Origin of the sequence: Hyalangium versicolor, from assembly GCF_020103695.1 — a bacterium.
Lineage (GTDB): Bacteria > Myxococcota > Myxococcia > Myxococcales > Myxococcaceae > Hyalangium > Hyalangium versicolor.
Map to the genome: position 1 here is coordinate 229939 of NZ_JAHXBF010000011.1, position 196506 is coordinate 426444.

Below are 196506 nucleotides of genomic sequence, written 5' to 3' on the forward strand. Positions count from 1 at the left end.
CGCATCACAACGACCACGGGAGGCAGGGACATCGAAGCGCAGCTGCGCTCTTCCCGGGGAGCCCGCATACTCTCCGTAGCCTTTCCTCCCACGGCGCGGATCACCTCTCTGCGCGTGAACGGAGAGACCATTCCAACTCCGTCCGAGCGCGTCAGCGCCCGGTCGAGCGGCTGGCGCCTCGTCTCCTGCGTGGCAGACGCACCCCAGGGGTGCCTGCTCCATCTGGTCCAGGAGGGAAGCGAGCCCATCGAGGCATTCCTCACGGATGAGTCCCCCGGTCTGCCCCCTGGAAAGTTCTCGCGCGGCGTCGGAGAGGCCGACTTCGTCCCGTCCCAGAACGGCGACGTGACGATCACCTCTCGCACCGTGAAGCTGTAGTCTCCTACAGGTTCCGGGCCGCAAGAAAGGACGTGGCCGTGTTCCAGATTCAATCCGAGAAAGAGTTCCTGAACGCCTTCCGCTCCCGGGATCGGAAGACCGTCGAGCTCCCCAAGGGCACCCGGTTCCCCCTCTTCGTTCGCGACTACCTGTCATGGGTGGACCCCTACGGCGTGCGCGTCTTCCTGGTGTTCAAGGCCCCCAGCAACGCGCGGCCCATCGGCATCGCCTTCCGCCGCGACCAGCAGGGAGACAAGACGCTGCACGGCCGGATGTGTGAATGGTGCCATGCCAACGGCACAGCGGATGTGATTGGACTGCTCACCACGGATCTGGACTCGAAGCGCCGGGTGGGCGTGAACCTGTGCCTCGATCTCCGCTGCAACGAGCGGTTGGAGACGATGGCGAACATGTCCGGCCGCAGTGCCGTGGATGATTCCAAGGAGCTGCTCGAGAAGATGGCCCGCTTCGCCAGCGAAGGCCTGGGGATCGACGCCAGCCGCTAGAGGGCTCCGGTTTGAATCAGGGCATGTCAGACCCCTGATGCACTTTCCGCCGCGTACTTGCTAAAAACAAGGAGCGGCGATGTACTCCCTTGCAGCGCGGCAGAGCGGCGGCACGGCCACGAACATCCTCGAGCGGGTCCGCCAGTGCGCGGCCTCCGTCACCCGGTATCCCCTCGACATCCTCACGGCGGAAGCGCAGCTGGAGGATGAGCTCGGCATCGACTCGGTGAAGCTCGCCGAGATCGCTGCCGTGGTCGGGCGCGAATTCAACCTCCCTCCCGAGCAGCTGCCCAAGAGCGGGAAGGCGCGGACGCTCGGCGCGATCGCGGACGTGGTGGCCCAGCAGCTTCCGAGCGAGGCGGCTCCGCTGCCACCGGCCGCACCGCCCCCGCAGGCTGCGCCGAACCTCGAACAGCGCGTGCGCGCCGTGTTCGCGCGCGTCACTCGCTACCCGGAGGAACTCCTCACCCTGGAGGCGGACCTGGAGGATGAGCTCGGGATCGACTCGGTGAAGCAGGCCGAGGTGCTGGCCGTGCTCACGAAGGAGCTCGGACTGGCTCAGGGCCCGGCTCCCTCCCGGAGGCTGCGGACCCTGGCCGCCATCTGTGAAGCGGCCCGCGAGCAGTTGGCCCCGGTATCTGCTCCCGCGGCGTCCTCGCGAGCGGTGAGCGCCCCTGCTTCTTCCGCCCCCATGGCTCCTGCGCCCGCGCCGGCCGCTCCGAGCCCTGCCCTGCCCTTCGCAGGGAAGATCGCGCTCGTCACCGGCTCAGGGAAGGGAATTGGCAAGGTGATCGCCGCCCGCCTGGCCCAGGCTGGGGCGACCGTGGTGGTGAACTCGTTCCACTCCCGAGAGGACGGCGAGAAGACCACGCAGGAGATCCTCGCTGCCGGCGGCAAGGCGCTCCACCTGTGGGGCTCCGTGGCCCAGGAGGATCACCTGGAGCGGATGTTCTCCACCCTCGACTCTCAGTTCGGGGGGCTCGACTTCCTGGTGTGCAATGCCTCCAACGGCCTCATCGGCCCCTTCAACCAGATCACCCCGCGCGACTGGGACAAGGCGTTCCGCACCTGCATCACCGGCACCTACGAGTGCGCCATGCGCGCTCGGCCGCTGATGGCTCGGCGCGGCGGAGGCAGCATCGTCACCCTGTCCACCTCCATGTCCCAGCGGTACATGCATGACCTGGGCTGCCAGGGCGTGGCGAAGGCCGCCGTCGAGTCGCTCACGCGCTACCTGGCCGCGGAGCTGGCCTCGGATCGGATCCGCACCAACTGCGTGTCCGCCGGCCCCGTGCATGGAGAGCTGCTCGGGATGTTCCCCGATGCCGCCAGCCGCATCGCGCGCTGGGAGGCGACCACTCCCGGCGGGAAGCTGTGCACCGCGGAGGATGTCGCCGACGTCACCGAGCTCCTGCTGGGGCCGAGGACGCAACGCGTGAACGGCGCCATCTGGGTGGTGGATGCCGGCCTGTCCGGAACCGTGGATGGACTGCTGCCGTCCTGAGCCTCTCCTCTGGAGCCCCTGCCATGCACTTCTTCGCAGTCCCGTACGACGTCCACTTCGACGACACGATGGCCTACGGGAGCCATCACTTCCTGACCAACTTCAAGTTCCAGTGCGCCGGCCGCGAGCACCTGCTCTTCAGCCCGCACTTCTTCGAGGTGCCGGAGTTCCGGCGCGACTTCGACCAGGTGCTCCTGCTCACCTACGAGGGTTACTCGCGCAACCTCGCTCCCGCCAACCTGGGCGATCGGCTCGTGGTGCTCACGTCCATCGAGGAGCGGGGAGAGCTCTCGCTGCGCTTCTGCTTCCGGACGCTGAAGAGCGATGGCACCCCGGTGGCCTGCGGGTACCAGACCGTCCTGTGCGCCGACAAGACGCACGGAACCTTGTGCGCGTTCCCCGAGTCCTTCCGGCGCTGCCTGGATGCGTTGACGAGCCTGCATGAGCCCGAGGCGCCCCAGAGCTTCAAGGACCATGCGCTGCGGGGCGGCGCCTCCGTCAACGCGCTGTTCCCCGAGCCGATCCGGCAACTCGCAAAGACGCTCCTGGCGGCTCCGGCCTCGATCGGTACCGCGCGGATGGTGGAGCATGCTTCGGCGCCCGTTGTGGCTCCCGTGCCTCCTCCGCCGAAACCAGCTCTTGAGCCACAACTGCCTCCCGGCTCCACGGCGCTCTTGTTTGCCGGACAGGGCACGTTCGACCCCGAACTCTTCGTCCAGTTGAAGGCGCTGCACCCGGAGCTGCGGGATGAGTTCGCGGGTGTGGCGAGCGCGTGCCAGGCACTCGGCCTCGATGCGGCTCCGTTGCTCGCGGCCCAGGATGCCGCTGCCGTCCAGCGAGCGCTCGAGCGCACTCCGCAGATCGACCAGATCGGCATCTTCCTGTCCGGTGTCCTCGGCGCCCGGTGGTTGGAGCGTCATGGGGCGCGCCCGGATGCATTCGTGGGACACAGCTTCGGAGAGATCGCCGCCATGACGGCGGCTGGGGCATTCGATCTGCGCACGGGTGCCGAGATCGTCTGCCAACGGGTCCGGGCGCTCCAGAGGGTCTCCGACGACTTCGGGACCCTGGCGGCCATTGCCCTCGGTGAAGCGGAGACGACTCGGGCCATCGCGGACTCCGAAACCCGGAACTTGGTGATCGCCGGGCGCAACCACTCCCGCCAGACCGTGGTGGCCGGTCCCCGAGCGGAACTCGAACGCCTGCGCACGCTCCTGGAGAACCGAGGACGGGGGTTCACCTTCATCTCCAGCCGCTACCCCTTCCACCATCCTGGCATGGCACCCGCCGCGGACGCCTTCCGGGCCGCGATCGCCAGAGTGGCCATGCGCCCTCCTCGGGGCCTCATCTACTCGCCCATCGAGCGACGCACGTATGCCAGTGGCCAGCAGGAGCTGACGCAGGCGCTGGCTTCCCACCTGGTGCGTCCCTTCGACTTCCTGGGAGCGGTGGAGACGCTGGCGCGCGCGGGCTGCACTCGCTTCGTGGACTGCGGGACGAGCGGGCGGCTGGCGCGCATCGTCCAGCGAATCCTCCCTGAGAACAGCCCCATCGAGGTGAGCGCCATCGGCGGCATGCTCCCGGCAAGCCCTGCTGCCAGCGAGCCTCCCCGTCCGGAGGTTGTGCCGACCACCAGGCCTGACGCTGCCCCTGGCGCGGACACGGCAGTGGCCGTGGTGTCCCTGGGGTGCATCCTCCCGGGGGGTGCTCGGGATCCTGAGACGTACTGGCAGCACATCCGACAGGGTGTCAGCGGCATCGTTGATCAGGGCCTGCTCCACCCCGAGTTGGTGACGGACTTCGCAGGCCCGGTGGGCACACCGGATCGCACCTATACCCTGCTCACAGGGCTCGTGCGGGACTCGGACCTGGTGCCACCACCGGGGTTCGACCCGGCCCGCTTCCAGCGCTACGTCCGGGAGCAAAAGCTGCTGTCCATTGCGCTCGCACAGGCCCTGCAAGGCCTGGAACGTGTTCCCGCACGATTGTCCGGCCGCATTCAGTGCCTGCTCGGCTCGACCGCGGACGGGTCCTCCGAGTACGACGCCGCGCTGTGCCTGGAGGCTGGAGAAGCCCTGCTGCACGCGCAGGGAGAGAGCAACCCGGGCATCTCCGCCTTTGCTCGTGCGGCACGGACTGCCCTCGGGGTGGAGTCCCACTCCGACGAGCTGGCGCCGCACCCCATCCTCCAGTCCGTGGTCACGGACCTGGTTGGACGCGAGATCCCCACGGTGCTCATCGACGCGGCCTGCGCATCCTCGCTCTACGCCATCGCGCTGGGCATGAAGGCGCTCGAGCTCGGTGAGGCCGACCTCGTCCTGGCGGGCGGAGTCTTCTCTCCGGGCCCGAGCAACAGCTGCCTCTTCTCGCAGTTCAAGGGACTCTCCGCCACTGGGAGCCGGCCCTTCGACGAGCGCGCGGACGGCGTCATCTTCGGTGAGGGCTCGGGCGTGGTGGGCCTGATGCGACTGGCGGACGCCGTCGCCTCCGGGCTCCGAGTCCACGCCATCATCCGAGGCGCGGGACTCTCCAGTGATGGGCGGAGCAGCTCGGCGAATGTCCCTCGCTCGGAGGGTCAGGTGGCCGCGATGGAGGCCTGCTACACGGCGGCCCACGTCGAGCCCTCCACCATCCAGTACATCGAAGCACACGGGACGGCGACGCCTGCTGGGGATGCCACCGAACTCAAGTCGATCGCTCGGGTCTTCGGCGGCAAGCGGCGCGGCATCCAGCTCTCCAGCGTCAAGGCCTTGATCGGACATGTTGGCTGGGCGGCGGGGGCTGCCTCGGTCATCAAGCTGTGCAAGGCCCTGGAGCACCGGCTCTTTCCGCGGCAGTCCAACTTCGAGCGACCCGGCTCCGCGTTGAGCGCGCTCGGGCCGGACTTCGAGGTGAGCACGCGCGAACAGCCGTGGCCGGAGAATGGGGAGAATCCCCGCCGCGCCGCCACCAACGGCTTCGGCTTCGGCGGCACCAATGCTCACCTGGTGCTGGAGGAGTACCGGGGCGACGTGCTCGCACCGCGTCCCCGGATCCCTCCGACCGAGGCGAACGAGCTGGTGGTGGTGGCCGCGGAGGGTCTGTTCCCGAATGCGCGGGGCGTTCCCGTAGCGGGAGTGCCTACCGAAGTGGGGCCACGCTTCGACACTGGCTCCATCCGCCTGCCCTCCTCGGTGCGCCTGTTGCCGGACATCTCCGAGGACATGGATCCGACCCAGAGCCTGGGACTCACCGTCGCCAGCTCTCTCGTGCAGAAGCTCGGTGTCTTCGACACGGTGCGCTCGGGCACCGCGATCGTTCTCGGGCTCGAGGGGAAGACCCGCCGCGGCGTGGAGGCCACCCAGCGTGTGCTGGCCACTTCCACCCTGCGCCGGATCCGCGAGTTCACCCAGCGCGCTCCGGAGTTCGCCTCGGTTCTGCCCCTGGCGAACCGCCTCCACGAGGCCATCCAGGGTTCGGTGCGTCCCTCGGGGCCCTACACCCTCCAGGGGATGATGCCCAACGTCACCCCCGGTCGCATCGCGGGTGCACTCGACACCAAGGGCCCGAACTTCGTGATCGACGCTGGGGCCGCTTCGCTGGCCGAGGCACTTCGAGCCTCGCGCGGACTGATGGAAAGCGGGTTCGAGCTGGTGCTCGTGGGCAGCACGCATGTCCTCCGGCCAGGGGAGGAAGGTCAGGGATCGTCCCAGCCTGCCGAGGGTGTGGCGATGCTGGCAGTCACCACGGCTGTGAAGGCCGAGCGACTGGGACTGAAGCCCCTGTGCCATCTCCGACTGTCGGCTGACGTTCAGCAGCACTCCGGAGCGCGCATCGAGCTTCCGCCCCACTCGGCTGGGGAGAGCCTGGAGGTCCTCCGCTCGGTGATGGCCGCCACGGCGGGGCGTGCCACCACGCTCCTCTTCCACCCGAACGCCGCAACGGGTGCTCGCCTCGAGATCCAGCTCCTACCCACAGAAGCCGCGGGCGTTCCTCGCGCTCTGCTCCAGGAGACACAGGGCTCGCAACCGGCCCAGCAGGCGGCTCCTGCCCCTGCGGCTCCTGCCCCGGAGTCATCGGGAGGCTTCGATCATACGGCGCAAATCCGGTACCACGCGCCTGTACTCGTCGAACGCCAGGCCCGCGCCACCCGGCCTCCATCCTGGCGCGGCAAGCGAGTGCTGTTCATCGCTCAGGATGAGACCCTGGCAGGAGAGCTTGCATCCCATGCGGACGCGCTGTGTGGCTCTGAGCACCTCATCCTCTGCGCGGGAACTTCCTTCGCCAGTGGAAGAATCCGCCGCATCGACCTCACGCGTGAGGAGACAGCACAGGCGGGCATTGAGGCGCTCGGCTTTGAACCGCAGGTCATCCTCTCGGTCTGCCGGCTCGAGTCCGGAGCGGGTGAGTCCTCCGTGGTCAGCGATACGGCCCTGCGCCACGAGGCACTGGAGCTGCTCTTCCTCGCCGCACGCCGCGCCTACGAACGCTTGAGCGCTGGCGAAGTCGAGTTGGGGAGCCTGTGCATCGGCGGAGTGGGCCCACGCAGGACCCTGCACCCCGTGACGGGGCTGTTCGCCGGCATGCTCAAGTCTCTCGGACGTGAAGTCCCGGCCCGAAACGTTCGAGCCATCTCCACTACCCTGCTCTCGCTCCCGGCAGCGCTCCAGCTCGTCGCCACGGAGTTCGGCTCGGAGGAGGAGGGCGGTTCCTCGATCGAGGTCTGCTTCGATGGGCCGCAGCGCTGCGTCCGCCGCCTCCGTCCTACGGAAGTCACGGCAGATCCCGCTCCGTCGCTCGATGCACGCTCGGTGGTCCTGCTCACAGGAGGCGGACGCGGAGTGACAGCGGTCCTTGCGGGTGCACTCCTGAAGCGGTACGGGTGCAAGGTCGTCCTCATCGGCCGAAGCGATCCAGACGAGGCACCCGAACGCATCCGTCAAGCTCGCGAGGAGGAGCTCCCACAGGTGGAGCGGGAGTTCTACGCCTCGGAGCTGGCCAATAACCGCGCGACGAAGATGCCCGAGCTGCGCAAGCGGTTCGAGCGCTACCTGGCCGCGCGTGAACTGAGGACCACGCTCGAGGGGATCGCGAGGCTCCCCGGACAGATGGTCTACCGGGTCGCGGATGTGACGCGGCCCGAGGAGGTCGAGCGGGTAGTGCAGGAGATCGCCCGTGAGCACGGCCGCCTGGACCTGGTGGTGCACGGCGCCGGGACCCAAACATCCAAGAAGCTGAACCGCAGGCGGCTCGACGAACTGCGGACCAACCTGGACACCAAGCTCCTCGGCCTGCGGAACCTCCACGAGGCCTGCACGCGTGGCTTCACACGCCCCGTACCGTTCCATGTCCTGACCTCCGCGTTCAGCTTCATCGGCAACGACGGTCAGGCGGACTACGGAGCGGCCAACGAGGCACTGGATCGGCTCTGCGCCTGGGTCAGCGACACCCGCCAGGAGGTCCGCTGGTGCAGCGTGGGGTGGTTGGCGTGGGACGGCATCGGGATGACGCGAGGCTCGGAGTACCGCGTACTCGGAGCCAGCCGCCAGCTCCGAGGGATCCGCGCCGAGGAGGGTGAGGCGCTCTTCCTCCAGCTCATCGACGGCCGACCACGCGAGCCCATCAACGTGCAGCTCACTGAGAGCGAGCGCGCCTACTACAGCCTGGAGCTGCTGCCTGCGGAGGCTCCGGCTCCGAAGAAGGCGGGGCCCGTGCGGCGGGAGCTCGTCGTCGACGCGACGAGCCTCCCCTGCCTGGAGGATCACCTGGTCCGCGGCACACCCACGCTGCCTGGGGCCTGGGCACTGGACCTGATGCTGCAGGCCGCTCTGGGAGATGGGCGGCCGGAGTTGCGCACCGTCACCATCGAGGACGTGCGGTTCTCGCGCTTCATCCGCGTCAAGCCCGGGGGGCGGCAGCTGCTGCGAGCCGAGTGCACCCCGCTCGTTGACGAGCCGGGCCGCTATTGCGTGCAGGTCCAGCTGACCGGAGATGTGACGCATGCCTCCGGGGTGGTGCTGGAGCGGGATCTCATCTACGCCGAGGCCCGCTTCACGTTGACGGCGGAGCCTCCTCGGGGCCTGCCACAGCTCGAGAAGGCCATGCCCTCCGGGAGCGGCGTGAGCGTCCGAGATCCCCACTGCGTCACCGGGTCTCCTGTCGAGCTGCGGAAGATGTTCGACTGCCTGGAGGAGATCCGGCTCGAGCCGACGGCCCGCTTCGCACGACTGGGCCTGCCGACATCGCCGCAACAAGCAGGGAGCAGCGTTCCAGCGCTCGTCCTGGATGCCGCCCTGCGACTGAGCACGATGCACGCGGCAGGAGTCTCGGACGCCGTGTTCGTACCCATCCAACTCCGGCGGACGACGTTCGACCGGGAGCTGGTGGAGAGCCATGGCGGTGCGCGGCGCCACCTCTCCCTGAAGGCCCTCCCCCCGAAGGTGCAGGGGGACGTCGTTCAGTGCGGCAGCGTCGCGGCCATCGACGAGGCGGGACGCGTGCGGATGTTGTTCGAGGGCGGGCTCGCCCGTCCCATGGCCTGAGACACCTCTTCATCGGACGAACCCATGAGCTCTTCTTCTCTCCGGACAAACCCCATCTCCGTCCATGACTTCCGTCAGCTCCGCACCGAGCTGCGACGGGCCATGCCTCCTGAAGCCTTCCAGCCGCAGCCGCTGCGCGGGGTGCTCGCGCTCGCGCTCGTGCCTGTGGAGATCGCTCTGATGTGGACGGTGTGCCAGGAGTGGATGCCCTGGTGGGGCTGCCTCCTGCTCTCATTCGTGCTCGGACAGCTCCTCACCACGGTGGGCCTGGCGGCGCATGAGGCACTGCACCACTCGGTGTTCCGCAGCCGGGTGCTGGAGGACATCCTGGGCTGGGCCGGTTTCAGCCCGTGGCTGGTGACACCGGGGACGTGGCGCGCATGGCACGTCCAGGCGCACCACAGCGCCGCGAACATCCATGTCCGGGACCCAGACGTGCTCCCGCGCCAGGAGGAATGGCTCACCCAGCGGTTCGCGAAGCTGTTCCATGCCATCTCCCCGGGCTCGGGCTCGTGGATCAGCTTCATCAGCTTCAGCTTCTTCTTCACGGCTCAGGGGCAGGCCTTCTTGTGGCATCACAGCAACCTGCCCCAGCACCAGCAGGTGCGCATGAGCCGGACGCGGGAGCGGATCCTCACCGTGCTGCTGGCATTGGGTTGGGGCACGCTGGGCTGGGCCATGGGACCACGGGGAGCGATTTACGCGATCCTCCTGCCCCATCTCTTCAGCAACGCCACGCTGATGATCTACATCGCCACCAACCACTGGCTCCTGCCTGCATCCCAGGATACGGACAACCCGTTCGTGAACACGGCGAGCGTGGAGACGCACCCGGTGATGGACTTGATTCACCTGCACTTCAGCCACCACCAGGAGCACCACATCTTCCCGGCGATGAGCCCGAGGTTCGCGCCACTGCTGCGCAAGCACCTGCGCGCGATCAACCCCGAGGCGTCCATCGTTGCTCCACACCTGAAGGCCTTGCGCACGCTCTTCTCGCGCCCAGCCCTCTACAGGGATGGACAACACTTCACGGGGCCGGATGGCACGAGCGCGGTGAGCACTGCGGAGCTGCGACACAGGCTCGAGTAAACATCGCCTCAAGACTTGGGGCCCTGCACGTCCTCGCGCCTGAGCCTCAAGCTGAACTCCACCAGCGTCCGCTCGATGCTCCGAAGCCCTTCCACCACGGAGCGAGCCACGGCCCTGGGATTGCCAAACGTGAACGCTCTTTGGGTATTGCCCTCCACGAGGATGGACTCGAGCAACGCCACCTCGCGCGCCTGCTGCTCCACCACCACGCTCTCCACGAGAGGGCGCATACCGGCTATCGCCTCAGGAGAGAGACGCAACTCCTGGAGGCTTCGCTCCATCTGCTCCTGCCGGATCCTCACGAAGGTCCGCAGCTTCTCCTCGGGAGTGGAGGAACCTCTGACAGCCGCCTCGAGCTCAGCGAACAACTCCTTCCGGACCTGCCTCACCACCGCGCTGAAGAGCTCTGCCTTGCTCTCGAAATAGAAGGAGATGAACCCCTGCCCGAGCCCCGCGCGCCGGGCAATGTCTTCCAGGGAAGACTCCAGGAAACCGTACCGGGCAAAGGACTTCCTGGCGGCGGCGAGAATCGCGGCACGGTGCTTCTCGTTCAAGGAGAGGATCATCATGGCTACATGGAGAAGCCCACGGCGACGCTGGGGAGGAGCTTTCCCGTCTCCGGGCTGCGAGTCACTTCAACCCCCACCGCGGGAATGGCCACGCTTCGGAGATACACCCGGAACCCGACGCCGGGCGCGGCGTACCGTGTCAGCGACTCCTCCAACTGCACCCGGCCCACATCCACGAAGGCATGAGCAGTGACGGTCGCCAGGCGGGGGCTCCAGAGGGGCACCTGATACTCGAGCGTCAACGTGCTCACGGTATCGCCCCAGAGCGTATCCTGGGCGAAGCCGCGGCTCCCCGGGCGGCCTCCGAGCAGCTGCGCATCCAGAACGGGATCTCCATGCCCCTGGATGTGGCTGCCTGCCAGCGTCAGCGCGTGGTTGCCGAACAGCGGCAGCGTGTAGCTGGCAAAGACGGAGAGCTGGCGCAGCTCACGCGAGGAGCCCAGGAAACCCAGCCCCTGGCGATAGCTCACCAGGGCTGCGAGGCCCTCATTGAAATAGAAGTGGAAGTCCTGGCCCAGGTACTCCGCCGTGAGGCTCACCCCATACGCCTCCCCGGGCTCCGGCGTGGCAGCTCCGCCCGCCAACGGAAGGGGCTTGTTGGTGAGGGCGAACGGTCCCGCGCCCACGTTCAGCGCCGACGTCAGCTGATAGCCGAGCGAGCCCGAGATGTCGAAACGCCGGTCGGTATATGCATCCACGACAATGTCGTCGAGGCGCCGCTCCCGATCCTTCTTCGCAAACTGGAACCAGAGACGGCCCGTCCAGAGGCTGCCGGCGATCCCCGGATCCCGGTACATCGAGATCACCGAGCCACCGCGGTTCCCCGCCAGCCCTCCGAAGACCAAGGTCTTGTTGAGGCCGAACAGGTTGCTCTCGACGGCAAAGACTCCCGCCTGCCACTGCCCCTCGCTGGAGCTGAAGATGGGAAAGGGCAACAGGGTCCAGCGCTCCTCCACCTGGACCTGGAGCGCGACGCCCGTGCCTTCAGGGCGAGTGTGGACCTCCACGCTCTTGAAGAGCCTCAGGTTGAGCACCCGCCGCTTCAGCTCTGCTCCGGAGCTGGCGGTGAACACATCCCCAGGGGCGGTCTGCAGCGCATGGAGGATGACGGAGTCTCGCGTCCGGGTGTTGCCGCTGACCTCGATGCGTTCGATGCGCCCCGTGGGCTCCTCGGGCGGAGCAGCCTGCGCCTCGACTTCCAATCCGCCGGGGGCCGGGACGGGGAGCGGCTCGGGCTGCGGCTCCTGGGCCGAAGCCAGACCAGGGAATCCCACCCCGTGAAGCACGGCGACCAGACACACCCGGCGGAAGAGTCGAATCATGGAGAAGGGTTCCCCGAGAGCTCGAAGAGGCCCATCGCACGCGCCAGGGCCAATCGAGAGAGTTGCACATTGAGGGACTCGGCCACAAAGCCCAGCTCCGCACTCGCGAGCGTCGCGTTGACATCCGTCACCTGCAGGTACGTCGTCGCCCCCGCATCGAAGCTCGCCTTGGCCAGCCGAGCGCTCTCCCGGGCAATCTTCGCCCGCTCCTCGGCCGTGGAGAGGTTGGCCTCCGCGCTCTCCAGCGCGTACCGGGCCTTGCGAACCTCATCCCGAATCTTCAGCTCCGTGCCCCGCAGGTTGGCATTCGCCTCGGCGATCTTCGACGAGGCCTCGCTCAGCTTCGCCTCACGCAACCCTCCATCGAGCAGCGTCCACGACAGGGACAACCCCAGAGTCCACGTGGAGGATGCGCCCGTCAGGCCCGCGGCGTTGCTCGCCGAGTAGTTCGCCGTGGCATAGAGGTTGGGCAGGTACTCGAAGAGCACCTGCCGGTGGCCGGTTCGAGCGATGTCCACGTTGAGGCGCGCGGCCGAGACATCCGGACGCTGCTCGAGGGCCTTCTCTTCCGCCCGGTCCAGGTTGGCGGACTCGGGAGGCGCGGTGAACTTCGCGCCCTGAGGAGTCACCACCTCGAAATCCACGGAGCGCCCGAGCAGCACGGCCAGCGCGCTCTTCGCGGTGGCATAGTCGCTGCGGCTGCGGACCAGTTCCTGCTCGGCCTGCTTGCGGTCCAGGGTCGCGCGCAGGACGGCCAGCTTCTCCGCGTCCCCGACTTCGAAGCGAGCCTGGGCATCGCGCTCGAAGCCCCGGCGAACCTCCAGGAGCTGCTCCCTCACCGCCAGGGACTCCCGCAGGCTCGCGGCGCCGAGATAGGCCTGGGCCACGCCAAAGAGGATCTCCCGGCGGGTGTTCTCCGTGGTCAGTTCCGCCGTGCGCTCACCCAGGTATGCACCCTGGATTGCGGGCCAGAGCGTGGGGACGAGCAGCGCCTGCCGCGCAGAGAGCTGCCCGGAGAGCTGGTTCTGCTTCTGGAGGACAACAGGCTCTGGGAAGCCGGGGAACTCGAACGACACCTCCTTGGGGTTGTGGATGTACGAACCGCCCGCGGTGATGTTGGGCAGATAGCCGGACCAAGCCTTGTTCCCGAGCAGCCGGGACTGCTCCAACCGAGCCCGGGCGGCCTCGAGGCTGGGGTTCTGCTTCTCCGCGAGCAAGATGGCCTCCTCGAAGGTGAGCAGCGGCAGCGAAGCCCCCGCGGGAGCGGGAGCCGCCACCTCGGAGGTGGGAGCACGCACCGGGGCATCGGAGGAACTGGGAGCCTGCGTCAGCAGGAAACTGGAGAGAAGGGTCCGGAGGAACATGGTGAAAACCGTTGTGAAAGTGCTGGCAAGCGAGAGGACACACGAAGGGCGTTGCGGTCCCGGGTGGGAGACCGGAAGGTCGACACGGAAAGCAGTGAAAGGGGCGAGGCCAGGGGTCCGAGCGCCCTGAGAAGGACCCCACGAGCCTCTGTCAGTGCGGCAGGTTGTTCACGGCTCTCAGCAGCCGCTCCACGATCTGGAAGGCCATCGTCTCTTCCTGCTCGTCCATGGACTGGATGATCCAGCCCAACCCTCCTTCCATGATCTCGTAGATCTCAGCGTAGAGCTTGCGCCCCTCGTCGGTGAGCGTGACGATGACGGTGCGCCGGTCTTCGGGGGAGCGCTCTCGCTGGATGAGCCCTCGCTTCTCAAGCCGATCCACTACACCCGTGATGCTCTTGTCGTGGATCTGCGCCCGCCGGGAGAGCTCCCCGGTCTGCAAGGGGCCGTCATATCCCAGCCAGACAATGACGTTGTGCTGGGTGGAGCTGATGTCCCACTGCTTGTCGAGCTCGACCATGGGATCCTTGCGCTCGGAAAGGGTCCGCTTGAAGTCCATCACCTTCTGGATGAGCAGGGCGGCGCGCTCGCGCGATTCACGGGTGGGTTGGGCATCTTCCGCGGGCTCTTTCTTCGCTTTCTTCTTCATGGGGCCCCTTCTTCCACGGGGTGATGAGGGGCACCATAGCGGGCCTTGCGGCGCTTGAAGCGCTCAGAAAGCCCATCCAGCAACGAATAGACGACGGGAACCACCCCCAGGGTGAGCACGGTGGAGGTAACCAGGCCGCCGATGATGACGAGCGCCATGGGCACGCGGGACTCCGCGCCGTCTCCCCGGGCCAGGGCCACCGGCACCATGCCGGCGATCATCGCCACGGTGGTCATCAGGATGGGCCGCAACCGGACGGGAGCCGCCGCCAGGAGCGCCTCGCGAGTGCTCTTGCCCTCCTCGCGCATCTGCTGGGTGAAGTCCACCACGAGGATGCCGTTCTTCACCACCAGGCCCATCAACATGATGATGCCGATGAAGCCGAACATCGACATGGCCTGTCCCGAGATCAGCAGGGCCCCCACCGCTCCGATGAAGGAGAAGGGCAAGGAGACCATGATGGTGAAGGGGTGGATGTAGCTCTCGAACTGCGCGGCGAGGATCATGTAGAGCAGCACGATGCCCAGCAGGAGCGCCTGGACGAAGGCACCCACCGTCTTGTTCAGCTCCTTCGCGTTGCCCGCAACCTCGGAGGTGATGCTCGGGGGCAGCTCCTTCTGGGCCTGGGCATTGAGGAAGTTGATGGCCTCACCCAGGCTGTAGGTGCCCGCCAGGTTGGCCAGCATGGTGATCTGCCGCTTCTGGCTCTGCCGGTTGATCTGCACCGGCCCCTCGGAGCGGATGACGCGGGCAATGGTGCGCAATTCCACGAGGGTGCCGTCCGCGGCGCGCACGGGGAGCTGCCCCAAGGCATCTTCCGAGGCGAGCATCGCGTCAGGCAGACGCAGCGTCACCTCGTACGTCTCGCCCTTCTCGCGGTAGTCGGCGAACTTGTCCTTGCCCAGGAAGGCGCGCAGCGTCGAGCCGAGCTGGGCGGAGACGATGCCCAACTGCGCGGCGCGCTCACGGTCCACCTCCACGTCGTACTGCGGCTTGCCCGAGCGGTAGGTGGTGTCCACGTCCACCAGCCCCGGGTTCTTCAGCATGACCTGGCGCATGGTCTCCGAGGCGGCAATGAGCTCCTTCCAGTCGTCCCCGCGCAGGTTGAACTGCACGGCCTGGGTGGCGCCGCCACCACCGACGGAAGAGACATCCAGGAAGGCGACGTTGACATCCGAGCGCTGCGGGAGGCTCTGGCGCAGGTAGTCCTTGAACTCCTCCTGGGTGAACTTCCGCTGCTTGACGGGGACGAGGTTGACGAGGATCTCCCCCTTGTTCACCTGCTCCTGGACGCCTCCACCGATGGTGATGAACGTCGACGCGACGCCCGGCACCTGCCGCACCTGATCGTCCAGTTCCTCGACGATCTTCTGGGTGTCCTCCAGCCGGGAGCCGATGGGCAGCTCCACGGCGACGCGAATGTTGCCGTTGTCCGACGCGGGGATGAAGGTGAACTTCAGCAGGCCCGCCATGAACACGGTGAGCACCAGGACGCCCATGGCGATGCCCAGCGAGAGCCAGCGCCAGTCCAGGATCTTCCCCAGGATCTTGCGATACCCGTTCTCGATGCCGATCAGGCCCCGCTCGATGGCGGCGCTCACCCGGTTGCCCGGGCCGGCATGCTCCCGCAGGATGCGGCTGGAGAGCATGGGGGTGAGGATCATCGACACGGCGTAGGAGATGATCACCGACACGGCCACGGTGACGCCGAATTGGAAGAAGAACTGGCCAATCATTCCCTGCATGAAGGCCACGGGGATGAACACCGCGACGATGGCCAGCGTCACCGCGAGCACCGCCACGGCAATCTGTCCGGTGCCCTCGAGCGCCGCCTGGGCGGGCGTCTTCCCCTCTTCCATGTGACGCACGATGTTCTCGATGACCACGATGGCGTCATCGATGAGCAGGCCGATGGACAGCGTCAGCGCCAGCATCGTGATCATGTTGAAGGTGAAGCCGAGCACCGCCATGACGGCGAAGGTGCCAATCACGGAGATGGGCAGCGCGATGGCCGCCACGAGGGTGGAGCGCAGGTTGCGCAGGAACACGAGCACGATGACGACGGCGAGCACGCCGCCCAGGATCATGTCGAACTGCACGCTGGCGATGGACGCCCGGATGAAGCGCGAGTTGTCCGACACCGTCGAGACCCGGACGCCCCGGGCCTCCAGGGAGGTGTTGAGCTCGGCCAGCGAGTCCGTGACGTTGCGGGCCACCTGCACGGTGTTGGAGCCGGACTGCTTGCGGATGATGAGGGCCACGGCGCTCGCGCCCGCCTCGCTGGCGGAGCCTCGCGCCTCCTCGGGGCCGTCCACCACGCTGGCGACATCACGCACGCGGATGGGCGCTCCCTGGGGGCTGGCGATGATGAGGTTGCGCAGCTGCTCCACGCTCTTCACCTCGGAGGTCATCCTCACCACGCGCTCGCGCCCGCTGTCGATGGCGCGGCCTCCCGGAACATCCAGGTTCTGCGCGGCGACCGCCTGGCTCACGTCGCTGATGCCCAGCCCGTAGCCGCGCAGCCGCTGCGGATCCACCACGAGCTGGACCTGCCGCTCGCGCCCACCGACGACGGTGATGCTGCCCACGCCGTCCTGCCGCTGGAGCGCGGGCTTCACCACGTCCTCCGCCACGCGCGTGAGCTCTTCGATGGGCAGCGAGCCGGCGAGCGACAGCGTGAGGATGGGCGCCGCGCCGATGTCGAACTTCTCCACGACGGGCGTCTCGATTTCGTCGGGCAGTTGCTGGAGCGTGGCCTGCACTCGGTCTCGCACGTCCTGGGCGGCGATCTCCGGGTTGGTGCCGAGCGTGAACTGGACGGTGACCTGGCTGACGCTCTCCATGCTGACGGAGTTGAGCGTGTCCACGCCATTCAGCGTGTTGACAGCCTCCTCGAGAGGATCCGAGATGTTCTTCTCGATGGTCTCGGGATCAGCGCCAGGCAACAGCGTGGTCACCGTGACGACGGGGAACTCCACGTCCGGGAACTGATCCACGCCGATGCGGGGGTAGGAGAAGACTCCGAAAACAACCACCGCCGCCATCAGCATGGTGGTGAAGACGGGGCGAGCGATGAAGGTTTTGAGGGGACTCATGGGGGCCTCGGAGGTGCTCGCTCGGGACTACTGGGTCACCCGGACGGCGGAACCGTCCTTCATGGGAAGGCTCGCGTCCGCCACGACCCGCTCCTGGGCCGTCAATCCCTCGAGCACGTGCACGTAGCCGGGCATCACGCTCCGCACCTTCACCTCGCGGCGCTCCACCCTGCCGTCCAGGATGACCCACACCACGCCGTCCTGGCCCTGGCTGCTCACCGCCTCGGCGGGGAGGAACACTCCCTTGGGAGTGCTCGCCTCAGGCGCCGCGGTGGAGAAGTCGAGCTCCACGAGGGCTCCTGGTCTGAAGGCCACCTTCTCCTGGCCACGGAGGACATCGGCGAGAACCTCCACCGTTCGCGTCTGGGGATCGATCACGCCTCCCACCGTGCGCACCCGGGCCTCGAAGCGGGCACCGGTCGGGCTCAGCGTGCCTTTGGCCACACTCCCGGCCTGAACGGAGTCGATGATGGTCTCCGGCACCTGCGCGCGCACCTCGATGCCTTCCAGATCCACGAGGGTGAAGATGGCCGTGGAGGTGTTGACCATGTCTCCCACGTGCTTGGTCCGCGCGGTGATGACGCCGTCGAACGGAGCCACGATGGAGGCATCGCTCAGCATCTGCGAGGCGTTCTTGAGCGCGGCGCCGGACTGGGCCGCCGAGGCCCGGGCCTGACGGAAGGCAATCTCCGCCTTCTCCAGCGTGGACTTCGGGACGCTGCCCGACTCAGCGAGTTTCCGGGCACGCTCCACCTCGAGGGTGGCGCCATCCAGCACGGCCTCGGCCGCGGCCTTGGAGGCACTCGCCTGCTCCACCGAGATGGAGAGGCTCGCCGTGTCGAGTTGGGCCAACACCTGCCCCTTCTTCACCCTGTCGCCCACGTCCACGAGCACCCGGGTCAGCGGCCCCGAGCTCCGTGAGGCCAGCGTCGCTTGCTGCCGGGAGCGAAGGTGACCGGTGGCGCTCATCACATTCGCATCCAGCTTCGTGGCGGGTGCGATGGCCTTCACGCCCATGGCCCTGGGAGCCGCGCTGGCGCTCGGGGAGGGAAGGGACGCGGCGGCTCCTCCCTTCGAACAACCGGACGCCGCCACCGCCACCGCCACCAACGCTCCCTTCAACCCGATTCGCATCTTCACGGCTTCACGCTCCTGCCTCGGCTGTTCCCGCGGGTGCCCTGGTCAGCACCCGCATCCACGGTGCGAAGCAATATACCCTCGGACAGATATCCTGCAACACAGGATATCTGCTGAACGGTTATTCTCGAAAAGGGGTGTTGGTGTAGGGAAAGCGCGGCCCGCCAAGGGCCACCACCCTCTGAAGTCTGGAGCACGGTGCTCGAGCAGGTCTCCTCAGGCGAGTTCATGGACGAGCCGCTCCCCACGCTCCCGGAACGCCTGCCTTCGCCGGGGGATGACGCTCCTCCCCTGTTCACCGGCTTCCTCACCCCCTTCCTCCAGGTGGGCGCCGCTCGCCTCCGTTGGCACGGCGGGATGGTGGAGTCCGGCGACGACGAAGAAGCCCCTGGCAGGGCTCTCGCACGGAGTTGCAGGCGTGGCCTGGGCGCTGCTGGAGCTGGCCTCGGCCTGCTGCTCGGGCTTTCCGGAATGGGCCTGGGCCTGCTGCGGCTGGCCTCCCCCACTCGCGTGCCCTCCGTCCTCTCCCTGAGCCCTCCAGGGGCATGATGACTGCGGTCACCAGCTGATGACCGCAGTCACCCTCTGGGGCAGGCCTGACCGGTCGACGAATCATGCGAGTGCCCGAAATCCAGGGATTTGCGCGACACCCTGCGTCGAACAGGGGCTGGCACGGGCGATGCTCTAGAGACGGACATCTCAGGACCCAGGAGCTCTCCCATGAAAACGCGCCCCTTCCGCTCGAACTCGCTGCCTTCGCTGTCGACGCCACGGCCCACCGCGCCCACCCCTCCCCGGAGCGCCCCCCCTTCGCCGCGCACCCCGACCGCCCCGCAGCTCCCGGACATCACGAGGCAGATCCCGACGCAGTCGGTCCGGAATCCGCAGCCGGGCAAGCTCCAGGGCAACTACTCGAACCTGGAGAGCCACTTCGGCCGGAAGACCCAGGAGCAGGCGGCGCTCAACCAGTGGAATACCAATGCCGCCGGGCGCAACCAGGGCGTCGTCCACCTGATCGACTATGCGTACGCGCGTCCCACCAAGTTCGACACGACCCCCCCCAACGTGAAGCTCACCCCTCAGCAGCAGCAGGCGCTGAAGCAGGGCGACAAGCTCGGGTGGAATGAGGCGCAGTGGAAGCAGAACCTTGGCGAAACGAACTTCAACAGCCTGAAGTCCAAGGGCTACTTCTCGGAGTTCGCCGGGGGCGACAACAAGGTGCCCGTGGGCGCCAATCCCCAGCGGTGGCAGCAGCTGACCACCAACCATCAGCAGCTCTCGTCGCAGATCAGCACGGGCGAGGCGGCGCTGAAGACCCAGCGCCAGGCGTATACCCAGCAGCTGACTGCTCAAGGGGTGCCGAAGAAGGAGATGGGCGCCAAGATCAAGGAGTGGGAGGCCCAGAACCCCCAGAAGCAGCAGCTCGACGCCCTGAAGGCACAGCGGACTGGCATCGAGAGCGATATGAACGCGCAGCGGCGCTACACGCTGGCCTCCGACACGAGCAAGCAGGGACGGCTGGAGCAGATCGAGAAGGCCAATGGCCTGCCCCCGGGTTCGCTGCGCAACGGCAACGAGATCGTCGGAGGGACCAACGCGGTCCAGCAGCACCTGCAGAACAATGCGCCGTTTCCGGCCAACGCGCTCTCTCCCAACAAGCCGCTGGAGATGTACGTCAAGCAGCCGGACGGGAAGTGGTCGCTGCAGCAGGTCCAGCCGCAGGATCTGGCGACCACCTACAGTGGAAAGCAGGAAGCGGGCGGCCTGTCGATCGCGCAGTGGGGCTTGAGCCCCGAGGAACTGAAGCTGTCGACCGTGATGGGCGCCGGCGGCAAGAAGTAGGACGGAAGTCCGCTGTCCCGGCGGACCTGGGTGGTTCCGCCGGGACGGACCGGCGGAGTTTCCACAGCCCCCCTTCGCCGCGCCGCAAGCGCTCAGTCATTCCGTGCATGAGAGCGGCGGAACTCAGCAGGAATGGGCTCGCGCGTCGATTCCACGCCCGCGCTCCAACGGGGCGCCCTCGCAATGAGCAGCCGCAGCTCCGCCATCATCTCACGCCCCCCATAGACAGAGCCCTGCTCGCCCAGGAATGCGAGCAGTTCGTCCCTCATGACGGCCGCGGAGGGGTACCGCTCCTCCGGACGGGGACGCAGCACGCGATCCACTATCGCCTTCAAGGGCTCGGGTACGGAGGCCATCACCCGCGCCAGAAGGTCTGGATGAATGCTCTCGGCCCGGGCTGCCAACTCCGCCGGTGAGGCCCAGCTTGGCTCCTCGGGCTTCAGCTTGTGCGCCAGCTTCGCCAGACGGCCCGTCAAGGTAATGGGTGTGTGCTCCCAGGACGCATCCAGCACATATTGGTTGGTCAGCAATTCCACCAGTACCAACCCCAGGGAGAACTGGTCCGCGCGAGCATCGGGTCTCTCGTGCCGCAAGACTTCAGGCGCCGCATACGCCAGATCTCCTTTCACCCGCCCTCCTTGCGTCACGGGACGACCCGGTTGAACCGTGAATGCCGCCCCGAAATCCATGAGCTTCACCTCTCCCTGCTGGCCCAGGTGGATGTTGCGAGGACTGACATCCCGGTGAACGAGTTGGAGCGGGTGTCCCTCCTCATCCGTGAGGTTGTGCGCGGCATGCAGCGCATCCGCGATCTGGGACACCACATAGGCAGAGAACCGCGGGGACATGGGTCTGCGCCTCCGCGCGGCACGGTTCAATACCCGCTGCAGCGACAATCCCTCCACGTACTCCATCACCAGCACGGGCTGCCGAGCCCGGGGAGATACGGCCACCAGCCGCGCGATGTTGGGATGGTCGAGCCTGCCCAACAGCCACGCCTCCTCCAGCAGCCGTTTCCGAGCGCCCGGCTGCGCCGAGTCATTCAAGCGCTTCAGGAGAACCCACTCTCCCACGGCTCTCGGGCTCTCGGCTCGCGCCAGGATTCGCTCCCCCACTCCCAACGTGTCCAGCTTGCGCACGGCGCAGTAGCGATGGGCGCCAATGGTGAAACGCTGACCTTGCAGGGCAGCGGGGGCAGAGCGGGTCGGGCTGGGCATGCGGGCACTCCTCGGGTGAGCACGGCGGTCAGGGCAGTGGAGAATGGTGGCTGCGACGGGAGGCTACGCCACAGGTCATATCGGACGTTCCGACCTGGAGAGTAACACTCCAACCGAACCGATCGCGAGTCCTCATCCACTTCGGACAGGACGCAGGTTGCGGCACCACCTGCCCTACACGCAACGACAGTGCCCAGGCGATGGCGTTGGCGACTCCCAGTGCTGGGACTCCACCGCACGTTGCTCTTATGCTGGCGCTCGCCCTCCGCACGGACACCCTGACTCGAGTTCCCTCGGCACGCGTCCCTGTTGCCTGCTGCGCACGCCTTGCCCCGGAGCGTCTCGTGACCTGGTTCCACAACCTGAAGATCGCCTCCAAGCTCTTCATGTCGTTCCTCACCCTGCTGGGCCTGAACGCGACACTCGGTCTCTTCTCCCTGGAGCAGCTGTCCACCGTGCACGAGACTTCGCAGGAGCTGGCCCACAACTGGCTGCCCAGTGTCGCGGTGCTGGCAGACCTCAAGGACCGCACCGCGAGCTTCCGCCGCAGACAGCTCGACCACATCCTCGTCAACACCCAGGAGCAGATGACCGAGTTGGAGCAGCACCAGGACGAGACCGTCCAGCGCATCCGCGCCTTGATGGCCCAATACGAGCACCTCTCCGTCTCCAAGCAGGAACACGCGGCATACGAAGAGTTCAAGCGACTGTGGGAGGACTATCTGCTCCAGCACCCCAAACTGCTCCAGCTGTCCCGGCAGAACCAGGACGAGGCGGCCATCGCGCTGACGCTGGGGCCGCTCCTGAGTGCCTTCGAGACCCTCAACACCAAACTCGGGGAGCTGGTCACCATCAACCGCAAGAACTCGGACGCGGCCGCCACCCATGCGGACGAGACATACGAGTCCTACCGGCAGTGGATCATCGCCGCCCTGGGCTTCAGCGCGCTGCTCAGCCTCGTGCTGAGCCTGGTGATTGCTCGGCTCATCTCGCGGCCTCTCAAGGATGCGGTCAGCGTGGCTCACCAGCTCGCCGAGGGAGACTTCACCGTGCCCATCACGGCCGAGACGCAGGACGAGACGGGCCAGCTGCTCTCTGCCCTGCAGGTGATGAAACGCACGCTCAGCCAGGTCATCGGCGAGGTGCGCGAAGGCTCCTCTTCGCTCGCGCGAGCCGCTTCCCAGGTCTTCGCCTCCGCGCAGGGGCTCTCCCAGGGCACCAATGAGCAGGCCGCCCAGGTGGAGGAGACCTCCGCCAACCTGGAGCAGATGACAGACACCATCCACCAGAACCAGGCTCACAGCCAGCAGTTGGAGCAGCGGGCCCTGCAAGGCTCGAGGGATGCGGAGGAGAGTGGCGAGGCGGTGAAGGCGACGGTGGAAGCGATGGGCGCCATCTCGGAGCAGATCTCCATCGTGGAGGAGATCGCCTATCAAACGAACCTGCTGGCGCTGAATGCGGCCATCGAGGCGGCCCGCGCGGGCGAGCATGGCCGGGGCTTCGCGGTGGTGGCCTCCGAGGTCCGCAAGCTCGCAGAGCGCTGCCGCGTGGCGGCGCAGGAGATCTCCTCGCTGACCACCCAAAGCCTGAAGGTGGCCAGGCGCTCGGGAACATTGCTGTCGGAACTGGTCCCCACGATCCGGCAGACCACGGATCTGGTGCAGCATGTGGCGGCGGCTTCCGTCGAGCAGAGCACCCGCGTCACCCAGATCAGCACGGCCGTGGAGCACGTGGACGATGTGACGCAGCGCAACGCCTCAGCGGCCGAGGAGCTGGCCGCCACCTCCCAGGAGCTGGCGGCCCAGGCCGAGACGCTCAGCCAGGTGGTGTCCTTCTTCCGCGTCGAGGGCGCTCGCGAGCCCCCTCGAACCTCAGCGAGCGCTCGGCGGGCTTGAGATGTTGGCGAAGCGGGTCAGGTGGAAATCGGCGTCCCCAAAGGTCCGATCGATGGTGGTCAGCCGCTTGAAGTAGTGGCCGGCGCTGTATTCGATGGTGGTGCCGATGCCTCCGTGCAGTTGGATCGCCTGCTGCCCGATGAGGCGCCCGGACCAACCGATCTGCACCTTGGCGGCCGAGATGGCCTGGGTGCGCGCGGAAGCGTCCGTGCTGTCGGCGCGGTCCGCGGCCAGGATCGCCATGGAGCGGGCCTGCTCGTGGGCAATGAACATGTCCACCATGCGGTGCTGCAGCACCTGGAAGCTGCCGATGGGCACGCCGAACTGGGTGCGCGTCTTCAGGTAGTCGAGCGTCACCTCGTTCAGCGCCTCCATGTTGCCCACCGCCTCCGCGCACAGGGCGGCGATGCCGCGATCGATCGCCTGCTGGATGAACGGGAACGCGCCTCCCTCGGGTCCCAGCAGCGCCGCGCGGGGCACCCGCACGTTCTCGAGCGTCACCTCGGCCGCCCGGGTGCCGTCCACGTTGGGATAGCCCCGAATCTTCACGCCCGGAGTGTCGCGCTCGACGAGGAACAGGGACAGCCCGTCCTGCGCGTCCTGCGCGCCCGCCGTGCGCGCCGAGACGATCAGCAGGTGGGCGGAGTCTCCTCCGAGCACCACCGCCTTGGTCCCTTGGAGGGTGTAGCCCTGGGCATCGCCCTGGGCCGTGGTGGTGACGTGGGTGAGCGAGTAGCGGGACCTGGGCTCACCGTGCGCGAAGGCCAGGAACGCCGTACCGTCGATGACACGAGGCAGCCATTGGGATTTCTGCGCCTCGCTGCCCGCGGCCCGGAGCAGCCCCGCTCCCAGCACGACGGTGGGGAGGAAGGGCTCCACCACCATGCCGCGCCCGAAGGCCTCCAGCACGATGGCCAGATCCTGGAAGGTACCGCCAATGCCTCCGAACTCCTCGGGGATCTCCACCCCGAGCAGGCCCAGCTCCGCGAACGTGGCCCACATGTCCCGGGAGATGCCCTCCGGGGAGGCGAGGATCTTCGCCCGGCTCTCGAAGCCGTAGCGCTCGCGGATGAGCCGTGTCGCGGTGTCTCGCAGCATCCGCTGCGTGTCGGTCAGACTGAAGTCCATGGTGTGTCTCCCTCCTCTCGCGCCGGCTCAGAGCTTGAGCACCGACTTGGCCAGGATGTTGCGTTGGATCTCGTTGGAGCCGCCGTAGATGGTGGTCTTGCGGAAGTTGAAGTAGTCCGAGGCCAGCGGCGCGGCGTACTCGGGGCCAATGGGTTCACCGCTCCAGCCCGGCTCCCGGGCGGCCGGGTTGAAAGGCAGCGCGTAGGGGCCCACCGCCTCCATCATCAACTCCGTCAGGGACTGCTGGATCTCCGAGCCCCGGATCTTGAGCATGTTGGCCTCCGCGCCCGGCGCATGGCCGGACCGCTCGGCGGCGATCATGCGCAGGTTGGTCAGCTCCAGCGCCATGAGCTCGATCTCCACCGCGGCGATCTTCTTGCGGAAGGCCTCGTTCTGGATCAGCGGCACGCCGTCCACCGTCTCCGTGGCGGCGATCTCCTTCAGGCGCTTCAGCTCCGCCTTGGAGCGGCCGATTCGAGCGATGTTGGTGCGCTCGTGGCTGAGCAGGAACTTGGCATAGGTCCAGCCCGCGCCCGGCTCACCGACGATGTTCTCCTTGGGGATGCGGACGTTGTCGAAGAAGACCTCGTTCACCTCGTGCTCACCGTCGAGCATGATGATGGGCCGCAAGGTGATCCCCGGCGTGGCCATGTCAGCGATGAGCATGGAGATGCCCTGCTGCTTCTTGGCCGCCGGGTCGGTGCGTGCCAGCAGGAAGATGATGTTGGCGTACTGGCCCAGGGTGGTCCACGTCTTCTGCCCGTTGAGCACCCAGTGGTCGCCGTCGAGTACCGCCGTCATCCGCAGCGAGGCCAGGTCCGAGCCCGAGCCCGGCTCGGAGAAGCCCTGGCACCACCAGTCATCCATCCGCAGGATGCGCGGCAGGTAGTAGTCCTTCTGCCGCTGGCTGCCGAAGGCCATCAGCACCGGGCCGATCATGCTCAAGCCGAACGGCAGTGCCGGAGGAGCCCCCTCCTCGGCCAGCACTTCCTCGAAGAGGTAGTTCTGCACGGAGTTCCAGCCCGTGCCTCCGTACTCCTTCGGCCAGAGAGGGGCGCCCCAGCCGCGCTCGTAGAGCTGGCGCTGCCAGGTGACCTGCTCCTCCTTGTCGAGGTGCTTGTGGTGGAGGACGCGGTCTCGCGTCTCGGGTGACAGGTTGGCTCGCACCCACTGCCGAACCTCGTCGGCGAAGGCGAGCTCCTCGGGGGTGTAGTTCAGGTCCATGGTGCGCTCCAGGGCAGGGACTGCATCCTCTCCGGCTTCGCTGTCCCTGTCCCTCTATACCTTCTTGGAAGCGGAGCGTGCTCCCGGAGCGGAGGTGCCGGAGGGGTTTCGAGTTCGATGTTCGTTCCAGAACCCCTGGCATGCCCCGCGAGGTCGAGTGGAGCATCCGTGGATGCCCCACTCGGCAGCGCAGGCTACTCGCGGAGGTTGAAGGCCCCCTCGCGCATCATCGTCTCGATGGCGGGGGTCACCTCGGCGGCCGCCAGCTCCTCGACGCGCACCGCCGGGAAGCGGACCTCGAGGCCCTTGTTCAGCCGGTGGTACAGGGTGTTGGTGCCGAGCGAGTAGAGCTGCAGTCCGCGCAGCGCATAACTGCCGCCGAGCCTGGACAGCCCCACGTGGCCCGCCTCGAAGCGGAGCGTCATCACCTGCGAGCCCGCGCCGAGCTGATCCGTCACCTGGGCCTCGGCCACGGGACGCTCCACACCCCTGCCGTCCGTGGCCACGAGCGTGCCCGTCACCTCATAGCGATCCAGCCCCTGGCTCTCCACCATGACGTCCACCTCGAGCGCCGTCACCCGGCCGCTGCTGTCGCGCACCAGCCGCTCGCGCCCCAGCGCGGCAATCCGCGCCGTCGGCACCACGAAGCCGAAGGCCGTCTCCTCCAGGCGATCGAAGGGGACGCCACCCACCGTGCCCGTGGCGCGGATCTCCACCATCCACGTGCCCGGCTCGTCCCGCTCCGTCATCACGCGCGAGACCATGGCGCGGTACTCCTTGCCCACCTTCACCACGGGCACCGAGCGATCCCGCTCATAACGCGGGGTGAGCAGCGTGGCCTCCACGCGCACGCCCTCGAGCGCCGCGTCGGACTGGAGGCCCACCGTCACGTACCCGTCGGCCTCAGGAGAGAGCTGCATCGCCGAAGGGGTGATGGCCAGCTCGGTGGCGGAGGAAGGCTCGCGGATCTCGATCGCCAGCCCCACCCTGGCCGCCTTGGGTCCGACCTGGAGCTTGTAGAGCCCGCGGCCCATGTCCTTGCTCATGCGCAGCATGGAGATGGGTTTGGTGATGCCTTCAGCCTTGAGCCGGTCCGGGTCCGCGCCCAGCTGCTCGCTGCCGGCCCGCGCCGCGCGCACGTCCGCGCGCACGCCCTTCGGGTCGAACATCGCCACGTCCCGCAGCGCCTCCTCCCCCACCTTGGGATCATTGCCCTTGGGGATGAGCATCACCCAGGCATCGTCGGGCGAGGTGATGGGCAGCCGCAGCTCGGTGGCCTCCGAGCCCGGAGCCACATGTAGCACGGTGGACTTCGAGCGCCGTGTCTCGGGCACAATCGGCGCCGCCAGCGGCTGCTGAGGCGAGACGGGGTTGGACACGGACACGAGGCCCGGGCCGACGCCCTCGCGGGCGTCTCGAGCGAACAGCCGGCCGGGAGCCACATCCCCCGGAGAGAGCGTGGCGCCCGAGGTGGTGCGCAGCCTGGAGTTCGCGGCGGACACGGGCGTGAACCCCCCGAGGAGGACGACTGCCAGCCCCAGGCCGGCGAACTGAATGAAGGATCGATGAGCGTTCATAGTCTTTCTCCAGCTCGGGCTCAGTGAAGGGCCTGGACGACGGCGTAGTTATGAAGACCCCAATAGGTGTCGTAGGCGAGATCGCCACACCAGTTGGAGCCACCCGGAGGCGCCTGCACGCAATCATTGGCGCCGGAGGAGCCGGTGGTGGCATCGAAGCCATACTTGGCCACCAGGCACGCGTCACAGATGCCATCGCCCTGCCACGAATCCGGACACACCTCCGTCCAGGCCGGGTAGTAGGCGGCATTGAGGTAGGGGTTCCAGCTCGCGGTGCTCGGGACCTTGTAGCTGCTCGAGTACCCATAGGAGATGAGGCAATCGGGCTCGGCGTAGCCATTGGTGAGCATGCTGCTCGAGCACCCGTACTTCCACACGGTGTGCCCGTTCATGAAGTCCGTGGCGTAGCCCGAGTAGTAGTTGTTGCAGGCCAATCCCGCGGCCGCCACGTTCGTCTCAGGCGCGTACGTCTGGCTCGATGGCGGAGGGATGGGCGCGTTGGCCACCTTTTGCGCCACCAGGTTGCCGCTGTTGTGGCAGCTGCGGCGCGACTGGTGGTGGTTGAGGCGGCCGTCGTCGATGATGATGTTGCCGAAGTAGCCCGAGCTCTCGGTGCCGATGAAGCCATCCGTGCTGGCGTTGAAGCTGCCCCAGCCCAGCAGCGCCGCCGCCTTCAGGCCGATGCTGTACAGGTATCCGCCGCAGTACGCGTCGCTCGAGAAGAGGTTGGCGTAGACGCGATTGCCTCGCACCACCGAGATGGGCTTGCCGCCCACCGTCGTCGCGCCCTGGCCTCCCGCGAAGGTGCCGTTCGAGTTGTACACACTCATGTTGTCCGTGCGCTGCTGCACCACGGCAGGGTTGTTGTAGCTGCCACCTCCGAAGAACTCGACGATGCTGTTGGCGATGTTGAGGAACGAGCCGCTCGTCGTCACCTTGTTGGCCAGCGGGGTGCCGGTGAGATCCGGCGCCATGAAGATGACCTGCGAGATGCGGCTCACCACCGTGTTGACGGTGTTGCCGTTGGCGCTCACCGCTCCGGTGTGCCCCAGCATGTAGCGCACCGGGCTCGAGCCGTTCGAGTGGGTGATGACGGTGAAGCTGGTGATGTTGTTGGCGTTCATCCACGGCACGATCTGGTCGACGATCGGCCCCCAGCTACATTGGCTGAAGCCCGCGCAGGTGGCGCCGGGATATCCGATGATCAGATACGGCTGGCCATTGCGCATCGTGTCGATGGACGACTGCGTCCAATAGCCCGTGGTGGCGGAGCTGACGCTCTGATCGCCCGTGCCGTGGACGAAGACCACGCCCGTGGCGGCTTGAGCGGCACCTCCCGCCCCGAGCAGCAAGGCGCAGGCTGCGGCTCGCAGCCAACCTGTCCTGGAAAACAAGTGCATGGAAACCTCCCGGAGGCCGACAACTCGGCCTCACGCAGTGGGGACTTGCACAGTAGGAGATATCCGATGGGCTGGCAAAACGGACTTAGCTGGAAGCTCAGCATCGCTCTGTTGGCCATACAAAACTGAGGAATCGAGCATTCACTCCTGGCTGGGACACCCGTGCATCGCTCTGTAGCTTGGGCCGCGAGAGGAGCGTTCGACATTGGCCCCACCCGACGATGACTCTGGTTCCAAGCCGCTGCTTCCCAAGCTCAGCCGCCGCGCCTTCTTCACCGGCGCGGGTGCCTCGGCGCTGACCGCCACCTTGACGCAATCCGTCGCGGAGGCGGCGACAGCGGCCACAGGCCCCTCGGTGGTAGGACCCGAGCCCATAGGGTTTTCCCTATCCATCAACGGCCGCAACGTGTCCGTCCAGGTCGATCCCGCCACGACGCTGGCCGAGGTGCTGCGCAATCACCTGGGCATGACGGGGACAAAGATTGGCTGTGATCGCGGCGCCTGTTCGGCCTGCACGGTGTGGCTGGACGGCGAGGTCGCCGCCAGTTGCATGACGCTGGCCTTCGATGCCCGAGGCCGGAAGATCACCACCATCGAGGGGCTCGCCCGGGGTGACGAGCTGCACCCGGTCCAGCGGGCCTTCGTGGAGAATGACGCGATGCAGTGTGGGTTCTGCACGCCCGGCATGGTGATGAGCTGTGCCGCGCTGGTGGAGCGCAACCCCAAGTGCACGCTCGACGACGTGAAGCAGGCGGTGAGCGGCCACCTGTGCCGGTGCGGCACCTATCCCAACGTCTTCAAGGCGACCCTGGCCGCGGCCAAGGGTGGCGGAAAGCCCAAGGGGCAGAGCTGATGCAAAGCGTCAAGGACACCACCGAGACCCGGTCCTCCACCACCCCCGCCGACGGGCAGAAGCAGACCGGAGGTCCGCAGAAGCCTCCTCCGCCGAACCCCGGGCCTTCGCGAGAGCAGACCCTGTCGTATGGGATTGTCGGCGAGGGCTTGAAGGAGGTGACCCGTCGCGTGCCCGCGGACGAGCCGCCACCGCTGGCCGAGAACTCGAAGCTGAAGTCCATCGGCAAGCCCATCCCTCGCATGGACGCCATCGAGAAGGTCACCGGCAAGGCCCGCTACACCTTCGATGTCCAGCTGCCTGGAATGCTGTGGGGGAAGTGGGTCACCTCTCCTCTTCCCCACGCGCGCATCAAGTCCGTGGACACCTCGGCGGCCGAGCGCTACCCCGGCGTTCGAGCTGTTCACGTCCTGGAGCGACTGCTCTCGACCGCGAAGCTGCGCGATCCGAAGACGGAGCAGAGCCAGCGCTACCCCACGGTCCGCTATGCGGGCCAGCCCATCGCGGCGGTGGCGGCGGAGACTCCACGGGCGGCCGAGGCCGCGGCGAAGCTGATCAAGGTGGAGTACGAGCCCCTGCCCCACGTCACCGAGATCGAGGCGGCGATGAAGGAGGACGCGCCGCGCGTCTTCCCCGGCCCGACCGAACAGCCGGCGACAGCGGGAGGCGGAGGCGCACCGCCGGGCCTTCCCCAGAAGGGCAACGTGCGAGGCCCCGACACGAAGCCCCGAGGCATGGGTCCGCGTGGAGATGTGGCCAAGGGCTTGAGCGACGCGGACGTGGTGGTCGAGGCCGAGTTCCGGACCCAGGTACAGACGCACGTGCCCATGGAGCCGCACGGGCTCGTGGCCGACTGGCGGGACGATGGGCTGACGATCCACGCCTCCACGCAGTACGTGGGGAGTGTCCGGGACGAGGCGGCCGAGCACTTCGAACTGCCCAAGAGCAAGGTCCGGGTGCTCTGTGACTTCACCGGTGGCGGCTTCGGCGCGAAGTACGGGATTGGCAACTTCGGGCTGCTGGCCATCCACCTCTCGAAGAAGGCCCGCCTGCCGGTGCGGATGATGCTGGACCGCCGGGATGAGCATGTCTCGGGAGGCAACCGTCCGAACAGCATCCAGCGGCTCAAGGTGGGCGCGAAGCGCGACGGCTCGCTGACGGCGATCCAGCTCCAGGCCTACGGCAGCGGAGGCGTGGCGGGCGGCGCGGGAGTCGGCTTCGCCCACTCCACGCTCTACACCTGCCCGAACGTCAAGGTCGAACAGTACGACGTCTTCACCAACTCCGGCCCCTGCGCGGCCTTCCGGGCCCCCGGCCAGGTCCAGGGCATCTTCGGCCTGGAGCAGGCCATCGACGAGGTGGCGGAAAAGATCGGAATGGATCCGATCGTGCTCCGAGGGAAGATCGACATCTCGGGGACGGATGACAGTCTGGCCCGTGCGCACGAGCGCCGCATCGGCGCCGACCGGTTCGGCTGGAGCAAGCGCCGGCCCGCGGGCTCGGACAAGGGCCCCATCAAGCGAGGCATGGGGTTCGCCCAGTCCCAGTGGCTCTACCTGGTCCACCGCAACACCGCCTGCGAGGTGCGGGTGACGGGAGATGGCTCGGTCGAGGCCTTCAGCAGCACGCAGGACATCGGCACGGGGACGCGCACCATCCTGGCGCAGGTGGTGGCAGAGGAGTTCGGCCTGCGCCCCGAGGACATTGGCGCCCACGTGGGTGACTCCCGTTACCCCATGGGCCCCGCGTCGGGAGGCAGCCGCGTCACCAGCTCGCTGACTCCCGCCGCCCGGAATGCCGCCTGGCGCTGCGCCCGGGACCTGGCCTCGCGGCTGGCCCCCATCCTCGAGGCGAATGCGGACGACATCGTCTTCGCCGATGGCAAGGTGATGGTGAAGGGCAAGGGCTCGTCATCGATGACCTTCCGCGAGGCGGTGAAGAAGGCCGGCTTCGCGGAGATCTCCCACCGGGCCGAGCGCCGGGACGACTACGAGGGCTACGCGTTCTCCACGCCGGAGATGAGCATCAGCCGCCACGGCATTGGCGGGGTGCAGTTCGCCGAAGTCGAGGTCGACACGGAGACGGGCATCGTCAAGGTGGAGCGGGTGGTCGCGGTGCATGACTGCGGGCGCCCCATCAACCCCAAGCTCACCGAGAGCCAGATCTACGGAGGTGTCATCCAGGGCGTGAGCTACGCGCTCTACGAGGAGCGGCACCTCGATCCGGGCAGCGGGCACCAGCTCAATGCCAACGTGGACCAGTACAAGATCGTCGGCTCGCGCGAGGTGCCCACCATCGAGGTGCTGCTGCTCGAGCAGCTCGGCGCGCAGTCCTCGACGGATGCGCGTGGAGTGGCCGAGCCCGCCAACGTGGCGACCGCGGCGGCGGTGGCCAATGCCTTCTACAACGCGACGGGCAAGCGCATCCGGACGCTCCCGATGACTCCCGCGAACGTGCTCGCGGCGCTGCGGACCTGAGACGGAGGAGACAACTCATGCAGAGCTTCGAATGGGTGGATGCCCAGTCCGTGGAACAGGCCGTCTCGCTGCTGGCGGAAGGAAACGAGCGCAAGTCCGTGGTGGCCAAGGCCGGCGGCATGGATCTGCTGGACCTGATGAAGGGAGGGGTCGTCACCCCTCAGCGCGTGGTCAACCTGAAGACCATCCCGGGAATGGACGGGGTGCGCTTCGATGCCAAGCAGGGCCTCGAACTGGGCGCCCTGGTGACGCTGGCCCGCATCTCCCGGGAGTCGGAGGTGCGCCGCCGGTTCGTGGCGCTCGCGGATGCGGCAGAGCATGCCGCGACACCCCAGGTCCGCAATGCCGCCACCATCGGCGGGAACCTGCTCCAGCGGCCCCGCTGCTGGTACTTCCGCAATGAGTTCTTCCATCAGACCGGGGGCGACGCGGTCGAGCGGGTGCGCTCGGGAGAGAACCAGTACCACGCCATCTTCGACAACCAGCGCACGGTGATGGTGCACGCCTCCACTCCAGCGACGGCGCTGGTGGCGTATGGCGCCACGGTCGAACTGACCGGTCCTGGGGGCAAGTCGCGCGTGGTGCCCGTGTCCGAGCTGCTGCTGCCACCGGACATGAAGCGCCAGGGTGACACGATCATCGCGCCGAACGAGCTGCTGACGCGCGTGCGCATCCCCGTGCCCGCAGCCGGGACGAAGGCCGCGTACCACAAGCAGGGCGAGCGCGAGAGCTACGACTGGCCCATCTGCGATGTCGCGGTGGTGCTGCAGATGGACGGCCGCGTCTGCCGACAGGCGTCGATCGTCATGGGCTGGGTGGCGCCGACGCCTCGGCGGGCGACGGAGGCGGAGAAGCTGCTGGTGGGCAAGACGCTCGACGAGACGATCGTCCGGCAGGCGGCGCAGGCGGCAGTGGGCGGAGCGACGCCGCTGTCGAGGAACGCCTACAAGGTCCCCATCCTCGAGACGACGGTCCGCAGAACCCTCTTCACCGCGGCGGCAGCCTGAGGGAGCGCATGGACTCGAATCCCGAGCAGAAACCGCCTCGCGTCTGCCGCCGCGTACGCTCGAAGGGAGAGCCGGGCATCCGGTACGACGCGACGGTGGCCTGGGACGTGGGCTTCGTCTCGACCGCGACGTTCTGGTGCATCGCGACCGGAGAGTGTGTCGGGCCCGACGATGACCTGGTGCACCCTCACTCCTGTGGCGAGGGGCGTGTCTGTTTCCGTGCTCCCATGGAGGATCCAGAGGAAGGCCCGCTGCTCCTGGAGTAAGACGTGAGGTGCGTGCACCTCATGAAGCGCTGGAGCCTCACGATCATCTGTCTCCTGTGGGTGGCCCTCCTGCCGGGCCTTGCCCCAGGAGAAGAACCCACCCGCTCGGCTCCGGCTCCCGTGGCTCCTCCGGGAGGTGCCCTGGCCCGAGTCCAGGCCGCGGGAGTGCTACGGGTGGCCATCGACGCCACCTACCCTCCCATGGAGTTCCTGGAGAACGGCCAGCCCGTGGGCTTCGACATCGATCTCGCGCGAGAGATCGCCCGCCGGCTCGGAGTGACGGCGCAATTCGTCGTCATGGATTGGGACGGCATCCTCGCCGGGCTCACCTCGGGGCGGTACGACATCATCCTCTCGTCGATGAACATCACCCCCGCGCGCCAGCAGCAGGTGGACTTCGTCGAGTACGCGCGCATGTCCCAGGTCTTCGTCACCACCCGGGGCCGGAGCATCCGCACCGAGGAGGAGCTCGCGGGATATCGCGTGGCCGTGCAGACGAACACCACCTCGCAGCGGTGGGTGGAGCAACTCCAGAAGCGCGGTGTCGCCGTCACGGAGATCCGTCCCTTTCCCGGCGCCACCGAGTGCTTCGCCGCGGTGAAGTCCGGGCAGGCGGACGTCATCGTCATCGATGAGCCCGTGGGCCGCTTCTTCTCGCGAAGGGATGACAGCTTCGTCATCACCGGCCAGGCGCTCGAGCCCGAACCCATTGGCATCGCCATCAACAAGCAGGACGCGGACCTGACGGCCGCCATCGCCCGAGCCTTCGAGGACATCCGCGCCACCGGTACGCTGAAGCAGCTCTCCGGGCACTGGTTCGGCGGAGAGCTGGGACAGGCGATGAAGCCGCAGGGCTTCTGGAGCTTCTCTCGCGAGGTGGTGCTGCCCCGCGTGCTCCAGGGTTTGGGAGTAACGCTGCAGCTCACGCTGGGCTCCGGGGCGTGCGGCATCGCCCTGGGGCTGCTCGTGGCGCTGGCGCGCATCTCACGGCGCTCGGTGATTCGCGGCGTGGCTTCGGGCTACATCACCCTGTTCCGAGGAACGCCCCTCCTGCTGCAACTGCTCTTCATCTTCTTCGCTCTGCCGCTGATGATCGGCGTGCGCCTGGGCCCCATGGCCGCGGGGCTCGTCGCGCTGTCGCTCAATGCTGCGGCCTACATCGCGGAGATCTTCCGGGCCGCCATCGAGTCCATCGACAAGGGCCAGATGGAGGCAGCCCGAGCGCTGGGCATGAGTCACGAGCTGGCCATGCGCCGGGTCATCCTGCCGCAGACGTTCCGGCGGCTCATCCCTCCGCTCGTCAACGAGCTGGCGGCGCTCTCGAAGGACACCTCGCTGGTGATGGTGATCGCCCTGCCGGAGATGCTCTACGAGACGAAGCAGCTCGCGGGCACGTACCTCCGCCCGGAGGTATACGCCTGGGCCGCCGTCGGCTACCTGATCATCGTGGTGGCGCTGACGGCTCTGGCCCAGAGGCTGGAGAAGCGACTGGAGGCGCGAGGCTCATGAGCGGCCCCATCATCCGTGTCGAGGGTCTGCGCAAGTCCTTCGGCGAGCGCGAAATCCTCCGAGGCATCGATCTCGAGGTGGCGACCGGTGAAGTCGTGGTCATCATCGGGCCGAGCGGCTGCGGCAAGTCCACGCTGCTGCGCTGCCTCAACTACCTGGAGTCCCCCACGCAGGGGCGCATCTGGCTGCGCGGCGAGCTGCTCGGGAGGAAGGAGAAGGAAGGACACCTGGTGCCGCGCCCCGAGGCCGAGGTGGATCGGCAGCGGACGCACATCGGCATGGTCTTCCAGCGCTTCAACCTCTTCCCGCACATGACGGCGCTGAGCAACGTCATCGAAGCGCCCATGAAAGTGAAGAGACTGCCACGTGCCCAGGCCGAGGCCATTGGCCTGAAGCTGCTGGAGCGCGTGGGGCTGCTGGACAGGAAGGACGAGTACCCGATCCGGCTCTCGGGCGGTCAGCAGCAGCGCGTGGCCATCGCGCGAGCACTGGCGATGGAGCCAGAGGTGATGCTCTTCGACGAGGCCACCTCGGCCCTGGATCCCGAGCTGGCCGACGAGGTGCTCCAGGTGATGCTGGGGCTTGCGCGCGAAGGCATGACGATGCTGGTCGTGACGCACGAGATGGGCTTCGCGCGAGAGGTGGCTCACCGCGTCGTCGTGCTGGACGCGGGCACGGTCCTGGAGCAGGGCCCACCGTCCGTCATCTTCAGCCAGCCCTCGCAGCCCCGAACGCGCGAGTTCCTCCGCAAGGTGCTCCACGTCCGCACCGAGAGCGGGAGCTGAAGCCCGAGCCCGCCGCTACGCCGAGCGGCGCCACACCGCGAGCGTCTGCACGGCCACGGTGTACAGCACGAACAGTGCGCCCACAGGTGCCAGGATGATGCCCAGCGAGGGATCTCCCTCCGGATGGGCAATGCCGCCGAGCAGGAAGCCCAGCGGCATCGCGGCGCTGCCAATCCGGAGCATCCGCGACGCCGCCGTCCGGCGCCCCTCGCTGAGCCCCGCCGTGTCCGCCCAGTGCACATAGATGAGGTTCAGCAACCCCAGCGCCGCGCCATGGAAGTGGGCCAGCGACCAGAGCCGCTGCTTCCACGGATCCGACACCAGCGACACCCAACGGAAGCCCTCGAGCGTCTCCAGCACCGACCCGAACGCCAGCGACACGAAGAGCAGCGTCCAGCCAAACCGGGCATGCACCCGGGCGAAACCCCCGGCCGCGGGAACCTCCGTCTTCTTCTGCGTCGTCACACTCACTCGCCTATCTGGATGGGAGGTTGCGCCGCGCGCTTCTGCAGCAACTGCTCGACCACGGCGGGGATCGGCTCCATCGCGGCGTCCAGCGGAACCGATGCGTCCGGGCGCGGAATATCACCCTTGTCCAGCCCCGCCCACCACTGCCGCCAGCGCTGCACCACCCGGGCGCGCTCCTCCGCGGTGGCCTGGGGCTCGAAGCGAGGCAGAGCCCCCGAGCTGCTCGCCAGGGCCGGCCGGGTCTCGCCCGCGCGAGTCACCAGCGACTGGAGCGAGAGCCACGAGAGGCGCCGGATGGACGCGTAGTCATCCTCCATGGACCGGAGCAGGAACGGAACCGCCCACAGCCGCGCCACCGGCTGCGCCGTATAGCTCCTCGCGTCGCCCAGCGCGGACGCGGCGACGGCCCGCTGCACCACGTCGCCGGACAGCAGCGTCCGCACCATCTCCGCCACCCCGAAGGCTGGATCCGACGGCACATCCGCCGGAGCCGGCTGTCCCTGCTGCCGGCTCAGCGTCTCCGCCGCCCAATGCGCGCTCCGATCGGTGTGGCACAGCGTGCACGCCTCCGGCATCTCGTAGCGCCAGGCCCGCGCGGGCTCCGGCTTCTGGATGTGGTGCGTCGGGTGGATGCGCATGATGCCGTACGCCATCTTCGGCATGTGGCAGGCGTAACAGTCCGTGCCCGACGAACCCGCGCGGTGCCGGCTGTGATCGGCGGCCTTCGCCACGATGTCCGCGTGGCACTCCTGGCACGCCGCAGGTCCGCGCTTCTCCTCGGTGATCATCCCCCGCGGATCCCCTCCGTGCATGGTGTGGCAGTGCTGGCACGTCAGCCCACCCTTCTGGAAGTCCTTGGACATCAGTAGCCCCTGGTACTCGTACGCGGTGAGGCGCGGGGTGCCGTCCTTCCAGAAGCGCAACGACACATCCACTCCCTGCAGGTGGCTGTCCCGGTGCAACGGCTGGGTGTACGCGGCGAGATCCTCCCCCGCCGTGTACGGATCTCCCTCCGACAGGAACTGGCGGATGCGCTCGATCGGCGAGGGCATGCGCTGGCCGTGGCAGTGGCCGCAGACCTGGATGCGCCGCAGCGGCTCCAGGCGCAGGGGGTTGACGATCGTCGGATCCGGCGCGCCGGAGTAGTGCAGGTAGTAGCGCCGCAGCGGAAACCGGTTGCGCGAGGAATGCTCCGTGCCCGGCCCATGGCACGCCTCGCAGGAGATGCCCAACTCCGCCACGTGGCTGTCGAACTTCCCCCGCTGCCAGTCGTAGCCCGGCTGTGCCTTCACGTTGTGGCAGAAGATGCAGTTGCCGTCCCACAGCGAGCGGTGGCGATTGAAGTCCGTCCCGTCCGGATCCAGGAAGCCCCCCGCGAGGTGGAACCAACGCCGCCCCTCGATGTCCCAGGCCACCGGCAACCGGATGTAGCGGTCTCCATCACGCACCAGGTACTGCTGCACGCGCCGCGAGCCCACCGTGCGCACCACCTGCTGGCGGCTCATGCGGCCCTGCCCATCCAACGTCTCGATGAAGTAGCGCTCCCCCTCGCGAAGGAAGCGCGAGGTGACGCCCTGATAGGTGAAGCTCACCCCGCTGAAGTCCCCCTGCACCGCCACCGGTGAAGCCTCCTGCGTCATCGTCCGATGGAAGGTGCGCCGCCAGCTCTCGAAGTGGTTCGGGTGGCACGGCTGGCATGAGGAGGCCCCCGAGTACGCCACCGGGGCCAGCGGCACGGGCGTGCGCACCTCGGCGGCTGTCGCCCGGAGTGCGGCTCCGCCCACGAACGCCACGACAGCGAGTCCGAGTCCCCATGCGAGGTATGGGCCGCGCAGCCGCGCTCCAACCGACATGGCCCGAATGCATAGGCGCTTCAGCCGGTCGAGTCGATCTCTGTCTCCGCGCCCCGGCCGCCCGGCTGCTCAGCGGCGCCGATTCCTGAATACCCTTTCGGGAAGGGTGCGACAATTTGCCGCACCCTTCGGCCTTCGGACGAAAATCCGCCTGCTTCGAAAGCGGCTCGAAGTCAAGAATCTGGTTTTCCTGTTTTTCTGGTGAGCCCAAAGTTTTGTTGGCGATTTGAAATTTTCTGGGCTGTCGTGTTAGCTGCTCGGCTCCCCCCGAGGTGAGTGCTCGCCAGTCGCGAGCCCTCTACTTCAACGGATCCGCATCGAGCGCGTGTGGGTCCGCCTACCGCAGCGCTCGCATGTTGGGGCAAAAAACAATGACAGAATCAGTACGCCGGCTGCCCAGATTCGGGCTGGGCACCAAGGGCGCGCGAGCGCTCGGGCTGGTCGGAATGTTGTCGCTGCTGGGCTGCGAAGGTTCCGGCAATTCGGAGCAGCAGACCGTAACGGTTCGTGCGCAGCAGACGCACAAGGTGCAGCTGAGCGCGGAGCAGGCGAAGCAGCTCGAGGAGAAGGGCATCACCCCGCAGCTCGTCGCTGACTACGGCTCGTTCAAGCTGGTCGAGGTCGACGACAAGACGCTGGCGGCCCTCCCCCAGGGCGCCGAGACGCGCGACAACCTCAACGACATCCTGCTCAACGCGGGGACGCTCGACACCGCGTCCGCGCACGGCCAGTCGCTGCGCGGGATGAGCCTGCCGGCCACCGGCAAGGCCCTGAAGCTGGTGCAGTTCGCCGGCCCCATCAAGGAACAGTGGGTCAAGGATCTCGAGGCCACCGGCGTCAAGATCATCGCCTACGTCCCCAACAACGCGTACATCGTCCAGGGCGATGCGACGGCGCTCAACAAGCTGCAGCGCCACGCCACCGCCGTGCCGACGCTCCAGTGGAGCGGCGACTACCTCAACGACTACAAGCTGGATCCGTCCATCCAGACGAACCGGACGCCGGCCTTCTCGATCCAGCTCGTCAAGGATGACGAGGCCAACAACGCCACGCTGGAGCTCATCCGCGGCCGGCAGTCGCGCGGTGGGACGATCCGCGAGGGCTTCGGCTACGTGAACGTGGTGGCGTACCTGACGGTGCAGGATCTCTACGAGATCGCCGCCCGTCCGGACGTGCTCTCCATCCAGCCGCGTTCCGAGCCGCGCAAGTATGACGAGCGGCAGAACATGATCATCTCCGGCCACCTGAACGGGAACGTCCCGACGGGTCCGGGCTGGCTGGCGTGGCTGGCGGAGAAGGGCTTCACCCAGGCGCAGTTCACCGCGTCCGGCTTCGGCGTGGACGTGTCCGACAGCGGCATGGACAACGGCACCACGTCGCCCAACCACTTCGGCTTCTACACGGGCGGCAACATCAGCAACCCCAGCCGCATCGTGTACAACCGCATCGAGGGCTCGGCCGGTGGCTCGACGGTGGCCTGCGATGGCCACGGCAACCTGAACGCGCACATCATCGGCGGCTACACCAACCTGACGGGCGCGCCCTTCCAGGACGCGGAGGGCTACTCCTACGGCCTGGGCGTGGCGCCCTTCGTGAAGCTGGGCGGCTCGGTCATCTTCGGGCCGGACTGGACCGACGCGGTGTACGAGGACCTGCAGTCCCGTGCGTACCGCGACGGCATGCGCATCAGCAGCAACAGCTGGGGCTACACCAGCGGCAACACCTACAACGTCGACTGCCAGCAGTACGACCGCCTGGTGCGTGACGCGCAGAACTCCGGCTTCGCCGAGCCCAACGTGCCCGGCAACCAGGAGATGGTGATCGTGTTCGCGGCCGGTAACGACGGTCCGACGGCCAACACCGTGGCGCCTCCGGGCACCGCGAAGAACATCATCACCGTGGGCGCTTCCGAGAACGTGCAGGCCTTTGGCGGCGCGGATGCGTGCGGCACCACGGACGCGGAGGCCAACAGCGGCAACGACATGGCCACCTTCTCCAGCCGCGGCCCGTCCTCGGACGGCCGCAAGAAGCCGGAGATCGTCGCCCCCGGCACGCACGTGTCCGGTGGCGTGGGCCAGGATGCCAGCCAGAAGGCCAACCCCCCGGCCAACCCGCTGGGCAAGGCCATCTCGTGCTTCGACGCCTCGGGCGTGTGCGCCGGCGCGGGCAGCGACTTCTTCCCCTCGAACCAGCAGTGGTACACGGCCTCCTCCGGTACCAGCCACTCGACGCCGGCTGTCGCCGGTGCCGCGGCCCTGGTGCGCCAGTACTTCATCAACCAGGGCATCACGCCGCCGAGCGCGGCGATGACCAAGGCGTACCTGATGAGCACGGCCCACTACATGACGGGCACGGGCGCCAACGACAACCTCTGGTCCAACAGCCAGGGTATGGGTCTCCTGGACCTGGGCGTGGCGTTCGACGGCACCCCGCGCACGCTGGATGACCAGAACCCGTCCAACCTCTTCACCGCCACCGGCCAGACGCGCACCTTCGAGGGCGTGATCGCCGACTCCACCAAGCCCTTCCGCGTCACCCTGGCGTGGACGGACGCGCCGGGTTCCACCACCGGCGGCGCGTGGAACAACAACCTGGACCTGACCGTCACGGTCGGCAGCAACACCTACAAGGGCAACGTCTTCACGGCCGGCAACTCCGTCACGGGTGGCACGGCGGACGACAAGAACAACGCGGAGAGCGTGTTCCTGCCGGCCGGCACCACGGGCAACTTCACCGTCACGGTGACCGCGACGAACATCACCTCGGACGGCGTGCCGGGCAATGCCTCCGCGCTGGACCAGGACTTCGCCCTGGTGGCCTACAACACCTGCAACGAGCTGGGTGAGACGCCCACCGGCGTGAGCGCCACGGACCTGGGTGACAACCACGTCCAGATCCAGTGGTCCGACAACGGCTCCGCCAAGTACGCCATCTACCGCTCCACCACCGCGGGCGGTCCGTACACCCGCCTGAAGACGGTGGAGGGTGTGACCGAGTACGTGGACCAGGACGTGTCCCGCGGCATCACCTACTACTACGTGGTGCGCGGCGTGGACTGCGCCGAGTCGGCCAACTCCGTCGAGGTGTCGGCCACGGCCACCGGCGTGTGCAAGCTGACGCCCACCTTCGCGGGTCTCACCTCCGCGGCCAATGGCACGGCGTCCACCTGCTCCAACACGCTCACCTGGGCCGACGGCACCGCGGTCTGCGGCGGTACGCTGACCTACTCGGTGTACCGTGACACCACGGCGGGCTTCACCCCGTCGCTGGCCAACAAGATCGCCACGGGCATCTCCGGCACCACGTTCAATGACGACCTGAACCTGACCAACGGCACGAAGTACTACTACGTGGTGCGCGCCACGGAAACGAGCGACGCCACCAACGAGGAGTCCAACAAGGTCGAGAAGTCCGCGGCCCCCACGGGCGCGATGACCGCGGGCGTCAACTACTTCGACGACCTGGACAGCAACCGTCCGGCGAACGCGGCCTCGTACTGGATCCCGACGACCCAGAGCGGCACCTCGGGCACGATCAACCTCACCACGAACTGCCACTACCAGTCGGCCACGAAGTCCTACCGGTTCGGCGCGGCCAACGCCACGTGCGGCGGCGTCTACCCGATCAGCACGCAGGCCACCCTGTCGCTGGGCGGTGACGGCACCACGGCGGGCATCAACGGCTTCACGTTCCCGGCCAGCACGCTCAACCCGACGCTGACGTTCAACCTCTGGTACAACCTGGAGAACCGCTACGACGGTGCCTACCTGGTGTACAGCACCACGGCCGCCAACGGTCCGTGGACGCAGGTGCCCGACGCCGTCAGCACGACGGCGCCGTATATCTCCGCGGGTGGCTACGACAACACGCTGAGCAGCAACACGTCGATCCGCATCTGGACGAACACGAACCTGGGCACCAACGGCTCGCTGAAGGCCGTGACGGTGAACCTGTCGGCGCTGGCGGGCAAGAAGGCCTGGTTCGGCTTCAAGTTCTACAGCGACAGCATCTACACCTACGAAGGCCTCTACCTGGATGACGTGCGCATCACTGCGAACGCGTACGACACGTGCACCACGAACACGCCTCCTCCGGGCCCCGCGGCCTCGTACCGCATCACCAACCTGCCGGCCACGGTGGGCGCGGGCGACGCGGCGACCTTCGACATCACCGCGTACGACGCCCTGGGTCAGGTGGCCGCCAGCTACACCGGTAGCGCCACGTTCACCAGCTCGGATCCGCAGGCGCAGCTGCCGTCCGCGACGCCCTTCACCGGCGGCGTGGCGACCGGCGTGCCCGTCTCGTTCCGCACGCTGGGCAAGCAGACGATCACCGCCAGCGACTCGACGAACCCCGGCATCACCGGCAGCGGCAGCACCAACATCACCGCGGGTGCTCCGGTCGAGCTGAGCATCGTCACCCAGCCGTCCGATGAGAAGGCGGGTCACGCCATCTCGCCGGCCGTCACGGTGGGCATGAAGGATCAGTTCGGCAACCCTGTCTCCACGGGCACCAACGCCATCACCGTGGCGCTGGGCAACAACGCGGGCGGCGGCACGCTGGCTGGCACCACCACGGTGTCCGCCGTCAACGGCGTCGCCTCGTTCGCCAACCTGTCCCTGGACAAGGTGGGCACCGGCTACACGCTGGTGTTCAGCGCCGACGGCCTCACGGGCGCCACGAGCCAGGCGTTCGACATCACCCCGGATGACCCGGCGAAGATGGGCTTCCTGGTCCAGCCGTCCACCACCAAGGCGGGCGATGCGATCACTCCGGCGGTGCAGGTCATCATCCTGGATCAGTTCGACAACACCACGGACGCGGCGGTCGACGTCACCCTCGGCACGGACTCCAACCCGGGCAACAGCCGGCTGGAGGGCACCACCACGGTGACGGCCGTCAACGGCGTGGCCACCTTCAGCGACCTGAGCCTGAACAAGGTGGGCACCGGCTACACGCTGGTGGCCAACGCGGATGGGCTCGATACGGCGACGAGCGATGCGTTCAACATCACCCCGGCCGATCCGTACCGCGTCATCATCACCACGCAGCCGAGCAGCGCGACGGCCAACACCGCGATCGCTCCTGCCGTGAAGGCCACCGTGCTGGATCGGTTCGAGAACGTCGCGACGCAGGCCACCGACCCGGTCACGGCCTCGCTCGGCAACAACCGGACGGGCGCCAAGCTGCAGGGCAACACCAGCGTCAACCCGGTGAGCGGCGTAGCCACCTTCAGCGACCTGAAGATCAACAAGGCGGGCCAGAGCTACACCCTCGTGGTGGCGGCGAAGGGCCTGTTCACCGAGACCAGCGTCGCCTTCGACATCACCGGCGGCGCGAGCAGCGACGTGAACAAGCTGGCCTTCAAGCCTGCGGCGGACAAGGTTGCCGCGGGCGAGGCGCTGACGATCGAGGTGGAGCTGCAGGATGCGGACGGCAACGTGATCACGGACGCCACCGCGCCCGTGACGCTGAGCCTGGGCGAGGCTCCCGAGGGTGGCCAGCTGTTCGGCACCACCACGGTGGCCGCCGTCAGCGGCGTGGCGAAGTTCACCAACCTCTCGGCGCACAAGGCCGGTGGTGGCTACACGCTGGTGGCCAACGCTTCGGGCTTCACGGGTACGACGAGCGCGGCGTTCGCCGTGACGCCGGGTGCGGCGGCCAGCTTCACCGTGGCGCTGCCCGCGAGCGTGACGGCCGGTGAGGAGATCTCCGTCTCCGCCACCGCCCACGACGCCTACGGCAACACCGCGGCCTCCTACGCGGGCCCGGCCGACGTGACGAGCTCGGATGCCTCGGCATCCTTCTCGCCCACGGCCACCTTCGTGGAGGGCGTGCTGAGCAACTTCAAGGTGACGTTCAAGACCCACGGTCTGAAGACGCTCTCCTTCAAGGACAAGACGACGGCCACGCTGACCAGCACGTCGCAGACCAACGTGACTGCGTTCGCGCAGCCCACCGTGTCCATCACGGATCCGGCGGGCGGCAAGGCGGTGACTGGCAAGGTCAGCATCACGGCCGAGGGCGCGGTTGCCGCCGGCACCACGCTGGCCAAGCTGACCATCCTCGTGGACGGCGCCGAGATCGCCAGCGGCGCGGAGAACAAGGTGACGGGCAGCTGGGACAGCGACAGCGCCCAGGGTGGCACGCACGTCATCACCGCCGTCATCACCGACGGCGCTGGCAACTCGGTGACCTCGGCTCCGGTCATCGTGTCCACGGAGATCGACAGTGGCTGCGGCTGCGGTGCGACGTCCGGCACCGACGCCAGCATCTACCTGGGCCTGCTCGTCCTGGCGCGCTACGCGCTCGGCCGTCGCCGCAAGGCGGCCTGAGAGCAGCGCGGCTCCGGGGTGCCTGAAGCGGGCGCCCCGGGGTTGAGCGGGCGGAGAAGCACGTTCCGCCCGTTCGCCTCCGAATCCAGCAGTTGACATGAATGCGCCGGCGCGGACCTCTCGCGCCGGCGCATTTGTTTTAAGGAGAGAGGGGGGCTCTGGTGAGAGGGCTCCCATCCCCGCCCGGGCTTGGGGCAAGGAGGCATGTCATGACGTTGCTGGCAGGCAAGCTGGCCATGTGGAGCACGGCACTGGTGCTGTCGGCGGGCCCGAAGACGGAGCGCGCCGAGCAATTGAAGAAGCAGGCGGAGCAGGTGGCGAGCGAGGCTCGGACGCTGGCGAACCCGAGCGGGTGCGCGCAGGTGGAGGAGTGCCAGCAGGTGGGGTTTGGCGTGAAGGCCTGTGGAGGCCCTCGCGAGTACATCGCCTACTGCTCGAAGACGACGAATGTGAAGGCCCTGGAGGGCAAGCTCGCGGAGCTCGACAAGGCCGAGCGGGCCTGGCTGGAGGAGGCGCGCATCCCCTCCAACTGCGGGCTGACCCGGAAGCCGCGGGTCCGGCTGGTGGACGGGATGTGCATCTCCCGCTGAGTGCCAGCGGACCCGCGTGAGGGAGGGCTACTTCGCCGCTCCCTCGACGACCATGGCGCTGCCTCCGCCGCGGCGCTTGGGCTCGGCGACGACGGTGACGGTGCCGTCCGGGTTGAAGCGGATGGCAGTGACGGCACCAATGGCGTTCATGCCCGCGACGGGGCCCGCGTTCCCGAAGACGTGGCCCTTCTCCTTGAGCGCCGCGGCCTCGGGGGAGGCGAGGAACTCAGGCTCCGCCTGGCTGGCGCCATCCGCCGAGTTGCGCTGCGAGACGCGCGGCGCCGCCACCGCCTCCAGCAGCGGCATGCCGAAGTCCAGGTGGTTCACCAGCGTCTGCAGCACGGTGGTGATGATGGTGCTACCACCAGGGCTGCCCAGCGCGAGCACTGGCGCGCCATCCTTGAACACGAGCGTCGGGCTGATGCTGCTGCGGGGGCGCTTGCCGGGCTCGGGGATGTTGGCGTGCGGGGCCGTGGGGCTCTTGGGCACGTCGAAGTCCGTCAGCTCGTTGTTGAGCAGGAAGCCGTAGCCCGGGACGACGATGCCATCTCCGCCCTCGAACTCGATGGTGCACGTGTACGAGACGACGTTGCCCGCCTTGTCCGAGGTGACGATGTGCGTGGTCTCCCGATCCGGCGTGTCCAGCTCCGCCGCGGCCAGCGCCGCCGAGCCCATCACGGCAGGGACCGTGGCAGCCATCCTCGGCGCGGGGCTCGGATCCACCTGGAAGGCGAAGGGGTTGCCCGCAGGTACCTCGCGCGGAGCGGCCCTCGCGGGATCGATGGCCTTGCGCCGCTCGATGGCGTAGGCCTTGGAGAGCAGCCCGTCCACGGGCACGTCCACGTACTCCGGATCGCCCACGTAGGCCGTGCGGTCCGCGAAGGCCAGGCGCGAGGACTCCAGGTAGCGGTGGAGGAAGTCAACGCGGCTCATGGACGCCGGCTCGTAGCCCTCGAGCAGGTTGAGGGCCAGGCTCACCGCCAGCCCGCCGCTGGTGGGAGCCCCCACTCCGTACACCGTGTAACCACGATAGGTGGTCTTCACAGGCTCGCGGACGCGTGCCTCATAGTCCTCGAGATCCGCAAGCTGCATCACCCCCAGCCGCACCTTGCGCGAGGCATCCGGTGCCATGGGCGGGTTCGTCAGGGTGTCGACGATGGCTCGGGCGATCTCGCCCTGATAGAAGGCGCGGCTGCCACCCTCGGCCACCAGGCGGTACGTCTTCGCCATGTCCGGGTTGGTGAAGATGCCGCCCACGGGGGTCGGCTTCCCGCCTGGGAGATAGACGCGGGCGGTGCTGGAGAACAGCTTGAAGCGATCGACGTTGCGAGTGGTCTGATCGACGAAGAACTGATCCACCTCGAAGCCCCGTTCCGCCACGCGGATGCCAGGCTGGAGCACCTCGGACAGGCCGCGCGTGCCGTAGCGCTGCAGGGCCACTTCCCAGCCTCGCACCATGCCGGGCACTCCCGCGGAGAGCCCGCTCGTGAGCACCTCCATCATGGGGATGGGAGCGCCTCCCTCGTAGAAGAACTCGCGGCTCATGGCGCGGGGAGCCGTCTCGCGGTGATCGATCGCGACCACGCGCTTCTCATCGGCGAGGTAGATGAGCATGAAGCCCCCGCCCCCGATGCCGCACGAATACGGGTCCGTCACGCCCAGCACTCCCGCCGCGGCGACGGCCGCGTCCACCGCGTTGCCACCGCCCTTGAGGATCTCGATGGCGGCCGCCGTGGCACGCACGTCCACGGTGGACGCCGCGCCACCTTGCCCGGTGGCCTGGGGCGTGAGGGGTGGCGTGGGTACGGGCGAGGAGGAGGCCGGGGAGGAAGCCGCCTTGTCATGGGCACAGGCGAAGGCGAGCAGCGATCCGGTACAAACCGCGATGAAGAGTCTGCGCATGAGGCTCCCGGGGAGATGACCGGGTGCGTACCCTAACCGCTCCCATCCCAGGAAGGGGGCAGATGCGGCATGCTGGAGTACCGGACATGTCCAGACCCTCTCCTCCGCGTTCCCTGCCGCTCCCCGTGGTCCTCGACACCAACGTGGTCCTGGACGTGCTGGTGTTCGATGATCCCATCACACGGCCCCTTGCGGCAGCACTGGCCGAGGGCGCCCTGGTGGCCTGGGCCGATGAGCAGACCCTGCTGGAATTGGAGCGGGTGCTGCCCCTGCCCTCGTTCAAACTGGACGTGCCTGCCCGGCGCGAGGTGCTTGAGCGCTACCGGCGCATGGTGCGGCTGGCATCCACCGAATCCTCCACACCGCTCCCGGAGCTGCCCCGATGCCGGGACCGCGACGATCAGATGTTCCTGGTCCTCACCGCCCGTGCCGGTGCCGCCTGGCTCGTGAGCAAGGACAAGCGGGTCCTCTCTCTCGCGGACCGCCACGGCCTGCCTTTCGAGATCCTCACTCCGAAGCAGGCCGCGCAGGGTCTGGAACTCGCGAGGCGCCTGGTATGACCCGCATACCAGGTGGCTCTGGTCTCTCCCGACAGGGGTGCCCTCGGAGCTTGGTGTCGCCCCGGATCCACGGTATTCACGGGTGACGCGCTGCGAGAGGGGCTGATTTGGGCCGGGCCGGATCCCAACTGCTGCGACACATGCTCGCCCTGGCGCTCCTGCTATGCGCCGGGAGCACCCACGCGGCGGTCGAGGGTCCTGGCCGGCACCAGTTCATCCGCTCGGCACCAGCTCGAGCTTCCATCCACATCGACGGCAAGCTGGATGAGACGGACTGGGCGTCGGCCCCGGTATTCGACTCCTTCGTGCAGCGCTTCCCGCAGGCAGGAGCGGTGCCCAGTGAGAGGACCGAGCTGCGCGTCCTCTACGACTCCAACTACGTCTATTTCGGCATCGTCGCACATGACTCGCGACCGGCGCTGATCGACAGGCGTCTGGGGCGGCGAGACAGCGCGCTCACCACGGACACGGTGACGTTGATCCTCGATCCCACGCACGATCACCGCACCGGCTACTACTTCTGGCTGAGTGCGGGCGGCATTCAGGGAGATGGACTCTACACGGAGGACAACACCTCCACCGCGGACTGGGACGGGGTATGGGATGGAGCCGTGGGCCCGGTGGCGGACGGCTGGGTGGCCGAGTTCGCCATTCCCCTCATGCTGCTGCGCTTCCCCGCGGCGGACGTGCAGACATGGGGCTTCTCGGTGCGCCGGAAGATCGCCCGGCTCAGCGAGGAGGTGGACTCGGTGGACAACCCGCGCACCACCAACGCGACCATTTCGCGGCTGGGGCACCTCACGGGCATGGAGGTGAAGCCCCAGAAGGCCCTGGAGCTGGTGCCATACATCGCCACGCGTGGCATCCGCCGCCCGCAGTTCTCGGACGAGTCGCGGCCTCACCCCCGGCTGATCGATCCCCTGGTGGATGTGGGGTTGGATCTGAAGGCGGCGCTGAGCAGCGATCTGGCGCTCAACGCCACGCTCAACCCGGACTTCGGACAGGTGGAGGCCGACCAGCTCATCCTCAACCTGTCCACCTACGAGATCCTCTTCCCAGAGAAGCGGCCCTTCTTCACGCAGGGGCTGGAGCTCTTCCAACCGGTGGGGCTCGAGCTGGGCAAGGTGCCGCAGACACTCTTCTACTCGCGGCGCATCGGCCTGGACACGCCCATCCTCGGCGCGGCGAAGCTGACGGGCACGGCGGCCAAGGGCGTGGAAGTAGGGGTGCTGGACGCGCTCGTCACCGGCCCCTGGCAGGAACAGAACGAGGAGGACCCGGACCGGCGGTGGCGGCTGCACCCCACCCGTCCGCTGCACCTGGGGCCCAACAGCTCGCTGCCGGGCACGCCCCAGCCGGCCACCAACTTCCTGGCCGCCGTGGCGCGCGGCTCGCTGGCGGACAACTCGCGTATGGGCGTGAGCCTGGTGGCCGCCACACCACTGGTGGGAGGCTGCACCGCCGAGGAGGCCGCGCTGGACGAGGAGGAGCAGCCCGCGGAGTGCCTGGCCCGAGGCGGCCTGGGAGCCGCGGCGGACTTCGATCTGATGACCTCCAGCGGCGAGTACGGCGTGCTGGGACAGGTGGACGCCAGCCGCAGCGTGGGCGGGCCGCCCGAGCGGACGCTGGTGGACGGCACGGTGCTGCACCGCTGGGACACCGGCTACGGCGGCTACCTGCGCGCGGGGAAGTTCGGAGGAGAGGGGCTTCGCGGGAGCCTGGAGTACGACTTCTCCACGCCCACGCTGGAGTTGAACGCCATCGGCTTCCAGCGCACACAGAACGAGAACACGCCGCGCATGGTGCTGAGGTACGAGCGCCAGAACGACCTGGGGCCATTGAAGAGCCTGTCGGGCATGCTGTCGGGCAGCTCGAGTTGGACCACGGACGGGCGCGGCGTCCATCGCGGGAACAAGCTGCTGGCCAACGTGGGCGTGATGCTGCCCAGCTTCGACTACCTGATGTTCGAGGGCGCCGTGAACTTCGGCGGCTACGAGATCCGCGAGCTGGACAGCACGGGCATCCCGCTCGAGGCGGAGCGCAACGGCTACGTGCTCCTCTATACGGAGACGAATGGGAGCCGGCCTGTGTCCCTCAGCGGCCTGGTCGCGGCGGACTTCCACGAGCGGGGCCCTGCGTCGAGCACCGCCATCTGGGCTTTCGATCTGACGCTCGCGCTGCGGCCCCATCCGACGCTGGAGACGCGTCTGCAGGTGAGCAGGGACACCAGCCGCTACGGGCCGCGCTTCGCGGACAGCCTGGGCGACAACCGCTTCCTGCTGGGGAACCTGGACTCCCACTACCTCTCGATCACGCTGCGCCAGCAGTGGGTGATCCAACCGCGCCTCACGCTCCAGGTCTACGGCCAGCTGTTCACCGCGTACGGTGTCTACGGCCAGCTCTATGAGGGGGTCTCGGACGCGAAGCGCAGCCCCATCCGTTTCTCCGCACTGACCCCCACCGAGGGCCAGGCAGACAACTTCTACGACTCGGCGCTCAACCTCAACGTAGTGCTGCGCTGGGAGTACCGCCTGGGCTCCACGCTCTTCCTCGTCTACACGCGCTCCCAGCAGGAGCTGCCCACCCCTGACGGAGAGGTGCCCCCGGCCACCGTGCTACCGAAGCGGCTCTTCTCGGGGCCCAGTACGGACGCCGTGCTGCTCAAGTGGACCTGGTACTGGTCCGCCTGAGCAGCCTTCATCGCCCGGTGGGCACCAAGCCTCTCAGTGCGCGGGAGCCTCTTGCTGAGCGCGCGTGGCCTCGGACGGCAGGGGCGCGATCGCGGGCAGCTCGTGGTGCACACCGCCAGTAATGAGCCGCACCTCGCGGCGCTTCGTGAGGAAGTAGTAGAGCCACTCGAGCATCACCGACACGCGGTTGCGGAAGCCGATGAGGAAGAAGACGTGGATGCCGGCCCACCCCAGATAGGCCGACCATCCGGTCAGCTTGAGCTTCTGGCGCAGCGTCACCCCCACGGCCGCGCCGCGTCCGATGACCGCGAACGACCCCTTGTCTTTGTAGCGGAAGGGCAGCAGCGGCTGGCCCTTCACCTGGCGGCGGATGTTGCGCGCCACGTGCTTGCCCATCTGCATGGCCGCCGGAGCCACCCCAGGCACCGGGTGCCCATCCTGCTGGAGCGAGGCCACGTCGCCGATGACGTAGATGTCCTCTCGGCCCGGCGCCGTGAGCGTTGGCTCCACCTTCAGCCGACCCGCCTTGTCGAGCGGCATCCCCAGCGAGCGCATGAGCGGCGAGGCCGCCACGCCTGCGCCCCAGAGCATGGTGTGAGCCTGGATCCGCTTGTCCCCCACTTGCACGCCCTGGGCATCCACGCCGGTGACCATCGCGCCCGTCCACACCTCCACGCCGCGCTTCTGGAGATCGCGCCGGGCCCTCTCCGACAGCTGCTCCGGGAAGGCTGTGAGCACGCGCGGCAGCCCTTCGATGAGCAGGATGCGGGCGCTGGTGGGATCGATGCGGCGGAACTCCTTGCGCAGGGTGATGTGGGTCAGGTCCGCGAGGGCTCCCGCCAGCTCCACCCCGGTGGCGCCACCGCCAATGACGACGAAGGTGAGCCACTCCTGCTGGCGCACCGGATCCGGCTCGCGCTCGGCGGCCTCGAAGGCCAGCAGCACGCGACGGCGGATCTCCAGCGCGTCATCAACCGTCTTCAGGCCCGGAGCGTGCTCGGCCCACTCGGGATGCCCGAAGTAGGAGTGCGTGGCCCCGGTGGCCAGCACGAGCACGTCATACGGCAGTTCGCCCGCGTCACACACGAGCACCTTGCGCTGCGTGTCCACGGAGTGGGCCTCGGTCAGGAGCACGCGGGTGTTGGGGCTGCGCAGCACACGGCGGATGGGAGCCGTGATGTCTCCGGGGCTCAGCACGGACGTAGCCACCTGGTAGAGCAACGGCTGGAAGAGGTGGTGGTTGTAGCGATCCACCACCGTGACCTGAACCGGAGCGCGCCTCAGGGCACGTGCGGCCAGCAGCCCGCCGAAGCCTGCCCCGACGATCACCACGCGCGGTCCCTGCTCAATCATGCGTTTCATGAGCGAAAGGTAGGTCGTCCGCTGCGGGAAGCGGCCCAGAGCGGGCGTGCCCGTAGGGGCTCGCCTGGACGACTGGTGGCAAGTCTTGCGAGGGAGCGGGAAGCCGAGCGTCAGCTCCCTACCCGCCTGTCGCCGGCCGCATCGCCAATGCCGCCGAACCCACCTCACGCCACCAGGGCGTCGTCTGCTCGACATGGGCGGGCTCCAGTGCGGAGCCCAGGCGTGGAGTGAACAGCCGCACCCGCTGCTCCTCCGCCAGCCGCAGCAGCGTCTCCGCGGGCTCATCCCAGGCATGGAGGGCCAGGTTGAAGGTGCCCCAGTGCACGGGCATCAGCGTGCCACCGCCGAGCATCGCGTGCGCCTTGAGCGCGTTCTCGGGTCCCAGGTGGATGCCACCCCAGCTCGGATGGAACGCGCCCACCTCGAGCATCACCAGATCGAACGGTCCGTGCCGGCGACCGATCTCCTCGAACTCCGTCGTCAGCCCGGTGTCGCCACTGAAGAAGACGCGGCGCTTGTCCGTGGTCAGCACCCACGAGGCCCAGAGCGTGGTGTTGCGATCTCCGAAGCCCCGGCCGGAGAAGTGCTGCGAGGGCGCCGCGGTGAAGCCCAACGGCCCCACGGTGGTCTGTTCCCACCAGTCGAGCTCGGTGATGAGCTGCGGCTCCACGCCAAACGCCTCCAGGCGAGCCCCCACGCCCAACGCGGTGACGAACGGCACACGCATCTTCGCCAGCGCCTGGATGGTGGGGCGGCACAGGTGATCATAGTGGTCGTGCGACACGAGCACGGCATCGAGTTTCGGCAGGGCGCTGAGAGACACCGGCGTGGGGTGGAACCGCTTCGGCCCGGCGAAGCTCATGGGCGAAGCCCGCTCGCCAAAGACGGGATCGGTCAGCACGCGCGCCCCATCCAGCTCCAGGAGCATCGTGCTGTGCCCGAGCCACGTCACCCGGAAGCCACTGCCCGGAGGACGGGCCCACGTGTCCAGGGGACTCTCCAGCGGCAGCACTCCGGGCGGTGTGCGCTGGGCACCACCAAAGAAGTACTCCCCGAGCAGCGGCAGCGGGTTGCCCTGGAGCCCAGGGCCCACGGGTGCCGTGTTGCGGAAGCGGCCGTCCGCGTACTGCCGGGAGGCGAGCGCCCGTTCGAGTCGCAGTCCTGCAAGGTGTCCATCGCGGCGGGAGGAAGACATGGCAGGTTACTAACGCAGGTGCCGGCCGCCTGCGCAACGAACGGAATGCCCCACATATCCTCACAAAGAGGTGCTCTCTCCCAGTGCAAGGAAGCGGCAGCGTTCGGAGAGGCCTGCCTCGGAGAGCTTCGCGCGGAGCGTCTCCTCGGGCTCGAGGAAGTGGGCCCAGCCGCTGCGGTGCACGGGGATGACGAGCCGGGGTTCGAGGAGGCGGCACACCTCGACCACCTGCTGGGCGTTGAAGGTGAAGGGCGCGCGGCCGAGGAGCGGAACCCGAGGGAAACGAACGCCGCCGCAGTGGATGATGGCCACGTCCACCGGCCGGCCGCTCGCGCGCTGGTCGGACAGGAACTGGCGCAGCGCTGGGAAGAGGACGGTGTCTCCGGAGATCCACACGCGAGGAGCCGAGGCCGACTCGGGCTCCAGGAGCAGTCCCATGACTTCATGGACCTGAGGGGTTCCGGCCGGACCGTGGCGAGCCGGTGTAGCGGTGAGCCGGAGTGCCTCGGAGCCGCTCGTCAGGCGCGTGGACTCTCCCGAGGCGAGGCCTACGGTCTTCGCACCAATCCCAAGCCCCTCGCCCGGCTTGCTGGGTCTGCCCGAGGGCGCCGCCGCCGAGAGCCGCGCCGCGCCCGCCTTCGTGGTGATGACCCGGGAGACGGTGCTCTCCGCCAGGAGCGCGCGTCCCTCATGGTCCAGATTGTCCGCGTGGTGGTCATGGCTCAGGAGGACGGCATCGAGCGCCCCGACATCGCCCCTGCCCACCGGAGACCGGTACTCCTTCTCCGAGGCGAACCAGGAGCGCGGCGCGTACCAGGGGCCGAAGTTGTAGTGGGTGCCCGCGGGATCGAACACCGGATCAGTCAACAGCCGCAACCCAGCGATCTCGAGGAGGAGCGTAGCAGTGCCCAGATAGGTGATCTTCATCGTCAACTCCCAGCAGGTATGACCAGCATACCAGTTGGCTCGAACCGCGCCCGGAGAGGAGCCTCCTTCGAGTTCACGGGAGGCTCAAGTGGCACCCAGGTGGCGGCGAAGCCCGCGCTGCCCCGCGGGAGTGACATGGACGACGCGCGAGTCCCGCTCGCGCACGATCCACCCGAGTTCGAGGATGCGCGCCGCCAGAGCCGCTCCGAGCGCACCCGCGAGGTGATCTCGCCGCTCGCTCCAATCCAGGCAGCGGTGCGCGAGGTGACGCCGGAGTTCCCGCAGCGGGGCGAGCTCGATGCCGAAGTCCTGGAACCAGGCCTCACCTTCAGCGGTGACCGCGAATCGGTCTCGCCGGAGCGTGAGCCGCCCGCTCTGGACGAGCGCGTCCGTGATGCCCATCCCGAGGCGTCCGGCGAGGTGATCGTAGCAGTAGCGTGCCTCGCGGAGTGGGACCGGCACATGAGAAGCACTGGAAGGCTTCGCCGCCACGGCCATCAAGGACTCGACCATCCTCGCCACCGCGGGAGAGGCGAGCCGGAACAGCTTGTTCCTTCCCTGGCGAGAAGATGCGAGGAGCCGACCTTTCTCCAAACGCCGGAGGTGCTCCGTAGCGGTGGAGGGGCTGATACCGGTTCCGAACGCCAGCTCCTTGGCCACGAGCAGGCGCCCTTCCATGAGGAGCGCCAGCATCCGGATGCGGGTGGCATCGCCCACGGCTTCGGCGACAGCGCTGAGCTCGGGTGGATCAATCATCGTTCGCTCCAGGACGAACCGTTCCTTAACACGGCCTGAGCCTGAACGGCGACACTGCCCAGGAGAGCGCACGCCATGTCCCAGCCCACCGACCCACTTGCCGCCGTGACCCACCCGGACCCCTATCCCTACTACGCGGAGCTCGCCTCCCATCGAGCCCTGCAACGAGTTCCTGGGCTCGACATGTGGATCGCGGCGGACGCCCGGACGGTTCGCGAAGTTCTCTCCAGCAGACTCTGCCGTGTGAGGCCCGCCTCGGAGCCCGTCCCTGCCCACCTGCGCCACGCCGCATCGGGAGGCCTCTTCGGCAGCCTCGTGCGAATGAACGACAGCCCTCACCACAGCGACGTGAAGCGAGCGCTGGGCACCACACTGCTGCGTGAAATCCCTTCCTTTCGCGAGGAGAGCCGCAGGTGGGCACGGACGCTGTTCGCCGAACCTGAACTCTCTCAGCTACCCGATCGCGCGCTGGCGATGCCCATCTTCGTCGTCGCCAGCCTTCTCGGAGTTCCTTCCATCGAGTTGGAGAACACGAGAGAGTGGGTAGACGCCTACGTACGCTCGGTCACCGCCCCAGCGCTGACGCAGGCGGGCAGCGCCGGGGCCGCACGGCTCATGGAGCAGCTCGACGCCGCACGGGGAGCCGCCCACCGTACCAGGCTACTCGAAGCATTCACGGAGGAAGCCCGCCGTCTCGACTGTCCCGCCGAGTTGCTCACACCGAACGCGGTCGGTCTGCTCACCCAGACCTACGAGGCCACGGCGGGACTGATCGGCTGTACGCTGCTGGCGCTGGCCCGCTCACCAGGGCTGTGCGCACAAGCAGTATCCGGGGACACTCAGCTCGAAGACATCGTCCGAGAGGCCGCGAGGCACGACGCGCCCGTGCAGAACACGCGAAGGTTCGTCGCGGAGACCGGAATGATCGCGGATCAGGTCGTCGAGCGAGGGGAGACAATCCTTGTCCTGCTCGCGGCCGCCAACCGGGACCCTCAGGTGAACCCATCACCGGAAGAATTCATCGCCACGCGCCCCGATCGGTGCCTGTTCACCTTCGGAGTGGGCGCACACGCATGTCCGGGGGAAGCACTTGCCGTCACGCTGGCCTCCGCCGCGGTCGAACGAGTGCTGGAAACCGGCGTCGACCTGATGCCTCTAACGAAGGGAATCACGTACCGCCCTTCGATGAACGCTCGTGTCCTGGGAGGAGTGCCATGATTGCCGTGATCTTCGAAGTGTCGCCGCGAGAAGGACGCCGTCAGGAGTACCTGGACATCGCCGCGTCACTGCGTCCCCTGCTCGCCCGCATCGATGGCTTCATCTCCATCGAGCGCTTCGAGAGCCTGAGCGAGCCGGGGAAGGTGCTCTCCCTCTCCTACTGGAGGGACGAGGCCGCGGTCGCCGAGTGGCGGCGGATGGAAGCCCACCGGAAGGCGCAAGCTGCGGGACGCGCGGAGGTGTTCCAGGACTACCGCCTCCGCGTCGCGCAGGTGGTCCGGAGCTACGGAATGAACGAGCGGGACGAGGCGCCTGCCGACAGCAGAGCCCTCCACCGCTGACTCAGCGTTCGGGTCCTGGTAGGTGTACGACGAGCGCATGTCCGCCGGGTTGAAGCGCGTGTCGAGGTTGATACAGGAGCCGCACAAACAAGGCTGAACCCCAGGGGAGCTAGTCCTCCTACCCTTCACTCCGCGTCGGAGCGAGCACACGCCGCGGCGCGTTCGAGCAACAGGGTCCGTTCGCGTGCGTTGCGCGTGAGCGAGGCAGCGCGCTCGAACTCCACGCGGGCCTCATCGAAGCGTCCAAGCTTGAAGAGGAAGTCACCACGCACGCCCGGCAACAAGTGGTAGTGCTCGAGAGCGCCCTCGGAGGTCAACTGCTCCACGAGCGCAAGGCCCGCCGAGGGGCCGTATGCCATCGAGAGCGCGACGGCGCGATTCAGCTCCACGACGGGGGAGGGAGTGACCTGGGCGAGCTCTTCATAGAGCTCCGAGATACGCACCCAATCCGTCTCGGCCGCGGTCCGCGCTCGCGCGTGGCAGGCGGCAATGGCGGCCTGCAATGCATACGGGCCCCGCGCACCGCCCAGCTTCTCAGCGCGCTCGAGCGCCACGAGCCCACGGCGGATGAGGACATGGTCCCACCGCGCCCGGTTCTGATCTGGCAACAGGATGGGCTCACCCGACGGACCGATCCGCGCCCTGGAGCGCGAGGCCTGGAGCTCCATGAGCGCGACGAGCCCGTGAACCTCGGGATCCTGGGGAACGAGCTCCGCCAGGATGCGGCCCAGACGGAGCGCATCCGCGCAGAGCTCCGGCCGCATCCAGTCCTCCCCGGCGGTCGCTGAGTAGCCCTCATTGAAGATGAGGTAGATGACCTGGAGCACCGAAGCCAGGCGCGCGACACGCTCCTCTCCACGAGGAACCTCGAAGGGAACGTGTGCCTCGGCCAGCGTCCGCTTGGCTCGGACGATGCGCTGGGCGACGGTCGGCTCCGGAACGAGGAACGCGCGCGCGATCTCCTCGGTGCTCAACCCTCCGAGCAACCGAAGCGTGAGCGCCACGCGCGCCTCGGTCGACAAGATGGGGTGACATGCCGTGAACACCAGGCGCAGCAGATCATCGCCCACGTCATCATCGATCGCGGCATCGAGATCCGGAGGAGCCAGCCCCTTGCGCGCCTCGAACTCGTGACCGAGCTCCTCGTGCTTGCGCTCGACGCGCTTGTTCCGGCGAAACTCGTCGATGGCGCGACGCTTCGCGGCGGCCATGAGCCACGCGCCGGGGTTGTTGGGCACGCCCGATGCCGGCCACTGCTCGAGTGCGGCGACCAGGGCGTCCTGCGCCAGTTCCTCGGCGAGGCCCACGTCGCGCACCATCCGCGCCAGCCCGGCAATGAGCCGGGCGGATTCGATCCGCCAAACCGCGAGGATGCTGCGATGTGCGTCTGAAGCCGTCACGGCGCCCGACTTACGCACCTTCCGTGAGAGGTGCAAGACACGAACGCGGCGGATGATCGCGAGCCAACGGCTGTCACGAACTCACCGCACGCGTACAACTCGGGCGACGATGACGGCCCGGAGCTGCTCTCGCGTGGGCAGCTCCGGTTCTTTTTGGGAGCGAGCAGGAATCGAGGCCTACTGGGGCGTGAGCAAAGCCTCACAGCTGGCCAGCGCCCCATTCACGTTGGGCTCGTTCGACACGTCTTCGCAGCGCACGATCAGCAAGCCATCCTCCAACGCGGTCGTGCAGTCGTGCGACGCGCTCACGTTGCGTAAGCCCTGCCCGTCGGGGTTCACGGCCAACGTCCGGGACTCCCACGTCCTCCAGCCTCCCTCCTTCAAGTCATAGGGAGGCACCTCCAGGGACGCGTACATGCCCAGGCCCAGTTCCTGCGCGCCCTCCAGCTCGATGTTGCAGCTGTCCTTGCGCGTCCAGGCACGCAGGGTTCCTTCCGGCCCGCAGGTGCCTGAGACGGAGAAGGTCACGTCTTGCGCCGGGAAGGGACACTTGTTTGCCGAGTCGGCCACAAGCAAAGGGCCCGTACCGGCGAGGCAGAGAACGGCAGCCAGATTCTTCACAAGGGGCTTCATCAATGAACTCCTGTCATGGGACTACGGGGGGAGGAAACCCGTGTGGCTCGCGGGAAAGGCTGTAGAGGACGGCCGCGGCCACCAGGGGCAACGTGATCAGATCGGTCGGATCGGCCACGGCACGGAAGTGCGTCAGGCCCAGCAAGACACCTGGCCCTCTCAGTGCCTCGCAGAAGAGGTTCGCCGCTGGCTGCGAGACCTTCAGCGCCGTGTAGAGGAGCGCGGTGACTCCAGCCCCCGCGGCACTGCGCGCAGGCCGGGACCAACGCGTCACCAGAGCGAGCAGCGCCGAAAGGTACAGCGGCAGGAAGAAGCAGATGGCGACATCCGACAGCTTCCCCGTGAGCGCATTGTGGAAGGCTGGTTTGAGCCAGTGATCATTCACAGCCATGAGAGCCACCGCCGCCACCGGAAGCGGCGAGAGGAACTCAGGCATTGGGGGCAGGAATCTCACAGCGGCCCCTCCCCGCGAGCGAGGGTCCGCAGGAGGATGCCGTCGGTGAGCAACTCCACCGGAGCGCGGTCATCGGTGAGGGGCTCGCCGGTGCGTACCGAACGCAGCTCTCCGGTCACTCGCCGGGCCAGGCGCTGCAGATGTTGCGGGAGCGTGCCGGCGCGCTCGGACAGGCGCGCGGAGAGTCCGGGTTCTCCCGAGAACAGCAGCGTGTTGCTGCGGTTGTGTGCATCCGCGGCGCGCACCTCGGGGAAGACGGCCGCCATCGTCGCCGCCACCGCGTCCACCACCGCGCGCTCCTGGCGGTAGCGGCCTATGTTGAAGCACGCCACCCCGCCAGGGGCGAGATGCGCCTGCACCTCCTCCATGAACTCGCGCGTGGTGAGGTGGAAGGGCACATAGGGGAAGCGAAAGGCATCCACGACAATCGTGTCGTAGTGGCGCGTGTCACGAGCGAGGAAGGCGCGGGCATCCCCCACGTGAACTTCGACCTCATCAGGCAGCGCGAAGTGAGCGCGCGCCAGACGGACCACCTCGGGATCCAGCTCCACGCCCACCACCTGCGCGCCCGGATACGTCTCCAGCAACCCGCGCGCACTGGTGCCCGCGCCCAAGCCCAGCAACAGGACCCGAGGCGCTCGAGGCGCCTGCCGGGCCATGGAGGGTACCAGCAGGTAGTGGGCGAACACCTCCTGGCGAACGGGCTGCCCCGGGATCCAGAGGCTCTGCACCGCGAAGCCTTCGTCGAAGACAAGCTCACGCCCTCCATCCGGGTGCTGCAGCGCCTGCACATACGCATAGGGGGACTCGGCCGTCTCGAGCGCCAACGGGTGCCGAGGCAAGGCCAGCGGCCCCAGCCCCAGCGCCACCAGGGGCACGGGCAAGGCGGCCAGCCTCCAGCGCCAGGGAAAACCCCAACTCGCCGTGGCGCCCAGCAGCAGCCCGAAGAGCGCCATGGCGCGAGCGGTGCCCAGCAGCGGCAGGAGGGCGAAGGCGGCGAGCAACGTCCCCACGATGCTGCCGAGAGTCGAGACCGCTGAGAGGCTCCCCGCGCGACTCCCCGCGGACGTCAGCCCGCCGAGTCCCAGGCGCAGCAGATACGGCCCCACTCCGCCCAGCACCAACAACGGAGGCAGCGTGGCGAGAATGAACAACACCACTCGCCCCAAGGCCGGAAGCGGCTCGCCTTCGAGCACGGCGGAGGTCGCGCCGGGCAGCAGCAAGCGCGCGAGAAATGGCAGCAGCGCCAGATGGGCCGCGACGGCACATAACGCGACGAGCAACGGCTCGGGCCGGCCCAGGCGATCCGCGACGCGCCCTCCGAAGTGCGCGCCGAGCGCCATGCCCCCGAGCACGACAGAGATGAGCGTGGCCCACACGGGCGTGCTGCTACCGAAGTACGGCGTCACCAACCGGGAGGCCGCCATCTCGGCAGCCATCACCGTGGCACCCGTCAGGAACGACAACGAGGCGAGCGAGGGTTTCATAGGGTGAGTGCTCGCCCAGGCAAGTTCTGTTCCACTGCCTGCACGACTCTGAAGACGAGTCCAGACTGAGTCCCTGTGCTCCCCTTCTCGCTCCTCCCTCCATGACATGAGCGTCGCGGTTGGAGGGTTCGAGCGCTCCGCTATGTGTTGGGACTGCGCACCGTCTTCACGGTACGGAGCACCAGGTCACGCATGAAGCGGATGGCTTCGTCATCCTCGACCGTGCTTCGCCAGAGGAGCTCCATGGGCGCGGTGCTGGGCGCGAACGGCAGCACAGTGGTCTGCAGGTGGGGGCGCTGCGCCATGAGTTCTCGTGCGACCACGAGAGGCACGGTGGCGAGCAATGCACTGCCCTCCACAATCGCCCCCACACTATGGAACGTGGGAACCGACACCCGCACACTCCGCTGGATGCCGAGGATGTCCTCCACGACGCCGCGCAGGTCTCCGTTGTACGAGACGATGACGTGGTCGTGCTCAAGGTAGCGCTCCAACGTCAGGCGCTTGCCGACCCGAGCGTGGCGCGGATCGAAGAGGCACACGAAACCACCCGAGAACAGCGTCAGGCGCCGGACGTCTGCCGGCAACTCATCGGCCACCGTCACCGCGAGATCCACCGCCGATGAGCTCAGGGCCTCGGCGATGGTGCGGAATTGGACGGGGATCGAGACGATCCGCATGCGAGGCGCCTCCACGGCGAGCAGCCGAAGGAACGATGGGAGCAGCCACGTCTCATTCACATCCGAGAGCCCGATCCTGATCGTCCTCTCGCTCGTCTTCGCGTCGAACGTCGCGGGAGAGATGGCGGCCTCGACGAGCGCCTGCAGGTGCGTCCGAGCCGAGGCGAACAGCCTCCTCCCACGAGTTGTCAGCGCGAGCCCACGCCCCGCGCGAACGAAGAGCGGTGCTCCCACCGTGGACGTCAGGCGACGGAGCGCCGCGCTCACCGCGGGCTGGGTGAGGTAGAGGCGGTTGGCGGCCTCCGTGACACTGCCCGCCTCCGCGACGACGACGAAGACGCGGAGCAGGTTGAGGTCGAGATCCTTCTCATAGACGCTGTGCATGGTTCGGATACATCCTATTCATTGGATTTCAGCGAGTCGATCCGTACTCTTTGCGCAGAAGGAGAGGCAAGCGATGAGCACGAACGACTCGAAGAAGACGCAGCGCAGGGTGAAGCTCGGCTCCACGGGGCCCGAGGTATTTCCGCTGGGGCTCGGCTGCATGGGAATGTCGGGCATGTACGGCGCGACCGATGACGCTGAGAGCATCCGCGTCATCCAGACCGCGATCGATCGCGGCATCACCCTGATCGACACGGGAGACTTCTATGGCATGGGCCACAACGAAATGCTGGTGGGACGTGCCATCGCGGGCCGTAGGAATCAGGTCCAGATCTCCGTGAAGTTCGGTGGGCTCCGCGGGCCGGACGGGAGCTGGTCGGGAGTGGATACGCGCCCCATCGCGGTGAAGAACTTCGTCGGCTACAGCCTGAAGCGGCTGGGCGTGGAGGCTATCGACATCTACCGCCCGGCCCGGCTGGATCCGGCCGTCCCCATCGAGGACACCATCGGTGCGATCGCGGATCTGGTGAAAGCAGGCTACGTGCGGCACATCGGCTTGTCCGAGGTGGGCGTCGAGACGATCCGCCGCGCGCACCGCGTCCATCCGATTGTCGATCTGCAGATCGAGTACTCGCTCGCCAGCCGTAGCCCCGAGGAAGCCATCTTCCCGGCGCTGGCCGAACTCGGCATCAGCGCGACGCTCTACGGTGTCCTGTCACGAGGCCTCCTCACCGGTAGCAAGCCGAAGGCCCAGGGAGACTACCGCTCCTACCTGCCCCGCTTCGTCGGCTCGAACGCCGAGCGGAATCAGGAGATCGTGACGCAGCTCCAGCGCTTCGCCCAGGAGCGCCGCATGACGCCGGCACAGCTGGCGATCGCGTGGGTGCTCGCACGCCAGCCCACGCTCGTTCCGGTGGTGGGTTCGAGGACCCTGGCGCAGCTCGACGATGCGCTCGGAGCCCTGGAGAAGCCGCTGTCAAAGGACGACCTCTCGGCGCTCGAGGCGCTCGTGAAGCTCTCCGGCACGCGCTACGGCGAGGAGCAGATGAAGCACCTCGACAGCGAGCGCCGGTAACGCGGCCTCTACCGGGACTGCACGCGCTGAGCAATCCGGAGGATGTCCGCGAGCACTCCGGAGGCTGTTACCGCACCGCCGGCCCCCGCGCCTCGCACCAGGAGCGGGAACTCGCGATGCCGCTCGCTGGTGAAGGCCACGAAGGCCTCAGCGCCCTGGAGCTGAGCGGCCGGGTGGGAGCTGTCCACCGCCACGGGCCCCACGCGAACCGCGGGTTGTCCTCGCTCCTGTGCCGCGGGCTCGATCCGAGCCAGGTACCGCAGCACCCTGCCCTCCTGGCGGTACGCCTGGACTCGCGCCTCCATCTGCGTGTCCAGCGATTCGAGACTGCTCAGGAACACCTCGGGAGAGTCCTCCGCGAGCAGCTCGGCGGGGACGAAGGGCTCCAGCACCACGTCCTCCAGATCCAACGTCAATCCCAGCTCCCTCGCGAGGATGAGCGCCTTGCGGCCCACGTCCAGGCCGCTTAGATCCTCGCGGGGATGAGGCTCGGTGTAGCCCCGGGCACGGGCCTCGCGAACCGCGGTGGACAGCGGCACGCCTCGCATCAGCGCTTCGCTCAGGAAGCCGAGCGTGCCCGAGAGCGCGCCCTCCACCCGGTGCACGGTGTCGCCGGTGCGCACCATGGAGCTCAGCGTATCGATGACAGGGAGGCTCGCCCCCACCGTCGTCTCGTAGTGATACGCGCGGCGGTAGCGGCGGGCTTCGACGAACAACCGCTCACGCGCGGGCCAGGGCAGCGCCAGCGGTTTCTTGTTGGCCCCCACCACGTGGATACCTCGGGCAAAGGCCTCCTCGTAGTGCGCCTCCATGCCATCGGCGGCGGTGCAGTCCACCAACACGGGCACGGGCAGCTCGCGCATCCGGTTCAGCAAGAACCGCAGGCCCAGCGGACCTGTAGCCGGTGGAGACTGCGCAGCAAGCCGCTCCAGCAGTCCCTCCTGGATGAGCCCTTGCTCCTCGAAGAGGGCATGGCGGCTGTCCACCAACCCCACCACCCGCAGGGAGACGCCATGCTTGCGCTCCAACCATTCCTGCTGGGCGTACACCTGCGAGAGGAGCTGTCTCCCCACCGTGCCTTTGCCGAGGACCAGCAGACTCACCTGCTGCTCGACGATCTCTGAAGCCACGGGGTGGAGCATGCGCGAGGAAACGGAACTCATGACCTCAGTCCTGGAGGGAGTGAGCGGGACAACAAGGCCGCCATCTGGTCCCACTCGATGAGGAAGGCATCGTGACCGTGGGGGCTCGTCAGGTGGGCCACCTCAGCGGAGCGTCCCTGGCCTCGCAGCTCGTCCACCAACCGCGCCATGTGGTGCGGCAGGAACAGCACGTCCGTGTCGATGCCCACCGCCAGCACGTCCGCCTGGATTCGAGACAATCCCCAGGAGGGCCCATGCCGCCACGATTCTTGAGGCTCTGGGAGCGGAGGAGGCCGCGACAAATCATGATGGTCCATGGCATCCAGCAGCGCCAGGTAGCTGCGCCCATCGAAGCGCCGGACCAGCTTCTCACCCTGGTGCTTCAGATACGTCTGGACGCGGTAGGGCTGCTCGGGCCCCCATCCATCCAGCAACTGGCGACCTTGTTGGACCTCCAACGCCGGCTCCGCGCGGTAGGTGAGCATGGCGAGCTGGCGCGCCACATCCAGGCCGCGCCGCACGTCACGAGGAAAGCCTGGGTCCATGCGCAGCACCTCGCGCGCCACGTGGTTGAAACCCACGACCCAGCTGCTGGCCTGCGCCGCACCAGCGATGGGGGCCAGCCGCTCCACGCGCCCCGGAGCGAGCGCCGCCACGCACAGCGCCACCATGGCGCCCAGGGAGCCTCCGGTGCAAAGCGCCAGCTCACGCACTCCCAGGGCATCGAGCGCCAACAGGAGGCTGCGCGCCTGATCCCAGGTGGTCAGGGTGGCTGGCGTGCCTCCTGGCCTGGAGGGAAAGTCCGCGTCCACGGGCCCCGAGGAGCCGTAACACGAGCCGAGCAGATTGAAGCACAGCAGCCGCATCCGCTGCGGATCCAGCACCCGGCCCGGGCCGATGAGGGGCTCCCACCAGCCCTCCGGCCCACCGGCTCGGGCATCACCGGTCAGTGCGTGGACGATCAAGACGGTGGGCACCGTGGGAGAGAGTGGACGCCGCGCCCGCACCGCCGCGGCATCCGTCTCCTGTCCCCAGCACCATCCGCGGACGTGATGGTGCTCCAGCCGGCTCCCGGCCTCCAAGGTAAGCCCCGGCAGGGCCAGATCGAAGAGGAATGGCGCTCCCACGTTGCCCATGACGACTCAGCTCCTTAGCGCGCGATCGAGGTCCTCGCGGATGTCGTCGAGGTGCTCCAGGCCCACCGACAGCCGCACCAGATCCGGCGTCACGCCGGTGGAGCGCTGCTCCTCCTCACTGAGCTGCTGGTGGGTGGTGCTGGCCGGGTGGATGATGAGTGAGCGGGTGTCACCGATATTGGCCAGCAGGCTCCACAGCTTCACGCTGTTGATGAGCTTGCGGCCCGCGTCCAGGCCGCCCTTGACGCCGAACGTCACCAGCCCGCCGGAGCCGCCGCGGAAGTACTTGCGCGCCAGGCTGTAAGACGGGTCCTCTTCCAGGCCTGGGTAGCGCACCCAGCTCACGTTCGGGTGCGTGCGCAGCCAGCGCGCCACCTCGAGCGCGTTCTGCCCGTGACGCTGCACGCGCAGGTGGAGCGTCTCCAGGCCGTAGATGAAGGCATGGGCATTGTGCGGGCTCAGGCTGGGGCCGAGATCCCTGAGCCCCTCCACGCGCGCCTTGAGGATGAAGGCCAGGTTGCCGAACGCCTCGTGCAGCCGAAGACCGTGGTAGCCGGGGTTCGGATCGGTGAACTCGGGGAACTTGCCGTTGTTCCACGGGAAGTTGCCACCATCCACGATGACGCCGCCGATGGCCGTGCCATGCCCACCGATGTACTTGGTGGCGCTGTGGACGACGATGTTGGCGCCGTGGGCCAGCGGGTTGAAGAGAACAGGAGTGACGGCGGTGTTGTCCACGATGAGCGGCAGGCCAGCCTCCTTCGCCACCTTGGCGATGGCCTCGAAGTCCGGCACGTCCAGCCGCGGGTTGCCGAGCGCCTCCAGATAGATGGCGCGGGTACGAGGCGTGATGGCCTCGCGGAAGGACTCAGGTCGGCCGCCATCCACGAAGCGCGTCTTGATGCCCAGGCGTGGCAACGTCACCTTGAAGAGGTTGTAGGTGCCTCCGTACAGGCTGGAGGAACTGATGATCTCATCTCCCGACTTGAGGATCGTCAGCAGCGCGAGCGTCTCGGCGGCCTGCCCGGACGCCACGGCCAGAGCTCCCACTCCGCCTTCGAGCGCGGCGATGCGCTTCTCGAAGACGTCATTGGTGGGGTTCATGATGCGCGTGTAGATGTTGCCGAACTCCTTGAGCCCGAAGAGGTTGGCCGCGTGCTCCGCGTCCCGGAAGCGGTAGCTCGTGGTCTGGTAGATGGGCACGGCGCGCGAGCCCGTGGTCGGATCGGGCGTGTAGCCAGCGTGGAGGGCGAGCGTCTGCGGGTGGTAATTGGGTGTCTCGGATTGACTCATGGCATGCACCTGGGGTGATGCGGCGCCTCATGGAGGCCGCGGGTGTGGGGTGTCTGGGTTTGTTTGTGTTTCAGGACAGCCGATCCCCGTCAGCGGCGGCACACGTCCCCGGGAAAACAGGAGAGGACGCACGCCGTGCGCAGCGAGAAGCAGCGGAGAGCGGCTGGGGGGCTGTCAGGGGAGGTAACAACGACACATGGCGGCACCATCTCCGCCGGAACTGGGAGAGGGCCTCCCGTCCCGGACTCTTTAGTTGCCCGTGGACTTTGTGTCCCCGAGCCGCATCGTTTGGACACCTTGGAGGTCCGTCTCCAGGTTGTCGGGCTCCTGACGAGAGCCACTCTTGATGCTGGGGAGAATGATTAGCAGCGCACCGGGGCTGCGTCAAGACAGACATGAGCCAACACCTCGTTTCAGGTGTTGGCCCAGCAACTTCCAGGTCACGGGTTGAGCTTGCTCTTGAGGGCCGCCACCAGCGAGCCCAGGGCGTCATCCCCTCCCAGCTCCCAGATCATCGCGCCGCCCAGGTTGTTGCTGTTGATGTAGTCGCCCTTGACGCCCAGGGACGTGGGGTCGTCGTAGCTCACCCACACCTTCGTGGCGGGGTTGTAGACGTAGGGGACCTTGGCCTCCGGGTGGCGGTACTTCACTCCGGCCGGTTCGAGGACAGTGCGGATGTAGTAGTAGTCGAAGAGCCCGGTGTTGCCCCCGTCATCCCAGTTGCCGTGCGCGGCGCCTGACGTGGTCTGGTAGAGCCCGTCTCCCGCGGGGCCCGGCTGCGTGCCCTGCCAGCCACGACCGTAGAAGGGCACTCCCACGACGAGCTTGCTGGCCGGCACCCCCGAGGCGAGGTGGCCCTGCACCGCCTCGTGCGTGCTGTCCTTCAGCGTCTTCGCCGGGTTGCCGCTCTGGTTGTAGAGCGCGGCATGGAAGTTCGTCGTCGCGTCCCACCCTCCGTGCATGTCGTACGTCATGATGTTGACGTGGTTCAGGTACGAGTGGATCTGGGCGAGCTGGATCTTCGAGTACGCGGAGGCGGACGAGCCGGTGGCGATGCTCAGCTGCAGCCCGGGGCGCACCAGGTCGAGCTGGCGGCGGAACTCGGCGAGCACCGCCGTGAAGTTCGCTGTGTCCTCGGGGCGACCGGGCGTCAATCCGCCGATGACCGGGAACTCCCAGTCCACGTCGATGCCGTCGAACACTCCCGCGAGCGCACCGGGCTGCATCCCGGGCAGGTTGCCGCGGATGTACAGATCGACGCACGACGCGACGAAGGCCTGCCGTTTCTCCGCCGTGCTGACGGCGTCCGAGAAGCCACCGGACCAGTCCCATCCGCCCAGGGAGATCATCACCTGGAGCTTCGGGTACTTCGCCTTGAGCTTCTTGAGTTGGTTGAAGTTGCCCTTGAGCGGCTGGTCCCAGGTGTCCGCCTGCCCGTCCACGCTCTTGGAGGCGTCGAAGCCCATCTGGTAGTCGGCCCATGGGTCTCCCTGCGGCGACGCGAGGATGGTGCACTTGCCGTTCACCACGTTGCCGAATGCGTAGTTGAGGTGGGTCAGCTTCGCGGCCGCGCCGCTGGCGTCGAGGCTCTTCGGGTAGAAGGCCCGGCCGTAGACTCCCCAGCGCACGAAGTAGCCCACGAGCTTCTTGGACTTCGCGGTGGTGGCCGTAACCGGAGCGCTGGCGGCCGAGCGGTTGCCAGCGGCATCTCGCGCCTTCACGGTGAAGGTGTAGCTCGTCTCGGGCGCCAACCCAGCCACGCTCACGCTCGTCCCGGTCGAAGTGGCCACAGCCGCCGTGCCGGTGGACAGGAAGATCTCGTACCCGGTGACGCCCACGGTGTCCGTGGCCGCCGTCCAGGCCAGGTCGATGCTCCCAGGTCCCTTGCCCGTGACCGTCACTCCGGACACCACGGATGGAGGCTGCGTGTCCGGCGGCGGCGTCGCGCCACAGGTCAGGCCATTGAGCGTGCAGTTCAGGGGTTCACTGGCGGTGCCGCTCACACTTCCGCAGAAGCCAAACAAGGCCACCGCTCCGGGCGCCAGGCCACCGTTCCACCCGATATCCTTCACCGTCTGCAGAGAGCCCTGCGCTGTCCACTGCCCCTGCCAGACCGAGCTGATCGTCATGTTGGAGACCAGCGAGAACTTCACCGTCCATCCATTGATGGTCGTACCCGTGATGTTGGGCACACGCATCTCCGCGCAGTACCCGCCAGTCCAGGTGGAGGTCACCCTGAAAAAGTTCGAGTTCGCCTCCGTGCTGGCCGTCAATGAGGCGCTGGTGGCCGAGCGGTTGCCAGCGGCGTCCCGCGCCTTCACGGTGAAGGTGTAGTTCGTGCCCACCACCAGCCCTCCAATACTCACGTCCGTTCCCGTCGGCGTGGCCACTGGGGTGCTGCTCCCAGCAAGGAAGACCTCGTAACCCGTGACGCCCACATTGTCCGTGGCGGCGGCCCACGACAGGTCGAGGCTCGTCGTCGTCCTGCTCACCAGAGTCAATCCCGTCACGGTCGACGGCGACTGCATGTCCGTAGGGGAAGTGCTGCCACAAACCTGTCCGTTGAAGGTGCAGTTCAGGGGTTCACTGACGGTGCCACTCTGGGCGCCACAGAAGCCGAACAAGGCGGATTCCCCTACAGCCAAGGCACCATTCCACCCGGCATCCTTCACCGTCTGCTCCGAGCCCTGCGCCGTCCACTGCCCCTGCCAGACCGAACTGATCGTCATGCCGGAGGCCAGCGAGAACTTCACCGTCCATCCATTGAGGGCCGAACCCGAAGTGTTGGGAACCTGCAACTCCGCGCAGTACCCGCCAGTCCAGACCGAGGTCGTCCGGAAGGTGAATCCCGAGTTGGCGAGGGTCTGGCCGCGAGCGACGGTGGATGGGAAGTTCGCGCCGCTCGCCGCCTGGCCAACACTGGCGGAGAACATCACCAGCAGGAAGCCGAGCCGGAGCGAAGCAGGGACAAATGCCGGGTGTTGCAAAGACAGGGAATCCATATGGCACCTCTCGACTTCCTCCGGCGCTCGAGAGAGTTGATGCAGCGCGCGGAAATTTGTCGGTCGATGCTTTGAGAGTAATGAATGCCCGCTCGGAGCACCTCCCGTCCCCAGACCAGGGTTCCCCTCGCCTCCACGTTGCGAAAGGCCACAACACTGTCTTTGAGACGGCTCGGCTCAGTGCTGATCAGGAGAGCCCTCCCAAAGGGCAGTCACCTTCCCCTGATCGGCCTGACGCCCGATCTCCTCAGTCTGGGGAGATCGGGTCGCCATAGCGACCCCGATCTACCAACATCTGCTGCTGGAGCAGACGTCTGCCCGCGGCTTCACAGCTTGCCCCAGCATGCTCCCGGAGCGGGGCACCTCCCGCTCACTGGCCGCGTCCGGGATACGGACGGGCCTGCTTGATGTAGAGCGTGGCGGGCTGGCTGGGTGCCTCGTCGTTGTCGTACTTGAACTCGACATCCATGGCGTACCACCCGTTGTTGCCAGCCGCGGGACCGTATGCCGCGGAGAACCGCTTGTGGATGGCGTCCAGGGCGACCCCCAGTTGATGGACCTGGGCCGCGGAGAGCACGGTCGTGCCGTCCTGGACCAGGTTCGAGTGCGTCATGTACGTCACCGGCTGGTTCGGCTCATTGAAGAAGTAGAGGATCTGGTCACTCGTCACTCCCGGAGGCGGAGCAACGACTTCCGCGTCACCGCCGAACTGGACGTTCACGTAGAAGGCCGGATCCAACCCCGTGCTGTCGAAGGGGTTGCTGGTGGTGGCCACGCCGTTGGCCTCTTCGTCCGGGAAGTTCTGATGGACCAGGAGGGCCATGCCCACGGACTTGTGGTCCACACCGTAGTAGCTGCGCTCCTCGAACGAGCGGAACTGCCAGGCGCTCGCGTACGTCTTCCGGATCGCACCCAGGACGTCCTCCCAGTCCGCGGGATCGCCCGTGTGCGAGTCGTAGCACCCGGCGCAGGGGAACCCTTCGAGATCCTCGCTGTTCGTGCTCGTGCGGAACCGCACCTTGGCGCCTGGAGCAAACTCCCTGGCAATCCAATCCTTGAGAATCGCCTGGAACTCCGTGTTCATGGGCGCGCTCTTCATCGCATCTCGGAAAGCATTGAGCTTGTCGTCGCGAACCTGGGGATCCGTCTTGAAGGCCGGGTCCGCGAGCATCGCGTCAAGCTGATCGTAGAACCCGTTCTCCCGCATGAACTGGTCGTAGTAGTAGACGGGAATCGCGAACGCCTTCCGGATGGGGATCGCGTCCGTCTTGAAGAGGATGGAGTAATGAGCGGCCTTGCCTCCGTAGGCGAGCACCGCTTTCTTGATGTCCTCGCGGAGTGAGCCATTCGGTGTCTCGGGCGTCACGTCCTCGATATGGACGATGTCCTTCACCGAGAGATTGAGCGCGGGGAGCGTCACGGGAGGCGGCTTGTGGGCTGCCCAGAACGCCTCGGCCTCTTCCTGGGTTGCCTCGCGAATGGTCCACCCGGAGGAGCCCACGGTGAGCTGCACCAGCTTGCCTTCGAGCGCCCGCAGCTGGGTATTCGTCATCGCTCCGCGCAGGCCCATGTTCGGCGTGTGCCGGTTCTGCGAGAGCACGTTCACGTGGGACAGCGGCGTCTGGAATTCCTGGGTGATGAGCCCCTGCACGACGGAGATGTCATTGGGAGCCTCGTCGAGGACGACGATGTCCTCATACGAGAGATACTGATCCTCCAGCTCCGCCACCGTCGAGAAACGGAGCCGCCCGACCCCAGACCCGAGCGACAGTGGCTGATAATCGATGGCCGCATAGAGCTCGTCGGTGGTCTTGATCGGAATGCCGGAGAGCCGTGCGGCCTCTACCTCCACTGCGGCGGAGGTGGGGTGGAAGACCAGCTCCGAGCCGAAGAAGGCCGACTTCTTCACCGTCTCGTAGAGCGTGGTGATCATCGCCGCGGACGCGGTGTCATACGGAGAGATCTCGAGCGCCCAGATCCCTGGCCCCTCGTAATAAGTCACTGCGCCCAGCACGAAGCGCCGCTCGGGGCTGTAGTACTCGGTGGCATTGAACGTCGCGAGCTGCGGAACAATGGGCTTGCCATTCCCGGACAGGTGCGTCGACGCGAACTGATAGTGGATTTGGTACAGGACGCTGTTCTGGAAGTAGAGCGCGTTGCTGTCGGCCTGATCCAGGATGACCTTCACGGACCGAGCGCCCGGCAGGTTCGAATCGATGGGCTCGGAGGCCAGGGCCTGGAAGTCCTCCGTGCAGCCAACCTGGTTCAGGAACTCCGTGGACTGAGTGCCGCTCGGGATCTGGCACTCCCACTGAACGGGAGGCTCGCCCGGATCGGTCGTCTTGTCGCTGCATGCGGACGACAGCAGGCCGCACACCAGCGCGACGCCCCACAACGGCTTCAATGAGTGACTTGCGAACATCGGGTTTCCCTCAAGGAACCAGCGAGAAGCAATAGATGGCGCCGTAGCCGCCACCCGAGCCCACGGTGTTGGAGTTCGGATCAGGCCCGCCCGTCTCCAGGAGGTTCACGCCCGGGGCGCACCCGGACTCGTCGAGCGAGGACATCCAGTTGTCCATGCTTCCTCCCCCAGGCCCGCCGCCAAAACCTCCATCCGGTCCAGGCCCGCCGCCAAAACCTCCATCCGGGCGTGGACCGCCCATGCCTCCATCTGGACGCGGACCGCCCATGCCTCCATCCGGACGCGGACCGCCCATGCCTCCATCTGGGAACCCACCGAACCCTCCATCGAAGTCACCGCCGCCGCCACCACCACCAGCCCCCGTGCGCGGCCACGAGTGCCCCACTCGAGGCCGACCCTCACTCTCGTCACCGGTCGCGGCTGTCCAGTCCTTGCAGGTCGCCGTCGCGCTGTAGAGCTGTCCAAGCTCGTTGGTTCCCGTCAGCGTGTCGTGGTTGTCCACCGCTGGCTGGAGGGGATCGGGACGATGATTGGGGACACCGTCCTCGTTCGGGAAATCGTTCACGATGAGCGTATGAGCGCCCGTGGGCCGCGTGGTGAGCAGGTCCGCCTTGGAGTTGGCCAGAAGCCTCCCGAGCCGGTCGTACCAGGGCCCATTGCCAATCCGATCGATGGCGTTGACCTGCTTGCCATCCTCGCCCGCCACAGCGCTCAGGAAGGCCCGCCAGGGTTTCTGGCCCGCTCCCGGCAGGCTGCGCTCGGCGATGGTGGCGCAGATTTTGTCCGCTCCACGAAGACCGGCACCGGGCCCTGTCTCACCGAAGCGAAAATCCCCGCCAAAGCCACTGGCATTGCCAGACAGCTCCTGCATCGCCTTGAGGCTGGTGACGAAGAAACTGAACGTCGGGAGCGTCCCCGCATCGAGGTCCGAGCCAGCATCAGCGGAAGGCTCTTCCCCGGATGGGGGGGCATCATCGTTGCAGCCAAGGGCCCCGAGCAGCAGCGCGCCGCCCAGTGAAAGCCATGGCCTTCGGAACAGGTGTCTTTTCATCGCCTCACGTCTCTCTCGAGTGAAAGCAGGTTCGATGCGGCGCTCAGCCGCAGGTCAGGTCGGCACGGCACGTCTGCCCACCCGGGCACTGGGAGTTCTCACTGCACGACACGAGCCCGGGGATCTCGACCGCGTGCTCCACCTCGGAGGAGACGACGAGATCGACGCGCCCGGGAGCAATCGTCGTGGAACCCACCGCCTTGCGCGCCACGATGACGGTCGGGTACCCCGCGGCCCCGAGGTTGAGCAGTTGGGTCACCAGGGTGGCCGGCAGTTGCAGCGAACCGGTGTCCGCCGCATCGCACTCGATCATCCCGCGCGTGCCACCATGGTGACTGATATCCAGCTTGACGTGGATCTTCGACAGGTCCGCCTGCCCCGGAGCCTTCCAGTTCAACGTCACGGGCTGGTTCTGCTCGATCCGGATGGTGGAGTTGAGAAGTTCGAGCGGAGCAATGCCTCGGGTTTGCACCGAGAACGCGGGATAGTACGAACCTGCGGCGTCGGCCCGGATGGTGTCTCCCTCACTGAAGGCCGGGAAGGGTAGGTCGACACTCGTGGGGGGCTGGTAGTTGTTGGCGACGGGGTCCATCGAGAACTCGGTGGCACCCGAGGCTGCCCGAAGCCCCTGCACATGAACGGAGCCGACGCTGCGCGAAGTGGGATAGGGCTGGCAGGTATCGTTCTCGACGCATACGGCGCTCCCTCCGCACGGCGTGTTGCAGAAGGGAACCCGGGGGGTCAACAGCTGGCAGTCACCGGACTGGGCCGCCTTCTCCCAGACAATCTGGGAGGGAATGGCGCCGTCGTAGACCTTGCCCACCACGGACGTGTACCCCGGCGTCGCCGGCGAACCTCCCGACGCGGGAGTCGACGCCACCAGCAGCACCTGGAAGGAGCCCGCCAGAACTTTGGGATCTCCCGTTGGGGGATCCTCGACTCCTGCATCCGGGACAGGGGTTTCTTCCTCGGAGGAAGAGCACCCCGCGAAGAGCAGTCCCAGGGCAAGCAACAGTGACCGGCGAATGGCGTGGGGGGGGATCATCGCCAGGAACCGTGTCACGAACGTCTTACGAATCTATGACGGTTCTGTTTCGAAATGATTAAGCGGCGCCGGATTCCCACACAAGGCAGGTGTCTGAAGCCCTCCTGTCGTCGGCGTTACGGACCGTTTTCGAAGGGATTACGAAAGATTTCGTCGCGCCTGCGGCGGATCAGACCGTGTTACCCGTAAAGGCATGCGCCTCCTGTCAAAGCAATTCCAGGCAATGGCCATGGCTGGGTTTCTCGCCATGGGTTGTGGTGGAAGCACCTCTACCCCGGACGACGGCAACACCGATAGCGATCCCGAGTCCGGCCCGCTGATGCCGTGGAAGGCGGGAAACCGCTGGAGCTTCCGCGTCACGGAAGATGGCCAGACCTCGACGAAGGAGACCACCGTGGGAGAGCTGGAGCCAGTGGGAGGTACGGGACCCTACAAGGACCTCCTCGTGAACAAGGTGGTCACGATGAAGGGGGCCGGCGACAAGACGCTGAGCTGGCAAGCCGTGTCGGAAAAGCGGCTGGTGCGATACCGCGAGCAGTCCTTCCGTGCGAGCACGGGGGAGTTGGAGCTCGATGAGACGTGGGATCCTCCAAAGCTCCACGTCGACGAGTCGGCCGCGCACACCACGGAGGGCGCGAGCTGGCTGGAGGATTACAAGGAGACGAAGCAGCCAGATGCGGGCGCGGCTACGACGGAGACGAACCACGACCGATGGACGGTGGTGGCCGATGACGAGTCCGTCACGGTCCCGGCGGGGACGTTCCGTGCAACCGTGCTGCGCAAGACCGGTGGCAGCACGACGAAGACGTACTGGTTCGTCCGAGGCATCGGCAAGGTGAAGGAGAGCGGAGGCCAGCTCGAGGAGCTGACCAGCTACGAGGTGGCACCGTAGCGGCGCGGCTCAGTGCAGCGAGGCTCCGGCCGCAGCCGTCTGCGTTGGCAGCCCGAGCGCCGCCCGGCATGTCTTCGTGTAGAGGTCACGAAAGATATTGTTGGGGTCGGTGAGCTGCTTCACGGCCTGATAGGAGTCCTTGTTCCAGATGCTCCAGAAGGTTTGCTCGTCGTAGTAGTTGTAGGAGATGAGCGTCTTGGTGCCGTTGACCTGGAGCAGTTCGTCCTCGAATTCCTTGTAGAGGTTGCGGTCGGACTGCTGCTTGAGCCCGTAGATGGCGAGATCGAGGAACAACGGATCGTTCACGCCGGCCCACCATCGGGGCGTGAGCCATTCGTAGTCCCACATGCGGCGGTAGGGCACGCACCACACTGGGTAGAAGTGCATCTCACGGTGGTACCAGTCCATGAACTCGGCGGTGCGCGAGAAGGGAACGAACAGGTCCACGATGACCGACGGGTTCTTCTTGGGCAGAAAGCGATGGAATCGGTCCGCGGCCCTCAACACGCTGTCCGAGTGCACCAGCTTGCCGAACAGCGCCCGGCCCACGGGGCTCCTCGGGAAGACGTGGGTCACGCCCCGATCGTAGCGAAAGAGGTAGTCGTAGGTCCTGAGGTAATCCTCGGAGAGCCGAGGGATGCTCTCGCAGTACGCCTTGAGCCAGTCATAGCGGCTCACGTACGGGGCTCGCTCCACGAAGCGGCCCACACAGAGCACATGCTTCGTGGGTGAGAAGATCTGGCCGTCGAGGTAGTCGGCACCCTCCGAGGAGAAATGCCGCCAGATGGCCTGCTGGAAGGCTTCGAGCGTCTCGTAGGTCTCATTCCTCACGTGCACGTAGGGTGAGGCGGGCACGAGCCTGAACCGGAGCTTCGAGAGGACCCCGAGCGTCCCGAACGAGCCGTGGATCATCTGGAAGATGAGCGGATGCTGGTCCGGGGAGCAGTGCAGCACGTCTCCCCTGGCGGTGATGAGTTCGTACTCGAGACAGGTGTCGTGGAAGCCACCGTACCGGAAGGACATGGATTCGATGGAGCAACCCGCGACAGAGCCTCCGAGCGTGATGGTCTTGTGCTCGGGGACGATGATGGGGACGAGCCCGTAACGCAGCGTCGCGCGAACCACCTCGTCGAAGGTGACGGCAGGCTCGACGGTGCAGGTCCTGGCCACGGGATCGATCTCGAGGATCTGGTCGAGATCGCTCAGATCGATCTTCTCGTCGTTGCGACGCTGATCAGAGCGCTTGGGGACCTGATGCGGTGGAGTCTTCTTCTTGAAGGACACGGGCCGAGTTCTCGTGCGGTGCCGCAGTTGCCGGGCGATCCGCTCGATCTTGGCCGCATGACGGGCGTCCTGCCATGAGGGTTCTTCCGACCACAGCACGCCGGGCTCCGACTCCAGTTGCATTTCATTCCTCCAGCCACTGAATGTGGTGGAGAAGTCGGTGGCCGGTGAGCCAGGGCTCACAGGCCTTGCCCTCGCTCGCTCGACTGCCTTGCTTCCTGCGGCGCACCACCCTGCTCTGGACTGTGTCGCCTGGGATCAAAGCCCCAGGTCTGACAAGCCGGGATGGTCGTCCGGCCGTCTACCCTGAGGCCAACGGAACTTGCGCTGGGCCTCGGCAATCGGCAGGTCGTTGATGTTCGCATAGCGCCGCTTCATCAGTCCGTTCGCGTCGAACTCCCAGTTCTCGTTGCCGTACGAGCGGAACCAGTTGCCGGAGTCATCGTGCCATTCGTACGCGAAGCGGACAGCGATGCGGTCACCGCTGAAGGCCCACAGTTCCTTGATCAACCGGTACTCGAGTTCCTTCGCCCACTTGCGAGTGAGGAACGCGACGATCTCCTGGCGGCCGGTGATGAACTCGGAGCGGTTCCGCCAGGCACTGTCGGGGGTGTACGCGAGGGCCACGCGCTGAGGATCGCGAGTGTTCCATCCATCCTCAGCAGCCCGGACCTTCTGAGCTGCGGCTTCATTCGTGAAAGGCGGGAGCGGTGGGCGGAGTTCGGGGTTGGACATGGGGCGCCACCTTACCCAGGTGGCGCCACCGTGCACAGGCGCTGCTCTCCAGGCAGAAGATGCCCTCCTTCGCCTTCCTGTGCTGGCCATCCTCTACTCGTTGAAGACACCCCTCGCGCCGTGGGGAGGCTGGAGCAGGCCTTCCTGCCGCGCGAACATCGCGAGTTGGTATTTGGTCAGGCGCGAGGCTCTCGGGAGCCCGGCGGTGAGCACCTCCAGCCATCTGGGTGCCCTACCCGCCGTCTTCACCTCCAACACCCGCTCAGGAATACCGCCGATCACCGGCCCCGGCCGGGCGAGCTCTCCAGGCGTGCCCAGAGCCGAGGGCAGCGCGAAGAGGATCTGCTCGTCCAACGCGAGGCGCACCCCACTCTGCTCCGCCGTGAAGGTCCTCCGCCGGAACCACGTCACCACGCGAGGAGCAATGCGACGCCTGCACAGTTCCTCGACCACCGAGGGCTCCAGCATCTCTCGCAGCCGCGCCTCCACCTGCATCCGTCCCTCCGGTGAACCCGAGAACAGGCCCGTGAGCTGCTGCTGGGGAATGCTCAGCCGGCGGTGCGTCCGGATCTGCGCGGTCGACTCTTTTCGCTCCAGGAAGCAGGCTCCGGTGAACGTGGGCGTCGCACTGAAATCCAGCGCTCGGGCGTACTCACGCACCCGGAGCCGACGGCTTCCTGGCCCCTGGGAGCGAAGGAAGAGGAAGTCCGGCGTGTCCAGGTACGTGGTGCGCAGGTAGAGCACGGGCCGCGCCAGTTCCTCCACCACGGGCACCGTGTGGTGGGTGATGGCGTGGAAGAAGAGCGGCGTCTCGTCCTCGCTGAGCAGGAAGCGCTGCTCGCGGTCGTAGCCCGCATCGGGCGGGATCGAGTCGTGGCTCATGGCTGCCCATCCCAAAGAGAAGCCCGGACCCAGCCATCCGGACACTCCCAGCATGGCACTCGAATATGAACTCTTTATTAAGCGGTGCGTCGTCCCGAGGGCACGTCAGAACTCGACACGGGTGTCCAGCCCACCAACGATGCCAGGGAGGGCATCGCTCACGTCCACGGTGTAGCGGTAGACCTTGCGCGCATTCTCGTTGCGGCTCGCCGGATCCTGGAAGCGGAGCTTGACGTCCCAGCACTCGCAGCCTGGGGGCGCGCGCGTGCTGCCCTCCACGACGATCGAGTCCATCACCAGCCGCTCCTGGAAGGCGCCCTCGAACACCTCCCCGGCCTGGAAGGCGTGGGTGACCGCGAAGTTCAGGGCCCTGTCTCTCGCCGACACACCCAGGTTCCACGCCTTCTGGGCCAGTTGCTCCACGAAACGCTGCAGGTACGCCTGCCGCTCCTCGTACCGCTCGCGCTCGTCCGAAGCCTCCTCCGGCGGAAGCTCCCCCAGGCACCGTTGGGTGAAACGGGCGATGTTCCAGCAGCCCGTACCCCTCATGACGGGGATCAGTTGGGGCACAGCGTTGCCGGTCATCAGGCAGGTAGAGCCCGCGAAGCAACCGGCCACGCAAATGCGCTCGACGCCTTCCTTCTCCTGCTCCACCAGCAGGTGGATCAGTTGCTGGACGGAGGCGGTGGCCGATGACTCCTCGGGAGCCAGTGCGTAGATAGGTGTGCCGTCCAGGGTCAGGGTCCACGTGAGGCCCTGAGCGTCCTCGGGGTGCTCCCGCAGGTATTCGGCCAGATCCAGCGGTGCGAAGGCTTGCGTCTCCGGTCCCCCCAGGCGCTGCAGGAAGAAGTCCCGCCGCGCCTCGGAGTCAAAGTCGTAGCCCAGTCTGCCGAGAGCGAAGATGGCCGACGAAGCATCTGCCCGGGTCGTCCGGACTTCGGCCTGAGGGTGGATGCTCGAGCTCGGAGTCAACATGCTTCAGTCCTCATGGATCGGCACGGATCAAAGCCCCAGGGGCTGCGCCGCGCACCGCCGAGCAAAGCCCGCACCATCCTTGTCTAAGAGGAATATAGCGCAATTCAGGCCTGCCCTGCCTCTCCTGGAAACGCCGGACGTTCTCCGGTGCTCACGCGGCAGGCCGCGCGCGTTGCCGAGCGAACACATGTGCGCACAGGGCTCCTTCAGTCCTACCCGGCTCCGGAAGCTCTCGAAGTCCCGGTAGCGGAAGTCCGGACACGACTCCAAGCTCGCGTCCAGCACTCCATCGAAGGCTTCCGAGCCCTGCCGGGCTTCCCCCGTCCGCTCGAGCAGGCGGAGGTGACCAAGCGGGCAGGCTGCTCGCCTGGCTACTATACGACGAGGCAGCCAGAGGCGGCATGAGCGCGGTCCGCAGCGCCTCCTTCAATGGCGGCACGCCCCCGGAGCCCGCATGTATCGAGTCCCCTACAAGATCCTGATCGCCTGGATATGGATGGTGGGTTTCCAGGCTCTGGCCCACCCTCCACTCCGCTACCGCCGGGAGGTGGTGGTGGCTGGCTCCCCCTTCCAAGGCGTCCATGGGTTGGCCCTCTATGGCGAGCGGCACCTGCTGGCCAGCAATCTGCTCGGCCAATCGGTCCACCTCGTGGACTTACGCACGGGCGCGGTCTCCACCCTGGTAGGGCCTCCACTGGGCGGCGCGGATGATGTGACGTTGGGGCCCGATGGCTCCATCTACTGGACCGGCTACTTCTCCGGCCGGCTGATGCGGCGCACTCCCGATGGAAGGACGCGCATCATCGCCACCGATCTCCCAGGCCTCAACTCGCTGGCGTTCCGGCGGGACGGCAGGCTCTATGTCACCCAGCTCGGCCCGGCGGACGTGCTGTGGGAAGTGGATCCGCGCGGGTACCTGCCGCCTCGGCAGATCCTCTCCGGGCTCGGGTTCCTCAACGGCTTCGAGTTCGGCAGGGACGACCGGTTGTACGGCCCGCTCCTGCTCAAGGGGCAGATTGCCCGTATCAACGTGGATACGGGCTCCATCGAAGTCGTGGCCGAGGGATTCACGACGCCGGTCGCCGTCAACTTCGACTCGCGCCATGAGCACCTCTATGTGCTCGACTCGGCGCGTGGCGAGCTGATCCGCGTCCGCTTGCCCTCAGGAAGCAAGGAGCTTGTCGCGAGATTGCCCACCGGGCTCGACAACCTGGCGGTCGGCCCCGATGACCAGGTGTACGTGTCCAACATGGTGGACAACGACATCCGCGTGGTCAATCCCGCCACGGGTTCCTCCCAGCGCATCGTCGAGTCACGCTTGAGCGTGCCCTCGGGCATCGCTGTCGCGCCTGATGATCCGGACGAGCGCGTGTACGTGGCGGACGTGTACGCCCTTCGCCAGGTGGGGGGGCTCAATGGGAAGATCCACCAGACGACCCGTGCCCTCTCCACCCCGATGACCTTCCCGATGCACGTGAGCCTGAGCGCGGAGCACGTCGTGCTGAGCAGTGCTTACCGAGGGAACCTGCAGGTCCTGGATCGGACGTCCGGAGCAATCCTGCGGACGATTCCCAACACGAATGGTGTCCAGGGCGTTCTCGAACTCGGGGATGGCACGCTGCTCGTGGCCGAGGCCACCACGGGCCGGCTCGTGCTCGTGGGTGCCTCGGATTCCGCGGGGACTACGGTGCTGACCGCGGGACTGGAGGGACCGGTGGGACTCGCGGCTGACACGGAGGCGCGCGAGCCGGGGGTGTACGTCACCGAGGTGCGCTCGGGGCGGGTGACGCGGGTGCGCCTGTCGGATGGCGCACGGCGCACGGTGGCCAGGGGGTTGCTGGCACCCGAAGGAATTGCGCTGCATCCCGACGGTGGGCTCATCGTCGCCGAGGTGGGCCGCAAGCGGCTGGTGCGGATTGATCCGGCCACGGGGCAATCCACCGTGCTCGCGAGCGGCTTGCGCATCGGTCTACCCGAGAGCGCGAGCCTGCCACCGGGCTACCTCCCCACGGGGGTGGCCATCGGTGCGTCGGGGAGCATCTATCTGTCGTCCGATATCGAGAGCGCACTCTATCGGTTCGTGCCGGTTCCCTGAGGTTCGCGCGCTCAGCCCTTCTCTTTCCGGGTCGCGAAGAGCCAGTAGCCAACGAGCGTGAACAGGATGAAGTACCCGATGGCCATCACGTGAATGTCGACGGCGGGAGAGGCGACCTTGTTGCCGTGGCCCTCCCGCAGGTACTCGATCATCGTGTAGGAGTACGGGATCAGGAAGTTCCACCGCCAGGCCAACGCGGCCAACGTGCCTACCCAGAGCAGGAATCCGCAGCCGACCGGGATGAGGAAGTTCCTGAACCGCAAACTGACCGCGTACTGCAGTGCCACGATGGGCAGGCAGTCCACGAAGAACCTCAGGTCCTCCCCGAGGAAACGCGCGTGAGGAAGGGAACCCGCTGGATACGGCACGCCCGGCACGAGCAGATACGGGATCACTCCTGACAGATAGATCCCAACATTGAACAGCAGGAAGAATCCGCCGAGCATCAGGAGGATGATGGCCAGCTTGGAGAAGTAGATCGTCGCGGTGCTCAGCGGCAACACATGCACCAACTTCCAGGCGTTGTTCTTGTACTCGATCTGCGTGATCAACGTCGTCGCCAGGATCCCCCCCATTGGCAGGAAGAAGATCGCCGCTGACTCCCACGAGTTCCTCCAGAGCAATGGCCAAAACCCGTCCGTGGCGTAGAGCCCCGGCAGCCCTTCGCGATGGAACAACCTGACCACGATGATGACCGCCGGCGTGAAGAACGCCCCCACGATCACCATCCACGAGGCAAGGCTCTTGCGCTGCTTGAGCCACTCACTCTGAAGACTGTGGAAGAAGACCGTGTTCATGCGCGAGCCTCGATCAAATCCATGAAGATGGCCTCCAGATCGGTCCTGGCCACGTGGAGCTCGTACACGTCGAGACCGTGGCTCAGGAGGCAGCGGTTCACCGCGGCGATCTCTCCATCCGAGGCGTGCGGCATGAGGACCCTCCCCTCTTCGGCGCTGGCAGACAGTCCCTGATCCGTGAGGATCCGGAGGGCCTTGGCGTCATCGCTTGTGCGCAGAGTGACGGCCAGCCCCCGAGGCCGCTGCCGCCGGAGTTCGCTCATCGAGCCCTGGAACCTCATCGTCCCGCGGCTGATGATCCCGACATCCGTCACCAGCCGCTCGATCTCCGCGAGGAGATGGCTCGAGATCACGATCGTGATGCCGTGCTCCCGGTTCAGTTGCTTGAGGAGTTCCCGCATCTCGATGATCCCATTCGGATCCAGACCATTGGTGGGCTCATCCAGGATCAGCAGATCGGGGCTGTGCAGCAGTGCGATAGCGATGCCCAGCCTCTGCTTCATGCCCAGCGAGAACTGCCGGGTGCTCTTGCCGCCCGTGTCAGCCAGACCGACGAGCGTCAAGACCTCCTGGATGCGCCGCCGCGGGCACTGGTGGATCCTCCGCAACACCTCGAGGTTCTCGACGGCCGTGAGGTGGTCATAGAGCGAGGGGCTCTCGATGAGCGAGCCGATCCCGCGCAGGATCTCGAGACGATCCTGATCGAGGCTTCGTCCGAAGACCGAGATGGAGCCCTGCTGCTTCCTCAGCAGGCCCAGCATCAGACGCAGCGTCGTGGTCTTGCCGGCGCCGTTCGGGCCCAGGAACCCGTAGATGCTCCCCCGAGGCACCTCGAGATCGATGCCTCCCAGGACGGTCTCCCCGCCGTAGCGATGGACCAGTTCTCGGACTTGGACGCAGTGCATGAAATGAAGCTCCGGGCCGAAGAAATTTAATTCTTAGTTAAATTAAGGGGCGGATTCTTTAAGTCAAGCCTAAAGTCCACTCCGCCATGAGTGCGAAAACGACGAGCGCCCGGATCCAGGCGCGCAGCACCCTCCTCCGCCGCCTGATGACGTTGCTGGTGGCCTTGCTGTCGGCGTTGCTGGTCTTCGAGCGGTTCTCTGCCGTAACGATCGCACTCGTCCGCGAGGGGGGAGGAGAAGCGGCGCGCCGGCTGGCCCTGCAGTGCGTGGCGGCCTGTCCCGAGGTGTTCTATCTGCTGGCACTATGGTGGGTCCGGCAGGCCTTGGCCGCGTTCGCGCGAGGCGAGCTCTACACCCCGACCATCACCCAGGCCCTGCATCGCGTCGGAGTCATGCTGGCGGCCGGTGCGTTGATCGGCGTGTTCATCATCCCGAGTGTGATGCGCGCGCTCGGGTCCGGGCCGGGCTATGTGATCGCCTACGACGTAGGAGGGCTCGCTCTGGGCGCGGTCGGCCTTGCGCTGACGCTCCTCGCGAACGTCTTGACGCATGCCTTGGCCCTGCAGAATGAACTCGACGAGATCTTCTGATGCCCATCCGAATCACGCTGGACGACGTGCTCTCCAGAAAAGGCATGAAGGCGAAGCAGCTCGCCGAGCTGATCGGGGTGAGCCAGACGCACCTGTCCTTGTTCCGCTCGGGCAAGGTCCGCGGGGTCCGGTTCTCGACCCTGTCCAAGCTCTGCGCTGCACTCGAATGCGAGCCGGGCGATCTGATCCAATACGACCCTGATCCCGCGGACCTGATGATGCCAGATGAGGAGTGAGCCGATGATGAGACTGTATCGACTGCATCGCCCCAGCCTGGACGGGCTCGTGCAAGGCACGGAGCCCACCCCTGAGCCTGGGACACATGAGGTTCTGGTCCGCCTGCATGCGGCTTCCCTCAACTACAAGGATCTGTTGTTCGTCAAACCGGCGAGCGAAGGCGGCATCGAACTCCCCAGGCCGATGGTGCCCTTGTCCGACGCGGCGGGCGAAGTCATGGCGGTCGGCTCGGCTGTGACGCGTTTCGCCGTCGGCGACCCTGTCTCCGCGGTCGTTGTCACGGGGTGGTTCGAGGGGCCGATTCCGCGTGATGCCATGCCACGAGCGCTGGGAGTCGGGCACGATGGCGTGCTGAGCGAGTTTCGGTGTTTCCCCGAGATGGACCTCGTCAAGCTGCCGAAGGGCTACTCCTATCGCGACGGATCGACCCTACCGATCGCGGCACTGACGGCGTGGAACGCAGTAGAGCATGTGGAACCCGGCCAGACTGTCGTGGTTCTCGGCACGGGCGGCGTCGCGCTGTTCGCGTTGCAGTTCGCGAAGGCCGCGGGGGCGCACGTCATCATCACCTCGTCGAGCGACGAGAAGATCCAGCGTGCGAAAGCGCTGGGGGCCGACGAAGCCGTGAATTACCGGACGACGCCAGCCTGGCACGAGAAGATCCTGGAAATGACCGATGGTCGCGGGGCCGATCATATCGTCGAGACGGTCAGCGGTTCTTCCCTGGAGCTCTCGGTGGCCGCCACCGCCCTGGGTGGCCACATTCACCTGGTCGGCCTCCAGGACAGGGGCAGAATCGATCCCTATGGCATCCAGTATCGAGCGATCACCGTTCGCGGGATACGAATGGGCTCGAAGCGCCTGTTCGAAAGCATGATTGGCTTCATCGAGCGGCACGATATCCGCCCTGCCATCGACAAGGTGTTTCCGTTCGAGGATGTGCGCCCCGCGTACGAATACCTCAAACATGGACTGCACTTCGGCAAAGTCGTGATCGACCTCGGCTGAAGGGAGGTCTCCGTAGAAGCGAGACACTCCCCCTCCCTGTCTCCAGAGAGGGGGAGTCCGTGGGATCAGTCCTCGAAGAGAACGATAGGCTGTCCCACCAGGTTGTTGGCGATCTCGTCCTCGGTGTAGGCCACGTCCCGCCACTGCTTGCCGGAGTAGAGCGAAAGCTGATCGCGGAAGGTGGGCGAGGCGGTGTTGCCCGTCTGCCCATAGGTGAGCACCGCCCGGGCGCGCACGCCCTCGTCCACGAACTCCAGCGCCATCAGGAAGCTGGTGCCGGTGTTGACGACGTAGCCATCGGAGGTCAGCACCGTACGGCTGTTGATGACGGTGCCTCGGGGCGTGGGGGGCTCGGTGGTGGAGGTGTTGAGCGAAGGGCTGTAGTTGACAAGGTTCGCGACGCCGTCCTGATCCAAGCCACCGTTCAGAGGAATGTGCTGACCCGCACGCGGAGCGAACTGGACCTGGCCCAGCGGGGTATTCACGGAGATGCCTGCCTGCTGAAGCATCAGCACTGCGGCGGCGAGCTGGTCCAGCACGGGATCCGCCCCTGTCGCGGGGGCGGGCTTCAACGTGTTCGGAGTCGTGACAGGCGAGGTGTACGAGAAGGGCGTGGAGAACAGGGTCCCAGAAGCGGTCAGCGCGCTCGAACCAAAGCCCGCGATGAACTCGCGCCACAGCGCGGGACCTGCCTCGGAGGCATCGAACCGGCCATTCCAGGCGGCCAGCACCGCGCACGCCTGCGTGAGATCCACCGCGTGACCCTGAGCGGTGCCCGAGGGGTGGGCCAGGCAGCGCTGGACCACGGCGGGGAGTAGCAGCTCCGCAGTGGAGCTGCGATCGCTCAGGATGGTGTTCTGCAGCTCTTCCAGGGTGAAGAGGCCATCCGCGCCCGAAGCACCACTCGCGCTGACCTCGGACAGCATCATCCCGCTGATACGGGTCCGCACGGAGCGGGCGGTGCGCTCGGGGCCCTGGAGCGGCGAGTAGCCCTCGAGCACAACACTCGGGTGCGCCAGCCAGTGGCTGTCATTGCAGTTGAAGACGACATCCCGGCGCGCGAGCTGAGGGGCGTTGGCGGCAGGAATCAGGCCGGGGGAGCGAGTACCGGGAACCGCGACCCACTCATCCCGTGGGGTACTGCCGTCGAACAGGACGATTCCCGAGCGCAGCAGCACGGACTGGAGCGAGGTGGACTGCGCCAGCGCCGCCTGCCAGGCCTGGAGCGTGGCGATGCTGACATTGGGCGTGGCGGACCCGTCCACGAACCAGGCGTCGCCCTCGCGGCTGGTGGCCAGGGTGTTGACCCAGGGAATGCCCTGCTCCGTTGAGAACACCTGCTGGAACGCCGCCAGGTTCGCGGCCCCATTCATGCCCAGGAACTGGGAATTGAGCTTCTCGTTGTAGAGGTTCGCATCCCGATACGTGAGGGCCAGCGTGCCCGTCCAGCCCAGGCCCGAGAGGGAGATGATGGGGCCGTAGTGGCTCTTGTAGTAGGTGCGGGTGAGGCTGCTCAGGGTGCCATCCGGTTGGAGCACCTGGAGGGTGATGTCCTGGGAGCTCATCTGCCGCTCCTGCCCGTCATAGAGGTAGGTGGTGGGCTTGCCCGGCACCAGCTTCAGCGCATACGCGGTGAACCGGGCGCCCGTGGAAGACACGGTGTGTGTCCAGGCCACGTCCTGGTTGAAGCCGATGAGCACCCCCGGGACACCGACCAGGCTGGCGCCGTAGGCATCGAGCCTCCCGGGCACGGTGAGCTGGCTCTCCCACAGCCGCATCTCTCCTTCCCAGGGAAAGTGCGGGTTGGCCACGAGCATGCCAAGGCCCTCCGCCGAGCGGTCGGCTCCGAGCGCCCACCCGTTGCTTCCCAGGAGCGCGGAGGGAATCTCCATCACGGGGGACTCTCGCGGCTCCCATTTGCGAGCCGTCACCGCTGGAGGCTGGGCGGCGGCGATCGCATCCAGGATCCGGCTGCTGCTGGTCATCAGGGCGATCGAACGGTTGTAGGCCAGCAGGTCCACCACGTTGATGGGGGCCAGCCAGGGCTGACCGGCGCAGGGCAGCCCCGAGGCCTCGGGCTCACTCAAGAAGCGGTTGAAGCCCGTGACGAAGCCCGTCACCAGCTCCAGCACATCCGCGGACTGGCGATAGACCGAGTCCGCAGCCAGGCCCGTGAGATCCAGCACGCGGTACGCAAAGTCCGAGGTGACGTTGGCATTGCTGAGACCGGGACCAAAGTAGCGGGCGCGTTCGCCGCGCACCTTGACGATCTGATCGACCAGGGTGCAGGCGTGATCCTTCGCGAGCGCGTAGCCCTGCCCGTAACCCGCGCCCCGCAGATTCGAGGCGCGGATGTGGGGAATGCCATAGGCCGTGTAGCGGATCTCGGCCTCGTAAAGATGGGAGGGAGGCGGAGGAGAGGTGGCCTCCTCGCCGCAGCCCATGAGCGAAGGGAGCGCCCATAGCCACAGGAGGAACAGAGAGCGGAGACGATTCATGACAGCCTCGGGTCTTGCTGAGAGGGGGGGTGGGCAGAACTCGGGCGTGTTTCCTCGGCGGCTTCTGAAAATCCACCTGCCACCTGCCAGGCCTGCTCCGGGTAACGGGTGTAGCCCACGGCAGCCGTCAGCGTCATTTGGGGAGATCCACCTGCTCCTGAGTGCGAGTCACGGCGGCAAGTTCTTACCGGCGGGCAGGTCCTCCCAGGCAACATCTTGCCGTTGGCAGCGGCCTTTTCGCGCAGTGCGAGAGCAGGATGAGGTGGGCGAGCCGCTGGCCCAGGGGGTGCTCTGGAACCATGATCTCGAGGGCTCGCCCCTCACGACAAAGGAACATGATTCATGAGACTCCACCCTGCGTGGAAAGGTGCCTGGCTTGCCGCAGCGTTGTCGCTCATCGGGTGTGGTGAGGATCCCCCTTCCCCCTCCGTCCATCAGGGACTCATCTCCAGCAACCAGCTCTGGCGCGCGTCGGACAACCCTCACGTGGTGCGGGGCCTGGTGAACGTGCGAGGCGACTCGAATCCCGTGCTGACCCTGGAGGAGGGTGTCGTGGTCCGCTTCGAGCGGGACGCCGCGTTGCTCATCGGCGATGAAACAGAAGAGGTCGGAGCGCTGCGCGCGGTGGGCTCCTCGTCGGCTCCCATCCTCTTCACGGCCGACTCCGACAATCCCCAGCCTGGGTACTGGGGGGGCATCCATATGCTGGGAAAGTCCGCCGCGGGCACCGTCCTCTCCCACGCCACCATTGAATACGCGGGCGGCCTCCTCACCCTCTCCAGTGAACCGGAAGAAACCCTCAAGCGCACGGCGGCAGGCCTGCGTGTGATCGGAGACGTCGATGCGCGAGCTCCCGTGCGCTCCGTCACTGTCCAGGACGTCATCGTCCAGAAGAGCCAGAATCAAGGGGTCGTCCTGGTGGGCGCGGGGTTCACGGAGGACTCCCACCGCCTGACCGTGCGCGACACCATGGGCGTCGCTGTGAAGGCAAGCACCAACGAAGTAGGCACCCTCCCAGGAGACAGCGCTCTCGGAAACAACTCCACCAACGCTGTGCAGGTTTTCCTGGGCTCTGTCACCACCACCCAGACGTGGCCAAACCTCGGTGTCCCCTATCAGTTCGTCGATGAGACCGGTCTGGGCGTGCCCATCGGGCTCGTGGTGGGCTCAGCTTCCTCGCCCACGCTCACCCTGAGCGCCGGGATCGAGTTCCAGATGCCCGCCGAGAGCTTCATCCTCATCGGCACGAAGGACGAGAACGAGAATCCCCTGCCCGGCAAGCTCAAGGCCCAGGGCACGGCGCAGGCTCCCATCCGCTTCGTCCCCGCCTCCGCCTCGCCCACCAAGGGCTTCTGGTCGGGCCTGTTCTTCCAAGGCCCCGCCGGCTCGTCGCTGGATTACGTCACCGTCACCCATGCCGGCCTGCCCCTCTTCGGTGCATTGGGCAGGGGTAACATCAATGTGCTCACCGACATGGGCTTCTTCGTGACCCACAGCACGCTCAGCGACTCGTCCGGGTGCGGCATCGCCGTGGTCAGCTACTCGGCGAGCATCGCGGACTTCACCGCGTCAGCAGTCGAGAACGTCTTCACCAACAATGACGGCGAGGCGCAGTGCGAGATGTGAGCGCCCATGCGGCGAGGTGCGGCGCTACGAATGCAGGCGGATGAGCTGGGTACGGCTCATGGCGCGCATGTCATCGGCGATGCCCGAGATTTCATCCATCGCCCGACTGGCATCGGTGTCCGAGCCACGGGCGGACGCGTCCGCGGGTGTGGCGCGCAGCCGCTCGCTGCGCTGGGCGATGAACTTGAGGATGTAGGCCCGCTCGGCCCAGGCATCCGCACGCGCCTCGTTGAGCCCATGAGCACCGCCTTGCCCGGCCCGGGACAGCAGGGCCTTCGCCTGCTCGAACTGCGCCTGCGGCATGTGCATCAGCGTCCGTGCCGCCAGTTCCGCCTGAGCCTGCACCAGGATGCCCTCGTGCCCCGTCGTCGTCGTGGCGCGTGGATCCGCCACACCCCTGACCAGACCGTGACGGATCTCTGGCGGCAGCCGCTGAGCGGCCCGCGGGCTCTCCTTGGACAGGCTCAGCACTCGATCATACGCGCCGATGGCCCGCTTCGCGTTGGGACTCGCCAGCACATGCTGAAGCAACAGGATCTCGCGCTGGAGGTCGGCGCCGCTCAGTCCCTTGAGGTGCACGGCGATGCGAGCGCGCTCCGCATCCGCCACGCCAGTCCGGACAAGGGCGGCGTCGATCTGGGCCTGGGCTTGCGACACAAGATTCGTAGGGCGTGGGCCTTTTGCTGCCTCGAAACCATCGGCCATTACCGCGTACTCCTTGGGGTAACCACTTCGCGGCTCCCAGCTTAACCCACTTTCACTGGATCAGCCGCCTCGAGAGGCTGGGGCCCTCGGCAAGAAGTTGCCAGGAAGGACCTTCCCCACCGGCAGGAAGTTGCCGGATCTTCAGGGGGAGCGGCTCGCTTCTCCCTCTGAAGGTCCAACAGCCAGGGATCGGCATCCGCGTTGCAACGAGTTCGGGAGTCCGTTTCGGTAGGGCTCCATCTCGGCTACTTGCTCCTCGGGGGAGAAAGTGTCGGAACGTCCTACCGAAACGGACCCGACTAAACTGGGCCCATTGCAGGCTTGTATCCAAGGACCCCAGACATGCCATCTCCTCCTCGCTCCCTTGCCGACTGGAAGCCTCTCTGGCGGGTGTGGACGATCGCAGTCCTGCTGCTGCCGGGCCTCGGCCACGCAGCCGCGAATTGCGCCGAGCTTCACGCGCAGAACCCCTCGGCCCCGGATGGCACCTACTCCTTCACGCTCAGCGGCCAGCAAGTGGAGCTGTACTGCCATGACATGGCCGGCACGCCTCGGGAGTACCTCACGCTGCCGCATACCGGGCCCACCACCAACTACTCCCTCTATGGCCCAGGGAACACCTCTCCGGAAGGGCTGACGACGTGGTACACCCAGGTGCGCTTCGAGCCTGAGACACTTACGCTCGTGATGGACGACCCCACCTTCTCCAAGAGCCAGGGCTCGGTTCGTTTCGGAGACACCGTCATCTCCAGCCACGCACTGGCGAGCGCGACCTCCTGCTCGGGCAAGGCGAATGGCCAGAGCAACGTGGACCTGACGGGCACCCCTTTCGACATCCTCCCCGAGCAGTTCCAGACCGATGGACATCTGTCGGATGGCGTGGCCGTCTTCACCGGCACCCAGATCGTCAACATGGTGGGCGGAGGCGCCTGTGGTGGCATCACCGCCGTCGACAACCGCCTGCGACTCAACTTGCGGTCCGCTCCGGAGGTTCCTCCGGAGCTGGTCCACAGCTATAGCTTCACCCTCAGCGCGTCCGACTCGGTGAGCGGTGCAAACGGCTCCCTCGAGGGAGACGCCTGGGCTGATGAAGAGGTGTTCCTGAACGGAACGGATGCCTACGTGAGCCTTCCCATCAGCGACACCCTCGTCCACCTCGACGATGCGACCTTCGAAGTCTGGGTGACGTGGAATGAGTGGGAAGAGAAGACCGCTGCGCACATCTTCCACTTCTTCAACGACGCCACGAACTCCTCGCTGGCGCTGATCGCGACCGAGGACACCCGGCCCCTCTTCGCCATCACCTCTCCCGATGGGGACAGGGTGCAGGTGCTGCCGAGCAAGCACTCGCTCCCGTTGGGAGTGCCCACCCAACTCGTGGTGACCCTGGACCCTACGGCGAAGCTCATCCGCCTGTACGTCAATGGCCTGGAGGTGGCGCGATCCGTCTTGAAGTACACCCCGTCCCAGTTGGGCCCTCTCACGAACAACTGGTTGGGCCGCGCGCAGCAGGCGGCAACCCCTTTCTTCAGGGGCTCCATCTCGGAGTTTCGCGTCTACCGGACGGTCCTTTCGCCGAGCCTCATCGCAGCCCGCTTCAGTGATCCCGTGGCGCCCGGGGCCCCTTCCTTCCGGGAGCCATCCCCCTCTCAGAGATTCTCCACGGCAACGCCTCGCTTCTCCGGCATGGCCGAGCCCGGCAGCACCGTCACCCTTCTTGTCGACGGCGTGAAGATCGGCTCCGTTGAAGCCAATGACCACGGCGATTGGAGCTACCAGCTCACCGCTCCACTCTCCTGGGGAGAGCACCGCGCCTCGGCTACAGCCACCGACAACGTCGGCAACATCAGCGCCCCTTTCCTCGGGGTCTCCTTCTCTACTGCACAGCTGGGCGTCTATGGCCTGAGCTGCGCGGCCTCTTCCTCCTCCTGGCAGAGCCCTTGGCTCTGGGCCCTGCTGCTCATCGGGCTCCTCCGCCCGCGCTCCTGTTCATTCCAGAAAGGTCCTTTACATTGAGGCGGTAATCTCGGGTAGGCAGGTACCCGACCGGCCATCAGCAGAGGGAGCGTCGTGATATGACGTGAGGGAGGGGCTCCCTTCACGAATGAGCGCGCGCGCACCTCGCTCCTGCAGCAACTGTGGCCACTCCCTGCCCCCGGGAATGCTGGCGTGTCCTCACGATGGGACGGTGGTGCCGGAGGCGTTGGAGGGCCAGCACCTCGGCGAGTACGTGGTGCGCCGTCATATCGGCAGCGGCGGCATGGGTCTGGTCTACGAGGGCGAGCACCTCACGATCGGCCGCAAGGTCGCCATCAAGCTCATCCGCGATGAGCACGCCCAGGGGCCCCAGACCCGCGGGCTGCTGGCCGAGGCCCGTGCCGCCAGTGCCATCCGCCACCACGGGATCATCGACATCTTCGGCTTCGGGCAACAGCCGGGCGTCGGCCAGTACCTCGTCATGGAGTATCTCGAGGGCAGCCCCCTCAACGAGTTCCTCCAGGCCCGAGCGCCCCTGCCCCTCCATGAGGCGTTCGCGCTGCTGTGCGAGTTGCTCGATGCACTCTCCGCCGCGCACGCGATGGGCGTCATCCACCGGGACCTCAAGCCGAGCAACATCTTCGTGGCCCGGCAGTCCGATGGGAGCGTGTCCATCAAGGTGCTCGACTTCGGGCTCGCCAAGCGCAGCACCACCCCCGAGGGTACCTCTCCGCAGACGCACTCGAACGTCGTCGTCGGCACGCCCCAGTACATGGCCCCCGAGCAGGCGCTCTGCGCGGAGGTGGGGCCTCAGACGGATCTCTATGCGGTGGGCGTCCTCGCCTTCGAGCTGCTCACCGGGCAGCGGCCCTTCACCGGCCGCTCCCCCATGGAGATCGTCGCCCACCACCTGAAGACGCCTCCGCCCGCGCCCTCGTTGTTCGTAGAGCTGCCCCCCGAAGTCGACGCGCTCATCCTCCGGCTGCTCGCCAAGGAGCCTCAGCAGCGTCCAGGCTCGGCCAGTGAGGTGGCGCTCCAGCTCCGGGCCCTGCTTCCATCGCGAGATGGCGCCAGTCTGCCGCCGGGGGCGCGCAGCTCCCGTGCACTCACCGTCCTCGAACCCCCGCTGACGCCGACACCTCCAACGGCTCCCACGGCGACGCTTTCGCCTCCTCCGGCTGAGCCAGTCCCCATCGCTGAGCCACGCCCCCCCTCTCCCCAGCGCGGCTCGCTGTGGGGATGGAGCGCGATGGCTGGCGGAACCCTGGCGCTGGTGCTCGGGGTGGGCACGGTCGGTGCGATAGTGACGCGCGAGAACCAGAAATCGGCATCCCTCGCTCCCACGCCGTCCCCCACGGTTCAGCCAGTGACCAGTGTCTCCCTGGCCGAGCCCATGGTCCATACACCGAGCTCCGAGCTCACACCGGTCCAGGCTCCCGCCCCCTTGCCCACGGCAGCGATCAAGCGAGCGGCTGTGTCCACCGCTCCCAAGAAGAAGGCGCCTGCGTCTCCTCCACCTCCTGCCGTTCCTGCCCCCTCCGTTCCGCCCCACGAGACCCTCGCGAAGCCCAGTCCCACCGAACCGGCTCCGCGTGCGCTCACCGCTCTTGTGATCCCACCACCGGAGCCCGCTCCCCAGCCGGCAGCCACCGGTACCCTCCACCTCGTGATGAAGGGGACCTGGGCGGATGTCTGGGTGGATGGGCAGAGACTCGGACGTGTTCCCCCTACCCACAGCTACACCCTCGCCTCGGGCACGCATGAGCTGGAGCTGCGCAACCCGGCCTTCGCGAGCTATCGGCGAACACTCGTCATCCCCTCTGGCGGGCGGCTTCAGCACATCGTGGAGCTGGGCACCGAGGCAATGCCCTCCTCCCCATGAAACTCCACCCTGGGCTGGGCCTGCTGATGGCACTCCTGCTCGTGTCCGGGACCGCCTGGGCGCAGACGACGGGGATCGAGCACTACGAGTATGGAGACTTCGAGGCAGCGGCCCGGATCTTCGAGCAGGAGCTGGCCGATCCCCAGTTACCTCTGGCCAGCCAGGCGCAGACGCGCATCTACCTGGCTGCATCGCTCTACGCCCTAGGTCGGGAGGAGGCGGCGCGGAAGCCGCTGGAGGCGCTGGCGCGCGAGACTCCCGAAGCGCGAGTAGATCCCGTGCGCTTCCCACCGGAACTGGTCGCTCTCGCTGAGCTCATCCGCCAGCAGGTCGAATCCGAGCGGCAGCTCGCCGCGCGAGATGAAGAACTCCAGAAGTCACGGGAGGCAGAATTTCGAAAGGCGCAAGCGGCAGAGCGGCGGCGTGCGGCTTTTGCCATGTCCCACGCGCTGAGGCCCGAGGTGCTCGGCCTCTTCGAAGCCGTGGATCATCAGTGGACCTTCGGAGCGGGCTTCACCTTCCAGCGCCAGTCCCTGGAAGGCACCGTGCGCGTGATGCTGGGCGCTCCCCCGGTCTTCCACCTCCAAGCCGGAGTGCGGCCAGGAAACGGACTCATCAGGCCCTTCCTGGGAGCACGCGCCAGCCTCCTTCCCGGGATCAAGACCTATGGCGCGGGAATCGTGGCGGGTGGGCGCATCGCGCTGCCCGCCACCCTCGTAGGCGTATTCGATCTCGGGACCGATTACTTCTTCACCCGCCTGAATAACCGCTACCGCTTCGCCGTCACAGCCCAAGCGGGGCTTGGCATCCCGATCCCTCTCCCATGACAGAAGCCCTGCCGTGAACGGAAGTGACTTCATGCCTAGGAACCCATCAGCACAGGGCGACATTCAAGAGACCGCCAGCATGGAAGGGCTCTTGATTCGTGCGTACCAACCGTCAGTCCGGCTGCGCGTCGCATTGATCTCGAATCAGGCGGGCCGCAAGGTGACACGCCTGCTCTCCCCGGACATGCCGCTCATCGTGGGTCGCGCTCCGGAAGCAGGGCTCCGCATCGATGACCAGACCCTGTCGCGCGAGCACGCCCGGTTCCTCCTCTCCGGCTCGCGCGTGCTGGTGGAGGATCTCGGCTCGAAGAACGGCAGCTTCTTCGCCGGCAGCCGCGTCAGCCGTGTCGAGCTCACGATCGGCGATGAGATCGTCCTGGGCGGTGTGCCCCTTCAGGTGCAAGCCCTCGGGGCCCGGGGCGACTCCCTCGGCATCGTCCGGGAAGAGCTGATCCAGCAGCGCCTGGAGGAGGAACTCACGCGTGCCCGGCAGTTTCGCCGCCCCTTCGCGTTGCTGCTGGTACGGGTGTTCTCCAAAGCAGGAACCGCCACGCCCGAGCAGGAAGATCATGCCTGGATCGAAGCCGTGCGCGGCCACCTCCGCCCCGTCGATCTCATGGCGTTCTACGGCACCAGCGCGGTCCAGGTGTTGCTGCCTGAGACGGGAGTCGAGGAAGCCCACCGCATTGCCCAGGCCATCGTGGCCTCGCGCGCGAGCGGAGGCAGCTCGCTGGTCGTGGGCATTGCCCTCTACCCTCCCTCCGGCAGCACCGGGGATGCACTGATCGAGGCCGCTCGCGAGGCGGCCCACCGCGCCTCGCCCGAGAATCCCGTGCAGAGCGGACCGGCCGCGAGCCCGGCACGGGGGGAGGGCTCGGAGGCAGCACTCATCGCCGGCCAGGTGATGCGCCCGGTGCTCGAGACAGTGGCGAGCGTTGCCACCTCTCGCATCCCGGTCATCCTTCACGGCGAGACCGGCACTGGCAAGGAGGTGCTCGCCCAGTTGATCCACGAGAGCGGTCCTCGCAAGGACCGGCGTATCGTCCGCGTCAACTGCGGAGCACTCCCCAAGGACCTGGTCGAGAGCACCCTCTTCGGTCACGAGCGAGGGGCCTTCACCGGCGCCCTGCAACAGCAGAAGGGCGTGTTCGAGGAGGCCGATGGCGGCACGGTCTTCCTGGATGAGATCGGCGAACTCCCCCCCGCGGCGCAAGTCTCGCTGCTGCGCGTTCTCGAGGTGGGTGCCTTCAGCCGCGTGGGTTCCAACCGCGAGCTCGAGGTCGACGTGCGCATCGTGGCGGCGACGCACCGCGATCTCGAGACCATGGTCGAGGAAGGCACGTTCCGTTCCGATCTCTATTACCGGCTCAGTGGCGTGGTCATCGAGATTCCTCCCCTGCGGGAGCGCCGGGACGAGGTCGAGCCGCTGGCAAGAAGGTTCCTGCAGGCGGCCAACAAGGCCAACGGTCGCCGGGTGGAGGGGATTTCTCCGGAGACGCTCGTCTTCCTCCATGCCTACTCATGGCCTGGCAACGTCCGGGAACTGCGCAATGTGATCGAACGCGCGGTGGTCGTCACCCAGGGAACGCTCATTGAACCGAAGGATCTTCCCGTGCGGGTGCGCTCAGGGGAGCCCCGTCCCGATGCAAGCCCGAGCCCTGCTTCCTCTCTCGCGGCCCAGGAGCCTGCGCAGGCCCGAGCCAAGGTGCAGCAGTTCGAAGCCCAGGTGCTCCAGGAAGCGCTTGCCTCGACCGGGTGGAACAGAGCCGAGGCCGCGAAGAAGCTGGGCATGGCGGTACGAACCTTGTCGTACCGGCTGAAGGTTCTGGGCTTGAAGAAGCCCGAGTAGTCACCTGAGCCACTGCGGGTCTCCCCTGGTGCTTCGAGGGTATCATCAGGCCGCACGAACAAGGCACTGGAGCCCTGGATGCGACGGTGGAGCTCCTCGAGCCCTTGAGCGACGCCCAGCTGGTCCGCGTCGGCTCGTTCGAAGGCTACGGCCCGGTAACGGTGCGCGGGCTGATTCACTACCTCTGCAGCCACGACCAGCAGCACCTGGCGGGGCTGCTATGGCTCATGGGTAAGGCAGAGGCGGCACGTCCCCGCTCCGCGTAACCCGAGCGCGAGCACCGTCACGCGCCGGGGCACATGCTGGCAATGACAGCCACCGCCTCTCTTCAAACCAGACATTCCCCAGAGCAGGGCCAAGCCAGACTCTGTGGCCAGCCATTGGAAGGCTGTGGGGTGCTCCCCTCACTGTGGGGGGTGATCACTCCACAGTGATACTTCGATATTTCTCTGCAACAGAGGGTATCCCCAAATAGTCGGAACCCATGGAACTCGTGAATCATGCGCGCCGGCGTGGAGGTCACTCGACCGCCGCGCTTCCTTGGCAGTCGCAACTCGCATCACCAGGAGTTCCTCCATGCACCGGCACCTGCTCATCATCTTGACCTTCTTCATCTCCAGCCTCGTGGGATGCTCCTCTTCATCCGACACCGAACCTCCAGACGGAAACCTGAACCCAGACGCGGGTGAACAGAATCCGAACACGGATGGAGGAACTGGCGATGGCGGGACGGACGGCGGAGTGCAGCCGTGCGAGGACTTCGGTCACTTCGGCCCTCCGACGAACACCTTCACGCTGCCGGCCCCGAACAGCAACGGAGAGCTCTACATCCCGAACGTGCAGACGAAATTCCCCTCCGTGGACTGGAGCACGCTGGACCGGCTCTACATCCCCGCAGGCACCTATACACTCATCAACCTCGGCAACCTGCCGGCTCGCACCGCGAACAGGCCGCTCGTCATCACCAACAAGGGTGGCCAGGTCGTGATCCGGCCTCCGGCGGGCAGCACGCAGGGCTACCTCTGGGCGATGGGAGGCGGCACGAACTGGATCCTCACAGGCCGGTACGATCCCATCTCCGGCACCGGCGACGAAGCCTTCCCGGGCCACCGGTGCGGCGCCTATGCGACCTCCCGAAACCACTACGGCTTCCTGAGCGATGACATGTTCCTGAGCGACGGACACATGGGCCTGGGAGTCGGCGACGCGAACCAGTTCGAGGTGGAGTTCGTGGAGATCACCCGCGCGGGCTTCGCGGGGCTGCGCATCAACCGGGCCGCCAGCGGCGGGACGGTGCCGTCGCTCGACGGAGTCCGGCTGCATGATCTCTACATCCACGACACCGCCAGCGAGGCCCTCTACTTCGGCTCGACCCAGGGCGCGCCCACGCCGCTCGGCTCGAACGTGAAGGTGTACAACAACCGATTCGTGCGCACCGGCACCGAGTCGCTGCAGGCGCAGAACCTGGGAGACGGCGCGGAGATCCATCACAACGTCTTCGCGTTCGGCGCGATCGACTGGCGTGCCGCCTTCCAGGGCTACCAGGACAACAACTCCCAGGCACAGGTCCGCGGCGGCCTCATCCGCTTCCATCACAATGTGTTCCTCGGAGGAGCCGGCTCGCTGCTGAACTTCTTCGCCGGGCCCGAGACCGGGGATGCGGCTCTGAACGTGCAGTTCACGGACAACTACTTCGCGGACACCCTGAGCCTGGGGCTCTACTTCGGCGGCACATCCGGGTCGGGCGCCAGCTTCCTGTGGGAGCGCAATGCGTTCCGGGGGCTCGACTTCGGCTACACGAGCGTCTACCCGACCGCGACGGATCCGGGCGTCGTCTTCAGGATCGGCGACACCATCACCTCACCCGTCACGCTGAAGGACAACCGGTGGGAGGGCAACCGCAAGATCGTCCAGGGCATCACCGGCGGGAGCGGTACTGCGGGAGTCGTGACTGCGACGAACAACGTGAACGGGTCCGTGCCAGTCCTGGAGTTCGTCAACACGGGGCTGCCCGCGGGCACGCCCACCCGGAAGCTCGAGATGTGGACGGACCGCGCTACGCTGGCTCCCAACACTCCGGAGGTGACGTACCCGGCGGGCTCGCTGGTGATGCACGATGGCCAGCTCTATCGGGCCCTCTCCTCCAACACCAACAAGATCCCTCCGCAGAATCCGGCCGTCTGGGAACTCCTCCCCCTGCCGACGGATGACCTCCGCACGGCGCGAGGGAGCGAGTGGGCGCAGCGAGGGGTGGGCCTGCTGGACCCGGCGCCGTAGCCATTCCTGGCATCCAGGACGGGACCGGGAGGGAGGAAGCTCAGCCCTCCCGGGTCGCCTCCACCAGGGCGCCAAACGGAAAGCCCGACGTGCCTGTCGGACCGGGTGGAAATGGCCAGCGCCCCCACTCCGAGCCAATTCGCGCGGGATCGATGGGGGCGGCCCTCCATCCGTCCCCCTCGACGAGCGACGCCGGATGATCGGTGCCGAAGATCCAGGGTGCGCCCAGCTCGCTCATGTATCGGAGCACCAAGCCGAGCATCGGTGCGGTGAGGAGCGTCCGCCCGACCACGTCGTAGAGGAGCCGGGAGCCGGGAGCCGACAGGGCATTGATGCGCGCGAAGAGGCCCTCGACCATCCCGGCCTCCAGGTACTGGAGAAGACCTTCGACGAGCCAGCAAGTGGGCGCGTGCGCGTCATGCCCGCTCGCCGCGAGCGCCCGAGGCCAGTCGTCGGCCAGGTTCGAAGCGATGGAGATGCGCTCGCAGCGGGCCGCCACACCGTGGAGCGCGCGCTCCTTGTGGGCGATGACCTCGCGCTGGTCGATCTCGAAGACGCGCGTCTTCTCCGCCCAGGGAAGGCGATAGGCACGCGCATCCATCCCCGCAGCGAGGATGACGAACTGGCGCACGCCCGCAGCCGAAGCGCGCAGGAGTGCCTCGTCGAAGAAGCGCGTCCGCACCTCGATGATGGGAATGGAAGGCCCCACGGCGGCGCGATAGGCGGCGAGTGCGGCACGCCCCGCATCACCGGAGAGGATCGCTGCAAAGGGATCTTCGAAGAGGCGATCGGGACGGAGGGATTCCTCGGAGCGCATCGAGGCAACGAGGAGGCCAGTGGTGGCAACTGGATTCATCATGAGCCCGAGCGTGCGCTGGCCGGGCACTCTCGATCTTGGATCTTTTTACCCGGCGAGGCGGATGTGGTTCGGGCGAGCGAGACCCTGGACGAGATACTCGCGTGGGCTCAAGCCGGCGAAGTGGCGGAAGTCCCGGTTGAAGTGGGCCTGGTCGCAGTACCCGCAGTCGAGCGCCAGCTCCGCACCTCGGATGGGCCCACCCGGCTCGAGGCGTCGAAGCGCTTCCCGGAAGCGCCTCACACGCCAGAACGTCTTCGGCCCGAGCCCGACTTCGGCTCGGAACAAGGCGATGAGGCGCTTGGGCGAGAGGCCTGTGAGGCCATTCACCTCGGCGACGCTTCGAAGAGAGGGATCCCCGAACGCGCGCAGGGCCATGGCTACGCCCGGGTGAGTTGGACGCGCATACCTCCTCCGGGCCAGGAGGAAGACTTCGAGCATGTGGAATTGCTCGTGGGGGCTCGAAGCCTCGATGAGTTGCTCTCGCAGCAACGCCGCAGCTCTCCCCCAGAGGGCATCGAGCCCCACCTGTTTGCCCTCGAATTCATGGGCCGGCACACCAAGGAAGGGAACTGCTCCGCCGGGCCTGAAACACACACCGATGGCCAGTCCGCGAGCCGGCACGTCCATCGCGAAAGGTGTGGGGTGGGCACCCGACACGATGGCTCCAGGAAGAGAAGCCAGCCGGGTGCGCTCATCGGGTCCATAGATGAAAAATCGATCCTCGCGGAGGCTGATCACGAGGCTGAGCGCACCGGATGGTAGCACCCGCTCCTTCGAGACGGACGCGCGGCCCTCCTCCGAGAGCCAGAAGCAGGAGACGGATTCCTCCAGCGGAGGTCCCGGCCGGTAGAGCAGTGCATTCATGGCGGTCCTGTCCGGTCACGACTTGCAACCAACAGAATACCTTGCCGTCTTCCTGTTTTCACAGGAAATCATTGATCTCGCGGGAAGTTCACCACTATGGCGTCACCCAGCAAGGAGGAAGCATGTCCAAAGTGATCCACACCGTGGGCGCCGCGATGGCGGTGCTCTTCATATCCGTGCCATCGGTGGCCGCAGCGGCCATCTGTAACAAGTACTGTGATGGCCGAGACCCGGCGCTGTCGCCGAAGGACCGCCAGTCCGTCAGCTCCACCATCTACTCGCGAAGCATCGTCCTGCACTTCGACGATGACGATGCGATGGCCTGGGCTGCCATCGAGAACGGCAACCCGGGAGATGAAGTCTGGCTCGACCGGTCCTTCGATGGAGGACGCACCTGGGCCGGTGGCAGCAAGCTCGGCGATACGACCATTCCCACCGGATACAGAGGGTGGCGCACCCTCATGTACAACGTGGATGACTGGGCCACCAACGGCGTGGGAGCGCTGCGCGCCTGCGGCAAGGCCGGCGATCGGCCCGAAGTCACCTGTACGCAGTGGGCCCGCACCACGTGGAATGCATGGGATCGGCGCACCGCCGCGGCGACGGCACTCATGCAGTTCTACGACAACAACACCGGCCTGTTCAGCACCACGGGTTGGTGGAACTCGGCCAACGCTCTGACCGCGATCATCGACAACATCCGGGTGTCTGGCATGCCGAGCTATCGCTACGCGATCGCCAACACCTACGATCGCAACCGCACCGCCCAGGGAGGAAACTTCACCAACGACTACATCGACGACACGGGCTGGTGGGGACTGGCTTGGATCGCCGCGTATGATCTCACCAAGGAGACGCGCTACCTCGACACTGCCCGGGCCGACGCCGATTACATGGCTCGCTATTGGGACAGCGTGTGCGGCGGCGGCGTTTGGTGGAGCACGGCCAGGACGTACAAGAACGCGATTGCCAACAGCCTCTACCTGCAACTCAACGCCGCACTGCACAACCGCATCTCCGGTGACACCGTCTACCTGCAGCGGGCCAAGGCGACGTGGACCTGGTTCCAGGGCACCGGAATGATCAACGCGTCGAACCTGGTGAACGACGGCATCAACCTGAGCACGTGCAAGAACAACGGGGACGTCGCCTGGACCTACAACCAGGGCGTCATCCTCGCCGGGCTCGTCGAGCTGTACCGCGCCACCGGCGACAGCACGCTGCTGACCCGCGCGAGGCAGCTCGCGGATGCCTCGACCACGCACGCGTCCCTCAACTCGAACGGCATCCTCAAGGAGCCGTGCGAGGATGGTGACTGCGGCGGGGACGGCCCCTCCTTCAAGGGCGCGTACGCCCGTGGGCTGGGAGCGCTGAACTCACTGCTGTCCGACCACCCCTACACCACCTATCTGCGTCGCCAGGCAGACTCCGCCTATGCGAAGGATCGCAACGCCCTGGACGCCTATGGCCTGCGTTGGGCCGGAGGCCTGGACCGCACGGACGCGGCCCGTCAGCACAGCGCCGTGGATCTGATGAACGCCACGCCCTGAGCCCATGGCGCGCCTTCACTGGAGCGAAGGAGCCGAGGACGCTGCCACCGACAGCGGCGGCCCCTCCTTCTGCTCCGGGCCACTGTGGATCCGGATTCGAGAGCCAGTCACGTCCTCGGTTCCGTAGACCATGGACCAGCCCGAAGGCACCTCGGGAGATGACCAGCGGTACAACTCCCGGGCATCTCTCGGCGCGAGGTTGATGCAGCCGTGGCTCACCGGCTCGCCGAAACGGTCGTGCCAGTACGCGGTATGGAGGGCGAAGTTGCCCTGGAAGAACATCGTCCAGGGCACCGTGGCCACGAGGTAGCGATTGCGCCCGTCATCCCCCGTCATGTCCGCCTCGGCGGACTTGAGCCAGATGCGGAAGAGTCCCTCGGGAGTCTCGTGCTGGCGCGCCCCCGAGGAGATGAGCGTCGCATACACGGGCCTTTCGCCCTCGTAGGCCACCAGTACCTGCTCCTGCAGATCGACGTCCAGCCAGCGCTCGTCCGGGGCAAGATCCGAGAGAACAGGCAACCCACCGATCCGGTGGAGATCTGCGATGGCCACCCAGTGAGCATCCGCGATGCGCGCCCACTGCCCATCAGTGGAGAGCTCCTGGAGGGCCACCAACGTGCGGGGTGGCAGCACGGTCTCCCGCTCCGCCGTGGCTTCTGGCCCCATGCGCACCACCACCGGCTCGCGTGGGGTGGCGCGGGACTGCACCCATGCGAGCGGCATGGGGAGCGCTTCCAGTATCGCGCGATCCAGCCCCACGAACTCCGACGGCGTGTAGACGCGCAGGTAGCGCGCTTCGATGAACTTGCCTCCCGTGGTGCGCCAGAACCGGCGCCGACCCACGCGGGTCTCACTGGCCAGTTGCACCGTCACCGAGCCCTTCACGCGACGGCCGCGCAACCCCTGGCGGACCTGCGCCAGACTCAGGTAGACGCGCGCCCGGCGGCTCACGTGCGCATAAACGCCCGGCGTGAGCTGTTCGGGCCCGAGCAGCGGCAGATCGCGGGTGCGCGGCTCACGAAAGTTAGACTCCAGGTAGCGCTCGCAGATCCACCCGCGCGGTTCGATCTCCACCCACGCATCACAGTCCGTCCCCTTCACCACCTGTTTCCAACGCACGCGCATGTCCTGCGCGAGCGTCCCGATGGGGGCTGCGTCCTTTCGAGGCTCGGCGCGCACGACGATGGAGCGCCTGGCCTTCAGCGAGCGGGTATTCGACTTGAACAGGTGCTCGCCAGGAGTCTCCTCCGAGCCACCGGACTCCGTGTCCGCGTCCTCCTCGATGTCCGCACGGAGGTCGAGCCCCAGTTCGAGCGCCGGTTCGGATTCCTGCGCTTCATCCTCTGGCTCCAGCGGCTCGGAATCCGACGCCTCCTCGAGTTCTTCCGTGGAGAGTCCAGGCTCCACTTCCAACTCGGGACTGCTCGACAGCACGAGCGGGGGCGTTGGGGACTCCTCCACTGGTGTCACCGGAGGCAGAGGCGAGGACTGCGCGACACCTGCATCCACGACGAGCACCAAGGGCATGGCTCGCTGTTCCGGAGGAGATGAACACGCGAGACCCATGAGCGGAAGACCGAGCGAGAGCCAACGTCTCATACCTTGTCAGGGTAGGAGGACGAACAAGCAGGCTCAACGGCGGGAAAGGTGGGCTCGATCCTCATGAACAAAAGCTGTGCGGCCTCGACGGTCATTGCCGCTCCGGATGAAACTTCGACGTTCCATCCGTGGCCCTCACTCAGCGCAAGGTGTCGCGCATCGAAACCTCCTTCACCACGTCGACGAATGCACGCAGCCCTGCCGGGACATGACGGTGGCTGGGGTAGAAGACGCACAGCCCCGGCCATGCTGGTAGCCAGTCCTCCAGCACGCACACCAGCTTTCCGGATGCGAGATACGCGCGAACATCCGACTCGAACAGGTACGCGAGCCCCACCCCATTCAGCGCGGCCTCGATGACCAGGGAGAGTGCGTCGAGCGTGAGCGGCCCATCAACCTCGATCTCGACCTCGTCACCGTGCCGTTCGAACTCCCAGGCATAGAGCCCGCCATTCTTCTTCCGCAAGCGGATGCATCGGTGCTCGTGGAGGTCGGCGGGCGCCTTCGGAGGCGGATTCGCCCTGAAGTACCGGGGTGAACCGACCACAGCGGCGCGCTGTTTCGGTCCCCAGGGCACCGCCACCATGTCCTGCGGCACCGCTTCGATCAGCCGGATGCCAGCGTCGAAGCCCTCCTTCACGATGTCGACGAACCTGGACTCGACAGCGAGCTCGACCTTCATGTCGGGATAGCGCCGCATGAACTCGAGCACCACCGGAGTGAACAACTGCCGCGCGGACCCTTCTGACGCGGTGATGCGCAGCGTGCCCGTCGGCGTGTCGCGGAACTCGTTGACCGACTCCATCGCCGCCGAGAGCTCATCGAGCGCTGGCCGGACGCGCGAGAGGAAGCGTTCACCCGCTTGCGTGAGCGAGACGCTGCGGGTGGTGCGCTGGAAGAGCCTCACGCCCAGTTGCTTCTCGAGCGCCGCGACCAGATGACTCAAGGCGGAAGGCGAGAGACCGAGCTCGCCCGCCGCGGCCCGGAAGCTGCGGTGCGAAGCGACAGCCGAAATGGCCTGGAGTTCGAAGAAGCCCGCTCGCTTCATTGTGCTGTCTCCTGCATCAGTCCGTCTCATTTCGTGGTGATAGTCGCACCAATGGGGTGGCGTTATCAGAGTGCCTCGACAGGAGGAAGCACCATGAAGAAGACGGTACTCATCACCGGCGCGTCGTCCGGATTCGGCAAGGCCACCGCGGAGCTGTTCGCCGCTCGCGGCTGGAACGTCATCGCCACCATGCGAACACCGCAGGACCTTCCCAGCGCGTTCGTCACCCGGCTCGACGTCCAAAAGCCCGAGACGATTCGCACCGCCATCGCGGCGGGCCTGGCGAAGTTCGGGCGGATCGACGCGGTGGTGAACAACGCGGGCTACGGCCTCTTCGGCGTGTTCGAACTCACCCCAGACGAAAAGGTGCGCGAGCAGTTCGAGGTGAACGTCTTCGGCGTCATGAACGTCGTGCGCGAGGTGCTGCCGCACTTCCGCGAGACGCGGGCAGGCTGCATCGTCAACGTGAGCTCTGGCGCTGGCGTGTTCGGCCTTCCGATGATCTCGCTCTACAACGCGAGCAAGTTCGCGCTGGAGGGCTTCTCCGAGTCGCTCTCGTACGAACTCGGAGCGCTGGGCATCCGCGTGAAGATCGTCGAGCCGGGAGGTGTCACCAGCACGGGGTTCGGCGAGCGCTCGGCGAAGGAGGCCGCGGCGCTGTCGAGCAAGGTCCGCGACTATGACGCGTTCATCTCGGAGTCGAGCCAGCTCTTCGCCTCGATGCGTGCGTCCCGAGGCGCGGACACGAGCGCGACGGCGGAGCGCGTCGCCGAGGTCATCTTCGAAGCCACGAACGATGAGTCGGATCGCCTGCGCTACGTAGCGACGAACGACATCCTCCCGCTCGTCAAGGCACGCCGGCAGACGTCCGAGAACGAGTACATGGCCCTCATGAGAGCGAACTTCGGGGCGAGGCGAAGCGGGTGACACATGACACCCGCCCTCGCCCCCTGGAGCCGGCTCAGAGCGATTCCAGGAACGCGAGCACCGCGGTCCGGTCATCCCTGCTCAGCGCCTCGAACCGGGTGCGGCTGTTGGTCGCCTCGCCGCCATGCCAGCCGATGGCCTCCATCAGCGTGCGCGCACGCCCGTCATGCAGGTAGCGCACGTTCTGCGCCCCGCCCTGCACGTACTTGAGCGAGCCGATGCCCCACAGCGGCGGGGTGCGCCAGAGGTTCGGTCCGGCCTGCCCCTGAGTCAGGTTGTCGGCCAGCCCGGTTCCCATGTCGTGAAGCAGCAGGTCCGTGTACGGGTGGATGGTCTGGTTGCGCAGTTCGGCGAACGGATGCGTCGTCCCCGTCTTCATCTGGGCGATGTGGCACGCGGTGCACTGGGCCTGTGCGAACAAGGTGCTGCCCCGGCTGATCAGCGTGGGGTTCACGTCGTGCTCGGGCGAGACGCGCATCCCATCCGGGTAGCCGCTGCGCAGGCTGCGCTGGGCCGGAACACCGAGCAGCGCGAGGTACGAGGCGAGCCGGTCGATCTCCGTCTCAGAGAGGGAGGTCGCGGCCGTCGTGGAGTTGCAGTTGGCCACGCCCCTCTGGCAATCGCGCGACTTGTAGACGGGCGAAGTGACTCCCAGGTCCTTCAAGAGCGCTTCACCCGCCTGGTGCCGCAGGGACGCCTTGCTCGCCTTCCAACCAAAACGGCCGAGGTGACGCTTGCCGTTCTCCGGGTTGATGACCCAGTTCGGCACGCCCTTCACGCCATCACCGTTCGCATCATTCGGGTCCGAGAAGGCCAGGATCGTCGTCTCGTCCAACGCCTCGAGCAGGCCTCCTCCGTTCACCTGGGGCGCCTGACGCACCGAGTACTGCGCGGGCACGGGCCCCTTGAAGGAGAACACGGGCTTCTGCAACTGGATCGTCTCGCCATCCGGCAGGGTGCGCACCGTCGTCTGATACGACTGCACTGAGACCGAGTAGTCAGGTGCGGTCGTGCTCTGGGCCCGCTGCTGCACGTTCAAGCCATAGGTGGAGTCGGGCGTCACTCCCGTGGAGGAGCTCGCCGCGGCGGTCTCGATGGCAAAGGTGTCCAGCGTGGCGCCCAGCGCCGGAACCGCGCTGCGTCCATTGAGCGCGTGGCACGCAATGCAGCGGATGTTGTTGTAACGCGGCCCCAGCTGGTTCGCGTGCTGCGTGAACACGGGGTTGATATCCGGGCTCTCGGAGTGCTTCCCATCGATGAACGAGGTGTGGAACAGCCGTCGTCCCTCGACGAAGCGCTTCATGTCCGTGATACCGATGTTGTTGACCGTCTGCTGGAACACCCGGTGCGGCTCCTCGGAATAGTTGTAGGAGACGCTGGCCTCTCCTCCCAGGAGCGTGCTGTCTGGCAGCGGAGAGGAATCGAGCGTGGGTGCAATGCCATACCAGGGGCGCATGCCCACGCCCACCTGATACAGCTGCTCGAAGGAATAGTAGCGAATTCCTCCACCGTCGATCACTGCCTTGCCATCACCATTGGACAACAGGAACTGCGCAGGGGTCACCTCGAGCACGTCCCCCAGCCTGAAAGGCGTACCGGGCTGAGGAGCACGCCAATTGTCAGTGATGAGCACCAGGCAGTCTTCAGGGGCCGAGGTCGCGTAACAGATGTTCTTGCCACCCTCCTTGGGATTGTTGAACCCGACGTTCATCTTCCAACCGTAATCCCGGACATCGGCATCCACGCGCCGGAACGCGCTGAAGCCCGATTCGACGAACGTTCCGTCATTCACGCGCATGGAGAACGAGACGCGCGACCGGCCGGCGGGGACTTCGTCACGAATCAGCAGACCGTAAGTCCGGTTCTGGAAGTACCACGTCGGAAAGGTGAAGTAGTTGCCCGGGCCGACGTCCGGTTGATCCCACGGCTCGCCACGCTCGCGGGCATGGCGATTGGTCGGGCGGAAGCCCGCGAGAGTCACCAGGGTTCCGTCCGCCTCGCGGTACTGAATCTGCTCTACCACCTGCGTGCCAGCCGGATAGAGCGGGACATAGTCTGTCGCCGCCAGCCCGGGCGAAGGCTCCGCCAACGATTCAGCTTCCGGCGTGGACCCGCTCCCCAACAAGGGAGTGGTCTCGGGACTCTCCGCCGACTTCGAGTCATCACCACTGCAAGCGGTGAAGGACAGGACTGCCGCCAACAACGCAGGCAGCGCTGGGCCCGAGCGTGGCCGCATGAATACGCTTTCTCTCCCGGCAGATGAGGCTTGGCTCTTCATTGCCTTCTCTCCTCGAATGGAACGCGTGGGTGGAAGCCATATCTATTACCGGAAAACCAGATAAACTTGCAAGCGCTTTCAACCAGTAAATCCTTCCAACCGTGCAATTCCAGGGACATGGTGGTGGTGGTGACTGCTGTCATCCCGTCCATGACACCAGTCATCACCTTGCCCTCTCCTGGCACCGAATGGCTCGATGGGAGGTCCGGTCTCGCCCAGTCTTTTCGAGGGGATACGGTACTCGTCCCAAAGGAACGGACTTGGCCCACATTGTGCTCTCCAGTGGGTTGCGCTGCAAAACGATCAGACCTCCTCTCCTTCGCCCCAGGAGCCGCCATGTCCATCCATTCCGTTGGCAACCACCACTCCGCGTTCTCCGCCCAGACGATCTCCAAGGGCACTCAAGCGCCGGTTTCGTCCAATCCGTCGGCCGCCACGGAGAGAGGCGGGTGCGGTGGCGCTCACAAGCACCAGCGCATGTTCGCCCGGGATGCTTTTGAGGCCGCGGGCGCGAGTGGCCAGGGTGGCGTGGGTGGCACGTCCGAGCTGCAGGCCCAGCTCACGCAGCTGCTGGATGTGATCAAGCAGCTCACGGATCTGCTCTCCTCCGGCAAGCTGGCGGAAGGCGGCGTGCCGGAGCTGGGCGGTGCCAGCGGTGGCGCTTCCCAGCAGGGTGCTCCCGAGGCGGCGGCCGGCGGCGTGGGCTCGCCGGGAGAGGCCGCCCCGCCCGTTCAGCCCCAGGGCTCCGACAAGCCGGTCGACTCGGTGGGCTCCAGCTCCGCGTCCAGTTCCAACTCCAGCTCCGCGTCCAGTTCCGGCTCCAGCTCCGAGGCTGGCGTTGTCAGCAACAGGGGCGAGGCAGGCCCGCCGCCGGACGCCATCAACGCCAAGGACTTCGGCGTGGTCGGCGACGGGAAGACCGATGACCAGGCCGCCCTGCAGAAGGCGCTCGATGCCGCCAAGGCCTCCGGCAAGCCCCTGTATCTGGGGCCGGGCAACTACAACCACAGCGGCGTCCTGACGCTGGATGGCGTCTCCATGGTGGGCAGCGGTGACAAGACAGTCCTCACCGCCACCAACCCCGACCAGGGGGCCGTGAAGCTCACCGGTAACGGCGCTGCGCTCTCCAACATCAAGACGACCTTCGCGTCGGCGCCCTCCCGCAGCTCCATGCCCGACGCGGCCGCCGTCCTGATCCAGGGCGCCACCAACGCGTCCGTCACGAACATGAACATCCAGGGCGCGGCGTCCAACGGCGTCCGGATCGACAACTCCTCCGGCTCCAAGGTGACCAACAACCTGGTCGTGGGGACCAATGCCGACGGGATCGCCCTGATGAACGGCGCCAGCGACAACCTGGTCAAGAACAACGTCGTGTCCCAGGCCGGTGACGACAGCTTCTCCGACGACTCGTACAGCAGCGATGCCAAGCAGGACAGTGGCAACACCTTCGAGAGCAACGTCTCGCTCGACAACGCCTACGGGCGCGGCATCGTCCTGGCGGGTTCCAAGGATGCCAAGGTCCTCAACAACATCGTGTCCGGCTCGAAGTGGGTCGGCATCTGGGGCGACAGCGATCCGAACAGCGGCACGATGACCAGCTCCGGCCACAACATCTCGGGCAACACGGTCATCAACAGCCCCAACGGCCCGGCCGTCCAGTACAACATGGCCGGCGGCGGCGTCAGCGGGACGAAGACGAGCGGCGGCCTGCCGGATCTGGCCTCGATCCTCGGGTGGGATCCGGGTGCCATCCCGAACCGCACGAGCATCAACTCCGTCTACCAGCCCGGCACCGGCTCCGGCGCCAACAACAGCGGCGGCGTCCGGTCCTGAGACATCGCTGCTCCCGGCCAGCGCCTCTTCACAAGCGGTCAGCTCCCGCCGTCGATGAAGGGGCGAGCCTGGACGATCCAGACCTTCTCCCCCTCCAGCACCCACTCGATGTCGAGCGGGCCGCTGTTCCGGAAGACCTTCACCAGCTTCGCCGCCGCCAGTGACAGATCCCTCGCGCGGGCCTCCGGGAGCACGGGGGCCTCGCTGGCGGTGGGCACCTCCTTGATACCGCCCTGCGCGTCGAACACGAGCATCGTCGCGTCAGCCGAGCGCGACAGCACACGGGCCCCCGGGTACTTGATGTCATAGAGGACCTGCTCGGGGACGGTGGTGCCGGACACCACGCTCAGCCCCAGCCCGCGCTTGGCGTTGATGGTGTAGGTGTGGTCGTCGCGTGAGTCATAGAGGTTCTTCGTCACCAGCACGCCCGCCGCAGTGGCGTTGACGCCCGTCTGCACCAGCACTCCGGAGAACACCGAGCGCGGCTCGATGCCGAAGCGCGTCCGCTCCTCCACGGCGTGGAAGTTCCAGAGCGAGGCCCAGACCTGCTTGATGGCCGCTCCCAACGCCTCCCGCCCCACCACGTTCGGTACCGTGTCGTACAGGCCCGCGCCATTGAAGCCCTTCAGGTCCTCGGCGTTCGTGGACGAGCGCACGAAAACTCCCTGGCCGCCCAGCGGCCCCTTCACCTGGGCCTCCACCTGATCGAGCAGCGCCTCGTCGATGGGAGCCGCGGTGATGCGGGCGCGGAAGGCCTCCAGGCGCTCCCGGCGGACCTTCGCGTCCTGCTGGAAGCGCGGATCGGCCAGCATCGTCTCCAGCTCCGCGTCGAGTCCGTGGCGCTTCAGGTGCTCTACATAGAAGACAAACGGGATGCCGAACCCATTGGGCACGAAGACGCCCTTGAGGCGGGCCTGGACGATCTCCCCGAGGTTCGAGGCCTTGGTCCCGAAGAGCCGTGCATCCTGGGCGCGCATCTTTTCGAGCGGGCGCAGCTCGTGCACGGTGAGATCGGCCTCGGGCACCAGGATCTTCCGCGCGGACTCGCGGGCCTGCTTCCAGGCGTTGAGCTCCTGCTCAGTGGCGGAGCGCAACACGTGGCTCTGGTTGCGCACCTCGAGCCGGACGAGCTGGCCATTCCATTCCGCGTAGCGCGTGGCGGCGTCCTTGAGCGTGGCGTTGGGGATGCCCCAGGCGCGCGCGCGCAGGTTCACGTGGGACAGCGGCGTGGAGAACCGTGTCGACAGCACACCCGCCACCGGCGGCAGATCCGGATAGGAGTCCTGCAGGATGACGATGTCGTCGGGCTCGAAGATGAGCGACTCGTAGGGGGTGCCCGGCGGGACGATGCGCAGCCGGCCCAGCGCGTTGCCCACGTTGAAGGGGCGGTAGTCGGCCTCCTTGTAGAGCGTGTCACTGGTGACGGTGGGGATGTCCTTCAGTTCCGCGAGCAAGGCCTCCTGCTTCGTCGACTCCGGGCGGAAGGCCACGTCCTGGATGAAGAAAGACTTCAGCAGACGCTCGCGGGCGCGGCGCACGTCGGCGGCGCGAATCCGGTCACTCTCCCAGAAGCTGAAGGTCCACCGCTTCGCGCTCCGGTGGTGGGTGATGTAGCCGAGGATGTAGTTCGGCTTCTCCTCGCTGTAGTTGCGGAAGTACTCCGTCCGCTCCTCCGGAGACATCTTGTGCCGCAGGATGACCTTGGAGACGAAGTCGTAGTGCAGTTGGTAGAGGTTGACGTCGAAGAAGTAGATGCGATCCGACTTCAGATCGATGAGGAACTTGCCCACGTCATCGGTCCCGATGGGGTGCGCGTAGGCGGCGAACGTGGCCGCGTCGCGGATCTCCGAGATGAACGGAGGGCGTGAGCGCGAGGCGCCACTCGCCGGCCCCTGCACCAGCAGGAGGACGAGCAACCCGAGGGACACGTGAAGGGTTCGAAGCATGGAGCTATTCCACCTCGGGTGGTCTGCCGGGGGAAGTCTGTTGCGGGCCGTGCTCCACTGTATGCGCTACAGACAGCCAGGCGATTCAGGAGCGGTGCACGTCGCGGAAGGCCAGCATCTCGGGCAGCCGCTGTTCCTTCTCGTCATCGAAGCCGCAGCGGCCATTCCACTCGGGCGGGTTCTCGTACGTACCGAAGAGCATGTCCCACCAGGGGATGTCACCATAGTTGTTCCGGTGTCTGCCGTACTCGTGGTGGATGCGGTGCATCTCGGGCCGCTGGAAGAACCAGCCCACCCACCGCGGAGTGCGCACGTTGGTGTGATAGAAGAACTCGCCCAGCGCGGTGCAGGCGGTGTAGACGGCGCCCGCCGCCGGGCTCAGCCCCAACAGCGTGTAGACGAGCAGACTGCCGATGATGGAGTTCACCGTCATCTCCAGCGGGTGCTTGTAGAAGCTGGTGATGACCTCCAGGCGCTGCGGGCTGTGGTGGATCTGATGAAAGAGCCGCCAGAGCCAGTCGTTCTCGTGCCGCACCCGGTGCCACCAATAGAAGACTAAGGTGGCGATGAAGTACGCGATGACGCCTCCCACCAACGGAGGCACATGCCGCGACAGGTGGAACACGGAAGCCGCGGACAGCCAACGCTCCCAGCTGTAGCCCGCGAGCACCACCACCGCCACCTGCACCAGGTTGATGAGCACCACGCGCAGGGGCCACGTGCGCACGGACGGCAGACGCCAGCCCATGAAGAGACGCTCGATGACGAAACAGCATGCGGCGACAGCAATCAGCGCGGGGAGCATGAGGGACCTCCGGAGAGAGGAGTCCCTGCCCCGGCTGCAGTCGCTGTGCCATGAAAGACTGCGGCCGTGCGGCCACGGAGCGTTCTCACGAGCCCTTGGAAATCCGCGCGTTTGGAGTGACGGGAGGGGCAAGGGCCCCACCCTCCCCCTTCCTCATCGGGCAGCCACGTACCGCTGTGTGCACGCCGTTACACAGGCTCTCGTCACGGCTCACGAAGCCTGAGCCACATCGATGTGGAGCTCGACGCGCCGGTTGGCCGAGCGACCGGCCACGGTGTCATTGGGCGCCACCGGCTCTGTCTCGCCCTTGCCCAGCACCATCATCTGCTGGGGCTGGACACCTCGGGAACTCAGCACGCGCTGGACGGCCTCGGCCCGCCGCAAAGAGAGCTCCTCGTTATAGGGTCCCGGGCCCTGGCTATCCGTGTGGCCCTCGACGCGGAGCCGGTCATCCGGGTACTTCGCGAGGATGTCCCCAATGCGCGAGAGCTGGTCGATGGCGCTCTCGGTGAGCACGGCGCTGTCGGTCTTGAAGAGCAGCTCGCTGCGCAGGTTCAGCAACAAGCCGTGGTCCGTCTTCCGCGTCTCGGCGACCTGCTCCAGTTCGTGCGCCCGCTTGTCGAGGTAGTTGCCCACCGCCGCGCCCGCCGCCGCCCCCACGCCAGCGCCCACGGCCGCACCCTCGAAGTCCCCGCCCACCATGGCTCCGGTCGCTCCACCCACGACGGCTCCCGCCGCCGCCCCCGTGGCCGTCCGCTTGCCAGGAGTCGCACAGCCCACCACGGCCAGCACCAGCACGGGAGCCAACACCCTCGTCTTCTTCCATGCGTTCACGTGAAGCCTCCTTGTGGTCCCTCTGTTTCGAGAGGAAACATGGGGGAGGCATTCACAAACCTCTCGCTCGGGCCCGGCAGGCTGCCTGCTCCCCGGAGAGCCTCTCGACGGCCCACGAAGAAAACCCCGGCTCGCCAGTGGGCGGCCGGGGCCTTGCCAGCTCCCTTGCTGCAATGGGAGGCAGCGGGAACCGATCAGTTCTGGATGCGGACGGGGATGCTCGTCTCCGTCATGTGGCCCGCGGTGTCATAGATGCGAGCGATGAGGGTGTAATCCCCGTTGATGAAGTTGAGCGTGTTGAAGTTGATCGAGTAAGGCGCCTTGCCATCCCAGGTGATGTACTGGCTCCCAAGATAGAAGTTCACCTGATCCATGCCCACATCGTCCTGAGCGCTGACGGTGAGAGCGACCGTGCCGCTCAGCACGGCGCCCGAGGCCGGCGACGTGAACACTCCCGTGGGCGGCAGATCATTGCTGACGCTCACCGACACCTGGCTCTGGCTGCTGTGGCCGGCCGCATCGTAGGCCTTGGCGGTGATCACATGGCTGCCATTGGGGACGCCGAGCGTGTTCCAGCTGAGCTGATAGGGAGCGCTCGCGACGGAGCCCAGCAGGACACCATCCGAGAGGAACTCCACATGGGTCACGCCCACCAGATCGCTCGCGGAGGCAGCGAGGTTGACCGAGCCGGAGAGCACCGCTCCCGCCGAGGGCGCGGTGAAGGCCACCGTCGGAGCATGGTTGTCGACGACGACCGTGATGGGAGCGGAGATCGTCGTGTGCGAGGCAGTGTCCACGGCTCGAGCGGTGAGGCTGTAGGTGCCGTCAGCGATGAGCGTGGTGTTCCAGTTGAGCCCATAGGGCGGCAGTGGATCGTAGCCGAGGTAATTAGACCCCGCGTAGAAGAGAACGCGATCCACCTGGGCATCATCCGAGGCCTCGGCCGCGAGCTGCGCCGTGCCGCTCAGCACGGAGCCCGGAGCGGTGAGGGTGACCTCGGGCGGAGAGTCTCCCAGACGGAACACGAGATCATCACGGTCCGTGTAGGTGCTGAAGTCGCCGGTGACGCAGGCCCCTGCGCTGGACTTGTAGCGCATCACGGCCCGGATGGCCTGCAGGTCCGCGCCCGCGGTGAGCACAAAGCTCGTCGAGAGCACCTGGGCGTTGGCCTGGGTGGGCTCGAGCGTGGTCAGCAGCGTCCACTGTGGATTGCTGGCATCTGTGGCGTAGAAGAGATCCAGGTGGTCGCTTGCAAAGACGGTATAGGCCCAGATGGTGGCATCCACGGTGACTGTCTTCCCAGGAAGGAACGGACCGCCATCCTGGGTGTAGATGCGCAGCGCATCCAAGGACTCGTCACTGTGGTACGTGCCGAGAGTGCCATCGGCGCAGGAAGAGAACAGCGTGTTGGGGGCATGGGTCTCGGACGCCGAGCCTCGCCCGTCAATCAAAGAGCCGGTATCGCAGAGAATGCCCGTGCTCCGGCAGGCGGGTGCCTGGAACTCCGTGTCGTAGGCGGCGAGGCCTCGAAGCTGGGTGAGGGCCTGAGAGGACTGCTCCGCAGTGAGCGGGGACTCAGGCTCCGCATCCATTCCGCAGCCAGCAAGCAGCAGACCAGCCAGCGCGCGAGCGACATACTTGGGGATGGAATGACTCACAAATGTCTCCTGATGGCGTGAGAGAAGTTCCTGAACCGCGCTTTCCAGCGCTGTCAGTGAGAACTGTTCTACGCCATGGGGCTGACATTTTCGGATGAGGCTTGAACGAGTTCACTCCCGCGGTCGTCCGGGCTCGAAGCGCGCGAGGAAGACCTTGTACTGCAGTGAGACGAAGATCGGACGCGGCTCCACGAGTCCGGTCCGCGCGAACATCGCGAACAGGGCGGCATCGGATTCGATAGGCCGCACCACATCGAAGAGCTTGCGCCGATGCTCCAGCGCGTCCGGCGGCACTCCGTACGCCCGCATTCGCCGCAGCTCCACGTTCGTGAGCACGGGGTCCTTGCCGACGCGGCAGCCCAGCACCAGGGGTGCCCCAGGCTTGAGCCGCCGGGTCACCTCCTTCAGCAGCTCGAAGCGGGCCTCCTCGCCCTCCACATGGTGGAGGACGCCCATCATCTGAGCGCCGTCGAACGGGGGGCCGGCAGGCAGGGTGTGTAGCTCGCCCACGTGCAGGTGCGTGCGCGATAGCAGTCCCTCTGCCTCCAGGCGCTTGCGGGCGACGTCGAGCATGGCCTCGGAGGGATCCACGCCGGTGAAGCGCCAGCCCGGCACGTCGAAGCGGGTGTAAGGCACCAACTCCGCGCCCGTGCCCACCCCCACGAAGAGCAGCGACGCGGTGTCCTGGCCATCGAGCTGGGCGGTCAACGCGCTGACGCCGAGCTCGTACAGCGCCTGGCTGCCGGCCAGGTTGACGGAGGCCTGGGCGTCGTAGTGAGCGGCGCGGTCGGCGCCGAAGCCCGGCACGATGTGGTGGACGGAGTGAGAGGAGTGTTCGTGAGCCATGGTCTATCCTCGGGGGGCTCGCGGGAGGCGAGCCATCGACTGAAGGATGCGTCGGGCCCCCGATGAATGGGAGAGCGGGGATTCAGGCCGGATCGGCGGAAATTTCGGTCCACAAGTCGATGAAACGGACGGGGATGCTCACGCGAAGCGATGGTGCACAAACTGGAGGGTGACTCTCGAGGAGGATGCCCCATGACGCACGACGAGTTCCTGTCACATGTCGCCGAGCGCGCCGGGCTGCCTGGCTTGAGGGAGGCAGAGCGCACCCTCCACGCGGTGCTCGGAACCATCTCGGAGCGGTTGAGCTGGCGGGCCGCCCAGTCCCTGGCGGACGATCTGCCTGCTTCCCTGGCCTCGAGCCTGCGCAGTGGAGGCGCCCACCAGGACTTCGATCTGAAGGAGCTTTACGCGCGTGTCGCGCGCCGGGACGAGGTACGGCTCGGATTCGCGGTGGAGCGCACAGCCGTCGTCTGCCAGGTCATCGCGGAGGCGCTCTCTCCCGCGGCGCTGCGCCAACTCCGCGAAGCACTGCCCGAGCCCATGGGTGAACTCTTCACCCCTCGCGAGCCGGAAGCCCACTTCGAGCCCGTCCATCGCGCTCCGAGAGGCCGCACCTTGGCGGAGGGGCGGCCGGGCAGCCAACATCCTTTGTCCGAGGCCCGGCCCGAGCGAGCGCACAGCCACTCGGTGGCGCAGGAGGACAACCCTCATGGAGACACGAAGCTCTCCAGCGCCACCGGGCTCACCCAGGAACGGGAGCAGGAGACACTCGCCACGGCGCACCCTCGGAGCGTCCTCGAGGGCGCTGGAGAGTGAGCCTCGGCACGAGAGACCGCAACTCGACTACACCCGCAGCGCCGAGACCAGGTCTCCGATGGCGAGCCGCTGGACCTGCCCCGCATCCGTATAACGGAAGCGGAGCGCATAGCCCTCGCTTCCCTGGGGCAATGACGGCTCGTCCGAGAGCCCCGCGAAGAAGGTAGGCGCGCCGCCGAGTTCCACCCGTGACGCAACCCGAGCATCCTCCAGATGGCGAAGTCTCCGAAGGAAGCGGCTGGCCTCCTCCTCCGGTGCGCGAGTGAGGACCGACACGCGCCCGTCCAGCCGGCGCACGTGCACCTTGCGAGTGCGCGCCGCCGCGTGCAGGCAGGCAAGATCCCAGACTGTCGGCCTCGCGCCCGTGCCGAAGTAGGCCATCGTGTCCTGGCCCAGGTGGGCAAGATGGCCGCGAGCACCTTCCACGCTGTGGAAGTCACCTTCAGCCGGCAGCTTCACGTCCACCCAGCGCATCTTGCGTGTCTCGAGATCGATGACGAGCGGCACGGAGATCTTCGCGTTCCCCTGCAGGTCGAAGCGCTGCTCCACCGTGCTCGCGTCGAAGTGACGCTCCGACTTTCCATCGCGCACCATGAAGCCCGCGAAGGCTTCCTCCATGCGATCGAAGGGCACGCTGTTGAAGGAGAAGACCACCGGCATCGCGTAGCGCACCCCCTTCGCGAGCAGCGCGGAGGCGTGCACGTCCAGGAACTCGGCGCCACCGTGCGGCAGCGGGCCGGAGGTGACGTCTCCGGAGTGCACGGCGGCGCCACCCGCGAGCCGCAGGTTCGTGTAGTCGCACACGTCCACGAACTGCCACTTCGCGTCGTAGAGCGCCACCGACAGATCGAGGTCCACCCGCGTCGCCTTCGGCTCCGTCCAGTGCACGAAGAAGCGCAGGTGCTCGTGTCGAGGCAGGTCCAGTGCACTGCCGCGCGGCACCGCCACCAGCGCGCGCGACGCGGTCTTCTCCGCGACGGGAACGAGCAGGCCGGAGAGTGCCTCGTCGAGCAGTGCCTGCGGGAAGGCCGGGAGCCGCTCCGCGCGCCGGAGCAATTCGCGCTCCAGGGGCCCGACGAGCTGACCGATGGTATCTCCCGGCAGGAGCGTCCGCCGATCCTCCGTGCCCCAGGCGTGAGTGGCTTCTCCCTTGGGGAAGAACACCCGGCGCGAGAAGGGAGCGTTCCGGCGGCGCAGGTGCGCGGCGACGGTGAGGAGGAGCGCGGGCGCGGCGCGGGGTGCCACCGCCTCCAGGGTGGTGGCGAGCTGCCTCTCCTGGGAGGCGCCATCCCCTCCCGTGAGCGCCGTGCGCGCCACATGATCCAGCCTGCGCATCAGTTCCCCCGGACGCTGTCTCAGCAACCGCAGCGCACCGTCCACCTCACGCCGAGCCAGCAGTTCCTCCACCTGAGCGCTCCACGAGCGGAAGCGCACCGTGAGGCCTCCGTCCACGGGGCGGAGGAGGAAGGCATCGGGATGCGCTCGGGCCTGGGTCAGCAGCGCCTGGCCAAAGTCCTTTCCAGGCGAGAGCACCGTCCCGCGCAGGGCCGCGAAGGCGAGCGCGACGTTCGGGTGATCCCGCCAGCGCTCGAAGACATGAAGTTGCCCCGCCATGGCCTTCCAGAGGCCCGGATGGCGGTGCACGTCCTCTGTGAGGTTCAGCGGAGGGAGCGCCTCCAGCGCCGCCAGCACGGAGCGCCGCAGCGGGCGGGGGTGGCTCTTGAGGGGCACCCGGGTCATCAGATCGGGGTTTCCACCGGCCCACGCGACGAGGACGCGGAGGAAGTCCGTCGCGGTCTTCAGGTGCGCGGCGGCGCCCCCCAGCACATCGGCCATGGCCTTCGATTCCAAGCGCAGCAGGCCGCCAACGACGTGGGCCAGGGTCTCCTTCACAGCGATGCGCGGCGGAAGCCATTCGAGCACCTTCAGCCGGAAGTGGGAGACGAGCGCTTCGACGACCTCGAGTTCGTCCGGGCGGAGGACGGTGGTGCGCGCGAGCAGCCGCTGGAGCACCTCCTGAGAGGCGGCCTCCAGATCCGTGCCGAGCGACAGCCGCGTCATGCGGCCCTCTCGGAGCACATAGAGCCGTGGGGTGGACGGATGGGTCACCGGCTGGAAGTAGGGCTGCCCAGGGGAGACGCGCCGGTTGCAGATGGGACACGCGCCGTACTTGCGTGGCTCGAAGCAGTTCGTACAGACGAGGTGGGCACACGGGTCGATCGCATGGACTGTCGAGACGGCGCCGCACTGGATGCAGGGCTGCTCGGGCTCCTGGAAGAGCCACACGAGCACGCGCTGGACGTAGAACGAGTCCGTGTTCTGCGGCACACCCTCGGGAAAGTCGCTGAAGAGAGGGACGAAGGGCCGGTGCCGGCCCAGGTCCTCAGCGAGCGTATCGAAGACGAAGCGGCCCACTTCCCCGAGTGTGTGCTCTGGCAGCGAGGCGAGCGCCTCCTGGAGCGGGCCCGCGAGCGTGTAGCCCAGGCCGAGCAGGTCTGCTTCGAGCGCACGTACTCCCTCGCGTCCCTTCAGCGAGGGAGCGTGAGCGCGAGGGACCGTGGGAACGAAGACGCGAGACGTCCGGCGCAGCAGCAAGGCAGCGGGAGTGCTCGTAGCACCGGGCAAGTCGAGCGCGGGCGGAACCAGAGGCGCCTCCGAAGAGAGAAAAAAGCGGGGCGGAGAGCGGATGCACTACCAATAGGAGGTGAGAAGGAAGCACACCCAGAGCCGCCCCAGCACTGAAGTGTAGCAGAGACCATGGCCGTGTCGCGCTCCTCCGTGAGGGGCGGAGACGACCCAGTTTCATTCCCACTCGTAGTCCAGGTCGAGGACCTTGCCTGCGGAGTCCAGGCTGAACGTCCATTTCACCGAGATGTCCTTGCCATACACCACTCGGAGCACACGCTTACGCGGCTCGCCATCCTTGCGATCCTCGAGAAGAACTACCCGGTGAACAGGCGGATAGAGGGCACTCCCCGGCGTTCCGAAGCCACGCAGCACAGGGACGAGTCCCTCCTGGGCGCTGGGCGCGAAGGCGGCCGCATCGAGCGTGCCGTTCATCACGCCCTCCGCCACCCCGCGCAGCGTGGCGGTCAAGGCGGGCTCGGTGTCCGCGATACCGGGTTCGTCCAGTTCCGGAGAAGGCGGCAGGAGAAGGCTGGCGATGTTGGGCGCGAGCACTGGCAGGAGGCCCTGCTTGTTCGTGAGGAGGAGCACCGTGAGCTTCTTCTCCGGGATGCGCAGCACGTCTCCGAGCGAACCACCCCCACTGTGCCCGAAGGTCTGCAGCCCGCGCAGCTTGCTCACGGCAAACGCCACTCCAAAGCCGCCCACACGCCCATCATTCAGTTTGAGAGGAGTGGCGCCGGCCTGCTGCATCGCGGGGGTGAGCAAGGTGCCCTGGTCCATGGCCACGGCCCACCGGGCGAGGTCCTTCACGCAGGAGAAGATGCCGCCCGCCGCGTAGGTGTGGGCGGGATAGAGAAACCAGGCGCGCTGTGGCACGCCGTCCACGAAACGATAAAGGCTGGCGCGGCGAGGGATGACATCGGCGAAACGCTCCCCTCCCTCCTGCCTCGCGTGCTCGTAGCGGGTGCACGAAAACCCGAGGGGCTGGAAGATGCGGCTGCGCAGCAACTCCTCGAAGCGCTCCCCGGTCAACTTCTCCAGGACGTGGGCGAGCACAACGAAGTCCGTGAGGGAGTATTCGCTGCGCTCGCCCGGGCTGTAGGCCAGAGCGGTCTTCTTGGCGGCCTCGTACCGCTCGCCGACGGTGGCGGTACTGCTCTCTTCATCGGAGAGATCCTTCAACCCCGACGCATGCGCGGTGAGGTGCCGGATGGTCATTGCCTTCCACGCCTCGGGGGCGTCGGACAGATATTTCGAGAGGGGCGCGTCGAGGTCGAGCTTGCCCTCCTGCACGAGGAGCATCACCAGCGTGCCGGTGAAGACCTTGGTGGCAGAGGCCATCTGGAATGAGGTCTCGACTCCCACCTCCACCCCGGACTCCAGATCCGCGAGCCCGTACGCGGAGAGCTGCTCGACCTTGCCATCACGAACGATGGCCAGGGCCACTCCGGGGACCTGGTTCTTCTCCATGACGGCATGGAGGTAGTCATCCGCAGCGGAGGACGGCGGCCGGTGCGTTGCACAGCCCACCGCGAAAAAGAGTGCCGTCACGGAAGTCGCGAGATGAGCGATTGACCGTCTCATGATTTGTCTTGTCGATTCTGGAAACCCGAGTTTATGTCGGAAAACCTCTATAGATTGGATGTCCTGCTGCATCCTTACTCCTCGGCAAGGCTGGATTCATGTTCCATTTCAAACGTTCAAGATCATTCCTTCACGCAGCATGTGCGAGTCTTTTCCTCACCAGCGCATGCACCCCCTCGGGCGATTTGTCTGACGGGCAAGACATGCCCCCCTCGGGCGCAATTGTCATACGCAGCGCGTCATTGGGCTCGGTGCTCTCCTCGGGCAAGCCCGCATCCGCCAGCAGCAACAACAGCCCATACACGGCCAACAACCTGACCGATGGGAACCAGGACTCCTATTGGGAGTCGACCAACGGTGTCTTCCCCCAATGGGCCCAGATCGACCTGGGCTCGACCGCGACCGTCGAGGATGTCGTCCTGCGGCTGCCAGCCGGCTGGGGTTCTCGTGACCAGACGCTGTCCGTCCAGTCCTCCACCGACGGCTCGTCGTTCAGCACCCTCAAGGCGAGCGCGACCTACACGTTCAATCCCTCCTCGGGCAACACCGTGACGATCGACGTCCCGGACACGTCCGCGCGTTACGTGCGCGTCAACCTCACCGCCAACACCGGGTGGAGCGCGGGCCAGTTGTCCGAGTTCGAAGTCCGCGGCACCGCCGGCACCACCCCGCCTCCCACGGATCCGCCTCCCACCGGCACCAATCTCGCCCTCGGCAAGGCCATCGTGGGCTCATCGACGGAGTACCAATTCGTCGCCGCCAACGCCAACGATGACAAGACCGACACCTATTGGGAGGGCGCGGGAGGCCAGTACCCGAGCACCCTGACGGTCTCGCTCGGCACGAACGTCGACCTCACCGGCGTCGTCATCAAGCTTCCTCCGGCCAGCGTCTGGGGCACCCGCACCCAGACCTTCGAGGTCCAGGGCCGCAACCAGAGCAGCAGCTCGTTCACCACCCTCAAGGCCTCCGCGGGGTACACGTTCAACCCGGCGACCGGCAACACGGTCTCCGTATCGTTTACTGGCACTGCCGCTGATGTCCGGCTCGTCTTCACGGGCAACACCGGCTCCGGGAATGGCCAGGTCTCCGAGTTCCAGGTCTTCGGCACGCCCTCCGCCAACCCCGACCTCACCGTCACCAGCGTCACCGCGTCGCCGAGCGCACCCATCGAGTCCGACACGATCACGCTGACGGCCACGGTGAAGAACGCGGGTACCCGGCAGTCCGCGGCGACGACGGCCGCCCTCACGGTCGAAGGCATCAAGCTCGCCACGGCCTCCGTCCCCAGCCTCGCGGCCGGTGCGTCCACGACCGTGTCCGCATCGATCGGAAAGAAGGCCGCCGGGTCCTACACGATCGGCGCCACCGCCGACCCTGACAACACCGTCGTCGAGCAGAACGAGAGCAACAACGCGTACAGCAACCCGACCAAGCTCACCGTGTCCGAGGCTCCCGGGCCGGATCTCCAGGTGCTGAGCATCAGCCCGAACCCCGCGAACCCGGCCGTCGGGGCGGCGGTCAGCTTCAGCGTGGCGGTGAAGAACCGCGGCACCACGGCGGTCAGCGTCAACACGGTGACCCGTGTCGTGGTGGGCAGCAGCACGCTCGACGCTTCCACCCCGTCCATCGCCGCTGGCGCCACCGCCACCGTGACCACCAGTGGGACCTGGACCGCCACCAGCGGAGGAGCCACCATCACAGCCACCGCGGATGCGACTGGCGTCGTCGCCGAGACCCACGAGGACAACAACGCGTTCTCGCAGTCGATCGTGGTCGGCCGCGGAGCGGCGGTCCCCTGGACCTCCTACGAGGCCGAGGCCGGCCGCTACAACGGCACCCTGCTGGAGACGGACTCGCTGCGCACCTTCGGGCACACCAACTTCGCCACCGAGTCCTCGGGCCGCAAGTCCGTGCGCCTGAACAGCTCCGGGCAGTACGTCGAGTTCACCTCCACCAACCAGGCCAACTCGATCGTCGTGCGCAACAGCATCCCCGACGCCTCGGGCGGCGGCGGCCAGGAGGCCACGATCAGCCTCTACATCAATGGCAGCTTCGTCCAGAAGCTCACGCTCTCGTCGCGGCACAGCTGGCTGTACGGGAACTCGGACGGTCCGGAGTCACTGACCAACACGCCCCAGACCGATGCCCGGCGGCTGTTCGACGAGTCGCACGCGCTGCTCGCGCAGTCCTACCCGGCCGGCACCACCTTCCGCCTGCAGCGTGACGGGACGGACACGGCTTCCTTCTACATCATCGACGTGATCGATCTCGAGCAGGTGGCGCCGGCCTTGAGCAAGCCTACCGAGTGCACCTCCATCACGAACTACGGCGCGGTGCCGAACGATGGCATCGAAGACACGGACGCCATCCAGCGGGCAGTGACGGACAACCAGAACGGCGTCATCACCTGCGTGTGGATCCCCGCGGGACAGTGGCGGCAGGAGAAGAAGATCCTCACCGACGATCCGCTCAACCGCGGCATGTACAACCAGGTGGGCATCCGCAACGTGACGATCCGTGGCGCGGGAATGTGGCACTCGCAGCTCTACGCCACGATCGAGCCGCAGAACCAGCCGACCAGCATCAACCACCCCCACGAGGGCAACTTCGGCTTCGACATCGACGACAACGTCCAGATCTCCGACATCGCCATCTTCGGCTCGGGCCGGATCCGCGGCGGCGACGGCAACGCCGAGGGCGGCGTCGGCCTGAACGGCCGGTTCGGCAAGAACACGAAGATCACCAACGTCTGGATCGAGCACGCCAACGTGGCCGTCTGGGTGGGCCGTGACTACGACAACATCCCAGATCTGTGGGGCCCGGCCGATGGCCTGCAGTTCAGTGGCATGCGCATCCGCAACACCTACGCGGACGGCATCAACTTCAGCAACGGCACGCGCAACTCGCGGGTGTTCAACTCGTCGTTCCGCACCACCGGTGACGACTCCCTGGCGGTCTGGGCCAACCCCTACGTCAAGAATTCCTCGGTGGACATCGCCCACGACAACCACTTCGTGAACAACACCGTCCAATTGCCCTGGCGCGCGAACGGCATCGCCATCTATGGCGGCTACGGCAACTCGATCGAGAACAACCTGATCTACGACACGATGAACTACCCGGGCATCATGCTGGCCACCGATCACAGCCCCCTGCCCTTCTCGGGGACGACACTCATAGCCAACAACGGGCTCTACCGGACCGGCGGCGCGTTCTGGAATGAGGACCAGGAGTTCGGGGCGATCACCCTGTTCCCGTCGACGTCGGACATCACCGGCGTCACCATCCGGGACACCGACATCTATGACTCGACCTACGACGGCATCCAGTTCAAGAACGGTGGCGGCAACATGCCTAGCGTCGCGATCAGCAACGTGAAGATCAGCAACTCGATCAACGGGGCCGGCATCCTGGCCATGGGTGGCGCCCGAGGCAGCGCCACGTTGACGAATGTCACCATCACGGGCTCGGCGGACGGCAACATCGTCAACCAGTCCAATTCGCAGTTCGTCATCACCGGCCAGTAACCTCGGGCCCATCGCCCAAGCGGCCAAGGACCTTCGCTCCGAGCCTGCGCTCCGGCGAAGGTCCTGGCCGCCCCTCACTGCCAGCTCACAGGTGGCGGAGGAACTCCAGCACACTGGGCTGATTGCGGCGCTCGGACTCCACGCACACGCGGATGGCCTCGAGCGAGCGGGTGAGCTCTCTCGGGCCGCCCTCGATCTGCGCCACGCGGGGCTTCAGCAGTGCCTCGGCCTCAGCGCGCTGCGACTCCTCGCAGAAGACCCTCGTGATCCCAATGAGCCGGCCCACCTCGTCCGAGCGAAGCCTGCTCGCGAACTTGTCGAAGTTCTGCTGGTAGAACTCCCAGGCCAGCGCGCGGGTCTCCGGTCTGTACAAGGCGCCCTGGAGGATGCGCTGGGTGTCACGCACGTCGAACTCGTCTCCGGCCACCAGCGTCAGGGCTCGCTTCGCCAACGCGGGATCCTGGAAGCCCCCGAGCAGGCCGAGCAGCTCCGCACGCTCGTTCCGGTCCTGCTCCTTGCGCGCCTGGGCGAGGATCTGCTCGAAGAGGTTCGTGTCTCCCTTGCGCACGGCGATCTGCAAGGCCGGCCGAGCCAGTTCCAGATCCACGGCCTTGCGGTCCGCCAGCCACGCCTTCGCAAGCCGCCCCGCCTCCTGGCTGAGTGCGGGGTCCTGCCCCATACCGGCCGCGAGCGAGAGGAGCTGCCAACGCAGTTCCTTCACCTCATCGCTCTCGCCGGGTGACGACTTCCAGCCCAGCGCGCGAGCCCGGGGACCGTAGAGGGTGCGCACCCACTTCCGGAAGCGCTGCTGATCCGCCTCGGGAAGCAAGGAGATGTGAACGGAGAACAAGAGCTGGAGACCTCCATCGAGGACGAGAGAGCTGGGATCCGAGGCAGTGGAGGGAACCATCTTCAGCGCCTCGCCCAGGAGCACGTCCCCCCGATCCACTCCGGCCTTCACGTCTCCCAGAAGCGTCAGCCGCTCCGAGATCGTGAGTGTGCCAGCGGGAGTCGCCCACAGGGGGCTGAGCTGCTCGCGCGTATAGCCCGAGCGGTAGTAGCCCGTTCCCTCCGCGTTGAGCAGCACCCACGTGGGGCAGCCGGACAGGGACAAGGGCAGCTCGCCCGTCTCCGCGGACAGCACCGTGCACGCGCGCGTGGTGTCCTTGCCCCGGCCCGCGCGCGCGCACACGGGGACGTTCCACTTCTGTGCCTTCGAGCCCGGGGAGCCCGCCGGCAGGAAGCGCTCCTGCGACAGCTTCAGCACAGGCTGCGCCCCCGCCTTGCACTCGAGAGCGGCGGAGATGCGCGGAGCGCCCGGCTGCTCGATGAAGCTCTGGAAGACGTGAGCCGTATCGGGGCCCAGCGTCTTTCCGATGGTGGCCACGAAGTCCTCCGTGGTGGCCACGCCCCAGGCGTGCTCCCGGACATGGGCGCGCAGCATGTCGCGCACGGGCTCCAGGCCGCGCCAGCCCTGCAACATGTTGAGCAGCGAGGCGCCCTTGGCATACGTGGTGCCGTTGTCGAACGAGCCGATGATGTCGTCGTTCGTGGTGATGGGCTTGCGCAGGGGCGGCGTGGCGGTAAGCGAGTCCACCTGAAGTGCAAACGCGAGGGAGTTCGCCTGCCCGTCCAGCGCGAAGTTCCACGACGGCTCGAATTGATCGGTGATCTTCGTGTCCAGCCACGAGGTGAGGGACTCGTTCAGCCAGATGTCATCCCACCACCGGCAGGTGACGACGTCCCCGAACCAGTAGTGGCCCAACTCATGGATGGCGATGTTCGCGTAGGCCCTGCGGCGCATGACCGTCTCCTCGCCCGGGCGGATCAAGGTGAGGGGCTGGCCGAGCGCGACGATGCCCGGGTGCTCCATGGTCCCCCAGTAGCGAGGCACCACCGCCACATCGAGCTTCTCGTAGGGATAGGGCTGATCGAAGAAATCCTCGAGCAGGGTGATGATGCGCGGGGTGACCTTGACGGCGTAGGCCGTCTCGGCGCCACGGCCCTTGGGAACGATGAAGCGCAGTGGCACATGGTTGCGGCCAATGGGGCTGCCCTCCACGAGATCGAACGGACCCACCACGAAGGCCACCAGGTAGCTGGGCATGGGGCGGCTCTCGGCGAAGGTGACGCGCTTGAGGCCGCCGGCCAGCGGCTCCTCCGAGGCGATGGGCGAGTTGGCCAGGGCCACGTGCTCCTGCTTCACCGTGAAGCGCAGCACCCAAGGCACCTTGAAGCCCGGCTCGTCGAAGCACGGGAAGGCGCGCCGCGCATCGATGGGCTCGAAGAAGGTGTAGAGGTAGGGCTGGCCCCCCTCCTCCACCGAATAGAGGCCCTGGCTGCGCTCGCGATCCGTGTGGCCCTGAAACGAGAGGATGAGCTGGGCATGTCCGGGGCTGAGCGGCTCGGCGAGCAGAACGCCCAGCCGCCCCTCGCTGGCGGTGACGGGCCTGGCCTCCACCGCGCGACCGCCGCTGAGGACACGTGCCTGGGTGATCTCGAGATCCTGCGCGTGCAGCCACACCTGACGCGTGGGCTCGCGCACATCGAGATCGACGGTGACGGTGCCGGAGTACGTAGGCTCGGACGGGAGCAGGGTCAGGTCCAGCAGGTAGTGCACCGGACGCACCGCCTCGCCCAGACGCAGAGCGGGAGGCTGCGGCTCGGGCCAGCTCGGAGTGGCGGCCGGGGGAGCTGCCGAAGCCGGGGGCTCGGGAGCGTGAGCGCAGTGGAGAGCGACGAGGGCCAGGAGCGGAAGGAGGAACGGGCGCATGGCGCGCGAACCTAGCACCCCACGCTTCCGTACTGCTTGTCGCGAGCCGTGTGCCACGCGAAGCTCTCCGGGTGACCGACTCCGTTCGAATCCTCATCCATGAGCCCACCCGGACCCTGGTCCGCTGCACGGGTGGGCATGTGCAGCTCATCCGCGAAGGGCGCGAGGTCGCCAACGCATACGGTTCCTCGACGACCTCCGACGAGCTGGGACTCGCCGAGGATGGGACCCTCTTTCTGGGAGACCAGGGGTTCTTCGATCTTCAGGCTCCGACACTGCGGCGCCGCAATTGGGACGGGATCGCTTCCCACGGCTGCAAGACCCTTCATCCGACGGGCCAGGTTGCGCTCGTCATGACGCGGGCCCCTGTCAACGACCCAAGTACCTATGGGCCCGTACGCGAGTTTCATGCGCGCGTCCGGCCCAACACCTTTCAGTTGGTCCTTGTCTCTCCCACGGGGCAGCTCGAGACCTTGGCGGAAGGCAGTGTTGTGGCGGAGAGCGGTGGGCGCCGGTTCAAATACCTTGCGCGGCCGGTCTTCGCCCCCGATGGCAAGCACTGGGCCATTCTCGTGAACGAGTCTCTCGCTGCCGCGCCGTACCATGATCGGCGAGTCCTTCTCGGAAGGGCCGACCGCATACTGGCACACCATCGGCTCTCCTTCTCCCCCGAGGTCGCGCGTGCCTCGTTTGATCTGAAGCGCGGAATGTTCTTGCTCACCGAGCGCGTGAGGCTCCTCGCGATGTCACTGGAGGACGGGCGCGTGATGGCTGAGCGCGAGTTGCCAGGACCGACCGACACACGCGCGGGCCAGGGCCTGATCCGGAGCGCGCTGCTGCCGGTGCCTGAGGGCCTGGTGGCCGTGTTCGCGGAAGAGAAGAAGGCGTCCTACGCCCTCTACGAGTTCGACCCGGCCACGCTCGCGAGTCGTGGACGGTGGGCCGACGTGGCGCCGATTCACGATGCCGACGGAGAATTCGGGCTTGCCTCGCTCGCAGCGAACTCCGGCGGTACCGCGGCCGGCATCGTCTGGGCCCCCGCGGTGCATCCCATGGCCCTCATCCATGCCGACTCGACATGGCGCGAAGGTCCCCTCGCCCTGAGGAATGTGCCGGAGCCCCCGAAGAGTCGTGGGTTCGAGCCCAAGACGGGAGCTGACCTGGTGCAGGCGAGCCCTGAGGATCGCGTCGCGCTGGCGGGAGAACTCCTAGACCGGCGCGAGCGCTCTCTCCTCTTCGTTCCGCTCGTTCGAGCCTACCCGGAGAGCTTTCATCCCCACCTGGCACGCATGCTCGCGTGGCCAGGTGAGTGGAAGGCTCTGCTGAAGCAGTTGGATTGGCGGCGGTGGAGCGAGATCGCCCGGGGGGCGAGTGATCCTCTCGTGGATGCCATGGCGGAGACCACGCGCCGCCTCGAAGGCCGGGCCCTGGAGCTCGAGCTCCTTCTCGCCGCCGACACGCCGCGCGCGCTCATGCGGCTGGCGGATCTCGCGCGAGAGATCCCACTTGTCCACGAGAGCGCCACCAAGAGTGGTTGCCTCGAGATCCCAGCCCAAGGCCCCGCGGTGCGCCGCTTCGATCCCAACGAGCGCGTCCTTCACGCCGTCCCCACGAGTGAGGCTCCACGCGCAGACGCGCTGCAACTCGAGACAGGCTTGGAGCCGCAGACCTGGCTCGAGGAGCCGCGAGGCATCTACTGCCTTCTGCCTCCCGCCCATCTCGCGCGTGTCCCTCTCGAACTCGTACACTGCGATTCGTCAGACAGACTCCAGGCTTTCCATTTCGCCATCAGCGCATGCCAGAAACCGGGGTGTGACGAGTGGGCCGCCTACTACGAGGCGCGAGCCGGGATACAACCCGGGCATCTGCGGCTGATCTCGGATCCCTTGGAGCAGCAGGAAATGATCATGGATGAGCGCATTTACTGTCGGGGCGAGAGGGAGAAGCAGCCTGCGCCCAAGCGAGTGGAGCTCTCTCCCTTCGATCCCGCCGATTCGAGAACCCCGCTCGGGCGCATCGGGGGACGGCCCAAGTGGACACAAAGTCCCGAGGTTCCCTCCTGTCCGGAGTGTGAACGCGCAATGTTCTTCGTCGGGCAGCTCGACACGGCAGGGCTCGATATCTTGTACTTTGATCTCTTCGCGTTCGTTTGTGAGCGCTGCGCAATCACCGTGCAGGTTCGCCAGAACACCTGAAGAGAGATGCCTGAGAGGCACCTACTTGCTCCCAGGCCGCCTCCCAGGGGCAGGACGCTCCCCGCGCAGGCGGGGCTTCTCGCGGGTGAAGACCTCCGCCACGAAGTCGAGGACCGCACGCACGCGCGGGACTCGCTGGAGGTCCTGATGCACCACCAGCCAGGCCTCTCGGGGTGGCACGACATCCGGCTCGCAGAGCCGCACGAGGCCCTGCTCGACATCCACGAGATAACAAGGAAGCAAGGCCACCCCAGCTCCGGCCCGGGCAGCGGCCAACTGCGCATAGCGGCTATTGCTCCTGAGGACGAAGCTGGCCCCCTGCCCAACCTCTTCCAGCCATTGCTTCTCGGGCGTGCCAGTCACGGAGTCGTCGTCCCCCACCAGCACATGCTCGCGCAGCGAGTCAGGTCGAGGACGCCCATGCCGACGCACGTACTCGCGTGAGGCATAGAGCGCGAAGGCCAGCGTTCCCAGACGGCGCACGGCCAAGGTGGGCTCCAGAGGACGGAAGAGCCGCACCGCGACATCCGCCTCCCGCCGCGAGAGATTGACGGCGCGGGCACTGGCGACCAGTTCCAGCCGCAGTTCCGGGTGACGCGTGCGAAGCTCAGACAGGTGAGGGGCCAGGAGTTGGCTCGCCACGGTGTCGGGAGCCGTGATCCGGACGAGGCCCGCTACCCGTGGCTCGGCCCCAGCGAGCTGCCGCTCCAGCGAAACCGTGGTCTCTTCGATCCGCCGCGCCGCCAGCACCGCCTGTTCTCCCGCCGGTGTCAGCCGCATGCCCTGGGAAGAGCGCTCCACGAGGGCAACCCCGACATCCCGCTGCAGTGCCGTCAGCCGACGCCCCACGGTCGCCTGGTTCACCCGGAGGTAGCGAGCTGCCGCGGAGAGTGAGCCGTGCTCCCGAAGCGCCAGGAGGTAGCGCAAATCATTCCAGTCCATGCCTCTGCATTTTTGCATGAGCAGCCTCGCGCATTCACGCACTGCACCCCGCGAAGGACCGTGGCACTGAGGAACTCCATGAATGGAACGCCTCCCTCCCCTTCTTTCGAGTCCGTCCAGGCCGCCAGGACCCGCATCGCTCCCTTCATCCGGCACACTCCCCTGGAGCCTTCCTCGGCGTTGTCCACGAGAATTGGCGCCAGCGCCTTCCTCAAGCTGGAGTGCCTGCAGGTGACGGGCAGCTTCAAGCCACGCATCTCCTTCAACAAACTCCTGTCGACGAGCGCGGAGCAGCGGGCCCGGGGCGTCGTGGCCTCTTCGGCGGGAGGTCATGGCATCGGCCTGGCCCATGCCTCGCAGACGTTGGGAGTCCCCGCGCAGCTGTTCCTCCCTCGCTCGGTGGATGCTCGCAAGCTGGAGGTCATCCAGCGCTACGGGGTGCGGACGCACTTCCACGAATCCGTGGAGGCCGCGCGCAAGGCTGCACGTGCCCACGCGCTCGAGCACGCCCAGCTCTTCGTCTCCGCCTATAATGATGCGGACGTCATCGCGGGAGGCGGAACGGTCGGAGTGGAGATCGTGGAAGATCTCCCCGGAGTGGACCTGGTGGTGGTGGGCGTCGGAGGCGGCGGGCTGCTGTCGGGCATGGGCCTGGCGCTCGAACGGATGGCACCCTCCGCGCGCCTCTGGGGCGTTCAGCCAGAAGACAGCCCGGTCCTGACGAAGTGGCTGGAGAAGGGCCAACCCGTGCCCGTGGAGACACGTCCCAACATCGCGGACGGGCTGGGGGCGCAGGTGGAAACGGACTCCCTCACCTTCCCGCTCCTCCAGCGGTTCGTGGACCGGATGCTGCTCGTGTCCGAGGCGGACATCCGCGATGCCATGGCCTGGCTGCTGGAGGAGCATCAGCTCGTCGTCGAGCCCTCCGGCGCTGCCCCAGTCGCGGCGCTGCTGCGCAACCCACCCGCAGGCTTCCGCAACGTGGTGGCCGTCATCACCGGGCGAAACATCAGCCGAGAACGGTACCTGAACCTGCTCAGCGCCCCCTCGCCCCCGAAGAACATGGGCGGGTCATGACGCACCTCTCCACCCACAATGTAGCTGAAGTATGAAAATGAATCCTTTTGTAGGTGGATAAGCAACTTTGGGCGCTTACCTCCGACAATTCAGGCATAAATCCTACGACGCCTGATTTCACGAGGTTATCCCCGTGGCCCCCATCCAGAAGCTCTCCTCCCCCTCAATCCAGCCGCAGCCCTCTCGTCCGGCGGCGGCCTCCCCTCAGCCTGCTGCCCCCCCGACATCCCGCGCCGAGTCCCGCGCGGGCCGCCCGGTGGATGGCTTCGATGCAGCCCCCTCGAACCTCGTGGACCGCCCCGGTCGCGGCAATCTGGTGGCGCGTCCCTCGGGCCTGCGCCCCGGCTCTCCGCAGCTCCACACCCCGGAGCCGTCGGCACTGCGTCCGCTCACCACGCGCCAGCCGCTGGCCGCCTCGGAGCCGCTGAGCGCCCAGGCCGCAGGCAAGGTGGGCGGCGTCGACCCGAAGCCGACCCCCGCGGGCGAGCCCATCGTCGCGGTGTTCGATGGAGGCGTGGACTACACGCACTCGGACCTGGACGACGCCATGTGGACCAACCCCGGCGAAATCGCCGGTGACGGCATCGACAACGACGGCAACGGCTACACCGACGATGTCCACGGCTTCAACGTGGGCTTCAACTCGGGTGATCCGATGAAGGGCGAGGGCACGGACCACGGCACGCACGTGGCGGGCATCATCGCCTCCGAGGACAACGGCCAGGGCAGCACGGGCGTGGCCGCGGGCAAGGCGAAGGTCCTCTCGGTGGGAGGCCTGTACGACGGACAGGACCTGCTGACGAACTTCGAGCGCGCGGTGGACTACGTGGTGGACCAGAAGGCCCGAGGCGCCAACATCCGCGCGGTGAACGCCAGCTTCGGTGACGAGTACCGGGATGCGGCCTCGCAGAAGCGTTGGAAGGCGGCGGTGCAGAAGCTGGCCGACGCGGACATCCTGCTGGTGGCGGCCACGGCGAACGGCAACGGCAGCAACATGAACAACGTGCAGGACTTCCCGGCCAACGTGAACCTGCCGAACGTCATCACCGTGGCGGCCATGGACCGGAACAACGACAAGCTGGCGCGCTTCTCGTCACATGGCGACAAGGTGGTGGAGCTGGCCGCGGTGGGCGAGGACGTGCTGAGCACGGTGCCGGGCGGCCGCTGGGAAGAGATGAGCGGCACCTCGATGGCCACCCCGCGCGTGGCGGCCACCGCGGCGCTGATGTTCGCGGAGAACCCGAACCTGACGGCGGCGCAGGTGCGCGACCTGTTGATGAAGACGGTGCAGGTGGATCCGGACCTGAAGGGCAAGGTGAGCACGGGCGGCAAGCTGGACATCGCCGCCGCCGTGGCCGCCGCCAAGGCCAGCGCCACCGCCGCGTTCGCCAGCCGCTAGGCCAGACATCTTCCCGGGATGTGCTGATCCGCTCGCATCCCGGGCCTGCCACTGAAGGAAGCACAGCCACGGGCATCAGTGCAGCGTGGCGCCACGCGCTCGCTCACGCGGTTCACCGCACGGGGCGTGGCAGAAGACCTTTCGCAACGCAGAAGTCGAGGTACCTGTAAACGACGTCGCGATCGATGCTCGGGCAGCGCAGGCCCTTCCCAGCAAGCGCTCGCTCGAGGTTTCCCGAACGGACCTCGTCCATGCGCATGGGCGCGGCGCTGGGGCCCGCCTGCACGTCGAAGAACGCGAGGGTCGCTTCACTGTCCGGGTTCGCCGTCGCCTTGAGCCGTGCACGAAACTCATCCAGCGGACACAGGTCTATCCGATACCCGTACTCCGCCACCCAGCTGAAGATCTGACGCAAGTGGACCGGCGGCGCAGGGGCGAGGTGATAGACTTGTCCCGCACGAGGTTCGCGGGAAAGCGCGACGATCGCTCGCGCCACGAAATCGACCGGTGTCCACGGTTCGACCACGTCGATCGCAGGCAGCACACCGTTTGGGACTCCCGCAAGCAGCAAGCGAAAGACGATGTCCTGCACATTGACGAACCCGGTCTCCGGAGCACCCACCACCCGGCCAAGCCGATAGACCGACGCCGGCAAGCCGCGCCCGATGGCTTGCTCCACGAGCCGCTCGGCAACCCACTTGCTGAGCATGTACCCGTCTCGCCCAGGAGGAGGCATCGGGACGAATTCCTCTTCGACGGCGCCATTCCCGGCACGCGCGGCGACGGCCAGAGTGGACACATGGTGCAGCGGCTTCGTGCGCTCGGCACACGCAAAGCGAAGGATCTCGTGCGTGCCAACGGCGTTCGACGCGCGCAAGCTGGAATAGCCGCGGACGAGGCTGACCGCGGCCGCCGCGTGGAACACCGCGTCGCAAGTCTCCGCGAGACCTCGGAAGAGGGACTCGTCCAGACCGAAGCGCCCGAGCACAAGGTCGGCCGCGACAGCCTCGAGACGTCCGCTGCTCGCCGACGGCAAGCCCTGGGCCAAGAGCGCCTCGCGCACGCGCGACTCCGCCTCTCGAGCGCTCGAGGCGCGGACCAGGCAGATCACGCGTGCCTGGGTCTCCGTGAGCAATGCGTGCAGGAGCTGCGCTCCGACGAACCCCGTTGCTCCCGTGAGCAGGACGGCTCGCGGGACCGCGTCGGCCTTGGCGGAGGCGGCCGCAGGCCAGATCTCGGCCGAGAGCACCGCGTCGTCGCCAGCCTGGGCGTAAGGCTTCGTCTGGGGCGTAGAGGTCGGATCAGCGAGCGCCTGGGCAAGCTCCGCGACAGTCGGATGGCGGAACACCAGATTGACTGGGACTTCCCGGCCGAGCTCGGCACCGAGCCGGCTGGCCACCTGAATCGTTTGAAGCGACTGGCCTCCACGGTCGAAGAAGTCGTCATGGAGCGAGATCTCGTCGTCACCGAGCACCTCGCGCCAGATGCGCAGGATACGCCGTTCGAGGGGATTTCCGGATTCGACCGGGTCCGCCGCACGCGCGTCGACGGAACGCCTGCGCAGCTCGGCACGATCGATCTTGCCGGAGCTCGTCCTCGGGAGCTGCGTCGTGAAAAGGAACGCGGAGGGCACGGCGGCCCCGAGCAAGGCGCTCTGGGCGTGGGCGCGGAGCTCCGCCGCGCTTGGGGCTGGTTCGGCTGTGACCACGTGCGCGACAAGCCGCTTCGAGCCGTGCGCCAGCTCGTGCGCGACCACCGCAACCTCGCGCACGCTCCCATGACGCAGGAGCACTGTTTCGACCTCGCTCGGATCGACGCGCTGACCGCTGATCTTCAGCTGGTCATCCACGCGACCGAAAAAGAGGAGTTGTCCGTCGGCGCGGCGGCGCACGATGTCGCCGGTACGGTACGCGCGCGGCTGCCCCGGCAGTTGCGACAGGACGAAAAAGCGCTTGGTGTCGAGCTCCGGCTGGCGAAGGTAGCTGGTGGCGACCGTGGGGCCAAAGACGCAGAGCTCACCGGGACCTGCATCGGTCAGTCCTCCCGAGCCGTCCACGATCGCCACCCCGACGCCTGGCAGGGGCACGCCGATCGGTACGGGCTCGCCCGCCATGACGTCGAGTTCGCTCAAGTCGGCGGAAGTCGCGACCACCGTGGTTTCGGTAGGACCGTAGGTGTTGAACAGCCGGATACCTGGCCTCGTGACGGTCCGCCAGAGCGTGACCCGCTCGGGCAGCGCCGCCTCACCGCCGATGATCACCGTGCGCAGGCTGGGAGGTAACTCCACGCCGCCTACGGAGAGCGCGTATACGAGCTCGTGCCAGAACGCGGTCGGCAGATCGAGGAGCGTGAGCTCACGCTGGCGGCAAGCCTCGAGGAAGCGAGGGAGCGATTGCATCATCTCCTCGCTACGAACGATCAGCGTCCCTCCCGAGCACAGCGTCAGGAAGATCTCCTCGACGCTCGCGTCGAACTGCAGTGGCGCGAACTGAAGCACTCGCTCGCTGCTGGACCACCCATAGCGCTGCGTGGCAGCCGCTACGAAGTGCGCGAGCGCGGTGCGTCCGACCACGACACCGTTCGGCCGTCCAGTCGACCCGGACGTGTAGATGACGTAAGCATCCCCCGCGGCGGAGATCTGCTGTGAAGCAAGCGGGATACTCCGTCGCGCGGCTTCCACGAACACGATCGTCCCAGGCAGCTCTGGCACCCATTCCCGATAGGCCTCGCTCGTCACCAGCAACGCCGGTCTGGCGTCAGCAAGGATACTCGCCGTGCGCGCGGAGGGACCTTCCGGATCGAGTGGTACGTACGATGCGCCCACCATGAGCACGCCGAGCATCGTGCTGATGGCATCGGCGCCTCGCGGCAGCATCATCGCGACGAGGCTGTCCTCTCGTGCCCCCGCCTCTCGAAGCTGCCCTGCGATGCGACGCGCGTCGAGGGCGAGCTCGGCGTAGGTCGTCAAGCGCGTGCCCTCCTCGAGGGCAATCTTCCTCGGCACCTCCTCGGCACGCCGCAAGAAGGCCGCCACCACGTCCTGCGCCGCCGATTTCAGGGGTTCACTCTCGACGGGGCCAGCCACCGTGGAGCTCTTCGCGGAGCGCGGCCGTGGAGTGAGCGGTTCGCCGGGATTTGCCACCACGCGTTCCAGGAACTCGAGGAAGCGCTGCGCGTGCACGGCAAGCTCGCTCGCTTCGTAGCAAGCCGGGTTGGCATCGAGCGCGAGTGTGACTTCGGAGCCACCGCTTCGCACTCGAACATTGAGGGCGAGATCCTCCGCCGGCCCCGCGGCGACGTTGTGGGCCACGGCCTGGAGCCCCGCGAAATGCAGCCCGAGTTCGAAGGGCATGACGTTCAGCACCGGGCCGAACAGGCGGCGTGTCCCACCCACGAGGTTCAAGTCGCGACGCAAACCTTCGTAGCGGTAGCGTGCATGCGGTCGCAACGTCCGCAGTTCCGTCGCCGCCGCGGTCACGTGCTCGAGGAAACTCCCGCGCCCCGACACAGGGAGGACGAACGGCACGATATTCATGATCATGCTCGGGACGCGCAACGCGACGGAGCCCATGCGGCCGTTCATCGGCAGGCCGATTGATACCTCGTCGGCGCTCGTCTCCGCGTGCAGGTAGCCGGCGAAGGCGGCCAACAACGCATCGCCCCAATGCCCGCGCACGCCTTGAGCGATGCGGCTGAGCGCTTCCCGTAGCGCCAACGGCAGCGTGGTCATGTGCCGGATCGGTGTCTGACTCGGAAATGCGCTGCGCGCGCTCAAGCTCGGCGGCGGCGCTGCATTCGCCAGGCGCCTCAGCCAAAACGCCTGATCCTCTTGGAGCTGGGATGACGCGCGGTAGCGGAGATCATCCGCGACGACGTCCGCGAAGGATCCAAAGTCCCGCGGTGGCCGCTGCAATCCCCGCACCGCCGCCGTGTAAAGTTGCGCAATGCGTCGCGCGAGCAGCGAAAACCCGAAACCGTCGAGAGCGATATGGTGCAGCGCAATGTAGAGGAAGACCCGTTCGTCGGACGCGACCAGCAATGCGGCCCGAAACAGCCCGTTCTGCCGCTGCGGCGCGAGCGGACGGCGCAGGTCTGCATGCATCCAGTCCCGCGCCGCGCGCCACGGATCATTCGATCGACGGAGGTCGAGAACCGGCAGCGACCAGTTCGGCTCCGGCTCCCAGCTCTGTGACGGGCCGTCCTCGCCGGCGACGACGCGCAGATGTAAAGCCTCTGCTTCGTCGATCCCCCCTCGGACGGCAGCCGCCAAGAACTCGACCTGCACGGGGCCAACGAGCTCGATGCACTCGGCAACATTGTAGAGCACGCCGCTCTGATCGAGCTGCTGGCCGGCCCAGATGCCGTGCTGGGCCGCCGTCAGGGCTAGATGCTCACCGTGTCGCACGCTTCAACCCCGTTCTATTTTGAAGACAGACTCCCGGCAATGCTCAGGGGCGTGCCCACGCCAGGCCGTCATCGGAAGGAACGAGCCCGCCCGGCAAGAGCGGAGACTCCTTCATCCCAGAGCCGAGAACGCCCCGCCGCTGGATCTGATTCATCTCCTGCATCACGTCACCGACCACGGGAACGCGGAACATGTGATTCATGCGCTCGCCCGACCGTGTCGTCATGTCACCCGTGGCCGCGACGGCATTGGCCAGGGAACGAGACGACGATTCGAACTTGGTCGCGACCGCGTTCGCGTCCACGAGCGCCGCTTCCTTCGACGACACACCGCCCACCAGGGTGACGAACGCCTCCATGGCCGAGCTGTCGAACGAAGTGACTTTCTTCGCCTTCCAGAAGTAGCCGTCTTCGTTGCTCTGCATGTCGTAGAACGCGCAAAGGAACTCGTAGAACACCTTGTATTCGCGCCGGTACCTGCCCTCGAACTCGCCAAAGGCCTCTTCTTCGGTCATGGCCCCCGAGAGCACGCTGTTGATGGAGCGCGCCGCCAACAGGCCGGCGTAAGTGGCAAGGTGCACACCGGTCGAGAAGACAGGGTCGATGAAGCACGCCGCGTCGCCGACGAGGGCCATCCCCGACCGCCAGAACTTCGTGTTGGCGTAGGAATAGTCCTTTCGAACGCGCAACTTTCCGTAGATGCCGTTGTCGGTGATGCGCCGGGCGTCTTTCAGATAGTCCTTCACCAGTGCGCAACGGTCGATGAAGCTGAAGAAAGCGCGCTCACGAGCAGCCTCGTCTCCCTGGATCTCGTGCGCTCGGTTCCTGCTGATGACCGCGCCGACGCTGGTGAGCGTGGGGCTCAGGGGGATGTACCAGAACCACCCCTCGTCGAACGCGGCGCACAAGATGTTGCCGGCGTCCGCGCCGGGCAGCCGCTTGCCGCCCTCGAAGTAGCCGAACAGCGCCACGTTCTGGAAATGCTCGGAGTAGATGCGCTTGCCTCCAACGTGGTCGCTGATGCGCGTGGTGTTGCCAGAGGCGTCGATCACGTAGCGGGCGCGGATCTCATGCTTGGCACCCTTGGCGTCGGTGTAGCGAACGCCGCGCACGCGTTCCGGATCGGCGATCACCTCGTCAACCGAGACGCCCTCCTGTACGTGAACGCCCTTCTCGGCTGCGTTGCGCAGCAGGATCTCGTCGAATTTCGAGCGCTCGACCTGGTACGCGTAGGACGTCGGTCCCGACAGCTCCGGCGAGATCGCGAACAGGAAGTTCCAAGGCACCGGGTTCGTTCCCCAGCGGAAGCTTCCGCCGCGCTTCACCATGAAAGCCGCTCGCTCCATCGCCTCGGTGACGCCCAGCAGGCGGCAGACGCCGTGAACGGTGGCGGGTAGCAGCGACTCACCAATCTGGTAGCGCGGGAAGGTTTCCTTCTCCAGCAGGGCGACGCGGTAGCCACGGCGGGCAATGAGCGTCGCAACCGAGGATCCTCCCGGCCCTCCTCCGACAACGACAACATCGTATTCTTGAGATTTCATTCGGACTTTCCCTTCAGATCGCCATTCGTTTCCCCGAAGAGCTTGCTCCAACGCTCGACGGTGGGTTCTTCCGCTAGCGTGATGAAGTCGATGTCGGCGCGGTGCTCGCGCCATCGCTCGACCAACGTCATCAGACGGATCGAGTCCATGCCCTGCTCCACGAGGTGCTTGTCATCGACAAGCTGCTCAGGTGGAACATCCAAGAGTTTGGCGATGTCGGCGCGAATCTGTGACCGCGTTAGAGTGCCCTTCTGCATTTGACCCTCAGTCGTCGTGGGGTTCCTGGTGATCGTCCGTACCGCGCTTCCAGTAGCCGCGTGCGCTGAATGCGTCGCTCGGAAGCCGAAGCTCGTTGAGCAGGTAGAGCCTCAGGTGTTTCACTGCGCCCGCCTCACCCGCGACGAACGCGTATTCGAATTGCGGCAACGCGGCTGACCGGACGGCGTCCGCCAACAGCGTCGTCGTGCCCACCTCGGCCCTGCCGCGATGGAGCCACCGCACCTTCAAGTTGGCACGAGTCGGCAGCGGGACTTCGTCGCGCGAGTCGTTCACTTCGATGAAGGCGTGCACGTCCGTGCCGGCGGGCAGTTCGCGAAGCCAGCGTGCGATGGCCGGGAGTACGGTTTCGTCTCCAGCCATCAACAAGGAGGAAGGAACTCGCGTGAATGCGTGGGAGCCGCGCGGGCCCGCGACACCGAGAATGGCCCCCGGCCTGGCTTGCTTCCGAAGCCAGGCCGTGGCGTGCCCACCCTCGTGCAGCACGATCTCGATATCGAGCTCGCGCGCCTTCGCGTCGAAACGGGTCGGCGTGTAGTCACGTGCAAGCGGGCGCGAGCGGCCGGGTGGCCAGCTCACATGGCCAGCCACGACCTCCGGGAAGGACGGCTCGTCGGCACCGGGGGGCGGGAACAAGACCTTCACGTGGTCGTCGGGTGCAAGCGACGTAAAGCCGTCGAGCTCCGCGCCGCCCACAGTGACTCGCGTGAGCCGGTGGGTCACTGGCGTGATCGAGACCACCTGCAGCCTGCGAAACCGAAGCTCGTGCGAGGTAAGCCGCCGCAGCGGCTCTTTGTCGGTAGCTGGGTAGGGGGCTGTCACGGGGGCTCTCTGAAACCAACGCTGAAGGGCAGACGCTGCGTGCAGACGGCTTATACAGATAGTCCACTCGAAGATGCAAGTGACTTGCAGAATCAGTATCAAAACCGCATTCACCCAGAGTGAAGTAGCAGCCCGTTTGCCCGGCAGGACCGCACGCTCCAACGAGGACTCCTTCGGTAACCGGAGGCGCCGTGCGGCCGCGGAGACCGGCTTCAGTCCCGCAGCCGCGAGGCCAGTCGCGTGAAGCGCTTCTGGGTGTCTCCGTTGCGCACCGCGATCTCCAGCGCCTTCCTGCTCCCCACCAGCACCACCAGCTTCCTGCCTCGCGTCACACCGGTGTAGAGCAGGTTGCGCTGCAGCAGCGTGAAGTGCTGCGTATGCAGGGGCAGCACCACGCACGGGTACTCGCTGCCTTGCGACTTGTGCACGCTCGTGGCGTAGGCGAGCACCAGCTCGTCCAGGTCGGCCCAGGAGTAGGCCACATGCCGTCCTTCGTAGCGCACCACCAGCTCCTGCTCCTCTCGGTCGATGGCCTCCACCCGCCCGATGTCTCCGTTGAAGACGCCAAGCTCGTAGTTGTTGCGCACCTGCATCACCTTGTCGCCTGCCCGGAACGTCCGGTTGCCCCGGGTGAACTCCTCCCCTGAAGGGTTCAGGTGCTCCTGGAGCGCGGCGTTGAGGCTCGCGGTGCCAATGAGGCCCCGGTTCATCGGCACGAGCACCTGCACCTCGTCCACCGGGTGCAGCCCGAAGCGACGCGGGATGCGCTCCTTCACCAACGTCTTGAGGGCCGCGAGGATGGACTCCGGCTTCTCCTTCTCGATGAAGTAGAAGTCGGCCAGCGCGTCCGCGGGGGGCACCTGGGGCAGCTCCCCCTGGTTGATGCGGTGGGCATTGGTGATGATGAGGCTGGACCGGGCCTGGCGGAAGATGTGCTTCAGCCGCACCACCGGCACGTGCCCGGAGGTGATGATGTCCTGCAGGACGCTGCCCGGCCCCACGCTCGGCAGCTGGTCCACATCCCCCACGAGCAACAGCTGACAGTGGGGCGGCAGCGCCTTGAGCACGTTGAGCATGAGCACGGTGTCCACCATGGACACCTCGTCGAGCACCAGCACATCGGCCCGGAGCGGGTTGTTCCGATCGCGCTGGAAGCTGTGGGTGCGGGGGTTGTACTCGAGCAGCCGGTGGATGGTCTCCGCCTCTCGCCCCGTCGTCTCCCCCAGCCGCTTGGCCGCGCGCCCGGTGGGCGCCGACAGCAGGATCCGGTGCCCCTTCTTCTCCAGGATGGAGAGGATGACGTTGACCAGCGTCGTCTTCCCGGTGCCCGGGCCGCCGGTGATGACCAGCACCTTGGACACCACCGACTGTCGCACCGCCTCCTTCTGCTCAGGCGCCAGCGAGAGGCCCTGGTGGCCCTCGGCCCAGGTGATGGCCCGCTCCACGTCCACCTCCAGGGGCCGCGCGGGCCAGGCGCACAGCGCCTTGAGGAGATTCGCGACACCGATCTCCGAGACGTGGAGGGCTTTCAGATACACCGCCTCGCAGGCATCCTCGGGGCGCGGGTGGGCCAGGGCACTGGCTCCCTCAACGGTAATGTACTCGGCGGCGTCCAACCGGGTGATGGCCGTCTCCACGAGCGGAGGCAGTACCTCCAGCAGTTCCACCGTGCGGGCGATGAGCTTGTCTCGCGGCGCGTAGAGGTGACCGTCCTCGGAGAACTCGCGCAGCACGTGCAACACGCCTGCCTCGGCGCGCTTGGGTGAGTCGGAGGGCACGCCGAGAGAGCGGGCGATGCGGTCGGCGGTGAGAAAGCCGATGCCGTACACGTCGATGGCCAGCCGGTAGGGGTTGTCGCGCACGACGTCAATCGCCCGGGCCCCGTACTGCTTGTAGACCTTCACCGCGAAGCTGGCCGGCACCTCGTGGGATTGCAGGAAGACCATCACCTGGCGGATGTCCCGCTGCTCGGCCCAGGTTTCTCGCAGGAGCTTGCGGCGCTTCTCCCCGAAGCCTTTCACCTCCGCCAGCCGCTCGGGCTTCGAGTCGATGATGTCCAGCGTCTCCAGGCCGAAGTGCTCCACCAGGCGCCGGGCCATCGCCGGGCCCACGCCCTTCACCAACCCACTGCCGAGGTACTTCTCGATGCCCACCAACGTCGCCGGCTTCACCGTCGAGAAGGAGATGACCCGGAACTGCTCACCGTACTTGCGGTCGTGCACCCACTGGCCGGCGAGGCGAAGGAACTCCCCTGGCTGGACGCCCAGGAGATTGCCCACCGCGGTGATGGGCTCCTTCCGGCCGGGGATCACCACCCGCACCACGCTCCAGGCGGCCTCCTCGTTGGCATAGGTGACGCGCTCGACGCTGCCCTCGAGGGTGATGGGAGGGCGCTCGATCGCGTGGGCGTCGCGGCTTCCGGGGTTCTCCTCCCGCGTGGAGGGCAGGAGGCCTCCCCCGTCGGCGGCTTGGCCCGAGGAAGGGCGGGAGGCAGACATGGCATCGGAATTTATCAGGGAGTGGCCACCCTGAGGCAGGAGAAGACCCGGAGCCGTTCAAGGGCAGCACGCCGAGGAGGCGGCCGACCAAGGGGCCAGTCCTCGTGGGGAAACTGACGTCCTTCAGGTGATCGGGAGTTCCAGCATGGCCACGGCGCCCTTGCCTGGGCCGTCGCTCTCCAATGTCAGGCGTCCTCCCAGCATCTGAGCCGCCAGCGCGCTCGAATGCAGCCCGAAACCATGTCCATCCTTGCGTGTGGTGAAGCCGTGTACGAACAGCTTCTCCCTCACCTCGGGAGCGATTCCCATCCCGTCATCCAGCACGTGGATGCGCACATGCTTCCCATCCGACGTCAACCGCAAGTCCAGGTGGCGCTCTCCCTCGGGCACCGCGTCCAGCGCGTACTTTGCGTTGCTGATCAGGTTGATGAGAATCTGCAACACCTTGTGCTTGTCCAGCTTCAGCCGGGGCACCGGTGACAGCTCACGACGGATGGCCACGCCATGGCGCTCGAGCGCCGCCGTCTGGATGCGCAGCGCATCCTCGATGAGGGACACGAGATCGCACTCCTCCGTCATCAGCGAGCTCTTGGCGTAGATCTGCTGCACCTGCACGATGGCTCGGATGTGCTCGATGTGCCGCCCCATCGCGTCCATGTCCTCCAACAGGCGCGTCTGTTGCCCCATCAGCTCATCCGCCAGCCTCGCCAGGTACTCCGGCAGGTGGCCACCTCGCGCGTTCGGGGCCAGGAAGCTCGGCAGATCGTCTCGATGCTCCAACAACAAGGTCGTGGCCTGTCTCAGCCGACCCACGCGTGAGGCCCCCACGGCCCGCTGCATCATTTCCAAGTTGATGACAGCGCTGGTGAGCACATTGCCCACGTTGTGCAGCACGTTGGAGGCCACCTCCGCCATGCCCACCTCACGCGCTGTATCGACCAGCCGGGCCTGGGCCTGCCGCAGCTCGCGCGTGCGCTCCTCCACGCGCCGCTCCAGCTCATCATTGGCCCTGCGCAGTTCCGCCTTCGCCCGCTGCACGTCCGCGTAGAGCCGCGCGTTCTCGATGGAGATGGCCGCCTGAGAGGCAATGTGGCCCAGCAGTGCCAGCCGCGCGGGGCTGAAGGCATTGGTGGCCAGATTGTTCTCCAGGTACAGCACTCCGGCGAAATGCTCCTGACGTATCAGCGGCAGGCACAACACCGAGCGGGCCCCACTGCGCGCCAGATATTCATCCGACAGGAAGGGATGGGGCTTGGAGGCATCGCCGATGACCACGGGCTCGCGAGTCCGCCGAACGTACGAGAGCAGCGCCCAAGGCAGTTCCCTGGCCGTGCCTTCATCCGGCGTAACGGTGGACTCGCCAGGAGAGGCGAGCGAGGAGGCCACCACCGAGAGAGAATCTCCGCTCGGCAGCAACAGCGCGCCATCTTGAGCGCCTGCGTTCTCGATGGCTGCCTGCAGCAGCGTGGTCACCAACCGCTCCAGGAGGATCTCGCCCGAGATGGCCTGCTGGGTCTTCACCACCGTGAGCGCGTCGATGCGCTTCGAGTCCGTGCTGCTGGTGTTCTCAGAAGAGACGATCTCCGCGGACGCGAGGCTGGGCCACTGGGCCTCCAGGTGCTGGACCTTGCCCATGGCGCCCCACTGCTTGTACGCCGCCCAGGCCTCGCGCGCGAAGCTGTGGGCGACGATGGACGCCTGTCGCGTGCGCCAGAAGTTCGCCGCCAACTCGCTGGCCAATCCCAGGTACTGGGTGGCACCGCTCTCCCTGGAGGTGCGGATGGCTTCCTCGTAAGCGCGCGTCGCCTCATCGGCTCGCCCCGCGAGACGGGCCAGCTCTCCGGACACCATGAGTTCGGGGGCGCGGAAGCTCTCGGGGCAGCTCTCCGCCCACTCCGCGAGCTGCTCCCGGTGCTTCTGGATGGCCTCCAGGAGCCGCTGCTGCTCTTCCGGCGCTGCCTCCTCGAAGAGCGCAGCCCGAGCGAGGGCTCCGTAGAGGTGGAACTCGCGCAGAATGATGGCGCCGTTCATGGACCACACGAACTCAGCGGCCTTCTCCGCCGCTTCGAGGGCCGCCGGGTAGGAGCCACACACGAAGCGCGACTGGAGCTTGACGATCCAATACCAGGCTTGCGTGGGGCCCATGCCACTGGCCGCCATGGTGGCCTCGAGGGCCTGTTCGTCGACGCCGTCCCCGCTCCAGGTGTCGAACCGGGGGGTGCGCCCTCGGAGTTGCTGCATGTAACGCTGGTAGATGAGGAGCAGATCCAGCGGCCCCTGGAGCCCAGCCTTACGCAAGAAGCCGCTGCGCGTGACAGAGTCCTCGTACACGTCGTCCACGTTGTGCCCCATGGCGAGGCGGTTCCAGAGGGTCGTGGTGCTGCAATAGGTGGCGCTGTAGAAGTCCCCCGTCTGCAGCCCATGGTGGAAGGCGCTGAGGAGGAGCTCCTGAACGGCTGGCAGAGGCCGCGTGAAGTAGGAGATGCACTGCAGGCTCAGGAACGCCACCGACCGCTGGGCACGCAGGTTGTGCCGCTCGACAAACCCGAGAGCAAGCTGGCTCAAGGCATGTCCTTCCCGGTAGCGCTTGAAGAAGGATCCCGTCAGCACCCCGAACCAGCCGAAGCCCAGCACGGCGGACTCCGTGAAGCCGTGGCGCAGGGTGAGCGAGACCATCCGGGACAGGAGGACCACCAACAGGTGGTTGTTGGTGACGTAGGCCGTCCCAAAAAAACCCGCGAGGGCACTCATCCTCGCCTTCATGTCCGGGTCGGTCATGGGCGGCAGATCGATGAGGCTCTCGATGGAGCGCTCCCCCATCAGGGCCCACGCCTCATCATGAGCAGCCACCACCTCCTCCAAGGTGGGGCGCGGTGAAATGGGCATGCCCAGCAGCTCCATGCACTCCACCATGCATCGGACGGCCCCCGGGGGTTCACCCGAGGCGAACCAGCTATCCGCCATCAGGCAGAAGATGGCCGCGATGTCCGCGCGAGTCTGCGTCCGGGAGCGAAGTCCCTGCGCCAGCTCGCGCGCCCTGACGGTGTTGCCCGTCATGAGCTCGCATCGAGCCTGGGAGAGGCGCACCTTGAAGGCCAGCGTGGGGTCCGTCTCCCAGGGATCTCCTGGAATGAGCTCGAAGGCTCCCGCGAGGTAGGTCACAGCGGGGCGGTGCGCCACCGCTGCCTCGGCCTTCCAACCCGCTGCGGCGTTCAGCCGTGCCAGGTGGAGGCGCTCCGAGGGCTCCTCAATCAGCTCCACCCCTGCGTTGAGCTGGCCCACCACTTCGAAGATCGACTCGTGCACCTGCTCCTGGGACAGGCTCTGCAGCATCAGCCGGCCGACGCGCAGGTGGGTGGCCTTGCGCTCCGCTTCGGAGGTGAGGACATGGGCCGCCTGCTGGATGCGGTCGTGGAGGAAGCGATACTGCTCCGGGCCCCCGCGCACCAGCAGTCCTTCCCGGAGTGCAGGCTCGATCCCCTGCTCCACCTCCCCCACGTCCGCGAGCCCAGAGAGGGTGCCCAGCATTGAAAGTGAGAATCCACTCCCCACGCAGGCGGCCAGCCGCAGAAGGTGCTGGGTTCCAGGGGGGAGCTGGCGCAGCTTGCTCGCCATGAAGTCGACGACATTGTCCGAGTAGCCCCGGGCCCGGACTCCCTCGGCATCCCACCTCCATCCTTCTCCAGGCACGCGGGCCAGCAGGCCGTCCTGGCTGAGCGTCACCATGAACTGAAGGAGGAAGAAGGGGTTGCCGCCCGTCTTCTCGTACACCAACTCCGAGAGAGGAGTGACGATCCCCGCGCCCACGCCCGGCAGCGTATCCGTCACGAGCTGGGTCACCTGTTCCAGGCTCAGGGGATCCAGCCGGAGGTCGGTGATCTTCGCGCCCGCCTTGCGCACCTCGTTCATCACCGGAACCAGCGGGTGCGTCGGGCTCACCTCGTTGTCGCGGTAAGCGCCAATCCACAGCACGGGAGGCGTCTCTGGCTGGGACAGCAGCTGTTCGATGAGCCGGAGACTGGCCAGGTCCGCCCACTGCAGATCATCCAGGAACACCCCGAGCGGATGCTCGGCGCTGGCGAAGACACCCAGGCACTGGCGGACCACGCGATGGAGGCGGTGCTGCGCCTCACCCGGGGGAAGCGCCTGGAGCGGCGGCTGCCTGCCCACCAGCACTTCTACTTGAGGAACCAGATCGACGAGCACCTGCCCCTGGCCTTCCCACACCTGGATCAGTTGCTCACGCCAGCGCGCAATCTCTTCATCGGTCCTCGCCAGCACCTGCTGCACCAGCCCCCGGACGGCTTGCGCCACGGCGATGTAGGGGACGTCTCGCTGGAACTGGTCGAATTTGCCGCTCAGGAAGAAGCCGCGCCGCTGCACCACGGGCTTATGCAGTTCGTGCACCACCGAGGACTTGCCGATGCCCGAGTAGCCACTGACCAGGAAGAGCTCCGGCTTGCCGGTGCGGACCACGCGCTCGAACCCCTGGAGCAGGCTCGAGACCTGGGCGCTGCGCCCGTAGAGCCGCTGAGGCACCTGGAAGTGGTTGGGGATGTCGAGAGCGCCCGGAGTGAACGCTTCCAGCGTGTTCTTGCTGAGTCCCTCACGGCATCTTTCGAGGTCCGCCTTCACCCCTTCGGCGCTCTGGTAGCGCTCCTCGGCGACCTTCGCCAGCAGCTTCATCACGATGGCCGACAGGGCCGGAGGAATCTGGGCGTTCACCTCGTGCGGAGGCTTCGGGTTCTGGGCCATGTGCGCGTGGAACCACTCCAGCGCGTCACGCCCCTGGAAGGGCCGCTGTCCTGTCAACAGCTCGTAGAACGTGACGCCCAGCGAGTAGAAGTCGGTGCGGTAGTCCACCGCTCGGTTCATTCGGCCCGTCTGCTCGGGCGACATGTAAGCCAGCGTCCCATCGATGAGGTGGGAGGGCGCGGCGTCCAGGTGCTCGACCCTCTGGAGGGTGGCCGCCCCGAAGTCGATCAACCGCGCTTCCCCGGAGGGCTCGAGGATGATGTTGGAGGGCTTGATGTCCTTGTGGATGACGTTGCGGCTGTGGACCTCCGCCAGCGTCGAGGCCAGGGAGAGGGCCAGGCGCAGGAAGCGGGAGACCTCGAACGGCTGCCCCACGTGCTCGGAAAGCGCCTCGCCCTGCACCCGCTCCAGCAGCAGCACGGGCCGCTCGTGGATCCGCTCACAGGCATACGGTCGAGCCACACCCCGCACATCCTGAAGCCGCTGGAGGATTCCGAACTCCCGGCGGTAGCGCTCTCGCTCACGCGGGCCCGGAGAGGGCGCCATCGGCGTCTTGATGATGACGCGCAGCGCATCGGCCTCGCGCACGGCATGGAAGAGCGCGTTCGAGCTGGTGGCTCGGATCGTTCCTAGAACCCTGTATCCCGGGATGTCCAACATGCAAGTGTCCCCCCGCGGGCAGCGGTCCGTGCATGAGCAATCCATGTGACAACACGCACATGCCGGATGCTACAAGCCTACCAGCGAATCCTCCTTGGAGGATGGGAGCCCCCTCCCTTGACTCCTGGGCCGCTCTCATACCGCAGTGCTCTACCGCTCCCACAGCGGGCCGCCGAGTGCAGGCTGGCGGCCGAGCCACTGTGGCGCTGACACCTCCCGAGGGCGGGTTCAGGCCTTTGCATCGAACCAGCTTCGAGCGACTCAAGGCCCCCCCGGACGAGGGCCTGGCTCAGCGCGAGGAGGCCCCCTCGGTCGCGGAGATTTCGATCGGTGGCACCGGGTCGTCGATCACGATGATGTCCGTCCTACAGCTGATGCTGAAGAGGGAACCTGTGGGGAGCCCATCGTGCACGGCGTTCATCGTGGCGGTGATCAGCAGGTCGACGGTCGCCGGAAGGCACTTGACGGACCATGACAGCGTGGCGCCCGGGGCGACGGTCGCGGGAAGCGTGGGGCCGATGAGCTTCCAGCTATCCGGAGAGCGGCTGCTGACTTTGAGGCTGGTGATGTGGAGCGGTCCGACGCCCACGTTGCGGATCGTCGCGCGGCCCGTCCCGTGGGAATAGAGCGCCATGGTGCCGAGAGGCTCCACGACCTCGATCTGGCCAGCGGCCGCATTACAGCGGAGGCCGATCGAGACCGGCGCACCCGCATCGTGCTGGAGTGTCAGCGTACCGGTGCGGTTTCCAACCGTGGGCGGCGCGCACGCCACCGCGACACTCTGGCTCGCGCCCGGCGCGACCGTGAACGGGATCGGCGTCGTGAGCTGGAAATCGGCACCGGTCAGCGAGCTGCTCGAGACGAGCAAGGACGCAGTACCGGTGTTGGAGACCGTGAACGTTCGGCTGCTCGTCGTGCCAACCAGGATCGTGCCGTAATCGAGCTGAGTCGGGGAGACAGAGATGATGGGCGCGACGCCTCGGCAAGACAGCGCCACGGATGCCGAGCCGCCGTTGCTGGTGAACGAGAGTGTGCCGGTATAGCTCCCGACCGCGGGGGGCTGGCAGCGCACCGTGAGGTTCGCCGACGCGCTAGCAGCGATGGGCCCAGGCAGGCCGCCGACAATGGAGTACGCGGCGTTGTTCAACGTGGGTCCCGAGATGATGAGCGGCGCCGTGCCGGTGTTGGTCACGGTCAGCGAACGCGCCGAGACCGTCCCCACGCGCACATCGCCGAAATCCAGCGACGTCGGCGCCACCGAGAGCACCGGCGCGAAGCCGCGGCAGGCCAGCCCCGAGAAACCCGAGCCCCCATTGCTGAAGGTGAAGAGCGTGGCGGAGTAGCTCACGGCCGCCGTGGGCAGACAGCGCACCGTGAGGTTCGCCGACGCACCGGGAGCGATGGGCCCGGGCAGCGCGCCGACAATGGAGAACGCGGTGTTGTTGCTCAACGAGGTCTCCGAGATCGTGAGGGGCGCCGTGCCCAGGTTGGTGATGGTCAGCGGACGATCCGAGAATTCCCCCACGCGCACATCACCAAAGTCGAGAAATTCCTGCGCCCTGATCTCCGCCGCGTAGCCACGGCACGACAGCGGGACCGACACGTTCCCCCCGTCGCTGACGAATGACACGGCGCCGCTGTACGTCGAGATCCAGGGCGGCTGGCACATCACCTCGAAGTTCACGGATCCACCGGGAGCGATGGTGCCAGGCACGCTCAGCGGAGAGCCGGGGTAGAAGGGCCCCCCGCCCAACCCGAAGTTCGAGACCGTGAGCGTCGCGGTACCGGTATTGGTGAGGGTGACGCTCCTGCGCACAGCGGTGTTGACGGGCACATCGCCGAACGCCAGCGACGCCGGCGCCACCGAGAGCACCGGCGCGAAGCCGCGGCAAGACAGCGCCACGGAAGCCGAGCCGCCATTGCTGGCGATCGCAAGCGAGCCGGAGTAGCTCTGGGCTGCCGGGGGCACACACGTCACCGTGAGGTTTGCCGATGCATTGGGCGCGATGGGCCCCACCGGTGTGCTGGCCAGCGAGAACGCAGCGCCCGTCACCGAGGCACCCGAGAGCGTAAGCGGCGCCGTGCCAATGTTGGTGACGGCCACCGAGCAACTCGAGGCCACTCCCGGGCGCACATCCCCGCACGAGAGCGAGGGCGGCACCGAGAGCACCGGAACGCCGTTCGACGTGCACCGCAGCGGCACGGAGATCGCCCCCCCGGCCGTGGTGCTTGGAATGACGAGCCGGGCCTTACGCGTGCCGGACCCCGACGGCGAGCACCTCACCGGAACCGAGAAGGTACCGCTGTTGGTCAGCACCGAGAACGGGCGGCTGCAGCTCTGCCCGGACGTGCACGCGCCGCTGGCGTAGGCGAACGAGAACCACGGGTCACCTTCGATCGTCATCTGTGTCGTCGAGCTCATGGTGCTCCAACCAACGTTGCTGAGCGCGATCGTCGCGGTGCCGGACGAGCCGAAAGGCACTGTGCCGAAATCGTGGTACGGCGGCGTCGCGCGCGCGAGCGGAGGAAAGCGATTCTGGACCGCATCGACCGCGGCGAACGCATCGAGCCGGCCAGCGCCGCAGTCATCGGACTCGGGGCAGAAGAATCCCCAGCCCCAGAAGCCGCTCGAGGGCGTCGCGGTCAGGCGCAACACCTGCTCGAGCTGCTCCGGCGTCATTCCAGGGTGCGCCGCGAGCATGAGGCCGGCGACCCCCGAGACATGCGGTGACGCATACGACGTGCCCGATGAGTAGCGGTAGCAGAAGTCGGAGATGCTCTGTCCCGCCTCGAGCAGGAGCTGTGGGCCAGGCTTCATGACCGCCCACGTCGACACGATGCCGCCGGTGCCTTGATAGGAGTTGATATCCGAGCTGCTGAGCCGGGTGCACGACGGCGCCCCGACATCTTCGCCGAACAACGGAGACGAATCGCCGTCGGGCGAGCCGCCCGGAGCCACGAGATCGATCGAGAGGCCGCGATTGCTGTACTCAGCGAGTGTGTCCAACTGATCGGTCGCGGCCACCGAGAACACGTCGTTGCAGTCCGCCGGGAACGCCGGGCCCGTGTTCTGCGAGTAGTTGCCGGCCGCCGCGACGACGAAGATGCCCCGCTGGCGCGCGCGGGCAAGCGCGTTGCGGAAACTCTCGATGGTGGCGCCGCTATCGGTACAGTGCAAGGCATCGTTATTGAAGCTGAAGTTCACGATGTCAGCGGTGCGCGGTCCGGTGAACTGCCCGGTCGCGGCGTCGTAGCCCGCAACCCAATTCAGGCCGGCGGTCGCGAGCGACACGACGACGCCGTTGGAAACGCCGTTGCTGCGGACCGGCAATACCTGACAGCCCCAGCAGATGCCGGCGCCACCCTTGCCGTTGTTCGGGGTCGCCCCGATCAGACCGGCGACCATGGTGCCGTGGTGGTAGGTGTTCGGGTTGACCGGGTTGAAGTCATTGTCCGAGGGATCGAAGGCAGGCGCCCACACGATGTCGGGGTGAGCAGTGGAGCCGCTGTCGATCACGGCGATGCGCACGTTCGGCGACCCGGTGATGCGGTCCCACGCATCGGGCAGGCGGATATAGTCGTAGGACCAGCGCTGCGCGTAGAACCCCGGATCGGTCGGCTCATTCGAGAACGGGATGATCACGTTCGGCGACGCGGAGAGCACGCGCGGGTCGTGACCGAGTTCACGGATCGCCCCGAGCGTCACCTCGGCTGCGGTCGCACCCGCGCTTGCGCTCGGCGTGGCTTCGATGCGGACCAGCCAGGTGTCGTCGTCGACCGCGAGGATCGGCACGACCTGCGTCCCTCCGAGGTCAAGCGCTCGTCCGGGTGTTGCCTTCTCCTTGAGCCGCACGACCGCCTCGTTCGGCACGAACTTCGGGGTGGAGCCCCCTTCCGGAGCGACCACCCCCGCCCGAGGCACCGCCGCCGGTGCATCAGGCATGCTCTGCGGATCGCCGTAGGCGACAGCGAAGGAAACAAGCGAGATCAAGAACAACGACCCTGCGCCACGATGCGAACGGTGCACGATACCCCCAGGCTGAATCTTGACGCTCTCGGCAATCTCTCCCAACGTGGCCCCAGAGCTGCCAAATCATACGCCAGGGGGCCTCCGAAGCGCATGGGGGACCTGAATGGAAAGCTCCAATGCCAACGCTGGGCGCTATTCCAGCGGGAAGCCGCTGCCACCCACGGCCACAGGGACGAGATCCACGTCGCTCGCCAGCACGTAGGCGATGCGGTGGTTGAAGTTGACCTGGTAGTAGAGCAGCTGCCCCGCGACATCCCGCTTGTTGGAGCCCTCGAACGTGGGCGTGTACGTGGGCGAGTAGTAGTAATCGCCCGCGAGCGGCCCGCTCGCCACGTAGCGCTGGCCCGCTGGGATGCTGTACGGAGTGAGCGGGATGAACGACTGCGGAGTGATGCCCACCGGGTACGCCGCCGCCTCCGGGTACGCCCGGCCATAGAGCGGGATCGACGTCTTGCCTGCCTTGGGCGTCACGAGCACGCCAGACCCTGGCCGCGTGTTGACCTGGCCCGGGTTGTAGAACCACGCCTTCTGGCCGCTGAACCAGATCGCGTCCCAGTCTCCCTGATGGTCCGCCAGGGCGTACTGCTGGCCGGTAGACGCCTTGTTGGCCCAGTTACTCGCCCGCGAGGGGGTATCCGTAATGAACGGATTCGTGATCAGCGAAGCACTGAGGCTGGGCGCCGTGTACAGATACAGGAAGTTGGACGCCTGGGCCGATACGGCGCGGCAGTCGTTCGCGGCGTAGCAGTACGTCATCGCCGGCATGTTCGTCTGGAAGTCCGGTGAGATCTTCACGATGTCCGGATTCGTGGGCTCGACCGGATCCACCCCCCTCACCAGCTCCATGTAGTGGTTCCAGTCCCAGAACGGACCCGGATCCCAGTGCATCGTGGCCTGGTTGGTGGTCGACGTGCCCGGGACGTTGTCGTGGCCGATGATGTGCTCGCGATCGAGCGGCACGTTGAACCGCAGCGCCAGGTAGCGCGTCAGCCGCGCCGAGGCGCGATACAGGTTCTCGCTGTACCAGGCGGCTCCTTCGATCGCGACGCCCTCGTGCTCGATGCCCACCGAGTGCGCGTTGACGTACCAGTTGCCGGCATGCCACGAGACGTGCTCGGTCGAGATCATCTGCGCGACATGGCCGTCCGAGGAGCGCACCACATAGTGGGCGCTGGCCTTGTACGTCGGACGCTGGAAGACCGTGAGCGTGGAGGCATAGCTCCCCTCGGTGTCGTGGATGACGATGTAGCGGACGTCCACCCCACCGGCGGGGCGCTGGGCCAGATCATAGTTGCCGTAGTCCGATGCGCTGGCGGAGTTCTGCGCGTACGCGGCCGGGATGAACTCGCAGGAGACCCAGGACGGACACTCCGTGGACGTGTTCGCGGTGATGCGCAGCGGCAACGGGGCGGCCGTGAGGGGGTTGGGGGTGATGCTCGAGGGCCTCAGCGTCACCGCCTGCCCATCGGACGTGGTGCGCGAGGCGCCCTCCCGGACGGTGGCGTAGACCGTGTCCGCGAAATCGAGCGCCGTGGACTTCTCGGAGGAACCACTGAACAGGACGACGGCCCCGTACCAGTCCGCCACGCTTCCGGGCATCCGGCCCAAGGTGTAGCGCGCGTACTGCGCCAGGAGCACCGCGCCGCCGCGGATGTTCTGCGCGGGATCGCGCTCAAGCACCTCGGGCTCGACGCCCAGCAACCGCGCCGCGGTGTCCAGGGTGTGGAGGCTCGGGTCGTCCTCCTCGGGCGTGCCGTACTGGCTGTAGGGATCGGCGTCGTCACCCTTGAGTGAGATCCGCTGTGCGTCGTCCACGTGCGTCAGGTGCATCGGCCCGTACCCTCCCGACGTGCTGGGCGCTCCAGAGTGGTGCTCCCAGCGCGAGACGTTGTACGAGACGGAGAGCAGCAGGCTCTCAGGCACACCGAACTCGCGGGCGGCGGCGGCGAAGGCCGACTGGAGCGACGTGGGACCTCCTGCGGGAGCGGGGGCAACGTCCTCGGCCCCGAGCGCTGGAAGCGAGAGCAACGCGAGCGCAACCCCCGTCCAAGCACCCGCGAGGGACCACCGGAGAGCACCACCAGATTCGGCTCTGTTCGTGTTCACACCAGACTCCTTTGAGACGACACGCGAAGAGATTCGCGTGATCGGCCTGGAGTCTACTTTCTCTGAAGAACCGGAATAGCCGCCAAATCAATTCAGGCTGAATTTCACTCGCCATTGGCGACCGGACGAAAGAGAGTAGAGTAGCGGGCAGTCTGGGGCTGCACTCTACGAGAGGCTCATCGCGTGCGGTGGTTCTTGCCCTTCATGCTTCTGTCAGCTTGGGGATGCGCCCCTCCCAAACCGATTCCAGGCGTCGTACGTCCGGGTCCCGGGGAGCCGATGCTGGAGAATCTGCCAGGTCCGATGCCGGGCTTCGGACCTTTTGATTCCTACTCGGCTGCGCTGATGGCGGCCTGTCCGTTGATCCTCTCCAAGCCCAACGCCACGGCCGGGCGTTTGGGGAGCCAGGACGTTTCACTGCGGTGGCGAATCTCCCAAGAGTACTGCGCTTGGCTGTACTACACGCCTGACCACAAGTACGAAATGAGCATGCTGACGGACCAGTCTGAGTCCGATCCATTGAACCGGTGGAAGAGTTGCAAACTTCCTCCCCTAGTAGATGACCCACGCTATCCGCCGAGCAGCCTCAAATACATCTTTGCCCTCCACAATCATCCGTTCGAGGACAACCTCTCGAAGAAGGACATCTCCTTCATCGCCTCCATGGGAAGGCTTCACGGATTCACAGTCGAGGCGAAAAACAAGACAGTTCACCTGGCAGTCATCGCTTTCTTCTCCCGCTCGAACGATCTCGAGGCTCCCACCTGCGATGGCTTCTTTGAGTACATCCCCGCCACGGGCGAGGTCACGAAGTGGACCCCTGCCAATGGCAAGTGGGGTTGGGAGCAAATGGGCTCCGTCGAGTGGCTCAATGAAACAGATTACGTGTTCCACCCCCGGTAGATCCGTTCGCCATGCGCGAGCCCCTCTGGTGCATCCGAGCGTCGTAGCGAGGAAGGTGCCTCTGGCCCTGCTGCTCCTCCTGGCGGGTTGCCTGCGATCTCCTTCTCGCCCTGCTCTGCAGGAGGACTCGACGATCCGCTTCCCCTCATTCCAGGAGAGCTCCGTCGTAAAGATGGATGCCGGGAAGGAACCTTATGAAATGGACGGCGTGCTGCTGAAAGCCATCATGATCGCCGCGCAGGACTTCCTGCCTTCGAGTTCCCCGGAACAACCTTGCTGGCTACAACCCGAGTCCTACCGCTATCGGCTCATCCGACAGGGTGAAATCATCTTCGTCTGGATTGACGAAGATCTCGCGAAGTGCGGTCGCAGCGCCCCTTCATTGGATTCAGGCGCAGCCTACGCCATCCGCACCGATGGCCGGATCCTCAGGCGGCTCCTGGGCAGTCAGACCGGAGAGCTTCTGGGACCGGCTACCTCGCCTCAAGACGGAGGTATCAGGGGAACTTCAACGGAAGTGGGCTCCGCCACCGCTGGCGTGAACTGGAATGGGCTCGCGCCCCTCTTGCCTGTGACAGATGGCGGTGCTCCCGGAGCCCCCCGTGATGGTGGTGAGTAGGCGGCACATTGAGCCCGGGCTAGCACACCGTCACGTACGCCAAGACCCGCCGCCGGCCGCGACGAGGCAGCCGCACTGCATGCCTGGGCCCGCGCCGTGTAAGCACTTGGTCCAATATCCATGACCTGACACTCTGAATAGGTTCCTCGCCCGCAACGAATGGAGCTTCGAGCGATCCACGCTCGAAGAAGAGGAGCCTATGGCGACGAGCACTGGTTTGAACTTCGAGACTGCATACGAGATCGGCTGCGAGGGATACACATACCTCTATCCCATCGTGTTGATGGACGTGACGCGCCGGCAGATGACGAACGTCAAGGAGATCGACCTCCCTACCTGGCGAAGCCCGGCCAACGTGTTCATGAACAACCCGCGCTTCCCGGGGCCGGCAGACCGCACCGTGGTGCGACCCAACTTCGACACGCTCTATTCGAGTGCGTGGCTCGATCTCGTGCACGAGCCCATGGTCATCAAGGTCCCTCCGTCCGATGGGCGCTACTACCTCTTGCCCATGCTCGACATGTGGACGGACGTCTTCGCCTGCCCTGGCCCCCGCACGACGGGGACCGCGGCCCAGCAGTTCGTCATCGTCGGCCCGGGGTGGAAAGGGACGATCAACCCGGCCCTGAACCTGCAACGGATCGACGCGCCGACGCCGTATGTCTGGATCATCGGACGAACGCAGTGCAACGGTGAATCGGACTACGAAAGCGTGCGCGCGTTCCAGGATGGCCTCCGGATCATCCCTTACTCCGCCTACGAGGCCGGGCTGCAGCCGCCGCCGCCCGTCGGGACAGACACCGACGACATCAGCCGCGAGGAGCCGTTGGTGATCGTAGAGAAGATGACGCCCGAGGCGTTCTTCGCCTATGGCGCGGACCTGATGCGCCAGAATCCAGCGCACTTCAATGACTACCCCATCCTCGCGCGTCTGGCGCGGGCAGGCTTCGTGGCGGGCCAGCCGTTCGACCTGAACGCAGCCCCGGCGGCGGTGCAAGACGCCTTCAGGAAAGCGGCCCCCGACGCCCTCGACCGGATGAAGGAGAAGCAGACCTCGCTCACACCGCTGACGAATGGCTGGGTATACCCGAACGAGTTCATGGGGACCTACGGGACGAGCTACCTCCGCCGCGCGATCGTTGCCCTGATCGGACTGGGCGCCAATCTCCCGGAGGACGCCATCTACCCGACCGCCTACGTGGATTCCACGGGCACCGTGCTGGACAGCGCCAAGCGCTACACGCTGCGCTTCGAGGCCAACAGCCTGCCACCGGTGAACGCCTTCTGGTCCGTGACGATGTACGACGAGCAGGGATTCCAGGTCCCTAACGCCATCGACCGCTTCTCGCTGGGCACGCGAAACAACCTGGTCGAGTCCGATGGCTCCGTGACGTTGTACGTCGAGCGCTCCATGGACGAGACCGATCCGAGGCGGCCGAACTGGCTGCCGGCACCCCAGCAGGGCCCGTTCAACCTCACCATGCGGCTGTACTCGCCGAGGCAAGAGGCGCTCAATGGAGATTGGCACCCGCCCGCGGTCTCGCGAGCGAAGTGACCAGAGGCTGAGCTGAGTGTCTCCAGCGGAGCCCAGTGAGGCGTCACTGGGTTCCGCCACGCCGTCGCAGAACCTGGCGTTCCGCGCTTCCATCGCCTATGTCGGGCGTCCCACGAGGAGAGTTCATGTCAGAGTTGTTGTCGAGGTGGCTCGCAGCGCCGGCCACCGCATTGCGCACCGGACTGGTGCTCGGACTGGTTGCCAGCACCCTCGCCGCTTGTGGCGACAGCGCACCACCGACGGCCCGAAACGTCACCCTCGAGACGGCGGAAGACACGCCTCTCGAGGTGCACCTGTCGGCCAGTGGCACCGGGACACTTGCTTTCAGCATCGTCGACGCACCGGACCACGGCACGCTCAGTGAGCTCAGCGCCGATGGCTCCGTCACCTACACCCCCGGCGCCGACTACCATGGCGAAGATGCCTTCACCTTCAGCGCCACCGACAGCAAGGGCCAAAGTGCCCAGGCCACGGTGACCCTCACCATCACGCCAGTCAACGACATCCCCACCATTTCCCCAGTGGCCAACCAGCACATCACTGCTGGCAGCTCGACCGGCGACCTGGCCTTCACCCTGGGAGACGCGGAGACCGCCGCCAACAGCCTCACGGTCACCGCCACTTCCTCCAATACCGACCTGGTGCCCAACGCCCCCAGCAATCTCGTCCTCGGCGGCTCCGGCGCCAACCGCACCCTCAACGTCGTCCCCGCCGCCAGCGCCAGCGGCTCCACCACCATTACCCTCTCGGTGAGTGACGGCTCCGCCACCACCTCCACCACCTTCGCGGTCGACGTCACCAGCAGACCGCCGGTGGCCCAAAACGCCACCCTCGAGACAGCGGAAGACACGCCCCTCGATGTGCACCTGTCGGCCAGTGGCAACGGGACACTCGCTTTCAGCATCGTCGACGCGCCGGACCACGGCACGCTCAGTGAACTCAGCGCCGATGGCTCCGTCACCTACACCCCCAGCGCCGACTACCATGGCGAAGATGCCTTCACCTTCAGCGCCACCGACAGCAAGGGCCAAAGCGCCCAGGCCACGGTGACCCTCACCATCACGCCAGTCAACGACATCCCCACCATTTCCCCAGTGGCCAACCAGCACATCACTGCTGGCAGCTCGACCGGTGACCTGGCCTTCACCCTGGGTGACGTGGAGACCGCCGCCAACAGCCTCACGGTCACCGCCACTTCCTCCAATACAGGCCTGGTTCCCAACGACCCCAGCAATCTCGTCCTCGGCGGCTCCGGCGCCAACCGCACCCTCAACGTCGTCCCCACCGCCAGCGCCAGCGGCTCCACCACCATTACCCTCTCGGTAAGTGACGGCTCCGCCACCACCTCCACCACCTTCGCGGTCGACGTCACCAGTCCTGCCCGCCTCTACTGGACGACTGCCAGCGGCTCGCTGTGGAGGGTTGACGTGAACGGCACGAATGCCATTGAGCTCAAGACCGGCATCGGCGGGTCAAGTTCCATCGCCACCGACCCGGTAACCCGTACCATCTTCTACAGCAACGGCAGCGCCCTCTTTCGAGCGGACAGTGATGGCGCGAACCCGGTCAATATCGTGGCGAACGGAGGCTTCCCCGCCGGGCTGGCGGTCGATTCGACGAGCCGCAAGCTGTACTGGTCCGATTTCAACGGGAAACAGGTCATGCGCGCCGAGCTGGACGGCAGCAATCCCACGCAGGTCGTCGGCAATCTCGATAGCCCGTCTGCCATCGCGGTCGATGGCTCGAGCAGCAAGGTGTATGTCATTACCTACAACAACACCAAGCTCGTACGATTCAATCTCGATGGGACCAACCTGGAGACCCTTGCTTCAAACCTGGGCGGCCTGGGCGTGGGCCTGGCGGTCGACTCGAGCGGCGGGAAATTGTACTACGCGACCCGCAGCAACAGCATCTATGTCGCCAACCTGGACGGCTCCAACATCACCCCCCTGGTGACCAACCAGAACACAGTGTACGGGATTGCCATCGATGTCACGGCCGGGCGGCTGTATTGGACGGATTGGCTAGGTCAAGCGCTCCGGAGCGCCCATCTGGCCGACGGCAGCGATATCCAAACCGTGAACTCGGGCAGCAGCAGGAACCTGGGTCTGGCCTGGATGCCTGCGGAGTAGCCAGGAAGCATATCGAGTTACTGCACTCGGGCAGGACGCTGAAGCGCCTGCCCGAGGCGTTCGGCTGCACGGAGCAGAGCATTCCTCTTGTCAGGCCCTCCGAGGGCGGCCTACCCGCCTCGTGGAGGGCCTCTTGACGGCCGACATATGCATGGGTATGTATATGCACGGTGATGAGACTCGATACCTTTCAGACCCTTGCGGATCCCACCCGCCGCCGAATCGTGGAGACGCTGCGGCACGGCGAACGACAGGTGAATGACATCGTCGAGCAGGCGGGAATCCACCAATCGGGGGTTTCCCGGCACCTCCGCATCCTCCACGAGTCCGGCTTCGTCGCGGTGCGGCCGGAGGGACAACGGCGGCTCTACTCGCTCAGGCCCGAGCCGTTCCGGGAGCTGGAGGAGTGGCTCGCCCTGTACCAGGACTTGTGGGAGGCGAGACTGGACCGGTTTGGAGCGGCGCTGGAACAACGACAGAAGAAGCAGAGGGGAAAACACTCATGAGCGACAGGAAGAACGTGGTGATCGAGCGCACGTACAAGGCGCGGGTCGAGGAAGTGTGGGAGCTGTGGACCACGAAGGACGGCTTCGAGTCGTGGTGGGGGCCTCAAGGCTTCCGCGTTGACGTCAAAGCCCTGGAGGCGAAACTGGGCGGCCTCCTGCACTACGACATGATCGCCGATGCGCCCGACGTCGTGGCGCAGATGAAGAAGATGGGCGCGCCCCTCTCCCATGAGACCCGGGGCACGTTCTCCGAGTTCAAGCCCCATCAGCGGCTGGCCCTGACGCACATCATCGACTTCCTTCCCGGGGTGAAGCCCTACGACAGCACGATGGTGCTGGAGCTCTTCCCCTCGGGAAACACCGTCCGGATGGTGGTCACGCTGACGCCCATGCACGATGAGAAGTTCACCCAGATGCAGGTCGAGGGCTTCACCAGCCAGCTCACCAAGTTGGACAAGCGGTTCCAGGTCTGACGCATCCGTGGACGGCCCCGTCAATTGGGTCAAACCCATGGATGTGCTCGGAGGTGCTCGCCTGCCCGTGTCCTCACCGTCTCGCGCGTGAGCTGCTAGAAAAGCGCGGGTGAGCATCAACGAGCGAACAGAGCCTGTCGAGGACCATGGGCCCACGGGCTTCAAGCTTCGATCCCGCAAGATCCGCATCGAGGTCGTCAAGGGACCGGACATGGGCCGGAGCGTGGAGCTGCCCGCCCTGTCCGTCAGCATCGGGAGCGGCGGCAAGGGCTGTGACTTCGTGCTGACGGATCCCACCGTCAGCCGGATCCACCTGCACCTCAGGATCGAGCGGGATGCCCTCCGGGTGATCGATGCGGACAGCCGCAATGGCACCCGGATCGACGGCACCGCCATCCGCGACGCCTACGCCCGGCCGGACTCCCTCATCGTCATCGGGAACACCACCCTCCGGCTGAGGATGCTCTCCGACGTGGTGGAGCTGCCCCTCTCCCCGCGCGACCGCTTCGGGCGGATGCTGGGCCAGAGCATCGCCATGCGCCGCGTGTTCACCTTGCTGGAGCGCTGCGCGGCCACCCTCTCCACCGTGCTCATCGAGGGAGAGACGGGCACCGGCAAGGAGCTCGTCGCGCGAGGGCTCCACGATGCCAGTCCCCGCGCGGACGGGCCCTTCCAGGTCTTCGACTGCTCCGCCGTGGCCCCCTCGCTGATCGAGAGCGCCCTCTTCGGCCACATGAAGGGATCCTTCACGGGAGCCACGGCGGACCACCCCGGCGTCTTCGAGACCGCCAACGGCGGCACGCTCTTCCTCGACGAGCTGGGCGAACTGCCCCTGGAGCTCCAGCCCAAGCTCCTGCGGGTGCTCCAGGACAAGGAGGTTCGCCGCCTGGGCTCCAACGTCTCCCGCGAAGTCGATGTGCGCATCGTGGCGGCCACCAACCGCTCCCTCCTGAGGGAGATCGACCGCAACCGCTTCCGCGAGGATCTGTACTACCGGCTGGCCGTCATCACCGTCCGCCTGCCCCCCTTGCGAGAGCGAGCGGAGGACATCCCCGTGCTGGTGCGCCACTTCGAAGAGGACCTGAACGCCCGCCTCTCGGTCCCCTCCCCGCCACTGCCAGACAGTGTGGTGAAGGAGCTGTGCTCACAGGCCTGGCCAGGCAACGTCCGCGAGCTGCGCAACGCCGTGGAGCGCATGCTCACGATTGGCCACCCCACTCCCGTCGAGGAGCAGTCCATCCCCTCCCCCGCCCCCGGAGCCCTGGGCGTCAGCCTCGCCGAGCCGCTCCTGACCGGCAGGGAGCGCGTCGTCGAGGCCTATGAGCGGGAGTACATCACGCTGGCGCTCGAGGAGACCGGCGGCAACATCTCGCGCGCGGCGACGCTGGCAAAGGTCGGCCGCAAGTTCTTCCAACAAGCCATGAAGCGCTACGGCTTGCGCGGCGACTCCGAGGACTGAGGCCGACACATGCCCGCATTGCCCGCGCCATGAAGGCGCTCCACCTCGTCAGCGGAGAGCGAGCGCTTCCACAGCGCCACATCGTCGATGAGGCCCTTGAAGCGGCCCGAGCCCTCGAAGGAGCGGCTGCCCAGGCTCAGCGAGCCGGTGTTATCGAGCGAACCGGAACGGGCGCCAGGTGAGAAGCGGCCGACGGCGACACCATCCAGGTAGAAGGTGCCTCCCTGGGGCCGCTGGCGCTCCACGGTGACGGTGACGAGATGCCAGGATCCGTCCGCCACGAAACGGCCAGACAGGTAGTTCGTACAGGAACCGGACGGACCGCAGTTCCCCGAGCCCTTTCCATCCGCGAGCTGGAACATCAGCTGGCCTCGGTCGATGAAGAGGGAGTAGCCAGTCGCCGGTCCGATGCTGGGGGGAACCTGACTGCGCTTGTCGAGCAGCACGTCCACGTCCCGGCTGTCGCTGGTCCTCATCCACAGGCTCAGGGAGAAATCCCCCGTGCCCACGTCCAGGCCCTCCTGAGCGGGAGCCAGGAAGAAACCTGCCTCCAGGTCCAGCACACCGCGCTCCCGGCCCGCAACGAGCCTCGCCCCTGACATGAGCTTCCCCGCCTCCGTCTCCCCCACCCCCACGGTCACGTCGGGCTCATCGAGCGGATACCAGGCGCTCAGTCCGGGGGGAGGTTGAATACAAGGGAGTTCCCGAGGAGGAGGGCGCTCACGCGCGGAGATGGCGAGCTGAGCCAGAAAGAGATCGCTGTTGCCCGCTGTAGAGAGTAGCCCCAAGCCCAGATCGAGACTGCCATCGAAGACGCCCGCGAGAATCGGATCACCCGAGAGATCCGTGTCCACGCTCGCGACATTCAGGGCGGAAGTCCCTCGAAAGCGCCGGGCCCACAAGAACTCCCCTCGTCTTCCCAGCTCGAGCAGGAAGAGATCCGAGCCCTTCCCCCCGCTTCCAGCGAAGGGCCCATCACCGAGATCGACGGTCCCTCGCACGCTCCCCGCGATCAGGAGCCCTCCTGGCGCCGTGACGGCGATCTGCCCTGAGTCCATGGACAGCGAGTCCCCCAACCGCTGGCTCCAGAGCAGCTCCCCATTGCGAGCAAAGCGTGCCAGATGAATCGCTGGTGGAGGGCTCGCCGCACCCGGCTCCGTCCCCGCGCGCACGGGCAGTGCCATGTCTCCCAGGAAGACGAGCTCGCCTTCCGAGGTGTATCGAATGGTCCAGATGGGACTCGTGTACTCGCCCTGCTCCACCGAAACCTGGAAAGGCGGCGCCCCCTCCGAGCCGGCGATATGAAGCCGCGTACTCCACGAGGGGTGGCCCTGCGCATCGAAGACAGCCAGATAGCTGTCCCACAGGGGGCCGCCGTTCACGAGGGACTTCCCTCCAAAATCGAGCGTCCCCAGGAAGTAGCCCCAGATGGCGATGTTGCCCTCGGCGTCCACGGCGAGGGCCTCGGCCCCCTGCAGGTTCGCGTCGCCGAAGTGCCGACTCCAGAGGCACTGCCCCTCCGCGGAGAGCCTCGCCAGGAAGACATCGATGACGCCCGCGCTGGTGTGCTTCCCACAGCCAAAGTCCACGGAACCGGTGAATGAGCCCAGCAGGGTGATGGTGCCATCGGCAGCCACCTCCACAGCGGCTGCATCCATCAGATCGCCCTCTCCCCAGTCACGGCTCCACAGCGGCGTGCCATCGGTGTCGAACTGGACGAGGAAGAGCCTCGCTCCTCCGGTGCTGACATGGTGCTGAGCACCAAAGTCGAGCGTCCCCTGGAAGTCTCCGAAGACGAGCAGCCCTCCCGTGGGAACCACGGCCAGGCTCCTGGCGCGCTGGGCTTCCGTGTCCCCAAAGCGTTGGCTCCAGCGCACGGTTCCATCGGGCTCGAGGCGGGCCACGAGCAGATCCTCGTCCCCCGCGCTCGTCAGGGGGCCAGCTCCCAGGTCCACGCTGCCGCTGAACCCACCCGTCAGGAAGACGTTCCCTTGGTTGTCGCGCGCCATGCGCACGGACTCCTGCGGTGCCGCGTCTCCAAACCGGCGGCTCCAAGCAGAGGGCTTCGGGCGCTCGGGAGAAGACTGCCGGACGGTGTCATTCCCCCCCAGCACCAGCAGCAGGGCCGCCAGGAGCCCGATGACCCGCCGAGGCTCACGCTGATGCACGCGAGGCACTGGGGACACCGACAGGAGTTCGACCAGTTCCAGCGCCGTGGGGCGCCGCTCGGGTGCGTACTCCAGACAGCGCAGCACCGGGTCCATGAGCGCCTGCCGGCCCTCACGCCAAGGCAACCACGAGGCCTGCTCCGGAGGGGTCCTCTCCCCCGTGGAGGGAGGCAACGCTCCCGTCAGCACTTCGAAGAGGATGACACCCCACGAGTACACATCGCTCGCGGGGGTACTCTCCCTCCCTGCCAGCTGCTCCGGAGACGCGTAGCGCGGCGTCATCGCGGCCCGCCCCGTGGCGGTGAGATCCCGCGACGTCCACAGCGTCAGGGCGGTGCCGAAGTCGACGATGACGGGCGTGTCTCCGCCGCGCATGCGGATGTTCGTGGGCTTGAGATCGCGGTGCACGCCCCCGGCGGCGTGGATGGCGGCCAGCCCCTGGGCCAGGCCCACTCCGAGCCGCCGGACCTGTTCGGGATCCGTCGAAGGCCCCCGGTCCAGCACCTCACGCAGAGAGGGACCGTCGATGAACTCGAGCACCAGGTACCAGAGCTCCTCGTGCCGTTGGACCCGGGGCTCGAGCGGATGCACGACGTGGGGCGTGGGCTGGAGCTCCTGAACCCGGAGCAGGAGCGCGAGCTCCCGTTCCTCGAGGCGGCGCAACATGCCCTCCTCTGCCGCGAAGCGGGGCCTCAGCACCTTGATCGCGACGCGGCGCAGGGCGTGAGACAGATCGACCGCGGAGAAGACCCAACCGAAAGTGCCCTCCCCGACGAGCAACTCCAGGGAGTAGCGCTGCGACAGCACGTCGCCAGGGCCAAGGGGACAGGGCTCCTCCGGTTGTTCGGGCAGAGTGGACATGGGGCCTTGGCCACAGGCCAGTATGGCCCGGCGCGAGACCCCAGGTCCACCTGGAGGGCTACATCGAGCTATCGAGGGTGATCTCGAACGCGACCCTGATGCTGATGTTCCTGTGGAAGTCGATGCTGACGGTCTTCGCTTCAATGCAGGTGGTGTACTTGCCCCGCTTCGGCTTCGCGCTGTCCAGGCTCACCGGAGCCTTGATCACCGCCACGCCTGCCTCGTCGAGCAGCTGCGCGGTCCCCGTACTGGCTCCGCGGGGAAAGACGACGAACACCCGGTAGAAGCCCGTCGGCAAGCCAAAGCCCGAGAGGTAGGTGAGGCCCACGACGGTGCCGCGCGCGAGATCATCATCCGTGAGGTTGTCGAACCCAAGAATGCCAGTGTTGGCCACGAGGCCATCATCTCGCGAGGCGAAGACGATGCCGTCGGTGAGAATCTGGATGTTGTGCCGAGCAGCGCCCTCCAGCATGGCCTGCGTCAGCTCGGTGCGCAGATGCCCATTGGCCAGTTCGAGGCGGGTCGACGGGGCTGCATGGCCGATCTGCGGCACGGCGACGACTAGGGCAAACCCGATGATGAAGGACACGATGCGATTCATGAATGGCTCCTGGAGCGGGTGCTTCGAGAAAGTGACGAGGTGAAGTCCTCGAGGATGTTGCGGCGCCGGTTGGTGCAGTGTCCATGCCATGCGCCGGCTCTCTGAAGGGGGCGCATCCTCGCTGGGGCTCCCCGAGCCACTCCCCTTCGAGGTGCTTCCAGTGGGAACCACCTGCAACGGTGCGCTGCATCCAGTTGGATGCAGTGGGCTGCCGCGGCGGCGCTCGCGTTACAGAGGAGAGTCCGACTCGTTCTCACGGAAGAGCGCGCTGGTCTGGCTCTTGCTCAGCCCAAGCCCGCCGAACCCGTTGCACCCTTCCGACATTCAGGAGAACCCCAAAGATGAGATTCCATTTCAAGCCCTGGTCCTCACTCACCGCACTGAGCCTCGCGTTGTCCACCGCGTGCACGGGCACCGATGCGCCCGACACCGACTCCGCGTTGACCACCGCGCGCCAGGCCGTGAGCGATCTCACGGTCACCGTCGACGGGACGGCCAGCACCCACGACAAGCTGCTGGCACAGATCAACAGCCAGCCCGCATCCCTGGATGACGTGATCAAGGCGCTGGGCGGTAGCACGGCCGTGGGGAGCGAAGTCCTCTCGGACGTGAGCGGCAGCCTGGCCCCGGTGGACGGAGCGGCGAGCACGCTGTCCGCTCAGGCGCTGAGCTTCACGGGCCTGCGCAGGACCCTCGACTCCGCGACGGACACCGTGAACGTGTGCTCCACGTTCTCCGTGCGGCCGTCTCTCATCCAGGTGTGTGTCGTCCTGCCCCCCACGAAGAGCCAGAAGGATGAAGCCGCGGAGATGAGGGAGGCTCGCGCCAAGGCCGAACAGATGGCAGCGCTCATGGCCGATCTGTCCAAGCGCTACCCGGACCCGGAGAAGCTGGATCCGGATGCCTTCATGGACAAGGAAGCCGCGCAACTGGAGCAGATCGCGACGCTGTATTGTCAGGCCAGCGGTCTACCCGTTCCCTGCGATCCCTCGCAGCGCGGAGACGCGAAGGCGGGTTCCGCGAAGGTGCTGGCCGAGGCCAAGTGGTGGAGCTGGCTCAAGGACGCGTTCAGCCGGGTGGGTGTCATCCCTCACGCAACCAGCTGCCCCTCGGGCTTCGATCTCCTGCAGTTCTACCATGACGACGAGGACCGCAATAACGCCAACAGCCACTCGGGCTGGCTGGGAGGGATTTCGCAGGGCAGCAACACCCTGTTCCGTTTCTGCAAGGTGCCAAGCTACTTCTTCCACTCCCTCGTGCCGCAGGGCGCGCAGTACAACTACTCCGTCCTGCACCTCGGCCTCTTCTGCCCCGGCGGAACGGCGCGCGTCTCCTGGCGCCAGTTCGATGACGAGGACCGCAACAACCAGAACTCGTACTCCGGCTCCAATCCCTTCCCGAACGTCAACGTGCTCGGCAGGAACTGGCTGATGGCGTTCTGCGTCCTGGATGGTGGGCCGAACTCATTCCAGATGAGTGGCTTCAACAACCTGGGCTTCAACTACGGCGTCTTCGCCCCCACCAACATGCCCTCGCCCTACAACCTGCAGGCCGGAAGCCTGTACATGGATAACGAGGACACCGTGAACCTGAACTTCTGGATCAACGGTCCGGGCCCGGGGATGTCGGGTACCACCAACACTTCAATGGGTCTGGTCCGGGTCAAGTAGACGGAGCCGGTCTGACGATGGCCGAGGCCATGGGCAGGAGCTCGTAGCGCCCGATGGCCTGGGCCGGATCGCGCTCGAGCAGGCTGCGGAGCGCATCCAGGGACTCCGCCTCGAAGACGCCCATTCCGAAGACGCCTGCCGGGTCGATCACCGGGCCAGCGACGGCCAGCGTACCGGCCGCGAGCTGGCCCTGAAGAAACTCGATGTGCGCACGCATCGTGGCCTGCTCGTCGGCGGTCATGGTCATCATGAAGTCGGGACGAGACGGGATGAGGCGAACGAAGAAGTGGCTGGACGGCACGTGAAGGCTCCTGGGTTGGGAGGCGCAGGTTGCAACGCCGGCAGACTCCCGCGCAATCCCGGCCCACCCACCGCCTCACGCCCTGCCCCCGAAGCGAGCCCTCCCCCAGACAGCGCATGGGAAGACACTCCCGGCCAGAATGCTCCCCTGCTCGCTCCAGGAAGCAAGGCGAGAAGAGCCCTTCGGAGGTAGCGTCGCGGCCGGGGGGCATCCGAACATGTCGAACACTTCCAGCGAGCAGACAGCAGCATCCGCGCCGGGGGAGAGCGTTCCCCCACACCGGCGGCCCAAGGGATTTCTCCGGTGGATGGATGGATTCTTCTCGGAGAAGCTGCGCCAGAGAGGGCTCGAGGAACTCGGCCGTGCCCGGGTGCTGGCAGGCACGGCGATCGCCCTGATCGTCGTCTCTGGGCTGAGCACGATCTCGTGCGTTGTGGCGGGGATGACCTCGAGCTACATCGTCGGGGGCATCATCGCGGTGAGTGGCTACATGACAGCGCTGTGCAGCTTGCGCGTGGTGTCGTCGATCCGCATCCCGGCACTGCTCCTCAGCATGTTCATGGCCATCGCCTTCATCCTGACCGCGTTCTCCGCGAATGATCCCAACCTCTCCGCGCATGCGTCGCTGATGTTGATCACGATCCTGACGGTGTACCTGCTGGGTCCGCGTCTGGGGCTCGCCACGCTCGTTCCGCTGGCCTTGCTCGCCGGCATCGGACACCCGCTCTGGTTCCAATTCATCAACCCGAAGCCCCCAGCGATCACCCCCGCCTATGCATGGGTGATGCATCTGCTCTCCACCACATGCGTATTCGCGGGGTGGGCGGTCGGAGCGCTGTACAGCACCGGCCACGCCGCCACTCATGCCGCGCTCGAGCGGGACATCAAGGCCCGCAAGGAGGCCGAGGCCAAGCTCAGCGAGTTGCACCGCACCCTGCTGGATGTGTCGCGCCAGGCGGGGATGACGGAGATCGCCACGGGCGTGCTGCACAACGTAGGCAATGCACTCAACAGCGTGAACATCTCGATTGGCATCGTGACAGACCGGCTGCGCGGCTCGCGCATCACCAAGCTGGCCCAGGCCAGCGCGCTACTGGGCCAGCACACCACGGATCTGCCGGCATTCCTCACCACAGACCCTCGCGGCACGGTGCTCCCGGCCTACCTGGGCAAGCTCTCGGCGCAACTGGAGGCCGAGCGCGAGTCGCTCCTGGCGGAGATGAAGGCCCTGAGCGACAGCGTGGAGCACATCAAGTCCGTGGTCAGCATGCAGCAGCGGCACGCGCGGTACGGTGGCGTGGTGGAGCAGGTGACGGTGCCTCAGCTCATCGACGATGCCCTGCGCCTCAGCGCCGGAGCCTTCGAGCGGCTGGGAATCGACGTGCGGCGCGAGTATGCCGACGTGCCCCCCATCGAGGTGGATCGCCACAAGCTGCTGCAGATCCTCCTCAACCTGCTGAGCAATGCACGGCATGCGCTCGTGGACAGCGGGAAGCAGGGCAAGAGCCTGACCATCCGTGTGGCACTCTTCGAGGGAGGACAGCAGCTGCGCATCGAGGTGGAGGACAACGGGGTGGGGATCGCGCCGGAGAACCTGACGCGGGTGTTCTCCCAGGGCTTCACCACGAAAGAGAGCGGCCACGGCTTCGGGCTGCACATCAGCGCCCTGGCCGCCCAGGAGCTTCACGGCCGGCTCTTCGCGGCGAGTGCCGGGCCCGGGCACGGTGCCACCTTCACGATCGAGATTCCCTTCCAGGCAGCGCACGCCCCCGGGCCGACGGCCCCCCCCGCTGAACCTGCCCCGGATTGAAGCTCAGACGGGGCCGCCAGCATTCCCGCGGCGGTGGAGCCTATTCCTCCGGGACCGGCTGCCAGCGCGGTTGCACCACCCGCTCCACGACGCCCTGCTCCGGAAGTTCCAGGTCCTCCCGGTGGTACCGGGAAGACGCAGCGGATGAGAGCAGGAGCACCGCGGCCCGCCCCGGCGGGAGAGACTGAAACCTCACCACGCCGTTCTCCACCTTGGCCACCACTCCCCTCATCTCCCAGCGCCTCCATGTCCTCTCGGAGGCCGAGGGCGGCTCCACCCCCGCGAACAGCATGGCGCGGGAAGCCCCTTCCGCATGCAACACCAGCGTCGCGCCCTGCTGACGCGCCACGAAGCTCAACCCCACCCGTCCGCTCGCGGGGATCTGCACGCGCTGGGCCAGGAAGGCGTCCGAGGAGCGCGGCTTCGGCGGAATGACGTACGCCAGGTAGAGCCCCGGCTCCACTCCCGTGCGGAGCTGCACGGCCTGCTTCACCTCGATCGACTGTCGCCCGGGGCCATCCTCCTGTTCGAGCTCGACGACGGCGCTGACGGGCTTTCCCTCCCGGTCTCGAATCGTGGTCTCGATCCGTGCCCCCGGATCGAGCCGCAGCGTCACCGGCTCGTCGCCGGAGCCCAGGGGCACCCGGCCCGAGCGGTAGTCATCGTGGATCGCCTCGAGCATGAGCGCCCGCTCGTCCACCCGAGACAGCTCGAAGGAGCCATCCGCGCGCGTCTGGACAGAGTTGTACGCCCCCATGTCGACGACGTGGACCTGAGCCCCGGCGATGGGCACTCCCGTCTCCGCGTCCAGGACACGGCCCTTCACCTGCCGGCCCGGCCCCATCCGCACATCGCCCAGCTCCACGTCGACTCCTTCATGGACCTCCACGGATCGCAGGATGGGGGACAGATCCGGAGCGTCAAACTCGAGATGCTCGACCCCCGAGCTCATGAACGGCCTCTCGAAGGTGCCGTCCGGCCCACCCACGGGCAACCTGTCCACAGTGAAGTAGCGCAGGGGCGCCCCATCCGGCCCGATGACCCGCCCCCGGATGCGCCCCTTGCGCTCCAGCACGACGCGCACGTCGGTCGTCCCCTTTTCCACGAACAGGATGCCGCCCAGCAGCAGTTCATCCTTGCGCGCCTGCGCGGGCGGATAGAAGTAGCCCGTCTTCTCGACCGTCAGCTCGTAGGTGTCCGCGACGAGGTGTCTCAACGTGAAGCGCCCATCCGGCCCCGTGCGCGGACCGGAGTCTCGCCCCGTCTGGCACGAGAGGATGTGGCGCCGCCAGGAGGGGAAGGACTTGTGGGACTGCATCACGCGGACCGCTGCGCCCTCGACCGGCGCGCCCTGGCCGTCCACCACGATGCCAGAGAGCGTATGCCCCTCATCGAAGCGCAGCGCTACCTCGAGCTGTCCGGAGCCGTGCAGCTCGACGGGCTTCCCCACCGAGCGCTCCGTGCCGTCAATGTCGCGCTTCGCCTCGACCACGAAGCGCCCCTCGGGCAGTCCCTTGAGGATGAAGCGCCCTCGCGAGTCGGTGGAGCTGCTCCGAATGGAGTCCTCTTCCTCCGACTTCGTCGCCGCGTTCCAGAGCGTGACGAAGACCCGCGGCTGCGGCACCCCTTGCTCGTCGGTGACCGTGCCCACCACCGTGGCCCCTCTCCGGACCACGACCCGAAGCTCCTGCGAGGGCGCCTGAATGGACAGGCGCTGTGGCGCAAAGCGCTCGTCATCGATGACGAGGCTCCAGGTGCCCACCCGGGACACATCCATGGAGAACCGTCCATCAGCCCCCGTCTCGGTGTGGTCTCCGTATTCGAAGTCCGCTCCCGAGCCCGAGCCGCTCAACTGGAGAGAGAGGTCCCCCACGGGCTTCCCCTCTTCATCGACCACCATGCCCGACACAGTGGCGGCTCGCTGGAGCACCCATTCCACCGGCTCCATGCCCAGTTCGAGCACGTATTCCTCATCCCGCACGTCGACATATCCCGAGCGCTCGATGTCGAGAGCGTAGGTGCCCGGCTCCATGGGTCCCAGACGGTAGTGCCCATCCTGCGTCGTGACGGCCTGCCAGGCCTGGGAGGACCTTCCCCACAGGTTCACGGCCACGGACGCGCCCTCCACGGGTTGGCCAGCCTCATCCCGCACCGTGCCCTCCACGAGGAGCGCCTGGCCCAGGTTCAGCACCACCTCCGGCGGGGCCATCTGCGGCTCCAATTCGACATGGCCGACGGCGTACAACCCCTTCTGCTCCGCGACGAAGTCGTACACGCAGGGCCCTACACCTTCGAGAGCGAAGCGCCCCTCCCCGTCCGCGCTCACCTTCCGCTCCGTGAGCGACCGGCATCCCTCCGCGGTCACCACCACCTCCACCCCCGGCACGGGAGCTCCCTCTCGCAGCACGCGGCCCGCCAGACGGCTGGGACGATAGAGGAACACCTCGTGCTCCCCCTCCAGGTCCGCATGGGTCCTGAACTCCGGCAGCCAGCCCTCGAGTTCAGCGGTGAGGCCGTAATCCCCCTTGGGCAACGGCCCCACGCTGAAGCGCCCATCCGTGCCGCTGAGCGTGTCGAAGAAACGGGTGTGCCGCTCGTGCAGGATCGTCAGCGCAACCCCCGCCAGGGGCTGGCCATCCGAATCCATGACGGTGCCTCCCACCATGAGCCCCGCGTCCAGCACCAGCTCCACGTCCTGAGCTCCCGCCTTCACGCCGGAGCGCAGCCCCGCGCTCTGCTCGCCGAGCGCCCAGAGCGTGAAGTCTCCTTCCGGCAGCCCCTCAAGAACGAAGCCGCCGTCCGCGGCCGTGACCGTCTCCGCGTACACGGGCGCCTCACCCTCGCGCGCGAGGACGAGCTCCAGGACCCGGGCGCTGGACTCCTCCAGGCAGTCCGGAAGCTTCTCCTCCTGTCCATCCGCACTGCCTTGTGAGTCCAACGAGCATGGGAGCTCCGAGAGCGTCTCCCCAGGCACGGGCCAGGTCGCGGAGACTCGGACTCCCGCCACCGGGCCGTGCTCGTCTCGCGCGATGCCACGGATGCGCAGGCTGCCTCCCGGAGGTGGTGTTGGCTCGGCACGAACCCTCTGCGCCTTCATCCCCGAGATGTGGGTCGAGCGTGGCGCCACCCCGGAGGCCTTGCGGTGTGCCTCTCCCTGCAGGCTCAGTCCAGCCACGGTGATGGCGACCCCGGCCACGACTGCTGCTATCCCCAGCACCCACCTGCGCATGGAACCTCCTGCGAGGAGTTTCGCAAGCCCGCTCCATCGTGGGAAGCCGGGAGAGTGGATCCCCTCGGAGCGGCCGTTCTGCTTAGATGGCTTCTTCGAACCCCCGGGCGCGGCGGCCGACGGTCGGCTCAGCCCCGGGAACTCTGGGGGGCAAAGACGGTGAGTTCCATGCGCAACGAGTACCTGGATCAAGTCCAGGAGCAGCAGCAACGCCTCGAGGTGGACCTCAAGGCGCGGAAGATGGCGGCCCCCATGGTCAACGTGGCCCAGCAGGCCGCGCCTCGGCGCCGAGGCGGCATCGCGCCTCCACCTCCCGAGATGCCCGGCGGCAATGCCGTGGACGTGCGCATCACCGGCTTCTGGCGGTGGCGCACCGTCGTCGTGCCTCCCAACGCCTATGTCGTCCACACGCGCCGCGGCCACGACAAGCCGCTGCACATCGGCCTGGGCGTCTCCTTCCGCTTCAACCCGGCGACGGACTCGTTCCTCGTCGTCCCCGGGGCCATGCAGACCATCCTCATCAACGCCCACTGCATCTGCCGGGAGCTCCAGGGGCTGCTCGTCCAGGGCTACGTGCAGTGGATCGTCGAGGACTTCGCCACCGCCTATAAGAAGCTGGACTTCACCGATGCCGAGGAGCCGATGCGCGTGGTGAACGTGCAATTGCGCGAGCAGGCCGAGGCCGCCATCAAGGACAAGGTGGCCACCATGAGCATCGACGCGGTGCTCTCGGACAAGCAGCCCATCATCGAGGAGCTCACCGCTCGCCTGCGCCAGGTGGCCGAGGGCAGCGGAGACAGCAACAAGGGCCTGGGACTGCGCATCGTCACCGTGCAGATCAAGGAAGCCGTCGTCAGCTCGGCGCAGCTCTGGGAGAACCTCCAGAAGCCCTTCCGAGCCGAGCGCGAGCGCGTGGCCCGCCTGGCCTCGCTGGGCACCGAGGAAGCCATCTCCCAGCGCGAGCTGCAGGTGGAGCAGGAACGCAACCGCTCCCGCCTGGAGGCGGACAGCGAGCTGGCCACCCTCCGCTCCCTGAAGGAGGCCGAGTCCTTTGATCGCGAGCAGGCCGAGCGGCTGCGGCGCCAGCATCGCGAGGAGGAAGATGCTCGCAAGCTGGCCGTGGAGCGCCAGCAGTCCACGCTCCAGTACACCGAGCTGGAGAAGGCACGGCTCGAGGTGGAGGCGGAGCTGGCGCGCCGCAAGCACGAGCTGGAGGCCGATCAACGACAGCGAGCCGCCCTCTCGGCCATTGCCGTGCTGGACGCCGAGCGCGCCGCCGCCAACCGTCAGGCCGGCGCGGAGTTGGAGCTGCTCGAGTCCCGGCAGCGCGTCCTCAACGAGCTCAGCCCCGCCAATGTGCAGGCACGGCTCGTGGAGTTGTTGCCCTCCATCGCCGAGAAGCTGCCCCAGCCCCAGGAGTTGCGCTCCATCTCCATCGGCACGGGCGCTGGCACGCAGGAGGGCCAGGCCGTCACCACGCTGGTCGCCCAGATGCTGGCGCTGGTGAAAGCCCTGCGCCCCGAGCCAGAGGTGCCCAAGAAGCAGGGCGAGTCCCCCACTCAGTAGACTGACGGGCCACGGCACCTTCACACGTCAGGAGGACGGCTCAGGTGTCAACAACACCGAGCCACGGCCCTGCCCCACCGATTCCAGCTCCCTCAGGCTAAAGTATCGCGTGCGGGAGCTCATCATGCTGGACATCTCAGGCTACACCCTCGTAGGTCCGATTCGGATCACAGGCTCCAATCAGTTGTTTCATGCGGTGCGCAATAGAGACGGCGCGCCGGTCACCCTCAAGAGCCCCAACACTTCCGCCATCGGCTCACACGAGCGCGAGCGCTATCGCCGCGAGTTCAGCATCCTCCAGCGTCTTCAGGACGTGCAGGGAGTCACCCGCCCGCTCAGCTGCGAGATGGCTCAGGATCGCCCCGTCCTCATCCTCGAGCACGTCGAGGGCAAATCCCTGTCGGAATCGACGGGTGCGCCTTTCGACATCAACGCCTTCCTGGAGCTGGCCCTCTCCCTGGCCGCGACGTTGGCGGAAATCCACCTGCGCGGTGTCATCCACAAGGACATCAAGCCCTCCAATATCGTCGTCACCGCTTCAGGCCGGCCCCACCTCATCGACTTCGGCGCTGCCACCCTCCAGCGCGTCGAACATGTGGAGGCCGCCCCATCCACCCAGGTCGAAGGAACCCTGGCGTACATGTCCCCGGAGCAGACCGGGCGGATGAACCGCTCGGTGGACTACCGCACGGATCTGTACTCGCTGGGCGTCACCTTCTACGAGGTGTTGACGGGAGTGCGGCCCTTCTCCGGGCGGGATGCGCTCGAATGGTTCCACGCCCACATGGCCGTAGTGCCCAGGCCTCCGCACGAGTTGATCCCAGCCCTGCCCCAGATGCTCTCGGCCATCGTGCTCAAGCTGATGGCCAAGGTCGCGGAGGAGCGCTACCAGAGCGCCTCCGGCCTCAAGGCCGACCTCCAACGGTGCCTGGACCGCCTGCGCTCCGGGCCGCTCGAGCCCTTCCCTCTTGGGACGCAGGACATCTCCAGCCGCTTCCAGCTCCCGCAGCGGCTCTATGGGCGCGCCCCTCAGGTGGCCACCCTGCTCCAGGCCTTCGAGCGCACCGCCAGCAGCAAGCCGCCCGAGCTCATCCTCGTCAGCGGCTACTCCGGCATCGGCAAATCGTCCGTCGTCCATGAACTGCACAAACCGGTGGTGCGGCGGCGCGGCTTCTTCCTCAGCGGGAAGTTCGATCAGTTCCAGCGAGATATTCCCTACGCCACCCTCTCACAGGCCATCCGCGAGCTGGTGCGGCACCTGCTGGCGGGCACGGATGAGGAGCTGGCCCGGTGGCGCACGCTCCTGGGGGAGGCCTGGAAGGACGAAGGCCAGGTCCTCGTGGACGTCATCCCCCAGTTGGAGCTGGTCGCCGGCAAGCAGCCCGCGGTCATGGCACTGCCTCCCGCGGAGGCGCTCAACCGCTTCACCCGCGTGTTCCAGAAGTTCCTCGGCGTCTTCGCCAACGCCCAGCACCCGCTCGTCGTATTCCTGGATGACCTGCAGTGGGCCGACCTGGCCAGCCTCCAGCTCCTCCAGCAACTGCTCACCCTGGACCACGCGCCGCCCGTCCTGTGGATCGGCGCCTACCGCGACAACGAGGTCGGGCCCTCGCACCCTGTCGCCACCATGCTGGCCGCGGTGCGAAGGGCCCACGCCCTGATCACCGACATCCACCTGGAGCCGCTGAGCCTCGATCAGACCCAACAGTTCGTCACCGATGCGCTCCCAGGCGCGGCGCCGGACGTCGTCTCCCCGCTCGCGGGCCAGGTCCACGAGAAGACGGGGGGCAACCCCTTCTTCCTCATCCAGCTCATGCTCACGCTCCACCAGGACGGCTTGCTGGCACGCACCCCCGAGGGTGGCTGGCGCTGGAACCCGGAGGGCGTGCGCGCCAAGGGCTACTCGGACAACGTGGTCGACTTCCTGGTGGGCACCCTGCACCAGTTCCCCGCCCAGACCCGCCATCTGCTGCGCCTGGCCGCGTGCGTGGGCAACAGCTTCCCTCTCTCCATGCTGGCCATCATCTCCAGCCTCGACGAGGGCGAGGTGGAGCAGGGTCTGGAGCCCGCGCTCCTGGGAGGACTGCTGGCACGTACGGGCTCCGGGCAGTATCGCTTCCTGCACGACCGCATCCAGCAGGCCTCGCATGCCCTCATCCCCGAGGCGGAGCGCAAGGCCACCCACCTGCGTATCGGCCGGCTGCTGATCTCGAGCCTCTCTCCCGTCGAAGCACGTGAGCGACTCTTCGACATCGTGGGCCACCTCAACGCGGGAGCGAGCCTGCTCACCGAGCCTCGCGAGTGTCTGGATGTCGCGGGCCTGAACGCCAACGCCGGAGCCAGGGCCCGAGCCTCCAGCGCGCATGGCTCGGCCGTTTCCTACCTCTCCACCGCCTTCGCGCTCATCCCAGGGGATCCCTGGGAGACGGATCCGGAGCTGGCCTTCAAGGTACGGCTCGACCAGGCCAGCAGCGAGCTGATGCTCGGCCATACCTCCGAGGCGCGCAGTCTGACGGAGGACCTCCTCTCCCACGCCCGAAGCCCGGCGGAGATCGGGGCTGCCTATAGCCTGAAGAACGAGATCCTCCTCATTGGGGGCGAGATCGAAGCCGCCAGCGCCTGTCTCCTGGAGTGCCTGGCCCTGCTGGGAATGCCGATGAAGGCCCGCCCCTCATGGGAAGAGGTCGTCGCCGCCCATGACGAAGTCTGGGCCCTGCTGGGCGAGCGCTCCATCGAGAGCCTCATCGATCTGCCGCTGATGACGAATGCGAACACGCAGGTGATCATGAGGGTGCTGGCGCTGCTCTTCTCGCCGGCCTTCTTCACCGACAACAACCTGCTCATCCTCCATCTCTGCCGGATGATCTCCCTGACCATCCGTTTCGGGAGCACGGACGCCGCGGCCCATGGCTACGGCTGGTTCGGGATCGTCACCAGCAGCTTCTTCAAGCGGTACAAGGAGGGCTACGCCTTCGGCGTGCTCGCTCGAGACCTCGTCGAGCGCTACAACCTGGCCGCCTACCGCGGCAGGGCGCTCTTCTGCCTGGGGCTCCTCAGCTTCTTCACCCGGCCTCTCGCCGAAGCCCAGGAGCTGATCCTCAGCTCCTACCACCACTCGCTGCTGGCCAGCGATTACCCGACGGCTTGCTACTGCTGCGTCCACAGCGCCAACAACCGACTCGCGATGGGGCACCACCTGGATGAAGTCTACGAGGAGTCCGTGGACCGGCGCGCGTTCATGAGCAAGGGCGGCTTCGTCGGGGTGCAGGAGATCCTCCACTACCTCCAGCGCTACGTGCAGCAACTGCGAGGCCTCACGCCCTCCTTCACCTCGATGAATGGGGGCGACTTCACCGAGGAGAGCTTCGAGGCCGGGCTGACTCCGGCGCACATGCACCTCATGCAGGGGTGGTATTGGATCACCAAGATGCAGTCGCGTTTCATGTGCGGCGACTTTGAGGAGGCGCGCCGCGCGAGCGAGAAGGCGGGCGGTTTCCTGTGGTGCTTCACCAGCCTCCTGACGCTCCTGGACTACCACTTCTACCGAGCCCTGATCCTGGCCGCCTGCCACGAGGGAGCAACCGAGCCGGTGCAACAGCAGTACCTGGCGGATATCGAGCGGCACCGCCGCCAGCTCGAGGAGTGGGCGGCCCAATGCCCGGAGACCTTCACCACGCCCGAGCTCATCGTCCGAGCGGAGCAGGCTCGCCTCCTCGGCCGAGTGGAGGAGGCCCTGGGCTCCTACGAGGAGGCCATCCGTGCGGCTCGCGAGCATGGCTTCCTCCAGAACGTGGGACTCGCCAGCGAGCTCGCGGCGAACTTCTACCGCAAGCGCCGCGCGCCCATCATCGCGGATGCCTATGCCCGCGAGGCCCGCGCCGCGTACCTGGCCTGGGGAGCCCGGGGCAAGGTCCATCACCTGGACACCCTGTGGCCGCACCTGGCACCCGCGGCCTCGACCACGAGCGGCACCACCACCTCCACGGACTCGATGCGGCTCGACGCACTCTCGGTGGTCAAGGCCCAGCAGGCCATCTCCAGCGAGATCGTCCTGGAGAGCCTGGTGTCCACCTTGATACGGGTCGCCATCGAGAACGCTGGGGCCCAACGAGGCGCCCTGCTCCTTCCTCGCGGGGACAGGCTCGCGGTGGTGGCCGGCGCGAGCGCCGAGACGGACTCGAAGCTGCCCTGGACGCTGATCGCCTACGTCAAGCGCACGCGAGAGCACGTGCTCATTGGTGACGCCTCCAAGCCCCACCCGTTCTCGGACGATCCCTACCTGAAGCACGGTGAGGTCCGCTCCATGCTCTGCCTGCCCCTGCTGCGCCAGGAGTCCTTCTCGGGGGTGATGTACCTGGAGAACAGCCTCGTCACCGGGGCCTTCACGCCCGCTCGCCTCTCCGTGCTCGAACATCTCGCCTCCCAGGCCGCCATCTCCATCGAGAATGCCGAGCTGTACGCCGAGGTCCGCCGCGCCGAGGAGGCCTTGCGCCGAGCCAACGATGAACTCGAGCGGCGCGTGGAAGAGCGCACTCACGAGCTCAAGCAGGCCCAGGTCCAGTTGGTGGATACGGCCCGGGCGGCGGGCATGGCCGAGATCGCCTCGAACGTACTGCACAGCGTCGGCAACACGCTCACCAGCGCCATCATCAACCTCGAGCAGATGCGCGAGAGGATTGAGTCCTCCCGAGTGAGCAAGGTGAGCCAGATCTCCGCCATGCTCGAGCAGCACCGCGCTGGCCTGACGGAGTTCCTCACCCAGGACCCGAAGGGCAACCTCCTGCCCGACTACGTCTCCGCCCTGAGCAGGGAGCTCTTACGCGAGCAGGCGAAGCTCCAGGAGGAGCTGGGCGCGATGAGCTGGCACATCGAGCACATCCGCTCCATCGTCGAGGTGCAGCAGACCTACGCGAAGACCTCGCTGCTGCTCGACGAGTGCGATCTGTCCCAACTCCTCGATGACGCGCTGCGACTCCAGAATGCCGCGCTCCAGCGCCACGGCATCATCGTCACGCGAGACATCGGCTCCGTGCCCCAGGTGCGGGTCGACAAGCACCGGGTGCTGCAGATCCTCGTCAACCTCATCAGCAATGCCTGGCAAGCCATGGACGAGATCCCCGAGGGTCAGCGGTGCCTCCACCTGCGGCTCGCCGCGGACGGGAACATGGCGCGTCTCCAGGTCATCGACACCGGCGTCGGGATCAGCCCGGAGGTGCGCGAGAAGCTCTTCACGCACGGCTTCACCACTCGCAGGAATGGCCACGGCTTTGGCCTGCACTCCAGCGCTCTGGCGGCGCAGATTCTCGGCGGGCGGATCAACCTTGAGAGCGGCGGGCCAGGCAAGGGTGCCACGGTCACGCTCGAGCTGCCTTTGTCCGAGCGGCCCTCGTAGAACGTAGACGGGCCGTCTCGAAGCGCCCACTGACGGATGCGCTTCACCAGAGGAGCCGATTGCTGCTGACGCACCGCGAGTCTGTGCGCAAGCGCTGCCTGGCGCGCCTCACCGGAGAGGGCGTACCAGCCCGGCAGGTCGGCCTCAATGGCTTACACCTGGGCAATCAATTGGAGCACCTCCTCACAGGCCGGAGCGACCTCTTGGGCTTCGAAGTCGGACCCAGCGCCATGAGTACCTCGGCAACTCCATCCGCGTGCTGCGGGTTCTCCTGGGCCACCGTGCGAAAGCCACACTTCTCGAGGACGCGGATCGACCCGACGTTGTGGACAGCCACCCACGCATGGAGCGGACGAATCGGCTCGTGCACGAGGAACTCCGAGAGCGCCCGTGTCGCGATGCCTTTGCCCCAGTGCTCGCGACCCATCCAATAGGCGACGAGGCGCTTGCCGTCCTGTTCCCAACTGCCGATGTACCCAGCGACCAAGCCGCCAACGACGATGGTGCGGGTCACGTGCTCGGGGCGGAGAACCTTCGTGCGCCAGTGGGTCAGGAAGGCATCGCGTTCCCGCGACGAGAATGCGGCCATGCGCAGCGCGACTGCGTCCCGTTGGTGCTCGAAGAAGATCGGGAGGTCTTCATCTGTAACGTTGCGCAGGATCACCAAGAGAGCCCGGTCTCCGCGAGCCGAGTGACGAGTCGAATCTAGGCCGCGTTTCACGCCGAGGTCTATAGCTACCCCATCAACGCGCGCCTCATGAGGGTGCCGCGCTCACCGATCCTCGTAACCTACGGCTAGTGTATGCATGCCGCGCTCCTCCTGATTCGAGGTCGAAGCATGCGTCACCTACTTCTGGGATCGGTCCTCACAGCCTCGCTGCTCACCCTGGGATGCGACTCCTCCAAGCCGGCCTCCCAGTCCTGCCCCGACTGGTGGCGCGACGGCACCTGGGCGGAGGACACCGTCTCCACCGATTCCACCCAGCCCTGCCGCCCGGCCGAGCAGGCCTGCAAGGCGGAGCCGAAGACGCAGGGCTGGACGCTGCTCGCGGAGGGGCTCATCGCGACCGAGGGCCACAGCGCGCGCTCGCCCGCCCTGCGCCTGGACACGTGCGGGCAGCCTGTCGTCGCATGGGCCGAGGCGTTCAAGGCCTACGAGTGGGCGGACTTCGACCGCGCGGCGGTGCAGGTGCGGCGCTGGACGGACGGCTCTTGGGAGCCTGTCGGTCCCCAGCCGCTCTACACCTTCAACCAGGCAGCCGTAGCGGTCTCACTGGCGCTGGATCCCACCGGCCGGCCCGTTCTGGCCATGGCGGATGGGACCGGCGTGCCCCGGGTCCTCGCCTACAACGCACCGGGCAGCTACTCAGCCGTGCGGCTCGAGCAGGGGCTCATGCCCGACAACGGCACGCCCGTCTTCGAGGCCAAGGCGCTGCACCTCGAGGTGCCCCCCAACGGGGAGCCGCGGGTCGCCGTTCACAACTACTACTACCGGCCGCGTCTGGCGCAGCCTCCCATCGTCTCGAACTCCTACGGCGTGTTCGAGCACCGTCCGTATGGGTGGGTTTCGGGACCGGAACTCACGCCCGCTGATTCGCGAACCCTGCGAGTGGATGCCACGGGTCGCTCCTGGCTCGTGCAGGACCAGCAGCTCATGCGCCTGGAGTCGGGTGCCTGGACTCCCGTGGGTCCGGTGCTCCCGGCGGGCCAGCTCGCCGATCTCCAGCTGACCGCCGAGGGCCGTGCCGTCTTGTTGCTGTTCGTCGCAGCGCCGTCGGGCGGCGGACGCTTCGAGCTGGTGGCGCTGGCGGACTCCGGCACGTGGGAGGCCCGCACGGGCCCGATCATCGGACTGACGCGCTCGACCCTGGCCCAGGCGCAGTTGCGGCTCGAGCCCGGCACGGAGCTGCCCATCGTCGCATGGGGGGAATACACTGTCTCGGGCTCGCAGGACTACGGCATCCGGCTGCTGCGCTGGAGCGGCACCGAGTGGTTGTCCCTGGGCGATGACTCCCAGGTGTACTCGGCCGCCGGCCGAGTGCTGAATGTGAGTCTCGAACTGGATGCGAAGGGCCAGCCCACCGTGGCCTGGAACGCGAATGCGGGCCTCTGGGTCGCACGCTACCGGCAGTGAGGACACACGCATGAAGATCCTCGACCTGGGTGAGACTGTCGGTGGCGGAAGGTGGCGAGTCCTGGGGGCCCTGCTCGCCGCGCTCGCACTCGGCGCGTGCAAGGACGACGCGGACACAGCGGAGCAGGAGTTCATGGGGGCCTCGGCGGAGGAGCTCGCGCTGCCGGAGCCCCTCACCTCGTCCTCGCCTTCCGACGGCGAGGTGCGGTCCCGGCCGAAAGGGGCTCGGGGCACGCCTGTCGCTTACCTGCGCGTCGAGACGGATGCACCCCGACGGCTGCGCTTCCGTTGTGACTCGGTGACCCTGGTGGGCTGCTCGCTCGGGCTCTTCGACGCCGAGGGCACGCGCCTGTCCTCCGCGCGCACGGAGGCGTACGTGAAGCGGGTCGACTTCTACGTTCGCCTGCCGGGCCCTGGCACGTACTACCTCGGGGTGTCGAGCTCCGAGGAAGGCGGAGTCGGCACCTTCCGCTATCAGCTCACGAACCTCGGCATCGATACCGCGGGGGATGCAGAGGAAGAGGCCGCGCCCATCGAGCCGGGCCAGGCGCTCGAGGACGGACTGCAAGGAGCTGGAGACGTGGATGCTTACGCATTCGCCGTGCACGCGGGGTTCACGTACCGCGTGAGCTGCTCGTCGCTGGAGCAGGGCCGCGCTTGGTCCTTGCGCTTCTTCGTGCCCGGCATGAGCGAGCCGGAGGTCCATGCCGGCAACTACCTCGTTGAGGTCTCCTCCTCCGCCTTTCGTGTCCAGCAGGAGGGGATGGGCATCGCCAGCATCGAGACCCCCCTCGGCACCGCGCCTTCGGACACGCCGCTCGCCTATTCCTGCACCGTCGAGGAGATCGCCGATGACGCCCCTGACGAACTCGTGGGACCGGCTCGGCCCCTGGCGGTGGACACGCAGGTGACGGGAGAGTTCGAGTGGACCGGAGATGTGGACGTCTTCGCCGTCACCTTGCCCGCGCGCCACCACCTGCGCGTGGACTTCGGCTGTAGCTCGCAGGTCAGCTACTGCCCCGTCAAGGTCTACGATCCCACGGGTGTCGGCGTGCAGAGCGAGGTCGGGCCCGCCACCTCGGTGCTGTGGACCTCGGCGGTGGCAGGGGAGTACCGGGTGCGGGTGAGCTACGCGAAAGGCCCGTACACGCTGCGGCTGTCCGACCTGGGGCTCGACGACGTGGGAGACACCATTCCCGAAGCGACGGTGGTGCCGTCCGGGACGCCGGTGACAGGCACTCTTCCGGTGAACTGGGACATGGATGTGTTCGCCATCCATGCACCCGCCGGGCGGATCGTAGATCTGACCTGCATCGCGCCCGAGGCCACGCCGTCCGACGTCCTCTTGCGCGTGACCGATGCTGCCTGGCGGGACTTCGCGTATCTCTGGCTGTCTCCCACTGCCGGACAGCTCAGCGTGACAGTTCCCGCCGGCGAGTGGTTCTGGGTCGTCGCCATGGGAGCACAGACGCCATCGACCTACCGCTGCGATTGGAGCGTCCGTCCCTAGCTCGCCCGGCCCGGGTTGGGATGCGGCGAGTAGGCACTCCTGACTGTGTCAGCAGTTTCGAGCGGGGCACTGCTCCTGGACTCGGCTCCAGCCCGGGACGGCCTGCAAAGCAGCCCACGAGCTGGAGGTCTGGAGAGCGCTCGGCGGCGATTCCTTTGCTCTCGGCCACCCGGCCTTGAGGCTTGGCGGTCAAGAGGCGGCGGCCTGGAGTTCAGGCTGCGGTCGCAGGAGGAGCAGCTTATGGGTAGGCAGCGCGCACAGCAGATCCAAGCGGAAGGCCAGCTCGCGTCCTACCTTCCAGAAGAAGCGCTCGTGTTCGGCCTCGTCTCCCTCGAAGTCCACCGGGTTCGGCTCGTCCCAATGAGCCACGACGGGCTGGCCTGGCCACAACGGCAAGGCCTCGCGCGCCTTGTCGCAGATGGTGATGATCAGATCGAGGGGCAAGTCCCGGAACTCCTCCCAGGACTTGCTGCGTGCTCCCGCGGGATCGAGATGGAAGCGCTCTCGCAGCACCTTGAGGGTCAGAGGATGCACCTTCTCTCGAGGCAGCATGCCAGCGCTGTATGGCTCGAAATGGCTATGTCCCACGCTGCGCAAGATGTACTCAGCGAGAATGGTTCGAGCGGCATTGCCCGTGCTCAGGAAGAGGATTCGCAGCGGTTGGTGAGGTGTCATGCCCAACAGTGTGATGCTCCCTGTCTTCTCGCCAGGTACGGGTGGATGCTCCAAGGCCTGCTCGCCGCCTGGTTGGCCGCACGTCTTCTCATCCCGCTGCGCTCACGGCAGCAGCCCCAACTGCGCGAGCTGGCGAATGTCGGCCGGGTTGAGCACAGGCCTGACGGCGTTCTCCATGATGGCGGCATAGACGTCGGGTGGCACCGCAGTCTTCACTCCGCCGAGCAGCGTAGCCCGCTCGGCGGGATTCATTGCGGGTGCCAGGTGGCCGAGGAAGTACATGAGGGCATCGGGATCGAGGCTGGAGGCGATCGATTGCTCGATCGCCATCAGCTCGTCGTCGGTGAACAGCGTGCAGAGCAGCGGCCATGTCTGCTCCTCCTCCTCAAGCATGTGCTGCAGATCCTCCGCGACGAAGCCGCTGAAGGCGAGATACAGGCTGCGGCCCGCCGCGACCGCGCGCCCGTCCTGCGCGCGTTCCACTGCTCGGATCGCCTCCTCGAGCATCGCAAAGCTGGCGCGATGCTCGGCATGCTGGCGGGCGAGGGTCGCACTGGCGCCTGGCGCGCGAGCCTCGATGGCGGGATGGATGTACTTGTCCTCGTCGATGAGGTGGAGATTATTCATCGCCAGATGCTGCCTCAGGTCGGCGAGTAGCGCGCCCTGGTCAATGGAGAAGTCCGCCCGGCCGAGCCGGCCGAGCATCTCGGCGTTGGCGTGGCGCAGGCCCTTGTGCGCGGGTCCATACAGGTCGAAACGACCGGTGGTCGCGCCGGTATCGATGCGGGCGTTCATGAATTTCTGTCCTCCAGCGGCAGGGACCGATACGTGGGTAGCGCTTGTCGCGTAAGCCTTTGTCCGGTGCGATCGGTTGCCAAGCGGCGCTGTTTCTGCCTCGACACCGGACGGCAGCACGCTCGCTCCCAAAGCAGGCGTGGAGGAGGTATCGATCGCCCGGATCCAGATAGCAGAATCGCGCCCTTGTGGATGAGAGACGAGGTGAACACTTCGGCCAGCAGCGCTTCGTAGGACTTCTGCTGGTGCAGGGACGTTGCTTAAGGACGCGGTGCGCTGGGAACCGGCCTGCGTCCTGCGGGTACCCGGCTCATACCATGATGGAAGCAGGTTAGGAGCCCCCCAGCGCTCACCACGAGCCCCACTGCTGCGGGGCTTATCGTCACCTATCAGCGCGACGATGGTCGCCCGGAGATTTTCTGCATCGTTTTCTCCCTGGTCGGCTCTCAAGTCTCTGGGGAAGGGCGGGGAGGTTTTTTCCTTGAGAAAGGTCATTCAATGATTGCCGTGAGCCCGAAACTGAAATCCGTAGCCACTTGCTTCGCTCTCTTGTTCCTCCTCACGGCGAGCTCCGCCTCGGCCCAGGTCTTCTCGTCGACGATCCGGATCACCAGCTACTCGGCGCCCTCCCACATCAGCAACCCGCTCACGGGCTTCAGCATCAACTTCACCCTGTCGGGCTACCAGACGGGCTCGCTTGGCGCGGGTGTCGCGACGGTCCGGTTCTATCTCTCCGACACACCGTCCGGGAGCAATCAGGTGTACCCCCTGGGCCTGAAGTACGTCGGGCTGTCGACGGGCTCGGGACAATTCGGGCCGTTCTATGCGCCCTCGGGGACCATCACGGCCACCCTGTCTCAGGCGGACATGGACACGGCCACGGTCGCCCTGTTGGAGAACATCGTCACCGGCTGTCAGCCGCAGAACTGGTACATCCTGGGCTACTACTCGGGGGCGGGCGGCAGTCTCGCCTACTCGTCGTCATCGATTGGAGACTGGCATCAGTCCGACCAGTTCTTCATGGGTGGAGCGCTCAGCCCCAGCGTCATTCAGCCTGGAGGCACCACGAACCTCTCGTTCACGCTGTATCGGCAGTGCCCTAGCGCGTACTCCCCCTCGAGTGTGGGGCTCTATCTGGCCGATGCGAACTACCAGCTGCTCTCCTACATCGGCAGCGTGTCCACCCCGGGTTACTCGGGGGTCACCACCCTGCAGCCCACGGGCATCACGTTCTCTCCCTACATCCCAGTGGGGACCTACTACATCGTGCTGATCGCGGACGACGATGGCGTGGTCACCGAGGTCAATGAGAACAACAATGTCGGCGCCCTGATGCTCAACATCACTTCGAGTGCTCGGCTCAGCCAGGGGCATGGCGAGGCCCGCTTGGAGACGGAGGTGCCCCTGTCGGGCGATGCCACCTCCCTGGTGCGGGGCCTCAAGCCCGGTGCCTCGGACGCCTACCTCCACGAGCGCTGAGCCAGAGGAGGTGCGGCACGCCCAGCAGCACCGGCCCCAAGGCTGGAAGCACTCTCCCGGAAACGCGGGTCAACGATCTGCGTGTGTCAGCAGTGGCGAGTGGCTACTCCTGACTGTGTCAGCAGTACCGAGCCGAGTGGCTACTCCTGACTGTGTCAGCAGTGCCGAGCCAAGTGGCTACTCCTGACTGTGTCAGCAGTGGCGAACCGGGCACCGGTCCAGGTGGCACCGTCCGCGAACGCGGACGGTCGCTGTCTCGAGCAGAGAAACGCACCCTCGTCCATTCAACGGTTTACAGGGCCGCCTGCGCCTGCCGTTCGTGGCTGCACCCTCGTAAGCTCCTGGAGTTTCAGTTCTTTTCTTCGCACCGTCTCCCAACGCGGACGAATCGTCCGCGTCCGCGGACGGTCCCCGAAGGCCTGTTCGCGTAAATGCCCGTTCTCGCAAGCACCCAGTGGTTGGCGCGCCGCGTGCTCTAGGGCCGCTCAGCCGCAACCTCAAGCGGCCGGGACGCATGGTGCGTTCCCAGGGGGAGAAACACCCATGTTCAATCTGTTGAAGTTCAAGGATGTCACCCGCGGCACTGCCCAGGGCTCGGTCGCAAGCCCCGCAATCCCGGAGGACGCCACGCTGGATCAGCTGGGCAGCGAGATGCTGCAGCTGATGGCGCAGGGAAACAGCAGCTACCACCGCATGGGGCAGCTCTACAACCACATCGTGGAGAAGCGTATGGCCGAGAAGGCCGGCTACAAGGATGCCCGGGACTACTTCAGCCAGAAGCTGGCCGACCTGTCCCAGGCGACGCTGACGACGTACGGGGCGGTGGCGCGCGCCTTCAGCGAGCCGGTGGCGCGACGCTTCGGCGTCACCTGCCTGAGCCTGCTGCTCAGCTACAAGGAGGCCACGGACGTGGCGGTGAACGCCGAGGACCCGGGCCAGACGCCCATCGAGGTGCCGGACGAGAAGGGGCAGGTGTCCACCCAGCCGTTCGGGGCCTGCAGCGTGGAGCAGATGCGCCGGGCGTTGCAGCGCAAGCGCAAGCCGGCTTCCAGCAAGCCCCTGCCGCAGGAGGCCCAGGTGCTGGCGGAGCAGTACGGCGAGGCGGTGGCGCGACGCTTCCCCACGGGCACAGGCACCATCGTCAAGGTGACGGTGCGCAACCAGAAGGGCAAGGCGGTGTTGGACTTCAAGGGCATTCCCTTGGAGCAGGTGAACCGGTTGGCCGAGGCACTCACCGGCGAGCTGCCCTCGGTCGACGAGCTGCCGCAGTCGCCGCTCAACGCCAAGCCGTCGTAAGCCTGAGGCCGTGAGCCAAGGCCCCGCGTTCCTGTACAGGGGACGCGGGGCCTTTTCTCGTCCTCATGAGTCAGTACGCGGCGAGGGATTGTCGAGATCCAGCGGCGTCTCTGTGAGCCGGACAACCCACCCGTCGCTCGCGGTGCGCCACGCCCGAGAGAGCAAGTCCCCATCGAGGACAGGATCCGGGAAACCGATAGCCCGAGTAGCGGGAACCCTCGACAATGGCCCTCCGAGCCCAGCTCTAGACCTCCTCGAACCGCGTGCCCGTGGCTCCCATGCGCTCCAGGGCATCCTTGATCTCCCCGGAGACGATCAGCGAACTCCGCCACCCCTCAAGACGGAACACCCGAGCGCCTCCTACCTTATTCTTGTCGATGCGTAGGTCTCGCACGGAGGCATACTGGCCGACCTTATGAGGTACTCCGTCCTCGTGCGTCCAGAGTCGAATGCGGGACGCCTTTTCGTCGATACAGCGGATCAGTCGTGTGGCCACGAGGATGAGGTACTGATCCGGTTGGCCTTCCACATCCACTGGGATGAGTTGCACATCGTCCGGGGCCAGCTCCGTGAACAGGGACGCGACCCGGACATGAACCACCGGGATCATGATGCCCGCCTCTGTGAAGTCCAGCGGCGTTCCCGCGATCTCGACGGAGATTTTGAATCGCTCCTTGAGCAGGACGGGGGACCCATGCCTGAACTGCCCATCGTCCACCTTGAGGCCTTGAGCGTTCCGGGGCATCGCCAAATGCCAGCGGCGCGGGAGTTCTACCTCGTCGGATAGCTCGAAGAAACGCCTGGGCATGGGCTCCACTTAGCGCGGTTACTGGCGGGTGACGAGTTGGTTCAGTTCTGTTCCCGGGGTAGCGATCTCCCTGGCCAATGCTCGGAGTGCTCCAGTCAACGCCTTACGGCAATCGACAACGGTGCTACAGCTTTCCGTTGCCTCGGCTAATTCCTTGTAAACCATCTGATGATACTGCTCGGGGTGGGGGCCGTAATGCCCGGGCAGCGGCATCTTGTTCGCCGGGTCATCCAGCGTCATCTCAGCTTTGGCGAAGATGTCCCGGAATCGCGGCGACCACGTGCCCCCGCGCGCGGTGGACTTCTCGTTGCAGATGGTGGCGATGTGGTGCGTCTCGACACAGGGAGCCTTGTTGCCACTGCCCCGCGCCGCCATGGCCACCGCGTTTGCGGGCAGCGTGATGCTGATGCCCTCGGCAGTGACCGCGATCTCCTGCACCGTCTCCAGCGCGGGCAGAGAAATTCCAGCTTGCCCCTCGGCCTGCATGGCCACCTGCGCCGAGCCGGGCAGCGTCGGCACCTTCGCCGCGAACAGTTGCGTCGTTGAGCCTATGGCCGCGACCAGCAGCATGGCCAATGCGCGCGCGGACTCTCGCCCGAGAATCCTGCCGAAGCTCTCGCCCGCCTCGCGGATCTCCTCGAAGGTGGTTGCGGCCTTCGCCGCCTCCGTCAACTCCGCCCAGCCCGTCACGAGGTTGCGGAGCGTGTCATAGCCCACATACAAGAGCATCCCGACGCCCAACACCGCCACCAGCGCCGGAGCCACGGGATTGAGGAGCATGATCAACAGCATGGAGCCCAACGTCCACAAGGCCGCACTCATGAGGGCGCGGAATTCCACCATCTCCCCCAGCGCCTTCTTCATCTCGTCCAGCACGGGGCTCTTGCTCATGGCCAGCGCCCAGACGTAACGGCCTTGCATATCCAGGTAGTGCCCTTCCACCAGCGCGCCCCCGAGACAGTCGCCGTAGAAGTTGTAGGCGCTCCGGCACCAGAGCCGGTAGCGCTCCGCCAGCGCAAGCTCCTCTTTCGTCAACGTGCCGTCCCAGGACTCGCCGGGCCCTGCTGGCACCAGTTTCTTCTCCCGCTGGAGGTAGAGGTAATTGCCGCTCTGCGGGTCCATCTGAAACGCCGTCTCCGCCGTCTGGCGTGGGGTGCCTGCCTGCCGTACCTCGCGCGCAAGGCGCCTGACGGCCTGCTGGAACTCCTCTTCCTCCAGCTCCACCGGTTGGAGGTCTGCTGTGCGGGGGATGTGGACGACGGCCTTTCCCTGGCCCGTGTCCTCCACGCGAGGAGCCCTTGGGATGCTGGCGCACCCAAGGACCAACACCAGGAGCAGCGCTTCGGCCTTCCAGAGCATCCGCCACAGCAGCATGTGTCACCCCTTCGTATGAGGAGGTGATCAGGGTAGAGGGCAGCTCCGGAGAAGAGGAGGAGTCGCCGGGTGGCGCCCGTGCTTCACCTCCGAGCGCCCTACGGGGGCAGCCTCCCTCCCAACGCTGACGCCTGGACGCTCGCCACGTCCCTGCTCCCTCCCCAAGTAGCGCCATGCTGCCGCAACTGTCCCGTCTGCTGGGTCGCCCGCCACACACCCACGTCGTTGCGCTCCACCGACCCGAGTTGGAGCTGTTCGACACGCGCGCCACCAGCCCAAGCTGGAGCTGACCGACGACGAGCGCCACCGGGCTGCCTCCGTCATGCACCGCGGCGGCGGGCCGCGAGGGGCACGAGCAGCAGCAGTGCCCCCCAAGGAAGCGCCGACACGAGCGGCGTGGTGCACCCACAGGAACCGGCCTTCTTCCGCACCTCCACCTCGAAGGTGCAGAACGCGGCCTGCTCTGCCTCGTCCTGCGTGCGCGCCGTAACGGTCGTGACGCCAATGGGGAAGACGCTGCCAGACGGCTCGCTATAGGTGATCTCGAGCTCCGAGCTCTGATCATCCGTGGCGGTCGCCGGAGGGTATGACACAGCGGCGCCCTCGGAGTTCGTCGTCTCGACAGCCACCCGCTCCGGACATTGGATCTGCGGAGGAGTGTGATCGGTCATACACGCCAGATGCGTGGCCCACACCTCATCCCCAATGACACCATCGTCCGGAACGAAGAACAGGTGCTCTCCGGAGGGAAAGAGTCGAATCGGAGAGCGCACGGTCGAGGGGAGCTCCACCTGTCCCCCCATCCCGTCACTCGCCCGGCGCCAGAAGAACGCCGTCTCCGACGCCGAGACAAGGAATTGATCGTTCACGGAGGCGATCGCGTTCACCCCACCGCTGATCTCTGCCTCGGGTTGCTGATCCTCCGGGTTGAACTCGCGCAGGCTGTAGGTCCGCTCGGGCGAAGGCTGAGGGCCCCCGGGCCAACTCTGGAAACTCTGGCGGAGGAAGATCTTCCCCGCGGCCCCCACGTGCTCGACGTTCTCGAGGCTGCAGCAGCGGACGATGGAGTTGCCGAAGAAGAAAGTCCTCTCGAGTTCGCTCGTCCCCTCGGGTGTTCCATCGGTCTTCCACAGCTTGCTGGGAGCACCGTTCACCACCGGCCCGCCGAGGTAGAGGCGGCCCTGGGTCTCCGCGACAGCCCCAATGAGCCGAGCATCCGAGAGAAGCACGGTCCCGTCCTGCGTCCCGTCACTCGCCCACAGTTCCCCCCCATCCGTGTCCACGCTGGCGAAAGAGAGGACGAGCCGCCCATTCACGGCGTTCAGCCCCCGAGCCTCCAGGCCCGGAGTGAAGCTCTTGATGACAGACGTCCCGCCCGCGGTCCCATCACTCTTCCACAAGCTGAAACCCACATGGGTATCTCCCGCCGTGAAGAAGAGCGTCTCTCCCAGGGCCGCGAACGCTCCGAAGGGCGTGCTGGCGGCCCCCGGCGTGAGGTCCGCAACCTGGCTCGTACCCTCGGGGGTGCCGTCCGTCTTCCACAACTCGGTCCCTGTCTCTGGAGTGGAGGCCGTGAAGAAGAGCCTCCGGCCGGCCGCGGCGAGTTGGCGGAGATCCGGCGAGACCGTGACCCGGGATGTGCCCGCCGCGGTGCCGTCACTCCTCCACAGCTCGTCCTGGGAGGAGAGGTGAAGGGAAACAAAGAATGTGCCCTCCGCGGAGGCCATCTGCTCAACATAGGCGTCGGACGGTGTCGCCCCCAGGATCCGCCAGGGAGCACACCGGATGGGCGGGGATTCCATCGCTCGCCGGGGCTCGGCAACCGAAGACGTGCTCGCTGCGAGGGACAGAACCACAGGCACTGCTGACACCGCCGACCTGAATGCCATCGCTGCTCCTTTACCCAGACAGAGTTCCGGGTCATCGTTGCAGGCCCAAGCACTCTCCATGCCAGGGAGCCTCCCCCATGGCTCGCGAGCGAGGCTCGAGCACCGGCTCGATGGACCACGACATCCTCGTCAGGGTTCCACAGCGCGGCGAATGGCTCTCAGCCGGTGATGATCTTCCCCATCGCCTCCGCCAGCTTCTCCGGCGTGCACACCAGGATGTCCATCCCTTCCTTGCGCAGCCGGCCCGCGGTGTGCCGGTTGTATTGGGGCTGTGCGTCATAGCCGAGCGCCCCCAGCCCCACCATGCGCACGTTCGCGTCCACCAGCCGCCGCACCGCGCGCACGAGGTCCTCCTCGGAGCGGCCTTCGTAGAAGTCGGTGATGAGCACGACGATGGTGCGGGCAGGCTCGCGCACCAGCCCCGAGCAGTATTCCACGGCCCGGGTGATGTCAGTGCCGCCTCCCAGCTGCACGCTCAGGAGCACGTCCACCGGCTCACCAACCTTGTCGCTGAGGTCCACGATCTGCGTATCGAAGAGCACCAGCGAAGTCTTCACCCCGGGCAGCTTCGCGAAGATCGACGCCATCACCGCCGAGAAGATCGCTGACTCCAGCATCGAGCCAGACTGATCCACACACACGATGATGTGCCAGGGCCGCTTGTTCTTCTCGGCCGCATGGAACCAGACCCGGTCGATCAGCAGCTTCTGCCGCTCGCCGTTCCAGTTCTTCAAGTTGCGCCGCAGCGTCGTCCGCAAGTCCAGGTTCTTGAACACCCGCCTCGGCGAGTGCTTGTCCTTGCGGAGGGCGCCCGTGATGGCCTGCTCCACCCGCACCTCGAGCTTCTTCTTGAGCTCGTTGACGACCTTGTCGATGACCTTGCGCGCCAGCACCCGCGTCTTCGGCGTCAGCAGGTCCTTGTGCGTCAGGAGCGTCTTCACCAGCTCCACGTTGGGTTCGATCCGCTCCAGCAGATCGGGCTGATCCAGGATCTCGCGGATGCCTTTGCGCTGGACGAGCTCTCGCTCCAGCACCTCCTTGGCTTGCCGGGGAAAGAGCTCGTTCACCGAGTCGATCCACCGGGGAACCGTGAGGTTCGAGCCGCCCGAGCCTGCGCCCTTATCGTCGAAGAGAAAGGAGAGCGCCTCCTCCGCGCCCTCGCAGTCCCCTTCGCCCGCGCCGGGGGAGAAGCGAACGCCGCATTGCTCGGCGCTCTTGCCGAGCACGAGCCTCCAGCGATTGATCAGCCCACGCTCCTCCTCGCTCAAGTCTTTCAGCGACCGCGTGCCAGTCTTTGACGACTTGCTCATGCGAAGTCCCAGGCTTTCATGATCTCCCCCACCCGCGCGTCGATCTCGGAGAGCTTCACCGCTGCGCCGACACTCGTCTCCAACTTCGTCACCGCCGCGGCGTCGTCATCCTTGAGGCCATACATCACGGCGACGCGATCCCCGAGCGAGACGCGAGCGCGCGCGTGCACGGCCTCGAAGGCGCCGCGCGTGCGTGGGAGCAACAGGAGAAACTGGTCCCAGGTGGCCGCGCGCAGCAGATCGTCGATGGCGTGGACGATGCCATCCGCGCCAAGCATCAACGCCGTCTTGCTGGTCTCCATGACGCCGCTCAGGTAGTCCCCGCACTGGACCATCTCTTCGGGCAAGGCCTTTGCGAAGCGCGCCACGTCGGCCGCGAGAGCCTCGGGCGATTGGGCGCGGCACTCCGTCAGGACACCTGAGAGCGCGCCTCGGAGGCGCTGGCTCTTCGAATCGGCGAGCGTGGTGCGCGCATTCTCGATGAACAGGTCGCGATCGAGGTCCGCCCCCTTCTCGCTGAGGAGCACCTCGGCGAGGCTCTTCACCCCGGCCACCACTTCGTCGAACTCCTCGGGCGGGACATTGGCGGCGTTCGGCATGGCGAAGCACGCGCGGCCGAAGCACCTCTCAATGAGCTCGTCGAGGATGTCTTTCTTCAGGCGGCGCCGTACAGCCTGACGCTCCAGTACCACGAGATGCGTCAATGCCTTCCCGAGCGATGCGAGGCGTGTGTCCGCATCGATCGCCCCGCCGGCCGACGCCTGCAGTCGTGTCACCATCCCGGGGAGATCCATGTTCACGGCGCGCAGCAGGCGCTCCGCGACGGCACCGGCCGAGCCCGCGTCCTGTGCCAGTTCCTCGTCGAGCTTGGCGAGCGCCGCGGACTCCACGCTGTCACCGTGGATGCTCTCCTCGATGAGCGCACCCTCGACCTTGGGTGCCCATGCGACCTCCCACTCCTCGGTGAACAGGGTGCCCGCCTTGTCGACGTCCAGCTGTTTGGCGAAGGGAATGCCGATCTGCACGAGCCGGTGGAAGAAGATCGAGCGCTTCTCGTCGCCCGCCTGTTGCAGCTTGAGGACGACCTTGGCCTTCCTGTCCCTGGCGATGTACTCGCCGAGGTCGAGCTCGTCGATCGCCTTGTAGAAATCGTAGAGGAGCGGGAGCTTGCCGAGCGCGGGAGTGACGCGGCCCACGGCCGTACCGGTCTCGACCGCCTTCATCGCGCTCAGGAGGTACCTCCCCTCCTCCTGCGGCGAGCCCTTGCAACAGCAGGAGATCAGCGCGTCACGCACGTCATCGAGGATCGGCGCGGAGCGGTTGCGCAGGCTCGCGAGCATGCGCGCATGCTGCGAGACCGAGATGGCATCCGCCGAGGACAGGAGCTCTCCGTCACGCCTACCGCGCACCAGCACGCTGACCACGTGATCCACCATGGCGGCGACAGGCGCGTTCGCCGGATCATCCTCGGAGTACTCGAAGAGACGCTCGTAATAGAGGGGCGCGCGGTTTCCGGCCCCGTAGCCGGTGTCGGAGCTCGTCCGCAGGTACGAGTACGGCGCCACGGTGTTGTAGACGGTGCCGGACGGCAGGGGCCGAACAGGCTCCGTGCTCTTCTCGAGGAAGATGTGGAACCCTCCGCACACCACCATGGCCTTCTCGGGTGGAGTCTTTGTCTCCGAGAGGGTCCGCGTGATGGTGCTCCACATGTGTGCTTCGCGCACAAACGTGCCGTCGAGCTCCATCCGCTCGCGGCTGGTGGTGGCGCGTACCGCGGCGCAGAAATAGGCCAGGTCGCGCCGGAAGCTCTCCGTGTCCACGTGGCGCAAGGACACGTCGAAAAGCGCATCCCAGAACTCATCGAACGAGCGGTACCCGGCCGCCTCCGCGAGCCTCTGGTAGAAGCTGCTCTCCACCGCGAGGTGTTCCCAGCCTGGCTGGCTCTCAGGGTGGTCGGCCTCGTGATGCTCCTCATCGTGAAGCGGCCCTTCCTCTTCTTCGGGAGCGGGCTGCTTTGAGCCGGTGGCCTCTGGCGCTGCCTGGAGTCCTCGCTCGGCCGCGCTCTTCAGCCGGGCACGGTAGGGCAGATCGATGAACACCACGCGCGCCCCGATCGCGGCGGCCTCACGCATCGCCACGTACTCGGGTGAGTACGGGAGCAGCGGATAATAGACAGACACCTTGAAGGGCACATCGGGCGCCGGGCTCTCGATGCCCGCGAGCCCGAGCGTGTTGTCGTCGTCGCGGTACGAGGAGAACAGCGCGATCGGCGGCTTGGTCTTCTTGTCGACGATGTGCGGCACCAGCTCCGAGGCATCCGAGGGGGCCTCGATGAAGACGATCGATGGGCGCCGTGTCCGGATGGTCTGGGCGACGTGGCGCGCAACCGCGGGCGAGTGATGGCGGACCGGGAACCAGTGGAGGGGCTCGGCCAGCACGGCGTGGGCGCGCGCTTCGATGCGCTCGGCGTCGAGCTCCTCGAGAATCTGGGCGATGGGGGCGGCGGGAGGCATGGGCTATTTGATGGCAGCGGTGGCCGCTTCGTAGAACGCCTTCCACTGCGGGTCGCCCTCCCCGCGCTTCTTGGCGACCAGGGACAGGTACTCCTTGAGCACCTTCACGTCGTCGAGGTCCTCCTTGACGATCGAGCCCACGAGGTTGCGGCCGATGGAGTCGGCGCCCACGACGCCCGAGCCGAAATAGCGGCTGTGGATGGCGGCATCGAGCGCCACGCCGATGGCCTCGGCGGTGGACAGCGTGGTCGAGGGCTTCTGGATGTTGACGCCCTCGGCCGTCACGCCACTGCGCATCTCGCGGAACACCGTGGCGAGCAGCTTGAGCACGGGCTCCTCCACCCGAGCGGCGATCTTGTAGCGCTCGATCAGCTCCTTGGAGCGGGTGCGGACGATCTCCACCTCGGTCTTTTGATCGGCGACCACCGGGATGTGCACGTAGTTGAAGCGGCGCTTGAGCGCGGCGGACAGCTCGTTGACGCCCTGATCGCGCGCGTTGGCGGTGGCGATGATGTTGAAACCAGGCTTGGCAAACACCATCGCATCGCCGGGCAGCTCGGGCACCGCGATGGCCTTGTCCGAGCAGATGGAGACGAGCGCGTCCTGCACGTCACCGACGCAGCGGGTGATCTCCTCGAAGCGGAAGATGGAGCCCTTGCGCATCGCGATCATGCACGGCGAGGCGATCATGTTCTCGGGCTTGGGGCCCTCGGCGATGATGCGCGCGATGTTCCACGAGTATTTGATCTGCTCCTCGGTGGTGCCAGCCGTGCCCTGGATCGTCAGCGTCGAGCAGCCACTGATGGCCGCGGCGAGGTGCTCGGAGAGCCAGCTCTTCCCCGTGCCGGGATCTCCCACGAGGAGCAGTGCGCGCTCGCTCGCGAGCGTCACGATGGATCTCTCGACGATGGTGTCGTCACCGAAGAACTTGCGTGTGATGGGGACTTCGACTTCGGCACCGTTGATGGTCGCGGTGAGGGGCTTCTTCGTCCCGACGATGTAGGCCAGCACCGAGCGCGGAGACAGCTTCCACGCGGTGGGAACCTCGTCCTTCTCGTTCTGGCGCAGGGCCTCCAGCTCCTGGGCGTATTTGATCTCCGCCGGCTCCTTGAGGATCTCGGAGACAGGGGGGGCTGCGGTCTCTTCAGATTTCTTCGCGGGTTTCGCCATGATCCTTCACCAATCCTCAGAACAGATTGCCCACGAGGGCGGAGACATCGAAAGTCTTGTCACTCAGCATGAGGTGCTCCGGGCCGTCGCCCTTCTTCACCTTCGGCCTGGCCTCGCCCTTGGCGCTCTTCTTCTTCGAGGCCTGGGCCTTGGGCTCGGACTCGGGCTCGGGCTCGGAGGTTGCGGAGCCGGAGGAGAACAAAGACAGCGGCAGGAGCATCATGCGGCCGAACTCGTAATAGGTGATGCCATAGAGGAGAGGCTTGTCAGCCTGTTTGAGCGCCGCGCGCAGGCGTGGCAGCAGCTCCTCTCCGTCCGGGCCATCTGGAATCACCGCATCGAAGGAGAGCCCGCCCGCGCCGCCGAGCGCGAAGATCCGCCGGCCGTCGCCGGTCTTGATCGGCTGCTCGCTCATCGTGGCGCCGGAGATGACAACCTCCTCTTGCAGCTCGACCGCGAGATCGAGCGGCCCCGGCGAGTGGCGCTTCACATGCTCGAGCGCCGCGGCGGGGTCGAACAGGAAGAGGGGTTGCCAGTCCTTATAGGAACTGCCCTCGTTCACGGTGCTCTTGGGCCCGAGTGCGAGCCGGCCGCCGCCGCGCTCGTCGAGCATCAACGCCGCGTCGGTGATCTTCACGACCTTGTCCTGACGGAAGACCCTGGGCATGAACTTCTGCGGCTGACTCAGGTGCAGATAGGCCTCGGCTGGAAGATCCTTCGCCTTCCCCTCGGCCTTGCGCGCGAACACGAGGCTGTAGGTGAGGCTCCGTCCCACGAGCTCCGGCTCCGCGGCGCCCACGATGCGCAGCTTGAACTCGAACGTGTAGGCGCTGGCAACGGTGCGCTTGAGCACGCCGAGCGTGACGACGTCGATGGACTTGACCGGCCGGGGTGCAGTCGCCGGTGCAGCGGCCAGTGAGGCGAACAGCGCGTCGTTCTTGTCGCGGATCGCCTTCACCATCCCGCGAGCGAGGAGCCACGAGCGGTGGAGGAAGAACGAGAAGCGCCGGATCGAGAACTGCGGGTCGCTGGCAAGGTAGCGTCCGACATCGTCGTTGACGTAGCGCAGCGATGGACCAAGCCGGAGGAACTTCCGGCGCGAGGCTTCCTTGAAGGAGGCGTCGATCTTGGCGCGCGTGGCCTCGGTGGCGACGGGGATGCCCGTGCGCACCAGATCCTCCACCGCGCGCGACAGCTCCTCCAGGAGCGAGAGCGCGCCTTTGGGATCTTCGATGGGAGGCGCGGCGGCAGGCGGCTTCACCGCGGGCACAGGGGACGCCGCAGGCGCTGCGTCCGCCTCCTCACTGTCTTCCTGTGCGGCGACGTATGCGGCCCACGCCTCGGCTGCGGCCTCGAGGCTGAGCACGCGTTCGAACACGTGCAGGCTGGTATGCGCGGAAAGGAGCGCACGCGGCGCGTCTTTCGAGCCAGCACTGGCGGCCCGCAGCGCATCCGTCAAACGTGACGCGATGTGCCCGGCGCCAATGCGCTCCCACTGTTCGGCGAGCGAGGCGAGCTTCTTCCAGTCCGCGGCGGACGACGATGCGAGGCCGCGTACGTAGAGTTGCTCGAGTTCCGTGCGGAGGGCGTCCGCTTCCTGTCCGACCTCATCGAGGCTGTTCATCGGGCGGGTCGATTACAGGGCGTAATAGTCTTCAGGGGTGGTCTCTGTCGGGCGCCACTCGATTTCGCCGGCCTCGGCGCCCTTGTATTTGACGAAGGTGGCGCTCATGGCGTCCTTGTCGATCACCGGCTTCTTGCCTTTGGCCGCCTTCGTCCACTCGGAGAGCTGGCTGGCGTTGATCTTTCCGCCCTGCACGAGGCCGATCATCAACACGAGCATGTGCTTGCAGGGCTTGTTGCCGCCGAGCCCTCCGCACCGGTTGAGGTTCTGCGTGCAGCACATGAAGTTCCCGTGCTTGTCGATCTTGCACGCGTAGAAGAGCGAGTAGTCCGTCTGGCTCTTGACCACACCGGTGACGTGCTCGTCGGTCACCTCGTCAAAGAGCTGGAAGCGATCGCTCTGGAGCATCGAGGTCGCCTTCTGGACTCGGGCGGAGTCGGTCTGCTTCCTGAGCTGCTCGACGAACCCCGAGAGATCCAGGGTGCGCGTCGGCGCCGGGGCGGAGGCCACCGGGGCGGGGGCTGCGGCGGACGCCGTGGCAGGTACAGCCGACGTTCCGGTGTTACCGGACGTAGCGGGTCGGATGATCTTTCGTGTGGCCATGACCTTCCTCTGGAGTGCGCAGTCTTATGAAGACAGGACACCTGCTGTCTAGCAACCACCCCTGACGTTACGGGTCAGAACGCGAGGCGCAACCCAAGGTGCCCCCCCGATCTACCACTACTGCGTTAGGGGCAGGATTACCAAGGGAGCAAGCAGCCGTGGGTTGCGCGCTTTGGTACCTGTTGCATCCGTGCTGAGAGGCCCTACCTATGAGGTATGGAGCCGTTCATGAATGC

General features: G+C 66.7%; 131 protein-coding genes and 1 riboswitch (1 of these 132 only partly in view). Of the genes, 55 read left to right on the forward strand and 76 right to left on the reverse strand.

All coding sequences use genetic code 11. The features are described 5' to 3' along the window. The 5 genes from KY501_RS23755 to KY501_RS23775 form a co-directional block, all read left to right on the forward strand. Window positions 1–378 carry the 3' end of a M28 family peptidase gene (locus KY501_RS23755; protein WP_224365533.1) on the forward strand. The gene continues 1890 nt to the left of window position 1, outside the view, so the window shows 378 of its 2268 coding nt (coding positions 1891–2268); its start codon lies beyond the left edge, outside the window; the stop codon is at window positions 376–378. Window positions 379–416: 38 nt separating this feature from the next. Continuing rightward, complete coding sequence (locus tag KY501_RS23760; protein WP_224365534.1) at window positions 417–884, forward strand: FBP domain-containing protein; 468 nt, start codon at window positions 417–419, stop codon at window positions 882–884. A 79-nt stretch (window positions 885–963) separates the two neighbouring features. Further along, window positions 964–2388, forward strand: coding sequence for an SDR family oxidoreductase (locus KY501_RS23765; protein ID WP_224365535.1), 1425 nt, complete (start codon window positions 964–966; stop codon window positions 2386–2388). A gap of 23 nt (window positions 2389–2411) precedes the next feature. Further along, window positions 2412–8909, forward strand: coding sequence for a type I polyketide synthase (locus KY501_RS23770; RefSeq protein WP_224365536.1), 6498 nt, complete (start codon window positions 2412–2414; stop codon window positions 8907–8909). A gap of 24 nt (window positions 8910–8933) precedes the next feature. Further along, window positions 8934–10001, forward strand: a complete 1068-nt coding sequence (locus tag KY501_RS23775; protein ID WP_224365537.1) for a fatty acid desaturase family protein — start codon at window positions 8934–8936, stop codon at window positions 9999–10001. Window positions 10002–10009: 8 nt separating this feature from the next. Here the strand turns inward: KY501_RS23775 and KY501_RS23780 are convergent, their stop codons facing one another. The 6 genes from KY501_RS23780 to KY501_RS23805 all read right to left on the reverse strand — a co-directional run bounded on the left by KY501_RS23780 (window position 10010) and on the right by KY501_RS23805 (window position 18134). After that, the gene (locus tag KY501_RS23780) at window positions 10010–10555 is read right to left on the reverse strand and encodes a TetR/AcrR family transcriptional regulator (protein ID WP_224365538.1); all 546 of its coding nucleotides are present in this window, start codon (window positions 10553–10555) and stop codon (window positions 10010–10012) included. Between the two features lie 17 nt (window positions 10556–10572). Beyond that, window positions 10573–11892, reverse strand: coding sequence for a POTRA domain-containing protein (locus KY501_RS23785; protein WP_224365539.1), 1320 nt, complete (start codon window positions 11890–11892; stop codon window positions 10573–10575). Next, the gene (locus KY501_RS23790; RefSeq protein ID WP_224365540.1) at window positions 11889–13256 is read right to left on the reverse strand and encodes a TolC family protein; all 1368 of its coding nucleotides are present in this window, start codon (window positions 13254–13256) and stop codon (window positions 11889–11891) included. The genes KY501_RS23785 and KY501_RS23790 overlap by 4 nt, the downstream gene beginning before the upstream one ends. A 151-nt stretch (window positions 13257–13407) precedes the next feature. Further along, the gene (locus KY501_RS23795; RefSeq protein ID WP_224365541.1) at window positions 13408–13905 is read right to left on the reverse strand and encodes a MarR family winged helix-turn-helix transcriptional regulator; all 498 of its coding nucleotides are present in this window, start codon (window positions 13903–13905) and stop codon (window positions 13408–13410) included. After that, on the reverse strand, window positions 13902–17000 hold the full coding sequence (locus KY501_RS23800) for an efflux RND transporter permease subunit (RefSeq protein ID WP_224365542.1): 3099 nt from the start codon (window positions 16998–17000) through the stop codon (window positions 13902–13904). The genes KY501_RS23795 and KY501_RS23800 overlap by 4 nt, the downstream gene beginning before the upstream one ends. Window positions 17001–17027: 27 nt before the next feature. Then, complete coding sequence (locus KY501_RS23805) at window positions 17028–18134, reverse strand: efflux RND transporter periplasmic adaptor subunit (RefSeq protein ID WP_224365670.1); 1107 nt, start codon at window positions 18132–18134, stop codon at window positions 17028–17030. Between the two features lie 231 nt (window positions 18135–18365). Between KY501_RS23805 and KY501_RS23810 the strand changes: the two genes are divergently transcribed. Together KY501_RS23810 and KY501_RS23815 are read left to right on the forward strand one after the other, a co-directional pair. After that, window positions 18366–18686, forward strand: a complete 321-nt coding sequence (locus tag KY501_RS23810) for a hypothetical protein (protein WP_224365543.1) — start codon at window positions 18366–18368, stop codon at window positions 18684–18686. 171 nt (window positions 18687–18857) lie between these two features. Next, complete coding sequence (locus KY501_RS23815) at window positions 18858–19979, forward strand: hypothetical protein (protein WP_224365544.1); 1122 nt, start codon at window positions 18858–18860, stop codon at window positions 19977–19979. 92 nt (window positions 19980–20071) lie between these two features. On the opposite strand, the gene KY501_RS23820 is transcribed toward KY501_RS23815, so the two are convergent. Then, on the reverse strand, window positions 20072–21196 hold the full coding sequence (locus tag KY501_RS23820; RefSeq protein ID WP_224365545.1) for a serine/threonine-protein kinase: 1125 nt from the start codon (window positions 21194–21196) through the stop codon (window positions 20072–20074). A 344-nt stretch (window positions 21197–21540) separates the two neighbouring features. On the opposite strand from KY501_RS23820, the gene KY501_RS23825 reads away from it, so the two are divergent. After that, a complete protein-coding gene (locus KY501_RS23825) occupies window positions 21541–23091 on the forward strand; it encodes a methyl-accepting chemotaxis protein (protein WP_224365546.1) in 1551 nt (516 codons plus the stop codon). On the opposite strand, the gene KY501_RS23830 is transcribed toward KY501_RS23825, so the two are convergent. The 4 genes from KY501_RS23830 to KY501_RS23845 all read right to left on the reverse strand — a co-directional run bounded on the left by KY501_RS23830 (window position 23068) and on the right by KY501_RS23845 (window position 28420). Continuing rightward, window positions 23068–24219, reverse strand: a complete 1152-nt coding sequence (locus tag KY501_RS23830; protein WP_224365547.1) for an acyl-CoA dehydrogenase family protein — start codon at window positions 24217–24219, stop codon at window positions 23068–23070. The genes KY501_RS23825 and KY501_RS23830 overlap by 24 nt on opposite strands. Before the next feature lie 27 nt (window positions 24220–24246). Then, window positions 24247–25443: an acyl-CoA dehydrogenase family protein gene (locus tag KY501_RS23835; RefSeq protein WP_224365548.1), complete on the reverse strand. Its 1197-nt coding sequence runs from the start codon at window positions 25441–25443 to the stop codon at window positions 24247–24249. A 194-nt stretch (window positions 25444–25637) separates the two neighbouring features. Beyond that, window positions 25638–27020 (reverse strand): DUF4785 family immunoglobulin-like domain-containing protein, encoded by a 1383-nt coding sequence (locus KY501_RS23840; protein WP_224365549.1) that lies wholly within the window; start codon window positions 27018–27020, stop codon window positions 25638–25640. Between the two features lie 20 nt (window positions 27021–27040). Next, window positions 27041–28420, reverse strand: a complete 1380-nt coding sequence (locus KY501_RS23845; RefSeq protein WP_224365550.1) for a hypothetical protein — start codon at window positions 28418–28420, stop codon at window positions 27041–27043. Between the two features lie 205 nt (window positions 28421–28625). Between KY501_RS23845 and KY501_RS23850 the strand changes: the two genes are divergently transcribed. The 6 genes from KY501_RS23850 to KY501_RS23875 are packed head-to-tail and all read left to right on the forward strand — an operon-like array spanning window position 28626 to window position 35317. After that, window positions 28626–29273, forward strand: a complete 648-nt coding sequence (locus KY501_RS23850; protein ID WP_224365551.1) for a (2Fe-2S)-binding protein — start codon at window positions 28626–28628, stop codon at window positions 29271–29273. Beyond that, a complete protein-coding gene (locus KY501_RS23855; protein ID WP_224365552.1) occupies window positions 29273–31750 on the forward strand; it encodes a xanthine dehydrogenase family protein molybdopterin-binding subunit in 2478 nt (825 codons plus the stop codon). The genes KY501_RS23850 and KY501_RS23855 overlap by 1 nt, the downstream gene beginning before the upstream one ends. Window positions 31751–31767: 17 nt before the next feature. Beyond that, the gene (locus KY501_RS23860; RefSeq protein ID WP_224365553.1) at window positions 31768–32757 is read left to right on the forward strand and encodes an FAD binding domain-containing protein; all 990 of its coding nucleotides are present in this window, start codon (window positions 31768–31770) and stop codon (window positions 32755–32757) included. 8 nt (window positions 32758–32765) lie between these two features. Next, on the forward strand, window positions 32766–33023 hold the full coding sequence (locus KY501_RS23865; RefSeq protein WP_224365554.1) for a hypothetical protein: 258 nt from the start codon (window positions 32766–32768) through the stop codon (window positions 33021–33023). A gap of 21 nt (window positions 33024–33044) precedes the next feature. Continuing rightward, window positions 33045–34532, forward strand: a complete 1488-nt coding sequence (locus KY501_RS23870; protein ID WP_224365555.1) for an ABC transporter substrate-binding protein/permease — start codon at window positions 33045–33047, stop codon at window positions 34530–34532. Beyond that, window positions 34529–35317, forward strand: a complete 789-nt coding sequence (locus KY501_RS23875) for an amino acid ABC transporter ATP-binding protein (RefSeq protein ID WP_224365556.1) — start codon at window positions 34529–34531, stop codon at window positions 35315–35317. Before KY501_RS23870 ends, KY501_RS23875 begins: the two co-directional genes overlap by 4 nt. A gap of 15 nt (window positions 35318–35332) precedes the next feature. Here KY501_RS23875 and KY501_RS23880 read toward each other — a convergent pair whose 3' ends face one another. Both KY501_RS23880 and KY501_RS23885 read right to left on the reverse strand, forming a co-directional pair. Continuing rightward, on the reverse strand, window positions 35333–35782 hold the full coding sequence (locus KY501_RS23880; protein ID WP_224365557.1) for a hypothetical protein: 450 nt from the start codon (window positions 35780–35782) through the stop codon (window positions 35333–35335). Window positions 35783–35784: 2 nt separating this feature from the next. Beyond that, window positions 35785–37638, reverse strand: a complete 1854-nt coding sequence (locus KY501_RS23885) for a cytochrome c3 family protein (protein WP_224365558.1) — start codon at window positions 37636–37638, stop codon at window positions 35785–35787. A 371-nt stretch (window positions 37639–38009) separates the two neighbouring features. Here KY501_RS23885 and KY501_RS23890 point away from each other — a divergent pair, with 371 nt between their 5' ends. Together KY501_RS23890 and KY501_RS23895 are read left to right on the forward strand one after the other, a co-directional pair. Further along, window positions 38010–43973: a S8 family serine peptidase gene (locus KY501_RS23890; RefSeq protein WP_224365559.1), complete on the forward strand. Its 5964-nt coding sequence runs from the start codon at window positions 38010–38012 to the stop codon at window positions 43971–43973. A gap of 209 nt (window positions 43974–44182) precedes the next feature. Continuing rightward, on the forward strand, window positions 44183–44563 hold the full coding sequence (locus KY501_RS23895) for a hypothetical protein (protein ID WP_224365560.1): 381 nt from the start codon (window positions 44183–44185) through the stop codon (window positions 44561–44563). A 27-nt stretch (window positions 44564–44590) separates the two neighbouring features. Here the strand turns inward: KY501_RS23895 and ggt are convergent, their stop codons facing one another. Further along, the gene (ggt, locus tag KY501_RS23900; RefSeq protein ID WP_224365561.1) at window positions 44591–46465 is read right to left on the reverse strand and encodes a gamma-glutamyltransferase; all 1875 of its coding nucleotides are present in this window, start codon (window positions 46463–46465) and stop codon (window positions 44591–44593) included. A gap of 86 nt (window positions 46466–46551) precedes the next feature. Between ggt and KY501_RS23905 the strand changes: the two genes are divergently transcribed. Then, window positions 46552–47025, forward strand: coding sequence for a putative toxin-antitoxin system toxin component, PIN family (locus tag KY501_RS23905; protein ID WP_224365562.1), 474 nt, complete (start codon window positions 46552–46554; stop codon window positions 47023–47025). 140 nt (window positions 47026–47165) lie between these two features. Beyond that, entirely contained in the window at window positions 47166–49715 is a 2550-nt protein-coding gene (locus KY501_RS23910; RefSeq protein ID WP_224365563.1) for a DUF5916 domain-containing protein, read from the forward strand. A 33-nt stretch (window positions 49716–49748) separates the two neighbouring features. Here the strand turns inward: KY501_RS23910 and KY501_RS23915 are convergent, their stop codons facing one another. From KY501_RS23915 to KY501_RS23930, 4 genes are all read right to left on the reverse strand, one after another. After that, a complete protein-coding gene (locus KY501_RS23915) occupies window positions 49749–51077 on the reverse strand; it encodes an NAD(P)/FAD-dependent oxidoreductase (RefSeq protein ID WP_224365564.1) in 1329 nt (442 codons plus the stop codon). 118 nt (window positions 51078–51195) lie between these two features. Then, window positions 51196–52272 (reverse strand): MBL fold metallo-hydrolase, encoded by a 1077-nt coding sequence (locus KY501_RS23920; protein ID WP_224365565.1) that lies wholly within the window; start codon window positions 52270–52272, stop codon window positions 51196–51198. A 60-nt stretch (window positions 52273–52332) separates the two neighbouring features. Beyond that, on the reverse strand, window positions 52333–53199 hold the full coding sequence (locus KY501_RS23925; protein WP_224365566.1) for an MBL fold metallo-hydrolase: 867 nt from the start codon (window positions 53197–53199) through the stop codon (window positions 52333–52335). Between the two features lie 84 nt (window positions 53200–53283). Continuing rightward, entirely contained in the window at window positions 53284–53955 is a 672-nt protein-coding gene (locus tag KY501_RS23930; protein ID WP_224365567.1) for an ArsR/SmtB family transcription factor, read from the reverse strand. A gap of 75 nt (window positions 53956–54030) precedes the next feature. Here KY501_RS23930 and KY501_RS23935 point away from each other — a divergent pair, with 75 nt between their 5' ends. Together KY501_RS23935 and KY501_RS23940 are read left to right on the forward strand one after the other, a co-directional pair. After that, window positions 54031–55173: a cytochrome P450 gene (locus KY501_RS23935; protein ID WP_224365568.1), complete on the forward strand. Its 1143-nt coding sequence runs from the start codon at window positions 54031–54033 to the stop codon at window positions 55171–55173. Further along, the gene (locus tag KY501_RS23940) at window positions 55170–55514 is read left to right on the forward strand and encodes an antibiotic biosynthesis monooxygenase family protein (RefSeq protein ID WP_224365569.1); all 345 of its coding nucleotides are present in this window, start codon (window positions 55170–55172) and stop codon (window positions 55512–55514) included. The genes KY501_RS23935 and KY501_RS23940 overlap by 4 nt, the downstream gene beginning before the upstream one ends. Window positions 55515–55639: 125 nt before the next feature. Here KY501_RS23940 and KY501_RS23945 read toward each other — a convergent pair whose 3' ends face one another. From KY501_RS23945 to KY501_RS23965, 5 genes are all read right to left on the reverse strand, one after another. Further along, window positions 55640–56914, reverse strand: a complete 1275-nt coding sequence (locus tag KY501_RS23945; protein WP_224365570.1) for an RNA polymerase sigma factor — start codon at window positions 56912–56914, stop codon at window positions 55640–55642. A gap of 177 nt (window positions 56915–57091) precedes the next feature. Then, window positions 57092–57547 (reverse strand): hypothetical protein, encoded by a 456-nt coding sequence (locus tag KY501_RS23950; RefSeq protein WP_224365571.1) that lies wholly within the window; start codon window positions 57545–57547, stop codon window positions 57092–57094. Between the two features lie 13 nt (window positions 57548–57560). After that, complete coding sequence (locus KY501_RS23955; protein ID WP_224365572.1) at window positions 57561–57983, reverse strand: hypothetical protein; 423 nt, start codon at window positions 57981–57983, stop codon at window positions 57561–57563. A 14-nt stretch (window positions 57984–57997) separates the two neighbouring features. Further along, entirely contained in the window at window positions 57998–59488 is a 1491-nt protein-coding gene (locus tag KY501_RS23960; RefSeq protein WP_224365573.1) for a spermidine synthase, read from the reverse strand. A 140-nt stretch (window positions 59489–59628) separates the two neighbouring features. Beyond that, window positions 59629–60552 carry a LysR family transcriptional regulator gene (locus tag KY501_RS23965; protein ID WP_224365574.1) on the reverse strand — a complete coding sequence of 308 codons (924 nt, stop codon included), beginning with the start codon at window positions 60550–60552 and terminating at the stop codon, window positions 59629–59631. A 73-nt stretch (window positions 60553–60625) separates the two neighbouring features. Here KY501_RS23965 and KY501_RS23970 point away from each other — a divergent pair, with 73 nt between their 5' ends. Continuing rightward, entirely contained in the window at window positions 60626–61627 is a 1002-nt protein-coding gene (locus KY501_RS23970; RefSeq protein WP_224365575.1) for an aldo/keto reductase, read from the forward strand. An 8-nt stretch (window positions 61628–61635) separates the two neighbouring features. On the opposite strand, the gene KY501_RS23975 is transcribed toward KY501_RS23970, so the two are convergent. The 7 genes from KY501_RS23975 to KY501_RS24005 all read right to left on the reverse strand — a co-directional run bounded on the left by KY501_RS23975 (window position 61636) and on the right by KY501_RS24005 (window position 72736). Further along, window positions 61636–62790 carry a homoserine dehydrogenase family protein gene (locus KY501_RS23975; protein ID WP_224365576.1) on the reverse strand — a complete coding sequence of 385 codons (1155 nt, stop codon included), beginning with the start codon at window positions 62788–62790 and terminating at the stop codon, window positions 61636–61638. Then, the gene (locus KY501_RS23980; RefSeq protein ID WP_224365577.1) at window positions 62787–63905 is read right to left on the reverse strand and encodes a homoserine O-acetyltransferase family protein; all 1119 of its coding nucleotides are present in this window, start codon (window positions 63903–63905) and stop codon (window positions 62787–62789) included. Before KY501_RS23980 ends, KY501_RS23975 begins: the two co-directional genes overlap by 4 nt. A 6-nt stretch (window positions 63906–63911) precedes the next feature. Beyond that, entirely contained in the window at window positions 63912–65198 is a 1287-nt protein-coding gene (locus KY501_RS23985) for an O-acetylhomoserine aminocarboxypropyltransferase/cysteine synthase family protein (RefSeq protein WP_224365578.1), read from the reverse strand. A 239-nt stretch (window positions 65199–65437) separates the two neighbouring features. Then, window positions 65438–65553, reverse strand: a riboswitch (SAM-I-IV-variant riboswitch). Window positions 65554–65638: 85 nt separating this feature from the next. Beyond that, window positions 65639–68200 (reverse strand): glycosyl hydrolase family 18 protein, encoded by a 2562-nt coding sequence (locus tag KY501_RS23990; RefSeq protein ID WP_224365579.1) that lies wholly within the window; start codon window positions 68198–68200, stop codon window positions 65639–65641. 370 nt (window positions 68201–68570) lie between these two features. After that, the gene (locus KY501_RS23995; protein ID WP_224365580.1) at window positions 68571–70622 is read right to left on the reverse strand and encodes a PEP/pyruvate-binding domain-containing protein; all 2052 of its coding nucleotides are present in this window, start codon (window positions 70620–70622) and stop codon (window positions 68571–68573) included. 10 nt (window positions 70623–70632) lie between these two features. Then, complete coding sequence (locus KY501_RS24000) at window positions 70633–71673, reverse strand: hypothetical protein (protein ID WP_224365581.1); 1041 nt, start codon at window positions 71671–71673, stop codon at window positions 70633–70635. A 43-nt stretch (window positions 71674–71716) separates the two neighbouring features. Next, a complete protein-coding gene (locus KY501_RS24005; protein WP_224365582.1) occupies window positions 71717–72736 on the reverse strand; it encodes a hypothetical protein in 1020 nt (339 codons plus the stop codon). A gap of 211 nt (window positions 72737–72947) precedes the next feature. Here KY501_RS24005 and KY501_RS24010 point away from each other — a divergent pair, with 211 nt between their 5' ends. Continuing rightward, the gene (locus KY501_RS24010) at window positions 72948–73610 is read left to right on the forward strand and encodes a hypothetical protein (RefSeq protein ID WP_224365583.1); all 663 of its coding nucleotides are present in this window, start codon (window positions 72948–72950) and stop codon (window positions 73608–73610) included. Between the two features lie 9 nt (window positions 73611–73619). On the opposite strand, the gene KY501_RS24015 is transcribed toward KY501_RS24010, so the two are convergent. The 4 genes from KY501_RS24015 to KY501_RS24030 form a co-directional block, all read right to left on the reverse strand. Further along, on the reverse strand, window positions 73620–75017 hold the full coding sequence (locus KY501_RS24015) for an FAD-binding oxidoreductase (protein WP_224365584.1): 1398 nt from the start codon (window positions 75015–75017) through the stop codon (window positions 73620–73622). Between the two features lie 135 nt (window positions 75018–75152). Further along, window positions 75153–75629 (reverse strand): nuclear transport factor 2 family protein, encoded by a 477-nt coding sequence (locus tag KY501_RS24020; RefSeq protein ID WP_224365585.1) that lies wholly within the window; start codon window positions 75627–75629, stop codon window positions 75153–75155. Window positions 75630–75722: 93 nt separating this feature from the next. Next, on the reverse strand, window positions 75723–76511 hold the full coding sequence (locus KY501_RS24025) for a VTC domain-containing protein (RefSeq protein ID WP_224365586.1): 789 nt from the start codon (window positions 76509–76511) through the stop codon (window positions 75723–75725). A gap of 105 nt (window positions 76512–76616) precedes the next feature. Then, a complete protein-coding gene (locus KY501_RS24030; RefSeq protein ID WP_224365587.1) occupies window positions 76617–77486 on the reverse strand; it encodes a cyanobactin maturation protease PatG family protein in 870 nt (289 codons plus the stop codon). Between the two features lie 454 nt (window positions 77487–77940). On the opposite strand from KY501_RS24030, the gene KY501_RS24035 reads away from it, so the two are divergent. Beyond that, complete coding sequence (locus KY501_RS24035; protein WP_224365588.1) at window positions 77941–79581, forward strand: Vgb family protein; 1641 nt, start codon at window positions 77941–77943, stop codon at window positions 79579–79581. A gap of 11 nt (window positions 79582–79592) precedes the next feature. Here KY501_RS24035 and KY501_RS24040 read toward each other — a convergent pair whose 3' ends face one another. Both KY501_RS24040 and KY501_RS24045 read right to left on the reverse strand, forming a co-directional pair. Further along, window positions 79593–80378, reverse strand: coding sequence for an ABC transporter permease (locus tag KY501_RS24040; protein WP_224365589.1), 786 nt, complete (start codon window positions 80376–80378; stop codon window positions 79593–79595). Further along, on the reverse strand, window positions 80375–81283 hold the full coding sequence (locus KY501_RS24045) for an ABC transporter ATP-binding protein (protein ID WP_224365590.1): 909 nt from the start codon (window positions 81281–81283) through the stop codon (window positions 80375–80377). Before KY501_RS24045 ends, KY501_RS24040 begins: the two co-directional genes overlap by 4 nt. Window positions 81284–81369: 86 nt before the next feature. Between KY501_RS24045 and KY501_RS24050 the strand changes: the two genes are divergently transcribed. Genes KY501_RS24050 through KY501_RS24060 form a run of 3 tightly spaced genes read left to right on the forward strand, consistent with a single transcriptional unit; the run spans window position 81370 to window position 83118 of the window. Then, entirely contained in the window at window positions 81370–81873 is a 504-nt protein-coding gene (locus tag KY501_RS24050) for a DUF2975 domain-containing protein (protein ID WP_224365591.1), read from the forward strand. Further along, on the forward strand, window positions 81873–82109 hold the full coding sequence (locus KY501_RS24055) for a helix-turn-helix domain-containing protein (protein ID WP_224365592.1): 237 nt from the start codon (window positions 81873–81875) through the stop codon (window positions 82107–82109). Before KY501_RS24050 ends, KY501_RS24055 begins: the two co-directional genes overlap by 1 nt. A 4-nt stretch (window positions 82110–82113) precedes the next feature. After that, a complete protein-coding gene (locus tag KY501_RS24060; protein ID WP_224365593.1) occupies window positions 82114–83118 on the forward strand; it encodes a zinc-dependent alcohol dehydrogenase family protein in 1005 nt (334 codons plus the stop codon). Window positions 83119–83183: 65 nt separating this feature from the next. Here KY501_RS24060 and KY501_RS24065 read toward each other — a convergent pair whose 3' ends face one another. Continuing rightward, window positions 83184–85616, reverse strand: coding sequence for a penicillin acylase family protein (locus tag KY501_RS24065; protein WP_224365594.1), 2433 nt, complete (start codon window positions 85614–85616; stop codon window positions 83184–83186). A 342-nt stretch (window positions 85617–85958) separates the two neighbouring features. On the opposite strand from KY501_RS24065, the gene KY501_RS24070 reads away from it, so the two are divergent. Beyond that, window positions 85959–87242, forward strand: a complete 1284-nt coding sequence (locus KY501_RS24070; protein WP_224365595.1) for a beta-helix domain-containing protein — start codon at window positions 85959–85961, stop codon at window positions 87240–87242. Between the two features lie 24 nt (window positions 87243–87266). Here KY501_RS24070 and KY501_RS24075 read toward each other — a convergent pair whose 3' ends face one another. After that, complete coding sequence (locus KY501_RS24075; protein ID WP_224365596.1) at window positions 87267–87947, reverse strand: hypothetical protein; 681 nt, start codon at window positions 87945–87947, stop codon at window positions 87267–87269. A 342-nt stretch (window positions 87948–88289) separates the two neighbouring features. On the opposite strand from KY501_RS24075, the gene KY501_RS24080 reads away from it, so the two are divergent. From KY501_RS24080 to KY501_RS24100, 5 genes are all read left to right on the forward strand, one after another. Continuing rightward, a complete protein-coding gene (locus KY501_RS24080; RefSeq protein WP_224365597.1) occupies window positions 88290–89963 on the forward strand; it encodes a LamG-like jellyroll fold domain-containing protein in 1674 nt (557 codons plus the stop codon). Window positions 89964–90051: 88 nt separating this feature from the next. After that, on the forward strand, window positions 90052–91806 hold the full coding sequence (locus tag KY501_RS24085; RefSeq protein ID WP_224365598.1) for a serine/threonine-protein kinase: 1755 nt from the start codon (window positions 90052–90054) through the stop codon (window positions 91804–91806). Then, the gene (locus KY501_RS24090; RefSeq protein ID WP_224365599.1) at window positions 91803–92633 is read left to right on the forward strand and encodes a tetratricopeptide repeat protein; all 831 of its coding nucleotides are present in this window, start codon (window positions 91803–91805) and stop codon (window positions 92631–92633) included. The genes KY501_RS24085 and KY501_RS24090 overlap by 4 nt, the downstream gene beginning before the upstream one ends. A 79-nt stretch (window positions 92634–92712) precedes the next feature. Further along, a complete protein-coding gene (locus KY501_RS24095) occupies window positions 92713–94482 on the forward strand; it encodes a sigma 54-interacting transcriptional regulator (protein ID WP_224365600.1) in 1770 nt (589 codons plus the stop codon). A gap of 576 nt (window positions 94483–95058) precedes the next feature. Further along, a complete protein-coding gene (locus tag KY501_RS24100) occupies window positions 95059–96759 on the forward strand; it encodes a carbohydrate-binding protein (RefSeq protein WP_224365601.1) in 1701 nt (566 codons plus the stop codon). A 40-nt stretch (window positions 96760–96799) separates the two neighbouring features. Here KY501_RS24100 and KY501_RS24105 read toward each other — a convergent pair whose 3' ends face one another. Together KY501_RS24105 and KY501_RS24110 are read right to left on the reverse strand one after the other, a co-directional pair. Beyond that, window positions 96800–97618, reverse strand: coding sequence for an SAM-dependent methyltransferase (locus KY501_RS24105; RefSeq protein WP_224365602.1), 819 nt, complete (start codon window positions 97616–97618; stop codon window positions 96800–96802). A 45-nt stretch (window positions 97619–97663) separates the two neighbouring features. Continuing rightward, window positions 97664–98482, reverse strand: a complete 819-nt coding sequence (locus tag KY501_RS24110; RefSeq protein WP_224365603.1) for a helix-turn-helix domain-containing protein — start codon at window positions 98480–98482, stop codon at window positions 97664–97666. A 122-nt stretch (window positions 98483–98604) separates the two neighbouring features. Between KY501_RS24110 and KY501_RS24115 the strand changes: the two genes are divergently transcribed. Then, on the forward strand, window positions 98605–100032 hold the full coding sequence (locus KY501_RS24115; protein ID WP_224365604.1) for a glycoside hydrolase family 76 protein: 1428 nt from the start codon (window positions 98605–98607) through the stop codon (window positions 100030–100032). 15 nt (window positions 100033–100047) lie between these two features. Here the strand turns inward: KY501_RS24115 and KY501_RS24120 are convergent, their stop codons facing one another. Then, window positions 100048–101559 (reverse strand): L,D-transpeptidase family protein, encoded by a 1512-nt coding sequence (locus tag KY501_RS24120; RefSeq protein WP_224365605.1) that lies wholly within the window; start codon window positions 101557–101559, stop codon window positions 100048–100050. Between the two features lie 211 nt (window positions 101560–101770). Further along, window positions 101771–102679: a LysR substrate-binding domain-containing protein gene (locus tag KY501_RS24125; protein WP_224365606.1), complete on the reverse strand. Its 909-nt coding sequence runs from the start codon at window positions 102677–102679 to the stop codon at window positions 101771–101773. A gap of 93 nt (window positions 102680–102772) precedes the next feature. Between KY501_RS24125 and KY501_RS24130 the strand changes: the two genes are divergently transcribed. Next, complete coding sequence (locus KY501_RS24130) at window positions 102773–103606, forward strand: SDR family oxidoreductase (protein WP_224365607.1); 834 nt, start codon at window positions 102773–102775, stop codon at window positions 103604–103606. A 34-nt stretch (window positions 103607–103640) separates the two neighbouring features. On the opposite strand, the gene KY501_RS24135 is transcribed toward KY501_RS24130, so the two are convergent. Next, a complete protein-coding gene (locus tag KY501_RS24135; protein ID WP_224365608.1) occupies window positions 103641–105842 on the reverse strand; it encodes a di-heme oxidoreductase family protein in 2202 nt (733 codons plus the stop codon). Window positions 105843–106220: 378 nt separating this feature from the next. Between KY501_RS24135 and KY501_RS24140 the strand changes: the two genes are divergently transcribed. Beyond that, on the forward strand, window positions 106221–107720 hold the full coding sequence (locus KY501_RS24140; RefSeq protein ID WP_224365609.1) for a glycosyl hydrolase family 28-related protein: 1500 nt from the start codon (window positions 106221–106223) through the stop codon (window positions 107718–107720). Between the two features lie 38 nt (window positions 107721–107758). On the opposite strand, the gene KY501_RS24145 is transcribed toward KY501_RS24140, so the two are convergent. The 5 genes from KY501_RS24145 to KY501_RS24165 all read right to left on the reverse strand — a co-directional run bounded on the left by KY501_RS24145 (window position 107759) and on the right by KY501_RS24165 (window position 113809). After that, the gene (locus KY501_RS24145) at window positions 107759–109666 is read right to left on the reverse strand and encodes a PEP/pyruvate-binding domain-containing protein (RefSeq protein WP_224365610.1); all 1908 of its coding nucleotides are present in this window, start codon (window positions 109664–109666) and stop codon (window positions 107759–107761) included. Between the two features lie 85 nt (window positions 109667–109751). After that, window positions 109752–110471, reverse strand: coding sequence for a sterol desaturase family protein (locus tag KY501_RS24150; RefSeq protein ID WP_224365611.1), 720 nt, complete (start codon window positions 110469–110471; stop codon window positions 109752–109754). A 210-nt stretch (window positions 110472–110681) separates the two neighbouring features. Then, entirely contained in the window at window positions 110682–111305 is a 624-nt protein-coding gene (locus KY501_RS24155) for a YiaD family glycine zipper/OmpA-like lipoprotein (RefSeq protein WP_224365612.1), read from the reverse strand. Between the two features lie 194 nt (window positions 111306–111499). Then, entirely contained in the window at window positions 111500–112963 is a 1464-nt protein-coding gene (locus tag KY501_RS53960) for an Ig-like domain-containing protein (protein ID WP_224365613.1), read from the reverse strand. Between the two features lie 111 nt (window positions 112964–113074). Next, window positions 113075–113809, reverse strand: coding sequence for a class I SAM-dependent methyltransferase (locus KY501_RS24165; protein WP_224365614.1), 735 nt, complete (start codon window positions 113807–113809; stop codon window positions 113075–113077). A gap of 192 nt (window positions 113810–114001) precedes the next feature. Here KY501_RS24165 and KY501_RS24170 point away from each other — a divergent pair, with 192 nt between their 5' ends. After that, window positions 114002–114625: a DUF2267 domain-containing protein gene (locus tag KY501_RS24170; RefSeq protein WP_224365615.1), complete on the forward strand. Its 624-nt coding sequence runs from the start codon at window positions 114002–114004 to the stop codon at window positions 114623–114625. A gap of 27 nt (window positions 114626–114652) precedes the next feature. On the opposite strand, the gene KY501_RS24175 is transcribed toward KY501_RS24170, so the two are convergent. Both KY501_RS24175 and KY501_RS24180 read right to left on the reverse strand, forming a co-directional pair. Continuing rightward, window positions 114653–117220, reverse strand: coding sequence for an MXAN_6230/SCO0854 family RING domain-containing protein (locus KY501_RS24175; RefSeq protein ID WP_224365616.1), 2568 nt, complete (start codon window positions 117218–117220; stop codon window positions 114653–114655). A 207-nt stretch (window positions 117221–117427) separates the two neighbouring features. Further along, window positions 117428–118804: a serine hydrolase domain-containing protein gene (locus tag KY501_RS24180; protein WP_224365617.1), complete on the reverse strand. Its 1377-nt coding sequence runs from the start codon at window positions 118802–118804 to the stop codon at window positions 117428–117430. Between the two features lie 284 nt (window positions 118805–119088). Here KY501_RS24180 and KY501_RS24185 point away from each other — a divergent pair, with 284 nt between their 5' ends. Then, on the forward strand, window positions 119089–122367 hold the full coding sequence (locus KY501_RS24185; RefSeq protein WP_224365671.1) for a CARDB domain-containing protein: 3279 nt from the start codon (window positions 119089–119091) through the stop codon (window positions 122365–122367). Window positions 122368–122452: 85 nt separating this feature from the next. Here KY501_RS24185 and KY501_RS24190 read toward each other — a convergent pair whose 3' ends face one another. Next, the gene (locus tag KY501_RS24190; protein ID WP_224365618.1) at window positions 122453–125140 is read right to left on the reverse strand and encodes a M1 family metallopeptidase; all 2688 of its coding nucleotides are present in this window, start codon (window positions 125138–125140) and stop codon (window positions 122453–122455) included. Window positions 125141–125211: 71 nt separating this feature from the next. On the opposite strand from KY501_RS24190, the gene KY501_RS24195 reads away from it, so the two are divergent. Next, window positions 125212–127335, forward strand: a complete 2124-nt coding sequence (locus KY501_RS24195; RefSeq protein ID WP_224365619.1) for a hypothetical protein — start codon at window positions 125212–125214, stop codon at window positions 127333–127335. 21 nt (window positions 127336–127356) lie between these two features. Here the strand turns inward: KY501_RS24195 and KY501_RS24200 are convergent, their stop codons facing one another. Further along, window positions 127357–128277: a LysR family transcriptional regulator gene (locus KY501_RS24200; RefSeq protein WP_224365620.1), complete on the reverse strand. Its 921-nt coding sequence runs from the start codon at window positions 128275–128277 to the stop codon at window positions 127357–127359. Window positions 128278–128355: 78 nt separating this feature from the next. Here KY501_RS24200 and KY501_RS24205 point away from each other — a divergent pair, with 78 nt between their 5' ends. Both KY501_RS24205 and KY501_RS24210 read left to right on the forward strand, forming a co-directional pair. Continuing rightward, window positions 128356–129354, forward strand: coding sequence for a threonine ammonia-lyase (locus KY501_RS24205; RefSeq protein WP_224365621.1), 999 nt, complete (start codon window positions 128356–128358; stop codon window positions 129352–129354). 133 nt (window positions 129355–129487) lie between these two features. Then, the gene (locus KY501_RS24210; RefSeq protein ID WP_224365622.1) at window positions 129488–130753 is read left to right on the forward strand and encodes a S8 family peptidase; all 1266 of its coding nucleotides are present in this window, start codon (window positions 129488–129490) and stop codon (window positions 130751–130753) included. A gap of 112 nt (window positions 130754–130865) precedes the next feature. Here the strand turns inward: KY501_RS24210 and KY501_RS24215 are convergent, their stop codons facing one another. The 8 genes from KY501_RS24215 to KY501_RS24250 all read right to left on the reverse strand — a co-directional run bounded on the left by KY501_RS24215 (window position 130866) and on the right by KY501_RS24250 (window position 151845). Continuing rightward, complete coding sequence (locus KY501_RS24215; protein WP_224365623.1) at window positions 130866–135158, reverse strand: non-ribosomal peptide synthetase; 4293 nt, start codon at window positions 135156–135158, stop codon at window positions 130866–130868. Window positions 135159–135201: 43 nt separating this feature from the next. Next, window positions 135202–136749: a tryptophan 7-halogenase gene (locus tag KY501_RS24220; protein WP_224365624.1), complete on the reverse strand. Its 1548-nt coding sequence runs from the start codon at window positions 136747–136749 to the stop codon at window positions 135202–135204. Continuing rightward, entirely contained in the window at window positions 136695–136955 is a 261-nt protein-coding gene (locus KY501_RS24225) for a phosphopantetheine-binding protein (protein ID WP_224365625.1), read from the reverse strand. The genes KY501_RS24220 and KY501_RS24225 overlap by 55 nt, the downstream gene beginning before the upstream one ends. A 7-nt stretch (window positions 136956–136962) precedes the next feature. Next, complete coding sequence (locus tag KY501_RS24230) at window positions 136963–137796, reverse strand: siderophore-interacting protein (RefSeq protein ID WP_224365626.1); 834 nt, start codon at window positions 137794–137796, stop codon at window positions 136963–136965. A 212-nt stretch (window positions 137797–138008) separates the two neighbouring features. Further along, window positions 138009–140294, reverse strand: coding sequence for an SF1B family DNA helicase RecD2 (recD2, locus tag KY501_RS24235; protein ID WP_224365627.1), 2286 nt, complete (start codon window positions 140292–140294; stop codon window positions 138009–138011). A 123-nt stretch (window positions 140295–140417) separates the two neighbouring features. Continuing rightward, window positions 140418–145709: a trifunctional serine/threonine-protein kinase/ATP-binding protein/sensor histidine kinase gene (locus KY501_RS24240; RefSeq protein ID WP_224365628.1), complete on the reverse strand. Its 5292-nt coding sequence runs from the start codon at window positions 145707–145709 to the stop codon at window positions 140418–140420. A 289-nt stretch (window positions 145710–145998) separates the two neighbouring features. Next, entirely contained in the window at window positions 145999–149700 is a 3702-nt protein-coding gene (locus KY501_RS24245; protein ID WP_224365629.1) for a choice-of-anchor D domain-containing protein, read from the reverse strand. A gap of 171 nt (window positions 149701–149871) precedes the next feature. Next, on the reverse strand, window positions 149872–151845 hold the full coding sequence (locus tag KY501_RS24250) for an N-acetylmuramoyl-L-alanine amidase (RefSeq protein ID WP_224365630.1): 1974 nt from the start codon (window positions 151843–151845) through the stop codon (window positions 149872–149874). 279 nt (window positions 151846–152124) lie between these two features. Between KY501_RS24250 and KY501_RS24255 the strand changes: the two genes are divergently transcribed. The 7 genes from KY501_RS24255 to KY501_RS53965 all read left to right on the forward strand — a co-directional run bounded on the left by KY501_RS24255 (window position 152125) and on the right by KY501_RS53965 (window position 159492). After that, window positions 152125–152748: a hypothetical protein gene (locus KY501_RS24255; RefSeq protein ID WP_224365631.1), complete on the forward strand. Its 624-nt coding sequence runs from the start codon at window positions 152125–152127 to the stop codon at window positions 152746–152748. 172 nt (window positions 152749–152920) lie between these two features. Beyond that, window positions 152921–153367, forward strand: a complete 447-nt coding sequence (locus KY501_RS24260) for a hypothetical protein (protein WP_224365632.1) — start codon at window positions 152921–152923, stop codon at window positions 153365–153367. A gap of 199 nt (window positions 153368–153566) precedes the next feature. Then, window positions 153567–154922, forward strand: a complete 1356-nt coding sequence (locus tag KY501_RS24265; protein ID WP_224365633.1) for a DUF1254 domain-containing protein — start codon at window positions 153567–153569, stop codon at window positions 154920–154922. 125 nt (window positions 154923–155047) lie between these two features. Continuing rightward, window positions 155048–157054, forward strand: a complete 2007-nt coding sequence (locus tag KY501_RS24270; protein ID WP_224365634.1) for an Ig-like domain-containing protein — start codon at window positions 155048–155050, stop codon at window positions 157052–157054. Between the two features lie 173 nt (window positions 157055–157227). Further along, window positions 157228–157560, forward strand: coding sequence for an ArsR/SmtB family transcription factor (locus KY501_RS24275; RefSeq protein ID WP_224365635.1), 333 nt, complete (start codon window positions 157228–157230; stop codon window positions 157558–157560). Beyond that, entirely contained in the window at window positions 157557–158033 is a 477-nt protein-coding gene (locus tag KY501_RS24280) for an SRPBCC family protein (RefSeq protein ID WP_224365636.1), read from the forward strand. Before KY501_RS24275 ends, KY501_RS24280 begins: the two co-directional genes overlap by 4 nt. Before the next feature lie 109 nt (window positions 158034–158142). After that, a complete protein-coding gene (locus tag KY501_RS53965; RefSeq protein ID WP_224365637.1) occupies window positions 158143–159492 on the forward strand; it encodes a sigma 54-interacting transcriptional regulator in 1350 nt (449 codons plus the stop codon). On the opposite strand, the gene KY501_RS24290 is transcribed toward KY501_RS53965, so the two are convergent. Both KY501_RS24290 and KY501_RS24295 read right to left on the reverse strand, forming a co-directional pair. After that, entirely contained in the window at window positions 159462–162521 is a 3060-nt protein-coding gene (locus KY501_RS24290) for a protein kinase domain-containing protein (protein WP_224365638.1), read from the reverse strand. The two genes, KY501_RS53965 and KY501_RS24290, sit on opposite strands and share 31 nt — an antisense overlap. Window positions 162522–162579: 58 nt before the next feature. After that, window positions 162580–163122 carry a hypothetical protein gene (locus KY501_RS24295; RefSeq protein WP_224365639.1) on the reverse strand — a complete coding sequence of 181 codons (543 nt, stop codon included), beginning with the start codon at window positions 163120–163122 and terminating at the stop codon, window positions 162580–162582. A 341-nt stretch (window positions 163123–163463) separates the two neighbouring features. Here KY501_RS24295 and KY501_RS24300 point away from each other — a divergent pair, with 341 nt between their 5' ends. Next, window positions 163464–164792 (forward strand): hypothetical protein, encoded by a 1329-nt coding sequence (locus KY501_RS24300; RefSeq protein ID WP_224365640.1) that lies wholly within the window; start codon window positions 163464–163466, stop codon window positions 164790–164792. Here KY501_RS24300 and KY501_RS24305 read toward each other — a convergent pair. Continuing rightward, a complete protein-coding gene (locus KY501_RS24305; RefSeq protein ID WP_224365641.1) occupies window positions 164785–165093 on the reverse strand; it encodes a YciI family protein in 309 nt (102 codons plus the stop codon). The genes KY501_RS24300 and KY501_RS24305 overlap by 8 nt on opposite strands. Before the next feature lie 307 nt (window positions 165094–165400). Between KY501_RS24305 and KY501_RS24310 the strand changes: the two genes are divergently transcribed. After that, complete coding sequence (locus KY501_RS24310; RefSeq protein WP_224365642.1) at window positions 165401–166903, forward strand: sensor histidine kinase; 1503 nt, start codon at window positions 165401–165403, stop codon at window positions 166901–166903. A 40-nt stretch (window positions 166904–166943) separates the two neighbouring features. On the opposite strand, the gene KY501_RS24315 is transcribed toward KY501_RS24310, so the two are convergent. Next, window positions 166944–170132: a carboxypeptidase regulatory-like domain-containing protein gene (locus KY501_RS24315; protein WP_224365643.1), complete on the reverse strand. Its 3189-nt coding sequence runs from the start codon at window positions 170130–170132 to the stop codon at window positions 166944–166946. Window positions 170133–170300: 168 nt separating this feature from the next. Here KY501_RS24315 and KY501_RS24320 point away from each other — a divergent pair, with 168 nt between their 5' ends. Beyond that, window positions 170301–171698: an SPFH domain-containing protein gene (locus KY501_RS24320; RefSeq protein WP_224365644.1), complete on the forward strand. Its 1398-nt coding sequence runs from the start codon at window positions 170301–170303 to the stop codon at window positions 171696–171698. A 124-nt stretch (window positions 171699–171822) separates the two neighbouring features. Then, entirely contained in the window at window positions 171823–177090 is a 5268-nt protein-coding gene (locus KY501_RS24325) for a trifunctional serine/threonine-protein kinase/ATP-binding protein/sensor histidine kinase (protein WP_224365645.1), read from the forward strand. Between the two features lie 166 nt (window positions 177091–177256). Here KY501_RS24325 and KY501_RS24330 read toward each other — a convergent pair whose 3' ends face one another. Then, window positions 177257–177754: a GNAT family N-acetyltransferase gene (locus KY501_RS24330; protein ID WP_224365672.1), complete on the reverse strand. Its 498-nt coding sequence runs from the start codon at window positions 177752–177754 to the stop codon at window positions 177257–177259. A 174-nt stretch (window positions 177755–177928) separates the two neighbouring features. Between KY501_RS24330 and KY501_RS24335 the strand changes: the two genes are divergently transcribed. Continuing rightward, window positions 177929–179224, forward strand: a complete 1296-nt coding sequence (locus tag KY501_RS24335; protein WP_224365646.1) for a hypothetical protein — start codon at window positions 177929–177931, stop codon at window positions 179222–179224. A gap of 10 nt (window positions 179225–179234) precedes the next feature. Then, window positions 179235–180734 (forward strand): hypothetical protein, encoded by a 1500-nt coding sequence (locus KY501_RS24340; RefSeq protein ID WP_224365647.1) that lies wholly within the window; start codon window positions 179235–179237, stop codon window positions 180732–180734. A 189-nt stretch (window positions 180735–180923) separates the two neighbouring features. Here KY501_RS24340 and KY501_RS24345 read toward each other — a convergent pair whose 3' ends face one another. Both KY501_RS24345 and KY501_RS24350 read right to left on the reverse strand, forming a co-directional pair. Then, complete coding sequence (locus tag KY501_RS24345; protein WP_224365648.1) at window positions 180924–181409, reverse strand: arsenate reductase ArsC; 486 nt, start codon at window positions 181407–181409, stop codon at window positions 180924–180926. Window positions 181410–181511: 102 nt separating this feature from the next. Beyond that, complete coding sequence (locus tag KY501_RS24350) at window positions 181512–182204, reverse strand: hemerythrin domain-containing protein (protein WP_224365649.1); 693 nt, start codon at window positions 182202–182204, stop codon at window positions 181512–181514. A gap of 507 nt (window positions 182205–182711) precedes the next feature. Here KY501_RS24350 and KY501_RS24355 point away from each other — a divergent pair. Next, a complete protein-coding gene (locus KY501_RS24355) occupies window positions 182712–183683 on the forward strand; it encodes a hypothetical protein (protein WP_224365650.1) in 972 nt (323 codons plus the stop codon). Window positions 183684–184226: 543 nt separating this feature from the next. Continuing rightward, complete coding sequence (locus KY501_RS24360; protein ID WP_224365651.1) at window positions 184227–184979, forward strand: hypothetical protein; 753 nt, start codon at window positions 184227–184229, stop codon at window positions 184977–184979. A gap of 63 nt (window positions 184980–185042) precedes the next feature. Here KY501_RS24360 and KY501_RS24365 read toward each other — a convergent pair whose 3' ends face one another. The 9 genes from KY501_RS24365 to KY501_RS24405 form a co-directional block, all read right to left on the reverse strand. Beyond that, window positions 185043–185273, reverse strand: coding sequence for a DUF5953 family protein (locus KY501_RS24365; protein ID WP_224365652.1), 231 nt, complete (start codon window positions 185271–185273; stop codon window positions 185043–185045). Then, the gene (locus KY501_RS24370) at window positions 185224–185787 is read right to left on the reverse strand and encodes an imm11 family protein (protein WP_224365653.1); all 564 of its coding nucleotides are present in this window, start codon (window positions 185785–185787) and stop codon (window positions 185224–185226) included. The genes KY501_RS24365 and KY501_RS24370 overlap by 50 nt, the downstream gene beginning before the upstream one ends. A gap of 18 nt (window positions 185788–185805) precedes the next feature. Then, window positions 185806–187161: an AHH domain-containing protein gene (locus KY501_RS24375; protein WP_224365654.1), complete on the reverse strand. Its 1356-nt coding sequence runs from the start codon at window positions 187159–187161 to the stop codon at window positions 185806–185808. A 320-nt stretch (window positions 187162–187481) separates the two neighbouring features. Then, complete coding sequence (locus KY501_RS24380) at window positions 187482–188888, reverse strand: HYR domain-containing protein (protein WP_224365655.1); 1407 nt, start codon at window positions 188886–188888, stop codon at window positions 187482–187484. A gap of 320 nt (window positions 188889–189208) precedes the next feature. Next, window positions 189209–190360 carry a VWA domain-containing protein gene (locus KY501_RS24385; RefSeq protein ID WP_224365656.1) on the reverse strand — a complete coding sequence of 384 codons (1152 nt, stop codon included), beginning with the start codon at window positions 190358–190360 and terminating at the stop codon, window positions 189209–189211. Further along, window positions 190357–192873: a DUF5682 family protein gene (locus tag KY501_RS24390; protein WP_224365657.1), complete on the reverse strand. Its 2517-nt coding sequence runs from the start codon at window positions 192871–192873 to the stop codon at window positions 190357–190359. Before KY501_RS24390 ends, KY501_RS24385 begins: the two co-directional genes overlap by 4 nt. A 3-nt stretch (window positions 192874–192876) precedes the next feature. Then, complete coding sequence (locus tag KY501_RS24395) at window positions 192877–194043, reverse strand: ATP-binding protein (protein ID WP_224365658.1); 1167 nt, start codon at window positions 194041–194043, stop codon at window positions 192877–192879. Window positions 194044–194059: 16 nt separating this feature from the next. Further along, complete coding sequence (locus tag KY501_RS24400; RefSeq protein ID WP_224365659.1) at window positions 194060–195667, reverse strand: hypothetical protein; 1608 nt, start codon at window positions 195665–195667, stop codon at window positions 194060–194062. 12 nt (window positions 195668–195679) lie between these two features. Continuing rightward, on the reverse strand, window positions 195680–196270 hold the full coding sequence (locus KY501_RS24405; RefSeq protein ID WP_224365660.1) for a hypothetical protein: 591 nt from the start codon (window positions 196268–196270) through the stop codon (window positions 195680–195682). Window positions 196271–196506: the final 236 nt, after the last annotated feature.

What these genes read in the sequence shown, in the direction of transcription:
- KY501_RS23765 (WP_224365535.1), top strand. Translation starts at nt 964, where the DNA reads ATGTACTCCCTTGCAGCGCGGCAGAGCGGCGGCACGGCCACGAACATC.
- KY501_RS23770 (WP_224365536.1), top strand. Translation starts at nt 2,412, where the DNA reads ATGCACTTCTTCGCAGTCCCGTACGACGTCCACTTCGACGACACGATG.
- KY501_RS23775 (WP_224365537.1), top strand. Translation starts at nt 8,934, where the DNA reads ATGAGCTCTTCTTCTCTCCGGACAAACCCCATCTCCGTCCATGACTTC.
- KY501_RS23785 (WP_224365539.1), bottom strand. Translation starts at nt 11,892, where the DNA reads ATGATTCGACTCTTCCGCCGGGTGTGTCTGGTCGCCGTGCTTCACGGG.
- KY501_RS23790 (WP_224365540.1), bottom strand. Translation starts at nt 13,256, where the DNA reads ATGTTCCTCCGGACCCTTCTCTCCAGTTTCCTGCTGACGCAGGCTCCC.
- KY501_RS23795 (WP_224365541.1), bottom strand. Translation starts at nt 13,905, where the DNA reads ATGAAGAAGAAAGCGAAGAAAGAGCCCGCGGAAGATGCCCAACCCACC.
- KY501_RS23800 (WP_224365542.1), bottom strand. Translation starts at nt 17,000, where the DNA reads ATGAGTCCCCTCAAAACCTTCATCGCTCGCCCCGTCTTCACCACCATG.
- KY501_RS23805 (WP_224365670.1), bottom strand. Translation starts at nt 18,134, where the DNA reads ATGCGAATCGGGTTGAAGGGAGCGTTGGTGGCGGTGGCGGTGGCGGCG.
- KY501_RS23810 (WP_224365543.1), top strand. Translation starts at nt 18,366, where the DNA reads ATGGACGAGCCGCTCCCCACGCTCCCGGAACGCCTGCCTTCGCCGGGG.
- KY501_RS23815 (WP_224365544.1), top strand. Translation starts at nt 18,858, where the DNA reads ATGAAAACGCGCCCCTTCCGCTCGAACTCGCTGCCTTCGCTGTCGACG.
- KY501_RS23820 (WP_224365545.1), bottom strand. Translation starts at nt 21,196, where the DNA reads ATGCCCAGCCCGACCCGCTCTGCCCCCGCTGCCCTGCAAGGTCAGCGT.
- KY501_RS23830 (WP_224365547.1), bottom strand. Translation starts at nt 24,219, where the DNA reads ATGGACTTCAGTCTGACCGACACGCAGCGGATGCTGCGAGACACCGCG.
- KY501_RS23835 (WP_224365548.1), bottom strand. Translation starts at nt 25,443, where the DNA reads ATGGACCTGAACTACACCCCCGAGGAGCTCGCCTTCGCCGACGAGGTT.
- KY501_RS23840 (WP_224365549.1), bottom strand. Translation starts at nt 27,020, where the DNA reads ATGAACGCTCATCGATCCTTCATTCAGTTCGCCGGCCTGGGGCTGGCA.
- KY501_RS23845 (WP_224365550.1), bottom strand. Translation starts at nt 28,420, where the DNA reads ATGCACTTGTTTTCCAGGACAGGTTGGCTGCGAGCCGCAGCCTGCGCC.
- KY501_RS23855 (WP_224365552.1), top strand. Translation starts at nt 29,273, where the DNA reads ATGCAAAGCGTCAAGGACACCACCGAGACCCGGTCCTCCACCACCCCC.
- KY501_RS23860 (WP_224365553.1), top strand. Translation starts at nt 31,768, where the DNA reads ATGCAGAGCTTCGAATGGGTGGATGCCCAGTCCGTGGAACAGGCCGTC.
- KY501_RS23865 (WP_224365554.1), top strand. Translation starts at nt 32,766, where the DNA reads ATGGACTCGAATCCCGAGCAGAAACCGCCTCGCGTCTGCCGCCGCGTA.
- KY501_RS23870 (WP_224365555.1), top strand. Translation starts at nt 33,045, where the DNA reads ATGAAGCGCTGGAGCCTCACGATCATCTGTCTCCTGTGGGTGGCCCTC.
- KY501_RS23875 (WP_224365556.1), top strand. Translation starts at nt 34,529, where the DNA reads ATGAGCGGCCCCATCATCCGTGTCGAGGGTCTGCGCAAGTCCTTCGGC.
- KY501_RS23885 (WP_224365558.1), bottom strand. Translation starts at nt 37,638, where the DNA reads ATGTCGGTTGGAGCGCGGCTGCGCGGCCCATACCTCGCATGGGGACTC.
- KY501_RS23890 (WP_224365559.1), top strand. Translation starts at nt 38,010, where the DNA reads ATGACAGAATCAGTACGCCGGCTGCCCAGATTCGGGCTGGGCACCAAG.
- KY501_RS23895 (WP_224365560.1), top strand. Translation starts at nt 44,183, where the DNA reads ATGACGTTGCTGGCAGGCAAGCTGGCCATGTGGAGCACGGCACTGGTG.
- ggt (WP_224365561.1), bottom strand. Translation starts at nt 46,465, where the DNA reads ATGCGCAGACTCTTCATCGCGGTTTGTACCGGATCGCTGCTCGCCTTC.
- KY501_RS23905 (WP_224365562.1), top strand. Translation starts at nt 46,552, where the DNA reads ATGTCCAGACCCTCTCCTCCGCGTTCCCTGCCGCTCCCCGTGGTCCTC.
- KY501_RS23910 (WP_224365563.1), top strand. Translation starts at nt 47,166, where the DNA reads ATGCTCGCCCTGGCGCTCCTGCTATGCGCCGGGAGCACCCACGCGGCG.
- KY501_RS23915 (WP_224365564.1), bottom strand. Translation starts at nt 51,077, where the DNA reads ATGAAACGCATGATTGAGCAGGGACCGCGCGTGGTGATCGTCGGGGCA.
- KY501_RS23920 (WP_224365565.1), bottom strand. Translation starts at nt 52,272, where the DNA reads ATGTCTTCCTCCCGCCGCGATGGACACCTTGCAGGACTGCGACTCGAA.
- KY501_RS23925 (WP_224365566.1), bottom strand. Translation starts at nt 53,199, where the DNA reads ATGAAGATCACCTATCTGGGCACTGCTACGCTCCTCCTCGAGATCGCT.
- KY501_RS23930 (WP_224365567.1), bottom strand. Translation starts at nt 53,955, where the DNA reads ATGATTGATCCACCCGAGCTCAGCGCTGTCGCCGAAGCCGTGGGCGAT.
- KY501_RS23935 (WP_224365568.1), top strand. Translation starts at nt 54,031, where the DNA reads ATGTCCCAGCCCACCGACCCACTTGCCGCCGTGACCCACCCGGACCCC.
- KY501_RS23940 (WP_224365569.1), top strand. Translation starts at nt 55,170, where the DNA reads ATGATTGCCGTGATCTTCGAAGTGTCGCCGCGAGAAGGACGCCGTCAG.
- KY501_RS23950 (WP_224365571.1), bottom strand. Translation starts at nt 57,547, where the DNA reads ATGAAGCCCCTTGTGAAGAATCTGGCTGCCGTTCTCTGCCTCGCCGGT.
- KY501_RS23955 (WP_224365572.1), bottom strand. Translation starts at nt 57,983, where the DNA reads ATGCCTGAGTTCCTCTCGCCGCTTCCGGTGGCGGCGGTGGCTCTCATG.
- KY501_RS23960 (WP_224365573.1), bottom strand. Translation starts at nt 59,488, where the DNA reads ATGAAACCCTCGCTCGCCTCGTTGTCGTTCCTGACGGGTGCCACGGTG.
- KY501_RS23965 (WP_224365574.1), bottom strand. Translation starts at nt 60,552, where the DNA reads ATGCACAGCGTCTATGAGAAGGATCTCGACCTCAACCTGCTCCGCGTC.
- KY501_RS23970 (WP_224365575.1), top strand. Translation starts at nt 60,626, where the DNA reads ATGAGCACGAACGACTCGAAGAAGACGCAGCGCAGGGTGAAGCTCGGC.
- KY501_RS23975 (WP_224365576.1), bottom strand. Translation starts at nt 62,790, where the DNA reads ATGAGTTCCGTTTCCTCGCGCATGCTCCACCCCGTGGCTTCAGAGATC.
- KY501_RS23980 (WP_224365577.1), bottom strand. Translation starts at nt 63,905, where the DNA reads ATGGGCAACGTGGGAGCGCCATTCCTCTTCGATCTGGCCCTGCCGGGG.
- KY501_RS23985 (WP_224365578.1), bottom strand. Translation starts at nt 65,198, where the DNA reads ATGAGTCAATCCGAGACACCCAATTACCACCCGCAGACGCTCGCCCTC.
- KY501_RS23990 (WP_224365579.1), bottom strand. Translation starts at nt 68,200, where the DNA reads ATGGATTCCCTGTCTTTGCAACACCCGGCATTTGTCCCTGCTTCGCTC.
- KY501_RS23995 (WP_224365580.1), bottom strand. Translation starts at nt 70,622, where the DNA reads ATGTTCGCAAGTCACTCATTGAAGCCGTTGTGGGGCGTCGCGCTGGTG.
- KY501_RS24000 (WP_224365581.1), bottom strand. Translation starts at nt 71,673, where the DNA reads ATGAAAAGACACCTGTTCCGAAGGCCATGGCTTTCACTGGGCGGCGCG.
- KY501_RS24010 (WP_224365583.1), top strand. Translation starts at nt 72,948, where the DNA reads ATGGCTGGGTTTCTCGCCATGGGTTGTGGTGGAAGCACCTCTACCCCG.
- KY501_RS24015 (WP_224365584.1), bottom strand. Translation starts at nt 75,017, where the DNA reads ATGCAACTGGAGTCGGAGCCCGGCGTGCTGTGGTCGGAAGAACCCTCA.
- KY501_RS24020 (WP_224365585.1), bottom strand. Translation starts at nt 75,629, where the DNA reads ATGTCCAACCCCGAACTCCGCCCACCGCTCCCGCCTTTCACGAATGAA.
- KY501_RS24025 (WP_224365586.1), bottom strand. Translation starts at nt 76,511, where the DNA reads ATGAGCCACGACTCGATCCCGCCCGATGCGGGCTACGACCGCGAGCAG.
- KY501_RS24030 (WP_224365587.1), bottom strand. Translation starts at nt 77,486, where the DNA reads ATGTTGACTCCGAGCTCGAGCATCCACCCTCAGGCCGAAGTCCGGACG.
- KY501_RS24035 (WP_224365588.1), top strand. Translation starts at nt 77,941, where the DNA reads ATGTATCGAGTCCCCTACAAGATCCTGATCGCCTGGATATGGATGGTG.
- KY501_RS24040 (WP_224365589.1), bottom strand. Translation starts at nt 80,378, where the DNA reads ATGAACACGGTCTTCTTCCACAGTCTTCAGAGTGAGTGGCTCAAGCAG.
- KY501_RS24045 (WP_224365590.1), bottom strand. Translation starts at nt 81,283, where the DNA reads ATGCACTGCGTCCAAGTCCGAGAACTGGTCCATCGCTACGGCGGGGAG.
- KY501_RS24050 (WP_224365591.1), top strand. Translation starts at nt 81,370, where the DNA reads ATGAGTGCGAAAACGACGAGCGCCCGGATCCAGGCGCGCAGCACCCTC.
- KY501_RS24055 (WP_224365592.1), top strand. Translation starts at nt 81,873, where the DNA reads ATGCCCATCCGAATCACGCTGGACGACGTGCTCTCCAGAAAAGGCATG.
- KY501_RS24060 (WP_224365593.1), top strand. Translation starts at nt 82,114, where the DNA reads ATGATGAGACTGTATCGACTGCATCGCCCCAGCCTGGACGGGCTCGTG.
- KY501_RS24065 (WP_224365594.1), bottom strand. Translation starts at nt 85,616, where the DNA reads ATGAATCGTCTCCGCTCTCTGTTCCTCCTGTGGCTATGGGCGCTCCCT.
- KY501_RS24070 (WP_224365595.1), top strand. Translation starts at nt 85,959, where the DNA reads ATGAGACTCCACCCTGCGTGGAAAGGTGCCTGGCTTGCCGCAGCGTTG.
- KY501_RS24075 (WP_224365596.1), bottom strand. Translation starts at nt 87,947, where the DNA reads ATGGCCGATGGTTTCGAGGCAGCAAAAGGCCCACGCCCTACGAATCTT.
- KY501_RS24080 (WP_224365597.1), top strand. Translation starts at nt 88,290, where the DNA reads ATGCCATCTCCTCCTCGCTCCCTTGCCGACTGGAAGCCTCTCTGGCGG.
- KY501_RS24085 (WP_224365598.1), top strand. Translation starts at nt 90,052, where the DNA reads ATGAGCGCGCGCGCACCTCGCTCCTGCAGCAACTGTGGCCACTCCCTG.
- KY501_RS24090 (WP_224365599.1), top strand. Translation starts at nt 91,803, where the DNA reads ATGAAACTCCACCCTGGGCTGGGCCTGCTGATGGCACTCCTGCTCGTG.
- KY501_RS24095 (WP_224365600.1), top strand. Translation starts at nt 92,713, where the DNA reads ATGGAAGGGCTCTTGATTCGTGCGTACCAACCGTCAGTCCGGCTGCGC.
- KY501_RS24100 (WP_224365601.1), top strand. Translation starts at nt 95,059, where the DNA reads ATGCACCGGCACCTGCTCATCATCTTGACCTTCTTCATCTCCAGCCTC.
- KY501_RS24105 (WP_224365602.1), bottom strand. Translation starts at nt 97,618, where the DNA reads ATGATGAATCCAGTTGCCACCACTGGCCTCCTCGTTGCCTCGATGCGC.
- KY501_RS24110 (WP_224365603.1), bottom strand. Translation starts at nt 98,482, where the DNA reads ATGAATGCACTGCTCTACCGGCCGGGACCTCCGCTGGAGGAATCCGTC.
- KY501_RS24115 (WP_224365604.1), top strand. Translation starts at nt 98,605, where the DNA reads ATGTCCAAAGTGATCCACACCGTGGGCGCCGCGATGGCGGTGCTCTTC.
- KY501_RS24120 (WP_224365605.1), bottom strand. Translation starts at nt 101,559, where the DNA reads ATGCCCTTGGTGCTCGTCGTGGATGCAGGTGTCGCGCAGTCCTCGCCT.
- KY501_RS24125 (WP_224365606.1), bottom strand. Translation starts at nt 102,679, where the DNA reads ATGAAGCGAGCGGGCTTCTTCGAACTCCAGGCCATTTCGGCTGTCGCT.
- KY501_RS24130 (WP_224365607.1), top strand. Translation starts at nt 102,773, where the DNA reads ATGAAGAAGACGGTACTCATCACCGGCGCGTCGTCCGGATTCGGCAAG.
- KY501_RS24135 (WP_224365608.1), bottom strand. Translation starts at nt 105,842, where the DNA reads ATGCGGCCACGCTCGGGCCCAGCGCTGCCTGCGTTGTTGGCGGCAGTC.
- KY501_RS24140 (WP_224365609.1), top strand. Translation starts at nt 106,221, where the DNA reads ATGTCCATCCATTCCGTTGGCAACCACCACTCCGCGTTCTCCGCCCAG.
- KY501_RS24145 (WP_224365610.1), bottom strand. Translation starts at nt 109,666, where the DNA reads ATGCTTCGAACCCTTCACGTGTCCCTCGGGTTGCTCGTCCTCCTGCTG.
- KY501_RS24150 (WP_224365611.1), bottom strand. Translation starts at nt 110,471, where the DNA reads ATGCTCCCCGCGCTGATTGCTGTCGCCGCATGCTGTTTCGTCATCGAG.
- KY501_RS24165 (WP_224365614.1), bottom strand. Translation starts at nt 113,809, where the DNA reads ATGGCTCACGAACACTCCTCTCACTCCGTCCACCACATCGTGCCGGGC.
- KY501_RS24170 (WP_224365615.1), top strand. Translation starts at nt 114,002, where the DNA reads ATGACGCACGACGAGTTCCTGTCACATGTCGCCGAGCGCGCCGGGCTG.
- KY501_RS24190 (WP_224365618.1), bottom strand. Translation starts at nt 125,140, where the DNA reads ATGCGCCCGTTCCTCCTTCCGCTCCTGGCCCTCGTCGCTCTCCACTGC.
- KY501_RS24200 (WP_224365620.1), bottom strand. Translation starts at nt 128,277, where the DNA reads ATGGACTGGAATGATTTGCGCTACCTCCTGGCGCTTCGGGAGCACGGC.
- KY501_RS24205 (WP_224365621.1), top strand. Translation starts at nt 128,356, where the DNA reads ATGAATGGAACGCCTCCCTCCCCTTCTTTCGAGTCCGTCCAGGCCGCC.
- KY501_RS24225 (WP_224365625.1), bottom strand. Translation starts at nt 136,955, where the DNA reads ATGCAGAAGGGCACTCTAACGCGGTCACAGATTCGCGCCGACATCGCC.
- recD2 (WP_224365627.1), bottom strand. Translation starts at nt 140,294, where the DNA reads ATGTCTGCCTCCCGCCCTTCCTCGGGCCAAGCCGCCGACGGGGGAGGC.
- KY501_RS24240 (WP_224365628.1), bottom strand. Translation starts at nt 145,709, where the DNA reads ATGTTGGACATCCCGGGATACAGGGTTCTAGGAACGATCCGAGCCACC.
- KY501_RS24255 (WP_224365631.1), top strand. Translation starts at nt 152,125, where the DNA reads ATGCTGGAGAATCTGCCAGGTCCGATGCCGGGCTTCGGACCTTTTGAT.
- KY501_RS24260 (WP_224365632.1), top strand. Translation starts at nt 152,921, where the DNA reads ATGGATGCCGGGAAGGAACCTTATGAAATGGACGGCGTGCTGCTGAAA.
- KY501_RS24265 (WP_224365633.1), top strand. Translation starts at nt 153,567, where the DNA reads ATGGCGACGAGCACTGGTTTGAACTTCGAGACTGCATACGAGATCGGC.
- KY501_RS24270 (WP_224365634.1), top strand. Translation starts at nt 155,048, where the DNA reads ATGTCAGAGTTGTTGTCGAGGTGGCTCGCAGCGCCGGCCACCGCATTG.
- KY501_RS24275 (WP_224365635.1), top strand. Translation starts at nt 157,228, where the DNA reads ATGAGACTCGATACCTTTCAGACCCTTGCGGATCCCACCCGCCGCCGA.
- KY501_RS24280 (WP_224365636.1), top strand. Translation starts at nt 157,557, where the DNA reads ATGAGCGACAGGAAGAACGTGGTGATCGAGCGCACGTACAAGGCGCGG.
- KY501_RS24290 (WP_224365638.1), bottom strand. Translation starts at nt 162,521, where the DNA reads ATGTCCACTCTGCCCGAACAACCGGAGGAGCCCTGTCCCCTTGGCCCT.
- KY501_RS24295 (WP_224365639.1), bottom strand. Translation starts at nt 163,122, where the DNA reads ATGAATCGCATCGTGTCCTTCATCATCGGGTTTGCCCTAGTCGTCGCC.
- KY501_RS24300 (WP_224365640.1), top strand. Translation starts at nt 163,464, where the DNA reads ATGAGATTCCATTTCAAGCCCTGGTCCTCACTCACCGCACTGAGCCTC.
- KY501_RS24310 (WP_224365642.1), top strand. Translation starts at nt 165,401, where the DNA reads ATGGATGGATTCTTCTCGGAGAAGCTGCGCCAGAGAGGGCTCGAGGAA.
- KY501_RS24315 (WP_224365643.1), bottom strand. Translation starts at nt 170,132, where the DNA reads ATGCGCAGGTGGGTGCTGGGGATAGCAGCAGTCGTGGCCGGGGTCGCC.
- KY501_RS24320 (WP_224365644.1), top strand. Translation starts at nt 170,301, where the DNA reads ATGCGCAACGAGTACCTGGATCAAGTCCAGGAGCAGCAGCAACGCCTC.
- KY501_RS24325 (WP_224365645.1), top strand. Translation starts at nt 171,823, where the DNA reads ATGCTGGACATCTCAGGCTACACCCTCGTAGGTCCGATTCGGATCACA.
- KY501_RS24335 (WP_224365646.1), top strand. Translation starts at nt 177,929, where the DNA reads ATGCGTCACCTACTTCTGGGATCGGTCCTCACAGCCTCGCTGCTCACC.
- KY501_RS24340 (WP_224365647.1), top strand. Translation starts at nt 179,235, where the DNA reads ATGAAGATCCTCGACCTGGGTGAGACTGTCGGTGGCGGAAGGTGGCGA.
- KY501_RS24345 (WP_224365648.1), bottom strand. Translation starts at nt 181,409, where the DNA reads ATGACACCTCACCAACCGCTGCGAATCCTCTTCCTGAGCACGGGCAAT.
- KY501_RS24350 (WP_224365649.1), bottom strand. Translation starts at nt 182,204, where the DNA reads ATGAACGCCCGCATCGATACCGGCGCGACCACCGGTCGTTTCGACCTG.
- KY501_RS24360 (WP_224365651.1), top strand. Translation starts at nt 184,227, where the DNA reads ATGTTCAATCTGTTGAAGTTCAAGGATGTCACCCGCGGCACTGCCCAG.
- KY501_RS24365 (WP_224365652.1), bottom strand. Translation starts at nt 185,273, where the DNA reads ATGCCCTGGAGCGCATGGGAGCCACGGGCACGCGGTTCGAGGAGGTCT.
- KY501_RS24370 (WP_224365653.1), bottom strand. Translation starts at nt 185,787, where the DNA reads ATGCCCAGGCGTTTCTTCGAGCTATCCGACGAGGTAGAACTCCCGCGC.
- KY501_RS24375 (WP_224365654.1), bottom strand. Translation starts at nt 187,161, where the DNA reads ATGCTGCTGTGGCGGATGCTCTGGAAGGCCGAAGCGCTGCTCCTGGTG.
- KY501_RS24380 (WP_224365655.1), bottom strand. Translation starts at nt 188,888, where the DNA reads ATGGCCTCCGCGGAGGGCACATTCTTTGTTTCCCTTCACCTCTCCTCC.
- KY501_RS24385 (WP_224365656.1), bottom strand. Translation starts at nt 190,360, where the DNA reads ATGAGCAAGTCGTCAAAGACTGGCACGCGGTCGCTGAAAGACTTGAGC.
- KY501_RS24390 (WP_224365657.1), bottom strand. Translation starts at nt 192,873, where the DNA reads ATGCCTCCCGCCGCCCCCATCGCCCAGATTCTCGAGGAGCTCGACGCC.
- KY501_RS24395 (WP_224365658.1), bottom strand. Translation starts at nt 194,043, where the DNA reads ATGGCGAAACCCGCGAAGAAATCTGAAGAGACCGCAGCCCCCCCTGTC.
- KY501_RS24400 (WP_224365659.1), bottom strand. Translation starts at nt 195,667, where the DNA reads ATGAACAGCCTCGATGAGGTCGGACAGGAAGCGGACGCCCTCCGCACG.
- KY501_RS24405 (WP_224365660.1), bottom strand. Translation starts at nt 196,270, where the DNA reads ATGGCCACACGAAAGATCATCCGACCCGCTACGTCCGGTAACACCGGA.